General features: G+C 72.8%; 212 protein-coding genes and 3 pseudogenes (1 of these 215 only partly in view). 107 read left to right on the top strand and 108 right to left on the bottom strand.

The window, feature by feature from the left end; translation table 11 throughout:
- Nucleotides 1-1,498: the 3' portion of an acyl-CoA dehydrogenase family protein gene (locus IO30_RS0101080; protein WP_031138231.1), read on the top strand. It extends 227 nt beyond the left edge of the window; only the last 1,498 of its 1,725 coding nucleotides appear in the window; the start codon falls outside the window, past its left edge; the stop codon is at nucleotides 1,496-1,498.
- A gap of 65 nt (nucleotides 1,499-1,563) precedes the next feature.
- Here IO30_RS0101080 and IO30_RS0101075 read toward each other — a convergent pair whose 3' ends face one another.
- Together IO30_RS0101075 and IO30_RS0101070 are read right to left on the bottom strand one after the other, a co-directional pair.
- Complete coding sequence (locus IO30_RS0101075; protein ID WP_078904474.1) at nucleotides 1,564-3,702, bottom strand: FUSC family protein; 2,139 nt, start codon at nucleotides 3,700-3,702, stop codon at nucleotides 1,564-1,566.
- A 67-nt stretch (nucleotides 3,703-3,769) separates the two neighbouring features.
- Complete coding sequence (locus tag IO30_RS0101070) at nucleotides 3,770-4,534, bottom strand: hypothetical protein (RefSeq protein WP_031138227.1); 765 nt, start codon at nucleotides 4,532-4,534, stop codon at nucleotides 3,770-3,772.
- A gap of 139 nt (nucleotides 4,535-4,673) precedes the next feature.
- Between IO30_RS0101070 and IO30_RS0101065 the strand changes: the two genes are divergently transcribed.
- The gene (locus IO30_RS0101065; RefSeq protein ID WP_031138225.1) at nucleotides 4,674-5,597 is read left to right on the top strand and encodes an aminoglycoside phosphotransferase family protein; all 924 of its coding nucleotides are present in this window, start codon (nucleotides 4,674-4,676) and stop codon (nucleotides 5,595-5,597) included.
- Between the two features lie 27 nt (nucleotides 5,598-5,624).
- On the opposite strand, the gene IO30_RS0101060 is transcribed toward IO30_RS0101065, so the two are convergent.
- On the bottom strand, nucleotides 5,625-7,571 hold the full coding sequence (locus IO30_RS0101060; protein ID WP_234321425.1) for an ATP-binding cassette domain-containing protein: 1,947 nt from the start codon (nucleotides 7,569-7,571) through the stop codon (nucleotides 5,625-5,627).
- A 475-nt stretch (nucleotides 7,572-8,046) separates the two neighbouring features.
- Between IO30_RS0101060 and IO30_RS0101055 the strand changes: the two genes are divergently transcribed.
- Nucleotides 8,047-8,250 (top strand): cold-shock protein, encoded by a 204-nt coding sequence (locus IO30_RS0101055; protein WP_031138221.1) that lies wholly within the window; start codon nucleotides 8,047-8,049, stop codon nucleotides 8,248-8,250.
- 203 nt (nucleotides 8,251-8,453) lie between these two features.
- Here the strand turns inward: IO30_RS0101055 and IO30_RS0101050 are convergent, their stop codons facing one another.
- Nucleotides 8,454-9,290: a dienelactone hydrolase family protein gene (locus IO30_RS0101050; protein WP_031138219.1), complete on the bottom strand. Its 837-nt coding sequence runs from the start codon at nucleotides 9,288-9,290 to the stop codon at nucleotides 8,454-8,456.
- A gap of 228 nt (nucleotides 9,291-9,518) precedes the next feature.
- Here IO30_RS0101050 and IO30_RS0101045 point away from each other — a divergent pair, with 228 nt between their 5' ends.
- Nucleotides 9,519-10,136: a DinB family protein gene (locus IO30_RS0101045; RefSeq protein ID WP_031138217.1), complete on the top strand. Its 618-nt coding sequence runs from the start codon at nucleotides 9,519-9,521 to the stop codon at nucleotides 10,134-10,136.
- 55 nt (nucleotides 10,137-10,191) lie between these two features.
- Here the strand turns inward: IO30_RS0101045 and IO30_RS0101040 are convergent, their stop codons facing one another.
- Both IO30_RS0101040 and IO30_RS0101035 read right to left on the bottom strand, forming a co-directional pair.
- The gene (locus IO30_RS0101040) at nucleotides 10,192-10,818 is read right to left on the bottom strand and encodes a TetR/AcrR family transcriptional regulator (protein WP_051901758.1); all 627 of its coding nucleotides are present in this window, start codon (nucleotides 10,816-10,818) and stop codon (nucleotides 10,192-10,194) included.
- Between the two features lie 102 nt (nucleotides 10,819-10,920).
- A complete protein-coding gene (locus tag IO30_RS0101035) occupies nucleotides 10,921-13,002 on the bottom strand; it encodes a galactose-binding domain-containing protein (RefSeq protein WP_051858846.1) in 2,082 nt (693 codons plus the stop codon).
- Between the two features lie 253 nt (nucleotides 13,003-13,255).
- On the opposite strand from IO30_RS0101035, the gene IO30_RS0101025 reads away from it, so the two are divergent.
- Entirely contained in the window at nucleotides 13,256-13,984 is a 729-nt protein-coding gene (locus IO30_RS0101025; RefSeq protein WP_157853054.1) for a hypothetical protein, read from the top strand.
- A gap of 12 nt (nucleotides 13,985-13,996) precedes the next feature.
- Here IO30_RS0101025 and IO30_RS0101020 read toward each other — a convergent pair whose 3' ends face one another.
- The 5 genes from IO30_RS0101020 to IO30_RS0101000 all read right to left on the bottom strand — a co-directional run bounded on the left by IO30_RS0101020 (nucleotide 13,997) and on the right by IO30_RS0101000 (nucleotide 18,834).
- Complete coding sequence (locus IO30_RS0101020) at nucleotides 13,997-14,719, bottom strand: hypothetical protein (RefSeq protein WP_031138206.1); 723 nt, start codon at nucleotides 14,717-14,719, stop codon at nucleotides 13,997-13,999.
- A 116-nt stretch (nucleotides 14,720-14,835) separates the two neighbouring features.
- A complete protein-coding gene (locus IO30_RS0101015; RefSeq protein ID WP_031138204.1) occupies nucleotides 14,836-15,180 on the bottom strand; it encodes a VOC family protein in 345 nt (114 codons plus the stop codon).
- Nucleotides 15,181-15,234: 54 nt separating this feature from the next.
- The gene (locus IO30_RS0101010; RefSeq protein ID WP_031138202.1) at nucleotides 15,235-16,167 is read right to left on the bottom strand and encodes a GNAT family N-acetyltransferase; all 933 of its coding nucleotides are present in this window, start codon (nucleotides 16,165-16,167) and stop codon (nucleotides 15,235-15,237) included.
- Nucleotides 16,168-16,245: 78 nt separating this feature from the next.
- Nucleotides 16,246-17,433 carry a hypothetical protein gene (locus IO30_RS0101005; protein ID WP_031138200.1) on the bottom strand — a complete coding sequence of 396 codons (1,188 nt, stop codon included), beginning with the start codon at nucleotides 17,431-17,433 and terminating at the stop codon, nucleotides 16,246-16,248.
- A 57-nt stretch (nucleotides 17,434-17,490) separates the two neighbouring features.
- A complete protein-coding gene (locus tag IO30_RS0101000) occupies nucleotides 17,491-18,834 on the bottom strand; it encodes a S28 family serine protease (protein ID WP_037892723.1) in 1,344 nt (447 codons plus the stop codon).
- A gap of 175 nt (nucleotides 18,835-19,009) precedes the next feature.
- Between IO30_RS0101000 and IO30_RS0100995 the strand changes: the two genes are divergently transcribed.
- Nucleotides 19,010-19,951, top strand: coding sequence for an NAD-dependent epimerase/dehydratase family protein (locus tag IO30_RS0100995; RefSeq protein ID WP_031138196.1), 942 nt, complete (start codon nucleotides 19,010-19,012; stop codon nucleotides 19,949-19,951).
- On the top strand, nucleotides 19,948-23,391 hold the full coding sequence (locus IO30_RS0100990) for an aminotransferase class I/II-fold pyridoxal phosphate-dependent enzyme (RefSeq protein WP_078904484.1): 3,444 nt from the start codon (nucleotides 19,948-19,950) through the stop codon (nucleotides 23,389-23,391). Before IO30_RS0100995 ends, IO30_RS0100990 begins: the two co-directional genes overlap by 4 nt.
- Nucleotides 23,392-23,400: 9 nt before the next feature.
- Here IO30_RS0100990 and IO30_RS0100985 read toward each other — a convergent pair whose 3' ends face one another.
- The 5 genes from IO30_RS0100985 to IO30_RS0100965 all read right to left on the bottom strand — a co-directional run bounded on the left by IO30_RS0100985 (nucleotide 23,401) and on the right by IO30_RS0100965 (nucleotide 27,110).
- Entirely contained in the window at nucleotides 23,401-23,970 is a 570-nt protein-coding gene (locus tag IO30_RS0100985; protein ID WP_031138192.1) for a toxin, read from the bottom strand.
- Entirely contained in the window at nucleotides 23,967-24,407 is a 441-nt protein-coding gene (locus IO30_RS0100980) for a helix-turn-helix domain-containing protein (protein ID WP_031138190.1), read from the bottom strand. Before IO30_RS0100980 ends, IO30_RS0100985 begins: the two co-directional genes overlap by 4 nt.
- A gap of 327 nt (nucleotides 24,408-24,734) precedes the next feature.
- Complete coding sequence (locus IO30_RS0100975; protein ID WP_031138188.1) at nucleotides 24,735-25,892, bottom strand: MAB_1171c family putative transporter; 1,158 nt, start codon at nucleotides 25,890-25,892, stop codon at nucleotides 24,735-24,737.
- 67 nt (nucleotides 25,893-25,959) lie between these two features.
- Nucleotides 25,960-26,694: a TetR/AcrR family transcriptional regulator gene (locus IO30_RS0100970; RefSeq protein WP_037892719.1), complete on the bottom strand. Its 735-nt coding sequence runs from the start codon at nucleotides 26,692-26,694 to the stop codon at nucleotides 25,960-25,962.
- A gap of 164 nt (nucleotides 26,695-26,858) precedes the next feature.
- Nucleotides 26,859-27,110 carry a hypothetical protein gene (locus tag IO30_RS0100965; protein ID WP_031138184.1) on the bottom strand — a complete coding sequence of 84 codons (252 nt, stop codon included), beginning with the start codon at nucleotides 27,108-27,110 and terminating at the stop codon, nucleotides 26,859-26,861.
- A gap of 179 nt (nucleotides 27,111-27,289) precedes the next feature.
- Between IO30_RS0100965 and IO30_RS0100960 the strand changes: the two genes are divergently transcribed.
- Nucleotides 27,290-28,063, top strand: a complete 774-nt coding sequence (locus IO30_RS0100960) for a YqjF family protein (RefSeq protein WP_031138182.1) — start codon at nucleotides 27,290-27,292, stop codon at nucleotides 28,061-28,063.
- Between the two features lie 10 nt (nucleotides 28,064-28,073).
- On the opposite strand, the gene IO30_RS0100955 is transcribed toward IO30_RS0100960, so the two are convergent.
- The 3 genes from IO30_RS0100955 to IO30_RS46615 form a co-directional block, all read right to left on the bottom strand.
- Nucleotides 28,074-29,144, bottom strand: a complete 1,071-nt coding sequence (locus IO30_RS0100955; protein ID WP_031138180.1) for a hypothetical protein — start codon at nucleotides 29,142-29,144, stop codon at nucleotides 28,074-28,076.
- A gap of 28 nt (nucleotides 29,145-29,172) precedes the next feature.
- Nucleotides 29,173-29,673 (bottom strand): hypothetical protein, encoded by a 501-nt coding sequence (locus IO30_RS0100950; protein WP_199920951.1) that lies wholly within the window; start codon nucleotides 29,671-29,673, stop codon nucleotides 29,173-29,175.
- 110 nt (nucleotides 29,674-29,783) lie between these two features.
- Nucleotides 29,784-30,347: a hypothetical protein gene (locus IO30_RS46615; protein ID WP_051858802.1), complete on the bottom strand. Its 564-nt coding sequence runs from the start codon at nucleotides 30,345-30,347 to the stop codon at nucleotides 29,784-29,786.
- A 256-nt stretch (nucleotides 30,348-30,603) separates the two neighbouring features.
- On the opposite strand from IO30_RS46615, the gene nadE reads away from it, so the two are divergent.
- The 3 genes and pseudogenes from nadE to IO30_RS0100930 all read left to right on the top strand — a co-directional run bounded on the left by nadE (nucleotide 30,604) and on the right by IO30_RS0100930 (nucleotide 33,406).
- Complete coding sequence (gene nadE, locus IO30_RS0100940) at nucleotides 30,604-31,434, top strand: ammonia-dependent NAD(+) synthetase (protein WP_031138174.1); 831 nt, start codon at nucleotides 30,604-30,606, stop codon at nucleotides 31,432-31,434.
- Between the two features lie 220 nt (nucleotides 31,435-31,654).
- Nucleotides 31,655-31,969: pseudogene (locus IO30_RS0100935) on the top strand (isochorismatase family protein); the annotation flags it as partial.
- Nucleotides 31,970-32,452: 483 nt separating this feature from the next.
- Entirely contained in the window at nucleotides 32,453-33,406 is a 954-nt protein-coding gene (locus IO30_RS0100930; RefSeq protein ID WP_031138170.1) for an alpha/beta hydrolase, read from the top strand.
- Nucleotides 33,407-33,460: 54 nt separating this feature from the next.
- On the opposite strand, the gene IO30_RS0100925 is transcribed toward IO30_RS0100930, so the two are convergent.
- From IO30_RS0100925 to IO30_RS0100900, 6 genes are all read right to left on the bottom strand, one after another.
- Nucleotides 33,461-34,180 (bottom strand): LmeA family phospholipid-binding protein, encoded by a 720-nt coding sequence (locus IO30_RS0100925; protein WP_031138168.1) that lies wholly within the window; start codon nucleotides 34,178-34,180, stop codon nucleotides 33,461-33,463.
- The gene (locus IO30_RS0100920) at nucleotides 34,177-36,429 is read right to left on the bottom strand and encodes an MMPL family transporter (protein ID WP_063768403.1); all 2,253 of its coding nucleotides are present in this window, start codon (nucleotides 36,427-36,429) and stop codon (nucleotides 34,177-34,179) included. The genes IO30_RS0100925 and IO30_RS0100920 overlap by 4 nt, the downstream gene beginning before the upstream one ends.
- 137 nt (nucleotides 36,430-36,566) lie before the next feature.
- Nucleotides 36,567-37,964: a HAMP domain-containing sensor histidine kinase gene (locus IO30_RS0100915; protein WP_037892629.1), complete on the bottom strand. Its 1,398-nt coding sequence runs from the start codon at nucleotides 37,962-37,964 to the stop codon at nucleotides 36,567-36,569.
- A complete protein-coding gene (locus IO30_RS0100910; RefSeq protein ID WP_031138162.1) occupies nucleotides 37,961-38,656 on the bottom strand; it encodes a response regulator transcription factor in 696 nt (231 codons plus the stop codon). Before IO30_RS0100910 ends, IO30_RS0100915 begins: the two co-directional genes overlap by 4 nt.
- Before the next feature lie 100 nt (nucleotides 38,657-38,756).
- Nucleotides 38,757-39,134, bottom strand: a complete 378-nt coding sequence (locus IO30_RS0100905; RefSeq protein WP_031138160.1) for a VOC family protein — start codon at nucleotides 39,132-39,134, stop codon at nucleotides 38,757-38,759.
- Nucleotides 39,131-40,360, bottom strand: coding sequence for an MFS transporter (locus tag IO30_RS0100900; protein WP_051901757.1), 1,230 nt, complete (start codon nucleotides 40,358-40,360; stop codon nucleotides 39,131-39,133). Before IO30_RS0100900 ends, IO30_RS0100905 begins: the two co-directional genes overlap by 4 nt.
- Before the next feature lie 111 nt (nucleotides 40,361-40,471).
- Between IO30_RS0100900 and IO30_RS0100895 the strand changes: the two genes are divergently transcribed.
- The 6 genes from IO30_RS0100895 (at nucleotide 40,472) to IO30_RS0100870 (ending at nucleotide 45,221) form a co-directional block, all read left to right on the top strand.
- Complete coding sequence (locus IO30_RS0100895) at nucleotides 40,472-41,488, top strand: ArsR/SmtB family transcription factor (protein WP_031138155.1); 1,017 nt, start codon at nucleotides 40,472-40,474, stop codon at nucleotides 41,486-41,488.
- Between the two features lie 29 nt (nucleotides 41,489-41,517).
- Nucleotides 41,518-42,039 (top strand): NUDIX domain-containing protein, encoded by a 522-nt coding sequence (locus tag IO30_RS0100890; RefSeq protein ID WP_078904473.1) that lies wholly within the window; start codon nucleotides 41,518-41,520, stop codon nucleotides 42,037-42,039.
- Between the two features lie 6 nt (nucleotides 42,040-42,045).
- Nucleotides 42,046-43,014 (top strand): NsdA family TPR-like regulatory protein, encoded by a 969-nt coding sequence (locus IO30_RS41600; RefSeq protein WP_051901756.1) that lies wholly within the window; start codon nucleotides 42,046-42,048, stop codon nucleotides 43,012-43,014.
- 60 nt (nucleotides 43,015-43,074) lie between these two features.
- Nucleotides 43,075-43,380: a DUF6247 family protein gene (locus IO30_RS0100880; RefSeq protein ID WP_031138149.1), complete on the top strand. Its 306-nt coding sequence runs from the start codon at nucleotides 43,075-43,077 to the stop codon at nucleotides 43,378-43,380.
- Complete coding sequence (locus tag IO30_RS0100875; RefSeq protein WP_031138147.1) at nucleotides 43,377-43,637, top strand: hypothetical protein; 261 nt, start codon at nucleotides 43,377-43,379, stop codon at nucleotides 43,635-43,637. Before IO30_RS0100880 ends, IO30_RS0100875 begins: the two co-directional genes overlap by 4 nt.
- 120 nt (nucleotides 43,638-43,757) lie before the next feature.
- Nucleotides 43,758-45,221, top strand: a complete 1,464-nt coding sequence (locus IO30_RS0100870; RefSeq protein WP_237403291.1) for an MFS transporter — start codon at nucleotides 43,758-43,760, stop codon at nucleotides 45,219-45,221.
- 73 nt (nucleotides 45,222-45,294) lie between these two features.
- On the opposite strand, the gene IO30_RS0100865 is transcribed toward IO30_RS0100870, so the two are convergent.
- The 3 genes from IO30_RS0100865 to IO30_RS0100855 all read right to left on the bottom strand — a co-directional run bounded on the left by IO30_RS0100865 (nucleotide 45,295) and on the right by IO30_RS0100855 (nucleotide 47,949).
- A complete protein-coding gene (locus tag IO30_RS0100865) occupies nucleotides 45,295-46,710 on the bottom strand; it encodes a serine hydrolase domain-containing protein (protein WP_237403290.1) in 1,416 nt (471 codons plus the stop codon).
- Nucleotides 46,711-46,857: 147 nt separating this feature from the next.
- A complete protein-coding gene (locus IO30_RS0100860; protein WP_051901755.1) occupies nucleotides 46,858-47,244 on the bottom strand; it encodes a hypothetical protein in 387 nt (128 codons plus the stop codon).
- Nucleotides 47,245-47,274: 30 nt separating this feature from the next.
- A complete protein-coding gene (locus IO30_RS0100855; RefSeq protein ID WP_078903642.1) occupies nucleotides 47,275-47,949 on the bottom strand; it encodes an SUKH-4 family immunity protein in 675 nt (224 codons plus the stop codon).
- Between the two features lie 122 nt (nucleotides 47,950-48,071).
- Here IO30_RS0100855 and IO30_RS0100850 point away from each other — a divergent pair, with 122 nt between their 5' ends.
- The 3 genes from IO30_RS0100850 (at nucleotide 48,072) to IO30_RS0100840 (ending at nucleotide 50,602) form a co-directional block, all read left to right on the top strand.
- Entirely contained in the window at nucleotides 48,072-48,539 is a 468-nt protein-coding gene (locus tag IO30_RS0100850; RefSeq protein ID WP_031138139.1) for a hypothetical protein, read from the top strand.
- Between the two features lie 330 nt (nucleotides 48,540-48,869).
- Nucleotides 48,870-49,784, top strand: a complete 915-nt coding sequence (locus tag IO30_RS0100845) for an aromatic prenyltransferase (RefSeq protein WP_031138137.1) — start codon at nucleotides 48,870-48,872, stop codon at nucleotides 49,782-49,784.
- Nucleotides 49,785-49,819: 35 nt separating this feature from the next.
- The gene (locus IO30_RS0100840) at nucleotides 49,820-50,602 is read left to right on the top strand and encodes a class I SAM-dependent methyltransferase (protein WP_037892706.1); all 783 of its coding nucleotides are present in this window, start codon (nucleotides 49,820-49,822) and stop codon (nucleotides 50,600-50,602) included.
- Nucleotides 50,603-50,621: 19 nt separating this feature from the next.
- Here IO30_RS0100840 and IO30_RS47515 read toward each other — a convergent pair whose 3' ends face one another.
- On the bottom strand, nucleotides 50,622-50,753 hold the full coding sequence (locus tag IO30_RS47515; protein ID WP_272933180.1) for a hypothetical protein: 132 nt from the start codon (nucleotides 50,751-50,753) through the stop codon (nucleotides 50,622-50,624).
- A gap of 53 nt (nucleotides 50,754-50,806) precedes the next feature.
- Between IO30_RS47515 and IO30_RS0100830 the strand changes: the two genes are divergently transcribed.
- Entirely contained in the window at nucleotides 50,807-52,453 is a 1,647-nt protein-coding gene (locus tag IO30_RS0100830; protein WP_051901754.1) for a serine/threonine-protein kinase, read from the top strand.
- Nucleotides 52,454-52,473: 20 nt separating this feature from the next.
- Nucleotides 52,474-52,710, top strand: coding sequence for a hypothetical protein (locus IO30_RS39960; protein WP_037892625.1), 237 nt, complete (start codon nucleotides 52,474-52,476; stop codon nucleotides 52,708-52,710).
- Nucleotides 52,711-52,897: 187 nt separating this feature from the next.
- Here IO30_RS39960 and IO30_RS0100820 read toward each other — a convergent pair whose 3' ends face one another.
- Together IO30_RS0100820 and IO30_RS39955 are read right to left on the bottom strand one after the other, a co-directional pair.
- Nucleotides 52,898-55,150 carry a sulfatase family protein gene (locus IO30_RS0100820; protein WP_031138133.1) on the bottom strand — a complete coding sequence of 751 codons (2,253 nt, stop codon included), beginning with the start codon at nucleotides 55,148-55,150 and terminating at the stop codon, nucleotides 52,898-52,900.
- Between the two features lie 238 nt (nucleotides 55,151-55,388).
- The gene (locus IO30_RS39955) at nucleotides 55,389-56,294 is read right to left on the bottom strand and encodes a YhjD/YihY/BrkB family envelope integrity protein (protein ID WP_031138132.1); all 906 of its coding nucleotides are present in this window, start codon (nucleotides 56,292-56,294) and stop codon (nucleotides 55,389-55,391) included.
- 172 nt (nucleotides 56,295-56,466) lie between these two features.
- Between IO30_RS39955 and IO30_RS0100810 the strand changes: the two genes are divergently transcribed.
- Nucleotides 56,467-57,795, top strand: a complete 1,329-nt coding sequence (locus IO30_RS0100810) for a DUF2254 family protein (protein ID WP_051901753.1) — start codon at nucleotides 56,467-56,469, stop codon at nucleotides 57,793-57,795.
- 32 nt (nucleotides 57,796-57,827) lie between these two features.
- On the opposite strand, the gene IO30_RS0100805 is transcribed toward IO30_RS0100810, so the two are convergent.
- Complete coding sequence (locus tag IO30_RS0100805) at nucleotides 57,828-58,574, bottom strand: hypothetical protein (protein WP_031138127.1); 747 nt, start codon at nucleotides 58,572-58,574, stop codon at nucleotides 57,828-57,830.
- Between the two features lie 67 nt (nucleotides 58,575-58,641).
- Entirely contained in the window at nucleotides 58,642-59,598 is a 957-nt protein-coding gene (locus tag IO30_RS0100800) for an AraC family transcriptional regulator (protein WP_031138125.1), read from the bottom strand.
- Nucleotides 59,599-59,688: 90 nt separating this feature from the next.
- Between IO30_RS0100800 and IO30_RS0100795 the strand changes: the two genes are divergently transcribed.
- Both IO30_RS0100795 and IO30_RS47510 read left to right on the top strand, forming a co-directional pair.
- Nucleotides 59,689-60,531, top strand: a complete 843-nt coding sequence (locus IO30_RS0100795) for an NmrA family NAD(P)-binding protein (protein WP_031138123.1) — start codon at nucleotides 59,689-59,691, stop codon at nucleotides 60,529-60,531.
- Between the two features lie 50 nt (nucleotides 60,532-60,581).
- The gene (locus IO30_RS47510) at nucleotides 60,582-60,758 is read left to right on the top strand and encodes a nitroreductase/quinone reductase family protein (protein ID WP_078904471.1); all 177 of its coding nucleotides are present in this window, start codon (nucleotides 60,582-60,584) and stop codon (nucleotides 60,756-60,758) included.
- 58 nt (nucleotides 60,759-60,816) lie between these two features.
- Here IO30_RS47510 and IO30_RS0100785 read toward each other — a convergent pair whose 3' ends face one another.
- From IO30_RS0100785 to IO30_RS0100770, 4 genes are all read right to left on the bottom strand, one after another.
- On the bottom strand, nucleotides 60,817-61,212 hold the full coding sequence (locus IO30_RS0100785) for a hypothetical protein (RefSeq protein WP_031138121.1): 396 nt from the start codon (nucleotides 61,210-61,212) through the stop codon (nucleotides 60,817-60,819).
- Nucleotides 61,213-61,369: 157 nt separating this feature from the next.
- Nucleotides 61,370-62,542: an alpha/beta hydrolase family protein gene (locus IO30_RS0100780; RefSeq protein WP_031138119.1), complete on the bottom strand. Its 1,173-nt coding sequence runs from the start codon at nucleotides 62,540-62,542 to the stop codon at nucleotides 61,370-61,372.
- A 102-nt stretch (nucleotides 62,543-62,644) separates the two neighbouring features.
- Nucleotides 62,645-63,160: a hypothetical protein gene (locus IO30_RS0100775; RefSeq protein WP_051901752.1), complete on the bottom strand. Its 516-nt coding sequence runs from the start codon at nucleotides 63,158-63,160 to the stop codon at nucleotides 62,645-62,647.
- Between the two features lie 115 nt (nucleotides 63,161-63,275).
- Nucleotides 63,276-63,752: a DUF6924 domain-containing protein gene (locus IO30_RS0100770; protein WP_031138116.1), complete on the bottom strand. Its 477-nt coding sequence runs from the start codon at nucleotides 63,750-63,752 to the stop codon at nucleotides 63,276-63,278.
- Between the two features lie 266 nt (nucleotides 63,753-64,018).
- Here IO30_RS0100770 and IO30_RS0100765 point away from each other — a divergent pair, with 266 nt between their 5' ends.
- Both IO30_RS0100765 and IO30_RS0100760 read left to right on the top strand, forming a co-directional pair.
- A complete protein-coding gene (locus IO30_RS0100765) occupies nucleotides 64,019-64,681 on the top strand; it encodes a hypothetical protein (protein ID WP_031138115.1) in 663 nt (220 codons plus the stop codon).
- A 77-nt stretch (nucleotides 64,682-64,758) separates the two neighbouring features.
- Nucleotides 64,759-66,912: a HEAT repeat domain-containing protein gene (locus tag IO30_RS0100760; RefSeq protein ID WP_031138114.1), complete on the top strand. Its 2,154-nt coding sequence runs from the start codon at nucleotides 64,759-64,761 to the stop codon at nucleotides 66,910-66,912.
- Between the two features lie 12 nt (nucleotides 66,913-66,924).
- On the opposite strand, the gene IO30_RS0100755 is transcribed toward IO30_RS0100760, so the two are convergent.
- On the bottom strand, nucleotides 66,925-67,293 hold the full coding sequence (locus IO30_RS0100755; RefSeq protein WP_031138112.1) for a hypothetical protein: 369 nt from the start codon (nucleotides 67,291-67,293) through the stop codon (nucleotides 66,925-66,927).
- A gap of 272 nt (nucleotides 67,294-67,565) precedes the next feature.
- Between IO30_RS0100755 and IO30_RS45130 the strand changes: the two genes are divergently transcribed.
- Nucleotides 67,566-67,742: a hypothetical protein gene (locus tag IO30_RS45130; protein ID WP_157853053.1), complete on the top strand. Its 177-nt coding sequence runs from the start codon at nucleotides 67,566-67,568 to the stop codon at nucleotides 67,740-67,742.
- Nucleotides 67,743-67,749: 7 nt separating this feature from the next.
- On the opposite strand, the gene IO30_RS0100745 is transcribed toward IO30_RS45130, so the two are convergent.
- Nucleotides 67,750-68,352, bottom strand: coding sequence for a TetR/AcrR family transcriptional regulator (locus IO30_RS0100745; RefSeq protein ID WP_031138108.1), 603 nt, complete (start codon nucleotides 68,350-68,352; stop codon nucleotides 67,750-67,752).
- A gap of 56 nt (nucleotides 68,353-68,408) precedes the next feature.
- Between IO30_RS0100745 and IO30_RS0100740 the strand changes: the two genes are divergently transcribed.
- Complete coding sequence (locus IO30_RS0100740) at nucleotides 68,409-68,900, top strand: GNAT family N-acetyltransferase (RefSeq protein ID WP_031138106.1); 492 nt, start codon at nucleotides 68,409-68,411, stop codon at nucleotides 68,898-68,900.
- 167 nt (nucleotides 68,901-69,067) lie between these two features.
- Here the strand turns inward: IO30_RS0100740 and IO30_RS0100735 are convergent, their stop codons facing one another.
- Nucleotides 69,068-69,442 (bottom strand): hypothetical protein, encoded by a 375-nt coding sequence (locus IO30_RS0100735; RefSeq protein WP_031138104.1) that lies wholly within the window; start codon nucleotides 69,440-69,442, stop codon nucleotides 69,068-69,070.
- A 360-nt stretch (nucleotides 69,443-69,802) separates the two neighbouring features.
- Between IO30_RS0100735 and IO30_RS0100730 the strand changes: the two genes are divergently transcribed.
- A complete protein-coding gene (locus tag IO30_RS0100730; protein ID WP_237403288.1) occupies nucleotides 69,803-70,579 on the top strand; it encodes an amidohydrolase family protein in 777 nt (258 codons plus the stop codon).
- A gap of 10 nt (nucleotides 70,580-70,589) precedes the next feature.
- Here IO30_RS0100730 and IO30_RS39950 read toward each other — a convergent pair whose 3' ends face one another.
- Nucleotides 70,590-71,270: a VanZ family protein gene (locus IO30_RS39950; RefSeq protein WP_167347227.1), complete on the bottom strand. Its 681-nt coding sequence runs from the start codon at nucleotides 71,268-71,270 to the stop codon at nucleotides 70,590-70,592.
- Nucleotides 71,271-71,412: 142 nt separating this feature from the next.
- Between IO30_RS39950 and IO30_RS0100720 the strand changes: the two genes are divergently transcribed.
- Nucleotides 71,413-72,210 (top strand): DUF4230 domain-containing protein, encoded by a 798-nt coding sequence (locus IO30_RS0100720; RefSeq protein ID WP_237403287.1) that lies wholly within the window; start codon nucleotides 71,413-71,415, stop codon nucleotides 72,208-72,210.
- Nucleotides 72,211-72,728: 518 nt separating this feature from the next.
- Here IO30_RS0100720 and IO30_RS0100715 read toward each other — a convergent pair.
- The 6 genes and pseudogenes from IO30_RS0100715 to IO30_RS0100690 all read right to left on the bottom strand — a co-directional run.
- Nucleotides 72,729-73,307: pseudogene (locus IO30_RS0100715) on the bottom strand (TIGR04222 domain-containing membrane protein); the annotation flags it as partial.
- A 158-nt stretch (nucleotides 73,308-73,465) separates the two neighbouring features.
- Nucleotides 73,466-74,770 (bottom strand): MFS transporter, encoded by a 1,305-nt coding sequence (locus IO30_RS0100710; RefSeq protein WP_037892617.1) that lies wholly within the window; start codon nucleotides 74,768-74,770, stop codon nucleotides 73,466-73,468.
- The gene (locus tag IO30_RS0100705; protein ID WP_031138092.1) at nucleotides 74,767-75,384 is read right to left on the bottom strand and encodes a winged helix-turn-helix domain-containing protein; all 618 of its coding nucleotides are present in this window, start codon (nucleotides 75,382-75,384) and stop codon (nucleotides 74,767-74,769) included. The genes IO30_RS0100710 and IO30_RS0100705 overlap by 4 nt, the downstream gene beginning before the upstream one ends.
- 83 nt (nucleotides 75,385-75,467) lie before the next feature.
- Nucleotides 75,468-76,700 carry an FUSC family protein gene (locus tag IO30_RS0100700; RefSeq protein ID WP_031138090.1) on the bottom strand — a complete coding sequence of 411 codons (1,233 nt, stop codon included), beginning with the start codon at nucleotides 76,698-76,700 and terminating at the stop codon, nucleotides 75,468-75,470.
- A 504-nt stretch (nucleotides 76,701-77,204) separates the two neighbouring features.
- The gene (locus IO30_RS0100695; protein WP_031138089.1) at nucleotides 77,205-77,759 is read right to left on the bottom strand and encodes a YbaK/EbsC family protein; all 555 of its coding nucleotides are present in this window, start codon (nucleotides 77,757-77,759) and stop codon (nucleotides 77,205-77,207) included.
- A 5-nt stretch (nucleotides 77,760-77,764) separates the two neighbouring features.
- Nucleotides 77,765-78,982 carry an MFS transporter gene (locus IO30_RS0100690; RefSeq protein WP_078904470.1) on the bottom strand — a complete coding sequence of 406 codons (1,218 nt, stop codon included), beginning with the start codon at nucleotides 78,980-78,982 and terminating at the stop codon, nucleotides 77,765-77,767.
- A gap of 66 nt (nucleotides 78,983-79,048) precedes the next feature.
- Here IO30_RS0100690 and IO30_RS0100685 point away from each other — a divergent pair, with 66 nt between their 5' ends.
- Nucleotides 79,049-79,645, top strand: coding sequence for a CGNR zinc finger domain-containing protein (locus IO30_RS0100685; protein WP_234321419.1), 597 nt, complete (start codon nucleotides 79,049-79,051; stop codon nucleotides 79,643-79,645).
- Nucleotides 79,646-79,686: 41 nt separating this feature from the next.
- On the opposite strand, the gene IO30_RS0100680 is transcribed toward IO30_RS0100685, so the two are convergent.
- From IO30_RS0100680 to IO30_RS0100665, 4 genes are all read right to left on the bottom strand, one after another.
- A complete protein-coding gene (locus tag IO30_RS0100680; RefSeq protein WP_031138083.1) occupies nucleotides 79,687-80,052 on the bottom strand; it encodes a hypothetical protein in 366 nt (121 codons plus the stop codon).
- A 104-nt stretch (nucleotides 80,053-80,156) separates the two neighbouring features.
- The gene (locus tag IO30_RS0100675; RefSeq protein ID WP_051858791.1) at nucleotides 80,157-80,471 is read right to left on the bottom strand and encodes a hypothetical protein; all 315 of its coding nucleotides are present in this window, start codon (nucleotides 80,469-80,471) and stop codon (nucleotides 80,157-80,159) included.
- 143 nt (nucleotides 80,472-80,614) lie between these two features.
- Nucleotides 80,615-80,842, bottom strand: coding sequence for a hypothetical protein (locus IO30_RS0100670; RefSeq protein WP_031138080.1), 228 nt, complete (start codon nucleotides 80,840-80,842; stop codon nucleotides 80,615-80,617).
- A gap of 124 nt (nucleotides 80,843-80,966) precedes the next feature.
- On the bottom strand, nucleotides 80,967-81,953 hold the full coding sequence (locus tag IO30_RS0100665) for an aldo/keto reductase (RefSeq protein ID WP_031138078.1): 987 nt from the start codon (nucleotides 81,951-81,953) through the stop codon (nucleotides 80,967-80,969).
- 136 nt (nucleotides 81,954-82,089) lie between these two features.
- Between IO30_RS0100665 and IO30_RS0100660 the strand changes: the two genes are divergently transcribed.
- Nucleotides 82,090-82,611 (top strand): hypothetical protein, encoded by a 522-nt coding sequence (locus IO30_RS0100660; protein WP_031138076.1) that lies wholly within the window; start codon nucleotides 82,090-82,092, stop codon nucleotides 82,609-82,611.
- A 5-nt stretch (nucleotides 82,612-82,616) separates the two neighbouring features.
- On the opposite strand, the gene IO30_RS0100655 is transcribed toward IO30_RS0100660, so the two are convergent.
- The 4 genes from IO30_RS0100655 to IO30_RS0100640 all read right to left on the bottom strand — a co-directional run bounded on the left by IO30_RS0100655 (nucleotide 82,617) and on the right by IO30_RS0100640 (nucleotide 85,068).
- The gene (locus IO30_RS0100655; protein ID WP_031138074.1) at nucleotides 82,617-83,123 is read right to left on the bottom strand and encodes a DinB family protein; all 507 of its coding nucleotides are present in this window, start codon (nucleotides 83,121-83,123) and stop codon (nucleotides 82,617-82,619) included.
- Between the two features lie 54 nt (nucleotides 83,124-83,177).
- Nucleotides 83,178-84,023 carry an arylamine N-acetyltransferase family protein gene (locus IO30_RS0100650; RefSeq protein ID WP_031138072.1) on the bottom strand — a complete coding sequence of 282 codons (846 nt, stop codon included), beginning with the start codon at nucleotides 84,021-84,023 and terminating at the stop codon, nucleotides 83,178-83,180.
- A 31-nt stretch (nucleotides 84,024-84,054) separates the two neighbouring features.
- The gene (locus tag IO30_RS0100645; protein ID WP_031138070.1) at nucleotides 84,055-84,429 is read right to left on the bottom strand and encodes a hypothetical protein; all 375 of its coding nucleotides are present in this window, start codon (nucleotides 84,427-84,429) and stop codon (nucleotides 84,055-84,057) included.
- Nucleotides 84,430-84,525: 96 nt separating this feature from the next.
- Nucleotides 84,526-85,068 (bottom strand): MarR family winged helix-turn-helix transcriptional regulator, encoded by a 543-nt coding sequence (locus IO30_RS0100640; RefSeq protein WP_051858790.1) that lies wholly within the window; start codon nucleotides 85,066-85,068, stop codon nucleotides 84,526-84,528.
- Nucleotides 85,069-85,263: 195 nt separating this feature from the next.
- Here IO30_RS0100640 and IO30_RS0100635 point away from each other — a divergent pair, with 195 nt between their 5' ends.
- Both IO30_RS0100635 and IO30_RS0100630 read left to right on the top strand, forming a co-directional pair.
- A complete protein-coding gene (locus IO30_RS0100635) occupies nucleotides 85,264-86,328 on the top strand; it encodes an alkene reductase (RefSeq protein WP_031138066.1) in 1,065 nt (354 codons plus the stop codon).
- A 103-nt stretch (nucleotides 86,329-86,431) separates the two neighbouring features.
- Nucleotides 86,432-87,094, top strand: coding sequence for a GOLPH3/VPS74 family protein (locus tag IO30_RS0100630; RefSeq protein ID WP_031138065.1), 663 nt, complete (start codon nucleotides 86,432-86,434; stop codon nucleotides 87,092-87,094).
- 151 nt (nucleotides 87,095-87,245) lie between these two features.
- Here the strand turns inward: IO30_RS0100630 and IO30_RS0100625 are convergent, their stop codons facing one another.
- From IO30_RS0100625 to IO30_RS0100605, 5 genes are all read right to left on the bottom strand, one after another.
- Nucleotides 87,246-88,751: a hypothetical protein gene (locus IO30_RS0100625; protein ID WP_031138063.1), complete on the bottom strand. Its 1,506-nt coding sequence runs from the start codon at nucleotides 88,749-88,751 to the stop codon at nucleotides 87,246-87,248.
- A gap of 72 nt (nucleotides 88,752-88,823) precedes the next feature.
- Nucleotides 88,824-89,909 (bottom strand): DUF5954 family protein, encoded by a 1,086-nt coding sequence (locus IO30_RS0100620; protein ID WP_031138061.1) that lies wholly within the window; start codon nucleotides 89,907-89,909, stop codon nucleotides 88,824-88,826.
- Between the two features lie 473 nt (nucleotides 89,910-90,382).
- Complete coding sequence (locus tag IO30_RS0100615; protein WP_051858789.1) at nucleotides 90,383-91,033, bottom strand: GNAT family N-acetyltransferase; 651 nt, start codon at nucleotides 91,031-91,033, stop codon at nucleotides 90,383-90,385.
- A gap of 126 nt (nucleotides 91,034-91,159) precedes the next feature.
- On the bottom strand, nucleotides 91,160-92,335 hold the full coding sequence (locus tag IO30_RS0100610) for a UDP-N-acetylglucosamine--N-acetylmuramyl-(pentapeptide) pyrophosphoryl-undecaprenol N-acetylglucosamine transferase (protein WP_031138057.1): 1,176 nt from the start codon (nucleotides 92,333-92,335) through the stop codon (nucleotides 91,160-91,162).
- Between the two features lie 45 nt (nucleotides 92,336-92,380).
- The gene (locus IO30_RS0100605; RefSeq protein ID WP_031138055.1) at nucleotides 92,381-92,866 is read right to left on the bottom strand and encodes a hypothetical protein; all 486 of its coding nucleotides are present in this window, start codon (nucleotides 92,864-92,866) and stop codon (nucleotides 92,381-92,383) included.
- A 171-nt stretch (nucleotides 92,867-93,037) separates the two neighbouring features.
- On the opposite strand from IO30_RS0100605, the gene IO30_RS0100600 reads away from it, so the two are divergent.
- Nucleotides 93,038-93,874, top strand: coding sequence for a GNAT family N-acetyltransferase (locus tag IO30_RS0100600; protein WP_031138052.1), 837 nt, complete (start codon nucleotides 93,038-93,040; stop codon nucleotides 93,872-93,874).
- Between the two features lie 34 nt (nucleotides 93,875-93,908).
- On the opposite strand, the gene IO30_RS0100595 is transcribed toward IO30_RS0100600, so the two are convergent.
- Nucleotides 93,909-95,426, bottom strand: a complete 1,518-nt coding sequence (locus tag IO30_RS0100595; RefSeq protein WP_237403286.1) for a hypothetical protein — start codon at nucleotides 95,424-95,426, stop codon at nucleotides 93,909-93,911.
- Between the two features lie 257 nt (nucleotides 95,427-95,683).
- Here IO30_RS0100595 and IO30_RS0100590 point away from each other — a divergent pair, with 257 nt between their 5' ends.
- Both IO30_RS0100590 and IO30_RS0100585 read left to right on the top strand, forming a co-directional pair.
- Nucleotides 95,684-95,926, top strand: coding sequence for a protealysin inhibitor emfourin (locus tag IO30_RS0100590; RefSeq protein ID WP_031138049.1), 243 nt, complete (start codon nucleotides 95,684-95,686; stop codon nucleotides 95,924-95,926).
- A 236-nt stretch (nucleotides 95,927-96,162) separates the two neighbouring features.
- Complete coding sequence (locus IO30_RS0100585) at nucleotides 96,163-97,833, top strand: ABC-F family ATP-binding cassette domain-containing protein (protein WP_031138047.1); 1,671 nt, start codon at nucleotides 96,163-96,165, stop codon at nucleotides 97,831-97,833.
- Between the two features lie 73 nt (nucleotides 97,834-97,906).
- Here IO30_RS0100585 and cutA read toward each other — a convergent pair whose 3' ends face one another.
- Entirely contained in the window at nucleotides 97,907-98,230 is a 324-nt protein-coding gene (gene cutA, locus IO30_RS0100580) for a divalent-cation tolerance protein CutA (RefSeq protein ID WP_031138046.1), read from the bottom strand.
- A 136-nt stretch (nucleotides 98,231-98,366) separates the two neighbouring features.
- Between cutA and IO30_RS0100575 the strand changes: the two genes are divergently transcribed.
- Nucleotides 98,367-99,944 carry a pentapeptide repeat-containing protein gene (locus IO30_RS0100575; protein WP_031138044.1) on the top strand — a complete coding sequence of 526 codons (1,578 nt, stop codon included), beginning with the start codon at nucleotides 98,367-98,369 and terminating at the stop codon, nucleotides 99,942-99,944.
- A gap of 37 nt (nucleotides 99,945-99,981) precedes the next feature.
- Here the strand turns inward: IO30_RS0100575 and IO30_RS0100570 are convergent, their stop codons facing one another.
- Nucleotides 99,982-101,085, bottom strand: a complete 1,104-nt coding sequence (locus tag IO30_RS0100570; protein WP_031138042.1) for a hypothetical protein — start codon at nucleotides 101,083-101,085, stop codon at nucleotides 99,982-99,984.
- 308 nt (nucleotides 101,086-101,393) lie between these two features.
- Here IO30_RS0100570 and IO30_RS0100565 point away from each other — a divergent pair, with 308 nt between their 5' ends.
- From IO30_RS0100565 to thpD, 10 genes are all read left to right on the top strand, one after another.
- The gene (locus IO30_RS0100565; protein ID WP_031138041.1) at nucleotides 101,394-104,393 is read left to right on the top strand and encodes a helix-turn-helix transcriptional regulator; all 3,000 of its coding nucleotides are present in this window, start codon (nucleotides 101,394-101,396) and stop codon (nucleotides 104,391-104,393) included.
- Between the two features lie 170 nt (nucleotides 104,394-104,563).
- Nucleotides 104,564-105,157, top strand: coding sequence for an RICIN domain-containing protein (locus tag IO30_RS41595; RefSeq protein ID WP_051901750.1), 594 nt, complete (start codon nucleotides 104,564-104,566; stop codon nucleotides 105,155-105,157).
- 106 nt (nucleotides 105,158-105,263) lie between these two features.
- Complete coding sequence (locus IO30_RS0100555; protein WP_078904467.1) at nucleotides 105,264-107,375, top strand: prolyl oligopeptidase family serine peptidase; 2,112 nt, start codon at nucleotides 105,264-105,266, stop codon at nucleotides 107,373-107,375.
- A 206-nt stretch (nucleotides 107,376-107,581) separates the two neighbouring features.
- Complete coding sequence (locus IO30_RS0100550; protein WP_107066815.1) at nucleotides 107,582-108,415, top strand: polysaccharide deacetylase family protein; 834 nt, start codon at nucleotides 107,582-107,584, stop codon at nucleotides 108,413-108,415.
- Between the two features lie 207 nt (nucleotides 108,416-108,622).
- The gene (locus IO30_RS0100545; protein ID WP_031138034.1) at nucleotides 108,623-109,963 is read left to right on the top strand and encodes a hemolysin family protein; all 1,341 of its coding nucleotides are present in this window, start codon (nucleotides 108,623-108,625) and stop codon (nucleotides 109,961-109,963) included.
- Complete coding sequence (locus IO30_RS0100540; protein ID WP_031138032.1) at nucleotides 109,960-110,973, top strand: hemolysin family protein; 1,014 nt, start codon at nucleotides 109,960-109,962, stop codon at nucleotides 110,971-110,973. The genes IO30_RS0100545 and IO30_RS0100540 overlap by 4 nt, the downstream gene beginning before the upstream one ends.
- Nucleotides 110,974-111,322: 349 nt before the next feature.
- Complete coding sequence (gene ectA, locus IO30_RS46260) at nucleotides 111,323-111,877, top strand: diaminobutyrate acetyltransferase (protein WP_078903635.1); 555 nt, start codon at nucleotides 111,323-111,325, stop codon at nucleotides 111,875-111,877.
- A 129-nt stretch (nucleotides 111,878-112,006) separates the two neighbouring features.
- Nucleotides 112,007-113,272, top strand: a complete 1,266-nt coding sequence (gene ectB / locus IO30_RS46255; protein ID WP_031138028.1) for a diaminobutyrate--2-oxoglutarate transaminase — start codon at nucleotides 112,007-112,009, stop codon at nucleotides 113,270-113,272.
- Nucleotides 113,273-113,373: 101 nt separating this feature from the next.
- On the top strand, nucleotides 113,374-113,778 hold the full coding sequence (locus IO30_RS0100525; protein WP_031138026.1) for an ectoine synthase: 405 nt from the start codon (nucleotides 113,374-113,376) through the stop codon (nucleotides 113,776-113,778).
- 64 nt (nucleotides 113,779-113,842) lie between these two features.
- Nucleotides 113,843-114,742, top strand: coding sequence for an ectoine hydroxylase (thpD, locus tag IO30_RS0100520; protein WP_031138024.1), 900 nt, complete (start codon nucleotides 113,843-113,845; stop codon nucleotides 114,740-114,742).
- Nucleotides 114,743-114,822: 80 nt separating this feature from the next.
- On the opposite strand, the gene IO30_RS0100515 is transcribed toward thpD, so the two are convergent.
- Together IO30_RS0100515 and IO30_RS0100510 are read right to left on the bottom strand one after the other, a co-directional pair.
- Nucleotides 114,823-115,620, bottom strand: coding sequence for a class E sortase (locus IO30_RS0100515; RefSeq protein ID WP_078904466.1), 798 nt, complete (start codon nucleotides 115,618-115,620; stop codon nucleotides 114,823-114,825).
- Between the two features lie 216 nt (nucleotides 115,621-115,836).
- Nucleotides 115,837-116,619 carry a CAP domain-containing protein gene (locus IO30_RS0100510; protein ID WP_031138020.1) on the bottom strand — a complete coding sequence of 261 codons (783 nt, stop codon included), beginning with the start codon at nucleotides 116,617-116,619 and terminating at the stop codon, nucleotides 115,837-115,839.
- A gap of 742 nt (nucleotides 116,620-117,361) precedes the next feature.
- Here IO30_RS0100510 and IO30_RS0100505 point away from each other — a divergent pair.
- The 3 genes from IO30_RS0100505 to IO30_RS0100495 all read left to right on the top strand — a co-directional run bounded on the left by IO30_RS0100505 (nucleotide 117,362) and on the right by IO30_RS0100495 (nucleotide 119,208).
- Nucleotides 117,362-118,129, top strand: coding sequence for an NPP1 family protein (locus tag IO30_RS0100505; RefSeq protein ID WP_031138018.1), 768 nt, complete (start codon nucleotides 117,362-117,364; stop codon nucleotides 118,127-118,129).
- Between the two features lie 227 nt (nucleotides 118,130-118,356).
- Complete coding sequence (locus IO30_RS0100500; RefSeq protein WP_237403284.1) at nucleotides 118,357-118,803, top strand: HflX-like GTP-binding protein; 447 nt, start codon at nucleotides 118,357-118,359, stop codon at nucleotides 118,801-118,803.
- A gap of 9 nt (nucleotides 118,804-118,812) precedes the next feature.
- Nucleotides 118,813-119,208, top strand: a complete 396-nt coding sequence (locus IO30_RS0100495; RefSeq protein WP_031138015.1) for an Imm7 family immunity protein — start codon at nucleotides 118,813-118,815, stop codon at nucleotides 119,206-119,208.
- Between the two features lie 289 nt (nucleotides 119,209-119,497).
- Here IO30_RS0100495 and IO30_RS47505 read toward each other — a convergent pair whose 3' ends face one another.
- Entirely contained in the window at nucleotides 119,498-119,791 is a 294-nt protein-coding gene (locus IO30_RS47505; protein WP_031138013.1) for a hypothetical protein, read from the bottom strand.
- 280 nt (nucleotides 119,792-120,071) lie between these two features.
- Between IO30_RS47505 and IO30_RS0100485 the strand changes: the two genes are divergently transcribed.
- Entirely contained in the window at nucleotides 120,072-120,722 is a 651-nt protein-coding gene (locus tag IO30_RS0100485) for a ribonuclease FAU-1 family protein (RefSeq protein ID WP_031138011.1), read from the top strand.
- A gap of 23 nt (nucleotides 120,723-120,745) precedes the next feature.
- On the opposite strand, the gene IO30_RS0100480 is transcribed toward IO30_RS0100485, so the two are convergent.
- A complete protein-coding gene (locus IO30_RS0100480) occupies nucleotides 120,746-121,174 on the bottom strand; it encodes a MarR family winged helix-turn-helix transcriptional regulator (protein WP_031138009.1) in 429 nt (142 codons plus the stop codon).
- A gap of 138 nt (nucleotides 121,175-121,312) precedes the next feature.
- Between IO30_RS0100480 and IO30_RS0100475 the strand changes: the two genes are divergently transcribed.
- A complete protein-coding gene (locus IO30_RS0100475; protein ID WP_031138007.1) occupies nucleotides 121,313-122,194 on the top strand; it encodes an MBL fold metallo-hydrolase in 882 nt (293 codons plus the stop codon).
- A gap of 91 nt (nucleotides 122,195-122,285) precedes the next feature.
- On the opposite strand, the gene lysA is transcribed toward IO30_RS0100475, so the two are convergent.
- On the bottom strand, nucleotides 122,286-123,692 hold the full coding sequence (gene lysA / locus IO30_RS0100470) for a diaminopimelate decarboxylase (RefSeq protein ID WP_078904464.1): 1,407 nt from the start codon (nucleotides 123,690-123,692) through the stop codon (nucleotides 122,286-122,288).
- Nucleotides 123,692-124,045, bottom strand: a complete 354-nt coding sequence (locus IO30_RS0100465) for an SAV_915 family protein (protein ID WP_031138003.1) — start codon at nucleotides 124,043-124,045, stop codon at nucleotides 123,692-123,694. The genes lysA and IO30_RS0100465 overlap by 1 nt, the downstream gene beginning before the upstream one ends.
- Before the next feature lie 311 nt (nucleotides 124,046-124,356).
- Here IO30_RS0100465 and IO30_RS0100460 point away from each other — a divergent pair, with 311 nt between their 5' ends.
- Nucleotides 124,357-124,869, top strand: coding sequence for a universal stress protein (locus IO30_RS0100460; RefSeq protein ID WP_234321416.1), 513 nt, complete (start codon nucleotides 124,357-124,359; stop codon nucleotides 124,867-124,869).
- 50 nt (nucleotides 124,870-124,919) lie between these two features.
- Here the strand turns inward: IO30_RS0100460 and IO30_RS0100455 are convergent, their stop codons facing one another.
- The 4 genes from IO30_RS0100455 to IO30_RS46590 all read right to left on the bottom strand — a co-directional run bounded on the left by IO30_RS0100455 (nucleotide 124,920) and on the right by IO30_RS46590 (nucleotide 129,045).
- Nucleotides 124,920-127,115 carry a hypothetical protein gene (locus IO30_RS0100455; protein ID WP_031137999.1) on the bottom strand — a complete coding sequence of 732 codons (2,196 nt, stop codon included), beginning with the start codon at nucleotides 127,113-127,115 and terminating at the stop codon, nucleotides 124,920-124,922.
- Nucleotides 127,116-127,185: 70 nt separating this feature from the next.
- Nucleotides 127,186-127,749, bottom strand: coding sequence for a hypothetical protein (locus IO30_RS0100450; protein ID WP_031137998.1), 564 nt, complete (start codon nucleotides 127,747-127,749; stop codon nucleotides 127,186-127,188).
- A gap of 121 nt (nucleotides 127,750-127,870) precedes the next feature.
- Nucleotides 127,871-128,542 (bottom strand): SpoIIE family protein phosphatase, encoded by a 672-nt coding sequence (locus IO30_RS46595; RefSeq protein WP_051901749.1) that lies wholly within the window; start codon nucleotides 128,540-128,542, stop codon nucleotides 127,871-127,873.
- Nucleotides 128,518-129,045 (bottom strand): hypothetical protein, encoded by a 528-nt coding sequence (locus tag IO30_RS46590; RefSeq protein WP_051901748.1) that lies wholly within the window; start codon nucleotides 129,043-129,045, stop codon nucleotides 128,518-128,520. The genes IO30_RS46595 and IO30_RS46590 overlap by 25 nt, the downstream gene beginning before the upstream one ends.
- Nucleotides 129,046-129,393: 348 nt before the next feature.
- On the opposite strand from IO30_RS46590, the pseudogene IO30_RS39940 reads away from it, so the two are divergent.
- The 7 genes and pseudogenes from IO30_RS39940 to IO30_RS47815 all read left to right on the top strand — a co-directional run bounded on the left by IO30_RS39940 (nucleotide 129,394) and on the right by IO30_RS47815 (nucleotide 135,219).
- Nucleotides 129,394-129,935, top strand: a pseudogene (locus tag IO30_RS39940) (2Fe-2S iron-sulfur cluster-binding protein).
- Nucleotides 129,932-130,939, top strand: a complete 1,008-nt coding sequence (locus tag IO30_RS0100435) for an FAD binding domain-containing protein (RefSeq protein WP_031137996.1) — start codon at nucleotides 129,932-129,934, stop codon at nucleotides 130,937-130,939. The pseudogene IO30_RS39940 and the gene IO30_RS0100435 overlap by 4 nt, the downstream one beginning before the upstream one ends.
- Before the next feature lie 30 nt (nucleotides 130,940-130,969).
- Nucleotides 130,970-133,081: a xanthine dehydrogenase family protein molybdopterin-binding subunit gene (locus tag IO30_RS0100430; protein WP_031137994.1), complete on the top strand. Its 2,112-nt coding sequence runs from the start codon at nucleotides 130,970-130,972 to the stop codon at nucleotides 133,079-133,081.
- Nucleotides 133,082-133,088: 7 nt separating this feature from the next.
- A complete protein-coding gene (locus IO30_RS0100425) occupies nucleotides 133,089-133,292 on the top strand; it encodes a hydrophobic protein (RefSeq protein ID WP_078903630.1) in 204 nt (67 codons plus the stop codon).
- 204 nt (nucleotides 133,293-133,496) lie between these two features.
- Complete coding sequence (locus IO30_RS0100420) at nucleotides 133,497-134,462, top strand: LLM class F420-dependent oxidoreductase (protein WP_031137992.1); 966 nt, start codon at nucleotides 133,497-133,499, stop codon at nucleotides 134,460-134,462.
- A gap of 125 nt (nucleotides 134,463-134,587) precedes the next feature.
- The gene (locus IO30_RS0100415) at nucleotides 134,588-134,911 is read left to right on the top strand and encodes a hypothetical protein (RefSeq protein ID WP_031137990.1); all 324 of its coding nucleotides are present in this window, start codon (nucleotides 134,588-134,590) and stop codon (nucleotides 134,909-134,911) included.
- A gap of 11 nt (nucleotides 134,912-134,922) precedes the next feature.
- Nucleotides 134,923-135,219: a hypothetical protein gene (locus IO30_RS47815; RefSeq protein WP_031137988.1), complete on the top strand. Its 297-nt coding sequence runs from the start codon at nucleotides 134,923-134,925 to the stop codon at nucleotides 135,217-135,219.
- Nucleotides 135,220-135,255: 36 nt separating this feature from the next.
- On the opposite strand, the gene IO30_RS0100405 is transcribed toward IO30_RS47815, so the two are convergent.
- Together IO30_RS0100405 and IO30_RS0100400 are read right to left on the bottom strand one after the other, a co-directional pair.
- Entirely contained in the window at nucleotides 135,256-135,681 is a 426-nt protein-coding gene (locus tag IO30_RS0100405) for an ATP-binding protein (protein ID WP_031137987.1), read from the bottom strand.
- Between the two features lie 161 nt (nucleotides 135,682-135,842).
- Entirely contained in the window at nucleotides 135,843-138,329 is a 2,487-nt protein-coding gene (locus tag IO30_RS0100400; RefSeq protein WP_031137985.1) for a SpoIIE family protein phosphatase, read from the bottom strand.
- 414 nt (nucleotides 138,330-138,743) lie between these two features.
- On the opposite strand from IO30_RS0100400, the gene IO30_RS0100395 reads away from it, so the two are divergent.
- From IO30_RS0100395 to IO30_RS0100380, 4 genes are all read left to right on the top strand, one after another.
- Nucleotides 138,744-140,213 carry an MFS transporter gene (locus IO30_RS0100395; protein WP_031137983.1) on the top strand — a complete coding sequence of 490 codons (1,470 nt, stop codon included), beginning with the start codon at nucleotides 138,744-138,746 and terminating at the stop codon, nucleotides 140,211-140,213.
- Nucleotides 140,214-140,538: 325 nt separating this feature from the next.
- A complete protein-coding gene (locus tag IO30_RS0100390; RefSeq protein ID WP_308443072.1) occupies nucleotides 140,539-141,204 on the top strand; it encodes a nucleotidyltransferase family protein in 666 nt (221 codons plus the stop codon).
- Nucleotides 141,201-141,455 carry a BON domain-containing protein gene (locus IO30_RS0100385; protein ID WP_031137979.1) on the top strand — a complete coding sequence of 85 codons (255 nt, stop codon included), beginning with the start codon at nucleotides 141,201-141,203 and terminating at the stop codon, nucleotides 141,453-141,455. Before IO30_RS0100390 ends, IO30_RS0100385 begins: the two co-directional genes overlap by 4 nt.
- Nucleotides 141,452-142,204 (top strand): metallophosphoesterase family protein, encoded by a 753-nt coding sequence (locus IO30_RS0100380; protein ID WP_031137977.1) that lies wholly within the window; start codon nucleotides 141,452-141,454, stop codon nucleotides 142,202-142,204. Before IO30_RS0100385 ends, IO30_RS0100380 begins: the two co-directional genes overlap by 4 nt.
- A 63-nt stretch (nucleotides 142,205-142,267) precedes the next feature.
- Here the strand turns inward: IO30_RS0100380 and IO30_RS0100375 are convergent, their stop codons facing one another.
- A complete protein-coding gene (locus IO30_RS0100375) occupies nucleotides 142,268-142,771 on the bottom strand; it encodes a hemerythrin domain-containing protein (RefSeq protein ID WP_031137975.1) in 504 nt (167 codons plus the stop codon).
- Nucleotides 142,772-142,949: 178 nt separating this feature from the next.
- Here IO30_RS0100375 and IO30_RS0100370 point away from each other — a divergent pair, with 178 nt between their 5' ends.
- Nucleotides 142,950-143,492, top strand: coding sequence for a hypothetical protein (locus tag IO30_RS0100370; protein ID WP_031137974.1), 543 nt, complete (start codon nucleotides 142,950-142,952; stop codon nucleotides 143,490-143,492).
- 2 nt (nucleotides 143,493-143,494) lie between these two features.
- Nucleotides 143,495-144,118, top strand: coding sequence for a hypothetical protein (locus IO30_RS42750; RefSeq protein WP_051858783.1), 624 nt, complete (start codon nucleotides 143,495-143,497; stop codon nucleotides 144,116-144,118).
- 61 nt (nucleotides 144,119-144,179) lie between these two features.
- On the opposite strand, the gene IO30_RS0100360 is transcribed toward IO30_RS42750, so the two are convergent.
- The 4 genes from IO30_RS0100360 to IO30_RS0100345 are packed head-to-tail and all read right to left on the bottom strand — an operon-like array spanning nucleotide 144,180 to nucleotide 149,619.
- Entirely contained in the window at nucleotides 144,180-145,445 is a 1,266-nt protein-coding gene (locus IO30_RS0100360) for an MFS transporter (protein WP_031137970.1), read from the bottom strand.
- Nucleotide 145,446: 1 nt separating this feature from the next.
- On the bottom strand, nucleotides 145,447-147,180 hold the full coding sequence (locus IO30_RS0100355; RefSeq protein ID WP_237403282.1) for a condensation domain-containing protein: 1,734 nt from the start codon (nucleotides 147,178-147,180) through the stop codon (nucleotides 145,447-145,449).
- Between the two features lie 7 nt (nucleotides 147,181-147,187).
- Nucleotides 147,188-148,504, bottom strand: coding sequence for a DUF6271 family protein (locus IO30_RS0100350; RefSeq protein ID WP_031137966.1), 1,317 nt, complete (start codon nucleotides 148,502-148,504; stop codon nucleotides 147,188-147,190).
- Nucleotides 148,486-149,619, bottom strand: coding sequence for a phytanoyl-CoA dioxygenase family protein (locus IO30_RS0100345; protein ID WP_031137964.1), 1,134 nt, complete (start codon nucleotides 149,617-149,619; stop codon nucleotides 148,486-148,488). Before IO30_RS0100345 ends, IO30_RS0100350 begins: the two co-directional genes overlap by 19 nt.
- Before the next feature lie 605 nt (nucleotides 149,620-150,224).
- On the opposite strand from IO30_RS0100345, the gene IO30_RS0100340 reads away from it, so the two are divergent.
- Genes IO30_RS0100340 through IO30_RS0100330 form a run of 3 tightly spaced genes read left to right on the top strand, consistent with a single transcriptional unit; the run spans nucleotide 150,225 to nucleotide 152,055 of the window.
- A complete protein-coding gene (locus IO30_RS0100340) occupies nucleotides 150,225-151,082 on the top strand; it encodes a class-II aminoacyl-tRNA synthetase family protein (protein WP_031137962.1) in 858 nt (285 codons plus the stop codon).
- A 54-nt stretch (nucleotides 151,083-151,136) separates the two neighbouring features.
- Complete coding sequence (locus IO30_RS0100335) at nucleotides 151,137-151,394, top strand: hypothetical protein (protein ID WP_031137960.1); 258 nt, start codon at nucleotides 151,137-151,139, stop codon at nucleotides 151,392-151,394.
- A 10-nt stretch (nucleotides 151,395-151,404) separates the two neighbouring features.
- Entirely contained in the window at nucleotides 151,405-152,055 is a 651-nt protein-coding gene (locus IO30_RS0100330) for a 4'-phosphopantetheinyl transferase family protein (RefSeq protein WP_078904462.1), read from the top strand.
- A gap of 70 nt (nucleotides 152,056-152,125) precedes the next feature.
- Here the strand turns inward: IO30_RS0100330 and IO30_RS0100325 are convergent, their stop codons facing one another.
- From IO30_RS0100325 to IO30_RS0100315, 3 genes are all read right to left on the bottom strand, one after another.
- Complete coding sequence (locus tag IO30_RS0100325; protein WP_157853052.1) at nucleotides 152,126-152,371, bottom strand: hypothetical protein; 246 nt, start codon at nucleotides 152,369-152,371, stop codon at nucleotides 152,126-152,128.
- Nucleotides 152,372-152,550: 179 nt separating this feature from the next.
- Entirely contained in the window at nucleotides 152,551-153,345 is a 795-nt protein-coding gene (locus tag IO30_RS0100320) for an SGNH/GDSL hydrolase family protein (RefSeq protein ID WP_031137956.1), read from the bottom strand.
- Nucleotides 153,332-153,901, bottom strand: a complete 570-nt coding sequence (locus IO30_RS0100315; RefSeq protein WP_031137954.1) for a PadR family transcriptional regulator — start codon at nucleotides 153,899-153,901, stop codon at nucleotides 153,332-153,334. Before IO30_RS0100315 ends, IO30_RS0100320 begins: the two co-directional genes overlap by 14 nt.
- Nucleotides 153,902-153,985: 84 nt before the next feature.
- On the opposite strand from IO30_RS0100315, the gene IO30_RS0100310 reads away from it, so the two are divergent.
- Nucleotides 153,986-154,399 (top strand): nuclear transport factor 2 family protein, encoded by a 414-nt coding sequence (locus tag IO30_RS0100310; RefSeq protein ID WP_031137952.1) that lies wholly within the window; start codon nucleotides 153,986-153,988, stop codon nucleotides 154,397-154,399.
- A 93-nt stretch (nucleotides 154,400-154,492) separates the two neighbouring features.
- On the opposite strand, the gene IO30_RS0100305 is transcribed toward IO30_RS0100310, so the two are convergent.
- Nucleotides 154,493-155,104 carry a TetR/AcrR family transcriptional regulator gene (locus IO30_RS0100305; protein WP_031137950.1) on the bottom strand — a complete coding sequence of 204 codons (612 nt, stop codon included), beginning with the start codon at nucleotides 155,102-155,104 and terminating at the stop codon, nucleotides 154,493-154,495.
- A gap of 542 nt (nucleotides 155,105-155,646) precedes the next feature.
- Between IO30_RS0100305 and IO30_RS0100300 the strand changes: the two genes are divergently transcribed.
- From IO30_RS0100300 to IO30_RS0100280, 5 genes are all read left to right on the top strand, one after another.
- Nucleotides 155,647-157,401, top strand: coding sequence for a glycosyltransferase family 2 protein (locus IO30_RS0100300; RefSeq protein WP_031137948.1), 1,755 nt, complete (start codon nucleotides 155,647-155,649; stop codon nucleotides 157,399-157,401).
- A gap of 14 nt (nucleotides 157,402-157,415) precedes the next feature.
- Entirely contained in the window at nucleotides 157,416-160,439 is a 3,024-nt protein-coding gene (locus IO30_RS0100295) for an SGNH hydrolase domain-containing protein (RefSeq protein ID WP_037892596.1), read from the top strand.
- A gap of 139 nt (nucleotides 160,440-160,578) precedes the next feature.
- Nucleotides 160,579-161,673 carry an alpha/beta hydrolase gene (locus IO30_RS0100290; RefSeq protein ID WP_031137944.1) on the top strand — a complete coding sequence of 365 codons (1,095 nt, stop codon included), beginning with the start codon at nucleotides 160,579-160,581 and terminating at the stop codon, nucleotides 161,671-161,673.
- A gap of 215 nt (nucleotides 161,674-161,888) precedes the next feature.
- Entirely contained in the window at nucleotides 161,889-163,175 is a 1,287-nt protein-coding gene (locus IO30_RS0100285) for an ABC transporter substrate-binding protein (RefSeq protein WP_051901747.1), read from the top strand.
- A gap of 354 nt (nucleotides 163,176-163,529) precedes the next feature.
- Entirely contained in the window at nucleotides 163,530-163,880 is a 351-nt protein-coding gene (locus IO30_RS0100280; protein WP_078903661.1) for a subtilase-type protease inhibitor, read from the top strand.
- A gap of 15 nt (nucleotides 163,881-163,895) precedes the next feature.
- On the opposite strand, the gene IO30_RS0100275 is transcribed toward IO30_RS0100280, so the two are convergent.
- From IO30_RS0100275 to IO30_RS0100250, 6 genes are all read right to left on the bottom strand, one after another.
- The gene (locus IO30_RS0100275; RefSeq protein WP_031137938.1) at nucleotides 163,896-164,393 is read right to left on the bottom strand and encodes an NUDIX domain-containing protein; all 498 of its coding nucleotides are present in this window, start codon (nucleotides 164,391-164,393) and stop codon (nucleotides 163,896-163,898) included.
- 50 nt (nucleotides 164,394-164,443) lie between these two features.
- Nucleotides 164,444-165,247 carry a GNAT family N-acetyltransferase gene (locus tag IO30_RS0100270; protein WP_031137936.1) on the bottom strand — a complete coding sequence of 268 codons (804 nt, stop codon included), beginning with the start codon at nucleotides 165,245-165,247 and terminating at the stop codon, nucleotides 164,444-164,446.
- Nucleotides 165,248-165,339: 92 nt separating this feature from the next.
- The gene (locus IO30_RS0100265; protein WP_031137934.1) at nucleotides 165,340-166,350 is read right to left on the bottom strand and encodes a glutathione S-transferase family protein; all 1,011 of its coding nucleotides are present in this window, start codon (nucleotides 166,348-166,350) and stop codon (nucleotides 165,340-165,342) included.
- Entirely contained in the window at nucleotides 166,347-167,375 is a 1,029-nt protein-coding gene (locus IO30_RS0100260; RefSeq protein ID WP_031137932.1) for an iron-containing redox enzyme family protein, read from the bottom strand. The genes IO30_RS0100265 and IO30_RS0100260 overlap by 4 nt, the downstream gene beginning before the upstream one ends.
- On the bottom strand, nucleotides 167,372-167,686 hold the full coding sequence (locus tag IO30_RS47810; protein WP_078904461.1) for a CDGSH iron-sulfur domain-containing protein: 315 nt from the start codon (nucleotides 167,684-167,686) through the stop codon (nucleotides 167,372-167,374). The genes IO30_RS0100260 and IO30_RS47810 overlap by 4 nt, the downstream gene beginning before the upstream one ends.
- A complete protein-coding gene (locus IO30_RS0100250) occupies nucleotides 167,670-168,398 on the bottom strand; it encodes a HemK2/MTQ2 family protein methyltransferase (RefSeq protein WP_078904460.1) in 729 nt (242 codons plus the stop codon). The genes IO30_RS47810 and IO30_RS0100250 overlap by 17 nt, the downstream gene beginning before the upstream one ends.
- 162 nt (nucleotides 168,399-168,560) lie before the next feature.
- Here IO30_RS0100250 and IO30_RS0100245 point away from each other — a divergent pair, with 162 nt between their 5' ends.
- A complete protein-coding gene (locus tag IO30_RS0100245) occupies nucleotides 168,561-169,262 on the top strand; it encodes an HAD family hydrolase (protein WP_031137927.1) in 702 nt (233 codons plus the stop codon).
- A gap of 53 nt (nucleotides 169,263-169,315) precedes the next feature.
- The gene (locus IO30_RS0100240) at nucleotides 169,316-170,410 is read left to right on the top strand and encodes a carboxylate-amine ligase (RefSeq protein WP_031137926.1); all 1,095 of its coding nucleotides are present in this window, start codon (nucleotides 169,316-169,318) and stop codon (nucleotides 170,408-170,410) included.
- Nucleotides 170,411-170,426: 16 nt separating this feature from the next.
- Here IO30_RS0100240 and IO30_RS0100235 read toward each other — a convergent pair whose 3' ends face one another.
- Entirely contained in the window at nucleotides 170,427-171,173 is a 747-nt protein-coding gene (locus IO30_RS0100235) for a VOC family protein (protein ID WP_037892666.1), read from the bottom strand.
- A 254-nt stretch (nucleotides 171,174-171,427) separates the two neighbouring features.
- Here IO30_RS0100235 and IO30_RS0100230 point away from each other — a divergent pair, with 254 nt between their 5' ends.
- Nucleotides 171,428-171,679: a hypothetical protein gene (locus IO30_RS0100230; protein ID WP_031137922.1), complete on the top strand. Its 252-nt coding sequence runs from the start codon at nucleotides 171,428-171,430 to the stop codon at nucleotides 171,677-171,679.
- Between the two features lie 5 nt (nucleotides 171,680-171,684).
- Entirely contained in the window at nucleotides 171,685-172,116 is a 432-nt protein-coding gene (locus IO30_RS0100225; protein ID WP_063768113.1) for a hypothetical protein, read from the top strand.
- Between the two features lie 119 nt (nucleotides 172,117-172,235).
- On the opposite strand, the gene IO30_RS0100220 is transcribed toward IO30_RS0100225, so the two are convergent.
- Nucleotides 172,236-172,649: a response regulator gene (locus IO30_RS0100220; protein WP_031137918.1), complete on the bottom strand. Its 414-nt coding sequence runs from the start codon at nucleotides 172,647-172,649 to the stop codon at nucleotides 172,236-172,238.
- Nucleotides 172,650-172,815: 166 nt separating this feature from the next.
- Here IO30_RS0100220 and IO30_RS0100215 point away from each other — a divergent pair, with 166 nt between their 5' ends.
- Entirely contained in the window at nucleotides 172,816-173,418 is a 603-nt protein-coding gene (locus tag IO30_RS0100215) for a DUF3159 domain-containing protein (RefSeq protein WP_031137916.1), read from the top strand.
- 10 nt (nucleotides 173,419-173,428) lie between these two features.
- Here the strand turns inward: IO30_RS0100215 and IO30_RS0100210 are convergent, their stop codons facing one another.
- Nucleotides 173,429-173,746 (bottom strand): cytochrome b, encoded by a 318-nt coding sequence (locus IO30_RS0100210; RefSeq protein ID WP_051901746.1) that lies wholly within the window; start codon nucleotides 173,744-173,746, stop codon nucleotides 173,429-173,431.
- On the opposite strand from IO30_RS0100210, the gene IO30_RS45125 reads away from it, so the two are divergent.
- On the top strand, nucleotides 173,747-173,944 hold the full coding sequence (locus tag IO30_RS45125; protein ID WP_031137912.1) for a hypothetical protein: 198 nt from the start codon (nucleotides 173,747-173,749) through the stop codon (nucleotides 173,942-173,944).
- A 12-nt stretch (nucleotides 173,945-173,956) separates the two neighbouring features.
- Here IO30_RS45125 and IO30_RS0100200 read toward each other — a convergent pair whose 3' ends face one another.
- Both IO30_RS0100200 and IO30_RS0100195 read right to left on the bottom strand, forming a co-directional pair.
- Nucleotides 173,957-174,469, bottom strand: coding sequence for a flavin reductase family protein (locus IO30_RS0100200; protein WP_031137909.1), 513 nt, complete (start codon nucleotides 174,467-174,469; stop codon nucleotides 173,957-173,959).
- Between the two features lie 111 nt (nucleotides 174,470-174,580).
- Nucleotides 174,581-174,847: a DUF4235 domain-containing protein gene (locus IO30_RS0100195; protein WP_031137906.1), complete on the bottom strand. Its 267-nt coding sequence runs from the start codon at nucleotides 174,845-174,847 to the stop codon at nucleotides 174,581-174,583.
- 235 nt (nucleotides 174,848-175,082) lie between these two features.
- Here IO30_RS0100195 and IO30_RS47500 point away from each other — a divergent pair, with 235 nt between their 5' ends.
- Nucleotides 175,083-175,439 (top strand): Ku protein, encoded by a 357-nt coding sequence (locus tag IO30_RS47500; protein ID WP_280824015.1) that lies wholly within the window; start codon nucleotides 175,083-175,085, stop codon nucleotides 175,437-175,439.
- Nucleotides 175,440-175,623: 184 nt separating this feature from the next.
- Nucleotides 175,624-176,055, top strand: coding sequence for a hypothetical protein (locus IO30_RS47495; RefSeq protein ID WP_280824013.1), 432 nt, complete (start codon nucleotides 175,624-175,626; stop codon nucleotides 176,053-176,055).
- Nucleotides 176,056-176,067: 12 nt separating this feature from the next.
- Here the strand turns inward: IO30_RS47495 and rox are convergent, their stop codons facing one another.
- Complete coding sequence (rox, locus tag IO30_RS0100185) at nucleotides 176,068-177,495, bottom strand: rifampin monooxygenase (RefSeq protein WP_031137904.1); 1,428 nt, start codon at nucleotides 177,493-177,495, stop codon at nucleotides 176,068-176,070.
- 282 nt (nucleotides 177,496-177,777) lie between these two features.
- On the opposite strand from rox, the gene IO30_RS0100180 reads away from it, so the two are divergent.
- Nucleotides 177,778-179,151 carry an LCP family protein gene (locus tag IO30_RS0100180; protein WP_031137902.1) on the top strand — a complete coding sequence of 458 codons (1,374 nt, stop codon included), beginning with the start codon at nucleotides 177,778-177,780 and terminating at the stop codon, nucleotides 179,149-179,151.
- A gap of 16 nt (nucleotides 179,152-179,167) precedes the next feature.
- On the opposite strand, the gene IO30_RS0100175 is transcribed toward IO30_RS0100180, so the two are convergent.
- Entirely contained in the window at nucleotides 179,168-180,076 is a 909-nt protein-coding gene (locus IO30_RS0100175) for an aldo/keto reductase (protein ID WP_031137900.1), read from the bottom strand.
- A gap of 241 nt (nucleotides 180,077-180,317) precedes the next feature.
- On the opposite strand from IO30_RS0100175, the gene IO30_RS0100170 reads away from it, so the two are divergent.
- The 4 genes from IO30_RS0100170 to IO30_RS0100150 all read left to right on the top strand — a co-directional run bounded on the left by IO30_RS0100170 (nucleotide 180,318) and on the right by IO30_RS0100150 (nucleotide 184,665).
- Complete coding sequence (locus tag IO30_RS0100170) at nucleotides 180,318-180,785, top strand: hypothetical protein (protein ID WP_031137898.1); 468 nt, start codon at nucleotides 180,318-180,320, stop codon at nucleotides 180,783-180,785.
- 197 nt (nucleotides 180,786-180,982) lie between these two features.
- A complete protein-coding gene (gene helR, locus IO30_RS0100165) occupies nucleotides 180,983-183,136 on the top strand; it encodes an RNA polymerase recycling motor ATPase HelR (protein ID WP_031137896.1) in 2,154 nt (717 codons plus the stop codon).
- A gap of 155 nt (nucleotides 183,137-183,291) precedes the next feature.
- Nucleotides 183,292-183,849, top strand: coding sequence for a DUF5133 domain-containing protein (locus tag IO30_RS46575; RefSeq protein WP_234321764.1), 558 nt, complete (start codon nucleotides 183,292-183,294; stop codon nucleotides 183,847-183,849).
- Between the two features lie 12 nt (nucleotides 183,850-183,861).
- Nucleotides 183,862-184,665, top strand: coding sequence for a hypothetical protein (locus tag IO30_RS0100150; protein ID WP_031137894.1), 804 nt, complete (start codon nucleotides 183,862-183,864; stop codon nucleotides 184,663-184,665).
- Here IO30_RS0100150 and IO30_RS0100145 read toward each other — a convergent pair whose 3' ends face one another.
- The 5 genes from IO30_RS0100145 to IO30_RS0100120 all read right to left on the bottom strand — a co-directional run bounded on the left by IO30_RS0100145 (nucleotide 184,666) and on the right by IO30_RS0100120 (nucleotide 189,858).
- Nucleotides 184,666-185,310, bottom strand: a complete 645-nt coding sequence (locus IO30_RS0100145) for a carbonic anhydrase (RefSeq protein WP_157853051.1) — start codon at nucleotides 185,308-185,310, stop codon at nucleotides 184,666-184,668. It abuts the gene before it with no gap.
- Nucleotides 185,311-185,873: 563 nt separating this feature from the next.
- A complete protein-coding gene (locus tag IO30_RS0100135) occupies nucleotides 185,874-187,202 on the bottom strand; it encodes a cation:proton antiporter (RefSeq protein ID WP_051901744.1) in 1,329 nt (442 codons plus the stop codon).
- Nucleotides 187,203-187,211: 9 nt separating this feature from the next.
- Entirely contained in the window at nucleotides 187,212-188,492 is a 1,281-nt protein-coding gene (locus IO30_RS0100130) for a beta-ketoacyl-[acyl-carrier-protein] synthase family protein (protein WP_078904456.1), read from the bottom strand.
- Nucleotides 188,489-188,776, bottom strand: coding sequence for an acyl carrier protein (locus tag IO30_RS0100125; RefSeq protein WP_063768206.1), 288 nt, complete (start codon nucleotides 188,774-188,776; stop codon nucleotides 188,489-188,491). The genes IO30_RS0100130 and IO30_RS0100125 overlap by 4 nt, the downstream gene beginning before the upstream one ends.
- A gap of 65 nt (nucleotides 188,777-188,841) precedes the next feature.
- The gene (locus tag IO30_RS0100120) at nucleotides 188,842-189,858 is read right to left on the bottom strand and encodes a beta-ketoacyl-ACP synthase III (protein WP_031137888.1); all 1,017 of its coding nucleotides are present in this window, start codon (nucleotides 189,856-189,858) and stop codon (nucleotides 188,842-188,844) included.
- Between the two features lie 509 nt (nucleotides 189,859-190,367).
- Between IO30_RS0100120 and IO30_RS0100115 the strand changes: the two genes are divergently transcribed.
- From IO30_RS0100115 to IO30_RS0100065, 11 genes are read left to right on the top strand one after another with little or no spacing between them, the layout of a single operon-like run.
- A complete protein-coding gene (locus tag IO30_RS0100115) occupies nucleotides 190,368-191,375 on the top strand; it encodes a GNAT family N-acetyltransferase (RefSeq protein WP_051901743.1) in 1,008 nt (335 codons plus the stop codon).
- Nucleotides 191,372-192,442: an SDR family NAD(P)-dependent oxidoreductase gene (locus IO30_RS0100110; protein WP_157853049.1), complete on the top strand. Its 1,071-nt coding sequence runs from the start codon at nucleotides 191,372-191,374 to the stop codon at nucleotides 192,440-192,442. The genes IO30_RS0100115 and IO30_RS0100110 overlap by 4 nt, the downstream gene beginning before the upstream one ends.
- Nucleotides 192,435-194,258, top strand: a complete 1,824-nt coding sequence (locus IO30_RS0100105) for a fatty acyl-AMP ligase (RefSeq protein ID WP_157853048.1) — start codon at nucleotides 192,435-192,437, stop codon at nucleotides 194,256-194,258. The genes IO30_RS0100110 and IO30_RS0100105 overlap by 8 nt, the downstream gene beginning before the upstream one ends.
- The gene (locus tag IO30_RS0100100) at nucleotides 194,255-194,542 is read left to right on the top strand and encodes an acyl carrier protein (protein WP_031137884.1); all 288 of its coding nucleotides are present in this window, start codon (nucleotides 194,255-194,257) and stop codon (nucleotides 194,540-194,542) included. The genes IO30_RS0100105 and IO30_RS0100100 overlap by 4 nt, the downstream gene beginning before the upstream one ends.
- Nucleotides 194,535-198,470, top strand: coding sequence for a type I polyketide synthase (locus IO30_RS41570; RefSeq protein ID WP_051901740.1), 3,936 nt, complete (start codon nucleotides 194,535-194,537; stop codon nucleotides 198,468-198,470). The genes IO30_RS0100100 and IO30_RS41570 overlap by 8 nt, the downstream gene beginning before the upstream one ends.
- Entirely contained in the window at nucleotides 198,467-201,667 is a 3,201-nt protein-coding gene (locus IO30_RS0100090) for a type I polyketide synthase (RefSeq protein WP_051859456.1), read from the top strand. Before IO30_RS41570 ends, IO30_RS0100090 begins: the two co-directional genes overlap by 4 nt.
- Before the next feature lie 7 nt (nucleotides 201,668-201,674).
- Nucleotides 201,675-204,374, top strand: coding sequence for an aminotransferase class III-fold pyridoxal phosphate-dependent enzyme (locus tag IO30_RS0100085; RefSeq protein WP_157853047.1), 2,700 nt, complete (start codon nucleotides 201,675-201,677; stop codon nucleotides 204,372-204,374).
- Nucleotides 204,367-204,966 carry a hypothetical protein gene (locus tag IO30_RS0100080; protein WP_051859458.1) on the top strand — a complete coding sequence of 200 codons (600 nt, stop codon included), beginning with the start codon at nucleotides 204,367-204,369 and terminating at the stop codon, nucleotides 204,964-204,966. Before IO30_RS0100085 ends, IO30_RS0100080 begins: the two co-directional genes overlap by 8 nt.
- Before the next feature lie 11 nt (nucleotides 204,967-204,977).
- Nucleotides 204,978-206,780, top strand: coding sequence for an NAD(P)/FAD-dependent oxidoreductase (locus IO30_RS0100075; RefSeq protein WP_157853046.1), 1,803 nt, complete (start codon nucleotides 204,978-204,980; stop codon nucleotides 206,778-206,780).
- The gene (locus IO30_RS0100070) at nucleotides 206,777-207,919 is read left to right on the top strand and encodes a fatty acid desaturase family protein (protein ID WP_051901738.1); all 1,143 of its coding nucleotides are present in this window, start codon (nucleotides 206,777-206,779) and stop codon (nucleotides 207,917-207,919) included. The genes IO30_RS0100075 and IO30_RS0100070 overlap by 4 nt, the downstream gene beginning before the upstream one ends.
- Nucleotides 207,916-209,316: a cytochrome P450 gene (locus IO30_RS0100065; RefSeq protein ID WP_051901737.1), complete on the top strand. Its 1,401-nt coding sequence runs from the start codon at nucleotides 207,916-207,918 to the stop codon at nucleotides 209,314-209,316. The genes IO30_RS0100070 and IO30_RS0100065 overlap by 4 nt, the downstream gene beginning before the upstream one ends.
- 91 nt (nucleotides 209,317-209,407) lie before the next feature.
- Here IO30_RS0100065 and IO30_RS0100060 read toward each other — a convergent pair whose 3' ends face one another.
- Complete coding sequence (locus IO30_RS0100060) at nucleotides 209,408-210,973, bottom strand: DHA2 family efflux MFS transporter permease subunit (RefSeq protein ID WP_037892591.1); 1,566 nt, start codon at nucleotides 210,971-210,973, stop codon at nucleotides 209,408-209,410.
- Nucleotides 210,974-211,059: 86 nt separating this feature from the next.
- Complete coding sequence (locus IO30_RS0100055) at nucleotides 211,060-213,438, bottom strand: MMPL family transporter (RefSeq protein WP_051901736.1); 2,379 nt, start codon at nucleotides 213,436-213,438, stop codon at nucleotides 211,060-211,062.
- Nucleotides 213,439-213,586: 148 nt separating this feature from the next.
- Here IO30_RS0100055 and IO30_RS41565 point away from each other — a divergent pair, with 148 nt between their 5' ends.
- Together IO30_RS41565 and IO30_RS0100045 are read left to right on the top strand one after the other, a co-directional pair.
- Nucleotides 213,587-214,198: a TetR/AcrR family transcriptional regulator gene (locus IO30_RS41565; RefSeq protein ID WP_051901735.1), complete on the top strand. Its 612-nt coding sequence runs from the start codon at nucleotides 213,587-213,589 to the stop codon at nucleotides 214,196-214,198.
- A gap of 55 nt (nucleotides 214,199-214,253) precedes the next feature.
- Nucleotides 214,254-214,943, top strand: coding sequence for a 4'-phosphopantetheinyl transferase family protein (locus IO30_RS0100045; protein ID WP_031137873.1), 690 nt, complete (start codon nucleotides 214,254-214,256; stop codon nucleotides 214,941-214,943).
- A 15-nt stretch (nucleotides 214,944-214,958) separates the two neighbouring features.
- Here IO30_RS0100045 and IO30_RS0100040 read toward each other — a convergent pair whose 3' ends face one another.
- The 4 genes from IO30_RS0100040 to IO30_RS0100025 all read right to left on the bottom strand — a co-directional run bounded on the left by IO30_RS0100040 (nucleotide 214,959) and on the right by IO30_RS0100025 (nucleotide 218,869).
- Nucleotides 214,959-215,984 carry a zinc-dependent alcohol dehydrogenase gene (locus IO30_RS0100040; RefSeq protein WP_078904124.1) on the bottom strand — a complete coding sequence of 342 codons (1,026 nt, stop codon included), beginning with the start codon at nucleotides 215,982-215,984 and terminating at the stop codon, nucleotides 214,959-214,961.
- 21 nt (nucleotides 215,985-216,005) lie between these two features.
- Nucleotides 216,006-217,067 (bottom strand): amidinotransferase, encoded by a 1,062-nt coding sequence (locus tag IO30_RS0100035; protein WP_237403281.1) that lies wholly within the window; start codon nucleotides 217,065-217,067, stop codon nucleotides 216,006-216,008.
- A 126-nt stretch (nucleotides 217,068-217,193) separates the two neighbouring features.
- Nucleotides 217,194-217,949 carry an SDR family NAD(P)-dependent oxidoreductase gene (locus IO30_RS0100030; protein WP_031137870.1) on the bottom strand — a complete coding sequence of 252 codons (756 nt, stop codon included), beginning with the start codon at nucleotides 217,947-217,949 and terminating at the stop codon, nucleotides 217,194-217,196.
- Nucleotides 217,946-218,869 (bottom strand): cupin-like domain-containing protein, encoded by a 924-nt coding sequence (locus IO30_RS0100025; RefSeq protein ID WP_078904455.1) that lies wholly within the window; start codon nucleotides 218,867-218,869, stop codon nucleotides 217,946-217,948. Before IO30_RS0100025 ends, IO30_RS0100030 begins: the two co-directional genes overlap by 4 nt.
- 293 nt (nucleotides 218,870-219,162) lie before the next feature.
- Between IO30_RS0100025 and IO30_RS0100020 the strand changes: the two genes are divergently transcribed.
- From IO30_RS0100020 to IO30_RS0100005, 4 genes are all read left to right on the top strand, one after another.
- A complete protein-coding gene (locus IO30_RS0100020; RefSeq protein WP_051859464.1) occupies nucleotides 219,163-220,110 on the top strand; it encodes a cation diffusion facilitator family transporter in 948 nt (315 codons plus the stop codon).
- Nucleotides 220,100-220,429 (top strand): winged helix-turn-helix transcriptional regulator, encoded by a 330-nt coding sequence (locus IO30_RS0100015; RefSeq protein WP_031137866.1) that lies wholly within the window; start codon nucleotides 220,100-220,102, stop codon nucleotides 220,427-220,429. Before IO30_RS0100020 ends, IO30_RS0100015 begins: the two co-directional genes overlap by 11 nt.
- A gap of 351 nt (nucleotides 220,430-220,780) precedes the next feature.
- Nucleotides 220,781-221,917 carry an aminotransferase class I/II-fold pyridoxal phosphate-dependent enzyme gene (locus tag IO30_RS0100010; RefSeq protein ID WP_031137864.1) on the top strand — a complete coding sequence of 379 codons (1,137 nt, stop codon included), beginning with the start codon at nucleotides 220,781-220,783 and terminating at the stop codon, nucleotides 221,915-221,917.
- 130 nt (nucleotides 221,918-222,047) lie between these two features.
- Nucleotides 222,048-224,637, top strand: a 2,590-nt coding sequence (locus IO30_RS0100005) for an amino acid adenylation domain-containing protein (RefSeq protein WP_031137862.1), incomplete at its 3' end; no start/stop codon positions are given.

Raw genomic sequence — 224,637 nt, 5'->3', positions numbered from 1 at the left:
GGAGCCGGACAAGCGCTGGGACACCGCGCGGATCGCCGCCCTCAACGAGATCTTCGGCTTCTACGGCCTGGACTACTGGTACGCCTGGCAGGTCACCGTCCTCGGCCTCGGCCCGGTCTGGCAGAGCGACAACGCCGCCGCCCGCAGCCGCGCCGCGGAACTCCTCTCCGAGGGCGAGGTGTTCGCGTTCGGTCTGTCCGAGAAGACCCACGGCGCCGACATCTACTCGACCGACATGCTGCTGGAGCCCGACGGCAACGGCGGCTTCCGCGCCAGCGGCTCCAAGTACTACATCGGCAACGGCAACGCCGCCGGCCTGGTCTCCGTCTTCGGCCGCCGCACCGACGTCGAGGGCCCCGACGGCTACGTCTTCTTCGCCGCCGACAGCCGCCACCCGGCGTACCACCTGGTGAAGAACGTCGTCGACTCGTCCAAGTACGTCAGCGAGTTCCGGCTGGAGGACTACCCGGTCGGCGCCGAGGACATCCTGCACACCGGCCGCGCCGCCTTCGACGCCGCCCTCAACACGGTCAACGTGGGCAAGTTCAACCTCTGCACCGCGTCCATCGGCATCTGCGAGCACGCGATGTACGAGGCCGTCACCCACGCCCAGGGCCGCATCCTCTACGGTCGCCCCGTCACCGCCTTCCCGCACGTGCGCCGCGAGCTGGCCGATGCCTACGTCCGCCTCGTCGGGATGAAGCTGTTCAGCGACCGCGCCGTCGACTACTTCCGTTCCGCCGGTCCCGAAGACCGCCGTTACCTCCTGTTCAACCCGATGACCAAGATGAAGGTGACCACGGAGGGCGAGAAGGTCATCGACCTGATGTGGGACGTCATCGCGGCCAAGGGCTTCGAGAAGGACACCTACTTCGCCCAGGCGGCCGTCGAGATCCGCGGACTGCCGAAGCTGGAGGGCACGGTCCACGTCAACCTCGCCCTGATCCTCAAGTTCATGCGCAACCACCTCCTGGAACCGGCCGAGTACGCGCCCGTGCCCACGCGCCTCGACGCGGCCGACGACGCCTTCCTCTTCCGTCAGGGCCCGGCCCGCGGGCTGGGCTCCGTACGCTTCCACGACTGGCGCCCCGCGTACGAGGCCTACGCCTCCGTGCCGAACGTCAGCCGCTTCCGCGAACAGGCCGACGCGCTCTGCGAGTTCGTCAAGACGGCCGCCCCCGACGAGGAGCAGAGCCGCGACCTGGACCTCCTCCTGGCCGTCGGCCAGCTGTTCGCCCTGGTGGTGCACGGCCAGCTCATCCTGGAGCAGGCCCGCCTGACCGGCCTGGACGAGGACGTGCTCGACGAACTGTTCTCGGTCCTCGTACGGGACTTCTCCGCGCACGCGGTCGAACTGCACGGGAAGGACTCCGCCACCGCGGAGCAGCAGGCCTGGGCGCTCGGCGCGGTCCGCCGGCCGGTCGTGGACGCCGACCGCTCCGCGCGCGTGTGGTCGCGCGTGGAGGCGCTGGCCGGGGCGTACGAGATGGCGCCCTGACCCGGACGGCAGTGCGGGGCGGCTCCGGCAGCAGCCGGAGCCGCCCGGCTCCCGCCCGGCTCCCGTCAGGCCCGTCCGACCGGGCGCCCGGGGGTGGCCAGGCGCTCCAGGTCGTTCGTGAGCGAGTCGAGCCAGGCCACCGCGGCGAAGAACCGCGGCGAACCGGTCCCCGGCACGCCCCCGGCCGCCGCACCGGCGCCCGTCGGCACCTCCGCGGCCGCCCGGTCCTGCGCACGGACCGCCAGCTCCGACTCCTGCGCCCGCTGCGCCGCGTCCCGCAGCCGGGCCGCCACACCGGCCCCGTGGGCCCGTAGCCACGCCGCGTCGGTGTCTCCGGGGGACGGGCCCGCGCGGTCGAGCAGCCGCCGCGAGCCCCACAGCGTGTGGTGGCCGGTCATCATGGCCGCCTGCCAGTCGGACGGGGCGTCGTTGGGCGCCCGTGGCTCGCTCTGGAACTGTGCGAACGCGGACTCCGCCAGCGCCAGCGCGTGCTGGAGCGGCCGGTCGTCCGGAATGCCGCCCGGCCCGCCCGCAGCCACCGCGTCCGCCGTGCTCTCCACCGTCCCCGCGGCCCGGCGCAGCAGCAGGGCCACCGCCCGGTGCAGCTCGTCCTGTGCGCCCCGCGGCCAGGCGAGCAGCCCGAACACGACGCCGACCAGGCTGCCGATGACCACGTCCATCAACCGGACCCCGGCCAGCCGCCACGTCACCGGGGCCAGCTGCGCGAACGCGAAGGACACGACCACCGTGAACATGCCCTGCGCCCAGCCCACGCCCCGCACCGGTCCCACCTGGAACGCCACGAGCATGACGATGGGCAGCACCACGGCGTAGACGGTCGTGTGCGCGCCGACCAGGGCCAGGACCACGGCGGCCGCCCCGGCGCCCAGCAGGGTCCCCGCGAGAGCCTGGCGCACGCTCGTGCGGGTCTGGGAAGCGGTGGTCCGGGTCAGGGAGAGGACGGCCAGCATCGCCCAGAAGCCGTGCGGCAGGGACTCCACGCCCGCGATCGTGCGGGCGGCCGCGAGGGCGAGACTGATGCGGACCGCGTTCTGGAAGTGCACCGAGCGCGGCCCCGCGTTCCCCGCCAGCCGGTGCCACCACAGGCGGGGGGCGCTCTGCCCGGCGTACCAGAACCGGCTGGGGTCGGCCGCCGCCGCAGCCAGCGCCGCGCGGCCCCGGACAGCCAGCCGGGCCGCCGTGGAGAAGGCCAGGGTGGCGTCCGCCACCTCCAGCAGCGCCGCCCGGCGCCGTCCCCAGGCCGCGGTCGAGGGGTGCCCGTCCGCTGCCGCGATCTCCTCCCGTACGCCCCGCAGGGCGCCGGCCGCAGCGGTCGCCGGGGCCTGCGTCCCGGTGCGGTCGCCGCGGAGCAGGACCGCCGTCTCGGCGGCCGCCCCGTCGACCTCGGGCAGTACGCCGGGCCCCTGCTCCGGAGGCGGGCGGCCCGGGGGCGCTGCCGGAAGGATGACCAGGCGGGCGAGGAGGGTCCGGGCGGCCAGGCCCGCGTGGGTCAGCGCCCGGTCCCGCAGGCCCGGCCCGGCGGGCCGTTCGGCCTCGGCGACCCGGAAGGGCCGCAGTGCCTCGCCCGCCGCCCTGGCGGCCGCCGCCGACTCGGCGGACAGCGTGTACGGGGCGCGGCCGAGCTCGGCCGCGCAGCGGGCGGCGGTGTCGGCGGCCTCGGCGGCCAGCTGCCGGTAGGAGGTGCTGGGCCGCTCGGGCAGCACGAAGACCTCCGCCAGGATCAGCAGCACCAGCCCCAGGGTGGCCCCGGCGAGCCGCTCGGTGAGGGTGTCCGGCGCGTACGGCGGGAAGCACGGCAGGATGTAGAGCAGCTGGAGCCCGGGAGCGGCCCCCGCCGCGCGGGGCCCGGCCGCCGCCACGAAGGCCAGGACGAAGCCGATCAGCAGCATGCCCGCCACGGCGGTCCAGGTCCGTACGGCGAGGTAGGTCCCGGCCGTCAGCAGCGCCCAGACCGCGGGCGTCGTCCTGGCCATGACGGCCGCCCGCTGGGGCCCGGTGCCCGGGATGTGCGAGAGGGCCGCCATGGAGACCGCCGAGAACAGGGCGTACGTCGCCGCCACCGGCCGGTCCAGTCCGTACAGGCAGACGTAGAACCCGGCACACGCGGCCAGGGTGGTGCGGATCGCGCGCCGGGCCGCGACCGAGGGGCCGCGGCCGGCGCCGCCGTCGCGTTCGGCGCCCATGACTCCATGATCGGGCCGTTCGCCGAGAGCGCCACCTGCTGACCGGAAACCCGGTCGGCGGGTCCGGTCAGCCCGTCTCCCACACCACGGTGGAGAAGGTGCCCCGGGTGTCGGACGCGCTCCCGGACACCTCCTTGGCGGTCAGCCGGGCGATCCGGCCGTCATTGGTCTTCGCGCAGAGGGTCAGGCCCGCCTTCAGGGACATCTCCTTGCCCGTGGCCTCGGTGTCGACGACGGCCGCGCAGTCGGCGTAGGAGGGGACCTTGCCGGTCTCCTTCCACACCAGCGCCTTCGCCCCGCGCTCGGGGCGCAGCTTCGGGCCGGCGAAGTCGAAGACGCTGAAGTCGTTGTCGGCGTTGATCTGGGACCGCGTCGGCGGGACGGAGTCCAGGTCCCGGTCCTCGGCGTACGCGAGCACCAGCGTGCCCTCCCACTGCACGGTCCCGGGCGCCTTCGCCGCGAGGGAGGCGGCGGCCGGAGCGGACGGGGCGGCACCGGGCGAGGTGCTCGCGGAGCCGGCGGAGCCCTGGCCCGGGGCCGCAGCCGCCTGCGAGGCGGACGTGGAGGGGACTGCCGCGGGTACCTGCGCCGCGGGCGGGCCGGGGACCCCGGACTTGCCCGGGACCAGCAGGTACGCCCCCGCCACGGTGATCACCGCGGCGACCAGGGTCGCCCCGGCCCCGATCCAGGCGGCCCGGTGCGAGGAGGCGGGCGCGGCGACGGGTGCGGCGACGGGGGCGGCCGTGGGCGGCGGGGGTATGGAGCCGTTGTGCTGCCGGCCACCTGCGGGCGGCGCCTGCCAGCCGTACCCGGGTTCCTGCTCTCTGTTCACTGTTCCTGTTCCCCCTGTATGTGGATCATGACCGGGGTAGGTTACCCGGCGCTCCGCGCCCCGGACGACGAGGTCAACGGCCTCCCGTCCGGGGCGAGTACGGCGACGACCGGCACCGGAGGACACGTAAGGTGCCGGGATGACCCGGATCCCGGAAGCGTTCGCGCACAGCACCGTCGAGCGGGAAGGCGCGGCCGGGGCGGCATGGCTGGCCGGGCTGCCCGGGATCGTGGCGGAGCTGCTGGGGCGGTTCGGGTGCGTACCGGACGGCGAGGTCATGCACGGCGGTGTCGGGCTGGTCGTCCCGGTGCGGCGCGGCTCCGGGGAGGCCGCCGTACTGAAGGTGTCCTTCCCCCATCCCGGGAACGTCCACGAGCCGGACGCCTTCGAGGTCTGGGGCGGGCGCGGCGCCGTACTCCTCCACGAGCGGGCCGACGACCGGTTCGCGATGCTGCTGGAACGGGTCCGGCCGTCGGCCCTCGCCGAGGTCGAGGACGCCGACGTAGTGCCCGCGGTCGCCGGGCGGCTCAGCCGTCGCCTGGCGGTTCCCGCACCGCCCGGCCTGCCCCGCTTGCAGGATCAGGCCGACGGCTGGGAAGAGCGGCTGCGCACGGACGCCCGGGAACTGGCGCACGCACTGCCGCATCACGTGGTCGACGCCGCGGTGGCCACCGTCCGCGAACTCGGCCGCGACCAGCCGGACACCGTCGTCCACGGCGACCTGCACGCCAGGAACATCCTGCGCGCCGACCGCGAGCCGTGGCTGGCCGTCGACCCCAAGGGGTACGTGGGGGACCCCGCCTACGACGGGGGCACCCTGCTCAAGTCCCACGCACTGAAGCTCCTCGAGGCCGACGACCTGCGCCGGGCCGTGGACCGTACGCTGGCCGTCTACGCCGAGGCGGCGGAGCTCGACCGTGAACGGGCCCGGAGGTGGGCGCAGTTCCACGCCGTCCAGGCCGCGTTCTGGGGCCGTCGCCACGGATTCCGCATCGCCCGCGGCGGACCGCGGCTGGAACGGATCACGGCGTACGCCGATCACCTCTCCGCGTTGCTCACGTAGGGCGGTCAGGGGGCAGCGGGCAGGGGGTCAGCGGTCCTGCGAGAGCTCGTACAGTTCCCGGAACCGGCCGCCCGGTACGGACTTCAGCTGGTCGAAGGAGCCCTGTTCCACGATCCGGCCGCCGTCGAGGACCACGATCCGGTCGGCCAGCCTGCAGTTCTCCATCCGGTGCGTGACGATCACCGTGATGCGGTCCTCCTTCATGTCCCGCAGCCCGGAGAACACCTTGTGCTCCCCGCGCGGGTCCATCGCGCTCGTCGGCTCGTCCATGACCAGGAGCCCGGGCCTGCGGTGGAAGGCCCGTCCGCAGGCGAGCCGCTGCCACTGGCCGCCGGAGGGTTCGTGTCCGCCCCAGAACGAGCGGGCGAGCAGGGTGTCCAGGCCGTCGGGGAACTCCTCTACGGCCGTGCGCATGCCGACGGCGTCCAGGGCCTCCCAGACGGCCTCCTCACCGCCGGGGGCGGGCTGGCCGAGGGTGATGTTCTCCCGCGCGGAGAAGGGCCAGTAGCCGTAGCTCTGCGTCACCAGGCCCACGTGCCGCCAGGCCGTGCGCTGGTCGGCGTCGGAGGTCGGGATCCCGTCCCAGGAGACGGTGCCGGCCGTCGGGGCCGTCAGTGAGGTCAGCAGCCGGATCAGGGTGGACTTCCCGGCGCCGTTCTCCCCGATGACGGCCACCACCTCGCCCCGGGACAGGGTGAGGGACACCGGGCCGAGTGCGGGCGCGTCCTTGCCCGGGTAGGTGTACGCGGCTTCCTCCAGCCGGATCTTCTCCGGCGCCGCGTCCATCACCTGCGGGCCGCGGGGGCCGGACTGCCCGGCGGCCTCCTCGACGAAGGTGGCGTAGTCCCCCAGGTAGAGCGCGTGCTGGAACATGGCCGCCCCGTACACGACGAGTGAACTGAGCGCCGCCGTCGAGGTCCGCATGGCGACGATCGCCGTGCCGGCCGCGGCCAGCGCCATGTACCCGCCGACGACGAGTCCGGCCAGCGCCCCGTACGTGGCGACGACGAACGCTCCCGAGGCGGTGGCCGCGATGAGGTGCACGGTCAGGTAGCGGGGCGCCGAGCCGACCATCTTGGAGTCGATGCGCTCGCACACCGCGGCGTACCAGTGGTGGGCGTACGGCCGCATGCTGTTGCCGCGCAGCTCGTCGGCCAGCTTCGGGGTCGTCAGGTGCCAGCGCATCATGTGCTTGATGTTGCGGGAGGCGATGGTCTGGTTGTGGAGCCGGTAGTCGAGGCGGGCGGCGTACACCGACCCGAGGCCGCGGGGCACCACCGACAGCAGGAGCAGCGGCAGGAGGGCGGGGTGCACCACGGCGAGCACCGAGGCGACGGCGGCCATGTCGATGAGGCCGCCGGTGAAGCCGAGCGCGTCCTGCAGGAGCATGGCGGAGCGGGCGGACCCGGTCTCGGCGGCCTCGGAGCGTTCGGTGAAGTCGGGTGCGTCGTAGGCGGCGAGCTCCACGTCCATGTGGGCGTCGACCATCGCCAGGTCGGCGAGGGTGGCCATGCGGGGCGTCAGACGGCGGGACGCGCTCCCCGCTGCGATGGAGGCCAGCGCGCCCAGGGCGGTCATGGCGGCGGCGAGCACCAGCGGCCCGGCGGCGGCCGAAACGCGTTCCTCGACCCCGCCGACACCCAGGAGCGGAACCATCGCCCGGGCCACCGAGGCCAGCGCCGCGGCCGTACAGATCCCGCCGAGCACCTGGGCGGCGACCAGTACGTGGAAGACGGTCCGGTCGACGGCGAGTGCGAGGCGGGCCGTCTGCACGAGGGCCGAGGGGACGCGCCGGGCCATCTGGCCGAGCGACATCGACTCCATCGTCTGGTTGTGCTGGCCCCAGGTGTACGTGATCTCCGGCGGGGCGGGTGCCGCGACGGGCTCGGACCGGCCGGCCGACTGCTCGCCCTGCTGGTCCGGCTGCTGCTCCGGCTGCTCTTCCGGGTGTGCTTCTGGCTGCTTGTGGGACACGCTGGTGCTCCTTCAACCGGGTCTGAACGGCGGCCAGTTCGCCCGAATCCGCGCACGTCGAAGAAGCCCTGTGCCGCGGTCGGCGCAGGGGCTGTTGCACGAGGCGGGGGAACTGGAGTGAGGAGTACAGCGCAGCCCGGCGGCAGGAGCAGCGGGATCTGGCCGACCTTTCGCCACGGGGTGCCCGGCGCTGCCCGCTGATCGTGTCCGGCGGGGCCCGCAGCACCGGGCCGACGGAACGGCGAGGTTGGCCGGAACCGGCCGCTGGGCATCCCCCGCAGCCGGAAAGGGCTTGCGCCGCGAGGACCCCGGCGCGCCGTCGGCGGAGCCGTCAGCTGACCCCGGGAGTGGAACAAGATTGGGCCAGATGGTGTAACCGACCTGTCGGCCGGGGAGGACTGGGGCGGGCACCTCTGAGAGGGTGCCGGTGCGGTCCTTTCCCGGACCGCGCACCGACGTGAGCAGAGGGACGGGCATGGCCAACGGCACCGTGAAGTGGTTCAACTCCGAGAAGGGCTTCGGCTTCATCGCCCAGGACGGGGGCGGACCGGACGTATTCGCCCATTACTCGAACATCTCCGGCAACGGATACCGCGAGCTGGTGGAGGGCGAGACGGTGTCGTTCGACATCACGCAGGGCCAGAAGGGCCCGCAGGCCGAGAACATCGTCCGGGGCTGACCCGGAACACCGGCCACCACCGCACTTCCCGTCCGACGGCGTCCGCACGTGTGCGCGGGCGCCGTCGGCGCGCCCCCGGGCCCTCCGGCCGCGCGGCGTGCGCTCGCCGCCCGGTACCCGGCGAGCCTGCTGACCTCCTGGGTCGGGCAGGCCTCCGGGTGGGTGGACGTGTCACGGGACGCCTGGAGCGGCACGCGGCGTCCTCAGGAGGAACCGGGGTGCTGCGCCAGGAGCCGGGTGCGAAAGAGGTCGAGTACGGAGTCCAGCGCCTGCCGGGTGGGCTGCCCGGGCTCGTCGACGAGGTGTTCCGTCAGCACGGAGTGCGGCGGAAGGACGCCCTCCGGAGCGGCCGAGCCGTCGTCGAGCTCCACGGCGACGAACGCGTCGCCGAGCTCCCGGCGCAGGTGGGCGAAACGGTCCCGGGGCGAGAGCCGGTCCCCCTTGAACCGCAGCCCCATGACCTGGAGGCCGTCGCGTTCACAGCGCAGCCGGACGGCCGCGAGGTCCGACGGGCTGATGTCGATGGCGCCCGCACGGCTCCTGGTGCAGGCCAGCGGGAGTGACGGCTGGGACAGCACCGGGGCCAGCAGGCGCTCGTCCGTGGCCATGGCCAGGGCGAATCCGCCCGTCAGGCACATGCCGACGGCGCCCACCCCGGGGCCGCCGCAGCGCTCGTGCTCGGCGGCGGCCAGGGCGCGCAGCCAGTGCACGACGCGTGAACTGCGGCCCGTGGCCAGCAGGGTGAACTCCCGGCTCACGCACACCTGCCACAGCGTGGAGGTGGTGTAGCGGAGGGAGGCCGGCCAGCCGTGCGCCGTCGGATGTGCGTCCCGGCCGGGCGTGCCGAAGAGCACCGGGAGCACGGCCGTGCAGCCGGCGTCGGCCACGCGCGCGGCGAACTCCAGGACCTTGGGGGTGATGCCCGGGATCTCCGCCATGATGATGACCGCCGGCCCCGTGCCCCGGCGCAGCAGCCGGCGGGAGGCGCCCTGGTGGGTGAACGTGTCCTGGGTGAAGCCGGTCAGGTCGTGGTCCGCCATGTTCCTGCTCCCTCGGTCGGCCGTCCTGGGCAACCCGTAAGTTACCTCTCCGTAGCCCCGGTTGGTCAACAGGCCGTACCGCTCCGCCGTACAGCTCCGCCGGGCCGCGGCCGGGCCGGGGGAAACGGGGATGCGCGGGGGAGCCCGCCGTGCCAGGCTGGCGGGCCGGAAGACCGGTCCCGCCCTTCCCCTTCCGGCGGGCGGATCCGCGTACCCGAGGAGCATCCGGTGACCCCACCCCGACTGGTCCCCCTGCTCGAACAGTTCGACTTCGCGTGCGAACGCCTCGTCGGCCGGCTGGCGGGCCCCGCCATGGACAGCGGCGACGGCACGCAGACCCGGGTCGGCCCGATGACCGACGAGGAGTACCTCTGGGAGCCCGTACCCGGCTGCTGGACGGTCCGGCGCCGCACGGACGGGCCGGGGCCGCGCGCGACGCTGCTGGCCGGCGCGGGCGACTGGGGTCGCGACGCGGCGGCGTACCCGCACCCGTGGCCGCCGCCCTTCACGACCCTGGCCTGGCGGCTGAGCCACATCAGCGAGATGGTCACCCTGCGCGCGGACCACACGGCCGGCCGGCACGCACTGACCCGCGACGACCACGTCGTGCGCGGTGACGCCGCCGGGGCGGTCGCGGCCTTCGAGGAGGGCGCCGCGGCCTGGCGCAAGGCGCTGCTGGGCGTGGACGATGCCGCGCTCGACACCGTGGGGTACTGCACCTACCCGCACGGCAGCGACGCGGAGGAACCGTTCGTGGACATCGTGTGGTGGGTCAACCAGGAACTGCTGCACCACGGGGCCGAGATCGCCCTGCTCCGCGACCTGTACCGGGCACGGCAGCACTGAGGCGTGACGCCCGGGACGGCTGTGTGCCGGGTCGGGTCAGGGCGGGGCGGGGCGCTCAGGACGTCCCCGGCAGGCCGGACCGCTCCGGTGCGTCGCCGACGAGGCCGGCGACGTGCTCGGTGATCGTGTCCAGGAGGTCCGCGGAGGCCGCCTCGGGGCCCAGGACGAGCAGGCTCAGGGTCAGCCCGTCCGTCATGGCGGCCAGGTAGCGGGCCAGGGCCGGCACCGGGATCCGCAGCTCGAAGTCCATGCGGTGGCAGAGCTCTTCGAGGAGCTCGGTGTAGGTGTCGGCGTACAGCTCGTACTGCCGCCGGGCCAGGTGCTCGAAGCCCGGCTGGCGCAGGGCGTACTGCGTGAGCTCGTAGGTGAGCATGTGCTCGCCGGGGTGGGCGGCGACGTGGTCCCAGTACGCCCGGAATCCCGCCCGGACGGTCTCGTGGAGGGTGGCCTTCGGCTGGATCGCCTCCCGCACCAGGGCGACGTAGTGGTCGGTGATCGTCGTGATGACCGATTCCAGCAGGGCCTGCTTGGAGTCGAAGCAGTAGTGGAAGACGCTCAGCGAGACGCCCGCCTCGGCGGCGATCGACCGGGTCGTCGTCCGGGCGACGCCGTCGCGGGTCATCGCCCGGATCGCCGCCTCGGTCAGCTGGCGGCGCCGTTCGGCCGACGGCATCCGTGCCATGGTGGTTCCCTTCGCTCGCATGCCGCCGGGGCCGGCCGGATCACTGGAGCTGATCCGGCCGGCCCCGGCCAGGCACTGGTGGTGCGCTGGTGCGCTGCGGCGTCAGCCGCTGTAGACGCCGACCTCGTGGAGGGAGTAGCCCCACTGGGTCGCCCGTTGGAGTCCCTGGACGCGGACGTAGCGGGCCGGCACCCCGGAGAAGCGGGCCGTGTCCAGGCCGCCGTCACTGGCGGTGGTGGACCAGACCGTCTGCCAGTTCGTGTCGTCCGTGGAGACCTCGATCCGGTACGCCTTGCCGTACGCGGTCTCCCAGTCGAGGGTGATGCGTCCCACCCGGTTCGCGGAACCCAGGTCGATGCGCAGCCACTGGTTGTCGTTCCACTCGCTGGCCCAGCGCGAGCCCGTGTTCCCGTCCACAGCGCGGCCCGGGGAGTAGTCGACGAAGGGGTTCCACCACTGCGCGCTCGACGCCGAGGCGGGTGCGCCCGCGGCGAGGTTCACCCCGGACTTGTGCCGTTCGGAGTTCCCCCAGGTGGTGAGGTAGGACTCGGCGCCCTTGAAGAGGTCGTCCACCACGCCCTGTCCGCCGACGAGGCGGATGTCCTCGATCCAGTCGGGGACCAGGCCGTAGTGCGAGGCGCCGTCGGTGTTGAGGTCCCAGGTGCGCGAACCGGTGGTCTGCTTGTCGATGACGGAGCCGCCGTCGGTGCTGCGGTACGGGTAGCGCACCGGGTTCGGGGTATCGGCCCCGCGCGGTCCGGGCCAGCCGCCGACCCCGTTCATGTCACTGCCGAAGCCGTAGCCCACGTTGTACTTCTCGCGCAGCGCGTCCGTCCGCTTGGCCTCCGCGCTGAAGCCCTCGGAGCCGCTCATGTAGGCGGCGACGAACCCGCCGAGCTTGTAGACGCGTTCGGTCCAGTCCAGGTCCATCCAGCTGTGCGAGGAGATCACGCCCGGGTAGGACTCGGACTCCAGGATGTCGAAGGCGCGGCCCGCGGCCTTGACCCCCATGTGGTCGATCTCCAGCATCATCTTGCGTTTCATCATGCCGCGCACCGCGTATTCGCCGAGTTCGGTGAGCCCGCGCGAGTTGCACCGTGCGTCGGCGGAGTACGAGGGGACCGCGACGCCCGCGGGGAGTTCCTTCTGCGCGGTGGGGGCGGCCGCCAGCCCGATGGGGTTGTCGTGCTGCGGGCCGGTGCACTGCTCCGTCTTCCAGAAGGTCCCGGTCGACAGGAACTGGCCCACGTTGATCGCCGTACCGAGGGCTCCCTCGTCGAAGCGGACCCCGCACAGGGCGTTGTCGAACTTGTGGCACAGGAACATGCTGCGCACGCCGAGCCGGTGCAGTTCGTCCAGGCCGCGGTCGATGTCCTCCTTGCTGCACTGCGCGATGTCCAGGATCTGCTTGCAGCCGAAGGGCTCGGAGGTCTCGACGCCCAGGATGACGGCGAGTTTGCCCTGCTGGATGACGTCGCGGGCCTGCGCGGAGTCGGTGACGATGCGGAACCAGCCCTTGCCCGGGCCGCCGTACATCTTGTCGACGAAGGCCTGCATGTCGTAGGTCTTCTGTGCTTCGAGGCGGATGGCGGTCATCTCGTCGCAGCCGCGGTCCTTGAAGAAGTAGACCGAGCAGATCACGCCGTTGGTGACGAGGTCGTTGACGAGCACCCGCTGGCCGCCGCGCCAGGCCCGTTCGACCCAGGCGTAGTAGTTCTGCTGGTGGGTCAGGGAGTCGTGCGCGGGCCAGTCCTTGAAGGTGGGCCAGCCGTTGGGGTCGTGCTTGCCGTCGCCGCCCTTGGTGATGAAGTCGAAGATCGCCAGGGAGCCGTCGGGGTAGTGCTCGGGACAGTCCTTGAGGGCGTCGGCGACGCCCTGGTCGGAGAACGGCTTGCCGCAGATCAGACGGCCGCCGAAGCCCTCGTTGGACATCAGGTGGTCGTGCGCGTCGACGAATCCGCGCACCCGGCCCTGGGCGTCGGTGCCCTTGAAGGGCTCGCCCGTCACGTTGATCTCGGAGTCGGGTGCGGGCCGCGCGACCGGGTTCCACCAGCCGGGGTCGGCGGCCGAGGACGTGGTCGCGGGGCCGAGCACTGAGGCGATCACGGCGAGGAGCAGCGTCAGGACCGCGAGGGGCCTGGGCCGGATCCTGCGACGTTTCCTTTGGTGCGGGTGTCCACTCATGGTCATCACTCACGTCTCAGGTCGGCGGGACGGCGCCGGTGTTGTCATGGCCCGCGCAATTGTTGGGACGAGAATCCCGACCCCGGACTGCAGAGTCAAGAGTCCGGGACGGATGACCTGATGACATGTCAGAATGCTGAGTCCGGACGGGAGATCGGCAACCGGCGGCGCCCCGCGCGACCGCCTGTCACCATGGCGGGGAGTACACCTCGGCGCACCTCGCACCACCCCGACGACCGGACCGGAGTACGTCATGCGTCACCGATTAAGAGGGCCCGTCATCGCCTCCCTCGGCGCGGCCCTGCTGGCCGTGGCGGGCTGCTCCGGCGGGGCGGAGCCCGCCGCGTCCCGAACGGCCTCACCGTCCGCTTCCGCCGCGTCCGCACCTCCCGCCACGACCGCTGCCGCCGCCCCGCCCGCCACGAGCGCCCCGCCGGCCCCGAGCTCGGCGGCCCCGAGCACGGAGTGCGTGGACACCTCCGCCATGGAGCCGGAGAAACTGGGCACCTACCTCACCCGGCTGAAGAGCGGCAGCGGCTCCTACGGCAGCAAGGCCCTGAAGATCGACGGTGACGGCCTGAGCTTCGAGCCCGAGGCGGTCGAGCGTCCCTGCGCCGCGGTCAAGGTGACGCTCAGCCGGTTCTGGGTGGACGTCACCCGCGGAGGAACGACCTCCGGCCGGGCCCGGCCCTCCGGCGACGGCCACGAGTTCCAGTACGTCTTCATGGACCGGCCCACCCTCACGGTCGGACCGGCGGACGGGATCGTCGAGGGCAGTGTGCCGCCGCAGTCCGCGGCGTGCCGGGGCTCGCTGTCGGTCGTCCACACGGGCGCCGACATCACGGAGGCGGACCTGCCCTCCGACCTCAAGATGCCGACCTCCTTCACCTCGGCGGGCCGCGGCGCCATGGACGTGAAGGTCGGCCCCGAGCGCGTCATCGCGGCCACCTTCGTCCCCCCGTTCGCTCCGAGCGGCTGCTGACCTGCCCTGGGATCAGGAGATGGCGTACCACTGGCTGGCCCAGCCGGTGTTGATGACGCTCTGGGACTGCTCGGCGAGGTTCACGGTGGCCGGGAGCGAGGTCTGGCCGGTCAGGACGGTGCTGTAGCGGAGGTTCGGCGGCGTCAGACCGGCATTGACCGAGATGCCGGCGCCCGTGGACTTCAGCGTGAGCGCGTTGGTGGCCCAATTGCCGTTGAGGAGCAGGGCGATGAAGTAGGTCCCCGGGGCGGCGGTGAACGGCTTGGCGAGGGCGAACGGTTTGGCGATCGGCTCGACCATCAGCTGCGGGGAGACGTCCGCAGTGGCGGCGACCAGGGCGCCGCTCGCGTCGTACACGCCGAGGTAGCAGTTGGAGAGCTGGGCGTTCGGGTCCAGGCCCGCCAGGCCGAGCCAGATGTTCGACCAGGTGATCTCCTCGCGCAGGACGATCCGTACCAGCGTGACCCGCCCGCCGACCCCGGTGGCGGACTGGGCGGTCACGTGCCCCGCGTCATTGGGGTCACCGGTCCACGCCAGCAGGTTCTGGTCCTGGGGGCGGGGCCCCTCGAAACCGGATCCGGCGGCCGGGGCGGGCGCCGGAGCCGTGGCCTTGGCCGGTGTCCCGGTCCCCGCCCCGGACGGGCCCTCGCCCTGTGAGGTGCAGCCGGCCAGGACGAGCAGCGCCAGGGTGGCGGCGACGAGGCCGGTGGCGGCAGTGGTGGTGCGGGTGCGCATGGTCCCCCCATGTGGTGCGGATGTGCGTGGTGCGGATGTGCCGGGGGACATGGTCACACGGGCCACCGCCGCATCCGTACCCCGGATCTGCCGTACCGCACGGTCGGACACCCAGGTCAGGGGCCCACGAAGCAGAACTCGTTGCCCTCCGGGTCGCGCATGGACTGGAACGATCCCTGGTCGTCGGTGACCGCCTCGCCGGCCCGGACGGCGCCCAGGCGCACGGCCTCGGTGGCCGCGGCCTCGACGTCGTCGACACCGATGTCCAGGTGCAGGCGGTTCTTCACGGCCCTGGGCTCGGGCACCGGCTGGAAGGCGAGCCGGGCGAACCCGGGCGGCTCGACGTGCGACCAGCCGCGGGCCCGGTCGACCGGCTCGCCCCCCAGCAGGTGCGCCCAGAAACGGACCAGGGCCCTCGGCTCACGGGAGTCCACGACGATCTGGTGCAGGTGCGTACGCATGGCCGGAGCCTACGACGGCCCGTCGGCGGCCGCTCCATCAGGCCCGGCCGTACGTCACAGGGCGCGGCCGAACTCCAGCCGGTCGGCGAAGTTCTCGTAACCGGCCCTCGTGAACGCCTTCGCCATCGCCGTGTTGGCCGCGTCGCAGTCCCCGCGGATCTCGTCGGCGCCCTGCGCCAGGAGGATCCGCGTGCCGCGGAGCACGGCCGAGGCGGCGTACCCCTTGCCCCGGTGGGCCGGCGCCACGCCGACGAAGCCGATCACCGCCACGCTCGGGTTCTCCGCGGGCAGGCTGATCACCGCCGGGGTGCCGTCCGGGTCGTAGCCGATCTCCCACCAGTGCGGCTCGTGGCGCAGCTCGGCCGTCTCCTCGAAGAGCCGCTCGGCCGCGCCCCGGAGCCCGTACTGCCGGACATCCGCGGCCAGCCGGGCGTCCGCGGTCTCGGCGAGCAGGTCTTCCAGGAGGCCGACGAACGGACCGGGACCCAGGTCGGCGAGACTGCGGAACTGCAGCCGGGCGTCGTCGGGCGGCAGTTCGCCCTGGGCCCGCAGGCGGAAGCGGCGCCCGTCGCGCATCACCCCGAAACCGGAACCCCGCAGCAGCTCCGCCCGCCGCTCCGGTCCGCGCTGGAACTGCGGTGCCTGTGCGGGCGAGTCGACGACGTGCTCCAGCTCCTGCGCGCCGAACTCGCGCGCCTTCGCCGCCGCGGCGTTGAGCAGCGCGGCACCGGTCTCGGCCGAGTCGGCCGGGGCCTCGAACAGGACCAGGGCGTAAGGGACTTCCTGCCCGGGCAGGGTCCACAGCACCACGCTGCCCACCAGCTGACCCTGCCCGTCCTCGGCGACCAGGCACCATTCGGGACGGGTGCACTTCACCGCGAGCAACTGCTCCAGGTACGCGCGGGTCGCCGCGTTGCGCTCGGTGTCACCAGGATGTTCCAGCAGTGCGGGCAGTTCGTGGGGGAGTGCGGTACGGATCGACGTCACAGGCAGTCCTTCGCGGGGCGAGTCAGGCGGTTCACCCGCGAAACTAGCCCCGGACCTGCGGCTGGACCACCCCTTTTTCTACGGGCGCGGCGCCGCCCCGCGCCGGGCCGAGCGGCGGCGGGCGGACCGGCGGCGCGCCACCAGGAGCAGAACAGCAGCCGACGCGGCGCAGGCGACGGCCGCGAGCGCTCCCGCCCAGGGCCGGCCCGGTTCGCCGGGCCGGGGGAGGGCCGGCCCGGCGGCGCCGGTGACCTGGAGCTCGATCGGCCGCACGTTGTCGGCGGGGTCGGTGTCGCCCGGCGGGACGGCCACCGAGATGCTGCCGCGCGCATCCTCGGCCTTCCGGTCGATGCGCAGCCGCAGGATGACCCGGTCGCCGCCCTTGTGGCAGACCACGGTGCGGGCGGAGGGTTTCGCGGTACCGCAATAGGTCTCCTCCGAGGGGTGTTCCCCGACCTTCCTCGGGGCCGGCGAGGTCCCTTCCGGCAGCTCGACCCGCACGGTCGGGGGCGCAGAGGGGAAACCCTCCGAAGCGACACCGAACGGGATCTCCAGCTCCACGTACCCGCCGGCCTCGCCCCGCAGGACGAGGGAACGGACGGGGACCAGCCAGCCGGGATGCACCGCCGGGTCCTGCGTCTGGTACTCCATCGTCGCCTCGGATCCACCCGACAGGGTGGCCGCGTCGACCGCCCGCAGGCCGAGAGCCGGTCCGGAACCCTTCCGCATGCCCTGCAGCGCGGATTCCCCCGGGTAGCCCGGGCTCCCGTCCACCCACAGCACGTACCTGTACGCGCCCCTGACCCGGCAGCACTCCCCGTTGACTGCTTGGAACGGCACGTCGGTCTCGTACCCCTGCCCCGCCACCAGAGGCCCGGGGAACCTGCAGTACGCGCCGTTCCCGTCGCTCGCGTAGAAGCAGTTGGCGAACTGCGCCGGAAGCGTCGGCGACTGGTATTCGCCCACGTGGTGGTCCGCCACCGACATCGAGAGCCAGACGTCCCCCGGCGCAGTCGTCCCGGTGTACACGAAGCCGGGGGTGACCGGGGCGGGGGTGCCCCGGCCGGAGGCAGGCAGGTCCATGACGTTCTCGTGCGCGCGCAGCCGGAACCGCGGCACCCCGGGCTCCTCCGCCCGGTGCACGGCCGGCCCCAACCCGTGGCCGTCGAGGGCGTGGACGGGCGCCCCGCCCGAGGGCGGGCACAGCACCAGCAGGACCGCTCCCGTCCACGCCGCGGCGTATCCGACGGCTCTCCCCCACAGCATCGTCCTGCTCCCTCCCCGAGTGCGGCGCAACCCGGAGAGTCTGCCAGCCGCTGCCCCTCAGCCTCCGGCGGGCGGTGTCCGGCCGGCCCAGCGCCGAAGCGTGGCCAGGGCCTTCTCGGCATCGCCAGGAGGCAGGCCGGTGAGGGATATGTGGTGGTTGGCGTCGGGCACCTCGAAGCGGTAGGAGTCCCGCGTGCCGGCGCCGAGACGGAAGGGTTCGGCGACCGCCACGTCGTTCTCACCGTTGACGAACATCAGCGAGCGTCCGTCGCGGCGCACCCAGCGGTCGATGTCCGCCATGGCCCCGGCCTGGAACCGCAAGGGGATGTCCTTCGGCACGTACGACCGGACCTCCTGGACGCCCGGATGACGCAGCAGCCCGTCGAGATGGGGCGCCGCGAACTGGGCGTACCCGAGCTGGGTGCCCAATTGGTAGAAGTACGGGGTGTAGGCGTCGAGCGTCTGGTCGGTGTAGACGGGGAACTGAGTGACCTGGGAGACCCAGGCGTACAACTCGTCGTCCGTGGCGGCGGCGCCGGGCACGGAGCCGCAGCCTCCGGAGGGCTGGTGCATCCAGAACATCATCGGGAGCCTCAGCACGGCGAGTTCGAAGGCACGGTCGGCGCTGCCGAGGGTCCGGAAGGTGCGCTGCTCCTCCTCGGCCCACCGCCCGTACCGCTCCGTCATCGCCGAGCGCCGCACCAGCGCCTCGCGCTGCACCGACTTCACCGCGGCACGGCACTCGGGCGTACCGACCAGCTCGATGCGGGCGTCGTAGGCGCTGTCGTCCCCGTCGTCCGTGTTGTTCGGGGCCGAATACGCGACCGTACCGGCCACGTCCCCGGGATAGAACCGGCGGTGGTAGACCGCGGTCATCCCGCCCTTGCTGCCCCCGGTGGAGATCCAGGCGCCGCGGTACACCTTCTTCAGGGCGGCGACGAGACGGTGGTGGTCGCTCGCCGCCTGCCAGATGGTGAGGGTGGACCAGTCGGGGCCACCGGGCCGGGACGTGCCGAAGAAGCGCTGCTCGGTGGTGATCTGGTTGGCGTCCAGCAGCTTCGCCGGTTCGGACGGCCGCTCCGGGGAGGAACCCAGGTCGTACCCACTGGAATGGAGCACCATGGGCCGCTCGGCGGACTTGTGGACCAGCGTCAGCCTCTGCTCGAAGGAACCCCGCTCCGGATGCCGGTGGTCGTCGGGCTGACGGTAGGCGAGGTCGAGGACGACCTGCCCCGGCGGGGCCGGCCGCTCGCCGAGCAGGCGCATCCCGGGAACGGCCTCGATACGGGCCCGGATGCCGTCGCCCGGCAGCGGCTGGGCCAGGGCCGAAGGGGCGGGCACGGCAGCGGTCAGGGCCGCGACCGCTGCCAGGGCGAGCAGGCGCTTCAGTGAGTTCTTCATGCTTCCAGGAAACCCCGCACGAGGCGCCCGCGGATCCCCCGGGCGAGGGTGCCGTCTCCCCCGTATGGGGGTGGACAAACGCCTTTGGCCGATAAGGAGTTGGTCCCTGTCCGGCTCCGCGCGGTCGGGTCCCCGGGACCCGCCGTTCGAGCCCCGCCTCCCGTAGGGTTCACCCGTGAGTCTTCATGTGGTGATGGGGTTCGGGCCCGCTGGTGCGGCCACCGCTCGACTGCTGGCCGGGGAAGGGCACTCCGTACGCGTCGTGACCAGATCGGCCCGCAGGCCGGAGCCCGGGATCGAGCATGTCGCCCTGGACGCGACGGACAGCAACGCACTGACCGAGGCCGTGCGGGGCGCCGCAGCGCTCTACGGCTGCGCCGCGCCGCCCTACCCCCGCTGGGTGAGCGCATGGCCACCGCTGGCCGCCTCGGCCTGCGCGGCGGCCGAGGCGACCGGCGCCGTCCTGGTCATGCTGGGCAACCTCTACGGCTACGGCCCCGTGGACGGGCTGATGACCGAGGAGCTTCCGCTCGCCGCCACCGGCCCCAAGGGCCGGGTGCGCGCCCGGCTGTGGGAAGAGGCGCGCACCCTCCACGACCAGGGCCGCATCAAGGCCGTCGAGGTGCGCGCCTCGGACTTCTTCGGTCCCGGGGTGACCGACGGCGGGCACCTGGCCGGACGGGTCCTGCCGCGCCTGCTGCGCGGCAAGCCCGTCTCCACGCTCGGCGACCCGGACGCCCCGCACAGCTGGAGCTACCTGCCCGACGTGGCCAGCGCCCTGGCCACGGTCGCGGGCGAGGAACGGGCCTGGGGACGGGCCTGGCACGTCCCCAATGAACCCCCGCTGTCCGTCCGCCAGATGGTCGACCGCATGGCAGCCCAGGCGGGAACCGGGCCGGTAGCCGTGCGCGGGCTGCCTCCGGCCGTCTTCGGCGTGGCATCGCTGTTCTCGCCGCTGCTCCGGGAACTGAAGGAGATCCGCTACCAGTTCGACCGGCCGTTCGTGGCCGATTCCAGCGCCTACGAAACCGCGTTCGCGGTCCGCGCCACCCCCGTCGACGAACAGGTCAAGGAGACGGTGGACTGGTGGCGGGAGCGACTGACCACCACTGGATGACACCTGTGACAGCGAAGGACGGCACCGTGGGTTCAGCGGGAGTCCGGCGGGACGACGTCGCCGTCGTCGGCATGGCCTGCCGGTTTCCGGGGGCGCGGAACGTGAACCAGTACTGGCAACTGCTCACGGCTCCCCGAGCACAGTTCTCCACCGTCCCGGACTCGCGCTGGCGCAGTGCCGCCTTCCTCAGCGACGACTTCCGCGACGCGTCCTCGACCGCCACGGACACCATGGCGCTGCTGCCGGACGTGGGCCACTTCGACGCGGCGCACTACGGCATCCCGCCGCGCCGGGCCAGGTCGATGGACCCGCAGCACCGGCTGCTGATCGACCTCGCCCGCGAGGCCATCCAGGACGCCGGATGGGAGGCGGAGGGCTTCGACCGCGAGGAGACCTCCGTCATCACCTCGCTCACCGAGAGCGGCTACCGCGAGCTCAGCACCATGAAGATCCGGATGCGCCAGCTGGCCGGCGGCGAGTTCGGGGCGCGGATCGACGACCCCCGCTGGTCTTCGGCGGTCCGCGCGGTCGACGCGCTGCACGGCACCTCCGTCGCCGGACTCCTCCTCAACATGGGCCCCAACACCGTCAGTTCGGTCTTCGACCTGCACGGCGAGAGCTACGCCTTGGACGCTGCCTGCTCCGGCGGCCTGATGGCCGTGGCCAACGCCGTGCATGCCCTGCGCGCCGGCCGGACCCGCATCGCCCTGGCCGGCGGCGCCCAGCTGATCCTCGCGCCCGACCTCCTGGTCGGGCTGAGCCGGATCGGCGCCGTGTCGCGCAGCGGCAGGTGCCTGCCGTTCGGTGCGGAGGCCGACGGCTTCGTCCTGGGCGAGGGCGCGGGCATCCTGGTCCTGCGACCCCTGGCCGATGCCCTGGAGTCCGGCGACCGGGTCTACGCGGTGATCCGCGGCGTGGGAACGGCCAACGACGGGACCGTACAGGGCGGCATGCACCCGCAGGCGGCCGGCCAGCTGCGAGCGCTGCGCCGGGCCTACCGGGACGCGGACCTGCCCGCGGACTCCGTCGGATACCTGGAGGCGCACGGCACCGGGACCAGGGTCGGCGACCCGGTGGAGGTCGGCGTCCTGCGCGAACTGCGCGGTGAGGGGGCCGCACCCGCCTACCTCGGCGCGGTGAAGGCGGTGGTGGGCCACTCGCTCAACGCCGCGGGCCTGGCCGGACTCATCAAGACGGTCCTGGCCGTGCACCGGGGCGTGATACCGCCCCAGCCCGCCTTCGAACTGGCCGACCGTTCCGGGCTCGACGCCGCACGGCTGACCATCGCCACGGAGGCGACCCCGTGGCCGGGATCCGGCGCGCCGCGCCGCGCCGGGGTGAGCGCCTTCGGCTTCGGCGGCACCGGCGTCCACCTGGTGGTGGAGGAGTGCACCGCGGCCCCGGCCGCCAGCCCGGCGCCCGCGCCCGAGGGGGAGCCGCACCTCCTGGTCCTCAGCGCCCGGGACCGGGCCGGACTGGCCCGGTACGCCCGGGAGCTGGCCCACGCCATCGAGGCCGACGGGCTGCCGCCTGCCGGGGTGGCGGCCACCCTGGCGCGCCGGACCCCCTTCGCGGAACGCCTGACCGTGGTGGCGCAGGACCCCGCCGACGCAGCCGCCCGGCTGACGGCCGCGGCCGCGGCCGTGGAGGCGGGCCGCACCGGGGAGGCCGAGCAGGCTCGGGACGTCGCCGCGGTGGCGGAGCGGATGCCTCCGCTCACCCTGCCGCCGAGCCCGCTCGCTCCGCGCCACCACTGGGTGGTGGACGCGTCGGCCCGGGAAGCGGCGGACGGCCCCGGACCGCCGGCCCCTGCCGAGGCCGCAGAGGCCGAAGTGGAGGCCGAAGTGGAGCAGGCCAGGGAAGCGCCCGTTCCGGCGGGCGCCGGGGGCTCGCCCGCCGCGTCCGTGGTACTGGAGGCCGTGTCGCGGACCGGCGTCTTCCCCCTCTCCGACCTGCGCGGGGACATGGCCCTGACGAGTGACCTCGGCTTCGATTCCCTGATGCTCCAGGAGCTGGAGGTCGGCATAGCCAAGCGGGCCCCGGGCTTCACCGCCGAGGAGTTGTTCCTGCCGGACGTCACCATCGACCGGCTGATCGCGCTGGTCGGTCCGCACCTCGACCGGACGCCCGCCCTCCGCGACCTCCTGCCCCGCCAGGCGGGACCGGACCGGAGCCTCCCCGCCCCGGCTCCCGGTGCGCCCGGGCCCCCGAGGCCGGGGCAGGGACGGGGCGCCGCCACCGCGTGCGTCGACGACTTCCCGGAGGTGCGGCAGTTCGAGGACCGCCTGGACGCGATCGTCCGCAGCGGCGCGGACTACCCGTACTTCCGGGTCCACCAGGGCACCATCCGCGACCGGACCGTGATAGGCGAGCGCTCCTACCTGTCCTTCGGCAGCTACAACTACCTGGGGCTCTCGGGTCATCCGGCGGTCAACGAGGCCGCGCAGGAAGCCGTGGAACGGTACGGGACCTCGGTGTCCGCGAGCCGCGTGCTCTCCGGCGAACGGGACCTCACGGTACGGCTGGAGCGGGCCCTCGCCGAGTTCCTCGGCGTCGGGGACTGCCTGGCCCTGGTGAGCGGCCACGCCACCAACGTCTCCGCGATAGGGCACCTCGTGGGCCCCGGGGACCTGGTGGTGCACGACGCGCTCGCCCACGACAGCATCCTGCAGGGCTGCGCGCTGTCCGGGGCGGCGCGGCGCCCGTTCGCCCACAACGACACCGGGCAGCTGGAGCACATGCTGCGCATCAACCGCACCCGGTTCCGGCGGGTGCTGATCGCCGTGGAAGGCGCCTACAGCATGGACGGCGACCTGGTCGACCTGCCGGCGGTGATCGAGCTGAAGAAGCGTTACGGCGCCCTGCTGATGGTCGACGAGGCGCACAGCATCGGCACCGTGGGCGAAAGCGGCCGTGGGGTCGGCGAGTTCTTCGGCGCCGACCGGCGCGACGTGGACCTGTGGATGGGCACCCTCTCGAAGGCCTTCGCAAGCTGCGGCGGGTACCTCGGCGGCTCCGCCCGGATGGTGCGGTGGATGCGGCACACGCTGCCCGGCTTCGTCTACAGCGTCGGCCTGAGCCCGGCCAACGCCGCTGCGGCGCTGGCCGCGACCGAGCTGATCGTCGCCGAACCGCACCGGGTGCGTACCCTGCGGCGGAACGCGGGCCTCTTCCTCGGGCTGGCCGCCTCGGCCGGTGTGGTCACGGGATCCAGCGCCCACACCCCGATCGTGCCGTGCCTCCTCGGCGACTCGGCCCGGACCCTGCACGTCGCGGACCGGCTGTTCGCCCGGGGGGTGATCGCCGATCCGATCTTCCACCCGGCCGTGGAGGAGGGGCTCGCGAGGCTGCGCTTCTTCGTCACCAGTGATCACGCCGAGGAGGACATCCGGTGGGCCGTGGAGGTCCTGGCCGAGGAGGTGGCGGCCGCCGCGGGATGAACGGACCCGTCAGAAGAGGGTGCGTTCGATCCGGCTGAGCATGTCGGACTTCCCCGGCGCCGCGTCCTGTGCGGACGGAAACGGGCTCCGCTCTTCCCCGGCGCCGCCCAGCCGCTGGGAGAGGAGGTAGGCGATGACCTCCGCCTCCTGCTCTTGGACGTCGTCGTAGGTCGCGCGCAGGAGCATGTCGCGGACGAGGTCGGGGTCGAGGTTGGGGAAGAGGTGCCGTGCGCTCGCCTCGTCCAGCCAGCCGGCCCCGCGATGGCAGCAGATGATGTGGCCCAGCTCGTGCAAGATGATGTGCTCCTGATGCGCGCTGGTCGTGTTGGCGTCGTAGAAGATCAGGTCCTCGTCGCGGGCGGCGACCCACATGCCGCACGGCTGCGACGCGGGCATCTGCATGGCGACCAGCGTGATGGGACGCTCGCGGATCTCACCGAGGTAGCGGCACAGCTCGGCGACATCGGCCCCTTCCGGCAGGTTCAGCTCGGCGATCCGCCGTGCGCCGTCCTTCCGGAGCCTCTTGAGCTGGCTGCGGCGGTCCTGGCCGGCCGATCGCCCCTTGCCGGGGACCCTCACTCCGGGTCCGCGGGGTCGGTGACCGGCGGGAGCCCCTGCATCTGCCGGTACTGGTCCATGATGGCGGTGATGGCCTGGAGGTTCTCCTTCTTCATACCGGCCGCGCGCATCGCCACGGAGCGCACCCCCGCCTGGCGCAGCGCCTCGATGGCGGCGACCTGGCTGAGCACGGACTCGGCGACCTTGTCGTCGAAGAAGTAGGCGACGGACACGCCGAAGAAGCGTGCCAGAGCGGCCAGCAGGTCCGGTGAAGGGTTGGAGCGCTTGCCCGTCCGCAGTTGGGACAGGTACACACCGCCGACCTTGAGTTCGGGGTTGGCCCGCTTCAGTTCCTCCGCCACCTCGGCGTTGGTCCAGTGCTTGCCCTTGGGACGAACCGTCTTGAAGAGGTTGTCCAGACGCACGGCAAGTACGGGCCGGTCCTCTGTCTCGGACACTGCGAATCCTCCTTCCGTCACCTCCTCGGCATTGCCCTCAGCTATCCAACAGTTTTACAGATTAGCGGTCAGTTGACAATCTGCCGAGAGTCCGCCACCGTGGACCTCGCCGATAGCTGCCAGCTAACTTCGCTTACGGGGGTAGTCGAGTTCGCTGGTGGTTGTCTCGGCCCTGTCCGGGCCGGCCCTCGGGGGATGGGGGCCGGGCCGGGCGGGTACGCACCCGCCCGGCCCGAGACGGAAAACATCGGGAGTACTGGGGGGTACTGGGGGGTGCGCACGGGGAAACCCGCCCGGCCTGACGGGGGGCAGACCGGGTGGGAGCTCTCAACCCGCTTTACTGAGCTTACGATAAACGGATGCGACCTTGGTGAGCCAGGCGACTTCCGCGGTGAAGTTGTCGGTGTCGCGGTCGTCGAAGTCCCCCTCGTCCTTGTTGTCGTCCGGGATGGTCCCGGTGCGCTTGGCGTGCAACGCCTGCTTGATCTGCGCCGCTTCGGCGAAAGCCTGCCGGTACTCCTCGCTCGCTTTGGGGCCCGCTCCCTCGGCGCCCTGCGCGGTGCGGTCGATGTACGGACGCAAGTCCCGCCACCCGTCGCGTATTTCGATGACCCGCCGGTGGAGCCGGTAGTTGAGGTCGGAGACCGAAGCCGCGCCGGGCGGCTCCAGGACGATGTCAGGCGAGGACTCGTACAGGTCCCGCCACAGCGGGTACAGCGCCCGGTAGGCACGGTAACTGCGCGCCCAGTCCACCAGTTTGGCGGCGGGCGCCTCCCACGAGGAGATCGTCAGGCTGAGCGAGAGCGTGACGATGCCCAGCGCGCTGAAGACGTTCGACGCCAGCTGCCACACGCCGATGTCGATGCCCCACGCGCCGGTGAGGATGTTCACCGTCCTGCACAGGCAGTAGAGGAAGAGGATGACCGCGGCGACGGAGAGCATCCGCAGGGCCTGGCGCAGCGAGGCCTTGCCGGTCATCCGGGCATAGGGGCCGCACTGGCGGAAGATGGTCACGCACGGGACCGCCTGGGACACGATGAAGACCAGGAGGTAGGTGAGGACCAGCGGCTGGCCGCTGCCGGTGTTGAAGTCCGTCGCAGGCCGGGACGGGCCGTCGGCGACGAAGAAGAGCGCCACGAGGACCGCGCTCAGCGTGATGCCGGTGATCAGCCAGTAACGGGCCTTGCGCACCGCTTCCTCGGTCGCGGTCGCCCAGCGCAGCAGGATGATCTGGGCGCTGACGCAGAAGGCGACCGCCGACACGTGCATGAGCAGGATGGCGAGGTTGCCGACGCCCAGGAAGCTGTCGCCCGCCATGGCGACGGCCCCCATCGTGAAGGTGAGGCACTGGAGCAGCAGGGTGACGACCAGCGTCCGGTAGGCGTTGTCCCGCCAGCTGCGCCGGACTTGGACCAGCCGGTAGACGAGGGCGGCGTAGGACGAGAGCGCCGCGATGACGAAGCAGAGGGTTCTGGTGGTGTTCACGGCCTGATTCCCGCCGGTGCCGCGCTCGCGGCAGGCTGTCGGTGGATCCAGTGCTGTGACCGCAGCACTAGTCGGTGAGGGTCTTCTCGTCCAGGGGGACCTCCAGCCCGATGCCCTCGGCCGCCACGGCGATGGCGAAGTCGAAGTAGGCGGACTCGTCGCGGACGCTGTCGTGGGTACGGCTGAAGACCTGGAACACCAGGAGCCCGATCAGGCTGCTCCACAGCACGATGCCACGCTCGATGACGTCCGAGAACGGAGCCCCCGGCACACCGCCGAAGGCTTCCACGGCCTCCGGACGGAGCAGCGGCGGACCGGGCACCACGCGCCGCGGCGGTGTGAGTTCACCGGCCTCCAGCGCCGCACGCACGACGGCGCCCAGCACGGCGGGGGTGCGCGAGGCGGGCGGCACGGTCTCCTGCGGGGCGTGGTAGCCCGGCACGGGTGAACCGTAGATCAGCGTGAACTCGCCGGTGTGCGCGAAGGACCACTCCCGCAGCGCGCGGGTCACGGCCAGGAGCCGTGCACCCGCGGACGCCCCGGCGGCCACCGCGGCCCGGTCCGCCTCTTCCATCGCCGCTGCGGAGCCGTCGTAGGCGTCGATGACCAGCGCGGTCAGCAGGTCGTCCCGGTGCGGGAAGACGGCCTCCACGTCGGCGAGCGGCAGACCGGCGGCCTCGGCGACCGCCTCCAGGGACAGCCCCCCGGCGCCCAGTGTCACGAGAAGTCGGCGCGCGGTGGTCCTCAGGAGCCCCGACGGCCCGGTGCGGTCGTCGGCAGCACGTGTTCCGGAAACATCCATGGCCAAACCGTACCCGTCGGCCACGAGGCCCTCGGGCGCAATCGGGGGAGCACTCCGGAAAGCCGCTGTGATCCGGGCCATACGGCGATCGTTTCAGGATACCGAGGCTCAAACCCCTCTGTGGGACGCCTCGTTGACGCCCGCACCACAGGCCGCGACAGGACTCACGGACCGACCGTTCCGGCCCGGGTGCGGCCCGGCCGCACGCAGGAGCGCAGCGCAGGCGCCCGCCGTACGGCCACCCGTTCCACCGGTCCGCGGTACACCACCCCGCCGGCCACCGGGCGCGGTACGGACGCCAGGGCCCGCTGCCGTCGGACCATGCCGGTGCGCAGGCCGACGTACAACGCGGCGGTGAGGACGCTGGCGGCGCACCAGGCACCGAGAACCACGGCGATCGTGGAGAGCACGGCCATGAGGACTCCTCCGGTGTGAACAGACGCGAGCGGGGCGGGGACCGGGGCCGGGCGAACCCGGGAGCGAGGGCGGTACTCACCGTGACCGTCCATTACCCCGGGCGCGCGGGGTTCACGCTGCCCGCATCCGACGGATCGCGGCCGCCCCGCAGCCCCGTCCGCTCCCGGATACTGGAACGATGCCGAAGCCGCCGCGCACCGTGGACCCGGAACCAGTGACTCCCGATCCGCCGCACGCGGCGGACCGTCCCCTCCTCACCCAGTCCTGGCTCGACCTGGCCTTCCTGCACTGGGCCGCCGACCCCGCCGACGTCGCCCCGCTGCTTCCGGCGGGCACGGTGCCCGACATCCTGGACGGGGTCACGTACGTGGGCCTCGTCGCCTTCCGGATGCACCGCGTCGGCTGGTTCCGCCTGCCGGGGATCCCCTACCTCGGCAGCTTCCCCGAGACCAACGTCCGCCTCTACTCCGTGGACGCCCACGGACGCCGCGGCGTGGTCTTCCGCTCGCTCGACGCCTCCCGGCTGGTCCCCGTGGCCGTCGCGCGGTCCGTGTTCCGGCTCCCGTACGTCTGGTCGCGGATGGCCGTACGCCACGAAGGCCCCACCGTCACCTACACCAGCACCCGCCGCTGGCCCGGCCCGCGGGGCGCGCACAGCAGGATCTCCGTGCGGGTCGGCGATCCGATCGCCGAGCCCACCGCGCTCGAACACTTCCTGACCGCCCGCTGGGGCATGCACAGCGCCTTCTTCGGCAGACCGCTGTACCTTCCCAACGCCCACCCCCGCTGGCCGCTGCACCGCGCCGAACTCCTCGGCTGCGACGAGGACCTGATCACCGCCGCGGGACTGCCCGCGCCGGCCGCGCCTCCCGTGAGCGTGCTGTACTCGCCGGGCGTCCCCGTCCGCTTCGGCCGCCCGCCCCGCCGCCCCGGCGGCATCCCCACTCCCTGACCCTGCGGGGCTACGGCCGGTCGGGGCGGGAGGGCCGGGCCGCGCGGAAGAAGAGGCGCAGGCGCCTGGACCAGGTCGCTCCGGCGGCGCGGTCGATGTACCAGCCGACCTGCGGGTCGACCGCGCGCCGGCCGGACTCCAACTGGACGGTCAGGGCCAGCTCGTAGAGCTTCTCCAGCACGGCGGGCACCGGTGGGGCTCCGTCCTGCAAGGGGGCCGACAGCTCGTACGTCCCCGAGTCCCGGCACAGGGTCAGCCGGAGCCCGTCGGCCGGATCCTCCAGAGCCGTTCCGGCCGCTGCCGAGGTGGTGCCGGGGCCGAGGAGTTCACGGGCCCGGCGGGCCACCTGGTCCCAGGTGGCGAGGGCCGCCTCGGGGCCCGTCGCGGGACCGCCCTGGTGGAAGGTGATCACGTAACGGCCCGGAGTGCGGGCCCCGAGCCCGGCCCGGTCTTCTTCGGGGACGGCTTCGCCCGCCCCCTCGTGCTCCGAACGGTCCGCGGGCAGACGGCGGCGTGCCCACTTCTCGACGGCCGCCCACTCGGCCTCGCCCGCGCGGCGGATCCACCGGCCCATCCGGTCCTCCGCCTCGGAAAGCCCCGCCTCGGAAAGCCCCGCCCCGGACTCGACCGCCCGCTCGATCTTGTCCTCGATCTCCCCGATCTCATCGAGATGGGCCTGATCCGCTTCCGTATGCGCCTCGGAATGCGATTCCGCCGCCAGCCGGGGAGCCGGTAGCAGCGGGCCCGCGCCCGCGGTGCGTACGGTCTCGCCCAGCGGCGCACGCCGGATCAGTGTGAAGGAGGTGCTGCTGCCCAGCTCCTGTGCCTGGACGCCGTACACCCCGGGGCCGGGGCTCCAGGCCAGCGCGCACCGCAGGTAGCCGTGGGCAGGATCGGCCAGGTGCAGGCGGGCCTCGGCGAGCTCCGCGAAGGTGTACAGGTACCGGTCCTCGACGTCGTCGGCGAAGAGGAACACCGCCGCCGCGCCCCGGCCTCCGTCGGCCAGGCGGTCGTGCGCATGCTCCAGAGCGAACACCGCGAGCTCGTCGAGCTGTCCGCCCGAAGCCCCGTCCCCTGTCACACCTTGCTCCTGCCGCCCGTGGATCCCCTCACCATACGAGTTTGTAGGTGACGTCCTTGGGGACGGGGTCGGGTGCCGTGTCGGTGTACACGAGCCGGATGGTGGTGAAGCGCTGGACGCCGGGCCGGTCCGGCCAGGCCTCCGGATTACCGAGGGTCACCTTCACCGGGTAGGAGTGGAAGCGGCCCGCCGCGCAGTAGGGGCGGCAGTCGTTCACCATGTCGGTGCCGGTGGCCGTCGCGGTCCGCGGCCCCCAGGTGTTCCAGTCCAGATCGACGAGGCGGTTGTTGCCGTCCCCGCAGGCCAGCAGGTACTCGTCGGGACGCACCTGGGCCTCGGAGAAGCAGTCGACGACCACGAGAGGCTCCACGACCCGGGAAGGTGCGGAGGGTGGGGAGGCCGTACCGGTGTGCGCGGAGGCCGGGATCACCGCGGCCGCCAGGGCCGCCACGGTGCACAGCAGTGTCGCGGTCCGTGCCCTGTGCCGTCCGCCCGCGCGTGCGGGCCGGTCACCTGCTGAAACGTTCACGAAGGACCTTCCTCGCCCGTCTGTCCGCCGCCGGCGTTGCGGCCACCCTCAGCTTCCCCCATGTGGGTGCACCGCGCACCCGCTGGCGGTGTCCCGCGCCCCGAGGGCCCTCAGCCGTGGCGGACCCAGTCGGTGAACGCGTCAGCGAGGCCGGGCGGGTTGGCTGCTTCGGTCAGCCGCGCGGTCTCCTCGTCGTACTCCAGCTCGTGGACGATCACGGGCACGGTCCGGCCGAGGGAGCGTTCGATGACACCGGTCGTGTGGAGGGTGCGGGCGAGGAGGCAGCAGGCCTCGCGGAAACGGGCCTCGATCCGCCCGTCATCCGCCGCGTCGGCGGGGTTCTGCGGCTCCTCGTACCAGAGCCCGAGCGCACGGATCCACTCCTCGCGGGCAGCGGCGCCGGCAGGGTCCTCCGCGGGGTCGCCGGCCACCGCCAGCTCGTTCTGGATCCAGAAGGCGTAGTTCCAGCGGGCCTCCTGCGGGTCACTCGCCCCCTGGAGGCTGAGCCGGGCCCGGGTCTCCGTGTTGTACCCGATCGTCAGGACCGGCAGGCGCGGGTCGTCCTGCTCGTGCCAGAGCAGGAAGGAGAGCGCGTAGACCTCCTCGGCCTCGGTGGCCGGAACGGCGGCGAGGGCGCTCTCGGCGAGACGCCGGAGGTGATCGGGGTACGGCACAGGAAGCAACGGGTCTCCGGGCGGTCAGCTGTCGGCGGTCACCCGTCAGCGGGGGTGGGCGCGGTGAGGGTGATCACCGCCTGGCAGCATGCCATACCGGCCACCATGGGATCGAACGGGCATTCGCACCGGGTCGGCTGCCCGGGGGAGCGGCGCACCGCGTACGGGCGGCGGATCCGCCAGCCCCGGTTCGACTAGGGTCGACGGGACAGCGCACCACGAAACCACGCACCACGAACGACGACGAGGAGCAGCCGTGAGCCAGCCGGCGTCCACCGCCCTGCAGCAGGAGATAGCCCGAGAACTCCAGGTGTCGGAGACCTTCGACGCGCAGGTGGAGATCGAGCGCCGGGTGGCCTTCCTCACCGAGCGGCTCACCTCCACCGGACTGCGCTCCCTGGTGCTCGGAATCAGCGGAGGCGTGGACTCCACCACCGCGGGCCGGCTCTGCCAGCTCGCCGTGGAGCGGGCCCGCGCGGCCGGCCACGACGCGAGCTTCTACGCGATGCGGCTGCCCTACGGGGTCCAGGCCGACGAGCGGGACGCCCAGCTCGCCCTCGGTTTCATCGGGGCGGACCAGGTGCTGACCGTGGACGTCAAGCCCGCGAGCGACGCCGCCCTGGAAGCCGCCCTGGCGGGCGGCACCGTCTTCCGGGACGCCCACCACCAGGACTTCGTCCAGGGCAACATCAAGGCCCGCCAGCGCATGATCGCCCAGTACGCGGTGGCCGGGGCGCAGGACGGCCTGGTCGTCGGCACCGACCACGCGGCCGAGGCCGTTTCCGGCTTCTTCACCAAGTTCGGCGACGGCGCGGCCGACGTGGTCCCGCTCACCGGCCTCACCAAGCGCCGGGTGCGTGCCTGCGCCGACCTGCTGGGCGCGCCCGCCGAGCTGGTGTGGAAGACCCCCACGGCGGACCTGGAGACGCTGGACCCGGGCAAGGCCGACGAGGACGCGCTCGGCGTCACGTACGACGAGATCGACGACTTCCTGGAGGGCAAGCCGGTCGACGCGCGCGCCTTCGACACGATCGTCCGCCGCTACCGCCTCACCGAGCACAAGCGCCAGCTCCCGATCGCGCCGTGACGGGGCGCCCGTAGCGGCGCGGGGACTGCGCGTGCCGCGCCCGGGGCGGGCCGGTCCTGGTGCCCGCGGGCGCCGGTGTGCACGCTCGTGCCAGTGCCGGGGCGCTGGGGGGAAAGTCGGGGGGCCGGGGCGGTCATAGCTTGGGGGTGCGCCGAGCCGCGGGGACGCGGCCGGTGACTTCCGGACCGCTCCGAGAGGACACCCCTCATGTTCGACATCACTCCTGTCCGGTCTGTGGAGCGAGGTCTGCCTGGTCATGCCCGAGCTGTCCGCGCTGGAGCAGGGCTACGAGGTCTACGTGGTCGCCGATGCCCCCGGTGGCGTCACCCAGGCCGCCCATGAGCACGCCTGCCAGCGGATGCCGGCCGCCGGGGCCGTGCCCGTCACCTGGGTGCAGGTGCTGCCGGAGCTCCAGCGCGACTGGGCGCGGCAGGGGACGTACCCCGCGGTCATGGAGATCGTGAAGGCCCATGCGGGTGCGTACGGCCTGGGCGTCGTGTACGCGCAGGCCGTCATCGGCGCGCACGCGGCCGGCAGAGCTTCCTGGCCGGCAGGGCTCTCGACGGGGGCGCGGCCGGGTTCCGCGGCGGAACCCTCACCGTCCTCGCCCCGGGCGCCGGCCCCACCGGATCGGGCCGGCTGCCGTCCGTCGGCCTGCTCGCGCCGCTCGCCGCGACCGGCCTCGGCGACCGGGCCGTCCGTCCGGGCGCCGTACCCGCCGTGATGGTCGTCCCCGGCCGTCGGCAGCGGCCTGCTCACCCGGCTCGTCCCGCACCGCGGCGTCCCTGCGCCCTCAGCTTGCCCGCCGCACGGCGCCGAGCGCCGTGCCACCGACCGGCCCGGCCGTTCCGGGCGCACCCCCTTCGCCCGGAACGGCCGGGTCCCGCGCAGCCGTCCGCCGTCCGCCGTTCGCGCGTCATCGCGCTCCGCGCCGTGCCGTCTCCCGGCCGGGAGCGGTCACCGGCGTGATCCTGTACGCGGCCCACGCACCCCGTCTCCTTCGAAAGAGAGATCCGCCGTGCCGAACCAGCCGGTCCTGGAGCCAGCAGCCCAGGCCTTCGCCGACGCCACCGCCCAGCCGCCCTTCCTCTACCAGATCCCCGTCGCCGACGGACGCAAGGCCGTGGACGACGTCCAGAGCGGCGAGGGCGTGACCCTGCCCGCCGTCGACGAGGAATGGGTCACCGTCCAGGGCGGACCCACCGGGGAGGTCCGCACCCGCATCGTCCGTCCCCGCGGAGCCGTCGGCCCCCTGCCGGTCATCCTCTACATCCACGGCGCGGGATGGGTCTTCGGCAACGCCCGGACCCATGACCGCCTCGTGCGCGAACTCGCCGTCGGCGCCGGGGCGGCCGTGGTCTTCCCCGAGTACGACCTCTCGCCCGAGGCCCGCTACCCGGTCGCCATCGAGCAGAACTACGCAGTCGCCCAGTGGGTGGCCCGCGAGGGGCACCACAAGGACCTCGACGGCGCCCGGACCGCCGTCGCGGGCGACTCCGTCGGCGGCAACATGAGCGCAGCCCTCACCTTCATGGCCAAGCAGCGCGGCGACGTGCGCTTCCTCCACCAGGTCCTCTTCTACCCGGTCACCGACGCGGCCTTCGACACCGGCTCCTACCGGCAGTTCGCCGAAGGCTACTTCCTGCGCCGTGAGGCCATGCAGTGGTTCTGGGACCAGTACACGACGGACGCGGCCGAGCGGGCCGAGGTCACCGCGTCCCCGCTGCGCGCCACCACCGAACAGCTCACCGGACTGCCGCCCGCCCTGGTCGTCACCGCCGAGGCCGACGTCCTGCGCGACGAGGGCGAGGCGTACGCGGCGAAGCTCCGCGCTGCCGGGGTACCGGTCACCTCGCTGCGGGTACTGGGGACCATCCACGACTTCGTCATGCTGGACCCGCTGCGCGAGACGCACGCCGCAGCGCTGGCCATCGGCCTGGCGGCCGACACCCTGCGCAAGGCCCTGGCATGACGGGGGCCTTCGCGATACCCGCGATACCCGCGACGGCCGTGCGACCGCACGGGGTCACGTGGCCCTGACGGTGCTGCGGCCGCCCTCCAGGGCGATGTGCAGCCCGTCCGGCCGGACTTGTACGGACGTGGCCCTGAGGCCGAGGGGATAGTCCTGCCCCGCCCCTGCCTCGGGGCCCAGCACGCCACTGCCCGTCCCGAGCGCACCGGTGGGGACGGAGCGCCCGAACAGGGTGAACCCGTCGACGGTGAACGTGACCTTCCCGTCGGCGAGTACGGGCCGCAGCGTCAACCGGCCTGCGCCGCCCGGGCCGACGGCGGCGAGGACGGTCCCCTGCGCGGGATCGGGGGTGACCGAGCCCACCGTCACGGACGGCACGGCGGCGCGGATCGCCGCTGCGAGGGACCGCGGGGAGGCCGTCACCTGTACTCGGGTGCTTCCCACGGTGGCCCGGGCGCCGAGGCGGACATCGTCGAGCTGCGCCCGGACGCGGGCCCCCGGCAGTGGTCCGAGACGGGCGTCGTCGCTCCTCACGTCCAGTCGGGGGATGGTGCGGCCCGCCAGGTCCCACAGCGCCCAGTCCCCGGCCGTGCTGACCGCCACCTCCTCACCGAGGGCGGGCGCGGCCGCCGCCACACGGGCCCGGATCATATGACGAGCAGTCAGTTCCGCTGCTCCCGTGGCGGCGACGACCACCAGCGCAACGACGGCGGTGACGGTGAGCGCGAGGTGGCGGCGCAGGACTGCCGGGATCCTCGGCAGGCGGCGGTTCATCGGAGGTCTCCTCGTGCGGGTGCGGGTGCGGGTGCGGGTGCGGGTGCGGGGGGCTGGTCGGCGGCGTCGTGGCCGACGGCGGGCCCCTCCGGGTCCAGGCGTGGCAGCAGCCGGTCCAGCCAGTCGGGGAGCCACCAGTTGCCCCGCCCGAAGAGGTACATGGACGCGGGCACCAGGATCAGCCGCACCACGGTGGCGTCGATGATCACGCTGACCCCCAGCCCCAGGGCGAGCATCTTGACGGCCACGTTCGACGAGAGCAGGAACGCCAGGAACACGCTGGTCATGATCAGGGCCGCGCAGGTGATGACGCGGGCCGTCGCAGCCAGGCCGGTGGCGACCGCCAGGTGGTTGTCCCCCCGTTGCAGCCACGTCTCCCGGATCCGGGAGAGCAGGAAGACCTCGTAGTCCATGGAGAGCCCGAAGAGGATCGCGAACATCATCATCGGCACGTAGGACTCGATGGGCACCGGCTCGGTCACACCGAGCAGCGCGCCGCCCCAACCCCACTGGAAGACCGCGACGACCACGCCGTAGGCGGCGGCGATCGAGAACAGGTTGAGCACCGCGGCCTTGAGCGCGATCAGGGGACTGCGGAAGACGGTCAGCAGCAACAGGAACGCGGCGGTGGCCACCGCCCCGATGATCAGGGGAAGTTTGGCGACCAGGGTGTCGGTGAAGGTCTGGGTGGCCACGGCGGTTCCGGTGAGGTACCCGCTGGCGCCCGTGCCCGCGAGGGCCTGCGGCACCGTCTCGTCCTGGAGGGTGTGGATCAGGTCGCCGGTGGCCCGGTCCTGCGGGCCGGTCGCAGGAATGACCGTGGTGACGAGCAGAACGTCGTCCGGTACGGCGGCCGACGGCGATACGGAGGCGACGCCCGGTACGGCGGCCAGTGCGCGCTGGAGCGAGGTGGCGAGCTCCTGGCGCTCGGCCGGGTCGGCGACCTGTCGGCTGTCGAGGTGGGTGACGAGGGTGAGCGGACCGTTGGCGCCGGGACCGAAGCCCTCGGTGATCAGGTCGTAGGCGCGGCGGTCCGTCCTGCTCGTGGACTGCGCCCCGGCGTCCACGTGGCCGAGTTGCAGGGAGGCGAGGGGCACGGCGAGGACACCCAGCAGGAGCAGCCCGCCGGTCAGGAAGAGCCAGGGGCGTCGGCTCACCCTCGCGGCCCAGCGGTGCCACACGTCCGCCTCGCCGGTGGGCTCGGCGACGGGCCTACGGACGTGGAAGCGGTCGATGCGAGGCCCGAGCAGCCCCAGGAGTGCGGGGGTCAGGGTGACGGACGCGGCGGCGGCCACGACGACGCTGAGCCCGGCCGCCAGACCGAGGGCGCCGATGAAGCCCACTCCGGACATGCACAGCCCGGCCAGGGCCATGGCGACCGTGGCGGCGGCGACGAGCACGGCGCGGCCGCTGGTGGCGACCGTGCGTCCGACCGCCTCGCCGGGCTCCGTTCCGGCATGCAGCAGGGCTCGGTAGCGGGTCGCGAGGAAGAGCGCGTAGTCGATGCCGATGCCGAGGCCCATCATGGCGGCCAGGGTGGGGGCCGCCTGGGCGAAGTCGAACCGTCCGGCGAGCAGTCCGAGGCCGCTCAGTGCGACGGCCAGTCCGATCACGGCCGTCAGCAACGGCAGGCCGGTGGCGGCGACGCTGCCGAAGCCGACCATCAGCACGAGCACGGCGACGGTCAGGCCGATCGCCTCCGAGATGCGGTCGGCGGACCTGGGCGTGGCCAGCTGCCCGAGCGGGGCCCCGTACTCGACGGTCATCCCTTCGGCGCGAAGCGGCTGTACGGCGCTGTCGAGCCGGGCGAGGTAGGAGGGGTCGAAGCTCGCCGGGTTGCTGCGGAAGCGGACCGTCATCTGGGCGGTGCGCCCGTCCGTCGAGACCGCCCCGGGCGTGCGGAGCGGATCGCTGACCGACAGGACGTCCGGCAGGCGGCCCAGCTCGCCGACGGCCGCCTCGATCGCGGGCCGGTGTCCGCTCACCGCCCCCCGGTCGGTCGTGATCACGAGGGGTGCGGGGGTGCCGGCGGAGCTGGTGGTGTGGGCGGCGAGCAGGTCCGCGCCGGTCTGGCTGCTGGTGCCGGGCAGGGAGAAGCTGTCCGCGAAGGCCCCGCCCCACTGGTGGTTCGCCAGCCCGAGCCCGGCCAGCAACACCACCCACAGGGCGAGGACCCGCCAGGCGTGGCGGGCGCACCAGCGTCCGCTCCGGTGGAGGAGGCCGGGCCCCTCGGCCGATTCAAGGTTCATGGGGCCCTACTGTGCGCGCGGCGGGTAAGGGGGCCGTTGGCGCATTGTTGGGGGAACGTAAGGACCGGACGGCCCGGACGTACGGGCACCCGCGGGCGGCCCGTCGCGACGCGTCCGCCCGCGAGCCTCAGCGAGCCTCAGGGCGTGCCCGGAGCCCGGGGGAGCGTGACGGTGAAGCAGGCGCCGCCTTCCGGTCCGTGCCCCTCGACACGGACGGCCCCGCCGAGCCGCCCCGTCAGGCGGTGGGCCACGGTCAGCCCCAGGCCGCTCCCGACGGGCCGGGTGTCCCGGTAACGCGCGTGGAGCGCGCCGCGGTCGAAGGCGACGCGGACGTCGTCGTCCGTCAGGCCGGGACCGCCGTCACGGACCTGGAGTTCGGCCCCGCCGTCGGCGGCCGGGCGGACGGCGAGGACCAGGGGCGCGCCCTCGGGGGTCACCCGCAGGGCGTTCTGGACGAGGCCGTCGATCAGTTGCCGGACCCGGAAGGCGTCGGTCTCGACGACCACGGGCCGCCCGGAGCGCTCCAGCCGCAGCCCGACGCCGCGGCGGGCGCAGGGCCCGGTCCAGAAGGCGGCGGCCTCGGCGAGGACCGCGCCCAGGTCGGCCGGGGCCACGTCGAGGCGGAAGTCGTCCGCCTCCAGCCGGGCCAGGTCCAGCAGGTCTTCCAGGAACCGGTCCAGACGGCGGGTCTCGTCGGCCAGCACCGCCCCGACCTCGGGGAGCCGGTCCGCCTCGATCAGGCCGTCGGCCAGCGCCTCGGCGTACCCCTGCAGCGCGGTCAGCGGGGTGCGCAGGTCGTGGGAGACCGACAGGAGGAACTCCCGCTGCCGGTTCTCGCTGTGCTCCAGCGCCGCGTCCAGGACGTTCAGGGCCCGCCCGATCTCCGCGGTCTCCCGGGGCCCGTCGACCGGGGCCGGTACGCCGCGTTCCCCGTCGGCGAGCCGGTGCGCGACCCGTGCCGCCTTCACCAGCGGACGGGCGATGCGGCGGGCCAGGAAGGCCCCTGCCAGTGCCGCGCCGCACATGCCGGCGATCAGCGGGAGCACCACGCTGCGCCGGATCCCGTTCGTCTCGTGGGTGACGGCCGTGTACGGCTCGGTCAGGACGACCGCGCCGCCGCGCACACCGGGCTGCCCCACCAGCAGGACCTCCTCACCGCCCAGAAGCCCGCGGGTGGAAACCGGCTTCCCGGCCAGCAGCGCCGACTTCGAGGCCCTGTCGACGGCGGGGGAGGCGGTCCCGCTCACCTTGCCGTCCGGGGCGACGACCGCGAGCTGCACGCCGTTGGGACCGCCGAGGACCTGGGCGCCGTTGAAGAGGGCCTCGGACAGGGCGGGCAGGCGGCTGAGCACCGTGGCCTGACGGGTGAGCCGGTCGCGTTCGCGCTGCTCGGCGCCCCGCGCGGCGGTCTGCCAGGCGATGAGCCCGGTCAGCCCCACCGCGAGCGCCGCCACCACGGTGGTCAGCAGCACGATGTTGCGCACCAGCGAGCCACGGCGGGGCACGGAACCGGCGCCGGTCACGGGGCGGGTCACGGGGCGGGCGCCGTCGCGCTGTAGCCGACGCCCCGGACCGTACGGATCGGGCTCGCGTCGCCGAGCTTGGCGCGCAGCTGCGAGACGAAAACGTCCACCATCCGGGTGTCGCGGTAGCCGGCGTACCCCCACACGTGGGCGAGCAACTGCTCCCGGGTGAACACCTGCCCCTCGTGCCGCAGCAGGTGCGCGAGCAGGTTGAACTCGGTGGCCGTGAGCTCGACCGGATCGCCGTCGCGGAGCACGGTGCGGCTGACCGGGTCCACGCTGAGCCGGCCGACGCTCCCGACGCTCCCGGCCGGCTTCCCCGGTGGACCCGCCGCCCGGCGCAGCACGGTCTTGACCCGGGCGACCAGCTCGCGCGGCGAGAACGGTTTCGTCACGTAGTCGTCCGCGCCCAGCTCCAGGCCGAGGATCCGGTCGGCCTCCTCACCGCGCGCCGTGACCAGCAGCACCGGCGTCCAGTCGCCGGCCTCCCTCAGGGCCCGGCAGAAGGCGATGCCGTCCAGGCCCGGCAGGCCGACGTCCAGCACGATCGCCACCGGGTGCATCCGGCGCGCGGCAGCGAGCCCGGCGGCCCCGTCGGACTCGACATGGACGCCGAAGCCCTCGCGCGCCAGGTACAGGCGTTCCACATCGGCGATGTGACGCTCGTCCTCGACGATCAGCACGAGGCCTCTGGACTCCGTCATCACTGCCTCTCACCGGGGGCGAACCCCTTCGATGCTAACCATCGGAATCCGACCTTCCGGCGGGCTCGCGGATCCCCGTACATTCCCCGAACAATGTCCCTCAGTGTCCGACCAGGCAGAACGGATGGCCCGCCGGGTCGGCGTAGATCCGCCAGCCCCGCCCGTCGGCAGCGGCGTCCAGCAGCGTCGCGCCCAGGGCGAGCACCTCCTCCTGCGCCCGGTCCAGGTCCGGGACGCCGAAGTCCAGGTGGAACTGCTGGGGCCGCGCCGGGTCGGACCACCGCGGCGGCCGGTGGTCCGCCACCCGCTGGAACGCGAGGACGGAGCCGGACGGCGTGTGCAGCGTCGCCCAGGCGGCGCCCACCGCCCACCGCCGGTCCGGCCGGTTCACGTCTCCGCCGAGCAACGCCCCGTAGAACCGGGCGAGTTTCCCCGGATCGGCGCAGTCCAGCACCACACACTGCAGTTCAGCGATCATGCGCCGATCCTAAGAGGGGCCTTCCCGGGGGAGGGCGCGCCCTGGCCCGGGGCCTGGTTCCTGCGCCGCGGCGACAGGTGGTGGACCAGGGCCAGGCCCGCGAGGGCGGCGATCAGGGCGCACACCGCCGGCCAGCCGTACGCGGTGTGGGCGCGGACGCCGAGCCAGGAGCCCGCGGTGCCGCCCAGGTAGGCGCAGGTCATGTAGGCGGTGTTCAGCCGGCTGCGGGCGTCCGGGCGTAGGGCGAACACCCGCGACTGGTTGGCGACCGTGCCGGACTGCATGGCCACGTCCAGCAGCAGGGTGCCCGCGGCGAGTGCGGCCAGGCCCACCGGTCCGCCCAGGGCGCCCGCCGCGAGGACCGCCGCCGCGACGAGCACGCCGAGCAGGCAGACCAGGTTCACCGGGCCGGGCCCGTGCCGGTCCACCAGGCGCCCCGCGTACGGGGTGCACAGCATGGTGCCCGCACCGACCAGGGCCAGCAGGCCGACGGCCTCGGCGCCCAGCCCGTACACCGGCCCGGTCAGGAGCAGCGCGAGGCTGGTCCAGGCGGCGGAGAACCCGCCGAAGACCGCGGCCTGGTACCAGCAGGAACGGCGCAGCTCCGGCTCGGCGCGCAGCAGGCGCACCGGTTCCGTCAGGAACCGGACGTACGGCCGCCGCTCCGCGGGCGGGGTCGGCGGCGTCGAGGGCACCGCGTACGCCGTCACGGCGGCCAGGACGAAGGCGACGGCCGCGGCCACCAGGTAGGGGGCCCGCCAGCCCAGCCGCTCGCCGAGCGTCCCGCCGAAGGTACGGGCCAGGAGCATGCCCCCCGTCGACCCGCTCAGCAGGACGCCGAGCACCGCGCCCCGCCGTTCGGGCTCCACCAGACCGGCCGCGAGCGGGCCGATGACCTGCGCGGCCACCGTGGTGAGCCCGACGAGGGCACTGGCGCCGATCAGCGAGGGCAGGCCCGGGGCGCAGCCCGCACCCAGCAGGGCCAGCCCGGTGAGGCAGAGCAGTACGACGATCAGCGGGCGGTGCCGGAACCGGTCTCCGAGCGGGACCAGCAGGACCATCCCGGCGGTGTAGCCGATCTGGGTGGCGGTCACCACCAGGGAGGCGGCGCCGGCCGGGACGTCCAGCCCCGAGGCGATCAGCGGGCCGACGGCCTGCGGGAAGTACAGGTTGCCCACGGCCACCGCGCAGGTCACCGCCAGGAGCAGCACCAGGCGGCGGCTCATCCGGCAGTTCCGACGGGTGGGCCCGGATCGCGAGTTGGAGGGGTGCGGGGTGTCATGGGACCACTCCAGGGCACCGGCCGGGCCCTGCCAACTGATGTAGCGTACGGCTTAATGATCAGTTTCGAGCTCGGTGTCGAGGATCTCGCGCACACGCGGTTCGCCGTCTCGCCCCTGGGTGAGACCGTGCTGAGCCTACGGGTGCTGCGCGACCCCGGCCTGTCCGCACTGCACCTGCCGTGGCGCCGGTCCGTCCTCGGCCGGATCGGCGAACTGGACACGGAACTGCTGTTGTCCCTGGTGGCGCAGCGGCTCACCCTCCCGGACTTCCTGACCCCCAGGCCCACGTCCTTCGAGCCGGCCTTCGAGGAGGAACTGGACCTCGTCCGCCGCACCCCGCCCGACCTGGTCCGCCGGGACCTGCTCGCCGCCCACGAACCGGCCCCGCTGCCCGCACCCCTGCACGCCGCGACCGCCTCCGGGGACGGGCCCGTCACCGCACTGCGCGACACGCTCTGCGCGCTCCTGCACCGGTACTGGGAGCTCGCCGTCCAGCCGTTCTGGACCCAGATCCGGCTGGTGGTCGAGGCCGACATGACCTACCGGGCACGTCAACTGGCCCGGGGCGGAGCCCGGTTGCTCTTCGCCGACGTGCACCCCCAGCTGCGCTGGGAGGCCGACGGGGCCCGGGGGGTCCTGCACGTCGACCGGACCATCGGCGGCTACCACACGAAGGCCTCCGGCCGCGGACTGCTGCTCGTGCCCTCCGTGTTCGCGCACAAGCCCGCGCCCCCGGTCGGCCCGCAGGAGCCGCCCTCGCTGCTCTACCCCAGCCGGGGCGTGGCGACGCTCTGGGCGCCCCTCCCCGCCGACGACCCCGCCGGGCGCGGGGCGGCCGGGCCCGCCGTCCGGGCCCTCCTCGGGGCGCCGCGGGCGCGGCTGCTCGGCCTGCTGGCGGAACCGCTGGCCACGATCGAACTCGCCCGCCGCCTACGGGTCACCCCCAGCGCCGTCTCCCAGCACCTGAGCGTGCTGTACGCCGCCGGACTGGTCACCCGGGCCCGCCAAGGCCGCCAGGTGCTGTACCGGCGGAGCCCCCTCGGGGACCAGCTCACGGCCGGTCGCCCGTGAGCCCGGCCCCGTCACCGGAGGAGCAACGCATGCCCACGAGCGCGAGCCCGAGCACGGGTACGGGTACGGGCACGGGTACGAGCGCGAGCCCGAGTCCCAGGCAGAGGCCGGGCGCCGCCACGGCCACCGCCTCGGCCTCCGTCGTCATCAGGGACGCGCAGGGCCGGGTGCTGATCGTCGACCCGGTCCACAGGGAGCGGTGGAACCTGCCCGGTGGCCACGTGGAGGCGGGCGAGGTCCCCTCCGCGGCGGCCCGCCGCGAGGTGCGCGAGGAGCTCGGGCTGGACCTGGAGACCGGCGACCTCCTGGTCACCGCCTGGCTCACCAGGGCCGAAGGGTCCCACGTCTTCTACGTCTTCGACGGCCCCGAGCTCACCCCGGAGCAGCAAGGGGCCATCCGCCTCCAGGAGTCGGAGATCCGTGAGATCCGGTTCTGCCTGCCCGAGGACATCGCGCCCGACATGGTCCCGCCCTTCGCCCTCGCCATCTGGCGCAGGGCCCTCACGGCGCGCGAGCAGCAACAGGCCGCGTACCTCGAACTGGCCCTGTAGGCAGGGGTGTCGGACATTCCCGAGCTGACCGAGCTGACCGAGCTGACCGAGCAGACCGAGCAGACCGAGCTGCCGCAGGCGTCGCAGATGCCGGCGCCCGAGGTGGCCGCGCTGACCGAAGGGCTCGTGGCCCTCGACGTGGCCGTCGGGGCCCGCGGGGCGGTGGGAGCGGCCCTGGACGCCGTCCGCCGGGCCGGCCGGGGCCCCGCGCCGCGCACCGCCGCGGACCGGGCCGCCCGCGCCGAGCTGTTCCAGGTGGCCGCCTGGATCACCTTCGACGCCGAACACCACGCCACCTCCCGGCGCCTCAGCCGCCGGGCCCTGGACCTCGCCCGGGGTGGCGCCGAGGGGCCCGCCGGCGTCGAACCCCTGGTCCTCGCCGTGCTCGCCATGCAGGAGGAGCACCTGGGCCGCCCCGCGAGCTCCCTGCACCTCGCCTCGTCCGTCCTGGCCCGACCGGACCTCCCCGGCCTCGTCACCGCCATCTTCCGGGTCCGGGCCGGGCGTGCCCTGGCCCGCATGGGGCGCGGGCCACAGGCCCTGCGGGAGCTGCGCACCGCTGCCGAGCTGCTCGCGGACGGCCCCACCGCCCAGGACCCCGCCTGGGCCTGGTGGTTCGACCGGCAGGAACTCGACGGCCACCACGGACTGGCGCGGGCCGCGCTGGGAGACCTGGACGCCGCCGCCGAACTCCTCCACGGCGCGGCCCGCCCCGAAGCGGCCGGACCGGCCTACCGCGTGCTGTTCGCCGCCGAACTCGCCCGGGTCCTGGCCCGGGCCGGGGACTGGCGCGGGGCCGACACCGCACTGTCGGCCCTGATGGACGCCGTACCGTCCGTCGGGTCCGTGCGCGCCTTGCGCGTGATGGACCACGCGGCCGGCGCCGTCGGGCGCGGCCACCGGGTGCCGCCCCGCACCCGCGACACCGCCCGCGAGCTCGTCCGGCTGCTGCGCGCCCTCCCGGGTTCTGCGTAGTCCCCGGCCGGTACCCCCGCATCCGGCTAACGTGGTTCCGAGACCCGCCTGGAGGAGCCCATGAGCGCACAGCCCGAACATGCGCCCGCACCCCCGCCCGCCCCGGCCCCGGGCGCTGCCGCGCAGCTGCTCGCGCGGATCCGCACCGACTCCCGGGCCGCGCAGTGGGTACCGGCCTTCGAACGGGACTGGGCGAAGGCGCTGGAGGACTCCCGGCACAGCTACAGCCTCAGCCCGCTCCACGACGTCGTCCGGACCTGGCAGGCCCGCCTCGCGCTCGTCCCCGCGGTGGACGCCTTCGTGGCCTCCGGCAGGGACGACGCCGAGGGCATGGCCCTGGACGACGCCCTCGGGGCCCGGCCGTGAGCGATGCCGCCTGGCAGGCGCGGCTGTCCCCGCAGGCCCTGGGCGCGCTCGACGGGCTGCCCGGCCACGCCCGGGAGATGCTCCGCGACGTCCTGGACATCGCAGCCCGCGACCCGTGGAGCTTCTCCGCGTTCGACAGCCGTGACCCCGAGGGCGAGGACGTCCGGTCCGCCTCGGTGGGGCAGCTCAGCACCGCCTACTGGATCAACCGCCCGGCCGGCCGCCTCTACGTCATCGGCATCGTCTGGCTCGGATAGGGCCGGTCGAGCAACACCGGGCAGGATCCCGGCCGCCTCCCGGCGCAGTGGTACATTCCTGGGCGTATCGCATCTATGAGACATGTCGGATGTTGATGCCTCCTGCTGAGGAGTGCTGCTGTGGCATCTGCCGGGGCGCCCGGGACGGCCGGGCTCGGCCGCAACCGTGAGACGGCGACGCTCGCCCTCCTGTCGTTCGCCATGTTCACCGTCTCGCTCGACCAGTACATCGTCGTCGTGGCCCTCCCCGACATCGCGCGGGACCTGGGCTACTCCGCGCAGACCCTGCAGTCCGTGATCAGCGCCTACGCAGTCGTCTCCGCGGGCTTCCTGCTGTTCGGCGGCAGGGCCGCGGACCTCATCGGGCGGCGCCGGATCCTGGCCACCGGCCTGGCCCTCTACGCGGGAGCGGCGTTCATCGGCGGACTGGCGACCGGCCCCGGGACGCTCCTCGTCGCGCGAGCCGTCCAGGGCCTCGGCGGTGCGCTGGTCTTCCCGACCACGCTGGCCCTCATCAACGTCACGTTCGGCGAAGGCCGCGTGCGCAACCGCGCGCTGGGGATCTGGGGCGGCGCGGGCGCGGCCGGCCTGGTGATCGGCGTACTCCTCGGGGGCCTGCTGACCCACCTCTTCGGCTGGGAGGCGGTGTTCCTCGTCAACGTCGCGCTCGCGGGCCCCGCACTGCTCCTCGCCTTCGTCCTGCTCCCGAAGGACCGGCCGCGCGACAGGGCGCGCAGGTTCGACCTGCCCGGTGCGCTCAGCGTCACCTTCGGCGTCACGCTGATCGTGTTCGCGCTGGTCCAAGGACCGGGGCTGGGCTGGCTCTCGCCCGTCGTCCTCGCCGCCGCGGCCGTTGGACTGCTCCTGCTGGGAGTGTTCGCACGCGTCGAGCGGCACAGCGAGGACCCGCTCGTACCGCCGCGGCTGCTCGGCAACCGCAGCCTCGTCACGAGCGTGGTCATCGCGTTCATGTTCATGGCGACCTTCGGCTCGGTGCTGTACTTCCTCTCGGTCTACTTCCAGGAGGTCCTCGGCTACGACGCCCTGGAGACCGGCACCGGCTTCCTGATCCCGACCGTGGTGGTCGTCGCGGGTTCGACCACGGCCGGACAGCTGGTGACGCGCTGGGGCCTGCGGCGGACGCTGCTCGGCGCCCTCGCCGTCGGTGCGCTCGGAGCCGTCCTCCTCGGCCTGGCCGTCTCCCCGGACGGTTCGTACGCCGCGCTGCTCCCGGGGCTCGTCGCCCTCAGCATCGGCGACGGCATCGTGTTCACCGGCATGTTCATCGCCGCGGGCACCGGTGTCGCCGACCGTGACCAGGGCATCGCCTCGGGAATCGCCTCCACCGGATCGGGGATGGGCGCCGCCGTGGGCCTCGCCCTCCTGGTCCTCGTGGCGACGGCTCGACTCGGCGGCCTGACGGGGGAGCAGCTCAGGGAAGCGACGGCGTACGGGATCAGCACCACCTTCCACGTGGTGGCTGCGGGAATCGCGCTGACCTTCCTCGTCGTCCTGCTCCGGCGCACGGGGGAGGCTGCTGTCGAACCGGCGGCGGCGCTCCCGTGCCAGGGCCGCCGCTGCTGAGGGGCGGCGGCCGAGTCCGGGTACCTACGCCGGACGGCCCCGGCCCGTAGCGGGGCCGGGGCCGTCGGCGGGGTCAGCGGAGGGGGCCGGACAGGGGGCCGGGGACGGCCCGCACCGCCGGATCCGGCAGGCGCGGCGCGGTGGCCGGCGCCTCGCCGGCCGGGGCTTCCGCGGTCGGAGCGGCTGCGGGCGGGGCCGGAGCAGGCGGCGCGGTGGTGCCGCACAGGGACTGGTCGCGGTAGTCCCTCATGGCGGCGTCGGCCGGGTGGGGCAGGAACTTCGTGCCGGTCTCGTCGACCCGCTGGTACTTCATCAGGTTGTAGCCGACGGCGAACTGCCGGGAGCCGTCCGGGCTGGACAGCGCCCAGGTGCCGGCACCCCAGACGCCCCCGTCGTGGCCCCACGCCGGGCCGCACGGGGTGTCCAGGGAGTAGAGGCCGAGTCCGTAGCGCATGACCACCGTTCCCTCGCCGTCCTTGACGTCGACGGTGGTGCGCATCTGGTCCAGCTGGCGGCGCGGCAGCAGGTCGCCGGTCAGCAGGGCGCGGTAGAAGGTGTTGAGGTCCTGGGGGGTGGACACGAGGGCGCCGGCGGTCCCGGCCCAGGTCATGTTGTAGATGCTGTAGTCGCGCGGCGGGTCGATGAGCCCGTGCATGTTCTCGTACATCCGGGCGTGGGCGCCGCGGATGCGCGGGTCCGTGCCGGGGAAGTAGGTGTTCCGCAGGCCGGTCCGCCGGATCACGTCCTGGGTGATCAGCCGCTCCGGGTCCTGGCCGGTCACCTTGCGCAGCACCTCGCCCAGGATCAGGTAGTTGGCGTTGGAGTAGCTCCAGTCGGTGCCGGGTTCGAACAGCTGCGGCCGGGCCACGGCGTAACCGATCAGTTCGGTGGGCCGCACCGTGCGGAACCGGTGCTCGTCCAGGCTCTCCGGGGTCCCCTTCTGGAGGGAGGGGAAGGCGTCCGCGACGTAGTCGTCGAGGCCGCTGGAGTGGTTGAGGAGCATGCGCACGGTCACCTTGCGGCCGCGGTCGCCGGGAAGGAGCTCGGGCACGTAGTCGGCGACCGGTCGGTCCAGGTCTATCCGGCCCTTGGCGGACTGCTGGAGCACGGCGACGGCGGTGAACGTCTTGGTGATGCTGCCTATGCGGTGCTGGAGGTCCGGGCGGACGGGGCGGCCGGTGGAGATGTCGGCGAGGCCGGCGGCGCCGTCGAAGCGCTGGCGGCCGTCGCGGACCGCGGAGAAGACGCCGTAGATGCCGGCCTCCTGTACCGCCTTCAGCCGTGCCTGGAGCTGGGACCGGTCGAGGCGGTGGTCCGTCGCCGGGGACGGCGCGGGCAGCGGGCTCCGCCCGGCGGCGTGCGCGGCCGGGGCGAGGCCCGCCAGCAGGGCGACGGTCACGGCTCCGGCGGCGGTGGCGCGGCGCAGCCGTCGTAGGGGTCGTCCGGTGGGACGGGCGGCGGGGCGGTCGGCAGGACGGGTGCGGTGCACGGCGGCTCCTCGTCGGTGGCCCGGTGGGGCCCGGCGATCTTGGTCCCTTCGAGTCTTGCCGCCAGGTCGGCGCGGTACTTCCTCCGCCAGGACGAATCAGGCATCAACCTCCAGAAGGAGAAGCACCTTGACAGTCCATTACATTTGTCACGCCCCGCCCGCCCAGGGGCGAGGGGGCAGCCCGAATTCCTCGGCGGCCCAGCCGGCGATCGCGGCGGCGAGGGCCGTCGGCCGGTAGCGGGCCTCGACGATCTCCAGGGCCCGGACCTCGACCAGGACGAACGGGCAGGTCTCGACGCGCTCGATGTCCGCGGCCGTCGTCGCCAGGCCGTGGCGCAGCCAGCCGAGTTCGTGTGCGTCGAGGGCCAGCCGGTTCCCGTAGAAGGCATGGTCGACGGCCGAGGCGGCCAGCCACACCCGGTCGCTGACCGGGGCGCCGACGGCCGGTGTGGTCGGCGGGCGGCTGACCACGGCGGAGATCCCGAGGAACACGCCGGAGCCCGCCGTCTGCTTCTTGTAGCGATGGGTCCGCACGGTCCTCGTCCTTCTCGTGTCCAGGTGATGTCACCCGTGATCGGTGACGACCTCACCCCATAGGGTGCCGGAGGCGTCGTCGGCGCGGAGGGCGGGGTCGATGCGTTCGATCCCCGTCAGTACGATCCGTTCGCAGGCGTCGAGCCGGGCGAGGTGTGCGGCGAACTCCGCCTCGGAACACGTGGGGGCCGGTTCCGTCAGTTCCAGGAGGACGGGGACCGCCGCCCGCCAGCGCCAGCTGATGTCGACGAGCAGGGCCGCCGAGGAGTTGATGAAGTCGACGGCCGGGCGGTACAGGCCGGCGTAGGCCTCGCGCAGCGCCGGATGCAGATCCGCCGCGGTGAAGGGCGCGGGCCTGACGGCGAGGATCCGGCCGTCTCCTGCCACCGCCCCCATCTTCGGCGTCACGTCGTGGGAGCCCCACCGGCCGAGGTCGTACAGCCGGTCGGCGGGCGTGAGGAGCCCGCGTTCGAGCGGACCCGCCGCGAGGGGCGGCGCGAGGGCGGGCCCGGTGGCGGTCTGGAACCGTGGCGCCATGAAGAGATCGTCGGGCAGCCCTCGATCGGCCAGGGCCCGCCGGTCGGCTTCCGGCAGGTCCCAGGTGGCCACCGTGTGCAAGGGAGGCCGGTGCTGGTGCACGGGGTCGACCAGGGCGTCGAGCGGCGCCGCCATCACCGCCTCCAGACGGTGTTCGACGCAAGACATCGCCTCGGCCCCTTCGGTATCCGCACCTACCCGGCGGGCGCCGCGGGCACTCCCGCAGCCTAACCTCGGGCACCGACACCCCGGTTCGGCCGGGGCCGTGGAGCCGTGGCACGCTGTCCGCCATGGCGAACGTGAAGGTGCGTGGACTGGCCCTGCCCGCGGAGCTGACCGCGCTGCTCCGGCAGGGCCGGTGGCGCCATCCCGGGGACGCGAAGATGGCGGAACTGGCGCCGTGGTTCGAGGACCCGCTCCACTTCCTCACGAGCGCGGAGCAGATGACGAGCGAATCCCGGTCCATGGACATGTTCGCCGACGACCCGCTCTCCTCGAAGCTGTTCCGCGAGGTGCGCGGGAGCAGCAGCGGGCAGGCCGGACGACCGGTGGAACTGCCCTGGCTGGACATCGACCAGGCGGTGCTCATCGCGGTGAACCGAGTGCCCGGGGACGACGTGGCCCTCGCCCTCGACTACCGCACCGACCCCCTGGACCCGCGCGTGGTGGGCAGCGACTTCTGGACGGACCCCCGCCGGTGCGCCTGGCGCCCGCTGGCCCCCACCTTCACGGCATTCGCCGAAGCCCTGGGCCTCTGAGACGCGCACCTCATCGCCCTGCACTGCGCCGAGCGCGGCCCGGAGAACGGGACCGACCAAGACGGCTCCGACGCCGTGATCAAGTCAGCCACGGCAAGATCATTTCACTGAAGTGGGTGCTTGCCGCATGCCTCCTCCCATGGATCCAATGGGTACGCGGAGTGAACCGGACGAGATTGCTCAGCCAGTGGGCCCTTCCAGCTTTCCCGGTCTGCTGGGCCGTCACCACGCCCGCTGAGCGGTGATCGGAGATCCCGCCAGGGGGTCACCCCGTGCGCTCGCCAAGCCCGGCGGACAAGCAACACCGACCATCAGTGCAATGGAGAGAAGATGCCCGGATCGTGCAAGTTCGCGCCCGCTCGGTTCCTGGCCGACACCCAGGCGACGGCCCGGGCCATCGGCGCCGCCTACTGCCCGGACACCACCCGCCGCATGGTCGACACGTTCGCGGCAGGGTTCCACGACGGAGCGGTCCTGTGGCGCACCACCAGCAAGCCGGCCGGTGCGCTCAACTACCGCTTCTACGAGCGCCGTCCCACGGCCACCGTCGCCATCGCGACCAGGGCGGGACTCCTGGAGCCGGCCGATCCCGTGGCCCGGCTGATCGAGGTCTGGAGCGGCCTGTACGCGGATTCGACCGAGCTGTGCGACTTCGACGCCGCCGCCGGGCTCGTGAAGACCTGGGTGTTCCTGGGAGGGATGCGGCCCCTGACCGACATCCTCGCCGCTCCGGGCGTGCCGGAAGGGATCCGGCGGCACGAAGCCGCCTTCCGGCAGCTGGGACTGGTGTGGGTGCGGCACGTGGCGGTCGACTACCAGCACCGGTCGGTGAACCTGTACTTCCGTACCTCCGAGGGCTTCTCGCCCGCCCAGGCCGAGCAGTTCCTTGCTCTCACCGGCGCCGGGCTCCCGAAAGCCTCCGTGATGCAGGACATGCAGGAGTTCACCGCACCCACCGGCTACACCTTCTCCGTCACGATGACGGCCGCCACGGGCCGGATCCAGCGCGTGGGCTTCTACGCTCTCAAACTCCCCGTCGGGCGATTCCCCGCCATCGGTGACCGGCTGGAGCACTTCTTTCGCGCAGCGCCCTCCCACGACGACGAGGAGATGAACGCCATCGCCTGGTCCTTCGGTGCCGGGGACGCGCAGTACCTCAAGGCGGAACGCTCCTACTGCGGACGCCTGGTGGAACTCATGCAGCAGTGGGCGAGCCCCATGACCGACCTCGGCGAGCGGGTATGAACGCCATCGACACCGCGGTCTGTGGAGGCGCGCCGATGAGTGACCGCTACGCCGAAGGCCTCCTGGGCCACGGGACGGCCGGGGAGTACGACCGGCTGCTCCTCCTGGAGAAGGTCTGTGATCCCGCAACGATCCGGATCCTGGAGCACCTGCCCATGACACGGTCCTGGCACTGCGCCGAAGTCGGAGCCGGAACCGGCGGGGTGGCGCGATGGCTCGCCGAAACCTGTCCGGACGGACGGGTCACGGCCACCGATCTGGACACAGGCTTCCTCGAGTCCACGGATCGGCCCGGCAATCTGACGGTCGTGCAGCAGGACGTCACCACGGCGGGCTTTCCCCCGGCTTCGCTCGACCTCGTCCACGCCCGGGCGGTACTGACCCACCTTCCCGCCCCCGAGCAGGTCGTACGGCGGATGGCGGGCTGGCTGAAGCCGGGAGGCTGGCTGGTCATCGAGGACCCCACCTATCTGCCGGCCGAATCCTCTCCCTACCCCGACTTCGCGGCGCTCCTGACCGCCTGCGAGAAGCTCATGGCCCGGATCCACGGCACCGACAACTCCTGGGCCCGACGCATCCCTTTGGCCATGGCCGACGCCGGACTGACCGATCTCACGATGTCCGCCGAACTGTCGGCATGCGGGCGGGACGACGCGGAGGACGCGTACTGGCGCCAGTGCTTCACCCAAGCCACCCCGGCCCTCGTCGAGGCAGGTCTCATGACGGAGCCGGAGATCCGACGCGCCGTCGCCCACCTGGACCGGCCGGAATTCTCCGATGCGGCATGGCTGATGGTCTCCTGCCGGGCCCGTCGCTGACGGCGGTCGCCCCGAGGGGTCAGGCCGACGGGGCGGCGAGTTCGATGACTTCCGCGGGGCCGGCGCGGAACGCCGGACCGGCCGCGTGGCTCGGCCCTGGGGGCTCGCGGGGGTGGTCCCGGGAGCGGGCCACCTCCGTGGAGCCGCCCACCGGACGGTCCGTACACTGCGGACCGTCAACGGGCATGAGGGCAGGGGGAGTCGGTGGAGTCCTTGAGAGCGGGTGAACCGCCGGAGATCGGCGGGTACCGCCTGCTGGCACGGCTCGGCGAGGGCGGGATGGGCGAGGTGTTCCTGGCCCGTACGGCCTCCGGCCGTCCGCTGGCCCTGAAGACCGTCCACCGGCACCTCAGCCAGGAACCGGACTTCGCCGAACGCTTCACCACGGAGATACGCACCAACGACCGCGTGCGCTGCCCGTGGACGGTCTCGGTGGTGGACTTCAGCCCGCCGGGCGCCACCCCGCAGTGGCTGGCCACCGAGTACGTGGCCGCACCCTCCCTCGGTGACTGGGTGCAGGGCCAGGGGCCGCTCGCCGGACCCGCCCTGTGGTCCCTGGCCCGGGAGTTGTCGGCCGCACTGGTCACCGTGCGGGAAGCGGGCGTGGTCCACCGCGACATCAAGCCGGGGAACGTACTGCTGGGCCGGGAGCGGCCCTACCTCATCGACTTCGGCATCGCCCGCGCGGTCCGCGACCCGCGGCGCACCCGGACGGGCACGGTCATCGGCACGCCCGGCTTCCTCGCGCCCGAGCAGGCGAGCGGCGCCGTCGCCGCGGCTCCGGCGGACGTGTTCTCCCTCGCCGCGGTCCTCGTGTACGCGGCCACCGGACGCAGCCCCTTCCTCGCGCGCGGGGAGGAACTGGACCTGCCGGCCCTGCTGTACCGGATCGTCCACGACGAGCCCCTTCTCGACGGAGTGCCGGACGTGCTCCTTCCGTTGGTACGGGACTGCTTGGCCAAGGATCCGGACCGGCGGCCTGCCGCCGAGGAGGTCCGGGCGCGGCTCGGCGCCGCCGACGGGGAGGACGCCTGGACCGAGGCGGCCTCACCCGCCCTCCTCAAGGAGGTCGCCCGGCGGGAGGCGGCACTGCAGGACCTCCTCGCCGCGCCCGGCCCGCAGTCCCCGCCCGCGCAGCCCCCCATCCCCGCTCCCGTCGCACCTGCGGCGGCGCCCGCCGTACCGGCGCCGCCGGACACGGCCCCCGGCACCCCGCTGCCGCTGCCGCTGCCGTCGCCCGGCGAGTCCGGGAGCCGGACCGGACGGGCTTCCCGGACGACCCTGCTGAGCGCCGCGGCCGTCGGCGCCGCGGCCCTCGCCGTGACCGTCACGCTCGCGGTCCGGTTCACCGGTGAGGGGGACGGCGGCAGCCGCGGCGCCGACGGCAAGGCCTCGGCCCCCGCCACCCCCGCCGCCACCGCCCCGAGCGCGTCCGGGTCCGCGTCCACGGCGGCGCTGCCGCAGACGTGGGTCGGCACCTGGTCCGGGACCGGCCCGGGTACCCCGGACGCGGACGGCATCACCCTGGCGAGGACCGGCGAGTTCGGCGTCACCGTCACGCTGAACGCCGGAGCCGTCGGCGAGCTCGTCGGCCGGCAGGTCAGCGAGGTCAAGGAGGTCGCCAGCGGGCGCAACCTCGGGTGCACGGAGGCCCTCGAACTGCGGCAGGTCCGAGGGGCCACCGCGGTCTTCGAGGCGGTGACCAGCCACCCGACCGACCGGGGCGCGACCTTCGACTGCCCCCGCGGCAACATCTACGTGCTGACCATGGCGGAGCCGGACCGGGTGACGCTCGAATCCGAAGGAGCCCAGTCGGCCGGCGCTCCCGCGGCCCTGGCCCGCCACCGCTGAACCGATCGACAAGGGGGGAAATGACCACGAGGCCGCAGGACCCGTCGCCCGAGCCGGGCGAACCGACGAAGACCCTGGAGGAAGACCACGGCAACCTGAGGGCGATCTGGGAAGGGACCAAGGAGTTCTTCGGGGAACTCCTCGGCGAGTCCATCGTGCAGGCGCTGAGCTGCCTGCTGCTCCTGGGAGCCGGCTACGGGCTGTGGTGGGGCTGGCAGCAGAGCCCCGACCTGATGCCGGCACCGCGCCGCGTTTGAGGACGGGATTGACCTCGTGCCCGCTCCCGGCGCCGTCGAGGGCGGCGAGGAACTCCTCGCGCGCGGCGGTGGCGTCGAACGATCAAGGTCATGACGGGACAGTGCCAGCCGCCCGCGCCGGTCCGCACCCCGATATCGGCGCAGACCGGTGCAGCGACGGCTGCCCGGGGTGGAGCCCCGGGCGGCGTCAGCCGACGGTGACGTGGGCCAGGGCCCAGGAGGTGTGGTCGAAGGAGCTGCGGTTGTTGGCGTCCTCCACCACCAGCCGCAGCACGCGTACACCGCGGACGTCGAGGTCGACCTGGACCGGTCCGGTCGCCGCCGTCAGCGTCGGGGTGGTGTGCAGCAGCCGCTCGTCGCCGTAGACCTTGGCGCGGGTCGCGCCGACCGCGCTCTGGGCGGCGGAGAAGTCGTCGATCCCGACCAGCGAGGTGAACCGGACGCCGACGCCGCCGAGATGGTAGGCGAGGTCGCTGGGTGCGTGGACGCCCAGGCCCTTGGGGTACGTCGTACCGCCGAAGGCGATCGACGGGCCGTCCCCGGCGGCGTTCTTGCCGTTCGAGGCATCGCGTTCCACCGGCCCCCAGCCGTTGGTGGCGCTGATCCAGGTGAGGTCCGAGAGGTACGAGCTGCGTGTGGGCGCGGGCGGCGGGGTCGGTACGCTGCCCGTCGCCGGGTAGCGGACCGGGCCCGCCGGGGTGACGGCGCTGCCCTCCGCGGTGAGTTCCCAGCTCCGGGCGGCAGCGGCGTCCGCGGGCGCCGTGACCTGCCAGGAGGCGGTGAGCCGGGCGCCTGCGGCGAGCTGTTCGGCGGTGTTCGCCGAGGCCGGGGTGACGGTCCAGCCGGCCGGGGCGCGCAGGACGAGGGCGGCCGTGGTCCACGGCCGGGCGGATCCGTTGGCCAGCGTGGCGGTCACGGTGAACGCCTGGCCCGGGACGGCCAGTGGGGGCAGCGTCAGCCGCGTACCGAACGGGATCCGCGTGTAGGTGTCCTGCCAGGACGAGCGCATCAGCGCCACCAGCTCGGTCACCTTGGCCGGGTGCTTGTCCACGACGTTGCGCGTCTCGCCCAGGTCGGTGGCCAGGTCGTAGAGCTCGACCTGCCACTGAGCGTCGGGAAGGGCGTGGTCGCGCTGGGGAGCGAAGCGCACGGCCTTCCAGTTGTCCTGGCGGACCGCCTCGGCGAGCCAGGTGGCGCGCTTGTTGTCCTGGGCGTTGGCGCGGCTGGTGACTCCGCGCTCGTCGCGGAACCAGTACAGGTGGCCGTGGCGGGCCGAGTCGGCGCTGCCGCCGAGCAGCGGCGCGGCGGAGAGCCCGTCCACGTCCGTGGGGGCGGGCGCGCCGGCCAGTTCGGCGAGGGTCGGCAGGACGTCGGTCAGCGAGGTGATGCGGTTGCTGGCGCCCTGCCGCACCCGGCCCGGTCCCCAGGCGATGAGCGGGACGCGTACGCCGCCCTCGTACAGGTTGCGCTTGTAGCCGCGCAGCGGCCCGTTGGCGTCGAACAGGTCGGGATCGACCCCGCCCTCCTCGTGCGGGCCGTTGTCGCTGGTGACGAGCAGGACGGTGTCCTGCTCCAGGCCGAGGGCACGGAGCCGGTCGACCACCTTGCCGACGAGCGAGTCGAAGTAGCTGACCTGGGCCGCATGGCCCTTGTTCGAGGCGGACCAGGTGCGTCCGGCGTAGGCGCTGGTGTCGGGGACGTCGCTGGGCGCGTGCGGGACGTTCGGGGTCAGCAGCAGGAGGAACGGCTGCGCCGCGTTGTCGTCGATGAAGTCCAGGGCGCGCTGTTCGAGGAGGTCGGGGGCGTAGACGGCCTTGGCGCCGCCCGCGTTGGCCGCGATGGTCTCCTTGGCGTCGTTGTGCCACAGGTACTGCGGGTAGTACTGGTGGGCGTGGCTGTGGTCGATGTAGCCGTAGAACTCCTCGAAGCCGCGCGCCGCCGGGTGGCTGTCCTGGCCGGCGGCCTCCGGGCCGAAACCCCATTTGCCGATCACCGCGGTGCGGTAGCCGCGGGCGCGCAGGACCTCGGCGAAGGTGGTGTCGGCCGAGGTGAGCGAGCCCTGGGCCGCCGCGGGGTTGGCGCGGACCGTGGAGTGGCCGGTGTGGAGTCCGGTCAGCAGGGAGGCGCGGGACGGGGCGCAGACGGCGGCCGTGGAATAGGCGTCGGTGAAGCGCAGCCCCTCGGTGGCGAGCCGGTCCAGCCGGGGCGTGGCGATCAGCTTCTGCCCGTAGGCGCCGAGCTCGCCGTAGCCGAGGTCGTCGGCCAGCACGACGACGATGTTCGGCGGCCTCGTACCGGCAGAGGCCTCGGAAGCGGCTCCCGCAGCCGCTCCGGCGCCGTCCGGCGCGCCCGGCACCTGAGCCGCGGCGGCGGCCGGGACGCCGGCGGCCGCACCGAGCGCGGCGGCCGAGCCGGTCAGGAAGGTACGGCGGCTGGACATGGGGCTGCTCCTCGCGGGCGGGGACGGATGGGCGCTGCGACGATCATGGAAGCCGCGCCCGTCCCAGACCATGCACGGGGTATGAAAAGCGTGTGACGGGCGTGCAGTCCGCCCAGGACCCCCCGTAGGAGGGCTGCGGACGGGCGCCCGTACGGTCCCGGCCCGGCTCGCGCGACCGGGACGTCTCACCCGACCGGCCCGACCGGGACGTCTCACCCGACCGGCCCGACCGCGCGGTTCACCCGGCCGGCCCGGCGGGTTCCGTGGGGTCGTCCGCCCCGGGGGCGGCCCTCTTCGGTTCGTCCGCAGCCGCCGGGGTGTGCAGCCGCCTGGCCGCCCAGGGCTCGTGAGCGAGCACGTACCCGACGGCGACGGCCGTCGTGATGACGAAGAAGAGCCCGATCAGCCAGGAGAGCAGGACGAAGACGGAGCCGAGGGGGCCGAACTCCCGGAGGCTGCGCTCCACCGCCCGCGGCATGTAGATCCTCGACCCCAGGACCAGCAGCTGGACCCCCAGCCCGGCCAGCACCGCGCCGGGCAGCAGCGGCAGCCACGGGACGCGGCCCCCGAGCATCAGGTGCTGGGTCCACCACCACAGGCAGATGCCGGCGACCGCCGCGATGAGGAAGCCGACGGCGCGGCTGGTGCCGAAGGCGGTCTGGAGCGGCCCCTGGAACAACAGCGCCGTGAGCCACACCAGGAGCCAGGCCAGCCAGCGCCAGGCGGCGAGCCTGGCCCCGGTCTTGGACAGGTGCCAGGAGCGTTCGCACGTCGTCTGCAACGCCCGGCTGCACGCGGTCGCGGAGACCAGGGTCACGATCACGCCCACGCCGCTGGTGCTCGCCACGGCGGTGGGGTCGGTGGCGTCGTACACCGCCCGCACCTGGTCCAGCGCCGCGTCCTGGAGCCCGAGCGCGCCACGGATGGAGTACACGAGCTGCTCCTGGAGCCAGTCCGGTGCCAGCGCCCCGATGACGAAGAGGCAGGGCAGCGCCCCGAGGAAGGCCTGGGCGGCCAGCCGGGTGGCGCAGTCCAGGACCCTGACCGCCGCGAACTGGCCGAGGACGCGGCCCAGCAGGGGAGTGTGCCGGCGCATCCAGCCGGGTACGGCGAACCGGCGCGGCCGGTCCTGCGGTTCGGACACGACGGTTCTCCTCCAAGGCTGCTACCGGCGGCGGCGACCGCCCTTCAGCAGAACCATGACGGAAACAGTGATGTATCCGGCATTTCGCCACTCGGGCTCGCGGTGCCCGTGATTGCATCACTCACTGGCACCACCCAGCACCACCCCCTCGGCACCCGTTGAAGGAGGCCGCATGCCCGGCTCGGCTGAGGTGCCCGCGCTCCGCAGGTCCGGGATGCGGCGGCGCAGGGGCACCCCCTTCCACCACCCCACGCGCGCGATGCGCCGGGACTTCGCGCAGCTCGTCTGCGCGGTCGTGGGCCTGGTCCTCGGGCTGCTGGTACCGCGCATCTCCGTGGGGCCGCAGGTCGAGGTCGCGCGGGTGGTGACGCTCGTGTTCAGCATCGGCTTCGGCGTCGTCAGCCTGGTCGCCATCATCTACTCGATGCTCTTCCTGGTCATCCAGTTCTCGGCGAGCACCTTCACGCCCCGCCTCGTCCTGTTCCGCGACGACCCGATCGTGTGGCGGACCTTCGCCTTCGTCGTCGGCGTCTTCATCTTCTCGGTGACCGCGGGACTGTCGATGGGCAAGAAGACCGAGGTCACCGTCGCCGTCCCGGTGGCCACCGTGCTGTGCGCCCTGCTCACGCTCGTCTTCGTGCGCACCCTGCAGTCCAGGGCGTTCAGCGCGATCCAGCTCGCCGCCGTCCTCGACGCGGTCAGCGAGCGCGGCCGCCGCCTCTTCGACGCCCTCTACGCGCGCCCGTACGCACCCGGCTCCCGCCCGCCCGCCGACCGCCCGGTACCGGGCACGGACGGTGCGGGCGGTACGGACGGTGCGGGCGGTACGGACGGTGCGGGCGGTACGGACGCCCCGCTCGAAGTCCGGTGGCCCGGCAAGGCGGCCGTCCTCCAGCAGATCGACGTACCCGCCCTCGCCGCGGCCGCCGCACGGCACGGCAGCCTCGTCACCATCGAGGCGCCCATCGGCTCCCTCCTCTCCGCGGGCACCCTGATCGCACGGGCCCACGGAGGGAACCTGGCTCCGGATGAGGTGCTCGGCTCGGTCCTGACCGGCCTGGAACGCACCTTCGACCAGGACGCCGGGCTGCCGCTGCGCCTCCTCACGGACATCACGCTGCGCGCCCTGTCCCCGGCGGTCAACGACCCCGCCACCGCGGTGCAGACGCTGGACCACACCGAGGACCTGCTGACCCGGCTGTCCGGCCGCGACCTGTCGATCGGCACCTTCACCGACGCGCAGGGCGCGGCACGGCTGATCGTCCGCGTCCCGACCTGGGAGCAGTACGTGCGCCAGGCGGTCGACGACGTCATGGTCGCCGCCGCCCAGTCCCCGATGACCCTGCTCCGGCTCCGTGCCCTGCTGACCCGGCTCCGTACGGCGTGCCCCCCGCCGCGGCGGGCGGTCGTGGAGAGCCGCCTGGAGTGGGTCGAGGCCACCGGCTCGGCGCAGTTCCCCTTCCACTGGTCACTGCCGCCCGCCGAGCCGACCCCGGCATGACCCGGACCGGGACCGCCTACGAGGGGTGCCGGTCAGGAGCCGCCGCCGGGCGCCTTCAGCGCGCTGCCGACGAACTCCTTCGTCCGCTCGACGGCCTGGTGCATGGAGAAGTGCTCACCGCCGGGCGGGAAGTAGTCGATCGCACCGACCGCGCCGTAGTTCGCCCAGAGGCAGGTGGTCATGGGGAAGCTGTCGGCCACGTTCTCCTGGCACTTCATCACCAGTGTCTCGGTGGTGACCGCCGTCGGCCCGCCCACGCGCACCCGGTCGTCGTCATCGGCCGGGAGGGACTTCTCGAAGGCCTTCTCCAGCGCGTCCTTGGGATCCGCCACGTCGTCGAACAGCTTGGTCCGCGCGACGAGATCCGGTGCGACCGCAGTCCTGGTGCCCTTGCTCAGCTTGATGCGGGGGAAGCCGAAGCACGAGATCTCGGCGCCTTCGGTGGAATCCTTGCGGGCCGGCAGTTCGTCGACGCCGGACACCCGCATGTCATGACCGCTGCCGTAGCGGAAGCCGCCGTCTCCCTCGTCGCAGGTGAGCTGTTCCATCTGCGGGAAAGCGACCCGGGTGTACCGCGTACCCGGATCGGCGCCGAGCTCGCCGGCCTTCTGGGACGGCTTCGGGGCCGCCAGGGCCGAAGCCGCGGGATCACCGCTCCGGGCTCCCGGCGTGCCGCCCTCGCCCACCGGGCCCGCACCCACGGCGTCCTTGCCCGACCCGCATCCCACGGCGAGCAGTGCGAGCGCCGTCACGCCCACGATCGATCCCCACTTGTTCATGTTCCGTGCCCCCGACGCCGAAAAACGATCAACGGAAGCCTAAGGGACCGGAACCTCCCCTCATCCCTCAACCCGCCATGCCTGAGGCCGCGTTCCGGTGCTGGCTGGGGCGGGTGCCGTACACGCGGTGGAAGGCCACGCTCAGCCCGAAGGCGCTGCGGTAACCGACCTGCCGGGCGATCGACTCCACCGTCGCCTCGGTACGCACCAACAGGTCGGCCGCCAGGGCCAGGCGCCAGTCGGTCAGGTAGGCCATGGGCGGCTGGCCGACCAGGTCACTGAAACGGCGGGCGAAGGTGGCCCGCGAGACCCCCGCCTCCTCGGCCAGGGCCGTCACCGTCCACGGCCGTGCGGGCCGCTCGTGGATCAGCCGCAGGGCGCGGCCCGCGACGGGGTCGCCCAGCGCCCGGTACCAGCCCGGCGGATCGGCCTCCGGGCCGGCGAACCACTCCCGCAGCGTCGACAGCAACAGCAGGTCCAGGAGCCGGTCCAGCACGGCCTGTTGGCCCGGGTCGTCCCGGCTGATCTCCAGCGCGGTGAGCTCCAGGATCGGTCCGGGCGTGCCCCCGTGGCGCACCGCCAGGACCCGGGGCAGCGCGCTCAGCAGCCGTTCGGAGACCCGGCCGCCGACGTGGTAGCTGCCGGTGAGCAGTACGGAGGGCCCGTCCAGGCTGGTCCCGCAGGTGCGCAGACCCAGGATGAGGTCCTCGCCGACCTCCGCGCCGTCTGCCGTCGTGCAGTGGTCGGGGCCGTGCACCACGTACAGCGGCGGCGTGCACAGGCCCGCGTCGTCGGTGAGGGTGAAGGGCTCCGCCCCCACCACGATGGCCACGTCTCCCTGGCCGAGCGCGACGGGCGCCTCGTCCCCGCCGGGAACGACCCAGCCCTCCCCGCGCAGCATGGTGATCAAGGTGAGCGGGGTGCGGTCGGCGAACCGGACCGACCAGGGCGGGGACATGATGCTCCGGCTGAACAGCGCACCGTCGGAACGCACTTCGTACAGCAGGCTCGCCAACGCATCCATGGGGCGAGCCTAGACGGTGTTGGACGCTCAGACATCGGGATGAGCGGCTGGACCATTCTGCGGCTCACCGAGGGCGGGTTGACTGGAGGCATGACGACACATCCGATTCTGGTACTCGGCGGCACGGGCAAGACGGGACGCCGCGTGGCCGCGGGTCTGCGCCGCCGCGGACACGAGGTCCGCGCTGCCTCCCGCAAGGGGACGACCCGCACCACTGCATTCGACTGGAACGACGAGAACACCTGGGAGCCCGCACTCGAAGGGGTCCGCGCGGCCTACCTCGTCGACTCGCAGGTCGCCGACGCCGCGACGTCCCTCGGCTCCTTCGCCAAGCTCGCCGCCTCCGGCGGCGTCGAGCGGCTGGTACTGCTGTCCGCCCGCGACTGGGTGGTGCCGGAAGGGCAGGAGAAGCTCCCTTCCGAGCGGGCCGTGCGCGAATCCGGCACCGCGTGGACGATCCTGAAGCCGTCCTGGTTCTCGCAGAACTTCAGCGAGGACCCCTTCTTCCGCGGCCAGTTGCTGGCAGGTGACCTGGTGATGTCGGCCGGGGACGGGGTCGAGCCCTTCGTCGACGCCGAGGACATCGCCGACGTGGCCGTCGCGGCGCTCACCGAGGACGGCCATGCGGGAGAGGCCTACGCACTCACCGGGCCGCGCCGGTTGAGCATGGACGCAGTGGCCGACGAGATCGCCCGGGCCACCGGCCGGGACATCGCCTACCGGCACCTGCCGCCCGCCGAGTTCACCGAGTACGCCGCCCAGCAGGGTCTTCCGCCGGACTACACCGACCTGCTGAACACGCTGTACGGCTGGATCGGCGAGCGGCGCTTCGCCGACCTCGCCGACGGGGTCCAGCGAGCCCTCGGCCGCGAACCCCGCGACTTCTCCGACTACGTACGGACCACCGCGGCGACCGGGGTATGGCACGGCTGACCGTCCGGCCTCGGTAACGCCGGCAGCTCCGGCAGCCCCGGCAGCCAAGGCTGGCCGGGGTCGGCTCGTCCGCCTTCGCCGCGACGGCGCGTCCGGCCACGACGGCCGAGGCGGCCCGCCTGTGGCCGACGGTGGTGGCCGCGATGCCGTCGTACGAGGCCTACCGCACCGCGACGGCCCGGGAGATCCCGCTGGTCCTGGTCACCCCGGCAGGCCGAGCGGCCTGACGGCTGCGCCATCACCGACTTCTCCGTCGCCGCTCAGGTCGGCGTCGGTGAGTAGGGCTCAGGAGAGCGCCGGCACGAACCCGCCGCGGGCGGTGCCCGAGCCCAGCAGGTGGTCCCAGTCGAGCTCCTCGGGCAGCTCTTCGAGGGACAGGACGACCACACCGCCGGCCGCGTCGGCGTCCGTGCACCAGTCGGCCATCTCGCCGGGCTCCAGGGTCCCGCCGGCCCCGTCGACCACCGGTGCGGCCAGCGCGGGGATGATGATCCCGGTCTCTCCCGGGCCGTCCACGACGCACAGGGTGAGTTTGGGAACGACGCTCCAGCCCTCGCACGCGGGCACCCTTCCGTCGGGCGCCGAGAGCACCGGCAGGTACGCGTGCACAGGGGCGTCGGCGAGCAGCAGTACGGGGGTGGCACCCCGGACGAACAGGGTGTTCTCAGGAATCAGCAGCATGCCGTCACTCTCGCAGGCCGGTACGGGCGACGGCCGCCGGGGTGCCCGGCCGGGCCGCCGACGCAGGGTGCCGGCAGGCCGATCCGTTCCATCACCCGATGGTCGCGGTGACGGCGGTGACGGGGGTGCGCGCAGCGGAGCGCACCCCCGGGCGGCTTCAGCTGCGGTGGAACACGACTTCCGGGTCGGCCGCGCTCGGCCCGTCCAGACGCGGCGCCGGCAGCCCCCGTAGGTGGACGTCGAAGAACGCGCCCACGTACGCCCGCGTGATCTGCTGGCTGCGGATGCCCGAGAGCGGGGTCTCGGGATGGGAGTAGCCCGCTTCGTCGCCGAGTACGGGCCAGTCGGTGAAGGCCGGGTGGCCCGCCCCCGTGACGGTCAGCCAGCGCTTCCAGCCGTCCAGCCGGGGCCAGGTGTCCTCCCAGGAGGTGTCGGGGAAGTCGGGCGGCAGGAGGGCCGGATCACCGGCGAGCATCAGGAACGGCCGCCCGTCGAGACCGGCTTCGGGCACGGGGGTGAAGAAGGTGCCGTCCATGTTCACCCCGGCGTCCACGCGCGGATCCGCGGCCATGGTGGCGGAGGCCGCCGCGCCGCCGATGGAATGCCCGGCCATGCCCACGTGCCGGGCGTCGATCAGCCACGAGTACCGCCACGCGGAGTGCGGGCCGGTGAGCCGGTCCAGGACGAACGGCACGTCACGGGCCCGGCCGTCGGAGACCCGGTGCAGCGACCCGTCGGGGAACACCTGCTCGCAGGCCTTGCACGTGAGCACCCGTCCGCCGGGGAAGACCGTGCCGTCCGACTCGTACGCGTGGTCCACCGCGGCCACGACGTAGCCGCGGCTGGCGAGGTCCTCGGCCAGGGAGGTCAGCGAGGAGCGCGGCAGGGTGAAGCCGGGGGAGAGCACGACCAGCGGGTAGCGGTGCGCCCCGGCCCGGGGCAGTGCACCGGTACGGGAGTGCGTACGCGTGGCGGCGACGCGCTCGGGCGTGGCGAACTCGCCGAGCTGCCCCCGGTCGGTGAGCAGCGCCTCGGCTTCCGGAACGGCCATGTAGGGGGCGGGGGTTCCGGTGCGGGCGAGCGCCGGGTAGTACAGGGTCAGCAGGAGTTCCCGGTCGGCCGTGGGCACCCAGGGGTCCTTGCGCTCCCCGTCCACGAGGTGGAGCGTGTCCCGCCCGACGGCGAAGGCGCCCGTGGGCCGGGGGAGTTCGCGCCGCGGGGAGCCGCCCGAGGGAGAGGTCGCGGCCGCGGCGGGGGTGGTGAGGGTGCCGGGTGCGGCGAGGACTAATCCGGCAACCACTGCCGTCAGCACGTGGATGATCTTCTTCATGCCCGCACCCTAGGTAATTTTAGGCAAGCCTTGCCTAGCTCCGTCTGGGTGTGGCGGTGTTGGCCGACGCCGACCCCGACGCCGAATACGGCCCCTAGGTGCCTACGGCTCCACAGGGGTGATGGTCAGTTCGGGCAGGCCGAAGTGGCTGCTGATGGTCCGGACGATCCGCTCCTCGGACCCGTACCCGCCCCCGTACCGGGACTCGAAGTCGTCGCCGCCGACCGGTACGCCCGCGGCCAGGGCGGTTGCCAGAGGATCGGGATCCGCACCCACCGGCTCGATCACGTTCTCGAAGCTGAAGGCGGTGACCACTTCTCCGTCGCGGCAGTACGTGAACCACGGGCCGTGTGCCTTCGCGCTGCACGGTTCGGTCACGAAGGCGAGGATCTCACCGCCGTCCGGGCACAGCCGCCGGTAGTCGACGGCGTCGTAGTCGCCGGCCTCCCCGTTGTGCATGTCGTGCACCAGGCAGCACCAACCGTCCTTCTCCCGGTACACGATCGGCTCCCGCCGCATGCCGGAGAGCCCGCGCAGGAGCGTCTCCAGGGGGATCCCCCTGGAGAAGATCACGTTCACCTCGTGCCCCGGAAAGGGGCCGTGAATCCAGTGCGTCATACGAGGCACCGTAGCCCCACCCGCAGCCATCCGGCGGCGTCCGGACGTCGACCGGCGACGCGGCGGCCGGCGGGCCGGTCCCGGATGCGTGAGGAAGGGCCGTGGCCCCTGCGGGTCAGAGGGAGCGGAACACCCTGCCGGGGGCTTCACGGGCCGCAGCCGCGAAGTCCTCGAAGTCCAGGTTGGCGATCGACAGGTTCGCGTGGATGTCGTGGACGCCGGCCGGGACCGTGCGGAACTCCCGTCCGAGCTCGCGGAGCTCTTCGTATTCTTCGAGGTTCTCGTATTCCTCCGCCGGGACGGTGGTCACCGCCAGCAGGCCGTGGTGGGCGGAGCCCATGGTCACGGAGTCTGCGACGAAGACGACGCACAGGTCTTCGTCCGCGGCGGCCGCTACGAGGACCTCGTCGACCGTCGCCCCGGCCCAGGCGGGGTCGTCGACGAAGTGCACGAGCGGCTCGTAGTCCCGGTCGCCCCACGGCTGCATGAGCTCGGCGATGACGGCCTGCCACGCCTGCTCGCTGTCGTGGTCGGTCCTGACGACGAGAGCGTGGAACTCGTCGCGGTCGGTGCCGGCCGGCAGGCGTCCCATGGGGTGCGGAGCCCTTCGCTGGTGGCGGTGGCGGTGGCGGTGGCGGTGGCGGTGGCGGTGGCGGTGGCGGTGGCGGACGCGGGCGCGCCGGCTCGCGTACGGGCCGCTCGGGGTCCGGCCCGGCCATGATGATCGCATCGCATCGCCTCGTGGCGCAGTCGGACGGGGGCCGCCCTGTCGCCCCGGGCGGATCACGGTCCGCTCGTGTCGCGGCGACCGGGAGCCGGGGGCAGCCTGGTAGGAGACCTGCGAACGGAGGCCCGCGCATGGGATCCGAGGCCCCTTCCCGGTCCGGCGGGTGGACGGCCCGCGCGCTGAACAGCCCCGTGGTAGGCATGGCCCCGTGGATCATCTTCTCGGTCATGGTCGGCCCGGGCCGGTTCGAGCTCGCGGTGGGCCTGGCCCTCGTCACGACGCTGCTCCTCGTGATCGGCGGGCGGGCCCTGCACCGGGGGAGCTCCTGGAAGATCCTCGAACTCTCCGACCTGGTGTTCTTCGCCGTACTGGCCGTGATCGGAGCAGTGGTGGGAGCCGGGACGCACCGCTGGCTGGAGACGTATGCCGGAGAGGTGTCGAACATCGCCCTGGTGCTGATCGCCTTCGGGTCGATGGCCGTCGGGATCCCCTTCACGCTCCAGTACGCACGCGAGCAGGTGGACAGCCGCTTCTGGCACACCCCGGCCTTCCTGCGCACCAACTACTTGATCACCGGGGCCTGGGGACTGGCGTTCCTGGTCGCGGCGGTTGCCGGTGCCTACAGCGACCTGGTCCTGCGCGATCCCGCCAACCTCTGGACCGGCTGGATCATCCAGATCGGCGCCATCCTCGCGGCCGTGCGCTTCACGAACTGGTACCCGGACGTCGTCCGTTCCCGCGCCCGGGCGGCTGAACCCGGCGCCCCGCCCCCCAGCCGCGCCGACCCGGGCTGACCCTCCGGCGGAGCCCTGGCGGAACCCAAGCCCCCTGCGCCGCCGCGCTGTCAGTGCGCCCCTGCATAGTGCAGCCCATGATCGAACTCGATGACTTCGACTGGTCCGCGACGGACCACGCGTACGGCCCGGCGGACGAGGTTCCGGAGCTGTTGGCGGCCTTGGCCTCTGCTGACGCCGAGGTCCGCCGCAAGGCGCTGAGCAGGTACTACGGCGCGGTCCACCACCAGGGCGACGTGTACGCGTGCACGACGGCGAGCCTGCCCTTCCTCTTCGCCCTGGCCGCGGACCCCGCCGCACCCGACCGCGCCCCGATCGTCCAGCTGCTGGTCAGCATCGGGAGCAACGCCCTTGAGCACTGCGCGTATGACGACCGGTACGGCGCCCAGCCCGAGGACCACGTGACCGCCGCGGTGGACGCGATGCGCGCGCACGTGGAGGACTTCGTCCGCCTCGCCGGCGACGCCGATCCCCGTACGCGCGAGGCCGCCGTTCCGGCGCTCGGGCTGTTCCTTGAGGACGCCGACCGTGCCGTCGCGTTGCTCGGTGACCGGTTGCCCCTCGCGCACGGAACCACCGAACGGCTCCTGGTCGTCGAGACGATGGCCACGCTGGCCCTGCGCCTGCCGGCAGCCCTGGTCGCGGCCACGGCCCGGCTCACGGCGCTGGCCGCCGACGCGGCAGCTGACCCCACGACCCGGCTCGCCGCCCTCGTCCACCGGGCCCGCTGCGCCCCGCAGGACATCGGCGAAGGCGTCGTACCGGCGGCGATCGGCCTGCTCCGGGCCGCCGGAGCCGCCCCGGCGGTCGACGAGCCGGACGACCGCACCGCGGCCCCGGACGAGACCGCGGCCCCGGACGAGACCGCGACCCCGGCCGCGGACGCGACCCCGACCCCGACCCCGGCCCCGGCCGCGACCCCGGCGGCCGACGTGCCGCCGCAGATCGCTGCCGCCTTCGAGGAACTCGACCGGCACCACCGTGTCCACGCGCCCACCACGGACCTGCTGCACACCTTCCACGCCGTGCTGGGCTCCCGGGTGTCCGAGCGCACGGCCCTCCTCGCCGAGCAACTGCGCAGCCCGGACCCCGGATCCCGCTACGACGCGATACGGATGAGCAAGGACCTCGTACAGTCCTGGCGCGGCGACCACACCGCGCTCCTGCTCCTCGTCTCCGAGCACCTCCTTCCCGACGACCCGTACACCGCCGCCGAAGCGGCCCGGGCCCTCAGCGCCTGCCACCCCGTCGCCGGGCCTGCCCGCGAGGCCCTCGCCGCGTACGTCCTCGCGCAGCGGGCAGCGCACGGCCCGGACGTGTGGGCCACGCCGAAGCCGCTGCTCCGCCGGGCCCACCAGGAGGCGGTCCTCGCGCTGGCCGAGCTCGGTGACGTACGGGCCCTGCCCGGGCTGCTGACGGCCCTGGACAGCGGGGTCGACGCCTGGCGTGCCGTGCAGGTCGCGGGCAGGCTGCCGCAGGCGGCGCAGCAACTGGTGCCGAGGCTGTGCGACCGCCTGGGCGAGGTCGACCTTTCCGACGAGTGGCCCGGGACGGGCGCGGGCACCCTGCTGTCCGCCCTGGCCGCGCTCGGCGACCCGGCGGCCGTCCCTGCGATCACGGACACCCTCACGGCGGCGATGGGCCTCGCACAGCGGGGCGCCGCGGTCACGGCCCTGAAGGCACTCGCCACGCTCGCCGCAGCAGGGCCCCGCGCGGCACCCGACCTCGCCGTGATCCGTCCCCTGGCCAGGGCCGATGACCAGGACGTCAGGATCGCCGCGCTGGCCCTGCTGTGGGTCGTCACCGGCGACCGGGACGAGATCGTGCCGCTGGTGGACGACGTGCTCGACTCCGCGCTGAGCTGGAACGCGGCGGAGCTGCTCGGCCGGATCGGGCCGCCCGCCGCGCGGGCACTGCCGCGGCTGCGGGAGATGCTGGACGACGAGTACGAGTGGACCCGCGTCCACGCGGCGACCGGCCTGTGGGACATCGGCGGCGAGGTGGAGGGCCCGGCCGTCGTGCGGGCGCTGGTCGAGGCCTGGGAGTCGAACGGTGCCACGGCCAACGCAGCCGTGGAGTGCCTGGCCAGGATGGGCGCCGCCGCGGCGCCGGCCCTGCCCCGGATCCGCGCGGAGCTCGCCCTGGCCCGCCGTGGCGGCCGCTACTCGGACATCTCGCACGACGAGGCGCTGCAGCGCGCCTGCCGCGCCCTCGTCACGCAGCTGGGCTGAGTCCGACGAGGGTCACTGCGGTGCTTCCGGGCCGGGCCACGGGAGCCAGGGGAGCGCTTCGCGCCAGCCGGGCCGCCCGAAGGCCCAGTCCTGGAGGACCTTGGCCACGGGTTCCAGGCCGAACACCCCGGGTTGCCGCGGCACCCGTGCCTGGTAGTGCTGCTGCGGCCCGCCCTCCCTGTACTCCAGTTGGTAGCCGAGGTCGTCATGCAGGTAGACCTGCATGTAGTGCTGGCCGGCGGGCTCCAGGTCCAGCCGGTCGACGATGACGTACCGCCAGGTGAGGTTCATGTCGGCCAGCAGGTCGTGCAGTCGGTCCTCGGAGGGATCGTCCCAGGAGGTGCCGTCGGCCTCGGTCGCGCGCAGGGTTCGTGAGGTCATGCCGAGGACGCTAACGGTCCGTGCCCGGGACCGTTCCAGGGGCCGTTTCCGGAGCCGTCCCGGAGCTGAACTCTTCCGAGGCGCGGCCCGACCAAGGAGGGACGAGCAAGCCGTCGGGGGAGGCCAACAGGGTGGGCGACAAGGACACGGGCCGCGCAGGGCACCGGCCGAAGCCGAAGCCGACGGTGCAGCCGCAGCGAGCACGGGCCGGTGCCCGCCCCGGGGCGTCCGGCCCCGTTGCCGCGGGTGCCCGGCGATGCCGGCCGGGCACCGTGAGCAGCCTGCGCGTCTCGGCAGCCGCCTACGGCCGGGCGGCCCTGCCGTTGGTCCTGCTCGCCGGCGTGACGGTGCTCTTCGTCGCCGTCGTCTGGCCGGTCCTGGCCATCCTCCTCATCATCCGGGCCAACCACCGGCACGCACGGGAGCGGTTCGACCGACGGCCGCTCTGACGGCCGGTCAGTCCCCGTGTGCGGGGCCGGTGCACGCCTCCCCGTCCAGCTGGAGACGGACCGCCTCGGTGGTGCGGGCGGTGTCGCCGGTGGCGAGGAGGTCGAGCAGCGCGCCGCGCAGGACGGCCAGCACGAGGGTGCGCTCGGCGAGTGCGGCCCCGGTGTCCCGGGTGTCGGCGGGCTGGGCGTCGGCGAGCAGCGCGAGCCAGTCCCCGACCGTGTCGCGGGCGAAGCCGGCCCAGGGCCCCTCCGGGTCGGTCAGCGAGCGGGCGTAGCTCTCGACCCACAGGGTCAGCAGGCCGCGGTGGGCTCCGTCGGACAGCCACCGCCACAGTTCGAGGGCGGCGGCGTGCAGCCCTCCCGGCCCGTGCTGCGCGTCGGCGAGCCGCTGGACATGCGCCAGCTCGTCGGCCCGGGCCCGTGCGAGCAGGGCGCGGATCAGGCCGTCCTTGCTGCCGAACAGGTAGAGCAGTACGCGCGGGCTGGAGTGGATCTCCTCGGCGAGCGGGCGCAGGGACAGGTCGGCGAGGCCGCTGCGCAGGGCGTAGGCATAGGCGGCCTCCAGCAGCTCCTGCTGTCGCGGCGAGGGGTTTGTCGTGGATCGGGTCACCGGGCTAGTCTACTGAAACAGTCGTTTCAGTGAAAAAGTGAGTGAGGACGGACGTCATGGCAGAGCGTGAGGTGGTCATCCGGCCTCTGGACCGGCCCGGTGACCTGGGCTGGGTCGTGATGGCGCACGGCGAGCTCTACGACCGGGAGTTCGGCTGGGACACCGGCTTCGAGGCGCTCGTGGCCCGGATCGTGGCCGACTACGCGCAGCAGCAGGACCCCGGCCCGCAGGCGGCGTGGATCGCCGAGGTCGACGGGGTCCGGGCGGGCTCCGTCTTCTGCGTACGCGGCGACGACCGCACCGCGAAGCTGCGCCTGCTGCTCGTCGACCCCGTGGCGCGCGGGCTCGGCCTGGGAGCCCGGCTGGTAGAGGAGTGCCTGCGCTTCGCCCGCGGGGCCGGGTACGAGTCGATCTCCCTGTGGACCAACGACGTGCTCGGCTCGGCCCGGCGCATCTACCAGAAGCAGGGCTTCGAGCTCGTCGCCGAAGAGGCCCACCACAGCTTCGGACACGACCTCGTCGGCCAGACCTGGCAGCGCGCCCTGTAGAGCTCGTCTCGCGATCGGCTGGTCAGTTGAGCGGACGTGTCTGCCCGACGAGTGATCACTGATGCGATGTGGGAACGGACCGAGCCGTTGTCGCCGGCCGACCCGGTTCGCGGTCGGCGATGGACCTCGCCGCCATTCTGCTTCGGGTCCGGCGACAGGCCGACGCTTCAGCGATCGACGACCCAGCGTGCGTCGGCAGGCCAGGATCCCGTGGCGACGATGTGCTCCAGGAGCCTGAACGCCTCACGGATCGGCACGGTGTCCTCATCCGGGTACTCATCGTGCTGCCCGTTGGAGAGGACGAACCCCTCGCTCGATCCGCTCGCTCCTGGGTCCACCGCATGCTGCTCGCCGTACTCCCCATCGAACAGCACCACCATCGCGCGCTGGGTGTTCGTCACGAAGGCCAGCGATCGACCAGACGGACTGGTAAGCCAGGTCTCAAGCCGATCGCTGCCGATCCTCGCCCGAACGGCTCCCAGCACCACCTCGGACGACACCGGGACAGGGTTGTCGTCATCGATCACCCAGGATTCCGTCATGAGCACGACGATCTCACGGACAGATTCAAGAGACAGGCCCGGGGGCCTGCCCCGCTACCCGCTCCGGACGTGGGTGACCACGGGGGCGCGCATGACTGGTGGGAAGCGCGGCCGGAGAGTGAGAGGCCGCGGTGGACGGTGGATCCGCGGGTGGGGTCGGGCCGCTGCGTTTTGGGACGACTCACGACGAGGTGGCGGACGCGCTGAGTGGAGCGACGGCGGAGAAACCGTCTTGCGTCATGACCCACCGGGTGGCACATCCTTCCGCCTGAGGCGTGGACCATCTACTGAGCATCGGCATCGGCATCGGCATCGGCATCGGCATCGGCATCCGCGCCCAAGCCTTCGGGAAGGAACACCGTGAGCACCGAGAACGAGAACCCTGTGACGCATCGACGCCCCTTCTTCGACGCCCACTTCCACGTGATCGACAGCCGCTTCCCGCTGTACGAGAACGACGGCTACACGCCCGAGGAGTTCACCGTCGAGCAGTACCGCGGGCGGACCGCAGCGCTCGGCGTCACGGGCGGAGCCGTCGTGTCGGGTTCGTTCCAGCGCTTCGACCAGAGCTACCTCCTCGACGCGCTCGCCCGGCTCGGTACCGGCTTCGTCGGAGTCACCCAGATCCCGCACGACGTTCCCGACGAGGAACTGCTCCGCCTCGCCGGCCACGGCGTACGCGGCGTGCGCTTCAATCTGCGGCGCGGCGGCTCCGCGGCCCTGGAGCACCTCGACACCCTGGCCCGGCGTGCCCACGAGGTCGCGGGCATGCACACCGAGCTCTACGTCGATGCCCGCGACCTGCCCGAACTCGCCGCGACGCTGGCCGCACTCCCGGCGGTGAGCATCGACCACCTCGGCCTGCACGCGGACGGTCTGCCGCACCTGCTGGCGCTCGTCGAACGCGGCGTACGCGTCAAGGCCACCGGCTTCGGCCGGGTCGAACTCGATGTCGCCGACGTGATCCGGGCCGTGCTGAAGGCCGACCCGGCCGCCCTGATGACCGGCTCCGACCTGCCCTCGACCCGCGCCCGGCGCCCCTTCGCCGACGCCGACCTCGACCTCGTCGCCGAGGCGGCGGGCGAGCACCTGGACGCGGTCCTGCACGACAACGCGCTGGCCTTCTACCGCATGTGAGGGCGGCGGGTCACTTCCGGAGGCGGCCGCCGGGCCTGAGGAAGCGCGCACCCCAGGCCGGCAGCCGTGAGCCGGGCGCCGGGCGGCCGGCCGGGCCGTTGGCGTCCGTGCCGGTAGCGGCGCCCGCGGCCGCCGGCACCGGGGCGGCGGGCTGCCGGGCGGGCCGTCGGGTCCAGCGGTGCCACCAGTGGCGGCGGCGGGGGTGGACGGCGCGGCCCAGACGGCGGCCCAGCAGGAGGTACCCGAGCAGCGCGCCGGTGGTGTTGAGGATGACGTCGTCGACGTCGAAGGCCCGTCCCGCGACCAGCGCCCCCTGGATCAGCTCGACGAGCGTCATCACGAGCGCCGTGGGCACCGCCACCCGGAGCAGGCCCCGGGTCTGCGGCAGCAGGACGGGCAGCAGGACACCGAACGGGACGCCCAGCAGGAGGTTCCCGCCGAGCTGCTTGGCCGCGTCCTTGACGGACGTCCCGTCGAGGTAGGCGTCGATCGAGGCACCCGGACGGACGTTGCTGTGCACGAGGTCGACGGAGGCGGCGGACGGCTCCAGGGTGACCCGCGCCAAGGCGATGCTGAACAGGACCGTCCCGGCGAAGGCGACCAGCACGGCCGCTGCCCGCAGGGCCGGGTGTACGGGAGGGCGGAGGTCCGCCGGGGCCGGTGGTGCGGCGGTGGTCTTCGTCTCGTCCATGCGTGGCTCCGTGGGTCGTCGGGCGGCCCGAACGGGCCTGGCGTTCGCGCTGCTCGGCTTCTGGCGGGGCGTGTACCCACGGGCGGCGCCCGCACGCCCCCCGCCGTCCGCCGGGCCGCAAGCCGAAAGGGATGACCATGAGGTGACGGGGCATCCGGTCTTCATGGAGACCTCCGCGAACGACAGCGAGCCGTCCGCCCGACCCGGCAGGCCGCAACGGACGCAAGGAACACAGCGGGACCAGCAGGACCAGCGGGAGCAGCCGACGGAGCGGACCCGGCAGCCCCAGCGCGCGCCGCGCCCGGGGCGGACCTTGCGTTGGGCGGGCCGGGTGACCGTCGCGCTCGTGGTCGTGGCCGCCCTCCTCGTCCTCGCCGGCCGCCTCTTCTCCCTGCCCGGCCTGGGCGACCTCTTCGAGACCCGCACCCACGACCGCACCGGCCCGGCGGTGCTCAAGTCCCTGCGCGACATGAGCCGCCTCGAAGGCTCGGCGGGCGACTACCAGGTCGTGGTGGACCTGGAGAAGGACGCCGCCTTCCTGCCCGACGCGATCCGCGGCACCCGCACCCTGTACGTCGGCGCGGGTTCCGTCTCGGCGTACGTGGAGCTGGGCAGCCTCGACGAGAAGGCCGTGTCGGTCGATGACAGCCGCACCGAAGCGGTCCTCCGCCTCCCGCACGCGGTCCTCGGCACTCCCGCACTGGACCCGGGGCGCTCGTACGCGGTCTCCAAGCAGCGCGGACTGCTGGACCGCCTGGGCGATCTGTTCTCCGGCAACCCGCAGGGCGAGCAGGCCGTGCAGAAGCTGGCGGTGGAGCGCATCGGCGCGGCGGCGCAGGACAGCGGACTCACCCAGCGCGCCGAACGCAACACCACGGTGGTGCTGGAAGGACTGCTGCGCTCACTGGGCTTCGAACGGATCACGATCACCTACGGCTGAACCGCCGCCCCCGCCCGGGCAACTGCGGGAGCCACCCGAGGGCACGCTCGCGGACCGCTTCGCGGCCGTCGGCCTCGCCCCGGTCGGCGACGTGGGCAGCCACACCTTCCCCGGCGCGCCGTGTCCGGCCCGGACCTGCGCAACCGGAGGTGTTCCAGACCGGCGCGTGGAGCTGCCCGTGCCCGTGCCCTGGGCCTGCGCATGCTCCTTGCCCGCGGCTGGGGTGGAGCTGACCTCGACGTGCCCGCGCCGGACTGCAGGCGCCGCCGCAACCGGTGCGCGCCAAGTGGTCGTCCCGCAGAAGTTCGACCCGTTCTGCTTCGTCCGGCGCGTGGACCGGTTCGGCATCGGCGGTGCCCACCCGGCCCACCGGCCCGACGCCCGCCTCCCTCACCGCGGCGCTGCGCCGGGCCCTCGATCCCCGGGGCGCCGCGACCGCACTGACCCCCGGCGGCCCGTGGGCTGATCGAGCTGGGGGTGCGGCGCCCGCCCGGGCAGCACTGGCCGAGCTGCACGGCTCAGTCGCCGCCACCGCCACCGCCTCCGCCACAGCCGTGCCCGTCGCCACCGCCATGGCCGGCGTCGTGGCCGTGGTCGTCGTGGTCGGCGCGGTCGAGGGCCTTCCCCATCCGGACGAGGGTCCTGCCGAGTCCGCTCGGCAGCGGGTTCGCCTGCTGGATGACGCGCCGCAGCAGCCGGTCGGGGACCGCGGGCGGTCCCTCGAAGACGTACGCGGGCCACACGCCCTCCGCCCGCGCGGCCGCGAGACGGCGCCGCCCGGCCATGCTCGGGCGCGGGCGTACGGGGCCCAGCAGCCGGGCGGCGCGCAGCCGGCCCCGGATCTCGGCGACCTCCGGCCCGCGGGCCACGGCCGTCAGCACCACGGCCACGCCCTTCCCCCGCGGGCACAGCCCCGTCAGGGCGCGCTCGACGGGATGCTCCGGAGGTTCCTCCGCCCGCCGCTCGGCCCGTACGCGCGGGCCCAGCACGGTGATCCACCCGCGTTCCCGCAGCCCGAGCAGCGCCACCTCCGCCACTCGCTGCGGGCCGCCCGCCAGGAACGCCACCTCGTAGATGTCCAACACCACTGCCCCCCCCGCCGCCTGGCGCCCCTCAGCCTGCTGTCCCGTGCCGTGCTGCGGAGGTGATGTCCCGTCAAGGGGGCGCCAATCCCGGTGCGGCCGGGTTCAGAGGAAGATTTGAGCTCGGCCTCCCGCGCGAACGCACCGCTCGGGGCTGCCCGAGGGGGCCGTGCTCACACGTCCCGGTGCTCGGAGGCGCCCACCGGGGCCGGATCGGCAGTCGTCCGGTCCTCCTCGGCGCCCGGCAGCTCACGGGTGCCGGGGACCGGCGAGGGCAGCAGCCACAGCACGCTGAGGACCGCCCCGGCCGTGGCGATCCACAGGGTGGGGCGCACCCCGATCGCCGTGCCGAGGAAACCGCCGGTGAGGGCGCCGAGCGGCCGGAAGCCGTGATTGAGCGTGCGGTACGCGCCCAGGACACGGGCTCGTATCCCTTCGGGTATCAGGGCCATCTGGAGCGAGCCCGCACCGATGTCGAGCATCATCACGCCGAAGCAGGAGAGGAACTCCCCGAGGACGAGCAGGGGGATGACCACCGGGAGCGGGCCGTGGGCGAGCGGGATCAGCAGCAGGGGCAGGGTGAACCCCAGGCAGCCGACGACCACGGACGGCCCGATGCCGAGGGCGCGGACGACCGCTCCGCTGCACGCCGCGCCGAGGAGCCCGCCGACGGCCCCGGCGCCGAGCACCGCCCCGAGGACGCCTGCGCTCAGCCCGAGTTCGGAGGTCGCGTACAGCACGAAGAGGGTGTGGAACATGTAGTTGAAGTACTGGATGGTCCCCGCCATGGCGAACATCGCCCGCATGGAGCGCTCGCGCACGAGCCAGCGCAGACCCTCGGTGAAATGCCCCTTGCCGACCGGGGCGGGCTCCGGCTCGTCCGGTGCGATGCGGGCGAGCCAGCCGGCGGACAGGACGTAGGTCAGCGCGTCCGCGAGCAGGGCGAAGGGTGCGGTCAGTGACTGCACCAGCAGGCCGCCCGCACTGGGACCGGCCAGCCAGGCCATCGAACGGCTGCCGCTGAGCAGCGAATTGGCCTGCACATAGCGTTCGGTGGGGACGAGTGCCGCGAACAGGGTGGAGTTGCACGCCTCGAAGAGGACGCTCAGTGCCCCGACGCCGAAGGCGACGGCGTAGAGCTGTCCCAGGCTGAGCGCGTCGAGCGCGTAGGCGACGGGCAGGGTGACCAGCAGCGCCGCCCGGCCCAGGTCGGCGGCGATCATCGCGCGGCGGCGCCGGGTCAGGCGGTCGGCCCAGGCGCTCAGGGGCAGGTTGAGGAGCAGCGCGGGCAGCAGCTCGGCGGTCTTGAGCCAGCCCATCTCGGCCGCGTCGGCGCCGAGGATCAGGACGGCCGCGAGCGGGATGGCCATCAGGGATATCTGGTCCCCGAGCAGGGAGACGGTCTGGCCGGTCCAGTAGCGGCGGAAGGTCAGTTCGCGCAGCAGGGAGGGGACGCGGGCGGCAACGGCTCGCTTCATCCGAGGTGCTCCTCGGGGAACTCGCGGTCGGCGAAGGCGAGGCGCAGGATGTTGACCGGCCGGCTCCCTTCGGGGCGCAGGGCGGGATCCGCGTGGCGTGCCTCGTAGGGTTCCAGCAGCTCGTGGATCCGGTCCCCGAGCGCGGCGAGCTCCTCCGCGGTGAGGTGCAGCATCGTGTCGCCGAAGTGCTCCGCCTCCTGCCACGCGCGCGGCAGCTCGTGGCGCAGCTTCTGGGCGCGGACCACGCGCTCGAAGTACCGCTCCAGGACAGCGGCGTTCAGCGCGCCCGAGGCCGCCGCGACGGACACGTCCTCGCTGTACGCGGGCCAGTGCGTGAACTGCGCGGTCGCCCGCCAGGGCTTCTCGCGCCCCTGACCGCCCTCCGCGACCTCGACCAGCCCGTACTTGGCGAGCGTCCGCAGGTGGTAGGAGCAACTGGCGACCGACTCCCCGGTCAGCTCGGCGGCCCGGGTCGCGGTGAAGGGGCCGCTGTGCCTGAGCAGGGCGACGAGGGTGATGCGGGTGGGGTGGGCGTACGCCCGCAGGGCCCGGGGGTCGGTCAGGCTGACGGTGCGCGGCGGCACGCCCGGTGGGGGCTCGGCGTTCTCAGGCATGATCTAAAGGTATCTTTAGAAAGAATCGTTTACAGCGCCCTTTCCCCGAGGCCCACCTGACGGGCATTCGTGCAGGGCGGAGATCACTTCGTCGCCACCTCCTCGGCGGGGCGGCGGCTCAGGAGCCCGCGCAGGCGGCCGGTGCCCCGCGTGCGACGCGTGTGGTGATCGAGTTCCTCGAGCAGTCGCTGGGAACGCTTGTCCACGCCCAGCTCGTCGAGGACCCGGTCGATCTCGGTGAGCAGCGCGCCGTACAGCTGCCACTGCGCCGGGTCCTCCCGGGCACCGGCCAGCAACAGGCCCGCGAGCCGGTCCCGGTGCGCACGGGCCACGGCCAGCTCCCCGGCCAGGCGGGTCTCCGCCTCTTCGGCGTTGGCGCTGACCTGCGCGGTGATCAGCTGGGCGAAGCTCTCCACGGCGACGGCCGTATGACGGAACACCTCCCGCAGCGCGACGGTCGTCCCGGCCGGGAGCAGCGGACCTTCGGGGCGCGCCCTGGCCAGGTCGGTCAGCGTCCGGCAGGTCACGCGGAGCACGACCGCGCAGATCTCCAGGGTGTCCAGGCCGGTCCGCAGCACCAGCCGGAACAGCAGGCCCTCCTTGACGCGCGGATTCAGGCGCAGGCTGTCCTCGGCCTGCCGGAGGGCGGCGTCCACCTGGGTGATGTCGTTGTCGAGCAGGCGTGCCTCGTGCAGCCGGGCCGTGGCCCGCTCCACCGAGGACGCGTGGGAGGGGCCGGGGAGTTCCTCACCGAGGTGCTCAAGGAGCCGGCTCATGCGCGCGGCGAGTCCGGTGATCGCCTCGCCCGCCGGGCCGACCCAGACGGGTGGTGCGAAGAGCAGGTTGACCAGCAGTCCGACCGCCGCGCCGATCAGCGTTTCCAGGACCCGGTCCCAGGCGGTGTCCGCGACCTGGGTGACACCGAGGACGAGCATCGCGCTGATGGCGACCTCGGGGACGAACTCGTCGACACGGACCAGATGCCCCACCACCAGGGAGGCCAGGATGAGCAGGCCGAGGCTCCACCAGGTCAGGCCCACCAGCACGCTGAAACCGATCGCGATCAGCACGCCGACGACCACCGAATTCACTCTGCGGACGCTGGTCTTCAGCGTCGAGTAGAGGGTCACCTGCACCACGAGCAGGGCGGTCAGGGGTGCGGTCAACGGGGTCGGTTCGCTGCTCAGGCGGAGCGCGACGAGGTAACTGATCACGGCCGCAGCGGTGGAACGCAGGGCCTGGACGGCGACCGGTTCGCGGCGGCGTCGCGCGATCCGGGCGGTGAAACGGGTGAAACCACTGATCGTTTCCGGCATACCCGGCCGCCTTCCCAGGTGAACGCTGCTGACGCACGGGCACCTGCCGTCACACCCACACCCACACGCACACCCGCGCCCCTGCCGCCGCCGGGGTCTACGACCGGCCGACGGGGGTAGGCGCGCACCGTGAAGCGTCCGCGCCGCAGCGTCCGCCGCGGTGGGACGCGACCCATCCGACGAGAGGAGCAGCAGTGGGTACCCCGCCGAACGACCCCGTACCTCCCAGTCCCACCCCGTCGCCGGGTCCGGGCCCCGGTCCGGCTCCGGGGCCGCTGCCGGGCCCCGTACCGGCTCCGGGCGGACCGGACCCGGTGCCTCCGGCGCCGCCCCGGCCCGAACCCGATCCGGTGCCCCCGCCCGCCCCGGGGCCTTCCCCGCACCCGTCGCCGGGCCCGCTGCCCGGTCCGGTCCCGGCGCCGGAACCCGTCACCTGAGCCGGCCCGCGTGACCTGATTCGGCCCGTGTGAGACGGCCCGTCCCGGCGCCCGGCCCGGAAGGGGTTCAGACGGCGAGCCCGTCGACCACTTCGGCGCCGGGGAGTTCGGCGAAGAGCTTGCCCGGCGCGATGAGCTTGCCGCGGCGCCGGCCGCTGCCGATCAGGGCGTACGGCATGTCGACGACGGCCCTGTCGACGAGCAACGGCCAGTCGGCGGGGAGACCGACGGGGGTGATGCCCCCGTACTCCATGCCCGTCCCGTCCACGGCGGTGTCCATCGGCGCGAAGGACACCTTCCGGGCTCCGAGGCGGCGGCGCACCACGCCGTTGACGTCGGCACGCGAACCCGAGGCGACGAGGCAGGCGGCGAGGGTGGTCTCGCCACCCCGCCGGGCGGCGACGATCACGCAGTTCGCCGACTGGGAGAGGAGTTCCTGCCCGTAGTGCTCGACGAAGGCGGCGGTGTCGGCGATGGCGGGGTCGGTGTCCACGTACAGGATCTGCTCGGCGGGCACGCTGCCCCGCCAGGACCGGACCGCGTCGGCCACCGGCCGGGTCAGTGCGTCGAGGCAGTCGGTTGCCGGGCGGGCCTGGTCGAACGGGCCGATGGGAGCGCGCATGCCCGTCATTGTGCACCAGCGTTCCCGGCCGCCACCGAGGCGCCGGGGCGGTCCGGGCGCGTCGCCGCGGTGCGCGTGACGAGGGGGCCGACGACGAGGAGCTGTGCGGCCGCGAGGACGAGGCAGAAGCAGGCCGAGACCGCCCACAGCGGGCCGGCCCCCGCGCGGTCGAGCAACTGGGTCGAGGTGACCGGGGCGACGACGGTGGCGATGCCCCAACTGGTGCCGTACGCGGCGAGATAGCGGTCCGTCCCGCCCGCCGGTGCCAGGTCCGCCACCACGCTCAGGACGCGCCCCAGGACGAGGACGTCGCCCAGGCTCCACAGGGCGGTGGACAGGAGGAACGCGGGCAGGGTGTGCGCCAGTGCGTAGCCGGCCAGCCCGACCGCCAGCAGCAGGTGACCGAGGGCCAGGGCCCGGGCGTCGGACAGCGCGGCGAGGCGCCGCAGCCGCAGGGCGGGCTGGGCCGCGACGACGGTCAGGGCCGAGGCGGTGAACAGCAGCCCGGCGTCTGCGGGGTTGAAGCCGCGCCGGTCCAGGGTCAGCGGCAGGGCCATGACGATCTGCATGGAGACCAGCGCGAAGGCCGTGCCGGACAGGAACACGGCCCACAGGGCGCGGTCCCGCCACGGCCGGACCCGGTCCGTGCGCAGGCGCTCCGGACCGGCCGGCCGGCGGGCGGGATCGGCGGGCAGCACGAGGCGGACGACCAGCGCGCAGAGCAGGCAGGTCAGCGCGTCGACGACGAACAGCCAGCGCAGGTCCCAGCGGCCCACGCCCGCCGCGATCAGCCCCGCCCCCGCCCCGCCGACGGCGAGTGCGGCATTGAGCAGGCTGTACGCGCGCACCCGTTCCTCGGGGCCGACGGCGTCGGCGATCATGGCTTGGCTCGGTGGTTCGTACAGCTCGAAGGCCAGCCCGAGCATGATCGCGTACACCGCCACGGCCGCCAGCGAGTCCGCGGAAGCGATGCCGAGCTGGGCGAGCCCGCACCCTGTCAGGCCGAGCACGATGGTCCGGCGGCGCCCGAAGCGGGCGGCGAGCCGGCCTCCTGCGAGCCGGGAGGGGATCGTCGCGAGACCGAAGGCGGCCGAGAGGGCCCCGGCGGTCGTGGTGCTCGCGCCGTACTCCGTGCTGATCAGGACGGTCAGGAAGGACAGCGAGAAGGCGCCGAGCCGATTGATCGCCCGCGCCGTCACCAGCAGCCATACGGTTCGCGGCATGCCGCCACCCCTCACGCGTAACTGGCCAATCGAGTATCGTCAGGTACGGAACCTAACCTCGAAGGGGTGACTGGTCAAGTGATGTTCGACAGTCACGTGGCGCTGCTGCTGGAGCAAGCGGTATCGCTCGTGAACACCCTCACCGACGGTGAGGCGCGCGGCCGCACCTACACCGCGCCCCGCGGATCCGACCTCCCGGACGCGGTCGACGCCGCGCTGCCGCCCACCGGGGCGGACGCACTGCGCCGTGACACCGCAGCGGGACAGGCGGAGCTGCTGGCGCAGGCGGCGAGGTCCATGCGCGAGGTCTTCCGTGCCGTTCAGGACGGACGGATGGACGCCGCCGCCGAGGCCGTCAACGTCCTGCTGCGCGACACCGCCGCCCGGCCGCGGCTGGACCGGACCGTGGGGGAGTCCTGGCAGCTGCACTTCCACGGGGCCGACGATTCGTTCGCGGCAGGGGTCGGCGCCGGCTGCGCCACCGCACTGGCCCTGGCGGTCGGCGGCGGCCTCGCGGGCCGGCTGGGCGTGTGCCAGGCCGGGCGCTGCGACCGGGTCTATGCCGACACCTCGCGCAACGCGGCCCGCCAGTTCTGTTCCACCGCCTGTCAGAACCGCACCAAGGCCGCGGCGTTCCGTGCCCGCAGGAGCGCTGCCGGCTGACGGCGGGGGGCTGCCCGGGTCTCGCTCTACGGACCCTCGCCCTACGGACCCTCGTCGTAGGTTCCCGCCTCGACTTCGAGGGCGAGTTCCTGGAGGACCTCGATCGAGGAGACGTCCGTCCGCCCGTGGTCGTGCGCCATCGCGAGGCTGGTGAACGCCAGGCTGAATCCGGAGACCATCGTGTGCAGGGCCGGGCCGAGCGCCTCGGCGACCAGGGTGGCCACCTGCTGCGGGGACGCGTCGGCCGGGACGCTGATCGACGGCAGCATCTCGTTCAGGAGCTGACCGGCCACACCGGCCGTCTCGGCCGGACCGTCGTCGTCTTCTCCGGCTTCGGCCGCCCGGCGGATGTCCTGGGCCTCGGTGAGGATGCCGATCACTCGCTTGAGCACTTCTGCGCGTTCCATCTTGCGGAGCGTAGCCCCGTGCCCGCTGCCGGGGGCCGCCAGGCCCGCAACGCGCGAGTACCGGCACGCGGTGTGCGGTGCCGGTACTCGTCGCAGGCGGGCGGTCAGCAGGAGCGGACCGGCTGGTGGTTGTGGACGAAGCGGGCAGCGACCCAGCCCTTGGCGCCCTGGAGCCGGTACCAGACCGGATTGCCGTCCACCCACCCGCCGCGCGCCTGGCAGTTGAGCAGCACGCGCTGGCCCGGACGCAGGACCTTGACGGTGCCGGAGTGGACCGTCGCCTTCTGGCGGACGTTGAGCGGCGCGTCCGAAACCACCTCGCCGACCGGGTAGGCGGCCCTCGGCGCGGCCCCCGCGGCGGCGGCCGGGCCGAGGAGCAAGCTCGCCGCCATCGTGCACACCAGTACGGACTTGTTCATCTTCGGCCTCATTCTCCTGCGCGTCACACCGGCATCCGGCGGATCGCCAAGGGCCGGCCACGGCTTTCGCGGGCGCCCGTCACGACTATCCGCGCCGCTTGCGCCGCTTGCGGGAGGACACGCGTGGGGGTCCACCAGATGGCTCAGATGATGTGGATGCGCTCCAGGGCTCCGGAGGTGTCCCGGATCATCAGGTCGTGGCCCTTGGCGCGTTCGGCCTCGATGAACCCGAGCAGCAGTACCGCCCGGTTGATCACGTCGGACTTGCTGACGCCCGATGCGGCCGTGAGCTCGGCGACCGCAGTGACCGCCGGAGGGCACAGGGTGACGGAATACCGTTCGCTGTCGGGGTGCGGGGGCAGCTGATCCATGGCGATGCCTTTCCTGTCGAGGGGAGTTGCCTCATGATGGCATCAAAAGCGCGCACAAGTGCAGCATTTTTACACCTGCTCTGTGCTGCCCGGCCGGGACGGCGGTCCGCGGCCCCGCGAGGGCTCAGCGGTTGACGAAGCGCAGGCCGGCCGCGTCGTACCGGGCACCCGCGATCTGCTCGGCCGGGGCGGCGGCCTCGATCGCGGCGAGGTCCTCGGGGGACAGCTCGACGGACAGGGCCGCGAGGTTCTCCTCCAGGTAGGACTGCCTGCGGGTGCCGGGGATCGGCACCACGTCGGCCCCGCGGTGCTGCACCCAGGCCAGGGCCAGCTGACCGGTGGTCACCCCCTTCGCCGCAGCCAGCTCGTCCAGCTTCGCGACGACCGCCAGGTTCCGGTCGATGTTGCCCTCGGCGAAGCGCGGCTGGCTGCGCCGCATGTCGGCGTCGGACAGCCCATCGACCGAGCTGTACCGGCCGGTCAGGAAACCGCGCCCCAGCGGGGAGAACGGGACCAGCCCGATGCCGAGTTCGCGGCAGACCGGGGCGACCTCCGCTTCCAAGTCCCGGGTCCACAGCGACCACTCGCTCTGCAGCGCGGTGATCGGGTGCACCGCGTGCGCCCGCCGGACGGTGTCCGCCCCGGCCTCGGACAGCCCGAGCCGACGGACCTTCCCGGCCTGCACCAGCTCGGCCATGGCACCGACGGTCTCCTCGATCGGCACCTGCGGATCGACGCGGTGCTGGTAGTACAGGTCGATGTGGTCGACCCCGAGGCGACGCAGCGACGCCTCGCACGCCTGGCGCACGTAGGCGGCGTCGCCACGGATCCGGGTGGGCTCACCGAGCCGGTTGGCGATGCCGAACTTCGTGGCCAGCACCGCCTCGTCGCGGCGCCCGGCCAGCGCCCGGCCGATCAGCTCCTCGTTGTGCCCGCCGCCGTAGAAGTCGGAGGTGTCCAGGAAGTTCACCCCGAGGTCGAGGGCGCGGTGCAGGGTGGCGATCGACTGGGCGTCGTCCGCCGGGCCGTAGGCGTGGCTCATGCCCATGCATCCCAGGCCCTGCGCGGAGACTGCCAGGCCGCCCAGGTGTCGGGTGGGGACTTCGGTCATGGTCATGGTGGTGCCTCCAGAGCTCGCAGTCAGCGGAACCGTCTGCCCGGGACGCTAGGTGCTGGAGTGCACTCCATGTCAACCGCGCTCCTCGGCCCGCAGGGCGCGCCCCGCCCGGCTTCTAAGCTGTGGTGCCATGGAGAACGAACTCACCTACGAAGGCGACGCCTTCATCCTGTTCCGGGACTACAAGTTCCAGGAACCGAGATCGCATGCCTTCCGGTGGGTCACCGTCAAGCACCTGCGGTTCCCCGCGGAGTCCGACGGTGACGAGGAACTGCTGGCCGCACTCATAGGGCACGAGCAGTTCCGGGACGACTACGCAGGCGGCGGGGTGCTGCCGGACGGGCTCCGGCACGGACCGTACTGGCTGCGGATGGTCACCCCGCACGCCTACGAGGCCGTCGGCCGGGAGGACAGTGTGCGCATCCTGCGCGAGTGGGCCGACCAGTACGGGGACGTGCCCGCCGAACTGGCGGCGGATCTCCAGCGGGAGGTGTTCGGGCGGCTGGCCGAGGCCGACCGCATCTACCACCTGCCCCAACTCGGCGGCGGGGCGCTGCACGACTGGGGCGGTGTGCACGGGGAATTCCACGAGTTCGTGCTCATCGACCGCCTGGCCGGCCGCCTCACCCTCCTGGTGGCGGCCGACGACTGAGCGGATCAGTCGCCGGTCGTGCCGTCGAGCATCTCCCGCAGGATGTCCAGGTGGCCGTTGTGGCGGGCCGTCTCCTCGGTGAGGTGCAGGAGGATCCAGCGCAGGTCGACGTGGAGGCCGTCGCGGACGGGCTTCTTGGCCCGGTCGTCCAGGCCGCTCCCGGCGACCAGTTCGCGGAAGCGGGCGCTCTGTTCGGCGTACTCGTCGAGCAACTGCGCGAGGGGGAAGTCGACGGCGATGCGCATTTCGCGGTCGGGGTCCTCGTCGGTCCAGGGGCCCTGGTCCTCCTCGCCGAGGAAGACCACCTGGAACCAGTAGTGCTCGACCCAGCGGAGGTGGTTGACCAAGCCGCTCATGGTCATCAGCGGTGAGCCCGGCAGGAGCGCCTTGCGCGCGTTCTCCGCGGAGACGCCCTGGCACTTGGCGCGGGTGGTGTCACGTACGTAGTCGAGGAAGGTGGTGAGCTGGGTGCGCTCGTCCCATGCGGGAGGCGTGTCGTCGCTTCTGATCATCGCGCGAAGCATTCCCCATCGCGCGGCCGGTGTCGACATGTTTACGGATGCCCCTCACCCCCGCCCCGCGGCCTCCCACTTCTGGTGCGCGGTGTGGACGCGGTGCCACAGCTCCGCCCGCGCGGCGGCGTCGACGTCGGTCAGGTCCAGCCGGAACAGGCCGGCCAGTACCTCGTACCAGTCGTCGGCCGCATCGATGGTCCGTTCGTCCGTGCCCCCGGTGTCGATCCGGCGCAGTACGCAGCCGCGCAGCACGTCCACGCCCTTGGCGTCGCGGAGCTGGGCGGTGAGGACCCGGACGAAGGCCGATTCGGGGGAGGTGGACAGCCGGACGTGCTCCGCGGTGAAGGAGGACAGCTCCACGGGGTCCGGCGCGAAGTCCATCGCCGTGAACGAGCCGCGGGGGTCGTGCGTGAACCGCCAGCCGCCGGGCTCCGCCGCTGACGGGGCCATGGCGTATGTGAACGGCCCCTGGGTGTAGCTGCCTTCGCGCAGCGGCAGCGGCTCGTGCATGCCGTCGCCGAGCCCGGTGTCGACCAGCCACCGCCCACCGTCGAGCCGCACGGTGAGCGCGAGATGGTCGCCGGTCGCGCCCGCGGGGTCCTCGGGGGTGCCCTGCACCCCGGCCCGGTGCAGGGTGACGTCGTAGCCGAGGGCCGTCAACAGTGCACCGAAGGCCCCGTTGAGGTGGAAGCAGTAGCCGCCGCGCCCGCGCGCGATCCGGGCCGCGGATTCCGCGGCGCCGATGCCCGTCGGCCGCCCCAGATGGATGTCGAGGTTCTCGTAGGCGACCCGCTCCACCTGCGCCCGGTGCAGTGCCCACAGCGCCTCGGCGGTCGGCGCCGCAGGCCGGGCCACGCCCAGCAGGGCCAGATAGCCGTCGACGTCGAAGTCGTTCATGCTCCCCCTCAGGTCCGATGATCAGTGTGCGTCAGGCGGTGACGAAGAGGGCCTCGCGTACGCCGTCGAGGATGAAGCCGTTGTCGAAGCGGACGCGGACCGTGACGGCCGGACCCTGTCGCTGGTACTCGATCCACTCCGGCTCCAGGGCGCTGACCTGCTCTTCGAGCTGCTTCTTGGTTCCCGCGGGCATGTCGTGGCCGAAGGAGTCGAGGAGCGACTTGAGACGTTCGTACTCGCGGACCCCCTTGCTCTGGTGGTCGTGCTGCACCACCCGCTCGACGGTGCCCTCGGTGCCCGCGGCGAGCGACAGGGACCCTGCGGAGGTACCGTCCTCGGTCGCCACCGCCTCGATCAGCGTGGTTTCCGTGGCCAGCCGCACCCGTCGGCCTTCAGTCAGCGTCATCGTCTCTCTCGTCCATCTCTCGGATCGTTCCTCGTGGGTCCAACAGGGCGCGGGGAGGTGCGGGGAGGTGCGGGGAGGCGCGGCGGGTGCCGCGGCCTAGCAGCCGCCCGGGCCCTTGTACGCCGCTTCGCACTCCGGGCCGCCGCCCCGGGTGACCTCCGTGCACAGGGTGGTCTCGACCTTGCCCAGCAGGCGGGCCAGTTCGGTGCGTTCGGCCTCGTCCAGGCCGTCAAGGGTCTGGCGTTCCAGTTCGCCCCACGCCCTGCGGACCTCGACCAGGAGCTCGCAGCTGGTGTCCGTCGCCTCCACCAGGGACGCCCGCCGGTCGGACGGGTCGGGGCGGCGCCGTACGTGACCGGAGTGCTCGAGGCGCTGGAGCATCTTGGTCACCGTGGACGGGTCGAGTCCCACCGCCTTGATCAGCTCGGACTGGCGCACCGCCCCGTTGTCCCAGAGGTGCATCATCAGGAACTCCTGCCCCGGGTGCAGTCCCAGGTCCCGCAGGGCCCGGCCTGCTGCGATCCGGTGGAGCCGGGCGACCCGGCTGATGGCGTGACTCACCGGCCCGTCCAGCACGGCGCTGGGCGCCGCCGCGCACGCAGAGGTGGTGCGCGGTTCCTGAGCAGGTTCCGCGGTCATGGCAGCGCTCCTCCTGGATCGGGTCCGGCAGGGCCGGTTCGGTGGCCTGCCTGCAGACCCCTCGTCCGTCTTCGGGGGTCCGTCTCCCGTGAACTTTACCCGCCGTCCAGATTTTACCTTGGTCGGCCAAGCAATGCGGTACGCTGCATCTCGAAGCCAATGATTGGCCGACCAACTATCTCTGTGAGGCGAACCATGACCACTGCATTCGAACCCGTTCGCGTCGCCGGTGCCACCCTTCCCAACCGGATCGCCCTGGCCCCGATGACCCGCAGCCGCGCAGGTGAAGGCGGCGTCGCCACGGAACTCGTCGCCGAGTACTACACCCAGCGAGCCTCGGCCGGTCTGATCATCACCGAAGGGATCCAGCCCTCCGTCGTCGGGCAGGGCTACCCCTTCACCCCCGGCCTGCACAGCGCCGAGCAGGTGGCCGCGTGGCGCGAGGTCACCGACTCCGTGCACGCCGCCGGCGGCCGGATCTTCGCCCAGCTCATGCACTCCGGCCGCATCGGCCACCCCACGCTGCTGCCCGACGGCCTCGTCCCCGTGGCCCCGTCGGCGGTCGCCCCCCAGGGACAGCTGTTCACCGGCGACGGCATGAAGGACTTCGTGACCCCCCGGGAACTGACCGGAGCCGAGGTGCGGGCAACCGTCGCCGACTACGCCGAGGCCGCCCGCAACGCGGTGGAGGCCGGGTTCGACGGGGTCGAGCTGCACGGGGCCAACGGCTACCTGATCCACCAGTTCCTGGCGCCGGGCTCGAACCGGCGCACCGACGAGTGGGGCGGTCCGGTGGAGAACCGGATCCGCTTCGCGGTGGAGGTGGTCAAGGCGGTCGCCGCCGCGATCGGCGCCGAACGCACGGCCCTGCGCATCTCGCCCGGGAACCCGTACAACGACATCTCCGAGCCCGACCCGCAGCCCGTGTACGAGGCCCTCGTCAAGGAGATCGACGGGCTCGGCCTGGCCTACCTGCACGTTCTGGAGCACGGCCCCGAGATCCGGGAGGCCACCCTCGCCCTGCGCAAGCAGTTCACCGGACCGCTCGTGCTGAACCCGGCGACCGAGGGACCCACCGACCACCGCGCCCTCACGCTGATCGAGGACGGCACCGCCGACCTCCTCGCCTTCGGCGCGCTCTTCCTGGCCAACCCCGACCTGCCGGTGCGGCTCCGCACCGAAGGCCCCTACAACACCCCCGACCCGACCACCTTCTTCGGGGGCGATGCCCGCGGATACACGGACTACCCGGCCCTCTAGGCGATCTCGTCCCCTTCGGAAGGCGCGCACCGGAACCTCAGTGGGGAGCCGGGCGTCTCATCAGTGGAAGGTGACCGTTGATGTACCTACGGGGGTAGCGACCATGGCAATCACGCTGGCCGAAGAGATCATGCTGCTGTCCCTGGACGACGAGTCCGGATCGGTGAAGCAGCGGCAAGCCGCCGGCTGGGCGGTGTCGGGCGGGTTCCTGCTCGAACTGGTGCTGGCCGGAAGGGTCTCGGTCACGGGCAAGTACCTGGAGCTGGTGGACAGGACTCCGACCGGGGACCCGATCCTCGACAGCCGGATGGCGCTGATCGAGACCTGGATGCGGGGGCGCACCAAGCGCCGGGTGACGGAGTGGCTGACGAAGGACCAGTCCAAGGCCGTTGCCGCAGCCCTCGAGAGCCTGTGCAGGCGCGGGGTGGTGGTGGAGGAGACGCGCAAGGCACTCGGTGTGTTCCCGATGCGCCGCTACCCCGAGGCCGAAGGCGCGGTGGAGCGCGAACTGCGTGAGCGGCTCGGGGCCGTGGTGCTGGACGGCGCCGAGCCGGACACACGGACGGCGGGCCTCATCGCGCTGATCCACTCGGCCAAACTGCACCGGCTGGCCTTCCCCGACAGCCCTCGCAAGCAGATCGCCTCGCGGATGGAGGAGGTAGCCGCAGGGCAATGGGCGGCGGAGAGCGTCCGCGCCGCCATCCGCGACATGCAGGTCGCGATGATCGCGATCACTGCGGTCACGGTCGCCGCGGCCGGCAGCTAGCCGTCTCTTTCGGAGCCGCCCGGCGAACCCTTCCGGCCACAGCACAACCAGGCCGTCCCTTTCGGGTCTTGCCGGGCCCGCGCTGCCCGGCACCGCGCCTCGCGGCCGGGGCCCCTTTCTGCGGGCCCCGGCGCCGGCCGGGTTCCCGGCCTCAGTCGGCGGTGGCCTCCCCGCCCCGCAGCCGCTCCCAGGCCGCCGCGAACATCTCGTGCAGCGGAGCCGTCGCGAGGATCCGCCCGAAGGGGGATCGGATCGCATTGCTCCACATCGGCCGCACCGCGTGCGCCGCCAGCTTCGCGGTCTCCAGCGGCAGGTGCGGGGACTTCAGCTCGGTCCACTCGCCGGGGAGGAACAGGGTCCGGCCCGCCCGAGCCCGTTTGGCCTCCACCACCGCGCCCGTGCCCAGGAGTTCCGCGCGGACCTCGGCGTGCCGCTTCGTCGACCAGCCGTTCCACCGACGCACGTTCCGGTCGGTGGGCGCGGCCAGGGCCGCCAGCTGGAGGTACAGCGCCCCCGCGTCCGCGCCGGTCCCGAGCTCCTGCGCCACCCGCGCGACCAGCTCCGGGCAGGAGCTCCGCGGATCCGCCTCGTACGCCCCGTCCGGCACGGCTCCCGACCGGGACCGGCGCATCATCCGGTCCAGGCCGCCACCGGCCAGCAGCGGCGCCACGCGGTCCAGTTCCTCCGCCAGGTCGGTCAGCTCCCGGACCCGCCGCCACACCTCGGGATCGGCGACCGCCGCGGGCCGCAGGAACGAGGCGCCGCCCGGTGCGCACACCACCAGCGGCCAGGAGTCGTACGCGGTCACCGGAACCGGGCCCTCCTCCTTACGGGCGTCCATCGCCACCGGCAGCCGCCCGGGCCCGAACCGCTCCGCGATCCGCTCCGAGGTGTCCTGGATCCGCCCACCGGGCAGCGCCAGCAGCAGTTCCGGACGCTCCAGTTCGGCCCGCAGCCGCTCGTACAGGGCCGCCGCGCCCGCCACCGCGGGATCGCCGACGGGCCGGTCCGTCCAGGCCCACACCAGCGCGGCCGCCATCTGCTCGACCGGCAGCCCCACGGGCGTGCCGTAGGGCAGCTCGGGCCCGGCGGGAGGCACGGCCCGCACCTCGACCCCGATGCCGTAGCGGGTCGCCGCCAGCTCCCAGCCCGCCGCCTCCACCGTCGCATCGGCCGCGGCCCCGTACCCGCCCGCCAGCCGCCGGGCCCATACCTCGGGGAGCCCCAGGTCGGCTTCCAGGGCATCGGCCGCCTCGTCGTGCACGGCCGGCAGCGTCCCCACCAGCTCCTGCCACACCCCCGCCATCCGCTCCACGGCCGCCTCGACCCCGCCCGGCAGCCACAGCCCGGCCGGATCAGCGGGCAGCGCCGCCGCCAGCACGGCCCGCCGGCCCGCACCCCCGAGCCGTTCCCGCAGCCCGTCATAGGACTTCGCCGTCATCGGCGTGGCCCGGTACGGAGCCCCGCGCACCAGGGCCCGGTCCTCCTCCGGGTGCGGCCGTCCCACCAGACCGGCCACCACCAGCCGGGCCACGGCCCGCCGTACGCCCGTCAGTTCGGCGAAGCGCGCCGCCGCCGACTCCGGCACCGGGACCGGCCCGTTCGCCTCGACCGCCGCCACCAGCGCCCGCAGCCGGGCGGCGTCGTCGCGCTCCACCCGGACCGGGCGCGCCTGCGCGACGGCCGCCGGAACCGGGTCGCTTTCGGGGTCCGGTCCCGTCGCCGCCGGTCAGGGGTCGGGGACGACCTGGCCGTCCTCGTCGAGCGAGAGGTGGATGCGGGTCGGCTCCTGGGTGTTCACGTCGGAGGGGCGCGGTCCCTCGGGTCCCGCGGGGCCCCAGCGCAGCAGGCGCCGGGTACGGGCGATCCGGTACACGGAGCCCTGGAACTCCAGCCGGTTGACGCGCCCGGCCCGGAGCGCATCCGCGGCCTCGGCGTACTCGGCCGCTGCTGCGGAGAGTTCCGGGGCCGGCGCCCCGCCGGGCGTCGCCCAGCTGCGGGCGTCGGCGTGCGGGTCGGCGTCCGCGGGGATGACACCGTGCAGGCGCGGCCACATCCACGTCAGGTTGAAGTCCAGTGACCTACGGGCGTCGTGCGCGCTCGCGTGCGGTCCGCTGACCGGCCGCCATCCCGCCGGGGTCCGCTCGACGACCGCGAACGTCGCGGGCAGCAGCAGGACGTCCGGGTGGGTGTCCAGCGCCTGCCGCGCGTCCCCGAGCACCTCCTCGGGGAACCGGCCGCCGACGTAGCACAGCCCGCGCAGCGCCACCTGTTCGAGCGCCTGGGTGGGGGTGACCGGTGCGTCCGGATCCAGTACGAGCCCGGCGTCGACCCCCGGGCCCCGTACCGCGCGGTCCCAGTCGGGGACGGGGGGTTCGGGATCGGTCGGGCGGGGCTGCTCGATGCCGTCCGGGCCGGAGACGGCGTACTCCTCGGCGCGCACGATGCGGTAGCGGCTCCCGGCCACGGCCAGTTCGTCGACGCGCTCGGCCTCCAGCCGGGCGACCGCCGCCAGCAGGGCCCGCCGCTGCGCCCTGTCCGGGGCCCCGTCCTTGGCGCGGAACCACAGCATCGAGTTCAGCCGGTCGCGCGCCTGCTGCGGGCAGCCGGACGTCACCTCCACCACGGCCCGCCACCGCTGCCCGTCCCCGGCGCCCTGTTCCGCCACCCCGAACAGCGGGCCGCGCACCACGACCTTGTCCGCGCGCGCCGCGGCGTCGACCGCGTCGGCCTCCACCGCGGCTTCCACGGGCTCCACCGGAATCCGCACCACCACCGGCCTCGTCCCGCCCGGTCCCACATCCCCACGGTCCATGAACTCATCCTGCCGAGGAGGGCACGGCGCCGTCCCGGATTCCGCGATTCCCCACCGGGGCACGTCCCGGTGTGGCACCGTCCGCGCATCGTGACGCGCAGGTCCTACCGGGCGCCCCACCCCACCGAGGCGGGCACCCGCCACATCTCCGGCATCGCCGTGACCGCCTCCGGCCGGATCCTGGTGGGTTCGGCGGCGGACGCCGGTGACGACGGCCCGTCAATGTGGGCGCGTCCGGCGTGTGGTGCCGGAGTCACTCGGTCCGTGCGGTATCGTTGATCTTGTCCTCGCGGCCGTGCTCCACGGCAGGGGGGCCAGGCGTTGGTGGTCCAAGGAAAGACACCCCACTTCCTGTGGGGGGATGCAGGTGCAAGGCCTGCCCAGCGCTCGACGAAGGTCCCGTCCTCCTCAGGGAGGGCGGGACCTTTTCTCTTCACCGGCAGCGGCTCTTCACCGCCGGCGGCCGGGCGGCGTCACAGGACCGCGGGGTCGGGGTTGCGCCACATGGGCCACAGGGTGGGCCCGTTGTCCGGCAGGTGGACCTCGTGGGTGACGTGGAAGCCGAGCCGTTGGTAGAAGGGGACGTTCGTGGCCTTGCTGGACTCCAGGTAGGCGGGCTGTCCGAGCTCGTCGCAGCGGGCCAGTTGCTGGCGCACCAGGGCGGCACCGATGCCCGCGCCCTGCGCGGCCGGCTCGGTTCCCAGGGTCGGCAGGTACCAGTGGGGCGTGTCCGGGTGGGCCTCGTCGAGGGCGTTCTGGACGTCCGCCGCCCGCCGGAGACCGCCGGCGCCGAAGACACGTACGTAATGCGGAAGGGCTGCGAGCTCCTGCGCGGCGGAGGGCTTCCAGCGCCCCGGCCCCGACCACAACGCCGCCGCCAGCAGCTGACCCCCGCCGGTCGCGGCGACCCGGACGCCGCCCGCCCGCGGCCGCTGCTGGCGCTGGGTCAGCTTGAAGTAGCGGGCGATCCTGCGCTCCCGGTCGGACGGGTCCGGGATCATCCACGCCATGACCGGGTCTTCGGCGAAGGCGCGGGCCAGGAGCGCGGCGACAGCGCCGGCCTCGGCCGATCGCGCGCACCGGATGCCGTACCCGGCGGACGTCAGTGCTGTACGTGCGTTCATGGGGCCACGGTAGGCAGCGGCGGCCCGCCGGCCTGCCGGGTGCCGGTGGACACGCCGGACGGCCACCCGCCCGACGACGGGTGACCGGCGTCCGGCGGGTGGCGTGTGACCGGGAGCCGCGCAGGATCAGTGGGCGGCAGCCGACAGCAGCACGTCCACGAGCCGTTCCGCGGCGTCCGGCCGGCCGTACGCCCGGGCCTGCGCCGCCATCGCCGTACGGCGGGCGGGGTCGGTCAGCAGCGGGCCGACGGCGGCCTGCAGGGCCTGCGGGGTGACGTCGCCGAGCAGTGCGACGGCGGCTCCCGCATCGGCGAGGTGCTTGGCGTTGTGCGCCTGCTCGTTGCCGGCCGAGGTGGCGAGCGGCACGAACACGGCGGGCTTGCCCAGCGCGGTGAGCTCGGCCAGCGTGCCGGCCCCGCTGCGGGACACCACGACGTCGGCCAGGGCCAGGACGTCCGGCAGCTCCGCGCCGACGAACCCGGTGAGGTGGTACCGGCCGGCGAGGTACGGGTCCAGGCCCGCAGCGGCGTGGCGCAGCTCGTCCACGTTCGCCGGGCCGCACTGGTGGATCACGTTCGCGTACCCGAGCAGCCAGGGCAGCACGTCCCGGACGACCCCGTTGATCTGCTGGGCGCCCTGCGCGCCGCCGGTGACGTAGACCGTCGGCAGACGCCGGTCGAAGCCGGCGAGGTTCAGCGCGTGCACCGCCTTCTCGGCGTGGCCGGTGAGGACCTCCGGGCGGACCGGGTTGCCCGTGACGACGGCGCGGTCACGCACCTCCGCAGGCAGCAGCGGCAGCGAGGACTCGGAGGACACCGCGATGCGGGTGGCCGAACCCGCCAGCTTCCGGTTGGCGAGACCCAGCCGGACCGTCTGCTCGTGCAGGACCAGCGGACGCTTGCACAGGCGAGCGGCCAGACCGGCCGGAACCGCGACGTACCCGCCGGTCGCGAGGACGACGTCCGGCTGGAACTCGGACACGATGGTCCGGGCCTGGGCCACCCCGAGCGGAACGCGGGCCATGTCCTTCACGTTCGCCGCGGACAGCATCTTGAGCGGGTTCGCCGAGCGGCGGATCTTCCCCGTGGCGACCGTCCGGAACGGGATCCCCTCGGCCGGTGCGACGCGCGCCTCCAGGCCGTCGGCGGTACCGATCCACAGGACGTCCAGGGTGCTGCCCGCGGCCGCGAGGCGGCCCTGCAGGGTGCGGATCGCCGTGAGGGCCGGATAGGTGTGACCGCCGGTCCCTCCACCCGTCACGAGCAGCCGGAAGGAACGCGGGAGCGCGGAGGAAGTGTTCATCTGGGTCACCCTACTGTCCGCGGCGCGCGGGCCGGGATCCCGGGGTCAGGCCTGTTCCGCGGGCCGGCCCTCGCCCGCCATGAACCGCCAGACCAGGGCGTGGCCGAGGACGATCAGGGCGATGAGCATGAGGGCCTCGGCCTGGATGGGGCGCAGGCCGACGTGGCGGGCGAGTTCGGGGAAGGCGCCGACGACGGCGATCAGGGCGTAGAGGACGGCGACCCCGGCCTGCTGCCAGACGAGGAAGCGGTTGCCGTTGCCCCGGGACAGCAGCCGGACCGTGCACGCGCAGCCGACGAGGGCCAGGGCGATGAAGGCGCCGCGCCAGATCTGGGGCTGGTCGGTGCCCCCGACCTGCGCGAAGAGGCCCATCAGGGCCGGGAGCAGGAACGAGAGGTAGATCCCGCCGACGATCCGGCGCAGGGCGGGATCGCGCATCCAGTCGTGGTGGCTCTGGACCACGTTCCACCACAGCCCGACCAGGGTGAAGCAGGTGGCGGAGAAGAGGGCGTAGAAGGTACTCACATCCATGGGTGCCGAGGGTGTCAGCTGGAGCGGCACCGGTGAGTTCCGTACACGCGCGGCAGACGAAGGAATCCTCTGGTGGTACCCGTGGGGGAGATGATGGGATGAACCCTCGTGAAGGGGATGATGCGGTCCGGCGCTCCGGACGAGGCCGACGAGGTCGACCTGATGGCCAGGATGGAGCGGAACCTGGCCGAACACGCCTGCCACCTGCACCGGGCCATGACGGGTGCGACCGTCGTGGAGACCGGTGATCTCCTGGTGGCCGACAGCGGGCTCGACGACGACACCTTCAACATCGTGGCCGCCGCCCGCTTCGCCCCCGCCACCGCAGGGGAGCGGGTCAGCGGGACCGTCCGGGAGCTGGCCGCCACCGGGCGCACGTTCTCCTGGTGGGTGGGTCCCGCTTCCACGCCGACGGACCTGAGCGGGCGTCTTGCCGCGGCCGGTCTTCCTGCGGCCGAGCACGGGACGGCCATGTGGGCGGAGCTGTCCGAGGCCGCGGAACTGTCCGGGGCCGCGGAGCGGGACCAGGAGCCGTCGGACCGGCGGCAGGGGCCGGGGGCGCCGCAACTGCCGGAGCTTCCGGAGCTGGACATCCGCCCCGTGACCACCCGGGAGCAGCTCGCGGACTACGCCGCCGTCCTCGCCGCCAACTGGGATCCGCCCGCCGCCACGGTCCGCGCGTTCTTCGGCCGGGCCGCCGTACGGGCACTGGCCGCGGACTGCCCGGCCCGCTATCTGGTCGGATACGCCGCAGGGCACCCGGTCTGCACCGCCGAGGTCTTCCACCACGCGGGGGTCGCCGGGATCTACAACATCTGCACCCTGGCCGGCCACCGGCGGCGCGGCTACGGCTCCGCCGTCACCCTCGCCGCGCTCCGTACGGCCCGCAGCGGGGGCAGCGCCATCGCCGTGCTGCAGGCCTCGGCGGACGGCGAGCCCGTCTACCGGCGGCTGGGCTTCCGCGCCTGCGGCCGGTTCACCGAACACGCCGTCGTCCCTCCGGCCTGAGCCCTGCGCGCGCCCCGCGCGGCGGTGGCGGGGGTCAGCCGCCCGCCTTCAGGCGGCGCAGGAACTCCTCCGACACCCGCCGCTGCAGTTCGGCCAGTTGGTCGGGGCTGTACGACCCCAGGTCGCCCACGCCCCCCGGGGAGCTCCCACCCTCCGGCTTCTGCTTCTGTTTCTCCTGCTCCCGGCGCGCCAGCTCCTGTTCCTCCGGCGAGCCCGGCGCCGCGTACGCACACCGGATGAGCGAGCCGTCGGCGCCCTTGAGGCAGGTCGCCTCCCGGCCCTCGACCACACCCCGTCCCTCCACGCGGTACCGGATGTTCTGCTCGCTGCCGATCGTCGCCGTCCACGTGCTGCCGCCCGTGGGGACGACCTCGAAGACCCGGTCGTCGTTGTAGCAGCAGACGTCCCGGTACTCCGCCTTGACCAGGGCCACGAGCGCCTTAGGCGAGGACCACGTCGGGTTGAGCCGGTGGACGGTCAACGGGGCCAGCCCGTTGCCCCGGTGGCGGGTCGGGACCGACGAGATGGCCACCACCGAACTCGCCTCGCCCTGGGGGGTCAGCGGGGTGACGTACGCGCTCTTGCCCGCCTCCTCGCGGTAGCGCAGGGTCAGCTCCGACTCGTTGCCCTCGTTGGCCCCGTCCTCCGACTCGTCCCACCCGCTGCGCTCGAACCACCAGTCGGCGAAGCTGCCGACGGCGGCCGTGGCCTCGCGCTGGCGGGCGGCGATGCTCAGGGGATAGGAGGGGCCGGGGACGGCCAAGGTGTCGTCGGTGACGGTGAGTTCTCCGGTGCGCCCGTTGTAGAGCGCGACCCCGGCGGGCCGTTCCGTCACGATCAGGAACCCGGTCTGCCGCTTGAGCGGGACCGCCACGGTCGGTACGCCGCCCGAGCAGGTCACGTACGCGTCCCCGGGCTCGAACCGGGCCCACCGCCTCTCGGCGGCGATCTTGCGGCCGAGGTTGTGGGTGAACCAGCCGCCGATCCGTGCGTCCGCCCGCTCCACGTCGAAGGCGCAGCGCTGCTGGTCGCGACCGCTGGCGCCGAGCGGGATGTCCTGCACCAGGCCGACCTCGTACCCGGCGAGCCAGCCGCGCCGTTCGACCAGGGTGGCGAAGCGGTCCGAGTCGGGCAGGTAGGTGATGTCCGCTATCTCACCGGTGACGTCGCCCAGGTGAGGTGCGGCCTGCGCCTTGCCGACCAGGTAGGGCGCCCGCGCCGACAGCTCGGGCACCGGTTCGGCCACGATCGACACACCGCCCATGTACGCGCGGTCCTCCAGGTACGCGCCGTACACCAGCCATGTCACGGCCAGTGCCAGCCCGGCCGCGCCGCCGAACCAGGCGAGGAGCGCCACCGTGTACGCGCGGCCCGAACCGCCCTTGCCGCGGCGGATCCACCGCACCGCCAGCCACAGGACGAGCGCGGCGGCGGCGGCCAGCGCGGGCAGGGCCAGCCAGGCGAACAGCTTCCGGACCTCCCAGACCACGATCGTGGTGAAGTACGAGGCGTACCACAGGATGAAGATCGTGAAGAGTGCGGGAATCCCCACCCGAAGTGCCCGGCCCATCAGCGCCCCCCGACGTCGGTCGGCTCGATTCTCCACCCCGTGCCGGTCCCTGTCACCCACTCGGTCCGGCCGGTGCGGTGTCCCTCGCCAGGCAGGGCGGGGAGGCCCGCCCTCCGGCCACGGAACGACGAATTCGCGCCTTAGGTCCCGGCCTTGGTGCCCGGCGGGGGACAGCCGCCGGATCGGGGGCAGGCGGGAGGAGCCGCAACAGGGCGGACCACTTCCGAAGGAGAACGGTCATGCTGATCACCGTCACCCGCTCCGGGGGTTTCACCGGTGTGGAGAAGACCCGCGGAATCGACACCTCCTACCGGCGGGACGCCACGGAGTTGGAGAACCTCGCGCAGCGTGCGCTGTCGTCGCCGGCCGACTCCTTCCACTACCGGATCTCGGTCGACGACCAGGTCGTCGACCTGGACGGGCTGCACCTGACGGAGGAGCAGCGTGAACTGATCCGCACCGTCCTCGGCGAAGGCGCCTGAGGGCGGTCCGCACCCGCCTGCCCCCGCCCGCACCGGGGCGGGCGGGCAGGCGGGGGCGGGCGCGGGCAGCGGTGCCGGAAATGCACAAGACGAGACGATCCGACTCGTTGTACGCTTGCCGCATGTGCAGGCACTACTTCTTCCTCTGAGCGCCGGACGCGACCGGACACGGCCCCGCGCCGTCGGTCCGCGTCGCCCTCCGACAGGAAGCAGATCCCGCACCCCAAGGACACCCCATGCGCTCGCGCACCTCCGGCGTACCCGCCGCGACCCCCACGGCGGGCCCCGCCGCCACCGTCTCCCAGCTGGCCCTGAACGACGTCTCCAAGTCCTACGGCGACCGGCTCGTCCTCGACCACGTCTCCTTCGCCCTCCGTCCGGGCGAAAGGGCCGCCCTCATCGGTGAGAACGGCTCCGGCAAATCCACCCTGCTGCGGCTGATCGCCGGGACGGAACGCCCCGACGACGGCCGGGTCACCGTGACCTTCCCCTCCGGCGCCGGCCATCTCGCGCAGACCCTCGCCCTCGGGCCGGAGCGCACCGTGCAGGACGCCGTCGACGCCGCCCTGCACGAGCTGCGCGCGCTGGGGGCCCGTATCCGGGCCGCCGAGCACGCGCTCGCCGACGCCGGACCCGCGGAGCTCGACGCGTACGGCGACCTCCTCTCCGCCTTCGAGGCCCGCGACGGGTACGCGGCCGACGCCCGCACCGACGCTGCCCTGAACGCCCTCGGCGTCGGGCACATCGGCCGCGACCGGCCCCTCGGCACGCTGTCCGGCGGCGAGGCGTCCCGGCTCGCCCTCGCCTGCGTACTGGGCGCGGATCCCGAACTCCTCCTGCTGGACGAGCCGACCAACCACCTCGACGCACCCGCGGTGACCTGGCTCGCGCAACGGCTGCGCGCGCACCGCGGCACGGTCGTGGTCGTCACCCACGACCGTGCCTTCCTGGAGCACGTCGCAACCACGATCCTGGAGGTGGACCGCGACCTGCGGACCGTCACGCGGTACGGGGACGGCTGGGCGGGCTACCGCACCGCCCTGGCCGCCGCCCGCCGGGGCCGCGAGCAGCGCCACGCGGAGTACCTCGACGAACTGGCCCGCACCCGGCACCTCGTCGAGGCCGCGGGTCAGCGCCTGACCGTCACCGGCAAGGACCCCCGGCAGGGCTTCGGCAAGCACCGCCGCTCGCACGAAGCCAAGCTGTCGGGCCAGGTCAGGGCCGCCCGGCGCAGGCTGGACGAACTGCTTCGGGAACCGGTGGCGGCGCCTGCGCGGCCCCTGCGGTTCGCCGCGCGGATCGAGGCGGAGGAAGCCGACCTGCCCGAGGGCGTGCCGTACGTGGCGGAGCTGGCCGGGGTCCGGGTCGACGGGAGGCTGTCCGTCCCGGAGCTCGCCATCGGTCCGGGCGACCGGTTGCTGGTCTCCGGGCCGAACGGGGCCGGGAAGTCGACCCTGCTGCGGGTACTGGCCGGGGACATCGCCCCGGACCGGGGCGCCGTGCTCCGCCGCACGTCGGTCGGGTACCTCCCGCAGGAGGTCGCCGCCGCGCCGGCCGGCCACCCGCTGCTGCACGCCTTCGCCGCCGGACGCCCCGGCGACCCGGAGGAGTACGCCGAGGAGCTGCTGGGCCTCGGGCTGTTCCGGGCGGAGGACCTGCGGGTGTCCGTGGCCGCGCTCTCCGTGGGCCAGCGCCGCAGGCTGGACCTGGCCCGGCTGGTGAGCCGCCCGGCGGGCCTGCTCGTCCTGGACGAGCCGACCAACCACGTCTCGCCCGCCCTGGTGGAGGAACTCGAAGCGGCCCTGGCCGTCTTTCCGGGCGCGGTGGTGGCGGTCTCCCACGACCGGCGCTTCCGTGCGGCCTTCACGGGACCGCGCCTGGAACTGTCGGGGGGCTCGCCGGTCTGAAACCGGAGGAATCCGGCTCGGAATCACCCGGCCGAAGCCGCGGACATCGTCCGCCGCGTCAGGGGGAAGGCCGCTACCGCGGGGTGGTCTCCTTCACCACCCACGCGAGGTACTCCTGCGACGTCCCCACGGTCGGCAGCACGGTCCACTGCGGCACCTCGTACGGGTGCTGCGCGTGCACCCACGCCTCCAGCGCGGCGACCCGCTCCGTGGTCGTCTTGAAGGTGAGCCGGTACTCGCGCTCGTGCTGCACGGCGTCCTTCCACCAGTAGAAGGAGGTCATCCGCGCGTCGACGTCCACACCGGCCGCCAGCCGCGCCTCCACCGCGGCCCGCGCGATCTCGTACGCCTTCCCCTCGTCGTCCACGGTCGTCTGCGCGATCACGATGTCCGTCACGGTGGTCCTCCTTGATCGGGTTCCCCAAGACCCTACCTACGAGCGGCACATGTGAGCAGGTGCGGCGACCTCGGGAAGTACCCCGGGGCCGGGCCCGGACGGCAACCACCGCGTACCGCGTCGCGTCCCTGCGCACATGACCACCACGCCGCCCGATGCGCCCGCCCCCGGAACGCCTGACTGGCCCCGCTGCGGGCACCGCGTCGCCGACTCCGCAGCTGAGCGGGGCGGCTGCCGTGGCCGCAGCGTCGCCCCCCGCACGGCGTGCCTGGCCCACCTCGGCCCCGCCGGCCGGTCCGCGTACCTCGCCGGCCTGTGGCCCGGCGCTGACCTCGACCACCGCGGCACCCCGTTCACCGAGGAACTCCTCCACGAACTGCTGGCCGCCCTCACGGACCCGGCAGGCGGGCGGCCCCGCATGGGCGAGGCCCGGTTCGACGGGGCGAGGTTCGAGGGCGCTGCCCGCTTCGGTGACGCGACGATCACAGGCGGGCTCGGCTTCCGCGCGGTGGAGGTGGGCGGCGACCTCCGGTTCGGCGGGGCGGAGATAGGCGGCCAGGCCCGGTTCGACGGGGCGCGCATCGGAGGCGACGCCGACTTCCGCGGGGTGGACTTCGCGCGGACGACCGCGCTGGGGCCGTTGGTGTGCGAGGGGCGGACGGACCTGTCGGAGGCGGTGTTCGGGGCCGCCGTCACGATCGAGGTGGACACGCCCGCGCTGCACTGCCGCCGCACGCGCTGGACCTCCACCGCCGCGCTGCGGCTCAGGCGCGCCGCGGTGGACCTGACCGACGCGATCGTGGAACACCCCCTGAGCGTCGCCGCCCACGCCCGGCCCGTCGCCGGGCCCTCGGGACAGGCCTTCGAGGCCGCGCGCCCGGGCGTCGGCGTACGCATCACCTCGCTGCGCGGCGCGGACGCGGCGCACCTGGTGCTCGCCGATGTCGACCTCTCCGGCTGTTTCCTCGCGGGGACCATCCACCTGGACCAACTGCGCCTGGAGGGCCAGTACCTGCTCGCGCCGGCCCCCTCGGGACTGCGATGGCGCGGGGCACTGCCGGTGCGCGGGACGCAGCGCCGCACGCTGGCCGAGGAGCACCACTGGCGTGCCGCCCGGCGGGCCGGTACGGAGGGCTGGACGCCCGCGCCGGCAGGCGAGCAGGTCCTGGCCCCGACGGCCCTGGCGCCGGTGTACCGGCAGTTGCGCAAGGCCTTCGAGGACAGCAAGCACGAACCGGGCGCGGCCGACTTCTACTACGGCGAGATGGAGATGCGCCGCCACGCCGACGACATCCCCTGGGGCGAGCGCGGCCTCCTCACCGCGTACTGGGCGCTGTCCGGCTACGGACTGCGGGCCTCGCGGGCCTTCGGCTGGCTGCTCGCGGCCATGACCGCGACCGTGCTGGTGATGATGCTGTGGGGTCTGCCGCAGGAGGGCCCGAAGCCGACGAGTACGGGAACCCTCGTCGGCAGCGCCCTCACGATGACGACTGAGACCCCAGATCCCCGCGAGACCAGCGGGCCCTACGCTGCCCGGCTGTCGACCGAGCGGTTCGAGAAGTCCCTGCGGGTGGTCATCAACTCGGTGGTCTTCCGCGCCTCCGGCCGTCAACTGACCACCGCCGGCACCTACACCGAGATGGCATCCCGCATCGCGGGTCCGATCCTGCTGGGCCTGACCCTCCTCGCCGTCCGCAGCCGCGTGAAACGGTGAGCCCGTCGTGCCAGGTGCACGGCCCGGGTGCGCCGGGCTACCGGCGGGCCGTCGCGTTCGGGGGCCGGCCGTTCTGGGCCTGCTGGGCGCGTTCCGCGATGAGTTCCGCGAGCTTCACCAGATCGGCGGGGTCCGGCGGGTCGTAGCTGTTCCCGTAGTCGATCCGGGCGACGACGGTGCCGACGCGGATCACCACGCCCATGGTGTGCACGGTCTCCGACCCGGTGTACTCGTCGGCGGAGAAGGCGGTGCTCTCGTCGCCGACGGGGTCCAGCGACATGGGGGTGGTGTCGGGGAGTTCTTCGGTGACCTTGACGAGGGACGCGTAGCCCGCGACCGCCGTCCGGGTGCTGTCGTAGGCGCTCGCCCGGAACATGGCATCGACCCCGGAGCCGGTGAAGAGGGCAGACCCGCTGTAGAGCTCGCCCTTGCAGTCGTCCCGCGAGCATGCGTGCGCCGAGTCCGGTGCGCGGTCCGACTTCTTGGACGCCCATCCCCGGGGCATGCTCTGCACGGTGGGGAGGACCGCCTCGAAGACGCTGAGGTCCTTGATCGCGGTGACCTGCTTCTCCTCCGGTCCGCCTGATCCGGAAGGTGCCGCGGCCGCGGGCTCCTCCGCCCCCTCGACGCCGCCGCCCGGCTGCCCAGCGCCGGACGACGCGGCCGGACCGTCGTCGGCCCGCAGCACCTGCACCACGCCGTAGCCTCCGAAGCCCACCAACAGCGCCAGGGCCGCGGCGAACAGGCCCAGCGCGGCCATCACGCCGGGGGTCTTCTGGAGGGTGACCGGGCCGATCGTGATCGTGCTGCCCTTGACCCCTCCGCCGATGGTGATGGAGTTGATGTCCCCGCCCGCCCTGAACTCGGGCCGCTGCGCCGCCTGCTGGAGCAGCCGGGCGAACGCGGGGTCGTTCGTCAGCTCGGCCGTCAGCCGCTCGCGCACGCCCTCCTCGGCCTCGGCCGGTACGGGCTCCTCGTCGAGCCGGGCCAGCGCGGCCCTGCCCTCCTCGGACGCGCCGAGCCTCTCCCGTGCCAGCCGGCGGACCTCCTCGGCCGCGGCGGTTCCCAGTCCGCTTCCCACGCCGCCCGCCAGGCCCGTGACGGCCGGCATGATCAGCGCCGTCAGTTCGTTGACTCCCACGTCATTTCCCCCCGGAAACCGAACGTTGCAGTGCCCTCAGTATGGACATGGACACGGCGAAAGGGTGCCGGCGTGCAGCCTCTCGCTCGCCATGGATGATCCGCCGGGTGGAGTGGGTGCGCCCTGGCTCCAGATCCGGTCAATCCGCCGCCGATTTGGCTGACATGGCCCGACTGATGCCCTTTCAGGCAAATCTGACCGAAGATCATCCCACTTCCCGCGCTCCGTCCCTTCATGATTCTTTACGGGCGCCCACCGGGCCGCCACGGGCGGCACGCAGCCGTCGGCAGCAGTGTGGGAGGGCGGACGTGGCACACGTACTGGTCGAACGTGACGAGGTGTTCCGGGCCGCGGCCACCGCACTGGCCCGGGCGCGCGCCGGGACGGGCAGCTGGCTGATGCTGGCCGCGCCGCCCGGCCGGGGACGGACCGCCGTGCTCGACGCCGTCGTCCGCCGGGCGGCCGACGACGACGGCATGCGCGTGCTGTCGGCGCGCTGCGCACCCGAGGAGACCGGGTTCCCCTTCGCCCTCGTGCGCCAGGTCTTCCCCGCCGCCGACGGCATCCCCTTCGGCGAACCTGGCGCCGAGCAGGAACAGCAGGTCTTCCACCAGCTGCTGGACCTGCTGGCCCGGACCGCCGAGGCCGGGCCCGTGCTGCTGGCCGTCGACGACCTGCACTGTGCGGACCCGGTCTCCCGCCGCTGGACCGGCTACCTGGCCCGCCGGATCGCCGGGCTGCCGGTCCTGCTGCTGGTCACCGAATGCCGTGAGCACGCCGACGTCACCTGGCTGCCCCGGACGACGGGCGCGTGCCATCCGCTCCCTCCGCTCGGGCCCGACGCCGTCACCCGGCTCGCCCGCGACCGGGGCCTCGCCCCCGAACAGCGCGCCCTGTGCCGGGACGCCACCGGCGGCAACCCGGCCCTGGTCCAGGCCCTCCTGGCGGACCTGGCCGATCCGGCCGATCCGGCGGGCCGGGCGGGTCCGGCCGATGCGGCCGACCGTCCGGACCTCGCTGGCCTCGCCGACCGGCCCCACCTCGCCGACCGGCCTGGCCGCCCGCACCTTCCTGGCGTCGTCGGTCCGGTCGAAGCAGCCCCGGCAGACCCGGCCCGCCCCGCCTTACCGGATCCCGGCAGCGCCCCCCTCACCCACTACCGCGCCGCGGTCGCCCGCTGGGTCCGGGACCGCGCCGACGCCGGAACCCGCCACATCCTCCTCGCCCTCGCCGCGACCGCCCAGTGCTCGCCCGCCACCGCAACCGCCACCGGCCCCGCCCTGCTCGCAGAGTCCCTGGCGCTCTGCCCGGCCCGTCACACGGCCGCGCCCGCCGCATCCCGCCTGGCCCGGATGCTCTCCCACCCCCTCGCCCTGCGCGCCGTGCTGGACGCCGCCGACCCCGCCGAACTGGCCGCCCTGCACACCCACGCCGCCCGGCTGCTCCACGATCGCGGCGCCCCCGCCGCCACCGTCGCAGCCCGGCTCCTGCGCCTGGACCGTCCGCGCGAACCGTGGATGGTGCGCTGCCTCGAGGACGCGGCCGACGACGCCGTACGGGCCGGGCACACCGAAGCGGCAGCCGCCCTGCTGCGCCACGCCTTACGGGCAGAGCCGCCCCTGCCGGAGGACCGGTGCGCCGACCTCACCCTGCGCCTGGGCTCCCTGGAGTTCCCGCACAGCGCCGAGGCCGGCATCCGCAGGCTCCGCACGGGCCTCGACCTGCACCCCGACCACCAGGAACGCGCCGCCGCCGCACCCGCCCTCGGTGCGGCCCTCGCCGCCAGCGGCCGTACGGACAGTGCGCTGAGCGTCCTGCACCGGGCGAGCAGCGGCACCGACGACGACGAACTGGTGCACGTCCTTCGGACCGTCACCGCCCTCATCTCCTCGCACGACGCCGTAGCCTGGCGCCACGCCGTGGCAGGGCTGCGCGCCCTCGCCCCCACGGCCCCGGCCGCCGTCGAACCACTGGTCTGCGCACTGATCACCGAGTACGAGACCGGTGCCGGCGTCCTCTCTGCGGCGGAGGTACTGGCCCGGATCCGCCCCCGGCTCGCCGCCGCCCCCGTCCACCCGCGGCTGCGCACCGCCTGGCTGGGCAGCGCCGCCACCCTGTTGCAGTGGGCGGACCAGCTGGAGGACGTCCGGACCCTCGCCGGGCAGGGGCTGCCCGCACCCCCCGCGCCGCCCGACCTGACGGACGCGGGACTGCAGTGCCTGCTGAGCGCCCGCGCGGAGGCAGCGCTCTGGGCGGGCGACTTCCGGCGGGTCGTCGCCGAGAACACCCTCCTGGCACACACCTGCACCGGACGGGGCATCCGCGCGCCCCACCTGGTCTCGATGGTGGCGCTCGCCCGGTACGAACTCGGCCTGCGCGACCAGGCCTGGCAGCTCCTGTCCGTACCCGACCTGAGCACCGCGGACAGCTCCTGGGAGTGGAACGAACTGCGCTACGCACGCGCCCTGCTGCACGGCATCGAAGGACGCTGGCAGGCTGCACTCGACGACCACCTCGCCTGCGGCACCGGCCAGAGCGCCCGCGACTTCGTCAGTCCCGTGGCCACGCCCTGGCGCTCCGGCGCGGCCCTCGCCCTGGTCCGTCTCGGCCGGGCGGCCCGGGCCCGGGAGCTGGCGGAGGAGGAACTGTGCCACGCCCGCCGCTGGGGAACACCGCGTACGGTCGGCCGGGCGCTGCGGGCCCACGCCGCGGCCGTCGGCGGCCGTCGGGGCCTGGACTCGCTCGTGGAAGCGGCCGCCCTGCTGGAGGGGGCGCCCGCACCGGTGGAACGCATCGAGACCCTGATCGACCTCGGACGGGCGCGCATCGAGGCCGGATTCGGCCGCCGGGGCCGCGACGACCTGCGCCGGGCCGACGCCGAGGCGGCCCGCCTGCTGTCCCCGCCCGATGACGGCGGCTCCCACGCAACCCCCGAAGACGGCCCGGACGGCCCGGACAGCCCGGACAGCCCGCACGGCTCCCCGGCCGGCGGTCACGGCCCGTCGGCGGCGCCGCCGACGGGCCGGCTCCTGCGTGCGACGCAGGCAGCGCTGCGCGCCGCGAACGCCCGCACCACGACACGGGCCCGGACCGGCCCGAGCGCCCTGACGGGAGCCGAGCGGCGCGTCGTCGACCTCGCCGCCCTGGGGCACACGAACGCGCAGATCGGCGAGGCGCTGCACCTGACCCGGCGCACCGTGGAATCCCATCTCACCAGCGCGTACCGGAAGTTGAAGGTGACCCGGCGCACCCAGCTCGCCGTGGGCCTGGCCGCGCCGGACGCCTCTGGGGAAACGCCGCGGGACTGACCACGAGAACGGGTGGAGCGCCGTGTTCGTGGTCTTCCACGATGTGCGCGGACCGGGCCGCCGGACAGAGTGGGCACGGCGCCGGTCAGGTCCCCCGTGGACCGGCGCCACCTCCATCGCACAGGCCCCGCCGCATCCGGGCGGGGCCGCCCGTACGAAAGGCACTCAGCATGGTCCTCACGAAGCGCACGTCCCTCCGCACGGCCCTGGTCGCCCTGATCGCGGTGGCGGGGACGACCCTCCTGCCCACGACCGCCGCCGAGGCCCGCACCGGGACCGCGCCCGCCGGGCAGACCGCCTCGGACCTGGGCATCCAGCTGGCGCCCAACCAGCTGTGGGAGCTGCGCAAGCGCGGCAGCCGGTACGAGATCGCCAACTACCACAGCGGCATGTGTCTGAAGGTGAAGAGCGGCTCGAACGACAACGGCGCCCCGGTGGTCCAGGCGGAATGCGGCACCGCGAGCGAGCAGCTGTGGAAGGCGGAGGTCACCGACGGGGGCTCGTTCATCCAGCTGCGCAACGCCAACTCCGGCAAGTGCCTGGACATCTCCGGCGGTGTGGCCCGCAGGGGCGCCAAGCTCATCCAGTGGGACTGCTCCGGCGCCCTGAACCAGAAGTGGTGGGACACGGACAACATCACCGGCGACCGCGGCTACTGGATCAGCGCCACCACCCCGAGCGGCTCCCCGACCTGGATGTGCCTGGACATGCCGGGCCTCAGCACCTCGTCCGGCACCCAGGCGGCCATGTGGGAGTGCTCCTGAGCACGTGATGCACCCGCTGCCCGGCCTGCCCTGCAGGGGAGGGCAGGACCACGGGCCGCCGTAGCGCCACCGGGAGCGTGCACGCGCGGTCCGCTCGACCGGCACAATGCAGTCCGTGACCGATGCTGATGATGCCTACGTCTGGCTGGAAGACGTCGAGGGTGCGGCTGCGCTGGCCTGGGTGGCCGAACGCAACGCGGAGGCGGACGCCGCACTGACCGGCGGCCCGGGATTCGCCGGACTGAAGGGGCGCCTGCGCGAGGTGCTGGACGCGGCGGACCGGATCCCTTACCCGGTCCGCCGCGGGCCGTACCTCTACAGCTTCTGGCGGGACGCCGGACACGTGCGGGGCCTGTGGCGGCGTACGGGCCTGGAGGAGTACCGCAAGGACAGCCCCGACTGGGAGCTCCTCCTCGACATCGACGTGCTCGCCGAGGAGGAGGGGCAGGAGTGGGTGTGGGCCGGTGCCACCGTGCGCCACCCGGACTGCGACCGGGCCCTGGTGCGGCTGTCCCGCGACGGCGGGGACGCGGTCGTGGTCCGTGAGTTCGACCTCGCCACCCGGTCCTTCGTCGACGGCGGCTTCGAGGTCGCGGAGGCCAAGACGTCGATCGGATGGATCGACGCCGACACCGTGTTCATCGGCACCGACACCGGACCGGACTCACTCACGGAGTCCGGCTACCCGCGCACGGTGCGCCGGTGGCGGCGCGGCACCGCCCTGGAGGACGCCGAACTCGTCTTCGAGGGGGAGCCGGGGGACGTGTCCGTGTCGGGCTGGCACGACACGACGCCGGGCTTCGAGCGGAGCTTCGTCGCCCGGTCGCTGGACTTCTTCCGGACCGAACGCCACCTGCTGACGGCGAAGGGCCACCTGGTGCGGATCGACGTACCGGACGACGCCCGGGCCTACGCCCACCGCGAGCACCTCATCGTCACGCCGAAGTCCGACTGGCTCGGCCACCGGGCCGGTTCCCTGCTGGCGTTCCCCTTCGAGGCCTTCCTCGACGGCGACCGCACGGCCCAGGTGCTGTTCACGCCGGACGCGCACACCGCGCTCGCCGGACACTCGTGGACCCGGCACCACCTGCTCCTGCAGACGATGCACGACGTCGCCACCCGGATCGAGGTCCTCACGCCCGGGGCGGACGGCGGCGAGTGGACGCGTACCCCGCTCGCCGACGTCCCCGCCCTGTCCTCGGCCACCGTCGTGGACACCGATCCGGACGTCAGCGACGAGTACTTCCTGGACGTCTCCGGCTTCCTCCAGCCCTCCACCCTCTACCGCGGGGAGATCGGCGGCGAGACGGAGGTCCTCAAGCAGGCACCGGCCCGTTTCGACACGGCCGGACTCAGGGTCAGCCAGTACTTCGCGGAATCCGCCGACGGCACGCGGGTGCCCTACTTCGTCATCGGCCCGGACCACGCCCTGACCGGGCCCACGCCCACCCTGCTGTACGGGTACGGGGGCTTCGAGGTCTCCCTGACCCCGTACTACAGCGCACTGACCGGCCGGGCCTGGCTGGAGCACGGGGGCACGTACGTCATCGCCAACATCCGCGGCGGCGGCGAGTACGGCCCCGCCTGGCACCGGGCCGCGTCCGGCGCCGACCGGCCGAGGGCCTACGAGGACTTCGCCGCGGTCGCCGCCGACCTCGTCACCCGCGGCATCACCACCGCGCCCCAGCTCGGCGCGTCCGGCGGCAGCAACGGCGGCCTCCTCATGGGCGCCATGCTGACCCGCTACCCGCACCTCTTCGGTGCCGTCGTCGCGGAAGTGCCCCTGCTGGACATGCTCCGCTACCACCGCCTGCTCGCGGGCGCGTCCTGGGTCGCCGAGTACGGCAGCCCCGATTCCGAGGCCGACCGCCCCCACCTCAGCGACATCTCCCCGTACCACCGGCTCACGGGCGATGCGGACTATCCGCCGCTGCTGCTGATGACCTCCACCCGCGACGACCGGGTGCACCCCGGGCACGCCCGGAAGATGGCCGCCCGCATGCGCGAACTCGGCCACCGGGTCCTGCTGCGGGAGAACACCGGCGGCGGCCACACCGGAGCCGGTGACAACGCGCGGACCGCCGAGAACAAGGCCGTCCTGTACACCTTCCTCCGGGAGCACCTCGCCGGGTCGGTGCCGGCGGCTCGTGCCGCCGTCCGTGACGGCGCCGTGCCGCCGCCACCGGGTCCTGCCGTGACAGGGGTGGAGACCGGCTGATCGGAGGGCGTCGGAGGGGGGCCGGTCGGCTCAGCCGACCGGCCCGTCGATGCCGATCAGGGGCAGAGAGCAGGGGCAGTGGCCGACATCACGTGCAAAACGGGCTAACTGGGGCCCTTCGGCCCAGGAGGCGCGCCCGCCGCCCGCCTAGCCTGGTCCGGTGACGCGGCTCCACGGGGGGCCGAGGACTAGGGAAGAGCGCATTCATGGGCATCACCACCTCCGGAAGCCGCCGCCGTGCGGGCCTCACCGTGACGGCAGCCGTCCTCGGCCTGCTGGCCGCCGCGGGCGCACCGGCTCTGGCCGCTGCGGGCAGCGGTACGCCGGGTCAGGCGCCCGACGCTCCCCGCTCCGGTCCCGTACAGCCGCAGGCACCGCAGGCACCGCAGGCACCGCAGGCACCGCAGGCACCGCAAGCGGCTCCGCAGGTGCCCGCCGGGATATCCCGTCTCGCAGAAGGGGCCGGTCGCGACATCGCGATCACGATCGACGACGGCCCCGACCCCCGCTGGACCCCGCAGGTGCTGGAGGTGCTGCGGAAGAACGACGTCAAGGCCACCTTCTGCATGATCGGCACGCAGGCCCAGGCGCACCCGGAGCTGGTCCGCCAGGTCGCCGCCGCCGGACACCGGCTGTGCGACCACTCCGTGGACCACGACGTCACGATGGACCACAAGCCGGTCGCCTACCAGAGCCGGCAGATCCTCGACGCCAAGGCGATGATCGAGAAGGCGGCACCGGGCGTCCCCGTCGACTACTACCGGGCGCCGGGTGGAGCCTTCACCCCCGAAAGCCGTGCGATCGCGGCCGCCAGCGGCATGCGGCCCCTGGGCTGGAGCGTCGACCCCAAGGACTGGAGCAGGCCCGGCCTGCCCGCGATCCTCTCGACCGTGGAGAACGGGCTGCCCGCCCAGCCCACCGTGCTCTTCCACGACGGAGGCGGCGACCGCGCGGAGACCGTCGCGGCGCTGTCCCAGTACCTCCCCTGGCTCGCTGCGCAGGGCTACTCCTTCACCTTCCCCGCCCGTACCGGCCCCTGACCGGCAGGGGCCCACCCCGGCGGCGTCGGAATTTGCTTGCCCTTTACCATCGAGTTGCGGATACTGTCCGTAACCAGCAGCAGCCCGGGCCGTGTGAGGTCCGCCGAGAAGCGAATGGAGTGCAAGACCCGCAATGGGTGAACCTCCCAGTCCATGCCGTGCCACGTCCTGCCCGCAGATTCTTCAGCCGGGAGCGGGGGTGGCACGGTGACCGAAGTCCTGCTGCTGCTCCTTGCCCTGGCGCTGACTCTGGCGTGCGCGGTGTTCGTCGCCGCCGAGTTCTCCCTCACCACCGTCGAACGCAGCGAGCTCGAACGCGCTGCCGCGGCCGGTGAGCGCGGCGCCGAAAGCGCCCTGAAGGCCGCCAAGCGGCTCACCTTCCAGCTGTCCGGTGCCCAGCTCGGCATCACCGTGACCTCGCTGGTCATCGGCATGCTCGCCGAGCCCTCCGTCTCCGCCCTCCTGCGCGGCCCGCTGGAAGCCATCGGCCTGCCCGCCGGCGCGGTGTCGACCACCGCGACCCTGCTGGGCGTCGCCCTGTCGACCGTCGTACTGATGGTGGTCGGCGAGCTGGTGCCGAAGAACTGGGCGATCTCCCGCCCGCTGGCCGTCGCCAAGGTCGTCGCGGGCCCGCAGCGCGCCTTCACGGCCGCGTTCGGCCCGCTGATCCGCCACCTGAACAACACCGCGAACCGCCTCGTGCGCCGCTTCGGCCTGGAGCCCGCGGAGGAGCTGGCCTCCGCCCGGACCCCGGAGGAGCTGGTGGCCCTGGCCCGCCACTCGGCCCGGGAGGGTGCGATCGAGGCGGACTCGGCCGAACTGTTCGTGCGCACGCTGCACCTGGCCGAGCTGACCGCGGAGAACGTGATGACCCCGCGGATCGACGTCCAGGCGCTGGAGCTCCGCGCCACCGCCGCCCACGCGGCGGACCTGACGCTGGCCACCGGCCTGTCCCGCTTCCCGGTCTACCGCGACAGCCTGGACGAGGTGGTCGGCACCGTCCACATCCGTGACGTGCTCGACCTCGACGAGGACAAGCGCTCCGTCACGCCGGTGTCCGAGCTGATGACCTCGGCGGTGCTGGTGCCGCACTCCCTGCCCGTCGACACCCTGCTCGGCCGGCTCCGCAAGGCCCGCACCATGGCCGTGGTGATCGACGAGTACGGCGGCACCGCCGGCGTGGTCACGGTCGAGGACATCGTCGAGGAAGTCGTGGGCGAGGTCCGCGACGAACACGACCCGGTCGAGGTCCCCGACCTCATCACGGCCCCGGAGCAGGACGGCCGCAAGGTGTGGGAGGCGGACGGGAGCGTCCGTCTCGACGAGCTGGCCGAGATCGGCTTCGCCGTCCCCGAAGGCCCGTACGAGACCCTCGCCGGCCTGGTCGCCACCCGCCTGGCGCGGATCCCCGTCGAGGGCGACCACGTCACCGTCGACGGCTGGGACCTCCTGGTCCTCGACATAGACCACCACCGTGCCGACCGCGTGACGGTCACCGCACCCGCCGCCCCCTCGGAGGGCACCGACTCCGGGGAGGAGGGCCGATGACCGCGATCCAGCTGCTGATCGGCGCGCTGACGCTCGTCACCAACGCCTTCTTCGTCGGCGCCGAATTCGCCCTGATCTCGGTCCGCCGCAGTCAGATCGAACCCGGAGCCCTCAAGGGCAGCCGACGGGCCAGGACCACCCTGTGGGCCCTGGAACACCTCTCCGCGATGATGGCCACCGCCCAGCTCGGCATCACCGTCTCCTCCCTGGTCCTGGGCGCGGTCGCCGAACCGGCCATCGCCCACCTCCTGGAACCCCCCTTCGAGGCCATCGGTGTCCCCGAGGCGCTGGTCCACCCCATCGCCTTCGTCATCGCGCTCGCCGCGGCGACCTACCTGCACATGCTCATCGGCGAGATGGTGCCCAAGAACATCGCCCTCGCCGCCCCCGCGCCGACCGCGCTCCTGCTGGGCCCCCCGCTGGTGGCCCTCACCAGGGCGCTGCGGCCCTTCGTGTTCGGCATCAACGCCTTCGCCAACACGCTGCTGCGGCTGCTCAAGGTGGAGCCCAAGGACGAGGTCGGCTCGGTCTTCACCGACGACGAACTGGCCCGCCTGGTGAAGGACTCCAGCGCCGCCGGCCTCCTGGGTCCCGAGGACGGCGAACGCCTGCGTGACGCCCTCGAACTCGGCAAGCGACCGGTCGGCGAGATCATGATCCCCCGCGCCGAATTCGTCACCGTCGCCCTCGGCGTGACCCCGCGCGGCCTGGAGCGCACCGCGGCCGACCACGGCTTCTCCCGCCTGGTCGTCATCGGTGCCCAGGACGAGATCATGGGCTTCCTCCACATCAAGGACGCCCTCGGGGTCGCCGACCGGGCGGCGCCGTTCCCGCCGTCGGCCCTGCACACCGTCACGCAGGTGGGCCGGGACACCCCGCTGGACGACACCATGAACGCCATGCGCGCCGCCGGGACCCACCTCGCGGCCGTCACCGACGACAGTGCGTCGGTCATCGGCTTCGTCACGATGGAGGACGTACTGGAAGAGCTCGTCGGCGAAGCCGCCTGACCAGCGGCAGCAGTTCCAGCGCCGGAGGCCGGCCCCCACACGGGGGCCGGCCTCCGCCGCGTGTGGACGTACGCGGGGGTCGCACCTGCCCGGTCCTGTGCAAGTGAAACGGTCTCGGGGAGGGAAGTGGCGGCCATTACAAGGGCAGTTCTGGCGGAGGTGAAGATGTTATCGTCTCGTTACATTCTCTCTAGTTGGGTGGCTATCTGCGCTTAAATCCGTACATCCCAACGGCGAGCGGAGGTGATCACGGAGCCTGAGCCCGCTTCGCCATCTATCACGCCCCGTCGCCGCATGGAACCCTCCAGCCCCATGCAATTTGCGCTCGCGCTGGGTAACTTGCCTCGGCATGACCCCTGCACCTGCAGACCTGACCCGCAGCCGAAGAGGCTTCCTGGAACTTCCCGGGGAGCTGACCCTCGACAGCCCGAACGTGGAAGACGGAGCTTCCCTCTGGCGCATCGCCCGTGACTCGAAGGTCCTGGACCTGAACTCCTCGTACAGCTACCTCCTCTGGTGCCGTGACTTCGCCGGTACCTCCGTGGTCGCCCGCGACACCGGTGGACGGCCCGTCGGATTCGTCAGCGGATACCGCCGCCCGGACGCCCCCGGCAACCTGTTCGTCTGGCAGGTCGCCGTCGACGCGGCCCTGCGCGGACAGGGAGTGGCCGGAGCCCTGCTCGACGGGCTGTCCGCCCGCGTGGCCGGACGGCACGCAGGCCTGCGCGTCCTGGAGACCACCATCGAGCCCGGCAACACCGCCTCGGAGCAGCTGTTCGCCTCGTACGCCGAGCGTCACGGCGCCTCGCTCACCCGCGAGTTGCTCTTCGCCCCAGGTGACTTCCCCGGGAGCGACGCACACGCCGCCGAGGTGCTGCACCGCATCACGCTGCCGGCCCCCTGACGTTCCGGCCCCCGACCTTTGGACCCACTGGCCTTCCGGCCGCCGGCCTTCACCGCCGGTCCACCGCACCACCCCGCGTGGCGTTCCCGCACGGCGGAGCCACGCCGTACAACGTGCAAGGAGAGTGCATTGACCATCACAGAGCCGCTTCTGAGTGTCTTCGAGACGGTGGAGTCGGAGGTGCGGAGCTACTGCCGGGCCTGGCCGACCGTCTTCGAGAAGGCGAGCGGCAGCCGGCTCCAGGACGAGCTGGGCCGTGACTACCTCGACTTCTTCGCCGGAGCCGGATCGCTCAACTACGGCCACAACAACCCGGTCCTCAAACGCGCACTCCTGGACTACATCGAACGCGACGGCATCACCCACGCCCTGGACATGTCGACGACCGCCAAGCGGGACTTCCTGGAGGCCTTCCAGTCCGCGATCCTGGGCCCGCGCGGTCTCCCGTACAAGGTCATGTTCCCCGGCCCGACGGGCACCAACGCCGTCGAGGCGGCGCTGAAGCTGGCCCGGAAGGCCAAGGGACGCGAGGCGGTCGTCTCCTTCACCAACGCCTTCCACGGCATGTCCCTCGGCTCGCTCGCCGTGACGGGCAACGCCTTCAAGCGGGCCGGCGCGGGCGTCCCCCTGGTGCACACCACGCCGATGCCCTTCGACAACTACCTCGGCGGCCAGACGCCGGACTTCATCTGGTTCGAACGCCTCCTGGAGGACCAGGGCTCCGGCCTGAACCAGCCCGCCGCCGTGATCGTGGAGACCATCCAGGGCGAGGGCGGCGTGAACGTCGCCCGCCCCGAGTGGCTGCAACAGCTGGCCGACCTGTGCCGACGCCGCGACATGCTGCTCATCGTGGACGACGTCCAGATGGGCTGCGGCCGCACCGGCAGCTTCTTCTCCTTCGAGGACGCGGGCATCACACCGGACATCGTGACGGTGTCCAAGTCCATCAGCGGCTACGGACTCCCCATGGCGCTCTGCCTGTTCAAGCCGGAGCTGGACATCTGGGAGCCGGGCGAGCACAACGGCACCTTCCGCGGCAACAACCCCGCCTTCGTCACGGCCACCGCCGCCCTGGACACCTACTGGCGCGACGGCGCCCTGCGCGAGCGCACCCTCCTCCATGGCGCCCGGATCGACGCGGCCCTGAGCGAGCTCTGCTCCGACGCGGCCCTGGGCGCGAGCCACCGGGGCAAGGGAATGGTCTGGGGCATCGAGTTCCAGGACCGGAACCGGGCGGGCGAGGTGTGCCGACGCGCCTACGAGAACGGCCTCCTCGTCGAGACCTCCGGGCCCGAGAGCGAGGTGGTGAAGCTGCTGCCGCCGCTCACCGTGTCGTCCGCGGAGCTGGAAGAAGGCCTGGAGATCCTGACGCGCTCGGTCCACGAAACGGCCTGACGGCCGGCGCACTTCGTACGTCACGTGCGGCATGCCGCAGACCGCATGGCACGCCCGCATGCCGCATGCCGCCTGCCGCACGTGGAGAAAGGCAGATCAGAGTGATAGTCCGTTCCTTCAAGGACATCGAGGGCACCGAACGGCACGTCAAGGCCGCGTCCGGTACCTGGGAGAGCAAGCGCATCGTCCTCGCCCGGGAGCGCGTCGGCTTCTCCCTGCACGAGACGGTGCTCTACGCCGGGACCGTGACGTCGATGTGGTACGCGAACCACGTCGAGGCCGTCGTGTGCACGGAAGGCGATGCGGAACTCACCGACGAGGAGACGGGCGAGAAGTACCGCATCACGCCCGGGACCATGTACCTGCTCGACGGCCACGAGCGGCACACCCTGCGCGTCGCGGAGGACTTCCGCTGCCTGTGCGTCTTCAACCCGCCCGTCACCGGGCGCGAGGACCACGACGAGAACGGCGTCTACCCGCTGCTGACCGAGCCGGACCACGCCTGAGGGTCGCGGACCCGGCGCGGCACCGGCACCGACACGGATGACGAGAGGAGAGGCAGGCAACACCATGAGCACCACAACCGAGCGCATTGCGGACGTCTACCCGACCAGGGGCGCCGAGGAGGCGCTGATCGGCCGCCAGGACCCCGTCGTGTGGTCCGGCCCCGGCACCCCCGGCCCCTTGTGGAGGCGGGAGCTGGAGGCTTTCGAGCGGCACGGCTTCCACCCGGTGGAGCAGCTCATCACGCCCGAGGAGGTGGACGTCTACCGGAGCGAGCTGGACCGCCTGGTCGCCGACCCCGCGATCCGGGCCGACGAGCGCTCCATCGTCGAGAGCTCCTCCCAGGAGGTGCGCTCCGTCTTCGAGGTGCACCGGATCAGCAAGGCCTTCGCCCGGCTCGCGGCGGACCCCCGGGTGGTGGGGACCGCGCGGCAGATCCTCGGTTCGGACGTCTACCTGCACCAGTCCCGGATCAACGTGAAGCCCGGCTTCGGCGCCCGCGGGTTCTACTGGCACTCCGACTTCGAGACCTGGCACGCGGAGGACGGACTGCCGCGCATGAGGACGGTCTCGGTGTCGATCGCGCTGACCCCGAACTACCCCACCAACGGCGGGCTCATGATCATGCCCGGCTCGCACCGGACCTTCCTGGGCTGCGCGGGCGAGACGCCGAAGGACAACTACAAGAGGTCCCTGCAGATGCAGGACGCGGGCACGCCCTCGAAGGAGGCGCTCGCGAAGTTCGCGGACGCCTGCGGGATCCGGCTGTTCACGGGCCAGGCGGGCTCGGCCACCTGGTTCGACTGCAATGCGATGCACGGCTCCGGCGACAACATCACGCCGTACCCGCGCAGCAACGTCTTCTTCGTGTTCAACAGCGTGGAGAACGCTCCCGAGGAGCCCTTCGCGGCCCCGGTCCGCCGCCCCGGCTTCATCGCGGCGCGGGACGTGGTCCCGGTGCGCTGACGGCCTGCGCACCCCTTCGCACACCCCGACGGCGGGGAGCGCGGTCCGAAAGGGCCGTGCTCCCCGCCGTCGCGGTCGTATCAGCCGGCCGGGGCGGGTGCGGGCGTGGGCGTGGCGGCGGAGGTCTCGCGGAGCACGCCTATCTTGTCGATGCGGTGCTCGGGGTTGCCCTGGGCGTCGCTCCAGTAGTTCCCCTCGGCGTGGTCCTCGGGCGTCGCGCAGGTGGAGAGGGTGATCATGGCTCGGGCGGGGGTCGCCCCCGGCTCGCCCGGCACGGCGGCGCGCTGCTCGCTCAGCGAGCGCTCCGACCGGAAGGACGTCTCACGGGTCGCCACGATCTCGTACGTGTACACCTCGCCGCCCGCCGTCACGCGGACCTCGTCGCCCTCCTTCAGGGCGGGCAGGTCGCGCAGCGGGCCGCCCGCCGACAGCCGGTGCGCCGTGACCAGGAAGTTCCCGACCTGACCCGGTCCGACCCCGCCCCGCTTCCCGTACGGGCTGGCGGCCACGCCGAGGTCCTGGATGCGGGTGCCGGGGGCGTCGTCGGTGGTGCCCTCGTACGGGACCACGCGCAGCCCCTCGACGCCCGCCGCGGGTATGAACAGCCGGGACTCCGGGGGCCGCGCGGTGGCGTCCGGGGACGGCTCCTGCGCGGCCGTGCGCGTGGGCTGGGCCGCTGCGCGGTCGGCCGGGGCGGTGGCGGGGGCCGCGACCGTGGCCGGGGCTGCAGCCGACGCGGTGGCCGTGGCGGGCGCCCCTGCCGTCCGTGGCGGGCCCGCAGGACCGGCGGCGGCCTCGGGAGCGCAGGCGGCCAGCAGGGCGGTCACGCAGGCCGCGAGGGCGGCGGACACCGCTCGGGAAGGGTGCGGCAGGGGCATGGGCGTGTTCCGTGTCCGTCGGCAGGCCGGTCGGACGGCCGGCCGGGGCGTGGGGCGTGCGTCGTGCGCCAGGGGAGTGGTGACCCGGCGCGCCCCGTCAGGGTGACATACGGAGCAAGCGGTGCAAAGGGCTCGTTCTGTCGGTCGGCAGGCCCGCCCGTCGGTCGGCGGTCCGGTCGGTCGCCGCCGGCCGACGGGCAGGCCGGTCCGGTGGTGTCAGCGCGCCGCGCCGAAGGCCTGGGTCCAGTAGGAGTTCGGCTGGGCGAGGCCGACGCCGATCTCCTTGAAGGAGCAGTTGAGGATGTTCTCCCGGTGCCCGGGGCTGTTCATCCAGCCGGTCATGACCTGCTCGGGCGTGCTGTAGCCGTAGGCGACGTTCTCGCCGTAGGTGCTCCAGCTGTAGCCGGCGCGGGTGATGCGCTGGCCCGGGTCCGAGCCGTCGGAGCCGGTGTGTGACATGTTGGAGTGCGCGGCCATGTCCTTGCTGTGATTCAGCGCGGCAGCCGTCAGCTTCGCATTGACGGTGAGCGCCGAGCAGCCGGCCTTGGCGCGTTCCTTGTTGACCAGGGCCACGACCTCGGCGGTCGGACCGGAGGGCGCGGCGGTCGGCGGCTGGGAGGCCGGGGCCGTCGACGGGGCCGGGGCGGGCTTGGCGGGCTTCGTGGCCGCGGGGGGCTTCGGGGCCTCGGCGGAGGGCTGCGTCGGCTGCGGCTCCTGCGCGGGCTGCTCCGTCGGCTGTGCCGGCTGCTCGGGCGTGGCGACCGGGGCGGCCTCGGGCGCCGCCTGGTTCTCCACCGGCTCGCTGGGCGGGGGAGTGTCGAACGAGGGGATGCTGAGGGAGGGGCGAAGGCTCTGCTCTGCGGCGGCCCTCGCCGTACGCGTACCCGTCTCCTGGGTGTCCAGGCACGCCATCGCAGCCGTGGGTATGCCCACGATGCCCAGGGTGACGGCGGCTATGGAGATCTTCTTGTAGTGCTTCCTCTTGCGGTGCTTCTGCATACGTGACCTCACTTGGTTTCTTGCGAAGCGTCCTGCGCCTGAGCTGCTGGAGCGCCGGGCGGGCCGCCATTCTTAGAAGCACTCCGAGGGGCTGGCAAGTCTCGCCGCCGGTCCGCGCGGCGGCGCCGCGCACCGGGCTTGAAATGGGCGGACAGTCATGCTGGCCGGGTGCGCGGCGGGCCGCGCGGGCTGCCTGACGGCCATCAGAAACAGCTGTGACATGGCAAGTTGCGTCACGCCGTCCCATTCCCTGAGATGGTCATTTCGGTGGAGAGGGGGAATGTCGACTCCAGTTGGACAAATCTCGACATGTCGGTGAGACCTGAGTGGACGTAATGCTTCCGTGATCCTCGGACCCCCTGTGAGGCATGTCACTGTTTCGCCCGGGAACGATGCGCTTCCGGGAGGCGTCTGCGACGCACGCGGCCGGGCTCGAAGAGCCGGGCGCGGAGGGGGGCGGGACCGGTGCCGGGCCGGGGCTGCGGCGGCGAGGCCGGTGCGCGTGCGCGCATCGCTGCAACCACCTCTGAAATCAGCCAGGTTGGGACTTCAGGCCACCGTGGAACGGGTGGCGCCGCGCCCCTTGCTGTGCCGTCGAGGTTCGCGAATGATGCTCCCGGTGCACCGGCCGGCGTGGCCGGGATCCGCACGCCTGCCCGGAACCCTCCCGAACCGCGCCCGAACCACCCGAACCACCCGAACCACCCCGATCCCCTTGAACCGCCCCGCCCGGAGGCCTGCATTGCGGACGAGTCGTCACATCCGGAGATCATCCGCCGTCATCGGCGCTGCCCTGGCCTTGGTCATCGCCGTCCCCCAGACGGCCTTCGCGGCCCCGCCCCCGGCGCTCCCCGTCAACGCCGAAGCCATCGAGCTGACCTTCCAGCCGGCGTACGACTACGACACGGACGGCTGCTACCCCACCCCTGCGATCGGCCCGACCGGCGTCCTGAACAGCGGCCTCAACCCCACCGGCGCCCTCAACGGCAACTGCCGCGACGCCTCGGACCTCGCCAACACCAACGGCTACTCGCGTGCCACCTGCAACAACGGCTGGTGCGCCGTGGTCTACGCCCTGTACTTCGAGAAGGACCAGGCCATCCCCGGCATCCCCCTCGGCGGCCACCGCCACGACTGGGAGCACGTGGTGGTGTGGATCCAGGGCGGCGAGGCGAAGTACGTCGCCACCTCCGCCCACGGCGACTTCGACATCCATGCGCGCGACCAGATCCGTTGGGACGGCACCCACCCCAAGATCGTCTACCACAAGGACGGCGTCGGCACGCACTGCTTCCGCGCGGCGAACAGCAACGACGAGCCGCCCGAGAACCACCGCCGGGCCTGGCAGTACCCCGCGCTCGTCGGCTGGTCGGGCTACCCGGCCACCCTCCGCGACAAGCTCAGCCAGGCCGACTTCGGCAGCGCGCACTTCGGCCTGAAGGACGGCTCCTTCGCCTCCCACCTCGCGAAGGCCAAACCGGCGGGAATCCCCTTCGACCCGAACCAGTAGGTTCGGCAGAGGTGCGAACGGGACACCGGGGCGGCTGGGCCGACGTGGACTTCGCCGCGGACCCCGACGACGCCGGGACCCTGCCGGCATCGGACCTCGGGTCGGCGGCGGACTTCGGTACCCGGCTCGACCAGTGGGTGCTGCGCGTCTTCGGGATCCGCGGCGATCGACAGCGCCACAGGAAAACGCCTGTCGCTCGACGCGGCGGGACACCTAGCCTGTCGGCCGTGCACCACACCCGAGGACGCGACCGCCGTCCGGCCCGCCGCGCGGCACCGCCGCGGCCCCGCGACGAGCCGTCGCCCCCGCTGCCTGTGGGGCGGGACGCCGTACTCGTCGGCTTCTTCTCCGCCAAGCAGAAGGACTTCGCCGCGCTCATGGACGCGGCTGCCGCTGACCTGACCGCGCACGGCGTCCGGGTCGTGGGGCGGATCGTGCAGCGCCGGGGCGTGTCGCACGGCGGCGCCGCCAAGATGTCCCTGCCCCTCTCTCCGCAGACGCTCCTCGGCTACGGGAAGGCCCGCGAAGCAGCCGCCGCATGCGAGCGGACCGGCGCCGACGCGGCGGTCTTCCTGCGCCCGCTGACGGACCGCCAGCGCCGGACACTGACCGCACTCCTCGGCTGCCCCGCAGTGACCCTGGCCGAAGCGTTGACCCGGGACCGGTCTGACTAGGATCGAGGTGTGTTCGAATACCACGGGTGGATCACGATCAGTGAGACCGCGGCCGGCGACGACGACGATGTCCGGCTGCGCCGGATCGTCGATGAGCTCCGGCTTCGCATCGCCCGGATGGCAAGCCCCTACCTCCTCGACCTCAGGTGGATGAACGGGCAGCCGTTCATCCACCTGGGAGGCATGGCGAACCACCGCTCGTCAACGGACGTCATCGGCCTGTTCGAGCATGTGGCCGCGGTGGCACCCGGCTCGTACGGGCTGCTTCATGTGCGCGACGACGAGGACCCGGACCACGAGAACGAGGTACGCGTACTCAGGCTCACTCGGGGCGCGATCACGCAGCACACGGAGGCGCTGTTGTCTCCGTGCATCCCGAAGCTGGAGGACCCGTTCGACGGTTGAGGACCGTCCGACGACGGGCGCAGCCACTGGCGGCTCGCTGCTGCGGTGATTTCGCCCTGCACGACCGGCAGCTCCTGGGCGGCCCTTGTGCCGACCGTGGGGAGAGCTCGCCGTACCCGGCCGTCTCACGCGCCAGTCCCACGGGTTGTACCACCAGGACGAGGCCGGGGACGGCGGACTCTTCAAGGTCTTCGACGCACAGGGCAAACGCAGGGGCAGGGCCGTGATGGTGGGGCCTCGGCGAAGCTGACGACATCACCGGTATGGCCGTCAGCTTCTGTCGGGGCCTCTAGAAGAAGCACTTCATCGACACGTTGCCCCGGAGCAGCAGCAGTTGGTGCGCGACCTGGCCGTTGATCAGGGGCAGGACTTCGTCGATCTTTTCGAGGACCTTGCGCGGGTCGTTCGTGCGCGGGTCGCGGCCGTAGAGCTTCAGCCAGTCGCGGGCTTCGGTCACCTTGCTGCGGCATGCGGCGTCGTAGCCGGTGGGGGCCGCGTGAGCCGTGGTGGCCCCGATGGTCGTGAGGAGGGACGCGGTGAGGAGGGACACCGCGAGGAAGCGGGTGGTGGTGCGCTGGGACATCGGGTCTTCGCCTATCGGAATCGGGGTGTGCGGGGGCGGGTGCGGACGTCGGCGTACGGGTGCCGACGTCGTGGTGCCCGCGGAACACCGGAACGTTATGGGCCCTGCGCGCCCCGGACTTGACCCGCAGTGCCCCGTCGCATGTCTCAGCGCGCACACCGTCCCCGCGACGCCCGCACGCTCACCCGGGCGGGGGCTTGCCCGGGCGTGCCGAACGCGCTGGGGTGGAGGGGCCCTGCCCGCCGGACCCTCCGGCCGGGACCGGGCGGAGGAGGGGCCGGTGCGACGGTTCGAAGCGGGGGAGACGGCCGTACGCCGCGATGTGCACCGGGGCCGGGTGTGGAGCGAGCAGGCCCTGCGGGTCGTCGCCGACTCGGACGCAGCGCTCGTCACGGCCTGCTGCCCGGGCGCGGAGGTGCGGTGGCCGTCCCTGTACGCGAAGTCCCGCGCGGAGGGGGACCGCTCCGTGCGGACGGCGGCGATCGACGCCATGGCGACGGGGGAGTGGGAGCTCGCGGCGGCGCGGTGGCAGGAGACGGAGCTGCTGTTGTGGAAGCAGCCCGCGGCCTGGTTCAGCGTCAACGCCTTCTTCGTCCCGGACGGCGCGGGGCGCGGCCGTCGGCTGCGGAACTGGTACGTGAACTTCGAGCGCCCGACGACCCGTACCGGAGCCGGGTTCGACACCTTCGACCTGGTCGTCGACCTCGTCGTCGCCCCCGACCTCACCAGCTGGCAGTGGAAGGACGAGGACGAGTACGCCCAGGTCCGGCGCCTGGGCGTCGTGACCGACACCGAGCACCAGGAGGTGGACCGCGCCCGCGCCCAGGTGATGGCGATGCTCACCGACCGGGCGGGGGCGTTCGCGGAGGCCGGAGCCTGGGCGGCCTGGCGCTGGGACGCCGGCTGGCCGCCACCCCGACTGCCCTGCTAGCAACGCCTTCCCCTCCGGGCCGCCTACGGCGAGGTGAGGGCCTGCTCCAGTAGGCCGTGCAGGACGCGCTGCTCCTGCGGGTCGAGGCCGGAGAGCGGGGAGTCCACGCCGAGGAGGTCGAGGAGACGGCTGCGCAGTGCGGTGCCCTCGGCGGTGAGGACGAGCTGCTTGGCGCGCCGGTCGGTGGGGTGCGGGTGGCGCTCGATCAGGCCCTGCTTCTCCAGCTTGTCGACGACGAAGGTGGTGTTGGAGGGCTCGCAGCTCATGCGCTCCGAGAGCTCCCGCATGGTCATCGGCCCGCTCATCTCCCGCAGCGCGGTCGCCTGGGGCGCGGTGAGACCGAGGGTGGCGGCGCGCTCCCGCACGTGCTCCGCGATCCGCTGGGCCAGCCCGTTCACCAGGCCGCACAGCTGTCGCTCGGCGATGGCCTGGAGCTCGGGGGGCGTCGTCATGGCACCACCCTAGCAAGTCCGTCAAGGTGAAATATTTGCAGCTTGAATGATTCAAACTTGATGCTTATGGTGGCGTCGTCGCCGCAGGAACGCTGCGGCGACCTGATGGCTGCTCACAGGGGAGAACCCATGGCCGATATGACGACCGCTCAGGACCTACGACGGCGACTGAGCCGGTCCTCGGGGGTCCGTTCGATCCGGCTGGGCGACACGAAGGTGTCGTACGTGCCGGACGGCGATGTGCGGTTCCGGCCGCTGCGGGTGCTCCCGGACACCACCGAGGAGGTGTGGGCGGCCCACCCGGAGTACCTGGACGCCACGGGTCACCTCGTGGGGAGCGTCGGCGGTCTGCTGGTGGAGCACGGAGGCCGCGCACTGCTCATCGACGCCGGCTTCGGCCCGCAGGCGCACGAGGCTCCGGACGGCCCCGTCGCCGTGATCCACGGAGGTGCGCTCACGGACAGCCTGGCGGAACTGGGCCGCAGCCCCGAGGACGTCGAAGCCGTGGCCTTCACCCACCTCCACGCCGACCACCTGGGCTGGGCCGTTCACCCCGCCCCCGGCGCTGAGCGGCCCGTGTTCGCCCACGCGGACTACCTGGTCGCCGAGCCGGAGTGGGACCGGCGCGACCTCCTGGAGGCCCAGGGCATGACCGAGCAGGTCGCAGCCCTCGCACCGCGCGTGCGGACGGTCACGGACGGGGAGGAGGTCTTCCCGGGCGTACGCGTACGGTTCACCCCCGGCCACACCGTCGGGCACGCCGAGTACGTGATCACCGGGGGCGGGCGGCGCCTGATCGCCTTCGGCGACGCCGTGCACTCGCCGCTCCAGATCGACCACCCCCACTGGTCCGCCGCCTTCGACCACGACCCCGCCCGGACCGCCGACCACCGCCGCCGACTGGTCGCCGAGCTGGCGGAGCCCGGCACGATCGGCTTCGGCGTGCACTTCGCCGACGTGGTGTTCGGCCGCGTACGGCACGGCGGCGACGGCCCGGCCTGGCGTCCCCTGGACGCCTGACACCCGGAGCCGGAGCCGGAGCCGGAGCCGAGTGCGCGCCCGACCCCGGGTGTCAGGATGCCGGCAGGACGTCCCGGCGGCCGGGCAGCCGTTAGCCGCCGATGTCCCGGCTGCGGAAGTCGTCCAGCGTCTCGCGCCGGACGAGGAGCCGGGCCGTGCCCTCGTGCACCCCGACGACCGCCGGGCGGCCCACGAGGTTGTAACCGGAGGCCATCGACAACTGGTAGGCGCCCGCGACGGGTACGGCGAGCAGGTCGCCGGGGTGGACGTCGCCCGGCAGCTCCACGTCGGCAGCGAGGACGTCGCCCGCCTCGCAGTGCCGGCCGACGACGGTCGCCGTGCACGGGCCCGCCGTCGAGTGGCGGCCGATCAGTCGCGGCGCGTAGCGGACCCCGTACAGCGCGGGCCTCGGGTTGTCGCTCATCCCGCCGTCCACGGCCACGAACACCTTCCCGCCCGTGTGCTTGACGGCGAGCACCCGGTACAGGGCGATCCCGGCAGGCCCGACGACGGCCCGCCCGGGCTCGATCAGCAGGCGCGGCACCGGCAGGCCGGCGGCCGCGCAGCCCTCGGCCAGCCCGGCGCGCATCTTCCTGGCGAGCGCGGCGACGTCGAGGGCGGGTTCGCCCGGCCGGTACGCGATGCCGTGGCCGCCGCCCATGTCCAGCTCGGGCAGGGCGACTCCGTGCGCGTCGCGGACCCGCGCCATCAGCCCCACCATCCGGCGCAGCGCCACCAGATAGGGCTTCACATCGCAGACCTGGGAGCCGATGTGGCAGTGCAGGCCGACGAGTTCGAGCTGCGGCTGGCCGAGGACCCGGGCGATCGCGTGCTGCGCACCCCCGTCGGCGAGGGACAGGCCGAACTTCTGGCCGTCCGTCCCGGTACGGATCTTGTCGTGGCCGCCGGCCGAGACGCCCGGTACCACCCGCACCATGACCTTCTGGTGCCCGTGGGGACCGACGGCTGCCGCGATCCGGGCGATCTCGGACGGGCTGTCGATGACGATCCGCCCCACGCCGAGCCGCAGCGCCGACGCGATGTCACGGGGCGACTTCGCGTTGCCGTGCAGCACGATCCGTTCGGCCGGGAATCCTGCGGTGACGGCCAGTTCCAGCTCGCCCGCCGAGCACACGTCGAGCCCCAGCCCCTCCTCGTCGACCCAGCGCACCATGGCGCGGGAGAGGAACGCCTTGGCGGCGTACAGGATCTCGGCGTCGGGGAAGGCGGCCCGGTAGGCGCGACAGCGCTGCCGCACCTCACCCTCGTCCAGGACGTAGACGGGGGTGTCGAAGCGCTCCGCGGTCTCCGCCAGCGACACGCCGCCGACGGCCACGGGTCCGCCGTGCGCGGTGAGCTTCGTGGACGCGGGCCAGATGGCCAGGCCGGCGTCACCGGGCCCGGACTCGGACCCGCCTGCGGACCCGGGCCCGGCAGCGGGATCGGGCCCCGCCTGCGCTGCGGGGATCACGGCCGTGGTCAGTGCACCGTCGCCCATCACACGCTCCTGGCCGCGGACGGGGACGCATGCGGCAGCGGAGCGGCGACCGGAGGCAGCGAGGCGACCGCGGGGGCGGTGAACGTCGGATCGACGGTCACCACGGGTGCGCCGAGCGGCCCGGACATCGCGCGCAGCGCTGACTCGGAGAGCCTGATCCATGGCGCGCCCGCGCCGAGCGTGGCGGCAAGCCGGTCGGGGCTCGTGAAGCCGACGGCGGTACGCGTTCCCAGCGGGGTGCGGAACAGGCGCACCACGGTGTGCGCTCCTCCCGGCCGGACGGGCACGTACAGGGGCCCGGCCGGGACGCGTTCTTCAGGCTCGGGGTCGTCGTCGTACTGGAACAAACACATGGGGCCCTCCCTGAGGAACCACGAGTGGCGGTTGGCGCCCCGGGTGCGGGGAGGCGTCCGGGGCGCGACATCGAAGCTATCCCCGCGGCCCGGCACCTGTGGCCGCTCCATGACGCGACCCTGACGGCGCCCGGCCGAGTCCTGACGGGTTCCTGACGTCGAGCCGTTCGCGAGCCGTACGCGAGCCGTGACGGCGTCAGGGACTCGTCAGGTTCGTGGAGTTTGGCGTCAAAGCGCCGTCAGCGACCGCACCACGTCCGCCCCGGCGCCCTTTGATGGGGACGTCGGACGGGACGAGAGGGGAAGAGGCCGTGCGAAGAGTCCTGGTCGGTGTGACCGGAACCCCGGGGAACCTGACCGCGCTGCACCGGGCCGCGGCGGAGGCGCGCGGGCGCCACGCCGAACTGTGGGCCGTCCTGGCCTGGAGTTCACCGGGCGGTGAACTCGGGAGCCGCAACGGCCTGGGCACCGCCGCCCTGGTGGAGTGCCGCGCCGCGGCCGTCGAAAGGCTCCGCGAGGTCCTCGGCGCGGCCTTCGGCGCCGTGCGGCCCGGTGTCACCCTCGCGGGCCTGACCGTCCGGGGTACTCCGGGTGCAGCTCTCGTGGACGTCGCACGCGGCCCGGATGACCTGCTCGTGGTCGGTACGGGATCACGCGCCCCGCTGCGCCGCCTCCTGCGGCCCTCGGTGGCCCGCTACTGCATGTCGCACGCGGCCTGCCCCGTCCTGGCCGTTCCCCCGTCCCCGCTCCAGGCCCAACTGGAATCCGTACACCGCCGCAACGTCTGGCGGATCCCGCTGGACCCGCGGGAGCTGACTCCGTGATCGCGCTCCATGAGCGGGCTTCCTGAGCGGGCTTCGTGAGGTGCCCCGGATCAAGCCGTGCCCTCCGGGTGCCTGCGGCGGACCAGTGCCCAGCCGACCGCGGTGAGGGCGACCGCGCCACCGGCGAGGGCGGCCACCGCGGTGCCGGTGGAGGCGAGGGCGCCGCCCCCGGTGGTCGTGGCGCCGCCACCGCCGACCGTTCCGCCCGAGCCGACGGAGCCGCCCGAGCCGACTGCGCCGCCCGTGCCGGAGGGACCGGTGGAACCGGCGGAGCCGGACGTGCCCTCGCCCGTGGTGGTGCCGGCCGAGCCCGTGCTCCCGCCTGTGCTCCCGCCCGTGGTGCCGTCACCGCCGCCGGAGCCGCTGGTGGGCCCGCCGCTGCCGCCCGTACCGCCACCGCTCGTGGTCCCGGCCGGGGTCACGGTGAGCGTGACCGGGGCGGTGCGGCTGGTGCCCGCCGCGTTGCGGAACTCCGCCCGGAAGAGGTGCCCGTCGTCCGAGGCCCGCGCAGTGAAGGAGTGCACGGGGGCGTCCGCTCCGGGCACCGCCTGCCAGGTCCGGCCGGCGTCGACGCTGACCTGCCAGACCACCGTGGGCGCCGGGGTCCCCTGCGCGTGCGCGGTCAGTACGGCCCGGGTGCCCTCGGTGACGGTCTGGGCCGTCGGGCCCTGGGTGACCTCGGGGGAGACGGAACGTTCCAGACGGGTGATGCGCCCCTCGGCCGGGTGGGAGACGAAGACCGTCCCGCCACCGGGCTCGACGACGAGGGAGGCGAACCCCGACTGGCCGTGGTTTCCGGGGAGTACGACCGGCTTCGCCGCCTCCTGGAGGTCGGCCGTGCGGTACACGGTCAGCGCGCCGTTGTTGTCGCTGCCGGGCTGCGAGGCGTCCCCGGTGTCTTGCCAGACGACGTACGCCTCGTGCGTGACCGCGTCGAACCCCGCCGCCCGGGGCAGGTCGGTGCTCTGCAGTACGCGCACCCGCCGGCCCGTCGCGTCGTGGACGGCGACGGAGGTGTCCAGGCCGACCCATACCGCCCCGGTCTCGGCATCCACCTCGGTGAAGCCCGCGTAGCCCTCTCCCGCGGGCAGTTGCACGGTGGCGGTGACCGTGAAGGAGGCGGCGTCGATCCGGTACATCCGCCGGTTGCCCGCGTCGGTGAACCAGACCGTCTTGCGGACCGGGTCGAAGGCGAACCCGTCGCCCCCCTCCAGGGTGACGGAGCGCCTCACGGCGGCGGTGGCGACGTCGACCTCGGACAGTACGGACCCCTGGGCCACCAGCACCGTCCCGGGCGTCGGCCCCGGGGCGGCATCGGTGACGGTGCCGCCCGGCACCCACGCGCCCGCGGCGGCGGTGTCGCCGTCCTTGGCCGTGCCGATCCCGCGCACGGGGTAGGAGAAGACCACCCCGTCGCCCGGGAGCGGGGCGATGAGCTGGCGGACGGCCCGCTGGCCCGGCGTGCCCGTGGAGCCGGGTGCCCGGGTGACGCTGCTGCGCAGCCTTCCGTCGGCGGGGTCGAGGACGTGCAGCCCGCTCTCGTTGACGTCGGCGGTGTCCGGCAGGTCGTCCGAACCGACGTACAGCTTGCGCGAGTCGGGGTGCAGCATCAGGTCGCGCGGTTTGCCCGCCGTGGTGAACTGGGCCACCGCCCGGTAGGCGACGGTGCCCTGCGGGACGTCGACGCCCTCGCCCCCGGGACCCACCGGGTCCTGGCCCCGGAAGGCGACGGGCACCCGTACGTCCTGCGAGCGGTCACCGGCGCCACGGTGGTCGACGCGGGTGACGACCGAGCAGGCCACCTGGAGGCAGTCCAGACCTTCGGACTTCGCCGTCAGTTTCAACTCCACGTCGAAGCGGCCGCCTTCGCCGTACGGCGTGCCCAGCTCGCCCGCGTGCGCATCACCCCTGGGCACGATCCACTGCGAGGCCTTGGAGCCGCCGGTCATGTCGGCGCCCCCTGCGCAGGGGGCCGGGGCCCGGTTGTCACCGTTGTCCTTGCAGAGGGCGACGTAGACGCCCTTGGACTGGTCGTACCCCGCCCCCTTGACCCGTACGGACTCGCCGAGCGGGTCCAGGCCGGAGGCGGCGTAGACGGTCAACTGCTGCCCGCCCGCGCCCTGTCCGGTGCGTGCCGGTCCGGCGGCGCTGACCGGGGCGGCGGACGCCACCGAGGCGAGCACGAGCGCGAGGGCCGCGGATGCGGCGCCCGCCCGGGAGGGGGTGGTGGGGTGCTGGGTCGTCATGACGTCCTCGTGAGGTGACCGCGGGGGCGGGCAGGAACGGTGGAACGTGCCGGTCGCAGCTCCGGAGGTCCTAGTTGAAGCTCACCGGGACGTGGACGTCGTACTTGCGGTCGGCGGAGTTGAAGTGGTCGGCGCGGGTGACGACGGCGCACTCGACCGTGTCGCCGCAGACCTGGCCGTTGCCGAGGTCGGCCTTGACGTGGATGGTGACGCTGAAGCTGCCGCCGGGGCCGAAGGCGGAGGTGTTGGGCAGGGTGCCGCCGAAGGTGTTGCTGACCCAGTGCGAGGCGCCGGTGGTGCCCGCCTGGTCCGAACCGCCGAGGCAGGGGGTGGGCTTGTTCGCTCCGGGGGCGCCGCTCACCGCGCAGAGGCTCACGTATATGCCCTTGGCGGAGTTGAAGCCGCTGCCGGTGACCGTGACGTTCTGGCCGGCCGCGGAGGCGGTGCCGGGTGCGGTGAGGCTGAGCTGGTAGGTGGTCCCGCCGTCGGTCACCGTACGGGTCGAGGTCGAGGTCGAGGTCGCGGCGGAGGCGGAGCCGGCCATGCCGAGGGCGAGGGCCACGGCGGCGGTCGCGGCGAAGGCGGCGCGGGCGGCGAGCCGTACGGTCTTACGGGGCAGGAGGGCAGCGCGCATGACAAGACGCCTTTCCAGGAAGGAAGTCGGAGGACTTAGGTGAGGCTAACCTAAGTTGCCTGGATCTTGGTCCTCCGCACGCCCCTCCGACCGGATTTCGCCCCTGTGGCCGGTACGGGGCTCAGTCGAGGCGGACGGCCAGCAGGCAGGTGTCGTCCTCGTGGGTCTCTGGCGTGTACGCCGCCATGATGCGGTCGAGGGCCTCCCGGGCCGTGAGCCCGGTGCACTCCTTCAGCACCGTGCACAGGTTCGCGATGCCCGAGGTGATGTCCTCCCCGCGCCGTTCGGCCATGCCGTCGGCGTACAGCAGCAGGAGATCGCACGGCCGCAGGGCGACCGCGCCCAGCCCGTGCCCGCAGGCGTCGCCGATGGCGAGCAGACCCCGCCCGTCGGGCAGCAGGCGGCATTTGTGCCAGTCGCCGCCGACGGCCGCCTCCGACTCGGCGGGCACGTAGGCGGCAGCCACGGACAGGCCGATCCCCGCGAGTTCCGCCGGACGGGTGGGCAGCGGCGCCTCCCACAGCAGCGAGGCCACCCGCCGCTCGGCCGCCGCCTCCTCCCGCAGCCGTTCCGACTGGCGGCGGGTCGCTGCGAGCCGTTGCCTGCTGCGGACCTGCGCCGTGAGGTCGCGCGCGATGAGGTGCACCGACCACACGAGCCCGTCCGTCGCGACGACGGGACGGCCCACGAGGTGCAAGGTCCGGACATCGCCCGGCACACCGAAACGGACCTCGGCCCCCGGCGGCTCCTCCCCGTCGAGCAGGTGCGTCAACAGCTTCGCGAACTGGGGCACGTCCTCCGGCAGGACCGCGTCGCAGAGGTCCGGCAGCGACAGCGGGTGCGCCGCATCGGTGTGGAAGATCGAGGCCAGTCCTTCGGACCACGTGGCGGCCCCGACAACAGGTCCCAGGTGCCCCAGCCCATGGAGGCGATGTACTGGGCGTCGAGGGACAGCCGTTCCGCAGGGTTGTGGACGGGACGCCAGGTCGCCAGCACGCGGTCCCCGCAGGAGGCGGCGTCGTAGAGCAGCTGAGTGCGGTGCAGCCCGTCCCCGCGGCGCTCGGTGCAGTCCACCGCACGGGCCTTCAGGGCGCGGCCCGAACGGAGCACCCCGGCCAGCGCGTCGATCAGGCCGCCGACCGCAGCGCCGGGCTGGACCTCCCGCAGCCGTCTGCCGACGTGGCGGTCCGGGGACTCCCGCCAGGCGGCCGAGCGGACGTGGTTGCCGGCCCGGACGGTGAAGTCCACGGTCCGGCCGGAGTCGTCCCGCACGGGTTCGAGCAGCGCCGCGGACACCGGGATGGCCGGCAGCGTGGCACACAGGCAGGCCCACGGATCGTGGTCTTCCGGCCCGGTGCCACAGGCGTGCCCCGGCCCGTCGCCGCCGCCGCAGGAACAGGTCCGGGGCGCCCGGTCCGGCCCGCTCCCCGCCAGCGCGGCCGCGTGCGGCGCCCCGCGGCCTGCGGATGCCGGAGCGCGCCCGATGGACCAGGCTGTGGAAGGGACGCCGCACACGTACGCAGCGCAGGGACGGAGACCGTGGTGACGCGAGGCACTGACCGCCCGGCGGAGGACGACGCAGCAGCCTCCGGCCCCCGTGCGGCGGACGGGGGAACCGCCACCACCCCGGCCACCCGCACCACCCTGCGCGTCAACGGCACCGAGCACGTCCTGCACCTGGACAACCGCGTCACCCTGCTGGACGCCCTGCGCGGCCACCTGACCTGACCGGCCCGAAGAAGGGCTGCGACCACGGCCAGTGCGGCGCCTGCACGGTCCTGCTCGACGGGCGGCGGGTCAACAGCTGCCTGCTCCTGGCGGTCGCCCAGGACGGCGCGGCCGTCACCACGGTGGAAGGGCTCGCACACCCCGGGGGAGACCTGCACCCCCTCCAGCGGGCCTTCCTCGACCGGGACGCCTACCAGTGCGGGTTCTGCACGCCCGGCCAGCTCTGCTCCGCCATCGGAGCGATCGGTGAGGCCGCCACGGGCCATCCTTCCCACGTGACGAGCCCCGCCGACCTGGCCCGGCCCGGCCCCGTCCCGCTCACGGCCGAGGAGATCCGCGAACGCCTGAGCGGGAACCTCTGCCGCTGCGGGGCCTACCCCCGCATCGTCGACGCCGTGGCGGACGTGGCCGATGTGGCGGGCGTGGCCGCCCTGACGGGGACGGAGATGACCGGGTGAAGCCCTTCGCCTACCTGCGCGCGGACAGCGTCGAGGAAGCCGCCGCCGCCCACGCCCGACTGCCCGGCGCGCGCTACCTCGGCGGCGGAACCAACCTCGTCGACCTGATGAAACTGGGCGTCGAGACACCGACCGCACTGATCGACATCTCCCGGCTCCCGTTGGGCCAGGTGGCGGAACTGCCCGATGGAGGCCTGCGCATCGGCTCCATGGCACGCAACAGCGACGTGGCCGCCCACCCCCTCGTACGCGCCCGCCACCCGGTCCTCGCCCAGGCCCTGCTGGCCGGCGCCTCGGGCCAGCTGCGCAACGTGGCGACGACGGGCGGCAACCTGCTCCAGCGCACCCGGTGCCCGTACTTCCAGGACGTCTCCAAGCCGTGCAACAAACGCCGCCCCGGCAGCGGATGCGCCGCCCTGGACGGGGTCCACCGCGATCACGCCGTCCTGGGCCACTCGGACCACTGCATCGCCGTCCACCCCTCCGACATGGCGGTCGCCCTCGCGGCACTCGACGCCGACATCGAGCTGTACGGGACCCAAGGGGCCCGTACGGTGCCCGCGGCCGCCTTCCACCGGCTGCCCGGCGACCGTCCCGAGCAGGACAGCGTCCTCCTCGACGGCGAGATCGTCACCGCCGTCGTCCTGCCTGCCGCCGCGCCCGGCACCGTCTCCCTGTACCGCAAGGCCCGCGACCGTGCTTCGTACGCCTTCGCGCTGGCCTCCGTCGCCGCCGTCCTGGAACTCGACGGCGGCCGCGTCCGCCGGGTCCGGCTCGCCTTCGGCGGCCTGGCCCACCGGCCCTGGCGGGCCGCCACCGCCGAGGCCCGGCTGACCGGAGCCGAACCCACGGCCGCCCGCGTGGAGGAGGCCGTCCGGGAGGAACTGGCCGGAGCCCGGCCCCTGCGGGACAACGCCCACAAGGTGACCCTCGCCCACAACCTCGCCTGCGACACCCTCACCACCCTCGCCCGCCGGGCGGCCACGACTCCCGGCACGCCGTAGCGGACCGCGCCGACCCCACGAGGAGCAGCCATGCGCCCTGCCGCACTCGGTACCCCGGCCTCCCGGACGGAGGGCCCGCAGAAGGTCACCGGCACCGCCCCGTACGCCGCGGACCACGCCCCCCGCGGCGGCGCCCACGCCTGGCCCGTCCCCGCGACGGTGCTCCGCGGCCGCGTCACCGCGATCGACACCGGCGCCGCCCGCGCGCTCCCCGGGGTCCTCGACGTCCTCACCCCGTACGACGCGCCCCGGCTCGGCCCCTCCGACGACCCCACGCTCCAGGTGCTCCAGGACTCCGCCGTCCCGCACCGCGGCTGGTACGTGGCACTCGTCGTCGCCGAAAGCCCCGAAGCGGCCCGGGAAGGCGCCGCCGCCCTCCGGATCAGCTACGAGGCCGAGGCCGGCGACGTCACCCTGCGGCCCGGCCATCCCGGCGCCTACACCCCGGAGACGGCCAACGGCGGACACCCTGCCCACCGGCAGCACGGCGACCCGGAAGCGGCCCTCGCCGCCGCGCCCGTCCGGGTCGACTGCTCCTACGCGGTGCCACCGCTGCACAACCACCCCATGGAGCCGCACGCGGCCACGGCCGCCTGGGACGCCGGACGCGAACACCTCACCGTGTACGACTCCAGCCAGGGGTCGGGACCGGTCCGGTCGGCCCTCGCCACCCTCTTCGGCCTGCCCGAGGACCACGTCACCGTCGTGTCCGAACACGTCGGCGGCGGCTTCGGCTGCAAGGGAACGCCCCGCCCGCACGTCGTCCTCGCCGTCATGGCGGCCCGCCGCACGGGACGCACCGTCACCCTCGCCCTGCCCCGCAGCCACCTGCCCGCAGTGGTCGGGCACCGGGCGCCGACCCTGCACCGCATCCGCCTCGGCGCCCGCGCCGACGGCACCCTCACCGCACTCGCGCACGAGGTCACCACCCACACCTCCCGCGTACGGGAGTTCGTCGAGCAGGCCGCGGTGCCCGGCCGCGTCATGTACGCCGCACCGGACAGCCTCACCACCCACCGCGCCGTCGCCCTGGACGTGCCCACGCCCTCCTGGATGCGGGCTCCTGGAGAGGCCCCCGGCATGTACGCCCTGGAATCGGCCATGGACGAACTGGCCGAGGCGCTCGGCACGGACCCCGTCGGCCTGCGCGTCCGCAACGAGCCCCCGAGCGAACCCGACAGCGGCCGCCCCTTCAGCAGCAGACACCTCGTCGACTGCCTCCAGGAGGGCGCCGCACGCTTCGGCTGGACGTACCCGAGCGCCCCGCGCCGGGACGGGGCGCTCCTCGTGGGCCGTGGGGTGGCCGCCGCCACCTATCCGGTCCTCGTGGCCCCGTCCACCGCGCGCGCCCACGCCCGGCCGGACGGCAGCTTCCTCGTCGAGGTCAACGCCACCGACATCGGCACGGGCGCCCGGACCGTACTCGCCCAGGTGGCTGCCGACGCCCTCGGCGTCCCGCTGGGGTCCGTCACCGTGCACATCGGCCACACGGGCCTCCCCAGGGCGTCCCTCGCGGGCGGCTCCTGCGGCACCGCCTCCTGGGGCTGGGCGGTCCACGATGCCTGCACCGCCCTGGTGGCCCGCACGGCACGCCATCACGGCCCGCTCCCCGACGCCGGACTCTCCGCATCGGCCGACACCGCCCAGTCGGCCGGGCAGAAGTCCCCGTACGCCCGCCACGCGTTCGGCGCGCACTTCGCCGAGGTCCAGGTGGACACGGTGACGGGGGAGGCGCGGGTGAGGAGGCTGCTCGGCGTCTTCGCCGCGGGCCGCATCCTCAACCCCGTCACCGCCCGCTCCCAGTTGGTGGGCGCCATGGTCATGGGCATCGGCATGGCCCTCACCGAACAGAGCACCCTCGACCCGGTCCACGGAGGCTTCGTCGAGAGCGACCTCGCCGCCTATCACGTACCGGTGCACGCGGACGTGCCCGACATCGAGGCGCACTGGATCGAGGAGCACGACAAGCACCTCAACCCGATGGGCAGCAAGGGCATCGGCGAGATCGGCATCGTCGGCACCGCGGCCGCGATCGGCAACGCCGTCTGCCACGCCGCGGGCCGGCGGCTGCGCGAGCTGCCGCTGACTCCCGACCGCATTCTGACCGCGCTCGGCGGACCCGGAGGAAATCCGGGCGTGTGAGCAAGGAATGCCGGGGCATACGCCTCTTCGGAGGTTGATAACTATGGTTCCCCTGCTTCTCGTTCTTCTGCTGGTCCTGATCCTTTTCGGTGCGGGATTCGCTCTGGAGATTCTCTGGTGGGTCGCGATCGCCGTCCTGGTGATCTGGCTCATCGGTTTCATCGCCCGTCCGAAGAGCGCCAGTGGCGGTGGCCGCTGGTACCGCTGGTAGTCGTCGACCGCAGGCGTTCCAGCAGTTCAAGGTATTGACAGGTGGGCCGTCCCCGTCACGGGGACGGCCCACCTGTCGGTCTGTGCGGTGAAAAGGGGAACAGGAGGGCACACGGAAAAGAGCCATGCGTGCATTCCGGGCCGGAAACCGGCGGAAGGTTTTCGCGAAAGGTTTCGAGGACGCGAAGGCGGCAAGGCGCCCCGTATGGTGCGCATCGGATACACAATGATGACCGAGCAGGCCGGCCCGCGTGAGCTGGTCTCCCACGTCGTGGCAGCGGAGCAGGCGGGGTTCGACTTCTCCGTCATCTCCGACCACGCCTTCCCCTGGCTCGAATCGCAGGGGCACTCGCCCTACGCGTGGAGCGTGCTGGGGGCGGCCGCACAGGCCACCTCCCGGATCCCCCTCATGACGTACGTGACCTGCCCGACGTTCCGCTACCACCCCGCGGTCGTCGCGCAGAAGGCGGCGACGGTGCAGATCCTGTCCGAGGGCAGGTTCCGACTGGGGCTGGGCTCGGGCGAGAACCTGAACGAGCACATCGTCGGCGGCGGCTGGCCCGCCGCGCACGTACGCCTCGACATGCTGGAGGAAGCCGTCGACATCATCAGGCGGATGTTCACCGGCGCGTACGTGAACCACCACGGCGCCCACTTCGACGTCGAGAACGCCAGGCTCTGGGACCTCCCCGACCAGCCGCCCCCGCTCGGCATCGCGGTCTCCGGGCCCCGCTCCTGCGCACTCGCGGGACGCCACGGCGACCTCGTGATCGCCACGGAGCCCAAGCCGGAGCTCCTGCGGCAGTTCGACGAGAACGGGGGAGCGGGGAAGCCGCGCATCGGCCAGCTGCCCGTCTGCTACGACCGCGACCGCGAGGCGGCGGTGGCCCGCGCGCACGACCAGTTCCGCTGGTCGCTCGGCGGCTGGAAGGTCAACGCCGAACTCCCCGGACCGACGGGCTTCGACCAGGCCGCCCAGTACGTCCGGCCCGAGGACGTGGCCGCAGCCGTTCCCTGCGGCGACGACGTGGAGGCGTTCGTCGACGCGGTACGCCCGTACGCGGAGGCGGGATTCACCGAGGTGGCGCTCGTCCAGATCGGCGGGGACCGGCAGCAGCCCTTCCTGGAGTGGTCCGAGGCCACGCTGCTCCCCGCCCTGCGCACGCTGTGAGGATGCCGGGGCGCCGCGGCCGGTCCCGCGGCGTGCGGTGCGGACCGTGAGGTATGGGCCGCAGACCCGCGGGTAGGCGCGGGGCGTGTGTTGCGACCGACAGCCTGCCGAAGGAGTGAATGATCATGCCCCGCGGATCCAGCCCCAAGCGGGAACGGCAGTACGAGCACATCAAGGAGAGCGCCGAGGAGCGCGGTGAGAGCACCGAACGCGCCAAGGAGATCGCGGCGCGGACCGTGAACAAGGAACGGGCCCGGGCCGGGGAGTCGAAGACGGCCAGCAAGCTCTCGCTCCAGGACATGTCCTCCGGCAAACGCGGCGGACAGCACTCCCACAGCGGGGCGCAGGGGCCGACGTACGACCAGCTCTACGAAGAGGCCAAGCGGCGCAACCTGCACGGCCGCTCCTCCATGGACAAGGCCGAACTGAAGCGCAAGCTCGGACACTGAGGAGCCCCGCGATGACGCCCCACCCGCCCGAACCGGACCGGGGGAGCCGCGTCGTGGTCGTCGACTCCGTGCCGGGGCCGACCCGCCGGATCCCCGGCCGGCACCCGGCCAGGACGCACCCGCAGGCGGCGCGCGAGGAACTCTCCTGGGAGCCCCTCTGCACCTCCGAGGAGGCCGTGGGGGAGTTCCTCGACGGCCTGCGTTGCGGCGCGGGCATGGACACCGCCCCGCTCGCCCCGGACCGGACGGTCGGGCAGCGCCTCGACCGTGTCACCGAGAGCGTCGCCGACCGCGTCATGGGGGCGTGAGCGCAGGTCCCCTGGAGGCGTGCTGACGTTCAGCGTTCAGGGGGAGTCGATCTCCACCCACACGCACTTGCCTCCGTCCACCGCGACCCAGCCCCAGTCCCGGCCCAGCCGCTCCACGATGAGCAGCCCGTGCCCTCCGGGCCGCGCGGGGTCGGGCCGGTGCCTGACCGGTGCGACGGGGCTCCCGTCCGTCACCTCGATGCGGAGCCGCCCGTCCGTGCAGCGCAGTACGAGGGAGGTCGGCCCGCTGGTGTGCAGGCAGGCGTTGGCCACGACCTCGGAGACCATGAGCAGGACGTCCTCGGCTGCCTCCGCCCCCGGGGTGCCGCGTTCCGCGGGACCGGGCGGCCAGTGCCATTCGGTGAGGGCCCGGCGGGTGAAGTCACGGCAGCGGGTGACCGCGTCCGCGGGGCGGTGCAGCACGAGGCGCCGGGTCAGCTGCGGTGACCGGCCCTCGTCCATGAGCGCTCCTCCGCTCCCCGTGCCGGGACGCCGCCGGCGGGGCCTGCGCATCGCAGGGGAGCCGCGAGGGGCCGTCCGCCCCGTCTCCTCCAGGGTTTTCGGGGCCTGTTGCGCCTACCCCGCTCCGTGCCGCCGAACCGTGGGCAGGGGCATCACGGGCATCAGGGGTCCTCGTCCGGGACGTGGATGTCCAGGACGCAGATGTCGTCACGGTTGCCCGGGCACAGGGCGGCCAGCGTCCTGGCGAGGGTTTCGGTCTCGCCCTCCCGGAGGAGGCGCAGGGCGGTCACGGAGAGCCGTTCCAGCCCGATGCCGATGTCCTCGCCCGGTTCCTCCACGAGTCCGTCGGTGTAGAGCAGCAGGTGGTCGCCGGGCATCAGGTCCACGACCGCCTGTGCGTAGGAACTGTCGAAGGTGGCACCGAGGAGGCTGCCCTGCGGCTGCTCCAGGAACTCCGCCCGGTCGCCGCGGATCAGCAAGGGGGGCAGGTGCCCTGCCCGTACCCAGGTCAGGCGCCGGTCCCAGGGCCGGTAGCGGGCCATCACCATGGTGGCGGTGGCGCCGGCGGTGGGGTCCGAAGCGGTGTGCAGCAGGAGGGTGTTGAGCCGTCGCAGGACGTCGGGCAGCGCCGAGCCGGTCACCGTCATGCCCTTCGTGGTGAACCGGAGCTGGGCCATGGTGCCGACAGCCCCGAGGCCGTGCCCGGCCACGTCTCCGACGACGAACAGGGCGCTTCCGTCGGGGAGTTCGATGGCGCTGTACCAGTCCCCGCCGACATTGACCCCGCTGTCGGCGGGGACGTACGCGACGTCGATGCACAGGCCGGCCAGTTCCAGGGACTGCTCGGGGATCGGGAGCAGGGTCTCCTGGAGTCGGGCGGCGATCGCGTGCTCGGCCTGGAGCATGCCCCGCTGGAGGAGGACGGCGCGCTCGCTCACGCCCAGGGCGAGCTCCGCGTCGCGCTGCGCGCTGAGGTCCTGGAAGAACCCGTGCACCTCGACCGGGGTGCCGTCGGAGTCCGTCTGGGCCTCGGCGACGATCCGCAGGTGCCGCACCCCGTCCGCGGTGGTGATCCGGAACGGCTGGTCGACGGCCTCACCCGCGTGCAGGAGCCGGTGGACGGCCGCGGCCAGCTTCGGCAGGTCGTCGGGGACGAGGTGCTGCGGAAGCTCCTCCAGCGTCATCGGACCCTCGCGCGGATCGCGGTCGAAGATGGCGTAGACCTGCTCGGACCAGACGATGGTGTCCGTCGCCAGGTTCCAGCCGGCCCAGCCGAGGTTGCCCAGCCGCTGCATGTCCGCCAGCCGCCGGGCCTCGCGCTCGCTGGTGTCGTGGCGGACCCAGGACACCACCAGGTGGTCGTCCAGCCTGGACGCCCGGACCGAGTAGACGGACTGCCGCGGGACGCCGGCGGCCACCTCCTCGTAGGTGAAGGGCTCGCCCTCGTACCCGGTGCCCGTGGTCAGCGTCTCCAGGTACCCGTCCCACAGCGGGGTGCCCGCCACGGTCGGGTACGTCTCCAGGATCCGGCGGCCCACGAGTTCCTTGCCGCGCCGCCCGGCCACGTCCACCGACTCGGGTGCCGCCGCGTCGATGCGGTAGTCCTCGACCTCGCCCGATTCCGAGCGCAGCGGGGTGAGCAGGATCGCAGGACCGGCCAGAGCGTCCAGGATCCGCTGGACGGACGTCACGGAGGCGCCGCCCCCGGCCTCCTCGGTGGCCCGCCCGGCGTCGGGTCCGGCGTCGGCGTCACGGCTCCGCTCCGGCCACCCCAGCGGGCCCGTGCACAGCTGGGCCGCCCGGCGCAGCAGCGCCCGGGTACGGGCTGTGAACGGTCCCGGCTCCGCGCGGAGGAAGCCGATGGCCGCCCTCGCGGGGCCGTCGGCGGGGACGGGGAGCCAGGCGCGCGCCGGCCACCGGTCCGGCGGGTCCCCGATCAGCAGGTAGCGGCGGGCGTCCTGGACCGGGTCCTCCAGCCACAGGGCCCGGCGCCCGGCGATCGCCTCAAGAGCGGCGACGCCGCTGAGCGGAGGGATGTGGCGCCACTGTTCGGCCACCGTCTCGCCGATGCCGGCGTGTCCGGTCAGCTCCAGACTGCCGGCGGATGTCAGGGAGTAGATCATCACAGCGTCCACGCTGGCGGCGGCGCCCAGCACGGTCCGCAGGAGCTGTGCGACGTCGTCACCGCCCTGCGCGGCCGCCAGGCCGTCGGCCAGCCGGGCCAGGACCGGACGCAGCGCGGCATCGCCTTCGGGGCGGGCGATCAGATAGCGGTCACGGCTGAAGGCGGAGCTCCCCGCCCCCGCGCCCTTCCCCGCGTCCGCTTCCGTGACGGTCGCACCGGCGGATGCCCGGACCGGAGTGGTCTCCGGCCGAGGGCGGGAGCCCACCTGCCCCAGGACGAGCCAGCACTCCTCCAGCAGGGTGCGGCCCCGGCCGTCGGCCCGGGTCACGAGCATCTCGTACGCGGCCTCGGCGGAGACGGCCGACCGGGCCATCAGTACGCCCTTGGCCCGCTCGACGACCGCCGTGGTCGCGGCGACGTCTTCCAGCACCGCGATCTCCGACCGCAGCCTGGCCACCACCTTGGCGAGCGCCAGCACCTCGGGTGCGGCGCCCTCACCCGCAGGCGCGGCATCGCCCTTCATCTTTTGAGCATGCCACGCCCGCCCCCCGTACGCGCTGGGCTACGGCCCCCGCCGCACGGGCGTGAGCGGCGGTCCGAGGGGTAGGCGCCCGTCAGCCCCCGGACCACGCGGACGACCGCCCGGAAGCCGGTCGCGGACGTCAGCCCGGATCGACACCGTCGTCCTGCTCGCGCTCCTCGTACGGAGGCGGCCGAAGACGTCCCCGTCCCGGCCCCGGAATGCGCCAGGCTCCGCGAAGGACATCGGCGTGCGGCGGCGTACGGGCTGGACGGAAACGGGCCGCCCGCCGCCGCCGCCGCGGACGGCTCGGCGACGTGGTGGACAGCCTCGCGGAGGCCGTGACCGCCGCCTGACGGCTGCACGCACCGGCCCTGCGGCCGTTTGTGCCGGCGCGGCCCGGGCAGACGCGGCTCCATGCTGGAAAGCACCGAGCCGAAGGCGGACACGGTCACCACGCAGGTTCCGGCGCGGCTGGACCGGCTCCCCTGGTCCCGCTGGCACTGGATGATCGTGGTCGGACTGGGCACCGTATGGATCCTGGACGGTCTCGAAGTCACCGTCGTGGGCAGCATCGCCAGCCGGATTTCCGAGGACGGCAGCGGGCTCTCGATCACCGACGCCCAGGTCACCGGTATCGCTGCCGCCCTCTACGTGGCGGGCGCCTGTTCCGGCGCGCTGGTCTTCGGCCGGCTCACCGACCTGTACGGCCGCAAGAAGCTGTTCCTGATCACGCTCGCCGTGTATCTGGCGGCGACCGCGCTGACCGCCCTCTCCTTCTCCGCCTGGTGGTTCTTCCTCTTCCGCTTCCTCACCGGCTTCGGCATCGGCGGCGAGTACGCGGCCATCAACTCGGCGATCGACGAACTGATCCCCAGCCGGTTCCGCGGCCGCGTCGACCTGATCATCAACGGCAGTTTCTGGATCGGCGCCGTCGCCGGAGCCCTTCTGTCGGTCGTCGCCCTGAACACCTCGCTCTTCCCCCCGTCGGTGGGCTGGCGCCTGACCTTCGCCCTGGGGGTGGTGCTCGGCCTGGTGATCCTGCTGGTGCGGCGCCACGTGCCCGAGAGCCCGCGGTGGATGCTGATCCACGGCCGGGCCGAGGAGGCGGAACAGCTGGTGGCGGACGTGGAACGGCAGGTGGAGGCGGAGAAGGGGCACCCGCTGCCCGCGCCGGAGCGGTCCATCACCATCGTCCAGCGCCACAGCATCGGCTTCGGCGAGATCGCGAGGACGGTCTTCCGTTCCTACCCGCGGCGCGCCGTGCTGGGCCTGTCCCTCTTCGTCGGCCAGGCCTTCCTGTACAACGCGATCACCTTCGGCTTCGGTTCCATCCTCGTCACCTTCTTCGACGTCTCCAGCGGGGTGACGGGCTACTACTTCGCCGTCGTCGCCTTCGGGAACTTCCTCGGCCCGCTGCTGCTGGGACGCTTCTTCGACACGCTCGGGCGGCGCCCGATGATCGCGGGCACGTACATCCTGTCCGGTCTGCTGCTCTTCGCCACGGCCTGGCTCTTCGGCGCCGGAGCGCTCGACGCCGCGACCATGACGGCCTGCTGGTGCGTCGTGCTCTTCTTCGCCTCGGCCGGAGCCAGCTCGGCCTACCTGACCGTCAGCGAGATCTTCCCCATGGAGACCCGCGCGATGGCGATCGCCTTCTTCTACGCCGTCGGCACGGCGGCGGGCGGCATCTCGGGCCCGCTGATCTTCGCCGGGCTGACCTCCAGCGGCGTGGTGGCCGACGCGGTGCTCGCCTTCTGCATCGGAGCCGCACTGATGGTGGCCGCCGGAGTGGTGGCCGTGTTCTACGCCGTCGGCGCCGAGCGCCGCTCCCTGGAGGACATCGCCACCCCGCTCTCCGCCCGGTCCGCCGCCGACTCCGCTTGAGAGGCGCGGGAGGGGGCAGGCGCAGGGGGTCGGCGGGAGCCGCACCCATGGCCGCCGAAGACGCGTACGGGAAGGAACTCCCAGGTGAACCGCGAGAACTCGACCACCGAACCGCAACCCGAGGGTCCCGGGCCCACACCGGAGAGCACGGATCCGACACCTCGCGATCCGAAGCCCCGCGATCCCGGGCCCCGCCGTCCCGTCCCGAAGCCCCACGACCCCCGTCCGGCCTCCGACCAGCCCTCTCCGACCGAGCGGCCCGCGGTGCCGGAACCCCCGGACTGAAGCATCCCCGACTGAAGCATCGAGGAGAGTGAGGAATCCGGTGAACACCGACACGGCCGTGCCCGCCGGCCCCGGGCCGGCCGGGGAGATGGACGGCCCCGCCCTCGGCGGACGCCTGCCGCGCGATCACACCCAGGCCATCCTGGAGACCACCAAACGGGTGGCCGCCCTGCTCAAGGAGACCGGCAGACCGTTCGCCCTCGCCGGCAGCGTGGCGGCCTTCGCCCACGGACTGCCGGCTCGCTTCCAGCACGACACCGACTTCTGCGTCCGGCCGCAGGACGCCGACGCGGTCATCGAAGCCCTGGAGGCAGGAGGCATCGAGATGCGGCGCGCGCCCGAGGACTGGCTGGTCAAAGGACGGGCCGGGGGAGAGGAGATCGACCTGATCTTCGAACTCGCCCGGCGTCCCGTCAGCACCGACCTGCTGGAGCGGGCCGACGTCAAGGCCGTCGACTCGGTGTGGATGCCCGTCCTGTCGCCCACGGACCTCATGGACAGCCGGCTCGCCGCGCTCTGCGAGCACTACTGCGACTTCGGCGACCTGCTGCCGATGGCCCGCATGCTGCGCGAACAGATCGACTGGGACCGGCTCGATCACGACCACCGGTCCGATCCGCTGTCGGACGCGTTCCTCTACCTCCTCGACCGGCTCCGGGTGATCGACCGCAGCGACGCCGGTACGGGAGAAGGGTGGGCACCATGACCTCGGTCGGCATCATCGAATACCGCATCGCCCACCTGCGCGAGCGCCTCGCCCGGGAGGACATCGCCGAACTGGGCGTACGGATCGAAGCCCACGGCGACCACGCCGTGCTGCGCGGCAGCGTCGCCAGCGCCTCCTGCCGGGAGGAGGTCCTGCGCATCGCCGCCGAGGAACTGGACGGTCTCCCATGGCAGGAGGACCTGACGGTGAACCGGCACCGCCCACCGGGACGGCCGGAGGAGCTGACGTGATCCGCGTCGCCGCGGTCGGGGACATCCACCTCGGACCGGACAGCCGGGGGACCTTGCGGCCGGCCTTCGACACGCTCGCCGACTGCGCGGACCTGCTCCTGCTGGCGGGCGACCTCACCCGCCACGGCACCGCACTGGAGGCCCGCGTGGTGGCGGACGAGGTGGCGGGGCTGCCCGTACCCGTCGTCGCGGTGCTCGGCAACCACGACTACCAGAGCGACCAGCAGGAGGCCGTCGCCCGGGAGCTGACCGCACACGGCGTGCACGTCCTGGAAGGCACCTCCGTGCTCCTCGACGTCCGGGGCACGCGCGTCGGCATCGCGGGGACCAAGGGCTTCTGCGGCGGATTCGCCGGACGCAGCGCGAGCGAGTTCGGGGAGCCGGAGATGAAGGCGTTCATCCGGTACACCCGCACGTGCGCTCAGGGCCTGGGACGGGCGCTGCGCGAACTCGCCGACCGGGGCAGCGACCTGCGCATCGCGCTGACCCACTTCTCGCCGGTGCCGGACACCCTGGCCGGTGAACCCCCGGAGATATACCCGTTCCTCGGCAGCTACCTGCTCGCCGAAGCGGTGGACGAGGAAGGGGCGGACCTCGCCGTCCACGGACACGCACACCTCGGTACGGAGCACGGCATGACCGCGGGCGGGGTGCGGGTGCGCAACGTCGCGATGCCGGTCATCGACCGGGCCTTCGCCGTCTACCACCTCACGCCGCCGGACGGGCGTCCGCAGACGGCCGTCCGGTGATCAAGGCTGCTCCGGCGAGGGTGCCGGCCGACGGCGGCGCCCCGCAGGCGCCGCCGGGGGCGGTCATCCCCGAACGATCGAGCGCACGTTCTCGATGCTGCCGCAGTCGGCCGCGAGCTGACGCTCCCGCTCGCGCAGGAACGCCGCACCGAGTTCGGCCCTGCGCTCGTCCGGCACGTTCTCCCTGGCGCCGTTGAGGATGGTCCGCTCCTCCTCGTCGAGGTGGTGGGAGACGGCCTTGACCAGGTCCTCCAGGCGTGAGTCCCAGGCGTCGGAACCCACCTCGGACACCTCGAGCAGGGCCAGGAGCGCTTCGTTGCCCTCGGCGTGCTCCTCGGCGCCGTGCTCGACCTCTTCGTTGTCGACGTCCTTGAACCTCTTCAGCGCGCCGTAGACCTCGGTCTCCTCGGCCTCGCCGTGTGCGATGAGGAGAGCGGAGAACTTCGCGAGGGCTCCCGCCCGGTCCGCCTCCACACTGCGCATCCGGCGGAAGAGCTCCTCCATCGTGCGGTGGTCCTTGAGGATCAGCGCGACGACGTCCTGGTTCTCCTGCTTGTCCGCGGCCATGCCACGTCCCTCCTGTGCTCGGCCTGTGTTCTCGCTTCACAGGGCGCCTGCTCGGTGGCGGTCGGTTCAAACCCGGGGCCCAAATCCGGGGCCGGGCGCCACCGTACGGGTTTGCGAGCCGCCCACCAGGGCAGCCGCGACAAGGCAGAGGGGAAGAGCCCCCGGACGGAGGCCAGTCATGTCGAACAACGTACTGATAGCCGTCATCGTCGTGGCGGCGGTCGTCGTCATCGCGCTGTCGGCGCTGATGTGGGCGCTGGCCCGACGCCGTCACCTGAGGGAACGGTTCGGCCCGGAATACGACCGAACCGTGGAGGAACAGGGCGACAAGCGGTCCGCCGAGCGGGACCTGCGCGCCCGCGAGCAGCGGCACGACCGACTGGAGATCAAGGAACTGCCGCCGGAGCGCCGGCACCAGTACGCGGATGCGTGGACAGGTGTGCAGCAGCAGTTCGTGGACCGGCCGGAACGTTCCGTCGCCGAGGCCGACGAGCTGGTCACCCGGCTGATGGGTGAGCGCGGCTATCCCACCGAGGGCTACCGCGACCAGGTGCGCGACCTGTCGGTGGAGCACGGCCGCACGCTGGAGGAGTACCGGGCCGCGCACGCGGTCAAGGTGCGCAGCAGTGCGGGAGAGGCGACGACAGAGGAGCTGCGCGGGGCGATGGTGCACTACCGCACCCTGTTCGAGGAGCTGCTCTCCGACCAGAGGAGCCGGTGACCATGCAGAACCACGACGAGAACGCGCGGCGGGCGTCCGAGCCCGCCCTGACGACCGAGGACCTCGCCCACCCGGCGCAGCCCGCCGATGACCGGCAGGCGGCCGTCTTCCCGGGCGAGGCCACGGGCCAACGGTCCGGCGGCTCGGGCCGGGAAGCCGACCTCGTGCCCGAGCCGGGCCGGGAGGGCCCGGACCGTGACGCGGCGGACCGTGATGCGGCCGACTACGGCGCGGCGGACCGTGACGCGGCCGACCTCGATGCGGCCGGCCGGCAGACCGGGCCGGGTACCGGTCTCGGCCCCGAACCGGTGGCACGGGACACGGCCGGCACACCCGGGCCCGACGAGCACCACGACGACGAACCGCTGCTGGGCGCCGCGGAGGCGGAGCGCTACCGGACCACCTGGAGCGAGATCCAGGGCCGGTTCGTGGACGACCCCCAGGAGGCGGTCCGGTCGGCCGACACCCTGGTCGCGGAGGTCATGCAGGCCTTCGCGGGTACCCTCTCCGAGCACCGGAGCGGGCTGGAGAAGCAGTGGGACCGCGGCGAGCAGGTGGCCACCGAGGACCTCCGGCAGGCGCTGCGGGCCTACCGCTCGCTGGTCAACCGGCTGCTCGACACCTGAGCAGGTGGCATCCGGGTGCGGGGCCCGCCGGTAGCGGCGGGCCCCGCACCCGTGCCCGTACTCAGGCCTTCCCGGCGGCCCCCGCGGGAACCGCCGGGACCCGGCCGAGCCCGCGGATGGCGGGCACGCACAGCATGACGGCGATGCACACCACGCCCATGACGGAGGAGAACAGCAGCACGCGGTCCGCTCCGAAGGAGTCGGCCGCCGGTCCTGCCAGCGCCCGGCCCAGCGGGATGACCATGATGGACCCGGCGACGTCGTACGCGGACACGCGGCTCAGGACGGCCAGGGGGATGTGGGTCTGCACGCTGGTCGCCCACATGACCCCCCAGAAGGCGAAGCCGCAGCCGGCCAGGACACCGGTGAGCGCCGTGACCGTGAAGGACCACCCCAGGGCGGGTGCCAGCGGGTTGAGGGCGAAGCAGAACATCGCGCAGGCCCCCGCGACGAGCGGGCGCCGGGGCCGGACCCGCATGCCGAGCAGCCCGCCGACGATCGTGCCGGCGCCGTCGGCGGAGGCGATCCAGCCGTACCCGCTGGCCCCGTGCTGTTCGGTGAGCAGCGCCGCACCGAGCGGCAGGGACGGGCCGAAGACGAAGAGGCCGTACACCGCCCAGACGGCGATGACCCCCCACAGCCAGGACCGGGACCGGAACTCGTGCCATCCCGTCACCAGCCTGCGCGACATCGGCTCGTCGCTCTCGTCCCGGACGGTGCCGAGCTTGCGCAGCGGAGCCAGGCCCAGCGCACTGAGCGCGTAGGCCGCGGCGATGACCACGAAGGAGCCCGCCACGTTCCAGTAGGCCACGAGCAGACCGGCCACCCCGGGACCGATCAGGGTGCATATGGCCTCGGAGATCCGCAGCAGCGCATTGGCCCGCTGGATGTCCTCGGCGACCTGCGGCACCATGCTCGCCAGGCCCGGCTGGAACATGGCGGTCGCCGCGCCGCTGAGCGCCAGCAGCGCCATCACGTGCCACAGCCGTACATCGGATCCGACCAGCAGCGCCGCGAGCGCGAGCATGGCCACCATCCGCACCGCATCGGCGCCGACCATCATCACCTGGGGGGTGAACCGGTCGGCCAGCACCCCGCCGAAGAGCACCAGCAGGACGATCGGAGCCATCCACGCGGCCAGGGCGTAGCCCACCCCGGCAGCCCCGTAGCCCGCGCCCAGCACGGCGGTGGTGAGCGAGACCATCAGCATGCCGTCGGCCAGCAGGGACGTGCTGCGGGCGGTGAAGAACAGCCGGAAGCGACTGGACCGCCACGGGCTGGGGAGCGAGTCCTGCTCCCGTGGGACGGTTACCTCATCCATCGTCATGTCACATCCGCCGTTCCCGGCCGTTCCCTTCCATGAGGATCTGCTGCCGGAGCCACGCGCTGGTCCGGCCGGTCTCCGCCGGCGGTTCCCGGACGATCACGTACCGGCGGGGCGCCAGCAGGCCCGGACGGCCGGGGAGGAGTTCCATCAGTGCGGCGTGGGCCTGCGCCGGGGTCAGCCGCGAACCGACGGAGGCGATGAACGCGGTGAGGCCCGGCCCGGAGCCGTCCGCGGGCCCGGGGTCCACGGTGACGTGCACGGGCACGCCCCCGAGGGCCTGGCTCAGGGCGTCCGCCACGGCCGGCGGCGACGTCCAGCAGCCGTCGACCTGCTTCCAGTGGGCCTCGCGCCCGACCGGACGGACCCCCGTCACCTCGGTGAGCGAGGCGAACGGCACGTCCTCGGTGGCGGCCGCCTCCAGCAGCCGTACCAGACCGGTGAGGAAGCCTTCGGCCTCGTGCCGGGGGAACAGCGCGGGGTCGGCCCACATGCTGAGGTGGAGCAGCGGCGCCGTCCCGTAGGCGAAGGCCAGGACCCGGGTGGGGAGGACCTGGTACGGGCCCCAGCTCAGCTCCGGTCCCGCCTCGGCGCCGTCCTGCGCGGCTGCGGCGACGGTGGAGGTGACGGTGGAGGCGAGGCTGCTCACGTCGTTGAACACGACGTCGCGGGCGAAATGGCTGCCGCGCTCGAAGGTGACCCGGCCGATCATCTCCCACAGGGCGAGGGAGTCGAAGCGGCTGTGCCGGTAGGCGTCGAGCGCCGCTCCCCACGCCTTGCGCAGCAGCGCGTCGAAGGACGGGACCCGGACGTCGAGGGAGAGCAGCGCGTCCTGGGACACGGTGTTCACCGAGCGGGCCAGCCGCGGCAGGAACCGGTTGGAGGTCGGCACGGCGGCGACGCAGGTGCTCTGCCCGGCCCGGTGGGCGATGAGCGAGCACCACGCCGTCAGGAGCACGGTGGAGGGGAGGCTGCCGGTGCGCTCCGCCACGAGGGCCAGCGCCCGGGCACCTCGCTCCGACCGGAGGGTCAGCTGCGCCACCCGCACGTCGGTGCCCGTGGCGAGGGGTTCCGCGAACATCGCCTGGGGGCCGTTGCGGATGATCCGCTCCCAGTACTCGAGGGACGCGGCGGACTTGCGGAGCCCGGCCGCAGTGGCCTCCTCAGCGGCGAGGTCGAGCGGGGTGAGGGCCGTCAGGGGAGGGAGCTCCGCGCCGGACAGCAGGGTGAGCCATTCCTCCCGCAGGACGCCGAGCGCGCTGCCGTCCGCCACGGCGTGGCTGGACACCAGGGCGACGAAGGCGGGCGCCCCGGCCCGCGCGACCAGGCTGATGCGCAGGGGGAAGTCCCGGTCCAGCCGGAAGCGGCCGGCGCGGGCCTCGCGGGCCAGTGACTCGGCGTACCGGGCGGGTTCCGGCGGAAGCTCCTCGTGGTCCAGGACGGTGACCGTGAACTCGCCCTCGGACGCGACCTCTTGGACCGCCGGTGCGCTTCCCGGGGTGTGGGGGAAGGTGGTGCGCAGGGCCTCGTGGCGCACCACCAGCGCGCGCAGGGCGTCGACCGCCGCGTCCAGAGCGGTCCCCTCCGGCACGGGCCACACGTCGTGGATGTTGATGTGCGCGGGATCGTCCCGCAGGATGCAGCGGATCATGTTGGCCTGGCCCATGGTGACGGGGCCGCGGCGCTCCTCGCCGCCCGCGTAGGCGACGGTGACGGTGCGGGTGCTCTTCGGTGCCACGGCCGTCTCACCCACCCGCCGGTACGGGGAGCGGGACGCTCGCGCTGGTGCGGGCCAGGGCCTCCCAGGCGTCGATCAGGAAGGCGAACTCCGCCATGTCCGCACGGGCTCCGTCGAGGAGCTGTTCGCGGCGGGCGGCGAAGACGTCCGCGGCCTCGGCGTAGCGCCCGCCCAGCTTGCGGTAGGAGCGGTCGAAGACGTCGAGCCGTTCGGCGTCCGGCGCCGGGTCCAGCCGCGTGCTGTCCCGTACGGATCCGGCGACGGCGGACGCGCGGACGGCGCCCCCGGCATCGAGCAGCGCCTCACCGGATGCGGCCAGTCGGGCGTACACGTCGTTGAAGTACCGCATCGACAGCAGGAACTTCGCGAACCGCACCTGGTAGGCGAGGAATCCGAGGTCGGAACGGCGCTCGCCGGTGTGGTAGTTGACGATGTGGCGGTTGTGCAGGATCCCCGGCAGGTGGGCGTCGTGGACCAGATGGATGAGGAAGTAGTCGCTGCCGATGGTGTCGGTGGCGGGAGGAAGCGGCACCCGTCCGTAGACCGCACGGTCGAGGCCGATGTTGCACATGTCCACGCGCATGGGGTTGACGCTGGTCAGCGTGGTGCGATCGCCCGTGAACGGGGCGGTCCCGGCGCCGCGGAAGGACTCCTCGATCAGGTTCCGGCGCCAGAGCTCCGCATAGCCGGCGGGCACGGACAGGCCGATGACCTCGTGGTAGATGCCGGGGTCGGCCCGGCGGATCTCCTCGACGTCCACCGACATCTCACCGACGAAGGAGCCCCCGACCAGGGACACCGGCCGGTCCGCGTACGCGGGGTCCAGCCTGCTGCGGGACACCAGCCCCGCGGCCTCGGCGGCCCGCCGCCCCAGGGAGGCGAGCTCGTGGTGGAAGGGGAAGACCGGCTCCCCGTCGAGGTACTGGTAGCGGCTGTCGGAGTCCCGGCGGTGCACCGAGGCGCAGCCCAGGGCCTCGGCGATCAGGAAGGCGCGGTTGGTACAGGCGCCGTAGGAGACCTGCGAAGGCAGCATCAGGCCGAGCACCCGTTCCGGCGCGGCGACTTCGGAACGGGCGATCACCTGTCGCAGGAAGGTCCGCTGCTCGGTCTCGTCGAGGTGGTGGACCACCACGCCGGGCGCCGGGGGCAGGGCGGCGACCGCCGTGCGGTGCGCGGCGAGCACCGGGGCCTCGGAGGAGTCCAGGATCAGCAGGTGCACCTCGACGCCGAAGTGGCGTGCGCCGTAGGCGGCTTCCTCGGCGACCGCCCCGATGGTCTCGGTGCAGGCGCGGTCGGTGGGGAGGGTCAGGCAGACGCGGCGCACGACGGCTCTCCGCTCTGCACGCCCGTCGAGGAGTCCGCGTCCGCGGCCCTGTTCGCGTCCGGGTCCGTGCCCGCGTCCTGCCACGAGGTGAGCCCGAGGAGGCGGCTGCCGAGCGCGTTCAGGGTGGCCGTGGGATACCGCTCGGACTCGTGCCGAACCGGGTCGCCGACCAGGGTGCGGTTCCAGCGCGGGGTCCGCAGGTGCCGCCAGGAGTCGACCCGTGAGCGACGCAGCCGCTCGTGCTCCTCCAGCGCGGGCATCATCGACAGGTACTGGACCGCCCGGACCTGGTCCGTCGAGGTGTTGCGCGCCACGCCGTGGGCGAGGAGGCCGTTCCAGATCAGCAGGTCGCCGGGATGCAGCTCGGGGCGGACGACGGGGAACTCTGCCCGGTCCACGGCGGGCCGCAGGGGGTCCCGGCCGGCCGGCTGACGGGTCTTCCAGTCCTCGAACTGCCGGAACAGCTCCGGAGAGCACTGGAATCCGCCCGTCTCCGGCCGGGTGTCGTTGAGTGCGATGATCCCCTGCACCCGCTGCGGCGGGACGCCGAGCGTGGTGTCGATGTCCCAGTGCAGCTCGATGTCGAAACCCCGGTCCGTGGGCTCGATCAGGGCCCGGTCACGGTTCTTCACGTTGGGCGGGTTGAGGTTGAGGCGGTCCAGGGTCACCCAGAGCTCCTCGCAGTCCCACACGTCGACGAACGCGTCGTACACGCGCTGCGCCTGGCGGCTGTCCCAGAGCAGCTGGTGGTGGTACGCCTCGACGAAACCGTAGACGTGCAGCTGCTGGTCCAGTTCGGACCGGAACGGCCGGTCCTCGTACCAGCTCTCCGGGCGGCCGGGGTCGAGGCCCTGGAACTCCCAGGTGAAGTCCAGCAGCCGCCGGGCCGACTCCGCGGGCACCGCCTCCCGGACGACGACGTAGCCGTATGTCTGCCAGTGGGCGAAGTCCTCTTCGGAAAGCACCCGCAGGGGACGGGACTTGCCCAGCTCCCGCAGGGTCGTCTGCGCCAGGTAGGACTCGCCGTCCGCGCTGAAGTACGGAAGGTCCGACGGCGCCCGGTGCAGCCGGGGCCGGGGGCGGCGGGGGCGGTGGGGTGCGGCGGGTGTCGTCATGCGGTCCCTCCAGGGCAGGGGTCGGGGTCGGCGGGCCGGTACGTCCCGCACCGCGGCCCGCGGGCGGATAAGCGGCGCGGGGACGGGGGTCTTGGGACAAGAGGCAGCGGTGACAAGCGCTTCTCCTCGGCCGGTGGACAGCACGCGGAGACCCTCGGCGGAGGGTCGGCGGGAAAGGCAGGACGGAGGGACGGCTACGCCGTGGCGGGACCCTGTGGTGACGTCGCGGCGGTGCCGGGGTGACGCCGTTCAGCAAGATTGGTTTAGACCAAGAGGCGCTGTCAAGTGTCGCCCCCATATGCGGAATGCGTCGCGTCCCCGCCCCGGACGGGCTGCCCGAGAAGATCGTCAATGCCCTCAGGTTGGTCTAGACAATGTGCGATTTGCTGGCTTAGGGTCCTCGTGAGCAGCTCCGGAACGTGACGGAGCGTCAGCCGCCTCCTCGCTGCGCCGAGGCCGGCCGCGCCCGCAACCGCGGCCGTTCGCTGCTGCGATCAGGCCGCAGCCACAGCGGCCGCAGCGGCCGCAGCAGCCGTCCTCCCGACCCGCCCATCCGGCCGACGCCCTTGACGACTGTTCACCCACGCCCAGAGGGAGCGGATTCCATGAGCACACCCAGCATCACGGCCTTGCCGGACGGCGGCCTGCAGAGCCCCGGCCCGGGCCTGATCACCCTGGACCCGGTCCGCACCGCCCTGCTGCACGGTCTGGACGACCTCCTCACCGGCCTGGCCGCCCGGCTCGCCGCCCCCGAGGTGGTGGGCCCGCCCCTGCTCTCCGCCGAGGGCCTGGCGCGGCTGGACTACTTCCGCAACTTCCCCCATCTCGGCGTCTCGGCAGGGCGTTTCGCCCCCGAGGCCTTCGACGGACTGGCGGCCGGAGAACCGCCGGGCGAGCAGCCGCTGCGTCCGACCGGCCACCTGCTGCCGTCCGCCACCTGCTACGGCCTGCTGCTCTCCCTGGACGGCCGGGACGTCGGCGAGGACGGGCTACGGCTCTCCGCGACCGGCCGCTGCTTCCGCAACGAGACCCACTACGACGGGCTGCGGCGCCTGTGGGGGTTCCACATGCGCGAGGTCCTGTACCTCGGCACGGCGCAGGGTGCGGTGGAACACCTGGAACACGGAGCCGAGTTCGTCCAGGAGCTGGCCGGACTCCTGGGTCTGGAGCTGACCCGGGCCGTGGCCGACGACCCGTTCTACGACAAGGGCGGCTCCCGCGCCCGGCTGATGGCGCTGGACCCGGTCAAGCACGAGTTCAGTGCCCCCGACGGCACCGCGATCGCCTCCGTGAACCGGCACCGCAACTTCTTCGGTGAACGGCTGGACATCCGCGCGGGCTCCCACGGACCGGCGTACAGCGCCTGCGTCGCCTTCGGCGTCGAACGCTGGGTCCACGCGATGATCCTCGCCCACGGCACGCCTGAGCAGGCCCTGGAACGCCTGCGCGATGCCCGGACCTGATCCGACCCGATCCGACACTTCGACGACCCCGTACAGCAAGGAGCACCCCGCCCCATGGACCGCATTACCGCGTGGCTCCACGAGAAGAACCCCGGCCTCACCGGTGCGATCGAGTCCGACGAGGACCTCATCGAGGCCCGCCTGATCGACTCCATGGACTTCCTGGAGTTCATCGATCTCCTGGAGGAGATGTCCGGCAGCACCATCGACCTCCAGGAGGTCACCATCGACGACTTCCGCACGCTCGACCGCGTCCAGCAGCGCTTCCTCACCACCGCCGGGCCGGCCGCCGTCCCGGCACCGGCCGGGTGAGCCCGCGCCCGTGACCGGCGGCGCGGTGCCGGACGGCGGGGTACCGGAAGGCGGGGTACCGGAAGGCGCGGGCCGGACGGCATGGGCGGTGGTGGCGGCCACCGGGGAGGTCCTCGCCCACCCGGAGCTGCACGAGGGCCTGCTCGCGCCGTGGGAGCGGCTGCGGCTGGCTCCGATCCGGCTGCCGGCCCGCCGCGACGACGTGCTGGCGGCGCGGCTGCTGCTACGGCTGTGCATCGCCCGGTACACCGGCCTGCCCCTCCGCGAGGCGGAGCCGGCCCAGTTCTGCTCCCGGTGCCGTCGGCCCGGACACGGCCGGCCGTACCTGCCCGGCCTTCCCCGGGTGGGCGTGAGCATGAGCCACGCCGACGGGCTGGCGGCCGCCGCCGTCGGACCCGGCCCGGTCGGGATCGACGTGGAGCCCTCGACCCGGCGTCCCGGCCCCCTGCCCGTACTGGGCCGGCTGTTTCCCGCGGTCCAGCTGGATGAGGCGGTTGCCCGGCAGGATCCCGGCGCGGTGCTGCTCCGGCTCTGGGTGCGCAGGGAGGCCCTGTTCAAGGCGGGCCGGGAGGACCTGCAGCTGCTGGAGTGGACGGATGACCGGCGGGCGGCGGTGGTGGCGGTGGCCGGCGCCGGCCCGGCCACGGTCTTCTCCGCCTGACCCGGGGGCCGACGTGCCACAGGGGCAGTCGACACGAGCGGTCGACTGCCCCTGTGGTGCGGGCCGTGGGTCAGTTGGCGGCGAGGCGACCGGCCTCGGCCCACTCCGACTCGCCCTCGCTGGCGCAGTTCGAGGTGTACGCGGGACCGAAGCGCGCCGGGACGGCCGCGGCGGAGGAACAGGTGGACGCGAACGCCTTGTGCCCGCCGGAGAAGTACTCGGCCTCGACTCCGTCGTTCGCGAGGGCGGCACCGGCGCCACCCAGCAGGATGCCCGCGGCCAGGACGGAGGCGGTGAGGGCAGAGCGCATACGCATGATTACTCCCGAGTATTACTGGACGACGCGCCAGGAAAGGTGCACGTCGGCCGGTTCAACATCACGGCGATGTCACGGGAAACGGCATGTCACTCCAATGGCCGGGGCGGAAAGATCGGCGCCCCGGAACAAGGGCACGACCCTGCCCCCTTCGCGGCCCCGGCACGGCGCGAGGCCGCCTACCGGTCCCCGGCGGGCGTGGTGCTCAGCGGCAGCAGTCGGGGCCGCTTCGCGCTGCGGCCGTCGCCGGAGGAGCGGCCGCGCAGCCGGCGTCCCAGCCAGGGGCCGAGGAACGCGGCCGCCCAGCGCAGTTCGGCCGCCACGGCCGACCCGCCCGCGGGGGCGGCCTGAGGCGGCAGGGGGAGCGTCCAGCTGTCGTCGTGGCCGGGCAGGCGGACGGCCTGGGCGAGAGCGGCGGCGATCCGTTCGTGGCCGAGCGGGCTGGCGTGGAGCCGGTCCTCGGTCCACAGCCGCGGGTCCGTCACGATCGTCGGCCGACCGGTTTCGGCGACGATGACCCCGTGTCGGCCGGCCGCGGCGCGGATGCGGTCGTTGAGGTCGGTGATGCGGGCCCCGACGGGACGGGCGATGGGCACGATCCTGCTCAGGTCGGGGAAGGTCACGGTCACCACCTGGGCCCCGGCGGCCGTGAGCGCGGCGAACATCTCCTCCAGGTGCCCGGCGACCTGTGCGGCGTCGTACCGGGGCCGGAGCATGTCGTTGACCCCGGCGACGACGCTGGCGAGGTCGGGGCGCAGGGCCAGCGCGGGGCCCAGCTGCTCGCTGCGGACCTGGCCGGCGAGGCGTCCCCGTACGGCCAGATTGGCGTACTGGAGACCGGGGTTGACGGCCGCGAGGTGCGCGGCGAACCGGTCGGCGAAGCCGCGCAGGCCCACCGTGTCGTCCCCGTCGCCCAGCCCTTCGGTCTGGCTGTCGCCGAGGGCGACGTAGCGCAGGTATTCACCGTTCGGCACGAGTCTTCTGCCTTTCCCTGAGGATTGCCGCGCTCCGGCGGCACCAGTCCCGGTGGCCCTCTTCGAAGGCGATGCCGCGCAGGCCGGTCAGGTACCCGCCGATGCGTTCGCCCCGGAGCAGGAACTCCTCCTCGGCCACGTCGCCGCGCATCTTGCGCAGCACCTTCCCGAGGAGCTCGATCTTGGCGTCGGCCGCGGCCGCCCGCTGGTCGAGCTGTTCGATCACCGGCGCGCTGCCGATCCGGTCGGCGGTCTGCACCTTGACGAGGAGGTCGTCGCGGATGACCGAGGGCTTCGCCGCGGCTGCTGCGAAATCCTCCAGCTCGGCGCGGCCGGCGTCGGTGACCTGGAACAGGCGCTTGTTGGGACGGGTCTCCTGGACCACCTGACGTCCCTCGACCAGCCCGTCCTTCTCCAGCTTGGCCAGCTCGGTGTAGAGCTGCTGGGGCAGGGCGTGCCAGAAGTTCGCGACGCCGATGTCGAACGACTTCGCAAGCTCGTACCCGCTGTACTCGCCGTCCAGCAGCGCCGCCAGTACGGCATGTCGCAGAGCCATCGCGCAGCCCCTTCCCTTTCCTTGTCGGCCCCTGCATCATACTCACGAAAATGAGTACTCAATTTCTTGAGTATAAGGAGAGTCATGGAGACTGCCGAACGCTTCCGTGCAGCCGTGGAGAAGCGCGACCTCGCCGCGCTGGAGGAGCTGTTCACCGAGGACATCCGCCTCTACAGCCCGGTGAAGTTCACCCCCTTCGAGGGCAGGCCCATGGTGCTGGGCCTCTTCGGGGTCCTGCTGCGCGTCTTCGAGGACCTGCGTTACGTCGGACGCTTCGAGGGCGCGGCCGAGACCAGCACCGACGGCGAGGAGGCCCCGGCGGTGATCCTGCCCTTCCGGGCCACGGTCGACGGCAAGCAGATCCACGGCATCGACCTGCTCCAGTTCGACGAGACAGGCCGGGTCAAGGAGTTCACCGTGATGGTCCGCCCGCAGTCCGCCGTGCAGGCCCTGGGTCATGCGGTACTGGCCGGCCTCGTCGCCGACGGGCTCGCGTAGCGGCCCGCCTCCGAGCCGCTCCGGCGCGGCCGGCCGGTCAGCCCCTGGCTGCCGGGCCGGCCGCTTCCTGCTTCCTGCTGCTTCCTGCGCCTTTCACCCGGCCGCGGGCCCCGGGGTGCTCCAGGCGCGGAAGGCGGTGTCGAGGAGGGTGTCGACGTAGGCCGGGTCGGCGGGTTTGCGGACCAGGAGCAGGGCGTAGTAGAGGGCTCCGTACATCAGGTCGATGAGGACGTGGGGGTCCAGTGCCGGGTCGAGTTCGCCCTGTTCCTGAGCGGCGCGCAGGCGGGCGGCGGCGGCTTGTTCGAGGGGCCCGATGAAGCGGTCGAAGATGGCCTGGGCGAGCTCGGGGTGGTGCTGGGCCTCGCCGATGAGCGCGGTGTAGTGGGGCCACAGGTCGGGGCCCGCGATGGTGGCGACGGCCGAGTTCATCTGGGTGCGGAGGTCGGCGACGAGATCGCCGGTGTCCGGGAAGACGGCGTCGTCGGCCGCGGCCTCCATGAAGGCGTCGAGGAGCACGGCGCCCTTGCTGGGCCACCAGCGGTAGATGGTCGCCTTGCTCGCACCGGCGCGCGTGGCGATGGCGTCCATGGTGACCTTGGCGTAACCGACCTCGCGGCAGAGTTCGAGGGCGGCAGTGGTGATGGCGCGAGCGGACTGCGTGCTGCGGCGTGCGGGGTCGGGCTGCCGCGGAGGCGGTGATGTCATCTGGCAGACGCTAGCGTGCCGTCCGCGGGGTGCTTGCGTTGACATCGGCGTGGGGAGGCCGCATGATCAGCCAGCGAAACGAAACGAGTCGTACCGCGGGGTCGTCTACGGCAGGGCGGCCCCTGAGGCGTCTGCGCGCGGCCCCGCACCGACTCGCCGGAGCGCGTTTCGAGCCAGGGCGGTGCGGGGTCGCGACCAGGACGGGGGTCCGGTCGCCGCCCTGCGCCGACTGGGCCGTACATCATGCGCCCGGTCGCGGCTGCCGCCTTCGCCGCCCACCGGCCGGTCCCGAGGCCCGTTCCCGAACCGCCGGCCTACGGGTGTGCAAGTCTTCCGGCGGTGTTCACCCCCGCGTGACCTGGGCCTTCCCGAACCGGACAGGAGTGGCGGTCGAATGGGACCGCCGAAAGGTCTGGACCACACGAGACGCGCCAATCCTCTGTCTCATTCCGTCTGTTGGTCTCGCTGTAACAAGTGGTCTATACCTTTGGCGCTAGGCTGGGTCACCTGAAACGGGCGCATACACAGCCGTGGGGGGCTATATGACCTTTCATCATCTTCCGCAACCACCATCCGACGAAGAGCTCTACTGGTACTTCGGCCCGCAACGCCGCTGGGTCCTCATCAGCACCTCGCTCGCCTTCGTGTTCACGGCGGCGACCATGTTCACCTTCGCGCTGCGCACCCCGGCCCTGTGGGCCTTCCTCGCCGTCCTGGGGCTCAACGTCGTGGCGCTCGTACTGTCTTCCGTCAACAGCCTGCGCCAGCGCAGGCTGACCAGGCCCTCGCACGAGGTGCTCGTGCACGCCTGGCGCCCCGCCCGGCTGCCCGAGGTGGACCTGTACCTGCCGACCTGCGGCGAACCGCTGCCCGTCCTCGCCAACGCCTACCGGGCCGTCGCCGCCGTCGACTGGCCCGGCGCCCTCACCACGTGGGTCCTGGACGACGCCGACCGGCCGGAGGTCGCCGCGCTCGCCGCCTCGTACGGCTACGAGTACGTCGTGCGGCCCGACCGGGGACACCTGAAGAAGGCCGGCAACCTCAACCACGCACTGACCCTGAGCAGCGCCGAGTTCATCGCCATCCTCGACGCCGACTTCGCACCCAGACCGGACTTCCTGCGCCACCTCGTCCCGTACCTGGCCGACCCCGCCGTCGGCATCGTGCAGAGCCCGCAGTGCTTCGACACCGACGAGACCATGGGCTGGGTCCAACGGGCCGCAGGCTCCGCCCAGGAATGGTTCTTCCGCTGGATCCAGCCCTCCCGGGACGCCAGCGACGCCGCCATCTGCTGCGGAAGCAACGCCGTCTACCGGCGCGCGGCCATCGACCTCGCCGGCGGCTTCGCCCGGCTCGACCACAGCGAGGACCTGTACACCGGACTCGCCCTCCACGCGCAGGGGTTCCGCACCCAGTACGTACCGGTCCTCGTCGCCAAGGGCACCTCGCCCGACGAGGTCAGCGCCTTCGTCAACCAGCAGTACCGCTGGGCCATGGGCAACCTCCACCTGCTCGGCACCCCCGTGCTGAAACGGATGCGCGCCCCCTGGCGCATGCGCCTGTGCTTCTACGAGGGCATCGTCGGCTACCTCACCGCCGCCGTGAACACCTTCGCCGCACCGCTGCCACCCCTGGTGATGATGTTCTGGTACCCGGACCAGATCCGCCCCTGGCACGTGCTCCCGCTGCTCGCCCCGCTGTGGCTCTGGCACGTGCTGCTGCCCCGGATCAGCCGGACCCGCTGGCGCGTCGAAGTGATCCGGGCGAACGTCCTCACGAGCGTCGCCGCCGCCACCGCCTTCCTGCACACGCTCCGCGGCCGCAGCGCCGACTGGGTGCCCACCGGCGCCCGGCCCGCCGCCACCCCGGGCCGGCGCGGCGGGATGGCACGCACGGTGGTGTCCGTCTCCCTCGTCTGGCTCCTCCTCTCCAACGGAGCCGCAGCCGCCGGCCTCGCCCTGGCCGTCGCCCGCAACGGCTGGGAACCCAACTGGGGGCTCCTCCTCTACCTCCTGGTGCAGTGCCAGATCAACGGTCCCCTCATCCGGGACCTCATCGCCGAACTGCGCCCGGCGGCGGCCACCCCGCGCACCCGCACCGCACCCGGACGGAGCGCCGGGACCGGCCCGGCACCGGACGCCGGCCGACTGCGCACCCTCGTACGAGCCCTCCCCGGCCAGCGCACCGGCATGCTGCCCCGCCGCTGGCCCGAGACCCTCGCCGCCTCCGCGGTCCTCCTGCTCACCGGCCTGCTGGCATCCGGGTGGGTCAACCCGATGCTTCCCTGGCTGAGTTGAAAGGCTTCCTCACCATGCCGTTCCCCGTGGCACCCGGCCTGCGCCACCGCCAAAGGCGCTCCGCCCCGCCGCCCGGACCCCCGACCCCGCGCCCCGGCTCCGGCCGCGAATCCGGCCCCAGCCCGCACCGCTCCGCCTTCCGCCCCGACATCGAGGGACTGCGCGCCGTCGCCGTCCTCGCGGTGCTCGCCTTCCACGCCGGGATACCCGGCCTTGCGGGCGGATTCGTCGGAGTGGACGTCTTCTTCGTCGTCTCCGGCTACCTCATCACCGGACTGCTGGTCCGGGAGGCGATCACCACCGGCCGGATCCGCATCGGGGACTTCTTCTCCCGCCGCGCCCGAAGGCTCCTGCCCTCCGCCGCCGTCGTCCTCGCCGCGGTCGCCGTGGCAGGGGCCTGGCTGACCGTACCCCTGCGCCGCGCCGACCTGGAGTACGACGTCGTCGCCGCGGCCCTCTCCGCCGCCAACTGGCGGTTCGTCTCGCAGCAGACCGACTACCTGGCCGCAGGGCACGACCAGAGCCCCCTCCTGCACTTCTGGTCCCTCGCCGTCGAGGAGCAGTTCTACCTGCTCTGGGCGCCGCTGCTCGCCCTGATCGTGCTCGGCGCCGCCCGGGCGGTCCGCCGCGGCCGCGCCGTACGCTCCGCCGTGGCCCTCGTCGCCGCCGCGCTGACCCTGGGCTCCTTCGCCCTGGCCCTGCGGTGGACCGAGCACTCCGCATCGCTCGCCTACCTCGGAACGCCCTCGCGCGTCTGGCAGTTCGGCGTCGGAGCGCTGCTCGCCCTGCTGCCCTGGCACCTCGTGCGCGGCCCCCGGCCCCTGCGGCTGCTGTGCGGCTGGGCCGGGCTCGCCGCGATCGGCTGGTGCGTCGTGGCGTACGACGCCTCCACCCCGTACCCCGGCCACGCGGCCCTCGTACCGACCCTGGCCACCGCCGCTGTCATCCTCGCCGCGATACCCGGCCGGGGCGAACGCACCGCCACCGGCACCCACGGCGTCGGCAGACTGCTGGCAGGACGGGCCCCCCGCGCGGTGGGCCGCCTCTCCTACAACCTGTACCTGTGGCACTGGCCGGTCCTCGTCCTCGCCGAGGCCCGCTTCGGCACCCAGGGCTGGCCGGTGCGGACCGCGCTGACGGCGGCCGCCGCGCTGCCCGCCTTCGCCACCATGCGCTGGGTCGAACAACCCCTGCGCCGCAGCCGTACCGTCTCCGAACTCCCGCGCCGCGGACTCTCGGTGGGCATCTCCGCCATCGTGCTGCCCGTCGTTCTCGCGCTGGTGGTCGGCACCACGACGCTGAACCTCCTGGGCCCCGCCGCACCGGTCCAGCTGAACGGCCTGCCCCCGGGCGCCGCCTCCGGCCCCCACCTGCTCACCCGCACCTCCGCCGCACCGCTCGATGACGGCCCCGTGGTCCCGGGCCCCGTGCAGGCGCGCAAGGACTTCCCGCCGGACGGCGCCTGCCAGGTCGCCCCGGCGGTGACCCGCAGTCCGGACTGCCTGTTCGGTGCGGTCGACAGCCCCGACCGGATCGTGCTGCTCGGCGACTCGCACGCCGGCCAGTGGTTCTCCCCGATGCTCGCCCTGGCATCCCAACGCGGATGGGCCCTGCAGGAGTTCGTGAAACAGGGCTGCCCCCTGCCCCGGCTGGCCGTGGACAACCCCCAGCTGGGCCGCGCCTACCGCGAATGCGACACCTGGCGGGCCGACACCCTGGAGCGGCTGCGCCAGGGGCCCAGACCCCGCCTCATCGTGATCTCCTCGCTGAACCGCTACACCACGGACCCGCAACTCCTCGCCGAGGGCTGGGAGAAGACACTCGCTCCGCTGCGCGAGACCGGTGTGCCCATCGTCTACATCGAGGACACCCCCGTACCCGGCACGGACGTGCCCGCCTGTGTCTCCGGCAGCCCTGAGGAGCCCGCCGCCTGTGCGTTCCGCCGCGCGGACGCCCACCAGCCCGATCCGCTGGCGCAGCGGATCGCCTCCGGCGCGCTGCCCGGCGTACGGAGCATCAGCGTGAACCCCGTCCTGTGCCCGGGTGACGGCCCGACCTGCCCGGTCGTCCTGGACCGGATCCTGCTCTACCGGGACGACGCCCACCTCACCAACGTGGCGGCCGTCGTCCTGACCCCGAGGCTGGAGCGCCTGCTCACGGAGTCCGGGGCCCTGCCCGCCGCCACCCCCGCCGTCCCCGCCCCGGTTCCCGCCGGATGGACCCAGCTGCTGCGGGACGAGTTCGACGGCCCGGCGGGCAGCCCCCCGTCCGCGGCCAACTGGATCCACGACCTAGGAACCTGCTACCCCGGCTGCCCCGCTCCCCAGTGGGGCACCGGCGAGATCGAGACCATGACCGACTCCACCGACAACGTCCGCCTCGACGGCAAGGGCGCGCTGGAGATCGTCCCCACCCGCGAGGACGGCCGGTGGAGTTCGGGACGCATCGAGACCAGGCGCTCCGACTTCGCACCGCCGCCCGGCGGCACCCTGCGGATCGAGGCGTCGATCGCCCTGCCCGACGTCACCGGGCCCGCGGCCGCCGGGTACTGGCCGGCGTTCTGGACCCTGGGGGCACCCTTGCGCGACGGATACACCGGCTGGCCGGGCGTCGGGGAGATCGACGTCATGGAATCCGTCAACGGGCGGGACACCGTGTCCGCCGCCATGCACTGCGGAGTCCTGGACGGCGGCCCCTGCCAGGAGCCCGCGGGCCTGACCTCCGGGCCGCAGCCCTGCGACGGCTGCCGCACGGCGTTCCACTCCTACGCGGTCGAGGTCGACCTCGCCCCCGGCCGGGAAGAAGTGCGCTGGTACCTCGACGGCCGGGCCCACCACCGGGTGACCGCCGACCGGATGGACCCGGAGACCTGGAAGCGGGCCGTCGACCACGGACTGTTCCTGATCCTGAACGTGGCCATCGGCGGTGGCCTTCCCCAGGCCGACGGCGCGGTTCCGGGACCCGCCACCGAACCGGGCCACCCGATGCGGGTCGACCACGTCACCGTCTCCACCAGAGCGCCGGCAGGAGGCAGCTGACGGGATGAATGCGGGGCCCGCGTTCCGGATGCGGTGGAACCCATCGCGTCCGGAGGCGCTCTAGCCGGGTGCGCACCGGTTGGCGGTGCTCTGGGCGGATGCGTCCGGACCGAGACTTCGCAGAGGGTTTCGCTGATCCATGGGTCTGACGAGTAGTGCGTTGCTGACATGTGCCGTGCTGTGCACGGCCGCGGTGTTCGTGGCCGCGGTGGTGCTGTGGCCCCGGCTGGCGCGGGGGAGCTGGGGGCGGGTGCTCGGCCGCGTGGGCCTGATCGTCTCCGTGCAGGTGCTCCTGTTCGCGTCGGTCGGGCTCGCGGTCAACCGGGACATGCTGATCTACGGCTCCTGGGCAGACCTGACCGGCCGGGCGCGCCCGGTGGCCCCGCTCGCGGGGGCGGCCGTCGACGTACTGGGCCGGCAGGCCCCGGACGTGCCCGGCGGAGGGAATCCGCAGGTGGGTGGCGTCATCGAGAAGGTGACCCTGCACGGCGGGCGGTCCGGGGTCGCCGCCCAGGCCTACGTGTACCTGCCGCCGGAGTACTTCCAGAAGGGCAACGAGCAGCGGAGGTTCCCGGCGGCCGTCGTCCTGACCGGATACCCGGGCACGGCGGAGAACCTGCTGAAGGGGCTGCGGTACCCGAAGACGGCGTGGACGCAGGCCAGGCAGAAGAAGATGCAGCCGATGATCCTGGTGATGATGCGGCCCACCGTCTCGGCCGCCAACACCCAGTGCATCGACGTACCCGGCGGCCCGAAGAGCGAGACCTTCTTCGGCACGGACGTGCCCGCGGCCGTGTCGAGCGCCTACCGCGCCGGTGCCCCGGGGCGGGGCTGGGGCATCATCGGGGACTCGACGGGCGGGTACTGCGCCCTGAAGATGACGGTGCAGCATCCGGAGACCTATCCGGCCGGGGTGGGCCTGTCGGCCGACTACAAGCCCGAGATCGATGCCGACTCCGGCGACCTCTTCCAGGGGAACAAGGACGAGGAGAAACGTTCCGACCTGCTGTGGCACCTGGCCAACAAGCCGCAGGGGCCGTCCTCGTTCCTCGTCACGACCTCACTGCGGGGCGAGTCGAACCACGGGCCGACCCAGGAGTTCGTCAAGGCGGTGAAGGCTCCGGCGCGCGTCTCGTCGATCACCCTCGACAGCGGCGGGCACAACTTCAACACCTGGAACCGGGAGATCCCCCCGGCCCTCGAGTGGATCAGCGGGCGGCTCACCGCGGACTGAGGGCCGAAATCGTCCGGGACGAACGGGTGCCGAGGTGTCGGAACGTACGAGAACACAGGCGACTGACTGGATCATCGACCACACCTGCGGCACAAGCGGAATCAAATCCGCCATGAACAGGAGAGAATCCCGGCCAGCGGGCAACGGCGGGAAACTCCGGCCCGGAACGAGCATGAGCAGTAACGGAATCCAAAGAAAACCAGGGGAACACACCCGTGCGACGAAGGATTTTCGGTACGGCCGCCACTGCGGTCGTGCTCGGCCTGCTGATACCGCTGTCCGGATGCGGGAGCCTCGACGACGGTGCGGGTGGCGACGGCACGCTCCGCCTGGTCGCCGCCGAGTACGGCGACACCCCGGCCACCAGCTCCAAGGCCTTCTGGGACAAGGTGACGAGGGACTTCGCCGACGCCCACCCGGGCACCAAGGTGGAGGTCCAGCTCCTGCCGTGGAAGGACATCGACCGCGAGGTCTCCCGCATGGTCAAGGCCGGCAAGGCGCCGGACATGGCACTGATGGGCTCCTACTCGGACTTCGCCGCGCAGGGCAAGCTCTATTCCGCGGAGGAACTCCTCTCGGTCAGTGCCGAGGCGAACTTCCTGCAGCCGCTCGCCGAGGCGGGCACCGTCGGCAGCACCCTCTACGGGCTGCCGTTCGTGGCGAGCAGCCGTCTCCTCTTCTACAACGAGGCCCTCTTCGCCAAGGCCGGGATCACCGCCGCCCCCAAGACCTGGACCGAGCTGAAGACCGCCGCCAAGGCGCTCAAGGACAAGGGCGTGAAGTTCCCGTACGCCATGCCCCTGGGCCCGGAGGAGGCGCACGCCGAGGCGTTGATCTGGGAGCTCAGCAACGGCGGCGGCTACGCCGACAGCAGCGGCAACTACGACCTGGCCTCCGAGGAGAACGTCCGCACCTGGCAGTGGGTCAGGACCAACCTGGTCACGCCGGGCCTCCTCGGCCCCGTACCGCCCGCGCAGCTCAACCGCGCCGACGCCTTCGCGGCCTTCCTGCGCGGCGAGGTCGGCATGCTCAACGGCTACCCCTCGCTCGCCCACGAGGCGGCCGCCAAGGGCATCGGCGTCGGCACCGTCTCGATGCCCGTCTCGGACTCGCTCGGTTCGCAGGAGAGCCCGCCGATCGTGGGCGTGGCCGACTGGATGATGGCGTTCAAACAGAACGGCAAGCGGGAACAGATCGGCGCGTTCCTGGACTTCGTCTACCAGGACAAGCACCTGTCGGACTTCGCCGGCCGCTACCACCTGCTGCCGTCCACCGTCTCCGCCTCCCGCACACCGGCGGGCGGCGGCATCGGCAAGAACGACGAACAGTTCCTGACGGCGCTGCGCGGCGCCCGGCTCTATCCGGTGAACGACCCGTCCTGGATGGCGGTGAGCGACACCATCAAGCGCAACATCGGCCGCGCCGTGGAACCGGCCGATGACCCGAAGGCCGTCCTGGAGGACATCGCCGCCAAGGCGGCCGCGGCCGGCGGGACGGGCTGACCCGGTCCGATCCGGTCAAGCTGGATGGCCGTTGCATGAATCGAGGGCGGCGGACAGCGGAGAGAAGTGCAGGTCACAGGTGTCGGCGTCCGGGTCCCGCTCCGCGGCGGGAGCCGGCCGCACCTCCTTTGAGCTGCCCGAACGACCATTCGGTCGCCGATATTCGAACGCTCTGTCCGTAAACCGACCGTCGATGTGCGGTGACCCTTCGTATCCGACAGGCTCTGCTTCATCGGAACGCGATATCGCAAGTAAGTGTCGCGTTCAACCTTGAAATCGAAAGTGAGTCTTGTCGTGCGCCGCTTCACCACCGTCTCCGCCGCCGCCCTCCTGTGCCTCGCCGGCGCCACCGGCATGGCAGAGGCCAAGCCCACGAGCCTGTACGCCCCGTCCGCCATGGTCTTCACCGTGACCCAGGGCGACGACACCGTCGTACGGGCCACCACCCTCAGCTGCGCGCCGAGCGCCCAGGGCACCCACCCCGACCCCGCCGCCGCCTGTGCGGCCCTGAACGCCACCGACGGCGCGTTCGACGGCCTGCTGGCCGCCCCGGACACGAACCGGGCGTGCCCGATGCACTACGACCCCGTCACCGTCATGGCGGAGGGCGTGTGGCAGGGCAGCCGCGTCGCCTGGAAGCACACGTTCTCCAACGCCTGCACCATGTCCGCGACCCTGAACGGCAACGCCGTCTTCGCGTTCTGACCGGTCAGGACCGCTCTAGCGCCAGCCCCGCAGCGAGACCCGGGAACCGCCGCTGAGGAAGCCCTGCAGGGCGCTGCCCGTCGAGGGGACGAATCCGCCCGGCAGGTCGTCGAGGTCGACCCACCGGACCTGAGCGTGCTTGCCGGGTTCGCGGTTGCTGACCTCGCCGCTCCACTCGCGGGTGGCGAAGACGACGGTGAGGAAGCCGTTGGGAGCCTCGACGCCCCAGGCGCCGTGGACGACGTGGACGACCTCGAGCGACGCGGGTTCCACGACGAGGCCCGTCTCCTCGTGGAGCTCGCGCACCGCGGTCCGGGTGATCGGCTCGCCCGGTTCGCTCTTGCCGACCGGCAGGTCCCACAGGCCCTGACCGAACTTGGCGTCCGGCCCCCGCTGGAGCAGGACGATGCGGTGGTTGGCCGTGTCGTGCACGATGACGGCCGCCACCAGCACCGTCATCGCATCGAACGCCGGGGTCAGTGCCGGCGGACGGTCACCGGTGTCCTGCACCACGGGGGTCTCCTTCGCCAAATGGTCCGGTACGCCTACGGGTTGAGCCCCACTCAGCCCGTCGACGGCTGCGGCAGGGCGGTGAAGGTGGCCTCGGTGAACTCCGACACCTCGCGGAAGCCGAGCCTGCGGTAGAGCCCGACGGCCGTGGCGTTGTCCGCCCGGACGTTCAGCCCGATGTGGTCCACGGTCCGCCCGAGCCGCCGGCACAGCTCGGCCACGCAGGCACCGGCCGCGCCCTGCCCCCGTACGTCCGGGTGCGTGGTGACGTTCCCGATCGCGGCGACCCGGTAGTCGGCCGAGTAGACGTGCACGCCCGCGACGGCGACCAGCCGCCCGTCGTGCCGGGCGCCCACGTACTGGCCGGTGTCCAGCATCCGCCGGTCGAACCAGTTGCCCGGGTACGCCTGCTCGAACAGGGCCAGCAGCTCCGGCAGGTCGGTCCGGTCGAGCACGGCGGGCCGCCACCGGCCCTGCGGGTGCTGCGCCGCACGGTCGGGCTCCGCCAGCACCATCCGCAGCAGGGTGCCGTGCGGCTGCACCGCGTACGCCGACTCCAGCACCTTGCCGGCCGCTCCGGTGAGGTGCCCGAAGAAGCGCCGGGGGAGCACGGGCAGCAGCGCTTCGGTCAGCTCCTCCAGGGCGCCGGCCTCGCCGGGGCGCGAGAAGGCGAGCAGGGTCGGGATGTCACCGACCGCGTACAACAGCGCCACCGGGCCGTCCTGCGACACCGTGTACCAGCTGGTGTGGGGCCACAGCAGGTCGTCGAGGTCGCCGAGTTCCATCAGGTGCATCGCCGGATCGCGCCGGAAGCGGTCGGCCAGGGCGGAACGGTCGTGGAGGCTGCGCAGAGTCACCCGCCCAGCCTACGGGGGTCACCGGCCCGGTCGCGTACGGGGTCCGTGACGGTCCGTCCGCGCGCGCCGCCCCACGCCGCCGGGCCGTGTGGTCACCGCTGCGGCGGAGCGTGGCCGGCCGGGAGAGCCTCCTCGGGCCGGACCGGTCCGGGCGGGGTGCCGTCGCCGAAGGGGCGCCCGCCCAGTGACGCCCGGTCGTGCGGTGCGAGCCAGCCGGACAGGTCCGGGCCGACGGGCACGATGCCGGCCGGATTGATGTCCTCGTGGACCAGGTAGTAGTGCCGTTTGATGTGGTCGAAGTCCACCGTGTCACCGAATCCGGGCGTCTGGAACAGGTCCCGTGCGTACGCCCACAGGACCGGCATCTCGGCCAGCTTCTGCCGGTTGCACTTGAAGTGGCCGTGGTACACGGAGTCGAAGCGCACAAGGGTCGTGAACAGCCGCACGTCGGCCTCGGTGACGGTGTCCCCGACCAGGTAGCGGGAGGACCCGAGCCGCTCGGTGAGCTGGTCGAGACGGGCGAACAGCCGCTCGTACGCCGAGACGTACGCCTCCTGGGACCCGGCGAAGCCCGCCCGGTAGACGCCGTTGTTCACGTCCTGGTAGACCGCCTCGTTCACGGCGTCGATCTCCGGCCGCAGGGCCTGCGGATAGAGCGCGGGGGCTCCCTCGCGGTGGTACGCCGCCCATTCCAGCGACATGTCGATGGTGATCTGCGGGAAGTCGTTGGTCACCACCTCGCCGGTCGGCACGTCCACCACGGCCGGCACCGTGATGCCCCGGTCGTAGCCGGGGTCGCGGGCGAGGTACGCCTCCCGGAGCCTCTCGATGCCCAGCACCGGGTCCCGGCCGCCCGGGTCCAGGTCGAAGCTCCAGCTGCGCTCGTCGTGGGTCGGGCCCGCCACGGCCATCGGCAGTGCGTCCTCCAGCCCGAGGAGCCGCCGCACGATCACCGCCCGGCTCGCCCACGGACACGCCCGGCTGACCACCAGCCGGTACCGGCCCGGCTCCACGGGGAAGCCGTCCCGCCCGTCGGCGGTGATCCGGGTGCCGATGTACCGGCTGTCCCGCGTGTACGCGCTGCCTCGGTTCACGTAGCTCATCGCGGCTCCTGCGGGGTGCGCAGCGCCGACCGGCCCTGTTCCCAGGCCGTACGGACGTGCGCGGCGAGGCGGTCCTCCAGCAGGACGGTCGCCGCGCAGCCGAAGGCGATGTCCGGCTCCAGCCCGGGCTCGTCGGCCAGCAGGCCGCCGATGACCTCGTGCCGCACGACCTGTTCGTGGACGGCGTCGGCCTCCACGTGCTCCGCGTAGAAGTGCTCGGCGGCCGGCCCGGCCCCGCAGCGCCGCATCGCCGCGGCCAGGCGGCGGGACCCGGGGGAGGAGGTGACCTCGACGCAGGCGAAGTGCCCCACGAGCGCGCCGCGCCGGGCCCGGTGCAGGCCGAGGAGGGACATCAGGTTGACGGTGGCCAGCAGGGGTGCCGGGGCCCGGTCGAGGTAGCGGCCGTAGGCGGGGTCCAGTCCGAGATCGCCCATCAGGTCGGCGTAGAGCCGGGCGTGGATCCGCTCGGCGTGGCCGCCGCCGAACTCGTCGTACTCGATGGCGACCATCGCGGCCTTGGCCCGGCCGGCCAGGCGGGGGATCACCCAGACGTGCGGGTCGGCCTCCTTGAGGTGGTAGAGGGAGCGCAGCATCGCGTACTCGCGCAGCTGCCACAGCTCGCCCTCGGTCTCCAGGTAGTGGCTGAGGCTGCCGCTCAGGTCGACGGGCTCCACGAGCAGCGGGGCGAACGCCTCCGCCACGGTGCGGGGCGCGTCGGCGAGGTCGGTGCGCAGCGCGTGCAGGAACCGGGTCTCCAGGGCCTGGCGCAGGCGGAGCAGGTCGGCGTCCCATTCGAGCTCGTCGGCGACGTCGGCGAAGCCGCGGTAGTGCAGTTCGTACAGGAGGTAGAGGGCGAATTGCAGGTCCTCGCCCCACGGGTCGGCGCGCAGGACCCCGGCGGTGGCCCAGGCCGGTGACCTGCCGCTGCGCAGGGCCTCGACCACGGCCGAGGACAGTGCGCCGCGGCCCTCCACCAGGGCGGGTCCGGCTGTCGTGCCCTCGGGGGCGGCGGTGTGCGGGGTCATCGGGGGCTCCTCTCCTGGGGCGGGGGCGTCGCGCGTTCGCGGGGGCGGTGGCTGGTGTCGCACCAGGGGTAGGTGCGGCTGCGGCGGCAGGTGCAGACGGCGACGACGAAGCGGTCCGAACGGGCGAGAGTGCCGTCCTCCAGGAGGATCTCGACCGGACCCTCGACCAGGACCGGCCCGGACCGTTCGACGGACACCCTGCGGGCGCGGGGGCACGAGGAGTCGGGGGAGCCGGGCTCGGGGGAGCCGGGTCCGGGGGAGCCGGGTCCGGGGGAGCCGGGCTCGGGAGTGCGGTCAGCGGCAGTGGGCACGGACGACCACCAGTTCCTCCCGCTCGTCGCCGGCCCCCGCCAGACCCCGGTCCTGCAGCCAGGCCCGGCGGGAGCGCAGCACCGGCCCCCACGGCACGGATGCCCGCGCCGTGATCCGGGCGCTCAGCCCTTCCCGCTCCAGGCGGTCCAGCGTGGCCCCGGGCCCGCACATCGCCGAGTGCACCATCAGCAGGACACCGCCCGGGCGCAGCAGGGCCGGGGCGGCCGCGCAGATCCGGTCGACGACGTGGCGCCCGTCGGGGCCGGCGTCCCAGGCCCGCGCGGACCCGCGCGCGGGCAGCTGTTCGCGGGGCGAGGGCACGTAGGGCGGATTGGCGAGGACCAGGTCGAAGCGGCGCCCCTCGGCCCGGGTCGCGAAGTCGCCGTGCAGCACGCGCAGGGGCAGGCCGTGGCGCCGTGCGTTCAGGCGGGCCGCCAGCACCGCGGGCCAGGAGACGTCGACCGCGGTGACCCGCGCGCCCCGGGACGAGGCGTGGAGCGCGAGGGCCCCCGTACCCGTGCCGATCTCCATGACCTCCGCATCCGGCCCGAGGGGTTCGTGGGCGAGGGCGTCGGCGAGCAGCCGGGTGTCGGCCTGCGGGCGGTACACGCCGGGCGGCGCGAACACCCCGAGGGCGTCGTTCCACCCGGTCACCGCTTCGCTCGGCGTGGGGATCGGCAGGGGAATCGGTACGGGAATCGAAGGGATCATGCGCTGCGCCTACCCGCTATCGGGGTCGTTGCACGTCACGGAGAGTGGCGCGGCGGCGGGGGTTCAAGCGCGACGCACCGGGCAGGCGCCGGAGGCAGGCTGCACGGCACGGGGGCCCGAGGAGCGCGCACCCGCCGGGGAAGCCGGGAGGACGTCACCGCCATGAACCGCGCCGCCAACGACCGCGCCGCTCTCTTCGACATCGACGGCACCCTGACGGACACCAATCACCTCCATGTCGTCTGCTGGTGGGAAGCGCTGCGGCAGGCCGGACACCGGGTGCCGACGCACGCCATCCACCGGGCGGTCGGCCTGCCGGGCGAAGACCTCCTCGACCACCTGCTGGGCCAGGACCGCGACCGCACCGACGACGACGTACTCAGCGCCGCCCACGACACCCTGTACGCCACGTACTTCGACCGGCTCCCCGCCCTGGACGGCGCCGCCGACCTCCTCCGGGCGCTGGCCCGGGACGGCTGGCAGGTCCTGCTCGTCACCTCCGCCCAGGACAGCGAACTGGGCGCCCTGCTCCGGGCCGTCGACGCCGACGACGCCATCACCGACACCGCGACCGCCGACGACGTCGACGAGGGCAAACCCTCGCCCGCCCCCGTCCGGCACGCCCTGGAACTGGCGCAGGTGCCGCCCGGGCGCGCGGTGTTCGTCGGCGACACGGTCTGGGACATGAAGGCGGCCACCCGAGCGGGCGTCGCCGCGATCGGCTTGCTGTGCGGAGGGATCCCGCGCCCGGACCTGGAGGAGGCGGGAGCCGCCGCCGTCTACCGCGACCCGGCCGAACTCCTGGCCCGTCTGGGCGACAGCCCCTTCGGACAGGTCCCGGGAGACGCACAGGTGGAGGCATGAGGCCGAGCTCCCCGATATGGGGTGATCAAGACGTCAGCGGGTATTCGTCGCACATGATCACTTTGGGTGTCGAAGAGGAGTACCTGCTGGTGGATCCGGACACCTTCCTCCCCGTGCCGTGGGCGGAGGACGTGCGCAGGATCGCAGGTCTCGGGCCCCTCACCGAGGAGGGGGAGGTCCAGGACGAGCTGCTCCAGGCCCAGGTCGAAGTCGCCACCCCCGTCTGCACGGAACTGGAGGAGGTGGGCGGCCACCTCCTGCGGCTGCGGCACGTGCTGGCATCCGCCGCGGAGGAGCGCGGCTGCCGCCTCGTCGCCACCGGGGCCGCGCCGGTCAGGTCGGCCGAGCCGGTTCCCGTGACGCCCAAGCCGCGCTACCGCAAGCTGGAGGGCGTGGGACGGCTGCTGGTGGACGAGCAGCTGATCAGCGGCATGCACGTCCATGTGGCCGTGCCCGACCCGGAGACCGGGGTGGCGGTCCTGAACCGCATCCGGGTGTGGCTTCCGACGCTGCTGGCGATGTCGGCGAACTCGCCCGTGTGGGACGGCAGGGACACGGGTTTCGCGAGCTGGCGGACGATCGTGTTCGGCCGCTGGCCCGTGAGCGGCCCCCCGCCGTACTTCCACGGGTACGCCGACTACGAGCAGCGCTTGGATGCGCTGGTCGCGTCGGGAGTCATCAGCGACCGCGGCCAGCTGTACTGGCAGGCCCGACTCTCCGACCGGTTCCCCACCGTGGAGGTCCGGTGCCAGGACGTCCAGCTACGGGCCGACGACGCCGTCATGCTGGCCGGTATCGTGCGCGCACTGGTCACGGTCGCCATCGCCGAGGAGAAGGCCGGGACCGCCCAGCCCCTGTGCCGGCCGGAGCTGCTGCAAGCCGCCACCTGGCACGCGGCCCGGCACGGGCTCGACGGCTCCCTGGTCGACCCCGAGGGCATCAGGCGAAGCAGCGGGGACGTCCTGTGCATGCTCCTGCGCCACATCACCGGGGCCCTGGAGGAAAGCGCCGACTACCGCGAGGTGAGCTCCCTCGTCCACCGGCTCCTCCAGGAAGGCACCCCGGCCGACCGGCAGCGGCGGGCCGTGACCGAGGGAGGCATGCCCGCCCTCGGTGCTCTGCTGCTCGGGGCGCTGTCCGCGGGCTGAGCGGAGGAGCCCGCGCTCAGGCCGGGGCGCCGGCTGCGCTCTGGGGTGCGACCACGGTGAAGAGGGCCCCGTCGGGGTCGGCCAGTACGACCGACCGGCTGACGCTGGATGTCTCGACGGGGGAGGCGGTCCGGCCGCCCATGCCGGTCGCGGCCTCGACGGCGGCCTCGAGATCCGGAACCCGGAAGTGGACGTGCCAGCGGGGGTGGACCTGCGGGTCGGGGTCCTCGTCGACCGCGCCGCCGCTGATTCGGGCGACGGCGTCGTGGCCGTGGCGCAGGACCACGTGGTCGTGCTCGTAGGAGACGGTGCAGCACCCGGGGCGCCGGCCGGCCCATTCGAGGACCTCCCCGTAGAAGATGGCCGCGGCGAACGCGTCGCGCGTGCGCAGCTCCAGCCATGCGGGAGCGCCCTCGCGGCCCACGGTCCAGTCCGGGATGACCTCGCCCTGCCAGAATCCGAAGGAGGCACCCGCGGGGTCCGAGGCCAGGCCTGCGCGGCCGGTGCCGAAGGCGAGGGGCCCCACCGCCATCGTGGCGCCGCGTTCCCGGATGCGTGACGCGGTGACATCGGCGTCCTCGACGGCGAAGTACGGGGTCCACGACACCGGCATGTTCATGCCTCCCACCGGTGCGGCGATGCCCGCGACGGGCGCCCCGCCCTGGAAGGCGACCGTGAACCCTTCTCCCAGGCGGGTGCGGCGGAAGGTCCAGCCGAGCACGGCACCGTAGAACCGCTGTGCGGCGTCCAGGTCCCGGGCCATCAGGCTCACCCAGCACGGCGCACCGAACACCTCATGACTCGACGTCGACACAGCTGTCCACCTCATCTGCCGACATGCCCGACGGGACGTTTCCACCGTAGACCCGCAGGCAGTGCCGGGCCGCGAGGGACTCGTGCGTACTGACCCGGCCCGGGCCGAACGGGTGCCCGCCGCCGCGGGGCTCACGGCCCGCCCCGTCTGAGGTCGGCCGCGCGGGGTAGGCGCCCAGGACCAGCGCCACCGAGGAGGACAAGATGACCGACCAAGAGAAGTCCCGGCGCCGCCCGCGCACCACACCGTCCGAGGCCGTCGGTGAGAGCGGCGACCGAGAGGCCAGGCAGCAGGCGGACGAGGCCGTCTCGCGGCGTTCCGGCGAAGGCGGCGACCCGGGCAAGGGTGAGGCCAGGGGCGGTGCGGACGCCCACGGTCACGCCGCCAAGCGGCAGAGCCCGGGCATCGGCCGTGAGGAGCAGGCCCGCCCGGACGACGCCGGCCGGAAGGAGTGATCCGCATGCGGACCGCAGCGGCAAGGGCCCTGGGCGTGGCCACCCTCGGATACGGCGTGGCGGTCGCCTGCCGCCCCCGGCTCCTGGCCCGCCCCTGCGGCCTGCCCGAGACGGGCTCCACGGCGCTCCTGATCCGGGCCCTGGGCGTACGGGACGCGGTCATCGGCGCCGCGATGGCGACGGTGCCCGGGGGAGCGGCCCTGCGTACGGCCGTCCTGTGCCGGGTCGCGGTCGACGCGGGGGACGCGCTGCTCTTCGGCACCTTCCTGGCCCGCCGGACCGAACGGGCGAAGGCGGCCTCGGCCGCCCTGGCCTGGGCGGGGCTGTGCGGATGGACACTGACCGGCGGCGCCACCGGGGCGGCCTCGCCGCTCCTGGAGGACGCGGCCATGGTCGGCGTACGGGCGGCCCAGTCCGCCACGCGGGCGGAACTCTGACGGCTCCCGGCGGGGGCGGACGTCCGCACCAGCCGCCCCGTCCGCACCAGCCGCCCCGTCCGCACCCGCTGCCCTGTCCGCACCCGCCGCCCCGTCGGCACCAGCCGTAGCGGTACCGGTCAGCGCATCCCGTCGGGGTCGCAGCTGGCGCGGCGCCGGCCGATCGTACGCAGGGCGCGCATCAGCCCTTCCGCGTCCCCCTCGCGCACGACGTGCACGGCCCCCTCGACGGTGAGCCCGGACATCGCCCGCGGCACGGCGGCGGCAGCCGTCCGCAGGACGACCCCGCTCGGGGGATCGAGGGCGCGCACGCCGTGGAAGACGCCGAGGGCGTCCGGAACGGCGTCGAGGCTCTCGGAGCCCGGGGGGAGGGACAGGACGGTGATGTCCGGCAGCAGGACGCGCGCGTGCGCCAGGGCGACGACGGGGTCCTGGGCGTGCGAGACGACCCGGAAGTGAGGGTTGCGCTGGATGCCCGAACGAAGCCGTTCCAGTGCCTCGCCCTCGGGTACGCCGACCAGCAGGACCGTCATCACCCTTCCCATCCTCCGGCCCGGTGCGCCGCCGCGCGACCGTACCGCCCGGAATGCGGGGTCACGCGGGCGCTCGCAGGATGGGACCGAGGCGGGTGCCGGCCAGGCGACCGCGGTGACCGCTCCATTCCGCTCCGTTTTCGCCCCGTACCGCTCAGGAGGCCCGATGGCTGGGGACCGCGCCGAGGACGGGAACACCCGCCGCACCGGCATCTTCATGGGCTTCGTGCCGTGGATCATCTTCGACGTGGTGGCGGGCCCCAGTACCTGGAAGCTGGCCGCGCTCACCGCGCTGGTCGCCTCGCTGGTGCTGTACCTGCCCGACCTGCGGCGGGGGAGCGTCAAGCTGCTCCAGGTCACCGGGCTGGTGTTCTTCGCCGTCCTCTCGGTCCTGGGTCTGTTGCTCGACCGCGAGGACCTGCTCTGGCTGGAGACGTACGCCCAGACCCTGTCGAGCACGGTGATCGCGGTGGTGGCCCTGGGGTCCCTGGCGTTCACCCCCTTCACCGAGCAGTACGCCCGTGAGGCGGTGCCCCGCGAGGTCTGGGGCTCGCCGCTGTTCCGCCGGACGAACCGCGTGCTGACGGCCGTGTGGGGAGCGGTGTTCGTGGTCATCGCGGTGCTCGGCCTGGTGGCCGTGGAGTCGGAGCGCCAGGCGGACTGGCTCAATTGGGTCATCCCGGTCGTCCTGCTCGTGCTGGCGGTGAAGTTCACCGCCTGGTACCCCGAGCACGTGCGCGGGGCGGCCCGGGCAGCCCGGGAGGCCTGACCCGCTGGTCTCAGAGCATCCGCCGCAGCAGACCGTCGCGGCGGACCACCGTGTGCTTCCGTACCAGCCCGAGATGGACGGCGAGGGCGACGGAGAAGGCCAGGTGCGCAGCGACGTGCGGGGCCGGCGCGTCGTCGTCACCGACGACGGGCAGCCACAGCCCGGTGAGCGGCATCGCGAACAGCAGGACGTACAGGCAGGCTTCGGTCCAGTGGGCCGGCCTGCGCTCGCGCGGGGACGGGCACGGGGCCCAGGGCGGCAGGCCGGTGGCCCGCCGCCAGGCCAGCCGGAACACCGCCGGCACGAGGACCGTCAGCCCCAGCAGCACGTGCGCCGTGAGCAGGCGGTCGTCGCCGAACAGCTCGAACCGGTCCTCGCCGCCCCGCCCGCGCCCCCGCCCGGACTCCCCGCCCCGTCCGCGTCCGCGCCCGTGCCCGCCGTCGCCGCCAGCCGGTATCCGACGGTGAACTGGCCGAGGAGCAGGAGGGACACCTTCCAGTGCAGCGCCTTGGCGACCTTCCCGTAGCCGTGCTCGCCGCTACGCAGGATGACCGGCCTCCAGGTCGCGGACGTCGGCGTACCGGAGCGCAGGAGCGGCCGGAGCGTCTTGCGGCGCGGACTGCTCGGCCGGCGAGAGCAGGAAACCCACGTGGTCACCGCCCGGGACGGTGTCCTCGATGCGGCCGGTGAACCAGGCGCGGACCTCGGACAAGACGGGGGCGCCGCCCGCCCCCGGCCGCCATCCGAGTCCGGCGAACTTGTCCACCTCGTCGCCGGTGCTGCCGCCGAAGAGCTCGGCCAGCGCTCGCTGGTCCCGGTGCAGGACGTGCACCGCGAGGTGGTCGGCGTCCTTCGCGACCCGGTAGGTCCGGTTGGCCGTGGACAGCCAGACGACGAAGCGCGGCGGTTCGATCGAGCACTGCGAGGCGAACCCGACCAGGCAGCCGGCCCGTCTCCCGCCCGACGCGGCCGTGACCACGTACATCGGGCTGTCCAGGGCGTCGGAGAAGGGAACGGGGTCGGTGTCGGTTTGGGGGTCCGGGTCCGGCATGTCACACCTCAGAGGTCCGTGCGGGCGGGGGCGTACGTCCCCCATCCATAGGGGCGCCGGGCCGCCGCCGGTTGAGCTGCCTTGAGGACCCGGCCCCGCCTGTGCGGCAGGTCAGGCGGGCCAGGTGCCCGTCAGCCGCCGCACGCCCGTGGCGCCCGCCCGGTCCACGGCCGCCTTGACCAGGGCGAACACCGCGCCCTGCAGCGCGGCGGCGAGGAGGATCTCCCGCCACGAGCGCTCCTCGTCCATGGCGTCGGGAGCGTCGCCCTCGTCGCCGACGACCTTCCAGACCTCCTTGAACAGCAGCCCCGCGGCCAGGCCGCTGACCGTGCCGAGGGCCAGCCCGAGGGGCCGGTAGGCGAGCTTCGCCTTGTTCATGGTGTCCTCCCGAGTCCTGCGGCCCGCGGGGCCGCGTCCGTCGTCCGTACCCGGCCCCTGCCCCGTGGGCCGCAGGTGATGTGTCCCCACATGCGAAGAAGGAGCCTGGGTAGGAGCCCGGTACGGGGTGCGGTCCGGCCAACCAGGCTGCGACGGGGCCGCACCCCGGCCGGCCACCGCCCACGGGCAGGCCCGGCCGACACCTCGGGGCCCGTGATGCGAGGGCGATGAGGACATGGCGCGTCCGGTGTGGGCGGGAGTCCTGAGCTTCGGCCTGGTGAGCCTGCCGGTGGGGATGTACACGGCCACCGACAGTCACACGATCCACTTCCACCAGCTGCAGCGCGGCACCTCGGACCGGATCCGCAACCGGCGCGTGAACGAGCGGACGGGGGAGGAGATCGGTCTCGGCGGCATCGTCAAGGGCTTCGACACCGGCGGTGAATACGTCCTGGTCGAGCCGGAGGAACTGGACGAGATCGCCCCCGGCCGCTCGCAGAGCCTGGAGATCACCGGCTTCGTCGACCTCGACCAGGTCGACCCGATCTTCTTCGACAAGACCTACTACCTCGGCCCCAAGGGCAAGGGGTAGGGCAAGCTCTACGCGCTGCTGCAGAAGGCCCTCGCCAAGGCCAACCGGGCCGGTGTCGCCACCTTCGTGATGCGCGGCCGCGAGTACCTCGTGGCACTCAAGGCCGACGGACGAGATATGCGACCCCCGCAAGGAGATCCCCGGGCTGCCCGGGACCACGCGGCACTCCGCGCGGGAGATGAAGGTGGCCGAGCGGCTGATCAGCGCCCTGGCCATGGAGTGGGAGCCGCAGACCTTCCACGACACCTTCCAGGAGAAGGCCGCCGCCCTCATCGACGCCAAGAAGGCCGGCGAGACGGTCGAGAAGGCGGAGCCGCCCGCCAAGGCCACCGGCGCGGTCGACCTCATGGACGCGCTGCGCGCCAGCGTCGAGCGGGCGCGCAGCCCCAAGGACACCCGGGAGAAGGCGGCCGCCACGGCCCGGCCGAAGAAGGAGGCCGCGGCGGCACCGAAGAAGCGCGCCGCCGCCCGAGCCGCCCCGCTCCGGTCGCTGACGAAGGCCGAGCTCTCCAAGAAGGCGGCGGCCGCCCACGTCCCCGGTCGGTCCTCGATGAACCACGACCAGCTCGTGGACGCCCTCACCGACAGCGCGGGCGGGGCGAAGCGCGCCGCGTAGCGGCTGCGGCGCTCAGCCGACGGGCGCGCCGAACCACTTCTCCAGGTGGACCAGCAGCTCTGCCCGGTCCTCACCGGCCCACGCCACGTGCCCGTCCGGCCGCAGCAGTACCGCGGGCACGTCCAGTTCCTCGCTGACGTCGACGACGTGGTCGACCCGGTCCGCCCAGCCCGTCACCGACAGCCGCCCGGTCTGGTCGAGCAGCAGTCCGCGGCCGCCGTGCATCAGCTCGTAGAGCCGCCCCCGCTTCAGCCCCAGGTCCCGCATCCGGCGCCCGAGCAGCTCATGGCCCTCGCCGAGGTCGTAGCGGACCTCCACCGCGGTGATCATCCCGGTCACGTACCGGTTGACCTCCTCGAAGTCCATCAGCTTCGAGAACAGCCCCCGCAGCGCGGTCGCACCCGGATCGCTCCCCAGCAGGGTGATCTGGGCGCGGGTGTTGTCCAGCACGGTGGCGCCGACGGGGTGCCGTTCGGCGTGGTAGCTGTCGAGGAGACCCTCCGGTGCCCAGCCGTGGACCGCCGCGGCCAGCTTCCAGCCGAGGTTGAACGCGTCCTGTACGCCGAGGTTGAGCCCCTGACCACCCGTCGGCGGGTGGATGTGTGCCGCGTCGCCGGCCAGCAGCACCCGGCCGACCCGATAGCGTTCGGCCTGCCGGGTGGCGTCGCCGAAGCGGGACAGCCAGCGCGGTGAGTGCGCGCCGAAGTCGGTGCCCGCGAAGGCACGCAGCTGCTGCTGGAACTCCTCCAGGGCCGGCTCCTTCGTGCGGTCCTCGGACACCCCGTCGGCGGGCACGACGACGCGGTACACCCCGTCCCCGAGAGGGGCGGCCCCGAACCGCAGCTGGGTCTTGCGGACCTCCTCGCCGATGGCGGCGATCCTCTCCGGTTCCTCGGTCATCTCCATCTCGCCCAGCAGCGTCTCGACCGTGGCGGGCTCACCGGGGAAACCGACGCCGATCAGCTTGCGCACCGCACTGCGGCCGCCGTCGCACCCCACGAGGTAGCGCGCCCGCAGGCCCGTACCGTCCGCCAGCTCGACGCCCACCCCCTCCTCGTCCTGGCTCAGCCCGACCACCTCGCAGCCGCGCCGGATCTCCACGCCGACTTCGCGCGCGTGCTCGCCCAGCAGCCGCTCGGTGACCGGCTGGGGGGTGGCGAGGCCGTACGGGTGCGCCGTGTCCAGACGGTCGGGCCACGGCTTGACGATGCCGCCGAAGAGGCCGCCCACCTGGAACTTCTCACTGACGGCGAGGAAGCGGTCCAGCAGGCCGCGCTGGTCCATCACCTCGACGCTGCGCGCGTGCAGGCCCTGGCCGCGGGACTGCGGGGTCGGCTCGGTCAACTTCTCCAGCACGACGACGTCGACTCCGGTCAGCCGCAGCTCACTCGCCAGCATCAAGCCGGTCGGTCCACCGCCGACAACGATGACGTCCCTCATACATGCCCCATCTCCGCAGTTCCTGGCCTCGACGGGCGATTCTGCGGTACGACCGGGGCCTTGCCGCAAGCCCCCCTGTGCGCTATAAATTGAGAGTGGCAAGGAGTGGGTTCACCTCCTTGCCTTTGTCGTTTCCTCTCTCCCCCCCCGCCAGACGCGCCCCGAGCGGTGGCGTCCACTTCGGGGACACGCTCACGTTGTCCGGCGTGTAGCGCCGCGTCACGCACTCTGCCGAACTAATGTCCCGACTTGTCATATTTGTTACGAGTGCGGAGATGTGCGTTGCGTCGACTCACTGTTGCCCTCACGCTGCTGGCCACCCTCGCCGGAGGCTCCTACGCGAGCTCGCAGGCCGTCTCCGCCGAACGGGACACCCCGGACGGCAGCCGGGGAACGAACATCCTGGTCGTCGGGAGCGACAGCCGCGCGGGCCTGTCGGCTGCGGAGAAGCGCCGCCTCCATGTGGGCGGCGAGGGATGCAACTGCACCGACGTGATGATGCTCGTGCACCTGTCCGAGAACAAGCGCCGCGCGAGCATCGTCTCCATCCCCCGGGATTCCTACGTCCAGTACGCGGACGCGGCGGGCCCGCCAGGAGCCCCGCCCGCGGCCCCGGGTTCCGCCCCCTTCGGGAAGATCAACGGCGCCTTCAAGATCGGCGCCGGAGCCTTGGCCGTACGCACCGTCGAGAAGGCCACCGGCCTGCACATCGACCACTACCTCGAGACCGGATTCACCGGCTTCGAGCAGGCGGTCGACGACCTCGGCGGCGCGACCGTCTGCACGGACAAGCGGATGCAGGACGACGGTTCCGGCCTCGACATCCGGGCCGGCGTCCACCGCCTGGACGGCAACGGGGCACTGCGCTACGCCCGGGCCCGGCACCAGGACCCGCCGGGTGACCTCGGCCGCGTCCGCCGCCAGCAGCGCCTGGTGAACGACCTGCTGGCCCGGCTCAGTGCCGAGGGTGCCCTCTCGGGCCCCATCAGCACGGCCCGCACCGTCCGCACCCTCCTGAAGTCCGTACGCACCGACGAGCGGACGGGCCTGGACGACCTGGTCCGCATCGGCTGGGCGCTCGGCCGTCTCAAGCCCGAACGCACAGAGTTCGCCACCGTACCCATCCGGCTCTTCGACCACCGGGTACCCGGAGTGGGTTCCACACTGGTGTGGGACGAGGCGCGCTCCGCCGCACTGTGGGACGCCCTGCGCGCCGACCGCCCCCTCACCGGCGACACCCGTATCCAGCCCGTGCCGGAGACCCCGGTCGGGACGAACCCCGCCCGGATCCGGGTCCGCGTGGACGAGCCGGCCGCCGCCGCGGCACTGCTGCGCAACGGCTTCCTCGTCACCGACACCTCGCAGTCCGCACCGGCCGTCCGTCCCGACGGGCCGCCGGTCATCCGCTACGCCGCCGGTCTGGAGGCGGACGCGGCCACCCTCGCCGCCGCGCTGCCCGGCGCCCGCCTCCAGGCCGTCCCGGGCCAGGACAACTCCTTCGACGTCGCCGTCGGTACGCAACCCGTCGTGGTGAAGACCGTCACGTACGACCGCAACACGGCCGAAGGCGCCCCGGTCACCGCCGACACCCTCCGCTGCCCCGGCGCTCCCCGGCCGGCCGGGTCCGTCACCGCCGCGGGCGCGCCCCGCCCCTGACGGGGAGGGCCGTCCTTCACCTCCCGGCCCGGTGGAGGGAGTCCAGGAGGGCCAGTTCGTCCGCGGACAGGCGCAGGGCGCCGGCGGCCACGTTGGCCTCCAGGTGGTCCGGATCGCCGGTGCCCGGGATGGCCAGCACGTGCGGCCCCCGGTGCAGCGTCCAGGCCAGCCGCACCTGCGCCGCACTCGCCCCGTGCGCCCGTGCGACGGCCAGGAGCTCAGGACGGTCGACGCCGCTCGCGCCCGCCTGGCGCCCGGTACCGGCGATGGAGTAGAACGGCACGAACGCGATCCCCTGTTCGCCGCAGGAGCGGACGAACGCGTCGTACTCGGGTCGCACGCCGATCCCGTACATGTTCTGCACGCAGACCACGGGTGCGATGGCCTGGGCCTCGGCCAGGTGGTGGGGCTGGATGTTCGACAGCCCCAGGTGGCGGATGAGACCGGCCCGGCGGAGCTCGGCGAGGGCGCCGAAGCGCTCGGCGATCGAGTCGGCGCCGACGATGCGCAGGTTCACCACGTCGAGGTGGTCCCGGCCGAGCTGGCGCAGGTTCTCCTCCACCTGGCCGCGCAACTGTCCGGGACCGGCGTGCGGCAGCCAGTCGCCGGACGGGTCGCGGCCCGGCCCCACCTTGGTGGTGATCACGAGATCGTCCAGGCGGGGGCCCAGTGCACGGCTGATCAGCTCGTTCGCCGAGCGCAGCGGCGAGAAGTAGAACGCGGCGGTGTCGATGTGGTCCACCCCGAGGTCCACGGCCCGGCGCAGCACGCCGATCGCCTGACTGCGGTCGCGGGGAACGGCGTCGGCGGTGAGCGCCTCGCCGTTCTGCGGCAGTCGCATCGCGCCGAAACCGAGCCGGTTGACGGTGAGGTCGCCGAGCTGCCATGTGCCCGCTGCCGCTGCTGTGATCGTCTGTGAGTTCATGTCCGGGATGGTCTGCGCCGGGCAGGCAGCGGGGCCAGTGATTAAGGCACGGACGAATCGTCGGCGCGGCCTTGTTGATGGACCGTCACCATCAGGGCCGTCCGTGTGCGAGGCCGACCGTGCGCGCCGCGCCCGTGGTCTACTGGCCGGGCGCCGTGGCGGATCCGGCGCGGCGGGGGTGCCAAGAAGGCTGTGAACAAGGCTGTGAACAAGGCTGGGAACAGGGCTGCAAGCAGGGGGAATGAAGGAAGTGGCCGAGCCGACGGACGAGGAACCGCCCGAGCACCTGCGCTTCGCCCGGTACCGGCAGGCCTTGGAAGCCGTCGCCGAGGCGGACGAGGCGGGTCTGCTCGCCGCCGTCCTGCGCGACGAGGACGAGGTCATGGCGGAGAGCGCGGTCGGCCTCCATCTGGACCGCCGGGCCGCCGACCTGCTGACCGGACCCGGCTTCGACCCGTGGGCCCGGGTCGTGTCGGAGGTGATCGCGGAACGCCGCTTCCTCACCCGCCGCCTGCGCGAGTGGACCCTGCTGCGCACCGTGGCCCTGGACGGGGCCTGGTCCGCCGAGGAACTCACCGGCGCATCCGACTGGTTCCAGCGCATGGCCGCCACCACACAGATAGTGACCTCGCCCGAGGCCCTCGGCCTGCTGGCGGAACGCGGCCGGACCCGCCGCGTCCGCAATGCGGCAGGCCGTCGACTGGGATGAAGCGGGTGGGAGCTGGTCCGTCCGATGCGGACGAGGGACACAAGGAGGACGACCCACTCCTTGCCACTCTCAACTTATAGCGCACAGGGGGGCTTGCGGCAAGGCCCTGGTGCTCGGGCAGAATCGCCGACTCAAGCCAGCAGCCGCAGAAAAAACGGGAGATTCACGAAGTGCATGCGTGGACCGGAGCCGATGCCATGACCCCCCTGACCACCAGCGCGTTCGACCTTCCCGAGCACCTTTCCCCCAAGGCCGCCCCGGCACTGATCGGCGGCGACGAACGGCACTTCGCTGCCATCGCGCAGAGCCTCGAACAGGCCATCGCCGAGGTGTCCGACAGCCGTGAGGCCGCACGCAGGGCGCCCGGTGGCAAGGGCCGGGAGGCCATGGACCGCGACGCGGAGATCCACCGCCTGACCGCACGCCTGCGCACCCTGCGCCGATTCGGGCTGGACCTGTGCCTGGGCCACTTCGTCCGCGCGGACGACACCGAGCCCGTGTACGTCGGCCGTCTCGGCCTCACCGGCAGCGAGGGGCGCCGCGTCCTGGTCGACTGGCGTTCCCCCGCGGCCGAGCCGTTCTTCGCGGCGACCCATGCCAACCCGATGGGTCTGGCCAGCCGCCGCAGGTACCGCTGGAACCGCGGCCGGATCGGCGACTACTGGGACGAGGTGTTCACCGCCGACGGCCTCGAAGGGCACGCCGCCCTCGACGACCAGTCCGCGTTCATCGCCAGCCTGGGCGGCAACCGGTCGGCCCGCATGCGCGACGTGCTCGCCACGATCCAGGCCGACCAGGACGCCGTCATCAGGGCCGGATCCCGCGGCGCCCTCGTCGTCGACGGCGGTCCGGGCACGGGCAAGACCGTCGTCGCCCTGCACCGGGCCGCCCATCTCCTCTACTCCGAACCCCGCTTGGGCCACCGGCGCGGCGGCGTCCTGTTCGTCGGCCCGCACCAGCCCTACCTGGCCTACGTCGCCGATGTCCTGCCCAGCCTCGGCGAGGAGGGCGTCCAGACCTGCACCCTGCGCGACCTCGTCGCCGAAGGCGCCGGGGCAGGGACCGAGACCGACCCGCGCGTGGCCCTGCTGAAGGCGTCCGCGGACATGGTCAAGGCCATCGAACCTGCCGTGAGGATCTACGAGGAACCGCCCACCGAGGGCATGACGGTCTCCAGCCACTGGTCCGACATCTGGCTGAGCGCCGCCGACTGGGCGGCGGCGTTCGAAGCGGTGGAGCCGGGAACTCCGCACAACGAGGCGCGCGACCAGATCCGCGAGGAACTGCTCACGATCCTCATCGACAAGGACGACAGCGAGGCCCCGCCCGAGCTGCTCCGCACGTCGCTGCTGCAGGACCGCGAGCTGATCAGGACCCTCAACCGCGCCTGGCCGATGCTCGACGCCGCCGACCTCGTCGCGGACCTGTGGTCGGTGCCCGCCTACCTGCGTAAGTGCGCCCCCTGGCTCGGCCCCGACGAGGTCCGCGCGCTCCAGCGCAAGGACGCCCACGCCTGGACGGTGTCCGACCTGCCGCTCCTGGACGCTGCACGGCAACGCCTCGGCGACGCGGAGGCGTCCGTGCGGGCGCGCCGCAACGAGGCCTCCCTCGCCGCGGAACGGGCGCGCAGGTCCGACGCCATCGACAGCCTGCTGCAGAACATGCAGATCGACGAGAGCGAAGGCGCGATGGGGATGCTGCACGGACGGGACCTCCAGGACAGGCTCATCGACGACAGCGCGCTGGCCACCGCCGAACCGGACCTGCTGGCCGGCCCGTTCGCGCACGTCATCGTGGACGAGGCCCAGGAACTCACCGACGCCGAGTGGCAGATGCTGCTGCTCCGCTGCCCGTCCCGGAGCTTCACCATCGTCGGTGACCGCGCCCAGGCCAGGCACGGGTTCACGGATTCGTGGCAGGAACGGCTGGAGCGGGCCGGGCTCGACCGGATCGAGGTCGCCTCGCTGAGCATCAACTACCGCACCCCGGAAGAGGTCATGGCGGAAGCCGAGCTGGTCATCCGCGCGGCGCTGCCGGACGCCAACGTGCCGACCTCCATCCGCAGCAGCGGTGTCCCCGTGACACACGGGTCCGTCGCGGATCGCGACGCGATCCTCGAAGCGTGGCTCGCCGAGCACGCCGACGGGATCGCCTGCGTCATCGGCGATCCCACGTTCCGGGCGACGTCCCGCGTGCGGTCGCTGACGCCACAACTGTCGAAGGGACTCGAATTCGACCTGGTCGTCGTCATCGACCCGGAGACCTTCGGCGAGGGCATCGAAGGGGCCGTCGACCGCTACGTCGCCATGACCCGCGCGACCCAGCGACTCGTCGTCCTCACCAGCTCCTGACCGCCGACGGTGTTCACGCCCGCCCGGAGTCGGCGGGTCGGCGCAGCCCGGCCGTCAAGGCAGACGGCGTTCTGCATATCGGTGGCACTCCGGGGGGAAATACCTTTCATGTGCGCTCCATCGCGCCATGTCCCCTTGGAATGAAGGGATCCACCATGTCGACGCCTGCCCACCGGTACCCCCACCTGTATCGCGTCACCGCTCGGGCCGGCCAGCAGCCGCCGACACCGCCCACGGCTGCCGCACGGGCGATGGGCATGGTGATGGCCGCGACCCCGTGCCCGGCGCGGGACGCCCGGTGCATCCTGGCCGCTGCCGCCGAACTCGCGGACGTGAGCGTGGACGACCTGGCGGCGGCCATGGCCGGGAGCGCAGCCGGCCCGCCCCTGCCCGTGCACCTGGAACGGGCACTGCGCCGTGCGGTCGAGGCGGCCCGGACCTCTGGCGTGCCACCGGTCAGGCCCGCCGGGATCAGGCCGAACCCGGCCCGGACCGAGGAAGTGCTGACGCGGCTGCAGGACTGCCGGGCCCGCCTGGCGGCCGCCCCCGGGGATCCCGACGCCTTGCGGGCCATGGACGACGCCGCCTACACCCTGTGCGTGCTCATGGGCAGGCCGGTCGCCCACGAGGCGGTCCTCGCTGCCGAGGAACAGCTCGCCGCCCGGAACCCGCAACCGCAGGTCCAGGGTTCCCGGTCCGCCCGCGCCGGGTGAGATCCTGAGCGGATGTACGAGACATCCGCCGCACTGGCGACCGCCCGGTGGCCGCTCACCGCGTCCGGGGAGACCGGCTGGCTGCGGGAACTGACCGCCGATGACGGGCTCACCGGGTTCAGGCCGCCGGGGCTGCCCGACGCGGCCTGGGTGCTCCACTCCATGTACGAACACGAACTCGGGCCGACCGGCATGTCGTACGTCGCCTACCAACAGGCCGTGCTGAGCAGCAGTAGCGGCAGGGGCAGCACCGCGGCCGGGGTCATTCCCGGCCTCGACCCCGGGGAGGTCCTCGGCGTTGACGCCGGAGAGCGCCCCGGCCCGCGCTGGCGGCGCCTTCGCTGGGCGGAGCTCGCGCGGCGGACCGGTGACCCCCTGGTGCCCGAGGGTCGGCTGCCCGGCTTCGACCCCTTCCCCTCGCACCGGAGGGCGGGCGGCTGGCCGGTCGGCACCAAGGCGCCGTCCGAGGGCCGGCTGGACCGCGCCGACTGGGACCGGCTGGTCGAGATCCTCGTCGAGCACAGCCCGGAGGGCGGGGAAACCCGCTGCCTGGCCTACTACACCCCGTTGGTGCTCGGGGCCGAGGACTTCGACAACCTGTGCGTCCGGGCCGGCCGGCTCGGGGACGCGAAGGCCCTGTACGACCACCCCGAAGCGGAGGTCAGCCCCTCCAACCTCTGGGCCCGGGACCGGTCCTGGGTCCTCTGCACGGACTACGACCTGTGGGCCACCAAGGTGGCCGGGCCCCCGGCGCTCGTCGAGGCCCTCCTGGGCGACACGGACATCGAGGCCGTACGCCTGCCCTGGGCGACCTGATCACGACCCGCGCGTCGGCTTCGCGATCAAGGGCCGGAACGAGCCGTCGCGGGGCTGGTAGACGTCGACCACTCCGTTCGTCGCGTTGTAGAACCAGGCGTGCAGCCGCAGTTGCCCGGCCCGCAGGCGCTGGATGCTCGGGTACTCCGCCAGATGCGCGAACTGGGTGAGCAGGTGGGCGCGGGCGGCCCGGTCCCACGAGCGCCCGTCGAGGGCGCCCTCGGCGAGGGTTCCGGCCGCTTCCTGGCTCGCCTTCCGGGAACGGGCGACGGCTATCCAGCGGCGCATGGCGGGGGAGACGGAGCCGGAGGACCGGTCGAGCAGGGCGGCCACGGCGCTGCAGCCGGAATGCCCGCAGACCACGACGTCGCGGATGTTGCGCTCCGTGAGGATGTGCTCGATGGTCGCGATCTCCCCGGAGACCACGTTCGGCTGGTACGGCGGCACCACGTTGCCGATGTTGCTCAGTTCGAACAGCCGGTCCGGCTGGAGGACGGCGACGCGCGCGGTGATCACCTGTGCGTCCGTGCAGGTGATGAAGAGTGCCTGACGGACGGGTTCGGGTGGCGTGCGGTGCGTGTTTCCGTGCTGGTGGGCGACGCGGGCGGACGCGTGGCGCGGGTGATTGGTGGCTAAGGGTCGCATGCCGCTGGGGACCTTTCTGACACGGCGGAATACCGAAGTGAGGGGCTTCGGGCGGTGGAACTCAGCCATGTCAGATCAGCCAACTCTGCAGCAGTGGACACAAGGAAGACGGAGGTGAGGGGCGCACGGAGAGCGCGTACGCCGCTGGAGGCGAAGTCGGAGCCGGTCCGGCCGTCACCGGGACTCCGCGCCGCGGCGCAAGGTCCGGCGGAGGCGGGTGGGCGGTGTCCTGGTCGCTCGCGCACCGGAGGCTGTTCGTGACCGCGTGGACCAGCGGCCCCGAACAGATCGCGCCGTCCGGTGCGCCGTCGTGGTGGGACCCGCCGACGGATACCGCGGGCCGGACCGCTGCGGCGGAGACGGCAGTGGCCGGCCCCGAGATGTCGGGCGATTCGATGTAGGGCGCTCCGTGGCCCAGGAGAATGTGTCCGAGCATGAAGGCAGGCAGGAGCGCCGAAATGGCGATTTTCAGCCAGCCGGTACATATGCGCGCCATGTACCGACCTCCCCCGTCGATTCACGCGTGTTGATCGTGCCTCACATCGGCACCGAATGGCCACCCACTATTCCCGCAACTGATCGACTCCTACCCGGGTGTCGGCCGCCCGCGGCGGTTCGCCGCGCGGCGTCGTGAAGGGCCGGCCCTGTGACAGGTTGAACAGGGGCAGGGCGCTCGCCGAGGTCACGAGGGCGACCAGGACCAGCAGCGAGAACGTCTTCTGGTTGATGATCCCCTCGGCCAGACCCACATTCACGAAGATCAGGATCATCAGGCCCCTGGCGTTCATCAGCGCGCCCATGGCCGATCCCTCGCGCCAGCTGAACCCCCGGGCCCGCATGGCGGCCATGCAGCCACTGTACTTGCCGACGAAAGCAGCGACCAGAAGTGCCATCAGGGGCAGCAGGGTTGCGGCCTCCGTGATGCCGCCGATCAGGGTGTTGAGTCCGGAGAAGGCGAAGAACACCGGGACGAGGAGCACTTGCACGACGTCCAGCAGGCGTTGTTTGACGGCCTGCTGGAAGGCGGGATCGCGCGGCATCGCCAGTCCCATGACGAATCCCCCGAAGACGGCGTAGACGCCGATGGCCTCGGTGAACCATCCGGCGGTCAGGACGGCCACGATGACGATCCAGAACTGACCGGTACTCAGATCCCCCTGCTCCCTGACCCGTTCACCGAGGGGGCGGAGCAGCCGGCGTCCGACGGTCAGTACGGCCACCGCGAACGCGACGGACAGCACGATGGTCAGGCCGCCTCCGAGGAGCCCCTCGTCACCGTGGAAGGCGACGAGGAGGGCGAGGAAACACCATGCGACCGCGTCGTCCACGGCCGCCGCGAGGAGCGCGAGCATGCCGATCTGGGATCTCTCCAGGCCCTGGTCGTACAGGAGCCGGGCGAGCATCGGGAAGGCCGTCACCGCAAGGGCGCCACCGATGAAGAGGGCGAACATGGTGGGGCTGACGTCCGTACGGGACAGTTCGTGATGGAAGGTCAGGCCGACGGCGCCGCCGAGCAGCAGCGCGGGGACCATGCTGGAGATCGCCAGCGTCGTGGCGGTGCGCCGGTAGCCGGGCGGTGCCTTCTCGTGGTCCAGTCCGAGGCCGACGAGGAACATGAACAGAGTGAGGCCGATGGTGCTCAGTACGTAGAGGACGGGTTTCACGGACGGCGCGAACAGGGACTGTTGGGCATCGGGAAGGATCCGGCCGAAGAGGGTGGGGCCCAGGGCGATGCCCGCCACCATTTCGCCGACGACGCGCGGCTGGCCGATCCGTTCGGCCAGTTTCCCGAACGTGGCGGACAGGGCCAGGATCACGAGGAGCGCGGGCAGGACGTCCAGGACGAGCTGCACGTTGGGGTCGGTGGCGGCCGCGAGCGGTATGGGTGTCACATTCCTCTCCTATGTCTTGCTGATCACGAGCACGGCGTTCTGGCCTCCGAAGCCGAAGGAGTTGCTGAGCGCGGCTTCCATGGTCAGGGCCCGGGGCTTTTCCGTGACGATGTCGAGTTCGACTTCCGGGTCTTGGCGGACGAGGCCTGCGGTGGGGGGCACCACCTGGTGGGAGAGGGAAAGCGCTGTCACCGCGGCTTCGAGGGCTCCGGCCGCGCCGAGGGTGTGGCCGGTGACTCCCTTCACCGATGTGGTGACGGGATGTCCGCCCAGTGCTCTGCGGATCATGCGGGCTTCGGTCACGTCGTTGAGCGGGGTGGAGGTCCCGTGCGCATTGACGTGCGCGATGTCGGACGGGCCGAGCCCGGCGTCGGCCAGCGCGATGCGGACCGCCCGCTCGGCGGCCTTGCCCTCCGGGTCCGGCCGGGTCTCGTGACCCGCGTCGGACGAGGCCCCGTACCCGCTGACGTAGGCGTGCACGGCGCTGCCGCGGGCCAGCGCGTGCTCGGGCCGTTCCAGTACGAGAACGGCCGCTCCCTCGGCGATCACGAAGCCGTCGCGGTCGACGTCGAACGGGCGGGAGGCTGCGTCCGGATCGTCCACCCGTCGTGAGAGCGCACCCGATTTGGAGAAGGCGGCGACGACGGACGGGACGACGCAGGCCTCCACTCCTCCCGCGAGGACGATGTCGCAGGCCCCGGAACGGAGCATCTCGCGCGCGATGCCGATCGCGGTGGCCCCGGACGCGCACGCCGTACTGATCGCCAGGCTCGGCCCGCCCGCCCCGCGGTCGGTCGCGAGCTGCGCCGCGACCATGTTGGTGAGCGACATGGGCACGGTGAGGGGCGAGATGCGGCCGGAACCGTGTTCCAGCATCGTGCGGTGTTCCTTCTCCCAGGTGCCGATGCCCCCCAACGCGGTTCCGAGGACGACGCCGACCCGGGGGGCGTCCCACTCCTGCGGAACCAGTCCCGCGTCGGCGACGGCCTGGCGCCCGGCCGCCAGCGCGAGCTGGGTGCAGCGGTCGAGCCGCCAGGCCGTGCGGCGGCCGAGGACCGCGTCCCCGTCGAACGCGAGCGCGCGGCAGGTGAGTTCGACGGGGAGCCCGGCCAGGGAAGCGTCGGCGACGGCCGTGGGCCGTCCGTCGAGGACGGTCCGCCAGGTGTCGGCAGTGGTGGTCCCGCCGGCCGTGATCAGACCGATGCCGGTGACGGCTGCCCGGAACGGCGGCCGGGCCGTTCCCGCCGCTGCCGCGCGGTCGTTCCGTGGAGGGGCACCGCTGGGGTTCATCCCGCAGTCCCCTCCTGCCCGGCTCCGGATGCGGACGTACCGAGCTTGGCGGCCACGATGCCGGCGGTGTCCCCGATGGTGTGCTCGGCGTTGAGCTCGTCCTCGCCGACGGGGACCCCGAAGACCTCCTGCAGGGCCAGCGACAGTTCGACGATCGCCAGGGAGTCGAGTTCGAGGGCGCTGAACGTGGCCTCGGGGGTGGCGTCGGACTTGTCGATCCCGAAGCGGGTGGTGAGAAGGGTGGCGACCTGCTCCTCGAACGAGGGCGGCGGTAGCGTGGTCATGGGTTTTCCTCTCGTGGGTGACGGGACGGCATGCCGGTTCGTGCGGCGTGCCGTTGTGCACGGCGTCAGGTGGTCTCCGGTCTGACGTCCGGCCAGACGAGGGCGGCTGCGCCCCAGGTGGCCCCGCCGCCGAACGCGGCGAGGAGCGTGCGGTGGCCCGGTCGCAGCAGGCCGCCGGAGGCGGCGTCGGCGAGGGCCAGCGGGATCGACGCGGCGGCGGTGTTGCCCGCGCGGTCGAGGTGGACCGCGCAGCGTTCGGCGGGAACGCGCAGTCGTTCGGCAACCGCGCTCAGGATCCGGGCGTTGGCCTGGTGGGCGACGAAGCAGTCCACGTCCTCGGGGGACCAGCCGGCCCGTTGCATGACCTCGGCCGAGGACTGCGTCATCCGGCTCACCGCGTGCCGGAAGACGGATCTGCCCTGCATGGTGAAGTAGCGTCCGCCCTCGGATCCGGAGGTTGGTTCGTGAGCGGCGGCGGGACGGCGTGAGCCGCCGTCGGGGACGGTGATCAGCTCGCGCAGGGATCCGTCGCTCCCGAGGGTCACGGGTCCGAGCGCACCCGGCTCGTCCGGGTCGCCCGCCCGCAGGACGACGGCCCCCGCGCCGTCGCCGAACACGGCCCGGGTGTTGCGGTCGTTCGGGGCGAGGATGGTGGAGAAGGCGTCCGCGCCGATCAGCAGCACGCGCTCGGCGGTGCCGGTCGCGATGAACCCGGCCGCGGCGGAGAGCCCGTAGAGGAACCCGCTGCACACGGCGGACAGGTCCCAGGCGGGCACGTCCACGAGACCCAGCCGGTGTGCCACGTCGGGCGCCGTGGCGGGGCAGGGGTGGTCCGGTGTGGTCGTCGCGAGGATGACGAGATCGACCGCCTCGCCTCCCGCGGATTTGAGGGCGCGCGATCCGGCCTCCACCGCGAGGTCCCCCGTGGAGATCCCGGGACCGACGATATGCCGCTCGCGTATTCCGGTTCTGGTCCGGATCCAGTCGTCGCTCGTGTCCAGGTATTCGGACAGTGCTTCATTGGTCACCACGTGCGGTGGTAACCAACTCCCGATTCCGCACAGTACGGTCGCTGGTTTCATGACTCCCTTCCTTCCTGGATATCCGTCAGGCAAGGAAAACGGAATGATTGCGTCATGTTCTGGTCAGGTTGCGGGGCAGAACCTAGCACGCAATGGAGACGGGTTCAAATAGGACTTGCATAAGGGGACAGTGCGGTGAACATGGTTTTCATTCACCGTGTCGTGGTGAAAACGGATCTCATTTGGATGTGCATTGATGCAGGTCAGAGGGTTGCTGGTGGGGGAGATGTGATTACTTCCGGGTGTTCATTGATCTGGGACCCCCCTGGCGAGTTGAATCCGAATCGGCCAAGTTCTTTTGCGGGCCGGCTGTGAGCCACCGCGAATCACGTGCTTGATATTCCGTTTATGGCCCGCCGGGCTCTTCAGGGGGAGGCGAGGACTTCGTGCTGTCAGTGATTCCCGTACGCGGTCACCAGATGGTGGACCGCTTCATCGGCTTTGCCGCTCATGTCTACGAGGGGGATGACCGGTGGGTTCCGCCGCTCGTCTCGGACGTCCGGAGATTCATGGATCCGGAGACCAATCCGTACTTCGCCGAGGCCGAGATCGAGCATTTCCTCGCGACCGACGCCCAAGGCCGTACGGTCGGCCGCATTTCGGCAAGTATCGATCCGGCCTACGTCGAACGCTTCGGCAAGACCGGGTTCTTCGGCTGGTTCGAGTGCGTTCCCGACCCCGAGGTCGCCTCCGCACTGCTCCGTACGGCCGAGGCGTGGCTCGCCGACCGCGGGATGGAGCGCGTCGCCGGGCCGTACTCGTACTGCGCCACCCAGGAGTTCGGCCTGCTCGTCGACGGCTTCGACCGGCAGCCCGCCGTGTTCCAGCCGCACAATCCGCCGTACTACGCCGACCTCCTCTCCCGGGCCGGCTACGCGCCGGACTTCCGGACGCACACCTTCAGCTGGCTCGGCGACCGGGACGCGGACACGATGGCCCGCCTGGTCCGCCGCGGGGACCAGGTGACCGAGGAGCTCGGACTCACCCTGCGCGACCTCGACCCCGAACGCTGGGACAGCGAGGCCGACCTGATCCAGGAGCTGCTCGCCGCTTCGTTCGCCGACAACCACGACATGGTTCCGATCAGCAAGTCCGTGCTGCGCTTCCAGTTCGGAGAGCTGCAGGAGCTCATCGACCCCCGCCTCACCCGGTTCGTCGAGTACCAGGGCGAGACCGTCGCCTTCAGCGTCCTGGCGGCGGACGGCAACGAACTGCTCAAGGAGGCCGGCGGCGAGCTCACGGAAGCGTTCATGGAGCGCTACCCGGAACTCAAGGCAGGCATCAGGGGCACCGTCGTCCTGATGATCGGAGTCCGTCCGCAGTACGCGGGACTCGGGATCGGACGCGTCCTCATCGGAGAGCTCGCCAAGGTCGCACTGGGCCGGGTGGCCCCGTACCGCGACGTGCACACCACGTGGGTGCACGAACACAACTGGCAGAGCAGGGCCTACATGAGACAGGCCGGCTCCGAGCCGGTCCGCACCTACGCCGTCTACGGGAAGGACCTGGTCCTGTGACCCGAGTGATGATCACCGGAGCGACGGGCAGTCTCGGTTCGGCCTTCGCCCGGCACCTCATCGAGGACGGAGCGGACGTCGTCGCGCTCCTGCGCGAAGGCGACGGACCGGGCGGACTCGAACGCCACCTCGACCGCTGCGAGATCCGGCGGGGCGACGTGACCGACCTGGAGTCCCTGGAACGCGCGATGGAGGGGATAGAGGAGGTCTACCACTTCGCCGGCATCGCGGTGACGCTCAACAAGCTGCACCCCCTCATGGAGCGGGTCAACGTCCAGGGCTGCGCCAACGTCGTCCGGGCGGCCGGATCGGCGGGCGTGCGCCGGATCGTGCACGCCTCGTCGATCTCCGCCATCGGGTACCCGGCCATCGGCGAGATCGCGGACGAGGACTTCGACATCTCCAGGTCGGCCTGCGTCAACAGCTACATGATCACCAAGCGGGCCGGCGAGCGCGAGATGATCAGGGGCTGGCGGGAGGGCGGCCCCGAGGTGGTGATCGTCAACCTCAGCGCCTGCATCGCCCCGTACAGCGACCGGCGCTACGGCTGGGCGATGCTCGTGGAGTCCGCCCGCAAGGGCAAGCTGGCGGCGTACCCCCTCGGCGGTGCGGCGTTCACCTCGGTCGAGGACATGAACTCCGGCCTGCGCGCGGCCATGGACAAGGGGCGGCCCGGCCGCCGGTACATCGTCTCCTCGGTGAACCTCACCTACCGGGAGCTGTTCACCCTGGTCAACAAGGTCGTCGGCGCTCCAGCACCCAAGCTGGCCGTACCGAATGCCGTCATCCGAGCGGCAGGCCTGGCCGGAGCCGTGGTGGCCGCCTTCCGCAAGGACCCCATGAACTCGCCGTTCATCGTCCCCGAGAACGCCGCCCTGACGGTCAACCAGCTCTTCTACGACACCAGCCGGGCCCAGCGGGAACTCGGCTTCAGACCCACCCCGCTGGACGAGTCCGTCGCCGAGGTCGACCGCTGGCTGAGCGGCCTCGCCCTCGACGAGATGCTCGGAGCGTTCGTGAAGGAAGGGGAGGCGGATGCCGGACAGCAGGCCCCGTTCCGTGGCTGAACCGCAGACCCTCGCACACGCACTGGCCCGGCACGCCGAGACCCGCGCCGACACCACGGCCATCGCGTACGCCACCAGCAGCGCCCGCGGTGACGAGGGCGCCGAGGAGGCGCTCGGCTACGGCGAACTGTACGGGCGGGCCCTGTCCCTGGGCGCCGTCCTGCGGTCCCTGCCGACCCGGACCCACGACCGTCCCTTCGTCCTCATCGCGCTGCCCAACGGCGTCGACTACGTCTCCTCCTTCTTCGCCTGCCTGACCGCCGACGCGGTCGCCGTCACCTATCACCCCCCGGCCCTGTCGACGGCGCGCGCGGGCCGCGCGTACGACCTGCGGCTCGCCCAGATCCTGCGCGATTGCGAGCCCTCGGCGATCATCGCCCGCCCGCAGCTGCACCAGCGGCTGCGCAAGGTGGCGGACGCGGCCGGACTTGCCCCGCTCATCCTCGACCCGCGGCAGCCCGGCACGACGGACGGCCCGTCAGGAGCCGGTGGCCGGGACGCGCCGCTCGCGCGGCCCGACCACCTCGCACTCCTGCAGTACACGTCGGGTTCCACCTCGGACCCCAAGGGCGTGATGGTCTCGCACGCGAACCTGGTGCACAACGTCCGCGGTATGACGAGCAGCCTCGGGACGGGGCCCGGCCAGGCCGCCGCCGGATGGCTGCCGCTCTTCCACGACATGGGCCTGATCGGGATGATCTGCCACCCCGTCTGGGCCGGCATGAGCGTGCACATGTCGACCCCCGCCGACTTCCTGCGCAACCCCCTGGGCTGGCTGCGCACCCTGACCCGGACGCGGGCGACCGTCACCTTCGCCCCGGACTTCGGGTACGCCACGGCCGTCCACAAGGTCCCCGAGGACCGTAGGGCCGGGCTGGACCTGTCCGGACTGCGCCACGCCCTGAGCGGGGCCGAACCCGTACGGCCCCACACGGTCGAACGCTTCGCCAAGGAGTACGCGCCGTACGGCTTCGACCCCCACGCGATGATGCCCGCGTACGGACTCGCCGAGGCCACCCTGGTCGTGAGCTGCCTCGACCGCCAGGCCGCGCCGGCCTTCCACGAGGTCTCGGCGGAGGCGCTCGGCAAGGAGCGGCGCGCCGAGGCGCCGGACGGCTCCCGGCAGGCCGTCCTGGTCGGATGCGGCCGGTCCCTGGCCCCCGACACCGAGATCGCGATCGTCGACCCGTCCACCGCCGTGCGCAAGGCGCCCGGAGAGGTCGGCGAGATATGGGTCAGCGGACCGAGCGTCGCCGGCGGGTACTGGGGCAGGCCCGAGGACTCCGCGCGGGTCTTCGGCGCCCGGCCCGAGCCCGCCGCAGGCGCCGCAACGGGCTCCGGCCGCACCTACCTGCGTACGGGAGACCTCGGGGTCTGGTACGAGGGCCAGTTGTGCGTCGTCGGCAGGATCAAGGACGTCATCGTCCACCGCGGGACCAACCACTACCCGCAGGACCTCGAAGCCACCGTCGAGTCCTGCCACCCGGCGCCGGTCCGCGCCGCGGCGCTGAGCGTGCCGGAGCCGGATCACGGGGCCGGGGGACACGGCGGCGAGCGGATCGTGGTCGTCACCGAACTGACCGCCTACGGCGACGACGTCGACTACGACGCCATCGCGCAGGCGGTGCGCAGTGCCGTACTGGAGGAGCACGGCATCCCCCTGGCTGCCGTCGCCTTGCTGAAGGCGGGAGCCGTGCCCAGGACCACCAGTGGGAAGGTCCGGCGCCAGGAGGGGGTCCGGCGTTGGAACGCCGGTGAATTCAAGCCCGTCGCCGAGTGGCGCCGGGAACGGACATCCGAAGGGGGACACCGGTGAGCACCGAATCTGGGACGGCCGGGGACGAGCGTTCGATCGCCGCGATGCTGGAGAGCGCCGTGGCCGAGGACCTGGAGCTGCCCGACGGGCTGCGGGTCGGGAGACTGACGACATTCGTCGACCTCGGGCTCGACTCGGCCGGGGTCGTCTTCCTGGCCGGCCGGGCATCCGAGTACCTGGGCGCGGAAGTACCGCCCGAGTGGGTCTTCGACCACCCCACCATCCAGCAACTGGCGCGGTTCCTCGCGCAGCACGCGGTCACGTCCGGGGACGGTCATGCCTGACGCGTACGACAGGCTCGGCACCGATCACGAACGACCGGGCGGACGTGCGGAACCCGTCGCCGTCGTCGGACTGGGCTGCAGGGTGCCCGGCGCCGACAGCCCGCAGGCCCTCTGGCAGCTGCTGCGGGAAGGGCGCGACGAGATCACCGGCATCCCGCCGGAGCGCGAGGCCTTCGCAGCCGCGGTACGCGCGGCGGGAGACCGTGCGACGGGCGCGCAGTGGGGCGGCTTCCTCCCGGACGTCGACCGCTGGGACCCAGAGTTCTTCGGCATCTCCGCGGCCGAGGCGGCCAGGATGGACCCGCAGCAGGCGCTCGCCCTGGAGGTGGCCTGGCGGGCCTTCGAGGACGCCGGGATCGTGGTGGCGGACCGCGCCGGGAGCCGCACCGGCGTCTTCATCGGCCAGGCCACCCACGACTACGCGATGACCGTCGGCGACCGGCCGGGCGCGGCCGCCGGACCGTTCACCAATCCCGGGATCTCCCACGCGGTCACGGCCAGCCGGCTCTCCTACCTGTGGGACCTGCGCGGTCCCGCCCTGTCCGTGGACACCGCGTGCTCCTCGTCCCTGGTCGCCGTGCACCTCGCGGTGCAGAGCCTGCTGGCCGGTGAATGCGATCTGGCGCTCGCGGGCGGGGTCAACGCGCTGCTGTCGCCCGTACCGCAGCTCGGCGCCGCGGGGCTGACCGCACTGGCCGCCGACGGCCGCTGCCGCACCTTCGACGCCGCCGGGCAGGGATACGTGCGGGCGGAGGGGGCGGGGGCCGTGGTGCTGCGCCGCCTGTCCGACGCGGTGGCCGCGGGCGACCACGTCCACGCGGTCATCCGGGCCACCGGCGTCAACCAGGACGGCCGCACGAACGGTCTGACCGCGCCCAGCGGCCGGGCCCAGAGCGAGCTGATCGGGGCCACCCTGCGGCGTGCGCAGGTGGCGTCCGCCGAAGAGCTCGGCTACGTCGAACTGCACGGGACCGGCACGCCCCTCGGAGACCCGATCGAGGCCCGCGCGCTGGCCGCCGGGGTGGCGGCCGGGCTGGGGGAGGGGCGGGGTGACGGCCTGGCTGACCCGGACCGTGCACCGCTCCTGGTCGGCTCGGTCAAGGCGAACATCGGGCATCTGGAGGGCGCCGCCGGGATCCTCGGTCTGATCAAGGCCGCCCTGGTGCTGAGCCACCGGTCGGTCCCCGCGAACCCGCACTTCACCACCGTCAACCCGCTCATCGACCTGGACCGGCTCGGGCTACGGGTGCCGGTCGAGGAGGCGCCGTGGCCGGAGGCCGCCCGGTTCGCGGCCGTCAGCTCGTTCGGGTTCGGCGGCACCAACGCCCATGCGGTCCTGGAGCGGGCACCGGATCGAACTCCAGTGCGCGCCAAGGCGTCCGGGACGGAGGGGCCCGTCATGCTGCCCCTGTCCGCCCACGACCCGGAATCGCTGGCCGAGGTCGCCGAATCCTGGCAGGAAAGGATCCAGGGCGCCGCCTCGTGGGACGAGGTGCGCGACGCGGCCCGTGCCGCGGCGGAACACCGCGCCCACCTCCCCTGGCGGGCCGCAGTGGTCGCCGCCGACAGGGAAGAACTCCTCGACGCACTCAAGCGGCTCGCCTCGGGCGACCGCCGTCCCCAGCGGTCGGCACCCGTCGCCGAGCCCCGCCTCGGCTTCGTCTACTCCGGGCACGGCTCCCAGTGGGAGGGCATGGGGCGCGAACTGCTGCGCACCAGCCCGGCCTTCGAGCAGCAGGTCACGGTGGTCGACGAGGCCCTGGCACCGCTGCTCGGCTGGAGCCCGATGGCCGTACTGGCCGGCCGGCAGCCCACCGATCTCGACGACATCCGGGTCACGCAGCCGCTCATCATGACCGTGCAGCTCGCCCTCACCGCAGCGCTCGCCGGGAGCGGCGTACGCCCCGCCGCCGTCGTCGGCCACAGCATGGGCGAGGTGAGCGCGGCCGTCGCCGCCGGCCGGCTCGACCTCGCCACGGCCTGCCGCGTACTGACCGCCCGCAACGACGCCGTGACGGCGGCCCGGGGCACGGGAGGCATGGCCGTCGTGGAAGCGGGCGCCGAGGAGGCGCGTACCGTCCTGCGGCGACTGGACAGCCCGGTGACCGTGGCCGCGGACAACAGCCCGCGCGCGTGCGTCCTGTCCGGACCGACCGCCGAACTGGAAGCGGTCATGGCCGAGTTCGTGCGCCTCGGACGCGACGCCCGGCCGGTCAAGGTCGACTACCCCTCGCACGGCCCGATGATGAACGGGCCCGCCGGACGGCTCCTGGAGGCCCTCGGCTCCGTCGACTCCGCGCCCCACGGCACCCCGGGCGCCGCGGACTTCTACTCGACCGTCCACGGCGCCCTCTTCACCGGCCCCCTGGACGCCGACTACTGGAAGGCGAACCTCTCCAGCCCGGTCCGGGCCCAGGACGCGATCACCTCGATGACCGACGCCGGAATCACGCACCTGCTGGAGATCAGCCCCCACCCCGTCCTGCTCGCGGCGGTCCGCGAATGCCTGCAGGAACTCGGAGCACCGGCGTCCGCCCTGGCGACGGTACGCCGCGACACCCCGATGCCGTACGGCCTGTACGAGGTGACGGCCGAGCTCTACGAGCACGGATGGCGGCCCGGCGGAAACCCCGACGCCGCCACCCGTGCCCAGGCGCGGCGGCTCCCCGTGCACCCCTTCCGGCGCCGCCGGGTACAGGAGCCGGCGCCGCCCGCCCCGGCGCGCGCAGGCGCCGTCACGGACGGTCCCGGGACCCTTGCCGAACTGGGCTTCCAGCCCGGCACCTTCGTGGCGGACATCGCTGCCGCCGCGCTCGACGGCGACCACCGGGTGGCCGGCCGGACCGCCGTCTCCGCAGCCGGACTGGCCGCCCTGACCTGCTGGGCCGCGCAGGAGACCGGGCTGGGACCCGCCTTCTGGCTGCGCGACCTGGACCTGCGCGAACCCGTGCCGGTGGACCCGCAGACCCCCGTCCAGCTGGTCCTCCACCGGGCCCCCGGGGCCACCCGCCGGGCTCCCGCGCTGGTGTCCTTCCTCTTCCGCGAAGCGGGTACCTGGCACCCGGCGGCCTCGTGCCTGGTCGCAGCGGGCAGCCCCCCGGCCGGGCCGGCGACGGACGGCGCGCAGGTCCGCGCCGAGGTCGAGCTCGCCGGACCGCAGCCCCCGGGCCCGCGCCCGGCCCACGGGCCGAACCTCCTCGACCGGGCCCTTCCCGTCCTCGCCGAGGCCCTGTTCGCCGCACGCGCCGACGAGATCCGGCTCGACGAGGTCACCGTCACCCGGATCGACGCACTGCACCTCGACGCCGCGCTGTGGACGGCCGACCGGGCCACCGCGTACGGGTGGCTGCGGGGGACCGGCGAGGACCTGACGGTGGACGTGGCGCTGACCGGCCCGGCCGGACGGACGCTGGCCCGCGCGGAGGGCATCCGGCTACGGAGCCTCGCGCCCGGGGAAACACCGGCGGCGCCCGCCCCCGACGGGTCCGCGCCCGCCCCGCACGCGCAGGGGCCCGCGCTGCGGGCACGGCTCCTCGAAGCGGACGGAACCGAAGGACGCCGCGCGCTGCTGCGGCTGCGCCTGCGCGAGCTCCTCGGCGCGATCCTGCCCGGCGGACTGCCCGAGGACGAGGCCCTCGACGAGGCGCCCTTCGTCCACCTCGGACTCGAATCGCTGATGGGAGTGGAGCTGCGCAACCGCCTCGAGACGGAGCTGGGCCTACGGCTGTCCGTAGGGCTCGTGTGGACCCATCCGACGGTCGGCCGGCTCGCCGTGGCACTTGAGGAGATGACCCGTGAACACCCCGCCGGAGCCCCACCGCCCGGCACCGGCACCGACGCCCCCGCCGTGGCGCCGGACGCCCCACCCGGCGACCCGCTCGCACAACTGCTGGCAGAACTCGACCACACCGCGGAAGGACGGCCATGACCGATGACCTGACGGCACAGGCGCTGCTGCGGGCGACGCAGACCATCCGGGGCCTGCGCAGCCGCGTCGAGGAGCTGGAGGGCGCGCGGGCCCGGGCCACCGAACCCATCGCGGTGGTGGGGGCGGCCTGCCGTTTCCCGGGCGGTGCGAACAGCCCCGAGGAGTTCTGGGAACTGCTGGAGGACGGCCGCGACGCGGTCCGGCCGCTGACCGGAGACCGCTGGCGCGGCATCGACTTCAGCGCTCTGGACGATCCCGCGTTCGCCCGCATCGGTCAGCACGCCGGGCAGCTCGACGAAGTCGACGGGTTCGACGCCGGCTTCTTCGGCATCGACGCGGCCGAGGCGGACCTGATGGACCCCCAGCAGCGCCTCCTGCTGGAACTCACCTGGGAGACCGCGGAGCGGGCCGGCTGGACGCCCGAGGAGCTCCGCCGCACCCCCACCGGGGTGTTCATCGGCGTCAGCCACCAGGACTACATGTTCGCCGCGCTCGCCTCCCGGCCCGAAGTGACCAGCCGCCTCACCACCGGCAGCGGCTCACGGAGCCTGCTGGCCAACCGGCTCAGCTACCAGTACGGGCTCGAAGGCCCGAGCATGGCCGTCGACACGGCCTGCTCCTCGTCGCTCGTCGCCCTGCACCTGGCGGCCCAGAGCCTGCGGGCCGGCGAGTGCGACCGGGCCTTCGCCGGAGGCGTCAACCTCATCCTGTCCCCCCTGTCGACCACGATGACCGGGCGCGCCCTGCCGCTCGCCCCGGACGGGCGCACGAAGGCGCTGGCCGCCGACGCCGACGGCATGGTGCGCGGTGAGGGCGTCGGCCTCGTCGCACTGAAGCGGCTCTCGGACGCGCTCGCCGACGGCGACCGGATCGAAGCGGTCGTCCTCGCCGACGGGGTCAACCAGGACGGCCGGACCAACGGGCTCACCGCACCCTCGCCGGCCGCCCAGCAGACCCTCCTGAGCCGCACCCTGCGGGACTCCGGACTCCGGCCGCAGGACATCACGTTCGTCGAGATGCACGGAACCGGGACCCCCCTCGGGGACCCGATCGAGTACGAAGCCATCCGGGGGGCGTACGGCGCGGGCGGGCAGGACGCGCCGACCTGCTGGCTGGGATCGGTCAAGGCGAACATCGGACACCTGGAGTCCGCCGCCGGAATGGCCTCGCTGCTCAAGGTCGTCGGAGCGCTGCGGCACGGCCGCATCCCGCAGCAGATCCACCTCGCGGAACTCAGCCCCTACGTCGAGCTGGAGGGCGAGCGGTTCGCCGTACCGCGGAGCCCGCAGGAGTGGGTGCCCGCCGACCGGCGGATCGCGGCCGTCAGCTCCTTCGGCTTCGGCGGCACCAACGCGCACCTGATCGTGGCCCACCCGGACGCGGTGCCCGCCGTCCGGGCCCACCGCGACGGAGCCACGGCCACCGCGCCGCCGCCCGAAGAGCAGCACGGCGCGCCGGTCCTGATGCCGCTGTCCGCCAAGTCGGCCCCGGCCCTCGTCGCGCAACTGGACCGGGCGGCCGCACTGCTCGGCGGCCTGGACGCGGCGGAGGTCCACGGCGCCGCCGCAGCCGCGGCCCGGCGCCGGGCACACCACCCGTGGCGCGCCGCCGTGTCCGTGGCCCGCCCCGAAGAGCTCCCGGCAGCACTGCACCGGGCCGCGGACCGCCTGCGGACCGCCGCGGGCGCACCGGCCGTCCCGCAGCGGCTCGCCTTCGTCTACTCCGGGCAGGCCGCGCAGTGGCCCGGTATGGGCATCGCCCTGGCCGGCCACGACGCGGAGTTCCGCGAGGAACTCACCGCGTGGGACGAAGCCGTCGCCAAGGCGGGCGGCCCGCCCCTCCTGGACACCCTCGCGGGCCAGGACGCGGAACGGGCCCTGACCGACACCCGCTTCGCCCAGCTCGCCCTCGCCGCCCTCCAGGCCGCGCTCACCGAACGGCTGCGCCGGTGGGGCCTGGAGCCCGCAGCCGTCTGCGGGCACAGCGTCGGCGAGGTCGCAGCGGCCTTCGCCGCGGGCGCCCTGACCCGGGAGCAGGCCGTGGGCGTGCTGCTCGCCCGGGGCGAGGCGCTGCACGAACACGCCGCGGGCGGCGCGATGCTCGCCGTACGGGCTCCGGCGGACGAGGTGCGGGCCGCGCTGGCAGCGGCCTCGGACCGGGCCGGCGGCCTGTCGGGAGTGGGCGTCGCGGCCGTCAACGGACCCGACACCACCGTCCTTGCGGGACCGCGCCGCCAGATCGACGCCGTACGGGAGCACCTGCGACCGTGGCGCCTCACCCCCCTGGACACCGGCTACGCCTTCCACAGCCCCCAGCTGGCGCCCGTCGCCGCACGGCTGCGGGAGGAGCTGGCGGGGCTGCGCCCGGGGCCGGTACGGGTCCCGTTCTACTCCACGGTCACCGGCACCGCCCGGGCCGGAGAGGGACTGGACGCCGGGCACTGGGCCGACAACGCGGCGGGACCGGTGGCGTTCGCCGACGCCGTCGCCGCGATGCTCGCGGACGGGATCACCGGCTTCGTGGAGCTGGGACCGCACCCCGTGCTGCTGTCCCATCTGCGCAGGGCCCTCGGGGACGCCGGGGTGCCCGGCGTGGCCGTCGCCACCCTGCGCAAGGACCAGGAGGAACGGCTCGGTCTGCGCGCGGCCCTCGGCGCGTTGTGGTCCGCCGGAGCCGCGGTGGACTGGGCGGCCGTCCACCCCGGCCGGACACCGATGGCCGCGGCGCTGCCGACCTACCCCTGGCAGCGCGAGCGGCACTGGCTGACGGGCGGCGCGGAGCCGACCCCGGCGGCCGGCCGGCCGAGTGCGGACGCCGCCACCGGCGCGCCCGCTCCCGACGGGCCGGGGCAGGACGAAGCCGCCGTCCTCGGCCGGCTGACCGCCCACCTCGCCGACTTCATGCACATCGATCCCGCCGTCCTCGACCCGGACCGCTCGGCCCGCGACCTGGACATCGATTCGGCGTCCTTCGTCGAACTCAAGAACCGGCTGGAGAGCGAACTCGGCTCCGCGATCCCCATCACCGCCCTGACCGAGGGCGCGAGCCTGCGCGAGATCGCGCGGACGCTCACGGCAGGAAACCGGCGCGGTCCCACGGCCGAGGAGGCCCGGACCGCGCTCGACCACCTCGACGACCTGTCCGAGGAAGAACTCGACCGGCTGCTCGACGCCCTCGACACCCAAGACGAACGGTGAACGCAACGTGACTCCCACGCCCATGACGACGACGGCCGAGGACAAGAGGGCGGCGCTGCGCGCGCGCCTCGCCGGACTCGCGAACCGCGACGAGACCGCGGAGCGCTACCGGCGCCACTCCAACCCGTACGTCGCCCGCACCCTGGACGGCCTCGGCATCGACGTCCACTACGTACGAGGCGAGGGCACCCGCCTCTACGACGCGCACGGCAACGAGTACCTCGACTTCGCCGGCGCCTACGGCGCCCTGCCGTTCGGCCACAACCCCCCGGAGATATGGGACGCGATCGGCGGCGTCCGGCAGGCCGCCGAGCCCAGCCTCACCCTGCCCTCCGTCCTCGGGGCGTCCGCCCTGCTCGCAGAGCGCCTGGCCGAGGCCGCGCCGGGCCGCCTCACCCAGGTGTGGCAGTGCAACAGTGGCGCCGAAGCCGTGGAGGCGTCGATCAAGCTGGCGCGCGCCGCGACCGGGCGCACCCTGGTGATCTCGACCCGCAACTCCTTCCACGGCAAGACCCTCGGCGCGCTGTCCGCCACCGGACGCCCCCGCTACCAGCTGCCGTTCGGCGCCCCGGCACCCGGTTTCACCCACATCGAATTCGGCGACGGCGCGGCGCTGCAGGAGGCGTTCGCCGCGTACGGGGACGAGGCGGCGGCCTTCATCGTCGAGCCCCTGCAGGGCGAGGGCGGCATCGTGCCCGCCCCCGACGGGTACCTCGCCCTGGCCCGGGAGCTGTGCACCCGCCACGGCGCCAAGCTGATCATCGACGAGGTCCAGACCGGCCTGGGCCGGACCGGGCGGCTGTTCGCCTGTGAACACGCCGGGGTGGTGCCCGACATCATGCCGCTGGCCAAGGCCCTCGGCGGCGGGATGGTGCCGATCGGCGCCGTACTGTTCGGTGAGGACTCGCTCACCGAGGACTTCGGCCTGCGGCACACCTCCACCTTCGGCGGCAACGCCTTCTGCTCCCGCGTCGGCGTACGGGCCCTCGAACTGCTCACCGCCGACGACCAGGCCCTGGTGCGCCAGGTCGCGGAGCGCGGCGACCACCTGCTCGCAGGACTGCGGAAGGTCGCGGCGGCGCACCCCCGGCTGGTCCGGGACGTCCGCGGGCAGGGCCTGCTGCTCGGCATCGAGATATCCACCGACACGGACATCCACACGGACCAGGGGCTGTTCCGCTCCCTGGCCGACCAGGAGGGCCTCGCCGGTTTCCTCTGCGGCTATCTCCTCCGCAACGAGGGCATCAGGCTGGCACCCGCCTACTTCGCGAACAGCGTGCTGCGCGTCGAGCCGCCGCTGAACGTCTCGCAGGAGGAGTGCGACACCCTGCTCGCCGCCCTCGACCGGGCGCTCGACGTCATCGAGCAGGGCGACAGCAGGAAGTTCTTCGCCCACCTGCTCCCCGAACCAGGCCCGCGGGACGCGGAAGACAACGCGCGGGAGACGGCGGCCGCCCAGCCGCCCACGCGTCCCGCGGTGCCTGCCCAGCCGACCGGGCCCCGGCCCGGAGAACCGCGCTGGGCGTTCATCGCCCACCCCACCGACCTCGCCAGCTACGCGAGTTACGACAGCAGGCTGGGTCTGCCCGGAGACCAGGTCCGGGTCCTGTTCGACCGCATGAACCAGTGCCGCAACGTCGACACGGCCGCCGCCATGCTCGTGGGCAAGGTCCGCGTCGAGACCGACACGGGGGAGACCTCGTACGGAGAGGTCTTCGCGCTTCCGTACGGGGCGCGCCGCCTGCTGGACATGCCCACCGCCCAGGCGGCCGCCCTCGTCCAGGAGGCCGTGGACGACGCGGTGGCCCGCGGGGCGCAGATCGTGGGCCTCGGCGCCTACACCTCCGTGGTCACCGGCAACGCCACGGCCCTGACCGGTCTCAAGGTTCCGGTCACGACCGGCAACGCCTACACGGTCGCGGCCGCCGTCGACGGCCTCGAACAGGCGGCCGTCCAGCAGGGCATCGCCCTCGCCGGGGCGAGCTGCGTGGTCCTCGGCGGTGCCGGAGCGATCGGACTGGCCTCCAGCCTGCTGCTGGCCGAGAAGGTCGGCCGTCTGGTCCTCGTCGGGAACCCGGCCAACCGTTCCCGCAGCGAGCAGCGGCTCGCCGCCGCCGCGGAGGCCGTCGTCGCCCATCTCGCCGGGCTCGAAGCGGCCCCGGAGGCCGGAGCCCTGGCGCGGGCGGCGCGCGAACGGGCGGCGGAAGGCGCCGACCACGCGCTGATCGCCGCCGAGCTGGCCGCGTCGGGACTGCTCACCCGGTCCCTGGACGCCGAGGCGGTGCTGCCGGACGGAGACCTGGTGCTGGCCGCGACCTCGACCCCGGACCAGCTGATCAAGCCCGAGCTGGTCCGCGAGGGGGCGGCCGTCTGCGACGTCTCGCAGCCGCCGAACGTCGGACCGCAGCTGCAGCGGGCGCGCCCCGACCTGCGCGTGGTCGCGGGCGGCCTGGTGGAGCTGCCCGGCGGCCGTGACCTCGGCGTGGACTTCGGGGTGCCGAGCGGGGTCACGTACGCCTGCACGGCCGAGACGATGATCATCGCGCACCGTTTGCACGACCCCGTCGTGAGCCACGGCGAAAGGCTCTCCGTCGACCTCGTCCGGATGCTGCGGTCGGAAGCCGCGCGCCTGGGCTACCGCCTGTACCTGCCCCGGCAGGCGGACCACGACGACCAGCCGTCCGAAGGAGGATCCGCAGATGCCTGACCCCACGAACGAGACCCCGCGACGCGCCCCGTCCGGCCGTCGGCCCGACCCGTCCGTCCTCGCCTTCTACCCGGACCTCGCAGGGGCGAAGGACAAGCTCTGGCAGCGGGTGGACCTGTCCACCTTCCTCCCGGGCGCCGACACCGCCCAGGTGTGGTCGGGAGTGACCCGGCTGGACGGCATCAATGCCGAACTCGCGCCGGTCATGCGCATGACCGCACCGAAAGCCATGCGCGGGACCGCGCCCTCGCTCGCCGACGTACCGCTCGGGGAACCCCTGGGCCGTTCCTGGATCCTGCTCGGCAGGCTGCTGCCCTACGACTACGACGACGTGATCATCGCCGAGCGGGAGGAGGGCCGGCGCTTCCTCGAAGTCTCGCGGATGTCCTCCGCCCACGCCTGGATCCATGAGCGCACCGTCGACGAGAAGGACGGCGGAACCGTGCTCAGCGACCGGCTGACCTTCCTGCTCAAGCCGCACCTGCGGCCCCTCACCCCGGTGTACCGCAGGACCGTGGGCCAGCTCTTCGCCCACCGGCACCGCCGCGTCGCCCGCCGTTTCGCCCGTCTCGCCCCCCGTCCCGCCGCATAGGAGGAGATCCGGTGCCCACACCCGAAGAGGCAGTCCCCAGTTCCGAGCGCATCCGCGCCGATGTGTGCGTCATGGGTTCCGGCATCGTCGGCCTCATCAACGCCATCGCCCTCGCCAAGCGGGGCCTGACCGTCGTCTGCGTCGACCAGCCCACCGAGAAGCAGCTCGCCAGCTACAAGGTCGGCGAGTCCCTGCTGGTGTTCTCCAACGCCTTCCTGCGCGCCATCGGCGAGCTGGACGAGCCGCTGGAGAAGTCCTTCGGCAAGGAGGGCTTCTGGATGGCGCACGGCCTGGAGGGCCGTACGAGCTTCGACGAGTCGGTGTCCGAGTGGGGATTCGAGAGCGATCTCCCCCCGCGCTGGATCGAGAAGATCAAGAACCCGCTGTTCTACCGCACGATGTTCAAGGACTCCCAGATCGTCCGCCCGGAGATCGAGGAGGCGCTGCGCGAACGCGTCCGCAGCATCGAGGGACTGACCTTCCTCGACCGCGGACTGGTCCGCGACATCGAGCTCGGCGACGAGGACAACGACCACGTCCTGCACTGGTCCTCCCGCAACAAGAAGGAGAGCGGGGAGATCGCGGCCCGCTGGATGGTGGACTGCACCGGCCGCAGCCGGCTGCTGGCCCGTCGCTTCGGTCACGACATCCCCCTCGACGACGGGTTCAGCACCACCGCGGTCTGGGCCCAGTTCGCCAACTGCTCAGACGAAACCTTCGACGAGCGCTGGAACTTCTCCTTCCCGGACGGCGACGTCGCCCACCGCGACCGCAACACCCTCCACTTGTGGGGCGACGGCTACTGGATCTGGCTGATCCGGCTGAACGGCGACCGCATCAGCGTCGGCGTGACCTACGACCGGGGCAGGCCGCCCGAGGACGGCAACGCCCGTGACGTCTTCTGGAAGATCCTGCGCCGCTATCCGATGCTGGACTGGCTGCGGGAGGACGACGTCCTGGAGTTCAGCGCGTACCGCGACGTCCAGAACATGACGAACACCTTCGTGTCGCCCAAGCGCTACGCCATGGTCGGCGACGCCTCGTCGATCATCGACGCCTTCTACAGCCAGGGCATCTCCCTGTCCATGTCCACCTCCTGGCACATCGCCAACATCGCCCAGCGCGACGTCCGCCAGGGCCGGCTGGACCTCGACTACCTGGACCACGTGAACCGCGCGGCGACCGCCGACTGGCGGATCATGCGCTCCATGGTCCGCTCGAAGTACGGACCCGCGATCGCCGACAGCCGCTTCTTCATCCTCGACCACATGCTCGACTACATGATCTTCGGGGCGGCGCTCCTGGGCCGCTTCCGGGTCTCCCGCTGGCTGACGGAGACGGGCGGGCGCACCGACGAGGAGACGGTCGAGCTCGCCGACCTGCGAGCGGGGCTCGAACGCAGGCTGTTCCTGTCGCAGTCCGCGCCCTGGCACCACCTGGACCCGCACCGGGTGGCCGGCCTGGTCGAGAAGTGGCACACGAGCCTGGAGCGGCGCGCCCTGTGGCGGCTCGACAACGACGTCCGGCTGCCGCCCACCAAGGCCGGGCTGCGCGCGCACGCGGCCCTCCCCGGCATCTGGCGACTGCCCTACGTCCACCGGCTCCAGCGCGCCGACCTGACCCTCCCGGCCATCAAGGAGCCGGAGTTCATGAAGGTGACCGGCAACGAGAACCGCCCTGTGATCATGGCCGGATCCGGTCCGATGCTCGTCACCCTGACCACCGTCGGCACGCTCCTGGACATCGTCGACACCCGGATCCGCAAGGTGCGGCTGGCCCTGCGGCGGCGCAAGAACGGGAAGGACGCGTCGTGACGGCAGCCGACGGGACCGCACGCGTGGCCATCCCCTGGGAGCCGGAACTCGAACGCGCGATGCGCCGCTTCTCCGTGAAGGAGGCCCACGATCTGCTGACCGGCCTCTTCAAGCCCCGGATCGCCGTGTACTGGAGCGACTTCCTGCTCTCCGCCGCCGTCGGAGCCCTCGCCTTCTGGGCGGTCGGCCCGCTGGGCGGGCTCACCGTGGCGGGAGCACTCGCCTTCGTGGTCTCGGTGCTGGCGGCGTACCGGTGCTTCGCGTTCATCCACGAGATCGCCCACTTCCGCGGGAAACAGTCGTTCGGCCCGTTCCGCAAGGGGTGGAACCTGCTGTTCGGGATCCCCATGATGGTCCCGGTCTTCATGTACGAATGCCATGGCGAGCACCACAACCGCAAGCTGTACGGCACGCGCCAGGACGCCGAATACCTGCCATTGGCCCGCATGGCGCCGGCGAACGTCGTGGGAATCCTGATCACCCCGCTGATCGTGCCGCTGTTCGGCCCCTACCGCTTCGGGATCGTCACACCGCTGTCCTGGTTCGTTCCGAAACTGCGGTTCTACCTCTACCGCAACCTGTCCGCTCTCAAGATCGACATCGACTACCGGGGCAGGCAGCCCACTCCGGAGGAGAAGTGGAACTGGCGCCTCCAGGAGGCCGCCTGCATGGCCTGGGTGATGGCCGTGGCCGCCCTGCTCGCGACCGGGACCGTACCGATCGGCCGACTGGTGCAGTGGTACGCCCTGTTCGCCACGGTCGCCTTCGTCAACTCCCTCCGGCTGCTGGCCGCACACCGGTACATCGGTGACGAGGAGGAGATGAGCATCGTCGAGCAGATGATGGACACCGTCAATCACCCCCGCTCGCGCGCCCTGGGCGAGCTGTGGGCCCCCGTGGGCCTGCGACTGCACGCCCTGCACCACCTGATGCCGGGCCTGCCCTACCACAACTACCCGACGGCGCACGCCCGCCTGGTCGCCGGCCTGCCCGCCGACTCGGCGTACCGCCTCACGGAGAGCCGGGGCCTCGCGGCCTCGCTGGGCAGGCTGTGGCGCGAGTGCCGGGCACACCAAAGGGCCGGGACCCTGCTGGAGCGCACCCGGCCCGCCGCACCGGCGGAGGGATCAGCGGCATGAGCAGCAGTACGAGCAGCGGTACGACCAGCGCAACGAGCACCCGCACGCAGCACCCTCCGGCCGCCCAGCCCCCGCCCGAAGCCCCGGGCGGCACCCGGCTGCTGGGACACGCCCGGGAGATCCGCCGGGACACCATCGCCGCGCTCCACTCGTTCGCCGACGCTCCCCGCGGCGTGAGCGGATTCCGTATCGGCACCAGCCCCGCCATCGTGGTGTCGTCCGCCGATACGGCCAGGGAGGTACTGATCGACTCCGCGGCCGACTTCGGCCGCGGCCGGCGCCAGACCCGCGCCCTCACCCCGCTGATGGGCAACGGCCTGCTGACCAGCGAAGGCGATCTGCACCAGCGCCAACGGCGGCTCGTCGTACCGCACTTCTCACCGAGGCGGATACCCAAGCACGTCGACGCCATCGTCGCCGAGGCCGAACGGGCCGTTGCGCGCTGGCGGGACGGGGCGGACGTCGACCTGGTGACCGAGATGAACGCACTCACGATGGACATCGTCACCCGACTGCTCTTCAGCACCTCGACCCGGGACAACAAGGGGATGGCCCGCGCCATCACCGAGGCGTTCGAATGGGAGATGCACGCCATCACCAGCGTCCTGGCGCTCCCCATGTGGGTGCCCACGCCCAGGAACCTGCGGGCCAGGCGCAACATCGCCATGTTCCGCGGCTGGATCGCCGGATTCATCCGCGAACGCAGGGCCGAGGGCGGCGCCGCACCCGAGGACGTCCTCGGGGACCTGATGGCCGCCCGGTACGCGGACGGCGGGACCATGCCCGACGCCCTGCTCCTCGACGAGGTGCTGACGGCATGGGGAGCGGCCCAGGAGACCTCGGCGGACGCCCAGGCGTGGACGCTCTACCTGCTCGCCCGCCATCCCGAGGTCCTGGAACGGGTACGCGCCGAGGTCGACGCCGAGCTGGGACGCCGGACCATCCGCCACGATGACCTCGCGCGGCTGCCCTACTGCCTGCAGGTCTTCAAGGAAGCCATGCGGCTCTACCCGCCGGCCGCGGTCATCCCGCGGCAGGCGATCCGGGACACCACGGTCGGCGGCTGCGCCGTGGCCTCGGGAACCATGGTCTTCATCAGCGCCTACAGCCTGCACCGGCGGGAGGAGGTCTTCCCCGACCCTGAGCGCTTCGACCCCGAGCGCTTCTCCCGGGAACGGGAGAAGGCCCTGCCGAAGGGGGCCTACCTGCCCTTCGGCACGGGCTCCAACGTGTGCCCGGGCAGTCATCTCGCCCTGATGGAAGGCCACCTGCTGACCGCTCTGCTGGCTCAGCGGCTCGAAGTCGAACTCCTCCCGCAGGGTTCGGAGGTCCGCCCCGAACTCCTGGTCAACCTGAGGCCCAGTCCGGGCATCCGGGCCCGGGTCAGCCACCGCTGACCGGCGCCCCCGCACCAAGGCCCGTCCCGCCGGGGCCGGTCCCCGCTCCGCAGAGCGAGGACCGGCCCCGGCGTCGTGCGCCCCGGCTCGTTCACACCTGGGCGCTTGCGGCCCCGTCCGGCTGCGACGGCGGCGTACCGGCCTCGGCACTGCTGCGGCCCCGGGCCGGCAGCAGCGCGACCACCATCACCGCCGTGGCCGCCGCGACCACGGCGCACACCAGAGCGGTCGCGGACATCCCGGAGACGAACGCGTTCCTGGCCGCGTCCAGCACCTGCACGCCCTCCGCGCCGGGGAGCCGGGCGGCCGCCGCTTCCGCGCCCGCGATGTTGTCGAGCGCCGCATCCAGCGCCTTGCCGGTGAGCTGCGCGGGCGCGTCCTCCTCCAGCCGGTCGCGGTAGACGGAGTTCAAGGTGCTGCCGAGGACCGCGACGCCCACCGCAGCCCCGATCTGACGACAGGTGTTCGCGAGCGCGGAGCCCGCACCGACCCGCTCCGGGGGCAGCGTGCCGAGGATCGTGTCGAGCGTGGTCGGAAGGGTCAGGCCCAGCGCGGCGCCCACGACGGCCAGCGCGATCGCGGTCATCTCGTACCCGCTGTCGGCCGTGAGCCCCGCCAGGTGGAGCAGGCCGACCGTCCACAGCAGCATGCCGGTGGCGACCACGGCCTTGGTGCCGAACCGCGCGACGAGCTTCTCGCCCGCGACGGTTGCGACCAGCAGAGCCCCGATCAGGGGCAGGAGACGGATGCCCGTCGCCATCGCGTCGTGGCCCTGGACCTGCTGGAGGTACTGGGGCACGACGAACAGCACGCCCAGCAGGATGAACATGACGAGGGAGACCGTGGCGGTCGCCCAGGCGAAACGGGCGTCCCGGAACAACGAGAGGTCGACGAGCGGATGGGCCGCCCGGCGCAGCCACAGGAGCAGGACACCGATCAAGGCGATCCCGCCCAGCAGGGTGACGAGTACCGCAGGGTCGCCCCAGCCCCGGTTGGGGGCCTCGATCACGCCGTACACGAACGCCGAGATGCCGGCGAGGGAGAGCGCGGAGCCGACCAGGTCCAGTCGCCTGGCCTGCGGGTCCCGGGTTTCCGGGACGAACAGCCAGGTGCCCACCAGGGCGACCGCGACGATGGGGATGTTGATCAGGAAGATCGAGCCCCACCAGAAGGAGTTGAGCAGCCAGCCCCCGACGAGGGGGCCGAGCGGCAGCCCCAGGGCGAAGCCGGCGGTCGCCACGGCGACCGCACGCGAACGTTCGGCGGGCGGGAAGAGCAGGGGCACGATGGCCAGGGCCAGCGGGGCGACGGCAGCGGCCCCGGCGCCCATGGCGACGCGGGAGAGCACCAGTCCGCCCGAGGTGTCCACGAACAGGGCGAGGACCGAGCCCGCGGCGAAGACGAGCAGACCGCCGCTGAGGACCAGCCTGCGGCCGAGCTTGTCACCGAGTACGCCCAGGGGCAGCAGCAGGGCGGCGAAGGGGAGGGTGTACGCGTCGGTGAACCACTGCAACTCGGTCGTGGTCGCTTCGAGTTCCACGGCGAGGGTGGGCAGCGCGACCGTGAGGATCGTCGCGTCCAACCCGATGATCAGCAGCCCGAAGACCAGGGCCGTCAGGCCCAGCCAGCGCTGCAGCGGCGTACGGGGGACCGTCATCAGTGCTCCTTTCCCGTGCTTGGATCCGCCCGTCCGCGGGTGCGGATGCGGAGGCGGATGCGGAGGTGGATGGAGGCGGTGCGGAATCAGCCCGCCGGTGTCGTGGATGTCGTCCGCGGAGCGGGATCCGCACCGGCCGGGGCCGCAGGGATCGGCCCCTCGGTCAGATCGATCTTCGGGAGGGCGCGGTCGAGCCACCGGGGCAGCCACCAGTTCGCGGGCCCGGCCAGACGCATGAACGCGGGGACCAGCACGATGCGGATCAGGGTCGCGTCGACCAGGACGGCGACGGCGAGGGCGAATCCCATCTGCTTGACCTCGACCACGCGAGTGATCATGAAGGCTGCGAAGACGACCACCATGATCGCGGCAGCTGCGGTGATGACCTTGGCGGTGTGGACGACCCCCGCGGTGACGGCGCGGACGTTGTCGTGCGTACGGTCCCATTCCTCCTTCATCCGGGAGATGAGGAACACCTCGTAGTCCATCGACAGGCCGAACAGCACGACGAACGTCAGCAGGGGCAGATAGGCCTGGATGAACCCGCGGCTGGTGAAGTCCAGCAGGGACGCCCCGGCCCCGTCCTGGAACACCCACGTCAACAGGCCGAAGGCGGCGCCCACCGAGATCAGGTTCATCACGATGGCGCTCGCGGCGAGCAGCAGGCTGCGGAAGGCGAGGAGCAGCAGGAGGAAGGAAAGGCCCAGCACCGAGGCGAGCACCCAGGGCGTGGCGCGCTCGATCTCCGAGGCCACGTCGATCGTCTGCGCGGTCAGTCCGCCGGTCACCACGGTGAGGCCGCCCGCGGCCCCGGCCGCCTCGGGGGCCGCCGTACCGCGGATCCACCGGACCAGGTCGATGGTCTCGTCGGAATCCGGTGCGTTGCGCGGGAAGACGGTGATGACGCTCATGTCGCCCGAGGGGCTGAGCAGGCGGTCGAGGTCACCCGGCCCGCCGGCGGAGCGCAGCTCACCCAGCGCCTCCACATCGCTGCGGCCCGTCTTCTCCTTGAGCACCTTCGTCAGGGACACGACCCCGGCGACCTGGCCGTTCCCCTCGACCAGGCCGCTGAGCCGGTCGATCGCCGCGAGCGAGGCCGCATCCAGTTCACCGTCGGAATCGGCCACCACGATCTGGACCGGGGTCGCCGCCCCGGGGGCGAACTTCTCGGCCACCAGGCGGTACCCGATGCCGGCCGGCGCGTCCGACACGGCGCTCGCCCCCACGTCGAAGCCGAGCTTCAGGCCGAGGACCGGAGCTGCCGCGGTCAGCAGGGCCGCCAGGGTGATGCCTCCGACGACGGCGGGCCGGCGCATGACGACGCGGGTCCAGCGGGCCCAGACCGAATGCTCCGGATCGGGATGCCGCACGGTCCGGCGCAGGCCCGGGACCGCCAGCCGGTCGATCCGGTTGCCGAGCAGGGCGAGCAGCGCCGGCAGCAGCGTGACCGCGACGGCCAGCATCACGGCCACCGCCACCATGACGCCCCAGGCCATGGACCGGAAGACCGGCGCCCGTACGAGGAGCAGCCCGGCCACCGAGATCAGCACGGTGGAACCGGAGAACAGGACGGCCTTGCCCGCCGTGGCCATGGTGCGCCCGACCGTCTCGGCCATCGGCCGGTCCGGGCGGGCGGCGAGTTCCTCCCGCTGGCGGGTGACGACGAAGAGGCAGTAGTCGATGCCGAGGGCGAGCCCCAGCATCGTGACGACCGCTTGGACGAACACGTCGAAGCTCGTGAAGTAGCTGATCGCGCCCAGGGCGCCGAAGGCGGTCACCAGCGCGGCCACGCCGAGCAGCAGGGGAAGTCCCGCGGCCACCAGGGTGCCGAAGGCGAGCAGCAGGACCAGCAGGGCGATCGGCAGTCCGATGGACTCCGCGCGCGCCAGGTCCTTGTCCTCCTGCTCGACGACGGCCGCGTTCAGGGCGCTCGAACCGGTGAGGTGGACGCCGACCCCGTCGTCGGCCGTACGGTCGAGGGTCTTCTGGAGCTCGGGCGCCACGGCCTGGCGGTCGCGTTCGTCGCCGGTGAGTCCGGCGAGGACGAGGGCGGTGTGCCCGTCCGCCGAGAACAGGGCTTCCCCGCCCGCTCCGTACGGGTCCTCGACACGGGCGACCCCGTCCTGTGCGCGGAGTCCGGCGATACCGCGCCGGACGGCCTCGCGGAACTCCGGGTCCTGGACGGAGCGTTCCGCCGAGTCGAAGACGACCACGATGTCCTCGGTGACGGCGCTGTCGAACTTGTCCCGCATCAGCTGCTCGGCGCGCGCCGCCTCGGACCCCGTGACGGTCAGTGACGAGCCCGTGAGGCTGTCCGCGAACCGCGGCACCAATAATCCGGCCCCGACGAGCACGAGCAGCCAGACCGCCACCACCCGCCATGCGTGATGCGCGCACCAGGCTCCCAGGCGGTAGAGCGCCGGGGGCCGGGGGCCGGCCGCTTCCAGGTCGTACTGGGGTTCCACGTCTTCCTCCAGAGACTCGACTGACCAGTCGGTCGAGTCACCATAGCGCTAGACCGACCAGCCGGTCTAGTTGTAGTCTGGAGCGAACCGGAGTGAAAATGACGGCCGCTTTCATCTGGGCGAGCCGAGGTGCGGAGATGGGAGCGGGATGGCACAGGACGACGACCGCGGCGCGGCGCGCCGGGCACAGATTCTGGCCGCGGCGGCCACCGTGTTCGCCCGGCAGGGCTACCACGGCGCCCGCATGGACGACATCGTCAAGGAATCGGGCCTGAGCAAGGGCGCGCTCTACTGGTACTTCAAGAGCAAGGAAGAACTCGCCACCGCGCTGGTGCACCACATGCTGGCCACCGAGACGCGCACCATGGACGAACTACTCGCCGAGGACGTGTCCGCCGCGCAGCAGCTGGAACAGCTCGTCCGGGGATTCGCGCGCGAACTCGCCAAGAACCCCGACCGCGCACCCCTGGCCCTGGAACTGCTCGCACTCGCCCGGACCATCCCGGACATCAGGTCTTGCTACTCGGCCCACCACGACCGCTACCTGGATCAAGTGCGCACGCTCCTGCTCCGGTTGGACGGGGCCGAGCCGGCCGGGGACGCCTCGTACGCGCGCGCCGACGCCGCGGCCCTGGCCCTGCTCTCGGTCGTCGACGGCATGGTGCTGCGGTGGACCCTGGCGACCGCCCCGTTCGACCTGGAGGACCAGCTCTGGGCGGCGGTCTCGGGCATCGTGCGGGGGATGCAGGCGCCGGCCTGACCCGCTCCGGCGGTACGGATCGTTGCCGAGCTCCGGGACCCGGGAGGGACGGGCGTTGATCGAGGACATACTGCCGGTCGCCGTCATGGCGGCAGAGGCCTACGCGGACGTGCCCGCGGACCCGCTCGACCCCGCCACCCTGCTCTTCCCGGAGGAGGCCGCAGCCCTCGCCCGGGCCGTTCCCTCCCGGCAGCGTGAGTACGCCACCGTACGGACCTGCGCGCGACGGGCCATGGGCGCCCTCGGCATGCCCCCGGCGCCGTTGGCGACCGGCGCACGAGGAGCGCCCGTATGGCCCCGGGGCGTGGTCGGCAGCATGACGCACTGCCGCGGCTACCGGGCCGCAGCGGTGGCCCGGACCGCCGACGCCGTCACGATCGGCATCGACGCCGAACCGGCGACACCGACCACCGAACGGTTCCTCGCCTCGGTCTCCCTGCCCGGCGAACGGGAATCCGTCCGTGAACTGACCGACCGCCGGCCGGACGTGCCGTGGTCGCGGATCCTGTTCAGCGCCAAGGAGAGCGTCTTCAAGGCCTGGTACCCGCTGACGGGCCGGACGCTCGACTTCGACCAGGCGCACGTGGACATCGACGCCGACGCCTCCACCTTCACCGCCGCCCTCAGGACACCCGGCCCGGTGGTGGCGGGGCGGACCCTGAGCGGCTTCGAAGGCCGCTGGCTGTGCCGCGGCGGCCTCGTCGTCACGGCCATCGTCCTGACCCCGGACCACCACCGGCCCTAGGCCGAAAGAGACGACCTAGGCATCCCGCCACGGGTAGAGCAGCACCTTCCCGCTCGCGTACGCGGCCTGGGCCTCGAAGGCCTCGCCGATGCGTGACAGCGGCAGCCGGTGCGTGACCAGGGTGTCCACCTGCTCGGGCACCGACCGGATGACCTGGAGCAGCCGCCGGGCGTCCTCACGGTTGATGTCGAGGCTGCCGAGCAGCGTCACACCGCGCTGGACGAGGTCCCCGTCCACGCTGATCTCGATCCTGCCGGGCTCCGCGAGGAAGGCGACGGTACCCAGCCGGGCCACCGAGTCCACGGCGAGCCGCTGGTAGCGGGCCTGCCCCGAGCACTCCAGCACGCAGTCCGCACCCCGGCCGCCCGTGGCCGCGAGCACGTCCGCCGGGCCAGGGTCGACCAGCACCTCGCAGCCCAGCCGCCGGGCCAGTTCGGCACGGTAGGGCGAGCGGACGGCGCCGATGACGCGTGCACCCCGGGCCCGCGCCGCGACGACCCCGCCGAGGCCGACCGCACCGAGCCCGGTGATCAGCACCGTGCTCCCCGCGGGGACCCGGGCACGTTCCATGGCACCGAACGTGGGCCCCAGAGCGCAGCACGCCAGGCTCGCGTGCTCGTAGGACATCCCGTCCGGAATCGGCTCCAGCATCCAGTCCGCCTTGACGGCGTACTGCGCGAACCCGCACTCACCGCTCTCCCCGCCCGTGACCTTCCGCGGGTCCTCGGTCTGCGCGCAGTGGGAGTAGTAGCCCCGGCGGCACGGCTCGCACCGCCCGCAGGGGAAACCGCAGAGCGCCACCACCCGGTCCCCGGGCCGCAGCGCCGATCCGGGCGGTGCCTCCACCACCTCTCCCGCGAACTCGTGCCCGAGCGAGTCGGGCCGGTTGCGCTCCAGGTACAGCCCCTCGGTGTAGGCCAGGTACTCGTTGCACATCGGAGCGACGTGCACCTTGACCAGGACGTAGCCCGCACCGATCCGGGGCAGGGGCCGGTCGACCAGACGCACTTCGCGCCGCCCCGTGATCTCAACAGTCTTCATCTGAAGGCGCCTTCGTCCTCGTCACGAGTTGAGGTACTTCATGGACGCACCGGAACGCCGGACGTCCAGGGTGACGCAGTGGAACGAACCCCCGAACGAGTAGACGTGCCGGAAGTCCACCGGCACGCAGCGCAGTCCCCAGGAGGTCAACGCCTCGATCAGGGGCAGCTCGTGGCTCTCGACGACGACGGTCCGCGGGTCCAGCGACAGGACGTTCATGCTCACCCAGGGGCTGCAGAAGTACATCGGCCAGTCCGCAGGGAGCGTCGGCTGCGGAGCCGGCCGGGTCTCCCAGTCGTTGAACAGCTTGTTCGGCACGAAGCGCTCGGGATGGACCAGCAGCTTGCCCGGTGCCAGCGGTGCCAGCGTGGCGTCGATGTGCATCGCGTGGGGATCGTTCACCTCGATGACGGAGGCGGTGAACTCCTTGCCTACGGAGCGCCGCAGCCAGTCGATCCCGAACTGGTTCGTCACGTGGCTGCGCTGGACCACGATGTCGTCGCCGAACCGCATGAAGTCGGCCGCGTCGAAGACGGGCTCGAACTCCGTGATCGCCCAGTCCTCGCCGCGCGAGTCCGGGCCGCGTTCCGTCCGCCACAGTTCATCGGTGAGCTGCGGACGCGGGGCGGGCAGCCATTTGGCGCCGCGCTGGAAGTACGACTTGACCAGACCGCGGAACGCGTCGCCCTCGAAGGAGCGGCAGCGCCACGACATGGGTGCTTCGACGATCGTGTCACCGACCACCATGAGGTGGTCGCGGGGCATGGCCGCGTACAGCCCGCCGGGGGTGCTCCAGCCCGGCGTCCGCAGCTCGGTGTCCTGCGGCAGCACGTCGGGGCGGACCACGGTGATGCCCTCGGAACGGAGCACCTCGGCGAAGTTGTCGAGCTCGGCCACTGCCGCCGCAAGGTGCTCCCGGGGCATCGGCGAGCCCCCATGGTCCCTGAACAGCTGCTCGGCTCCGGGCGGCAGGATGTCCGCCATGCTGTCCTGCCAGGTCGGGAAGACCGCCCCGTCGAGGCGGCCGACGACGACCTCCTCCAGAGGATCCCATTCCGTGAAAGAGCTGACGATGCCTGTCACGACGGTTTTCTCCATTCAAGGTTCTGGATGAGGCGTGAGGTGTGAGGTGTGGGGTGCAAGGCGTCAGACGCCAGACGCCAGACGCCAGACGTCAGACGCCAGACGTCAGACGCCAGACGCCAGACGTCAGGCGCTGGCCAGACCGCCGGCCGTCTCCCCGCCGTCGACCACGAAGGACTGACCGGTGATGAACTCGGCCATAGGGGAGCACAGATACGCCGTCATGTCCGCGATCTCCGCCGGCTCACCGAGGCGGCGCAGCGGTATCCGGGCGGCGCAGTCCGCCAGCATCTCCGGCGTGTACTCGGCCCGTTGCATGGGAGTGAGGATGTAGCCCGGGCAGATGGCATTCACCCGTACGTGCGGCGCGAGTTCCAGGGCCATCGTCTTGGTGAGCTCGATGACTCCCGCCTTGCTCACGTTGTAGGCCGCGTACCCCGGCATTCCCACCATGCCGCTGACCGAGGAGATGTTCACCATCACCCCGCTGCCGGCCTCGGCCATACGGCGGGCCGCCTGCTGGGCCACGAGGAACGTGCCCGTGAGGTTGACGGCGAGGGTCCGCTGCCAGGTCTCCAGGCTGCTCTCCAGGAAGGGCTCCCGCGCGCTGATGCCGGCGCAGTTGCACACCGCGTCGACCCCTGCCCACCTGCGGTCGAGCGAGCGGAAGGCCCCTTCCACGGCGCCGGGGTCCGAGACGTCCGCGACCAGGAACAGGTCCAGCCCGGGGTGCTGAGCCTCTAGCCGCTCCAGGGCCGGGCGGTCCTGGTCCAGGACCGCCACGCGGTCCCCGTCCCGCAGGAAGCGCTGCACGATCGCGGCGCCGATCCCGGAGGCACCTCCGGTGACCAGGACGCGACGCGCCGCACCAGTGCGCGTCATGAGTCGCGGTGGGGGTCGTTGTCGCGGGAGAAGTCGCCCCAGCGGACGGCGTCGTAGAGACGCTTCCCGGTGGACGGCGGACTGAAGAAGAACGTGGTCCTCTCCTCGCGCCCCAGCACCCCGTGCCGGACGAAGTCCCGTGCGGCCGGGTACCAGAACGCAGGCCCCAGCCGGCCGAGGAGACGCAGGTAGGCACGGACCCCCTGGGGTTTCCCGAACCAGTGGTTGACGGAGATCGACGGAGTCGTCGACCGGATGTCGTGCCAGCAGCCCCGGGGGATGAAAAGCACGTCACCGGGCCCTACGGACGCATGGTGGAAACGGGCGCCACGGAGCCGGGGGAACCTGTCCAGGTCCGCATCGGCGAGGTCGACCCGGCTGTTCACCAGGTTGTCGGGGAACGGGTACGCGGCGCGGCTGTCGCGCCAGGGAAGCAGGGTCACCCTCTTCTCCCCCCAGATCTGACAGAAGAAGTTGTCCTTGAGGTCGGAGTGGAGCATCGACCGGGTTCCCGCCGAGCCGATCCACACCCGGGTGTCCGTGCTGTACCCGTCGTCCGGGGTCAGCGAGTCCACGTCGTAGTCGGAAGGATCGAACAGGTCCCCGGCCCGCTTGTAGGCGAGGTAACAGGGTGCCGCGGGCGAAGCCGTCATCATCGTGTCGACGAAGCGGGAGAAGCTCAGCGTCCGCTCGTATTCCCGCTGGTCCTGCGGGAACAGGACACCGCTGCTCGGAAGACCGATGAGGGCGTTCACCTCCACATCGGGGTATCGCTGCTTCAGTTGCTCCGGCGTCCACGACCCGACCGCCGGCCAGTGGGAGGCGAGCCCCCGGAAGAGCATGGGCCTTCCGCTTCCGACCGCTCTCCGTAATTCCTCCGGGTCCGAAACGTCTGCCGAAGGAATCCGGAGGACCTCCATTCCGGCTGATCGCATCTTTTCATCGATATGAACGGCCCCCACCCCCATTGCTCGTGACGAGAGCCGTGACCCTCGTGCGACGTGCCGAGCATCCAGGGCAAAGACGCACCCTGGCAAGGGGTGACAAAAATGTCGGTTGGCGACTCGTCCCGATGTGTCGGCGGTCCGTTCGCGTGATCAGGGACTGTCCCTTAATGGTATTGACAACGGTCACCGATTCAGCCTTTGCAAGACCTCCATTGCGTACGCTTTACTGCGATCAGTCGACCTTACGAAGCGACTTGGGGGGAAGCATGACTTCCGATCATGCGCACAGTCATGGACCTGCCGGGCACGGGGCCCACTCGGGGCACCAGCACGGAGTGTCGGCCGACGCGGACCGGCGTTGGCTGACCACGGCGCTCGTGCTCATCCTGGGCTTCATCGCCGTCGAGACCGTCGTGGCCTTCATGGCCGACTCCCTGGCGCTGTTGTCGGACGCGGTGCACATGCTCACCGACGCCCTGTCCATCGTCCTCGCCCTGGTGGCCATGCGGCTGTCGGCACGGCCGGTGCGCGGCGGTTACACGTTCGGCCTCAAGCGCGTGGAGATCCTGTCGGCCCAGGCCAACGGCCTCACCCTGCTGCTGGCCGCGGTGTGGCTCGCGTACGAGGCCGTGGAACGCCTCTTCGACCCGCCGGAGGTGAGCGGCTGGATGGTCCTGATCACCGCCCTCGCCGGTGTCGCCGTCAACCTCGTCGCCACGTGGTGCCTGTCCAAGGCGAACCGCTCGTCCCTGAACATCGAGGGCGCCTACCAGCACATCCTCAACGACCTCTTCGCCTTCATCGGCACCGCCATCGCCGGTGCCATCGTCCTGACCACGGGATTCGCCCGCGCCGACACCATCGCCACCCTCTTCGTCGTGGCCCTCATGATCAAGGCGGGCTGGGGACTGCTGCGCGACTCCGGCCGCATCCTGCTCGAGGCGGCGCCCGCCGGCCTCGACCCGGGAGCGGTGGGGGAGCACCTGGCCGCCGTCCCCTCGGTCGTCGAGGTGAACGACCTCCACGTGTGGACGATCACCTCGGGTCAGACCGCGCTCTCCGCGCACGTGCTGGTCGAGGACGAGGGCGACTGCCATGGGGTACGGGCCGACCTCGAACACGTCCTCACCGAGAAGCACGGCATCTCGCACACGACGCTGCAGATCGACCACGTCCACAGCCGCACACCGAGCAGCGGCCGGTATGACCACTGAACTCGACGTGGCGGACGCCGACTGGCATGCGGCGCGCGCCACGATCGAGCTCGTGGCCGGCAAATGGACCGTGGCCGTCCTGGGGAGCCTCGCCACCGGCCCCCAGAGGCACAACGAGCTGCTCAGGACGGTCGGCTCGGGCATCAGCGACCGGGTCCTGATCCGCACGCTCCGGGCGATGGAGAGCAGCGGACTCGTCGGCCGGACCGTGCGGGCCGAGCTGTCCCCTCCGGGGGTGAGCTACTTCCTGACGGACCGGGGGGATTCCCTCCTGGCGCCCCTGCGGCAGTGCGCGCGCTGGTGGACGCTGAATACCTGAACGGACACCAGATGTCCTGCCCGAACAGCTCCTGAACGAGCCGTTCGCCCCACAGACTCCGCCGGCCGGGACATACCCCCGGCCCGGCCGGCGGACCCCCTCCCCACTTTCTTGGTAATGGTTGTCAATTTGCCGGTTCTTGGGCGCTTTCATTGAGCCCGGAGTCCGGCGCGTGTTAGTTTCACAAAAGGCCAGCCGAGCCCGATCCGGCGAATTCACTTGAGCTTGTAGGAGCCTCACGGTTTCCGAGCCGCGCGTTCACTGATCCTGTCCTACGGGAAATCCGCGCCGCACGAGCGATCAGCAGACGGCCACTGCCGCCCCTCTTGACGTGCCGAACGGAGTCTTGTGATGCCCCACGACGGATTAGACCTCACGAATCTGACGAGGTACGAGATACTCGCGCTGGACGGCGACATCAACGTGAGCGACGGACACCCGCGCCAGACCCTCACCACCGGACAGCAGGCGGTCATCGACCGGCTCCCGGAACTGTTCCACTCCTCGGCGCGGGAGGGATTCGCCGATCTGGAATCCCGCGCCCAGCGCGAGTTCCTCCACTCCCTCGGCCAGCTGTCCGCACCGGTCGAAGCGGGCCGGGTCCTGAGCTGCTACTCCTCCTCCGTCGCCATGGAGGTCGTGGCCCGCTCCCTCTCCGACGTCTGCAAGACCATCGGACTGATCCATCCCACCTTCGACAACATCCCGGACCTGCTCCGCGGCCGCGGGATCGGCCTCGTGCCCCTGGACGAGCAGGAACTCATCCAGGGGCGGGTGCCGGCCATCGCCGAAGTGGACGCGGTGTTCCTGACCGTCCCCAACAACCCGACCGGCGCGGTGATCGGACCCGCGGCGTTGCGCACCATCGCCGAATCCTGCGCCCGGCACGACAAGATCCTGGTCCTCGACACCTCGTTCCGGGGTTTCGTCACGGCGGAGCGCGAAGACACCTACGCCCTGCTCGACCGGACCGGTGTGCACTACGTGATCATCGAGGACACCGGGAAGCTCTGGCCGCTGTCGGAGCTGAAACTCGGCTTCATCGGGCACAGCGCCGCCTGCCCGCTCGACCTGTACGAGAACCTCTCCGACGTCCTCCTCAGCGTCAGCCCGTTCGTCCTCGCCCTCGTGGCCGAATTCGCGGAGGAAGCCGGAGCCGGCGGGTACCAGCGGCTCCACACGCTCGTCTCACGCAACCGCCGGATCCTGCGCGAGGCACTGGAGGACACCGAGGCCCGACTGCCGGGAAACCCCTCCGACGTCAGCGTGTCCATGATCGACCTGCCGGCCCCGCTCGACGCGGGCCGCGTCTGGGCCGACCTCAAGGCCTCGGGACTGCACGTCCTTCGCTGCGAACCCTTCTACTGGGCAGCCCCCGCCCGGGGAAGCCGGCGCATCCGCGTGGCCCTCGCGCGTGACTCCGTAGTGATCGAGAAGACCTCCGGCCTGCTGCGCGACTACTTCCTGCGCGCCCAGAACAGCAGCTGAGCAGAACAGCAGCTGAGCAGAACAGCAGTTGATCAGGACCACAGCCGAACGGGACCACAGCTGAACGGGACCGCAGAACAAGCGAACGCAGGAACTCCGGCGCCAGCCGCAACCTCGTGAAGGGTCAACCATGTCCGACGGCACTGCTGTTCAGGGTCTTCCGCTCTCCGCCGCCCAGTCCGAGATATGGCTGGCACACGAGCTGGCCGCGGACAAGGCGGGCTACAACCTCGCTGAGTACGTCGAGATCCGTGGCGCCGTCGACGTGGACCTGCTGAAGGCCGCCCTTCAGCAGACGGCCCTGGAGGCGCAGTCCCTGCGCACCCGCTTCTTCGTCACCGGGGGAACCCCGCGCCAGGTGGTCGACGAGTCCCCCGAGTGGCCCGTGCCCCTCATCGACCTCAGCCAGGAGGCCGACCCCCGTGCCGCCGCCCAGGCCTGGATGCGGGACAGCGCGGCCAGGCCGGTGGACCTGCTCCGGGACCGGACCTACACGGACACGGTCCTGAAGCTCGCGCCGACGCTGTTCTACTGGTACCGGCAGGCCCACCACATCGTCATCGACGGATTCACCGGCGCACTCGTCACCCGCCGCGTCGCCGACGTCTACACGAGCCTCGCAGCGGGAACCCCGCTCGAACCCACCGCATTCGCCCCGCTGACCGAGCTGCTCGCCGAGGACACCGCCTACCGGTCCTCGCCGCGGTTCGGCGCCGACCGGGCGTTCTGGCTGGATCGCCTGGAGGGCTGCCCGCAGCCAGTGAGCCTCACCAGCGGGAAGAGCACCGGACAGACGGACCGCATCCGCCGCACGGCCCATCTCACCGCCTCCGAGTTCGACGCCCTCCGGCTGGCCGCCCGACGCTGCCGCACGGGCTGGGCCGTGATGGTCATGACGGCCCTGGGCATCTATGCCCACCGGCTGTCGGGCACCCGGGACCTCGTCCTCGGCCTGCCGACCGCCGGCCGCAGCACCGCACTCCTGCAACAAGCACCCGGCATGTTCTCCAACATGCTGCCGCTCCGGCTCGCCGTCGACCCGGGCAGTTCGGTCCTCGACGCCGTCCGCGGCACCTCCGCCGAGGCCCGCAAGATCATGAAGCACCAGCACTACCGCTACGAGGACATGCGCCGCGACGCCGGCCTGGCCAGCGGCAACCAGCGGATGTTCGGCCCGCAGATCAACATCATGCCCTTCGGGCACCGCTTCCGATTCGGCGCACACGACGCCGTCGCCCACAACCTCACGATCGGCTCGGTGGACGACCTGACGGTCGGCGTCTACCCGGGCAAGGACGACGACAGCCTGCGCATCGACATCGACGCGAACCCGGCGATGTACGGAGCGGAGGAACCGGAAGCCCACCTCAAGGCCTTCGTGAACCTCCTGCGCAGCCTGGCGGCGGCCGACCCGGCGACGTCCATCAGCGCACTGGAACTGCGGGACGAGACGGACCGGCAGCTTTGGCAGAGGGAGCACAGTCGTGACACACCGCCGCCGAGCGGTCCTTGCATACCGGAACTGTTCGCACAACGCGCGAAAGAGCGACCCCTCGCCACCGCAGTGGTCGCTGCGGGCGAGACCCTGTCCTACGGCGAACTGGACGCCCGCGCGAACCAGTTGGCGCGGCTGCTCATCGGGCAGGGCGTAGGCCCGGAGAGCGTCGTGGCGCTCGCCCTGCCCCGCACACCGGACCTGGTCGTCTCCGTCCTCGCCGTCCTCAAGGCGGGCGCGGCCTACCTGCCCCTCGACCCCGCGTACCCCGCCGACCGCCTCGCGTACATGCTCGACGACGCCCGGCCCGTGTGCGTCCTCAGCACCTCGGCCACCCGTGAGGCGCTGCCCGTCACCGGTGACGAACGGCCCGGCTTCCACCTGGTCGTGGACGCCCCCGAGACACGCAGCAGGCTGGCGCAGTTCCCGTCCGGCCCGCTGTCCGACGCCGACCGGACGGACGCGCTGCTGCCCGGGCACCCCGCCTACGTCATCTACACCTCGGGCTCCACCGGCACCCCCAAGGGGGTACTCGTCACGCACCGGAACGTGGTGGCCCTCCTGGAGGCGACCCAGGCCGACTTCGGCTTCGGACCGCAGGACTGCTGGACCCTGTTCCACTCCTACGCCTTCGACTTCGCCGTGTGGGAGATGTGGGGAGCGCTCCTGCACGGGGGCCGGCTCGTCGTCGTACCCGAGTCCGCACGCAAGTCGCCGGCCGAGTTCCTGAAGCTCCTCGTGACAGAGCGCGTCACGGTCCTCAACCAGACCCCCTCGGCGTTCTACCAGCTCATCCAGCAGGACGCCGAAGCTGCGGAGCTCGGAGACCAACTGGCCCTGCGCACCGTCATCTTCGGCGGCGAGGCCCTGACGCCTTCGCGTCTGGCCGGCTGGTACGAGCGGCACGAGGACGAGCAGACCGTGCTCGTGAACATGTACGGCATCACGGAAACCACTGTGCACGTCACCTACCGCCGACTCTCCCCCGAGGACTGCACGGCCCCGGAGGCCTCTTCGGCCCCGCCGGCGGGCGTCATCGGCCGAGCCCTTCCCGGCCTGCGTGCCTATGTCCTGGATGCGGGGTTGGGTGTGGTGCCGGTTGGTGTGGTGGGTGAGTTGTATGTGGCGGGTGTGCAGTTGGGGCGGGGTTATGTGGGTCGGGGTGGTTTGACTGCTGAGCGGTTTGTTGCTGATCCGTTTGGTGGGGTGGGTGCTCGGATGTATC

Origin of the sequence: Streptomyces xanthophaeus, assembly GCF_000725805.1 — a bacterium.
Classification (GTDB): Bacteria; Actinomycetota; Actinomycetes; order Streptomycetales; family Streptomycetaceae; genus Streptomyces; species Streptomyces xanthophaeus.
Note: the sequence above shows the minus strand (reverse complement) of the source record. Positions and strands in the feature narration are given on the sequence as shown.

Bases quoted from the DNA above. Each gene is read 5' to 3' on its own strand.
- IO30_RS0101075 (WP_078904474.1), bottom strand. From the start codon at position 3,702: ATGGGCGCCGAACGCGACGGCGGCGCCGGCCGCGGCCCCTCGGTCGCG.
- IO30_RS0101065 (WP_031138225.1), top strand. From the start codon at position 4,674: ATGACCCGGATCCCGGAAGCGTTCGCGCACAGCACCGTCGAGCGGGAA.
- IO30_RS0101055 (WP_031138221.1), top strand. From the start codon at position 8,047: ATGGCCAACGGCACCGTGAAGTGGTTCAACTCCGAGAAGGGCTTCGGC.
- IO30_RS0101050 (WP_031138219.1), bottom strand. From the start codon at position 9,290: ATGGCGGACCACGACCTGACCGGCTTCACCCAGGACACGTTCACCCAC.
- IO30_RS0101040 (WP_051901758.1), bottom strand. From the start codon at position 10,818: ATGGCACGGATGCCGTCGGCCGAACGGCGCCGCCAGCTGACCGAGGCG.
- IO30_RS0101035 (WP_051858846.1), bottom strand. From the start codon at position 13,002: ATGAGTGGACACCCGCACCAAAGGAAACGTCGCAGGATCCGGCCCAGG.
- IO30_RS0101025 (WP_157853054.1), top strand. From the start codon at position 13,256: ATGCGTCACCGATTAAGAGGGCCCGTCATCGCCTCCCTCGGCGCGGCC.
- IO30_RS0101020 (WP_031138206.1), bottom strand. From the start codon at position 14,719: ATGCGCACCCGCACCACCACTGCCGCCACCGGCCTCGTCGCCGCCACC.
- IO30_RS0101015 (WP_031138204.1), bottom strand. From the start codon at position 15,180: ATGCGTACGCACCTGCACCAGATCGTCGTGGACTCCCGTGAGCCGAGG.
- IO30_RS0101005 (WP_031138200.1), bottom strand. From the start codon at position 17,433: ATGCTGTGGGGGAGAGCCGTCGGATACGCCGCGGCGTGGACGGGAGCG.
- IO30_RS0101000 (WP_037892723.1), bottom strand. From the start codon at position 18,834: ATGAAGAACTCACTGAAGCGCCTGCTCGCCCTGGCAGCGGTCGCGGCC.
- IO30_RS0100990 (WP_078904484.1), top strand. From the start codon at position 19,948: ATGACACCTGTGACAGCGAAGGACGGCACCGTGGGTTCAGCGGGAGTC.
- IO30_RS0100970 (WP_037892719.1), bottom strand. From the start codon at position 26,694: ATGGATGTTTCCGGAACACGTGCTGCCGACGACCGCACCGGGCCGTCG.
- IO30_RS0100965 (WP_031138184.1), bottom strand. From the start codon at position 27,110: ATGGCCGTGCTCTCCACGATCGCCGTGGTTCTCGGTGCCTGGTGCGCC.
- IO30_RS0100960 (WP_031138182.1), top strand. From the start codon at position 27,290: ATGCCGAAGCCGCCGCGCACCGTGGACCCGGAACCAGTGACTCCCGAT.
- IO30_RS0100925 (WP_031138168.1), bottom strand. From the start codon at position 34,180: ATGAACCGCCGCCTGCCGAGGATCCCGGCAGTCCTGCGCCGCCACCTC.
- IO30_RS0100920 (WP_063768403.1), bottom strand. From the start codon at position 36,429: ATGAACCTTGAATCGGCCGAGGGGCCCGGCCTCCTCCACCGGAGCGGA.
- IO30_RS0100910 (WP_031138162.1), bottom strand. From the start codon at position 38,656: ATGACGGAGTCCAGAGGCCTCGTGCTGATCGTCGAGGACGAGCGTCAC.
- IO30_RS0100905 (WP_031138160.1), bottom strand. From the start codon at position 39,134: ATGATCGCTGAACTGCAGTGTGTGGTGCTGGACTGCGCCGATCCGGGG.
- IO30_RS0100900 (WP_051901757.1), bottom strand. From the start codon at position 40,360: ATGAGCCGCCGCCTGGTGCTGCTCCTGGCGGTGACCTGCGCGGTGGCC.
- IO30_RS0100895 (WP_031138155.1), top strand. From the start codon at position 40,472: ATGATCAGTTTCGAGCTCGGTGTCGAGGATCTCGCGCACACGCGGTTC.
- IO30_RS0100890 (WP_078904473.1), top strand. From the start codon at position 41,518: ATGCCCACGAGCGCGAGCCCGAGCACGGGTACGGGTACGGGCACGGGT.
- IO30_RS0100880 (WP_031138149.1), top strand. From the start codon at position 43,075: ATGAGCGCACAGCCCGAACATGCGCCCGCACCCCCGCCCGCCCCGGCC.
- IO30_RS0100855 (WP_078903642.1), bottom strand. From the start codon at position 47,949: ATGTCTTGCGTCGAACACCGTCTGGAGGCGGTGATGGCGGCGCCGCTC.
- IO30_RS0100850 (WP_031138139.1), top strand. From the start codon at position 48,072: ATGGCGAACGTGAAGGTGCGTGGACTGGCCCTGCCCGCGGAGCTGACC.
- IO30_RS0100845 (WP_031138137.1), top strand. From the start codon at position 48,870: ATGCCCGGATCGTGCAAGTTCGCGCCCGCTCGGTTCCTGGCCGACACC.
- IO30_RS0100840 (WP_037892706.1), top strand. From the start codon at position 49,820: ATGAGTGACCGCTACGCCGAAGGCCTCCTGGGCCACGGGACGGCCGGG.
- IO30_RS39960 (WP_037892625.1), top strand. From the start codon at position 52,474: ATGACCACGAGGCCGCAGGACCCGTCGCCCGAGCCGGGCGAACCGACG.
- IO30_RS0100820 (WP_031138133.1), bottom strand. From the start codon at position 55,150: ATGTCCAGCCGCCGTACCTTCCTGACCGGCTCGGCCGCCGCGCTCGGT.
- IO30_RS0100810 (WP_051901753.1), top strand. From the start codon at position 56,467: ATGCCCGGCTCGGCTGAGGTGCCCGCGCTCCGCAGGTCCGGGATGCGG.
- IO30_RS0100805 (WP_031138127.1), bottom strand. From the start codon at position 58,574: ATGAACAAGTGGGGATCGATCGTGGGCGTGACGGCGCTCGCACTGCTC.
- IO30_RS0100800 (WP_031138125.1), bottom strand. From the start codon at position 59,598: ATGGATGCGTTGGCGAGCCTGCTGTACGAAGTGCGTTCCGACGGTGCG.
- IO30_RS0100795 (WP_031138123.1), top strand. From the start codon at position 59,689: ATGACGACACATCCGATTCTGGTACTCGGCGGCACGGGCAAGACGGGA.
- IO30_RS0100785 (WP_031138121.1), bottom strand. From the start codon at position 61,212: ATGCTGCTGATTCCTGAGAACACCCTGTTCGTCCGGGGTGCCACCCCC.
- IO30_RS0100780 (WP_031138119.1), bottom strand. From the start codon at position 62,542: ATGAAGAAGATCATCCACGTGCTGACGGCAGTGGTTGCCGGATTAGTC.
- IO30_RS0100775 (WP_051901752.1), bottom strand. From the start codon at position 63,160: ATGACGCACTGGATTCACGGCCCCTTTCCGGGGCACGAGGTGAACGTG.
- IO30_RS0100770 (WP_031138116.1), bottom strand. From the start codon at position 63,752: ATGGGACGCCTGCCGGCCGGCACCGACCGCGACGAGTTCCACGCTCTC.
- IO30_RS0100765 (WP_031138115.1), top strand. From the start codon at position 64,019: ATGGGATCCGAGGCCCCTTCCCGGTCCGGCGGGTGGACGGCCCGCGCG.
- IO30_RS0100760 (WP_031138114.1), top strand. From the start codon at position 64,759: ATGATCGAACTCGATGACTTCGACTGGTCCGCGACGGACCACGCGTAC.
- IO30_RS0100755 (WP_031138112.1), bottom strand. From the start codon at position 67,293: ATGACCTCACGAACCCTGCGCGCGACCGAGGCCGACGGCACCTCCTGG.
- IO30_RS0100740 (WP_031138106.1), top strand. From the start codon at position 68,409: ATGGCAGAGCGTGAGGTGGTCATCCGGCCTCTGGACCGGCCCGGTGAC.
- IO30_RS0100735 (WP_031138104.1), bottom strand. From the start codon at position 69,442: ATGACGGAATCCTGGGTGATCGATGACGACAACCCTGTCCCGGTGTCG.
- IO30_RS39950 (WP_167347227.1), bottom strand. From the start codon at position 71,270: ATGGACGAGACGAAGACCACCGCCGCACCACCGGCCCCGGCGGACCTC.
- IO30_RS0100710 (WP_037892617.1), bottom strand. From the start codon at position 74,770: ATGAAGCGAGCCGTTGCCGCCCGCGTCCCCTCCCTGCTGCGCGAACTG.
- IO30_RS0100705 (WP_031138092.1), bottom strand. From the start codon at position 75,384: ATGCCTGAGAACGCCGAGCCCCCACCGGGCGTGCCGCCGCGCACCGTC.
- IO30_RS0100700 (WP_031138090.1), bottom strand. From the start codon at position 76,700: ATGCCGGAAACGATCAGTGGTTTCACCCGTTTCACCGCCCGGATCGCG.
- IO30_RS0100695 (WP_031138089.1), bottom strand. From the start codon at position 77,759: ATGCGCGCTCCCATCGGCCCGTTCGACCAGGCCCGCCCGGCAACCGAC.
- IO30_RS0100690 (WP_078904470.1), bottom strand. From the start codon at position 78,982: ATGCCGCGAACCGTATGGCTGCTGGTGACGGCGCGGGCGATCAATCGG.
- IO30_RS0100680 (WP_031138083.1), bottom strand. From the start codon at position 80,052: ATGGAACGCGCAGAAGTGCTCAAGCGAGTGATCGGCATCCTCACCGAG.
- IO30_RS0100675 (WP_051858791.1), bottom strand. From the start codon at position 80,471: ATGAACAAGTCCGTACTGGTGTGCACGATGGCGGCGAGCTTGCTCCTC.
- IO30_RS0100670 (WP_031138080.1), bottom strand. From the start codon at position 80,842: ATGGATCAGCTGCCCCCGCACCCCGACAGCGAACGGTATTCCGTCACC.
- IO30_RS0100665 (WP_031138078.1), bottom strand. From the start codon at position 81,953: ATGACCGAAGTCCCCACCCGACACCTGGGCGGCCTGGCAGTCTCCGCG.
- IO30_RS0100660 (WP_031138076.1), top strand. From the start codon at position 82,090: ATGGAGAACGAACTCACCTACGAAGGCGACGCCTTCATCCTGTTCCGG.
- IO30_RS0100655 (WP_031138074.1), bottom strand. From the start codon at position 83,123: ATGATCAGAAGCGACGACACGCCTCCCGCATGGGACGAGCGCACCCAG.
- IO30_RS0100650 (WP_031138072.1), bottom strand. From the start codon at position 84,023: ATGAACGACTTCGACGTCGACGGCTATCTGGCCCTGCTGGGCGTGGCC.
- IO30_RS0100645 (WP_031138070.1), bottom strand. From the start codon at position 84,429: ATGACGCTGACTGAAGGCCGACGGGTGCGGCTGGCCACGGAAACCACG.
- IO30_RS0100640 (WP_051858790.1), bottom strand. From the start codon at position 85,068: ATGACCGCGGAACCTGCTCAGGAACCGCGCACCACCTCTGCGTGCGCG.
- IO30_RS0100635 (WP_031138066.1), top strand. From the start codon at position 85,264: ATGACCACTGCATTCGAACCCGTTCGCGTCGCCGGTGCCACCCTTCCC.
- IO30_RS0100630 (WP_031138065.1), top strand. From the start codon at position 86,432: ATGGCAATCACGCTGGCCGAAGAGATCATGCTGCTGTCCCTGGACGAC.
- IO30_RS0100620 (WP_031138061.1), bottom strand. From the start codon at position 89,909: ATGGACCGTGGGGATGTGGGACCGGGCGGGACGAGGCCGGTGGTGGTG.
- IO30_RS0100615 (WP_051858789.1), bottom strand. From the start codon at position 91,033: ATGAACGCACGTACAGCACTGACGTCCGCCGGGTACGGCATCCGGTGC.
- IO30_RS0100610 (WP_031138057.1), bottom strand. From the start codon at position 92,335: ATGAACACTTCCTCCGCGCTCCCGCGTTCCTTCCGGCTGCTCGTGACG.
- IO30_RS0100605 (WP_031138055.1), bottom strand. From the start codon at position 92,866: ATGGATGTGAGTACCTTCTACGCCCTCTTCTCCGCCACCTGCTTCACC.
- IO30_RS0100600 (WP_031138052.1), top strand. From the start codon at position 93,038: ATGGAGCGGAACCTGGCCGAACACGCCTGCCACCTGCACCGGGCCATG.
- IO30_RS0100590 (WP_031138049.1), top strand. From the start codon at position 95,684: ATGCTGATCACCGTCACCCGCTCCGGGGGTTTCACCGGTGTGGAGAAG.
- IO30_RS0100585 (WP_031138047.1), top strand. From the start codon at position 96,163: ATGCGCTCGCGCACCTCCGGCGTACCCGCCGCGACCCCCACGGCGGGC.
- IO30_RS0100575 (WP_031138044.1), top strand. From the start codon at position 98,367: ATGACCACCACGCCGCCCGATGCGCCCGCCCCCGGAACGCCTGACTGG.
- IO30_RS41595 (WP_051901750.1), top strand. From the start codon at position 104,564: ATGGTCCTCACGAAGCGCACGTCCCTCCGCACGGCCCTGGTCGCCCTG.
- IO30_RS0100555 (WP_078904467.1), top strand. From the start codon at position 105,264: ATGCAGTCCGTGACCGATGCTGATGATGCCTACGTCTGGCTGGAAGAC.
- IO30_RS0100550 (WP_107066815.1), top strand. From the start codon at position 107,582: ATGGGCATCACCACCTCCGGAAGCCGCCGCCGTGCGGGCCTCACCGTG.
- IO30_RS0100540 (WP_031138032.1), top strand. From the start codon at position 109,960: ATGACCGCGATCCAGCTGCTGATCGGCGCGCTGACGCTCGTCACCAAC.
- ectA (WP_078903635.1), top strand. From the start codon at position 111,323: ATGACCCCTGCACCTGCAGACCTGACCCGCAGCCGAAGAGGCTTCCTG.
- thpD (WP_031138024.1), top strand. From the start codon at position 113,843: ATGAGCACCACAACCGAGCGCATTGCGGACGTCTACCCGACCAGGGGC.
- IO30_RS0100515 (WP_078904466.1), bottom strand. From the start codon at position 115,620: ATGCCCCTGCCGCACCCTTCCCGAGCGGTGTCCGCCGCCCTCGCGGCC.
- IO30_RS0100510 (WP_031138020.1), bottom strand. From the start codon at position 116,619: ATGCAGAAGCACCGCAAGAGGAAGCACTACAAGAAGATCTCCATAGCC.
- IO30_RS47505 (WP_031138013.1), bottom strand. From the start codon at position 119,791: ATGTCCCAGCGCACCACCACCCGCTTCCTCGCGGTGTCCCTCCTCACC.
- IO30_RS0100480 (WP_031138009.1), bottom strand. From the start codon at position 121,174: ATGACGACGCCCCCCGAGCTCCAGGCCATCGCCGAGCGACAGCTGTGC.
- IO30_RS0100475 (WP_031138007.1), top strand. From the start codon at position 121,313: ATGACGACCGCTCAGGACCTACGACGGCGACTGAGCCGGTCCTCGGGG.
- lysA (WP_078904464.1), bottom strand. From the start codon at position 123,692: ATGGGCGACGGTGCACTGACCACGGCCGTGATCCCCGCAGCGCAGGCG.
- IO30_RS0100465 (WP_031138003.1), bottom strand. From the start codon at position 124,045: ATGTGTTTGTTCCAGTACGACGACGACCCCGAGCCTGAAGAACGCGTC.
- IO30_RS0100455 (WP_031137999.1), bottom strand. From the start codon at position 127,115: ATGACGACCCAGCACCCCACCACCCCCTCCCGGGCGGGCGCCGCATCC.
- IO30_RS0100450 (WP_031137998.1), bottom strand. From the start codon at position 127,749: ATGCGCGCTGCCCTCCTGCCCCGTAAGACCGTACGGCTCGCCGCCCGC.
- IO30_RS0100430 (WP_031137994.1), top strand. From the start codon at position 130,970: ATGCGCCCTGCCGCACTCGGTACCCCGGCCTCCCGGACGGAGGGCCCG.
- IO30_RS0100425 (WP_078903630.1), top strand. From the start codon at position 133,089: ATGCCGGGGCATACGCCTCTTCGGAGGTTGATAACTATGGTTCCCCTG.
- IO30_RS0100420 (WP_031137992.1), top strand. From the start codon at position 133,497: ATGGTGCGCATCGGATACACAATGATGACCGAGCAGGCCGGCCCGCGT.
- IO30_RS0100415 (WP_031137990.1), top strand. From the start codon at position 134,588: ATGCCCCGCGGATCCAGCCCCAAGCGGGAACGGCAGTACGAGCACATC.
- IO30_RS47815 (WP_031137988.1), top strand. From the start codon at position 134,923: ATGACGCCCCACCCGCCCGAACCGGACCGGGGGAGCCGCGTCGTGGTC.
- IO30_RS0100405 (WP_031137987.1), bottom strand. From the start codon at position 135,681: ATGGACGAGGGCCGGTCACCGCAGCTGACCCGGCGCCTCGTGCTGCAC.
- IO30_RS0100400 (WP_031137985.1), bottom strand. From the start codon at position 138,329: ATGAAGGGCGATGCCGCGCCTGCGGGTGAGGGCGCCGCACCCGAGGTG.
- IO30_RS0100395 (WP_031137983.1), top strand. From the start codon at position 138,744: ATGCTGGAAAGCACCGAGCCGAAGGCGGACACGGTCACCACGCAGGTT.
- IO30_RS0100385 (WP_031137979.1), top strand. From the start codon at position 141,201: ATGACCTCGGTCGGCATCATCGAATACCGCATCGCCCACCTGCGCGAG.
- IO30_RS0100375 (WP_031137975.1), bottom strand. From the start codon at position 142,771: ATGGCCGCGGACAAGCAGGAGAACCAGGACGTCGTCGCGCTGATCCTC.
- IO30_RS0100370 (WP_031137974.1), top strand. From the start codon at position 142,950: ATGTCGAACAACGTACTGATAGCCGTCATCGTCGTGGCGGCGGTCGTC.
- IO30_RS42750 (WP_051858783.1), top strand. From the start codon at position 143,495: ATGCAGAACCACGACGAGAACGCGCGGCGGGCGTCCGAGCCCGCCCTG.
- IO30_RS0100360 (WP_031137970.1), bottom strand. From the start codon at position 145,445: ATGACGATGGATGAGGTAACCGTCCCACGGGAGCAGGACTCGCTCCCC.
- IO30_RS0100345 (WP_031137964.1), bottom strand. From the start codon at position 149,619: ATGACGACACCCGCCGCACCCCACCGCCCCCGCCGCCCCCGGCCCCGG.
- IO30_RS0100340 (WP_031137962.1), top strand. From the start codon at position 150,225: ATGAGCACACCCAGCATCACGGCCTTGCCGGACGGCGGCCTGCAGAGC.
- IO30_RS0100335 (WP_031137960.1), top strand. From the start codon at position 151,137: ATGGACCGCATTACCGCGTGGCTCCACGAGAAGAACCCCGGCCTCACC.
- IO30_RS0100325 (WP_157853052.1), bottom strand. From the start codon at position 152,371: ATGCGTATGCGCTCTGCCCTCACCGCCTCCGTCCTGGCCGCGGGCATC.
- IO30_RS0100315 (WP_031137954.1), bottom strand. From the start codon at position 153,901: ATGGCTCTGCGACATGCCGTACTGGCGGCGCTGCTGGACGGCGAGTAC.
- IO30_RS0100310 (WP_031137952.1), top strand. From the start codon at position 153,986: ATGGAGACTGCCGAACGCTTCCGTGCAGCCGTGGAGAAGCGCGACCTC.
- IO30_RS0100305 (WP_031137950.1), bottom strand. From the start codon at position 155,104: ATGACATCACCGCCTCCGCGGCAGCCCGACCCCGCACGCCGCAGCACG.
- IO30_RS0100300 (WP_031137948.1), top strand. From the start codon at position 155,647: ATGACCTTTCATCATCTTCCGCAACCACCATCCGACGAAGAGCTCTAC.
- IO30_RS0100295 (WP_037892596.1), top strand. From the start codon at position 157,416: ATGCCGTTCCCCGTGGCACCCGGCCTGCGCCACCGCCAAAGGCGCTCC.
- IO30_RS0100290 (WP_031137944.1), top strand. From the start codon at position 160,579: ATGGGTCTGACGAGTAGTGCGTTGCTGACATGTGCCGTGCTGTGCACG.
- IO30_RS0100280 (WP_078903661.1), top strand. From the start codon at position 163,530: ATGGCAGAGGCCAAGCCCACGAGCCTGTACGCCCCGTCCGCCATGGTC.
- IO30_RS0100265 (WP_031137934.1), bottom strand. From the start codon at position 166,350: ATGAGCTACGTGAACCGAGGCAGCGCGTACACGCGGGACAGCCGGTAC.
- IO30_RS0100260 (WP_031137932.1), bottom strand. From the start codon at position 167,375: ATGACCCCGCACACCGCCGCCCCCGAGGGCACGACAGCCGGACCCGCC.
- IO30_RS0100250 (WP_078904460.1), bottom strand. From the start codon at position 168,398: ATGATCCCTTCGATTCCCGTACCGATTCCCCTGCCGATCCCCACGCCG.
- IO30_RS0100245 (WP_031137927.1), top strand. From the start codon at position 168,561: ATGAACCGCGCCGCCAACGACCGCGCCGCTCTCTTCGACATCGACGGC.
- IO30_RS0100240 (WP_031137926.1), top strand. From the start codon at position 169,316: ATGATCACTTTGGGTGTCGAAGAGGAGTACCTGCTGGTGGATCCGGAC.
- IO30_RS0100235 (WP_037892666.1), bottom strand. From the start codon at position 171,173: ATGGCCCGGGACCTGGACGCCGCACAGCGGTTCTACGGTGCCGTGCTC.
- IO30_RS0100230 (WP_031137922.1), top strand. From the start codon at position 171,428: ATGACCGACCAAGAGAAGTCCCGGCGCCGCCCGCGCACCACACCGTCC.
- IO30_RS0100225 (WP_063768113.1), top strand. From the start codon at position 171,685: ATGCGGACCGCAGCGGCAAGGGCCCTGGGCGTGGCCACCCTCGGATAC.
- IO30_RS0100220 (WP_031137918.1), bottom strand. From the start codon at position 172,649: ATGACGGTCCTGCTGGTCGGCGTACCCGAGGGCGAGGCACTGGAACGG.
- IO30_RS0100215 (WP_031137916.1), top strand. From the start codon at position 172,816: ATGGCTGGGGACCGCGCCGAGGACGGGAACACCCGCCGCACCGGCATC.
- IO30_RS0100200 (WP_031137909.1), bottom strand. From the start codon at position 174,469: ATGCCGGACCCGGACCCCCAAACCGACACCGACCCCGTTCCCTTCTCC.
- IO30_RS0100195 (WP_031137906.1), bottom strand. From the start codon at position 174,847: ATGAACAAGGCGAAGCTCGCCTACCGGCCCCTCGGGCTGGCCCTCGGC.
- IO30_RS47500 (WP_280824015.1), top strand. From the start codon at position 175,083: ATGGCGCGTCCGGTGTGGGCGGGAGTCCTGAGCTTCGGCCTGGTGAGC.
- rox (WP_031137904.1), bottom strand. From the start codon at position 177,495: ATGAGGGACGTCATCGTTGTCGGCGGTGGACCGACCGGCTTGATGCTG.
- IO30_RS0100175 (WP_031137900.1), bottom strand. From the start codon at position 180,076: ATGAACTCACAGACGATCACAGCAGCGGCAGCGGGCACATGGCAGCTC.
- IO30_RS0100170 (WP_031137898.1), top strand. From the start codon at position 180,318: ATGAAGGAAGTGGCCGAGCCGACGGACGAGGAACCGCCCGAGCACCTG.
- helR (WP_031137896.1), top strand. From the start codon at position 180,983: ATGACCCCCCTGACCACCAGCGCGTTCGACCTTCCCGAGCACCTTTCC.
- IO30_RS46575 (WP_234321764.1), top strand. From the start codon at position 183,292: ATGTCGACGCCTGCCCACCGGTACCCCCACCTGTATCGCGTCACCGCT.
- IO30_RS0100150 (WP_031137894.1), top strand. From the start codon at position 183,862: ATGTACGAGACATCCGCCGCACTGGCGACCGCCCGGTGGCCGCTCACC.
- IO30_RS0100145 (WP_157853051.1), bottom strand. From the start codon at position 185,310: ATGCGACCCTTAGCCACCAATCACCCGCGCCACGCGTCCGCCCGCGTC.
- IO30_RS0100130 (WP_078904456.1), bottom strand. From the start codon at position 188,492: ATGAACCCCAGCGGTGCCCCTCCACGGAACGACCGCGCGGCAGCGGCG.
- IO30_RS0100125 (WP_063768206.1), bottom strand. From the start codon at position 188,776: ATGACCACGCTACCGCCGCCCTCGTTCGAGGAGCAGGTCGCCACCCTT.
- IO30_RS0100120 (WP_031137888.1), bottom strand. From the start codon at position 189,858: ATGAAACCAGCGACCGTACTGTGCGGAATCGGGAGTTGGTTACCACCG.
- IO30_RS0100115 (WP_051901743.1), top strand. From the start codon at position 190,368: ATGGATCCGGAGACCAATCCGTACTTCGCCGAGGCCGAGATCGAGCAT.
- IO30_RS41570 (WP_051901740.1), top strand. From the start codon at position 194,535: ATGCCTGACGCGTACGACAGGCTCGGCACCGATCACGAACGACCGGGC.
- IO30_RS0100090 (WP_051859456.1), top strand. From the start codon at position 198,467: ATGACCGATGACCTGACGGCACAGGCGCTGCTGCGGGCGACGCAGACC.
- IO30_RS0100080 (WP_051859458.1), top strand. From the start codon at position 204,367: ATGCCTGACCCCACGAACGAGACCCCGCGACGCGCCCCGTCCGGCCGT.
- IO30_RS0100065 (WP_051901737.1), top strand. From the start codon at position 207,916: ATGAGCAGCAGTACGAGCAGCGGTACGACCAGCGCAACGAGCACCCGC.
- IO30_RS0100060 (WP_037892591.1), bottom strand. From the start codon at position 210,973: ATGACGGTCCCCCGTACGCCGCTGCAGCGCTGGCTGGGCCTGACGGCC.
- IO30_RS41565 (WP_051901735.1), top strand. From the start codon at position 213,587: ATGGCACAGGACGACGACCGCGGCGCGGCGCGCCGGGCACAGATTCTG.
- IO30_RS0100040 (WP_078904124.1), bottom strand. From the start codon at position 215,984: ATGAAGACTGTTGAGATCACGGGGCGGCGCGAAGTGCGTCTGGTCGAC.
- IO30_RS0100030 (WP_031137870.1), bottom strand. From the start codon at position 217,949: ATGACGCGCACTGGTGCGGCGCGTCGCGTCCTGGTCACCGGAGGTGCC.
- IO30_RS0100025 (WP_078904455.1), bottom strand. From the start codon at position 218,869: ATGGAGGTCCTCCGGATTCCTTCGGCAGACGTTTCGGACCCGGAGGAA.
- IO30_RS0100020 (WP_051859464.1), top strand. From the start codon at position 219,163: ATGACTTCCGATCATGCGCACAGTCATGGACCTGCCGGGCACGGGGCC.
- IO30_RS0100015 (WP_031137866.1), top strand. From the start codon at position 220,100: ATGACCACTGAACTCGACGTGGCGGACGCCGACTGGCATGCGGCGCGC.
- IO30_RS0100010 (WP_031137864.1), top strand. From the start codon at position 220,781: ATGCCCCACGACGGATTAGACCTCACGAATCTGACGAGGTACGAGATA.